This is a genomic window from Desulfopila aestuarii DSM 18488 (genome assembly GCF_900143695.1).
Taxonomy (GTDB): domain Bacteria; phylum Desulfobacterota; class Desulfobulbia; order Desulfobulbales; family Desulfocapsaceae; genus Desulfopila; species Desulfopila aestuarii.
Genome location: NZ_FRFE01000004.1, coordinates 1 through 230,686, shown reverse-complemented (window position 1 = coordinate 230,686; position 230,686 = coordinate 1). Strand labels below are relative to the sequence as shown.

General features: G+C 46.5%; 205 protein-coding genes, 2 tRNA genes and 1 pseudogene (1 of these 208 cut by a window edge). 101 read left to right on the top strand and 107 right to left on the bottom strand.

What is annotated here, in order from left to right; translation table 11 throughout:
• Nucleotides 1-695, top strand: the 3' end of a protein-coding gene (locus BUF15_RS06045; protein ID WP_073612563.1) for a methyl-accepting chemotaxis protein. The gene continues 1,027 nt to the left of window position 1, outside the view; 695 of the gene's 1,722 nt are visible here — the last part of the coding sequence; the start codon falls outside the window, past its left edge; its stop codon occupies nucleotides 693-695.
• Nucleotides 696-811: 116 nt separating this feature from the next.
• Nucleotides 812-1,975: an anaerobic sulfatase maturase gene (locus BUF15_RS06040; protein ID WP_073612562.1), complete on the top strand. Its 1,164-nt coding sequence runs from the start codon at nucleotides 812-814 to the stop codon at nucleotides 1,973-1,975.
• A 114-nt stretch (nucleotides 1,976-2,089) separates the two neighbouring features.
• On the opposite strand, the gene BUF15_RS06035 is transcribed toward BUF15_RS06040, so the two are convergent.
• Both BUF15_RS06035 and BUF15_RS06030 read right to left on the bottom strand, forming a co-directional pair.
• Nucleotides 2,090-2,953, bottom strand: a complete 864-nt coding sequence (locus BUF15_RS06035) for a dienelactone hydrolase family protein (RefSeq protein ID WP_073612561.1) — start codon at nucleotides 2,951-2,953, stop codon at nucleotides 2,090-2,092.
• A gap of 59 nt (nucleotides 2,954-3,012) precedes the next feature.
• Complete coding sequence (locus BUF15_RS06030) at nucleotides 3,013-4,491, bottom strand: AMP-binding protein (protein ID WP_073612560.1); 1,479 nt, start codon at nucleotides 4,489-4,491, stop codon at nucleotides 3,013-3,015.
• A 265-nt stretch (nucleotides 4,492-4,756) separates the two neighbouring features.
• Here BUF15_RS06030 and BUF15_RS06025 point away from each other — a divergent pair, with 265 nt between their 5' ends.
• On the top strand, nucleotides 4,757-5,617 hold the full coding sequence (locus tag BUF15_RS06025; RefSeq protein ID WP_073612559.1) for a DMT family transporter: 861 nt from the start codon (nucleotides 4,757-4,759) through the stop codon (nucleotides 5,615-5,617).
• A gap of 205 nt (nucleotides 5,618-5,822) precedes the next feature.
• On the opposite strand, the gene BUF15_RS06020 is transcribed toward BUF15_RS06025, so the two are convergent.
• Nucleotides 5,823-7,196, bottom strand: coding sequence for an L-serine ammonia-lyase (locus tag BUF15_RS06020; protein WP_073612558.1), 1,374 nt, complete (start codon nucleotides 7,194-7,196; stop codon nucleotides 5,823-5,825).
• A 308-nt stretch (nucleotides 7,197-7,504) separates the two neighbouring features.
• Here BUF15_RS06020 and BUF15_RS06015 point away from each other — a divergent pair, with 308 nt between their 5' ends.
• Entirely contained in the window at nucleotides 7,505-8,746 is a 1,242-nt protein-coding gene (locus BUF15_RS06015; protein ID WP_073612557.1) for an aminotransferase class I/II-fold pyridoxal phosphate-dependent enzyme, read from the top strand.
• Between the two features lie 113 nt (nucleotides 8,747-8,859).
• Here the strand turns inward: BUF15_RS06015 and BUF15_RS06010 are convergent.
• The 3 genes from BUF15_RS06010 to cysS form a co-directional block, all read right to left on the bottom strand.
• Nucleotides 8,860-8,933, bottom strand: a tRNA-Gln gene (locus BUF15_RS06010).
• 85 nt (nucleotides 8,934-9,018) lie between these two features.
• Nucleotides 9,019-9,825, bottom strand: a complete 807-nt coding sequence (gene amrB / locus BUF15_RS06005; RefSeq protein ID WP_073612633.1) for an AmmeMemoRadiSam system protein B — start codon at nucleotides 9,823-9,825, stop codon at nucleotides 9,019-9,021.
• 228 nt (nucleotides 9,826-10,053) lie between these two features.
• Nucleotides 10,054-11,526 carry a cysteine--tRNA ligase gene (gene cysS / locus BUF15_RS06000; RefSeq protein WP_073612556.1) on the bottom strand — a complete coding sequence of 491 codons (1,473 nt, stop codon included), beginning with the start codon at nucleotides 11,524-11,526 and terminating at the stop codon, nucleotides 10,054-10,056.
• Nucleotides 11,527-11,745: 219 nt separating this feature from the next.
• Here cysS and BUF15_RS05995 point away from each other — a divergent pair, with 219 nt between their 5' ends.
• Nucleotides 11,746-13,338 (top strand): AmpG family muropeptide MFS transporter, encoded by a 1,593-nt coding sequence (locus tag BUF15_RS05995; protein ID WP_073612555.1) that lies wholly within the window; start codon nucleotides 11,746-11,748, stop codon nucleotides 13,336-13,338.
• A gap of 404 nt (nucleotides 13,339-13,742) precedes the next feature.
• On the opposite strand, the gene BUF15_RS05990 is transcribed toward BUF15_RS05995, so the two are convergent.
• Entirely contained in the window at nucleotides 13,743-15,227 is a 1,485-nt protein-coding gene (locus tag BUF15_RS05990) for a sigma-54 interaction domain-containing protein (RefSeq protein WP_073612554.1), read from the bottom strand.
• Nucleotides 15,228-15,392: 165 nt separating this feature from the next.
• On the opposite strand from BUF15_RS05990, the gene BUF15_RS05985 reads away from it, so the two are divergent.
• Nucleotides 15,393-16,658, top strand: a complete 1,266-nt coding sequence (locus tag BUF15_RS05985; RefSeq protein ID WP_073612553.1) for a TIGR03790 family protein — start codon at nucleotides 15,393-15,395, stop codon at nucleotides 16,656-16,658.
• A gap of 44 nt (nucleotides 16,659-16,702) precedes the next feature.
• Here BUF15_RS05985 and BUF15_RS05980 read toward each other — a convergent pair whose 3' ends face one another.
• Both BUF15_RS05980 and BUF15_RS05975 read right to left on the bottom strand, forming a co-directional pair.
• The gene (locus tag BUF15_RS05980) at nucleotides 16,703-17,113 is read right to left on the bottom strand and encodes a PGPGW domain-containing protein (protein WP_073612552.1); all 411 of its coding nucleotides are present in this window, start codon (nucleotides 17,111-17,113) and stop codon (nucleotides 16,703-16,705) included.
• Between the two features lie 82 nt (nucleotides 17,114-17,195).
• Nucleotides 17,196-20,783, bottom strand: coding sequence for a DUF748 domain-containing protein (locus BUF15_RS05975; protein ID WP_073612551.1), 3,588 nt, complete (start codon nucleotides 20,781-20,783; stop codon nucleotides 17,196-17,198).
• 637 nt (nucleotides 20,784-21,420) lie between these two features.
• Here BUF15_RS05975 and cdaA point away from each other — a divergent pair.
• The 5 genes from cdaA to BUF15_RS05950 are packed head-to-tail and all read left to right on the top strand — an operon-like array spanning nucleotide 21,421 to nucleotide 26,907.
• On the top strand, nucleotides 21,421-22,203 hold the full coding sequence (gene cdaA / locus BUF15_RS05970) for a diadenylate cyclase CdaA (RefSeq protein WP_073612550.1): 783 nt from the start codon (nucleotides 21,421-21,423) through the stop codon (nucleotides 22,201-22,203).
• Nucleotides 22,185-23,393 carry a CdaR family protein gene (locus tag BUF15_RS05965; protein WP_073612549.1) on the top strand — a complete coding sequence of 403 codons (1,209 nt, stop codon included), beginning with the start codon at nucleotides 22,185-22,187 and terminating at the stop codon, nucleotides 23,391-23,393. The genes cdaA and BUF15_RS05965 overlap by 19 nt, the downstream gene beginning before the upstream one ends.
• 5 nt (nucleotides 23,394-23,398) lie before the next feature.
• Complete coding sequence (gene glmM, locus BUF15_RS05960) at nucleotides 23,399-24,751, top strand: phosphoglucosamine mutase (RefSeq protein ID WP_073612548.1); 1,353 nt, start codon at nucleotides 23,399-23,401, stop codon at nucleotides 24,749-24,751.
• Between the two features lie 49 nt (nucleotides 24,752-24,800).
• Nucleotides 24,801-25,667 (top strand): glycosyltransferase family 2 protein, encoded by an 867-nt coding sequence (locus tag BUF15_RS05955; RefSeq protein WP_073612547.1) that lies wholly within the window; start codon nucleotides 24,801-24,803, stop codon nucleotides 25,665-25,667.
• Nucleotides 25,668-25,695: 28 nt separating this feature from the next.
• Nucleotides 25,696-26,907: a glycosyltransferase family 4 protein gene (locus tag BUF15_RS05950; protein WP_073612546.1), complete on the top strand. Its 1,212-nt coding sequence runs from the start codon at nucleotides 25,696-25,698 to the stop codon at nucleotides 26,905-26,907.
• On the opposite strand, the gene BUF15_RS05945 is transcribed toward BUF15_RS05950, so the two are convergent.
• The 13 genes from BUF15_RS05945 to BUF15_RS05890 all read right to left on the bottom strand — a co-directional run bounded on the left by BUF15_RS05945 (nucleotide 26,904) and on the right by BUF15_RS05890 (nucleotide 41,261).
• The gene (locus BUF15_RS05945) at nucleotides 26,904-27,989 is read right to left on the bottom strand and encodes a glycosyltransferase family 4 protein (protein ID WP_327021850.1); all 1,086 of its coding nucleotides are present in this window, start codon (nucleotides 27,987-27,989) and stop codon (nucleotides 26,904-26,906) included. The genes BUF15_RS05950 and BUF15_RS05945 overlap by 4 nt on opposite strands.
• 56 nt (nucleotides 27,990-28,045) lie before the next feature.
• Nucleotides 28,046-29,191, bottom strand: a complete 1,146-nt coding sequence (gene glf, locus BUF15_RS05940) for a UDP-galactopyranose mutase (RefSeq protein ID WP_073612544.1) — start codon at nucleotides 29,189-29,191, stop codon at nucleotides 28,046-28,048.
• A gap of 14 nt (nucleotides 29,192-29,205) precedes the next feature.
• Nucleotides 29,206-30,381: a hypothetical protein gene (locus BUF15_RS05935; protein WP_143170643.1), complete on the bottom strand. Its 1,176-nt coding sequence runs from the start codon at nucleotides 30,379-30,381 to the stop codon at nucleotides 29,206-29,208.
• A 189-nt stretch (nucleotides 30,382-30,570) separates the two neighbouring features.
• Nucleotides 30,571-32,916 (bottom strand): HAD family hydrolase, encoded by a 2,346-nt coding sequence (locus tag BUF15_RS05930; protein ID WP_073612542.1) that lies wholly within the window; start codon nucleotides 32,914-32,916, stop codon nucleotides 30,571-30,573.
• Nucleotides 32,917-32,994: 78 nt separating this feature from the next.
• Nucleotides 32,995-34,251, bottom strand: coding sequence for a glycosyltransferase (locus BUF15_RS05925; RefSeq protein WP_073612541.1), 1,257 nt, complete (start codon nucleotides 34,249-34,251; stop codon nucleotides 32,995-32,997).
• Between the two features lie 97 nt (nucleotides 34,252-34,348).
• Nucleotides 34,349-35,278 carry a glycosyltransferase family 2 protein gene (locus tag BUF15_RS05920; protein ID WP_073612540.1) on the bottom strand — a complete coding sequence of 310 codons (930 nt, stop codon included), beginning with the start codon at nucleotides 35,276-35,278 and terminating at the stop codon, nucleotides 34,349-34,351.
• A gap of 51 nt (nucleotides 35,279-35,329) precedes the next feature.
• Entirely contained in the window at nucleotides 35,330-36,025 is a 696-nt protein-coding gene (locus tag BUF15_RS05915; RefSeq protein ID WP_200802335.1) for an IS630 family transposase, read from the bottom strand.
• 73 nt (nucleotides 36,026-36,098) lie between these two features.
• Nucleotides 36,099-36,389, bottom strand: coding sequence for a helix-turn-helix domain-containing protein (locus tag BUF15_RS28310; RefSeq protein WP_200802334.1), 291 nt, complete (start codon nucleotides 36,387-36,389; stop codon nucleotides 36,099-36,101).
• 361 nt (nucleotides 36,390-36,750) lie between these two features.
• Complete coding sequence (locus BUF15_RS05910) at nucleotides 36,751-37,668, bottom strand: sulfotransferase family 2 domain-containing protein (RefSeq protein WP_073612539.1); 918 nt, start codon at nucleotides 37,666-37,668, stop codon at nucleotides 36,751-36,753.
• A gap of 16 nt (nucleotides 37,669-37,684) precedes the next feature.
• Nucleotides 37,685-38,551 (bottom strand): capsular polysaccharide synthesis protein, encoded by an 867-nt coding sequence (locus BUF15_RS28305; RefSeq protein ID WP_084553557.1) that lies wholly within the window; start codon nucleotides 38,549-38,551, stop codon nucleotides 37,685-37,687.
• Entirely contained in the window at nucleotides 38,544-39,779 is a 1,236-nt protein-coding gene (locus tag BUF15_RS05900) for an ABC transporter ATP-binding protein (protein ID WP_073612537.1), read from the bottom strand. Before BUF15_RS05900 ends, BUF15_RS28305 begins: the two co-directional genes overlap by 8 nt.
• 5 nt (nucleotides 39,780-39,784) lie before the next feature.
• Nucleotides 39,785-40,564 (bottom strand): ABC transporter permease, encoded by a 780-nt coding sequence (locus tag BUF15_RS05895; RefSeq protein ID WP_200802333.1) that lies wholly within the window; start codon nucleotides 40,562-40,564, stop codon nucleotides 39,785-39,787.
• 127 nt (nucleotides 40,565-40,691) lie between these two features.
• The gene (locus tag BUF15_RS05890) at nucleotides 40,692-41,261 is read right to left on the bottom strand and encodes an ArsR/SmtB family transcription factor (protein ID WP_073612535.1); all 570 of its coding nucleotides are present in this window, start codon (nucleotides 41,259-41,261) and stop codon (nucleotides 40,692-40,694) included.
• Between the two features lie 633 nt (nucleotides 41,262-41,894).
• On the opposite strand from BUF15_RS05890, the gene BUF15_RS05885 reads away from it, so the two are divergent.
• Nucleotides 41,895-43,934, top strand: a complete 2,040-nt coding sequence (locus BUF15_RS05885) for an STT3 domain-containing protein (protein WP_073612534.1) — start codon at nucleotides 41,895-41,897, stop codon at nucleotides 43,932-43,934.
• A gap of 29 nt (nucleotides 43,935-43,963) precedes the next feature.
• On the opposite strand, the gene BUF15_RS05880 is transcribed toward BUF15_RS05885, so the two are convergent.
• The 10 genes from BUF15_RS05880 to BUF15_RS05835 form a co-directional block, all read right to left on the bottom strand.
• Nucleotides 43,964-44,824, bottom strand: a complete 861-nt coding sequence (locus BUF15_RS05880) for a hypothetical protein (protein WP_073612533.1) — start codon at nucleotides 44,822-44,824, stop codon at nucleotides 43,964-43,966.
• Nucleotides 44,821-45,630 carry an ABC transporter permease subunit gene (locus BUF15_RS05875; RefSeq protein ID WP_073612532.1) on the bottom strand — a complete coding sequence of 270 codons (810 nt, stop codon included), beginning with the start codon at nucleotides 45,628-45,630 and terminating at the stop codon, nucleotides 44,821-44,823. Before BUF15_RS05875 ends, BUF15_RS05880 begins: the two co-directional genes overlap by 4 nt.
• A 6-nt stretch (nucleotides 45,631-45,636) precedes the next feature.
• Complete coding sequence (locus tag BUF15_RS05870) at nucleotides 45,637-46,368, bottom strand: ABC transporter ATP-binding protein (protein ID WP_073612531.1); 732 nt, start codon at nucleotides 46,366-46,368, stop codon at nucleotides 45,637-45,639.
• Nucleotides 46,369-46,458: 90 nt separating this feature from the next.
• Nucleotides 46,459-46,860, bottom strand: coding sequence for a hypothetical protein (locus tag BUF15_RS05865; protein ID WP_073612530.1), 402 nt, complete (start codon nucleotides 46,858-46,860; stop codon nucleotides 46,459-46,461).
• Nucleotides 46,861-46,917: 57 nt separating this feature from the next.
• Nucleotides 46,918-47,145: a type IV pilin protein gene (locus BUF15_RS28215; protein WP_073612632.1), complete on the bottom strand. Its 228-nt coding sequence runs from the start codon at nucleotides 47,143-47,145 to the stop codon at nucleotides 46,918-46,920.
• 265 nt (nucleotides 47,146-47,410) lie between these two features.
• Nucleotides 47,411-47,857, bottom strand: a complete 447-nt coding sequence (locus BUF15_RS05855) for a hypothetical protein (RefSeq protein WP_073612529.1) — start codon at nucleotides 47,855-47,857, stop codon at nucleotides 47,411-47,413.
• Nucleotides 47,858-47,862: 5 nt separating this feature from the next.
• The gene (locus BUF15_RS05850) at nucleotides 47,863-48,780 is read right to left on the bottom strand and encodes a prepilin-type N-terminal cleavage/methylation domain-containing protein (RefSeq protein WP_073612528.1); all 918 of its coding nucleotides are present in this window, start codon (nucleotides 48,778-48,780) and stop codon (nucleotides 47,863-47,865) included.
• Nucleotides 48,777-49,160: a type IV pilus modification PilV family protein gene (locus BUF15_RS05845; protein ID WP_159441231.1), complete on the bottom strand. Its 384-nt coding sequence runs from the start codon at nucleotides 49,158-49,160 to the stop codon at nucleotides 48,777-48,779. The genes BUF15_RS05850 and BUF15_RS05845 overlap by 4 nt, the downstream gene beginning before the upstream one ends.
• Complete coding sequence (locus BUF15_RS26550; RefSeq protein WP_084553577.1) at nucleotides 49,150-49,620, bottom strand: pilus assembly FimT family protein; 471 nt, start codon at nucleotides 49,618-49,620, stop codon at nucleotides 49,150-49,152. Before BUF15_RS26550 ends, BUF15_RS05845 begins: the two co-directional genes overlap by 11 nt.
• Nucleotides 49,605-54,692 carry a pilus assembly protein gene (locus BUF15_RS05835; protein WP_073612526.1) on the bottom strand — a complete coding sequence of 1,696 codons (5,088 nt, stop codon included), beginning with the start codon at nucleotides 54,690-54,692 and terminating at the stop codon, nucleotides 49,605-49,607. Before BUF15_RS05835 ends, BUF15_RS26550 begins: the two co-directional genes overlap by 16 nt.
• Nucleotides 54,693-55,294: 602 nt before the next feature.
• On the opposite strand from BUF15_RS05835, the gene BUF15_RS05830 reads away from it, so the two are divergent.
• The 7 genes from BUF15_RS05830 to BUF15_RS05800 all read left to right on the top strand — a co-directional run bounded on the left by BUF15_RS05830 (nucleotide 55,295) and on the right by BUF15_RS05800 (nucleotide 67,652).
• A complete protein-coding gene (locus BUF15_RS05830) occupies nucleotides 55,295-56,833 on the top strand; it encodes a sensor histidine kinase (protein WP_073612525.1) in 1,539 nt (512 codons plus the stop codon).
• Nucleotides 56,830-58,200, top strand: coding sequence for a sigma-54-dependent transcriptional regulator (locus BUF15_RS05825; RefSeq protein WP_073612524.1), 1,371 nt, complete (start codon nucleotides 56,830-56,832; stop codon nucleotides 58,198-58,200). The genes BUF15_RS05830 and BUF15_RS05825 overlap by 4 nt, the downstream gene beginning before the upstream one ends.
• 557 nt (nucleotides 58,201-58,757) lie before the next feature.
• Nucleotides 58,758-59,345, top strand: coding sequence for a GspH/FimT family pseudopilin (locus tag BUF15_RS05820; protein WP_084553554.1), 588 nt, complete (start codon nucleotides 58,758-58,760; stop codon nucleotides 59,343-59,345).
• A 62-nt stretch (nucleotides 59,346-59,407) separates the two neighbouring features.
• Nucleotides 59,408-60,319 carry a PilW family protein gene (locus BUF15_RS05815; protein ID WP_073612522.1) on the top strand — a complete coding sequence of 304 codons (912 nt, stop codon included), beginning with the start codon at nucleotides 59,408-59,410 and terminating at the stop codon, nucleotides 60,317-60,319.
• Nucleotide 60,320: 1 nt separating this feature from the next.
• On the top strand, nucleotides 60,321-60,707 hold the full coding sequence (locus tag BUF15_RS05810) for a prepilin-type N-terminal cleavage/methylation domain-containing protein (protein WP_073612521.1): 387 nt from the start codon (nucleotides 60,321-60,323) through the stop codon (nucleotides 60,705-60,707).
• Between the two features lie 28 nt (nucleotides 60,708-60,735).
• Nucleotides 60,736-61,347 (top strand): pilus assembly PilX family protein, encoded by a 612-nt coding sequence (locus tag BUF15_RS05805; RefSeq protein ID WP_073612520.1) that lies wholly within the window; start codon nucleotides 60,736-60,738, stop codon nucleotides 61,345-61,347.
• Between the two features lie 65 nt (nucleotides 61,348-61,412).
• Nucleotides 61,413-67,652, top strand: coding sequence for a pilus assembly protein (locus tag BUF15_RS05800; protein ID WP_073612519.1), 6,240 nt, complete (start codon nucleotides 61,413-61,415; stop codon nucleotides 67,650-67,652).
• 244 nt (nucleotides 67,653-67,896) lie between these two features.
• On the opposite strand, the gene BUF15_RS05795 is transcribed toward BUF15_RS05800, so the two are convergent.
• A complete protein-coding gene (locus BUF15_RS05795; RefSeq protein ID WP_073612518.1) occupies nucleotides 67,897-68,094 on the bottom strand; it encodes a heavy-metal-associated domain-containing protein in 198 nt (65 codons plus the stop codon).
• A gap of 120 nt (nucleotides 68,095-68,214) precedes the next feature.
• Between BUF15_RS05795 and BUF15_RS05790 the strand changes: the two genes are divergently transcribed.
• The 5 genes and pseudogenes from BUF15_RS05790 (at nucleotide 68,215) to BUF15_RS27660 (ending at nucleotide 74,010) form a co-directional block, all read left to right on the top strand.
• Nucleotides 68,215-70,689, top strand: a complete 2,475-nt coding sequence (locus BUF15_RS05790) for a heavy metal translocating P-type ATPase (RefSeq protein ID WP_073612517.1) — start codon at nucleotides 68,215-68,217, stop codon at nucleotides 70,687-70,689.
• A gap of 160 nt (nucleotides 70,690-70,849) precedes the next feature.
• Complete coding sequence (sat, locus tag BUF15_RS05785) at nucleotides 70,850-72,127, top strand: sulfate adenylyltransferase (protein WP_073612516.1); 1,278 nt, start codon at nucleotides 70,850-70,852, stop codon at nucleotides 72,125-72,127.
• Nucleotides 72,128-72,288: 161 nt separating this feature from the next.
• Nucleotides 72,289-73,371, top strand: a complete 1,083-nt coding sequence (gene aroB / locus BUF15_RS05780) for a 3-dehydroquinate synthase (protein ID WP_073612515.1) — start codon at nucleotides 72,289-72,291, stop codon at nucleotides 73,369-73,371.
• A gap of 147 nt (nucleotides 73,372-73,518) precedes the next feature.
• Nucleotides 73,519-73,656: pseudogene (locus tag BUF15_RS27665) on the top strand (FmdB family zinc ribbon protein); the annotation flags it as partial.
• Between the two features lie 60 nt (nucleotides 73,657-73,716).
• The gene (locus BUF15_RS27660) at nucleotides 73,717-74,010 is read left to right on the top strand and encodes a hypothetical protein (protein WP_234981126.1); all 294 of its coding nucleotides are present in this window, start codon (nucleotides 73,717-73,719) and stop codon (nucleotides 74,008-74,010) included.
• Nucleotides 74,011-74,089: 79 nt separating this feature from the next.
• Here BUF15_RS27660 and BUF15_RS05770 read toward each other — a convergent pair whose 3' ends face one another.
• Nucleotides 74,090-74,440, bottom strand: coding sequence for a hypothetical protein (locus BUF15_RS05770; RefSeq protein ID WP_073612513.1), 351 nt, complete (start codon nucleotides 74,438-74,440; stop codon nucleotides 74,090-74,092).
• 256 nt (nucleotides 74,441-74,696) lie between these two features.
• Between BUF15_RS05770 and BUF15_RS05765 the strand changes: the two genes are divergently transcribed.
• The 4 genes from BUF15_RS05765 to BUF15_RS05750 are packed head-to-tail and all read left to right on the top strand — an operon-like array spanning nucleotide 74,697 to nucleotide 78,708.
• Nucleotides 74,697-75,824, top strand: a complete 1,128-nt coding sequence (locus BUF15_RS05765; RefSeq protein ID WP_073612512.1) for an SPFH domain-containing protein — start codon at nucleotides 74,697-74,699, stop codon at nucleotides 75,822-75,824.
• A gap of 10 nt (nucleotides 75,825-75,834) precedes the next feature.
• Nucleotides 75,835-77,088 carry a TFIIB-type zinc ribbon-containing protein gene (locus BUF15_RS05760; protein ID WP_073612511.1) on the top strand — a complete coding sequence of 418 codons (1,254 nt, stop codon included), beginning with the start codon at nucleotides 75,835-75,837 and terminating at the stop codon, nucleotides 77,086-77,088.
• A 56-nt stretch (nucleotides 77,089-77,144) separates the two neighbouring features.
• Nucleotides 77,145-77,660, top strand: coding sequence for a nucleoside deaminase (locus BUF15_RS05755; protein ID WP_234981119.1), 516 nt, complete (start codon nucleotides 77,145-77,147; stop codon nucleotides 77,658-77,660).
• Between the two features lie 40 nt (nucleotides 77,661-77,700).
• Nucleotides 77,701-78,708: a radical SAM protein gene (locus BUF15_RS05750; RefSeq protein WP_073612509.1), complete on the top strand. Its 1,008-nt coding sequence runs from the start codon at nucleotides 77,701-77,703 to the stop codon at nucleotides 78,706-78,708.
• A 6-nt stretch (nucleotides 78,709-78,714) separates the two neighbouring features.
• Here BUF15_RS05750 and tatC read toward each other — a convergent pair whose 3' ends face one another.
• Together tatC and BUF15_RS05740 are read right to left on the bottom strand one after the other, a co-directional pair.
• Nucleotides 78,715-79,488, bottom strand: coding sequence for a twin-arginine translocase subunit TatC (tatC, locus tag BUF15_RS05745; RefSeq protein WP_073612508.1), 774 nt, complete (start codon nucleotides 79,486-79,488; stop codon nucleotides 78,715-78,717).
• Complete coding sequence (locus BUF15_RS05740; RefSeq protein ID WP_073612507.1) at nucleotides 79,485-79,961, bottom strand: twin-arginine translocase TatA/TatE family subunit; 477 nt, start codon at nucleotides 79,959-79,961, stop codon at nucleotides 79,485-79,487. The genes tatC and BUF15_RS05740 overlap by 4 nt, the downstream gene beginning before the upstream one ends.
• Before the next feature lie 559 nt (nucleotides 79,962-80,520).
• Between BUF15_RS05740 and BUF15_RS05735 the strand changes: the two genes are divergently transcribed.
• From BUF15_RS05735 to glyS, 9 genes are all read left to right on the top strand, one after another.
• Entirely contained in the window at nucleotides 80,521-81,819 is a 1,299-nt protein-coding gene (locus BUF15_RS05735; RefSeq protein ID WP_073612506.1) for an adenylosuccinate synthase, read from the top strand.
• A gap of 242 nt (nucleotides 81,820-82,061) precedes the next feature.
• Nucleotides 82,062-82,331 carry a DNA-directed RNA polymerase subunit omega gene (gene rpoZ / locus BUF15_RS05730; RefSeq protein WP_073612505.1) on the top strand — a complete coding sequence of 90 codons (270 nt, stop codon included), beginning with the start codon at nucleotides 82,062-82,064 and terminating at the stop codon, nucleotides 82,329-82,331.
• A gap of 21 nt (nucleotides 82,332-82,352) precedes the next feature.
• Nucleotides 82,353-83,489, top strand: a complete 1,137-nt coding sequence (gene dnaJ / locus BUF15_RS05725; protein ID WP_073612504.1) for a molecular chaperone DnaJ — start codon at nucleotides 82,353-82,355, stop codon at nucleotides 83,487-83,489.
• A 2-nt stretch (nucleotides 83,490-83,491) separates the two neighbouring features.
• Nucleotides 83,492-83,989, top strand: coding sequence for a cyclic pyranopterin monophosphate synthase MoaC (gene moaC / locus BUF15_RS05720; RefSeq protein ID WP_073612503.1), 498 nt, complete (start codon nucleotides 83,492-83,494; stop codon nucleotides 83,987-83,989).
• Nucleotides 83,990-84,016: 27 nt separating this feature from the next.
• The gene (gene dksA / locus BUF15_RS05715) at nucleotides 84,017-84,379 is read left to right on the top strand and encodes an RNA polymerase-binding protein DksA (protein WP_073612502.1); all 363 of its coding nucleotides are present in this window, start codon (nucleotides 84,017-84,019) and stop codon (nucleotides 84,377-84,379) included.
• Nucleotides 84,380-84,385: 6 nt separating this feature from the next.
• Nucleotides 84,386-85,384, top strand: coding sequence for a galactose-1-phosphate uridylyltransferase (galT, locus tag BUF15_RS05710; protein ID WP_073612501.1), 999 nt, complete (start codon nucleotides 84,386-84,388; stop codon nucleotides 85,382-85,384).
• A 26-nt stretch (nucleotides 85,385-85,410) separates the two neighbouring features.
• Nucleotides 85,411-85,761 carry a response regulator gene (locus BUF15_RS05705; protein WP_073612500.1) on the top strand — a complete coding sequence of 117 codons (351 nt, stop codon included), beginning with the start codon at nucleotides 85,411-85,413 and terminating at the stop codon, nucleotides 85,759-85,761.
• Nucleotides 85,762-85,845: 84 nt separating this feature from the next.
• Nucleotides 85,846-86,568 carry a GTP cyclohydrolase I FolE2 gene (locus BUF15_RS05700; RefSeq protein WP_073612631.1) on the top strand — a complete coding sequence of 241 codons (723 nt, stop codon included), beginning with the start codon at nucleotides 85,846-85,848 and terminating at the stop codon, nucleotides 86,566-86,568.
• 208 nt (nucleotides 86,569-86,776) lie between these two features.
• Complete coding sequence (gene glyS, locus BUF15_RS05695) at nucleotides 86,777-88,846, top strand: glycine--tRNA ligase subunit beta (RefSeq protein WP_073612499.1); 2,070 nt, start codon at nucleotides 86,777-86,779, stop codon at nucleotides 88,844-88,846.
• A 163-nt stretch (nucleotides 88,847-89,009) separates the two neighbouring features.
• On the opposite strand, the gene BUF15_RS05690 is transcribed toward glyS, so the two are convergent.
• From BUF15_RS05690 to resB, 3 genes are all read right to left on the bottom strand, one after another.
• On the bottom strand, nucleotides 89,010-89,423 hold the full coding sequence (locus BUF15_RS05690; protein WP_073612498.1) for a cytochrome c3 family protein: 414 nt from the start codon (nucleotides 89,421-89,423) through the stop codon (nucleotides 89,010-89,012).
• Nucleotides 89,424-89,689: 266 nt separating this feature from the next.
• Nucleotides 89,690-90,526 carry a c-type cytochrome biogenesis protein CcsB gene (ccsB, locus tag BUF15_RS05685; protein ID WP_073612497.1) on the bottom strand — a complete coding sequence of 279 codons (837 nt, stop codon included), beginning with the start codon at nucleotides 90,524-90,526 and terminating at the stop codon, nucleotides 89,690-89,692.
• A gap of 88 nt (nucleotides 90,527-90,614) precedes the next feature.
• Complete coding sequence (gene resB, locus BUF15_RS05680; protein ID WP_073612496.1) at nucleotides 90,615-91,928, bottom strand: cytochrome c biogenesis protein ResB; 1,314 nt, start codon at nucleotides 91,926-91,928, stop codon at nucleotides 90,615-90,617.
• A gap of 274 nt (nucleotides 91,929-92,202) precedes the next feature.
• Between resB and BUF15_RS05675 the strand changes: the two genes are divergently transcribed.
• Nucleotides 92,203-92,523, top strand: a complete 321-nt coding sequence (locus BUF15_RS05675; RefSeq protein ID WP_084553542.1) for a Rieske (2Fe-2S) protein — start codon at nucleotides 92,203-92,205, stop codon at nucleotides 92,521-92,523.
• A 50-nt stretch (nucleotides 92,524-92,573) separates the two neighbouring features.
• Here the strand turns inward: BUF15_RS05675 and BUF15_RS05670 are convergent, their stop codons facing one another.
• A complete protein-coding gene (locus BUF15_RS05670) occupies nucleotides 92,574-93,482 on the bottom strand; it encodes a radical SAM protein (RefSeq protein WP_073612495.1) in 909 nt (302 codons plus the stop codon).
• A gap of 284 nt (nucleotides 93,483-93,766) precedes the next feature.
• On the opposite strand from BUF15_RS05670, the gene rpmB reads away from it, so the two are divergent.
• On the top strand, nucleotides 93,767-93,961 hold the full coding sequence (gene rpmB, locus BUF15_RS05665; RefSeq protein WP_073612494.1) for a 50S ribosomal protein L28: 195 nt from the start codon (nucleotides 93,767-93,769) through the stop codon (nucleotides 93,959-93,961).
• Between the two features lie 74 nt (nucleotides 93,962-94,035).
• Complete coding sequence (locus BUF15_RS05660) at nucleotides 94,036-94,290, top strand: hypothetical protein (protein WP_073612493.1); 255 nt, start codon at nucleotides 94,036-94,038, stop codon at nucleotides 94,288-94,290.
• 122 nt (nucleotides 94,291-94,412) lie between these two features.
• Here BUF15_RS05660 and BUF15_RS05655 read toward each other — a convergent pair whose 3' ends face one another.
• The 3 genes from BUF15_RS05655 to BUF15_RS05645 all read right to left on the bottom strand — a co-directional run bounded on the left by BUF15_RS05655 (nucleotide 94,413) and on the right by BUF15_RS05645 (nucleotide 97,387).
• Nucleotides 94,413-95,861 (bottom strand): DNA integrity scanning protein DisA nucleotide-binding domain protein, encoded by a 1,449-nt coding sequence (locus tag BUF15_RS05655; RefSeq protein ID WP_073612492.1) that lies wholly within the window; start codon nucleotides 95,859-95,861, stop codon nucleotides 94,413-94,415.
• 261 nt (nucleotides 95,862-96,122) lie between these two features.
• Nucleotides 96,123-96,611 (bottom strand): glycine zipper family protein, encoded by a 489-nt coding sequence (locus tag BUF15_RS05650; protein WP_073612491.1) that lies wholly within the window; start codon nucleotides 96,609-96,611, stop codon nucleotides 96,123-96,125.
• Nucleotides 96,612-96,859: 248 nt separating this feature from the next.
• On the bottom strand, nucleotides 96,860-97,387 hold the full coding sequence (locus tag BUF15_RS05645; protein ID WP_234981123.1) for a DUF2284 domain-containing protein: 528 nt from the start codon (nucleotides 97,385-97,387) through the stop codon (nucleotides 96,860-96,862).
• Here BUF15_RS05645 and BUF15_RS27655 point away from each other — a divergent pair.
• Both BUF15_RS27655 and BUF15_RS05640 read left to right on the top strand, forming a co-directional pair.
• Nucleotides 97,302-97,625, top strand: a complete 324-nt coding sequence (locus tag BUF15_RS27655; RefSeq protein ID WP_234981125.1) for a hypothetical protein — start codon at nucleotides 97,302-97,304, stop codon at nucleotides 97,623-97,625. The genes BUF15_RS05645 and BUF15_RS27655 overlap by 86 nt on opposite strands.
• Before the next feature lie 29 nt (nucleotides 97,626-97,654).
• Complete coding sequence (locus BUF15_RS05640; RefSeq protein WP_073612489.1) at nucleotides 97,655-98,290, top strand: LysE family translocator; 636 nt, start codon at nucleotides 97,655-97,657, stop codon at nucleotides 98,288-98,290.
• Nucleotides 98,291-98,413: 123 nt separating this feature from the next.
• Here BUF15_RS05640 and BUF15_RS05635 read toward each other — a convergent pair whose 3' ends face one another.
• Together BUF15_RS05635 and BUF15_RS05630 are read right to left on the bottom strand one after the other, a co-directional pair.
• Complete coding sequence (locus BUF15_RS05635; protein WP_073612488.1) at nucleotides 98,414-98,857, bottom strand: hypothetical protein; 444 nt, start codon at nucleotides 98,855-98,857, stop codon at nucleotides 98,414-98,416.
• Nucleotides 98,854-99,792 carry a helix-turn-helix transcriptional regulator gene (locus BUF15_RS05630; RefSeq protein WP_073612487.1) on the bottom strand — a complete coding sequence of 313 codons (939 nt, stop codon included), beginning with the start codon at nucleotides 99,790-99,792 and terminating at the stop codon, nucleotides 98,854-98,856. The genes BUF15_RS05635 and BUF15_RS05630 overlap by 4 nt, the downstream gene beginning before the upstream one ends.
• A gap of 229 nt (nucleotides 99,793-100,021) precedes the next feature.
• Here BUF15_RS05630 and BUF15_RS05625 point away from each other — a divergent pair, with 229 nt between their 5' ends.
• The gene (locus BUF15_RS05625) at nucleotides 100,022-100,228 is read left to right on the top strand and encodes a hypothetical protein (RefSeq protein WP_073612486.1); all 207 of its coding nucleotides are present in this window, start codon (nucleotides 100,022-100,024) and stop codon (nucleotides 100,226-100,228) included.
• A 24-nt stretch (nucleotides 100,229-100,252) separates the two neighbouring features.
• Here BUF15_RS05625 and BUF15_RS05620 read toward each other — a convergent pair whose 3' ends face one another.
• Complete coding sequence (locus BUF15_RS05620; RefSeq protein WP_073612485.1) at nucleotides 100,253-102,253, bottom strand: ribonuclease catalytic domain-containing protein; 2,001 nt, start codon at nucleotides 102,251-102,253, stop codon at nucleotides 100,253-100,255.
• Between the two features lie 176 nt (nucleotides 102,254-102,429).
• Between BUF15_RS05620 and era the strand changes: the two genes are divergently transcribed.
• Together era and BUF15_RS05610 are read left to right on the top strand one after the other, a co-directional pair.
• Nucleotides 102,430-103,338 carry a GTPase Era gene (era, locus tag BUF15_RS05615; protein ID WP_073612484.1) on the top strand — a complete coding sequence of 303 codons (909 nt, stop codon included), beginning with the start codon at nucleotides 102,430-102,432 and terminating at the stop codon, nucleotides 103,336-103,338.
• 246 nt (nucleotides 103,339-103,584) lie between these two features.
• Nucleotides 103,585-105,234 (top strand): serine hydrolase, encoded by a 1,650-nt coding sequence (locus tag BUF15_RS05610; protein ID WP_073612483.1) that lies wholly within the window; start codon nucleotides 103,585-103,587, stop codon nucleotides 105,232-105,234.
• Between the two features lie 48 nt (nucleotides 105,235-105,282).
• Here BUF15_RS05610 and BUF15_RS05605 read toward each other — a convergent pair whose 3' ends face one another.
• Genes BUF15_RS05605 through ftsE form a run of 5 tightly spaced genes read right to left on the bottom strand, consistent with a single transcriptional unit; the run spans nucleotide 105,283 to nucleotide 109,974 of the window.
• Nucleotides 105,283-105,672, bottom strand: coding sequence for a DnaJ family domain-containing protein (locus BUF15_RS05605; protein WP_073612482.1), 390 nt, complete (start codon nucleotides 105,670-105,672; stop codon nucleotides 105,283-105,285).
• A 15-nt stretch (nucleotides 105,673-105,687) separates the two neighbouring features.
• Nucleotides 105,688-107,034: a S41 family peptidase gene (locus BUF15_RS05600; protein WP_073612481.1), complete on the bottom strand. Its 1,347-nt coding sequence runs from the start codon at nucleotides 107,032-107,034 to the stop codon at nucleotides 105,688-105,690.
• A gap of 41 nt (nucleotides 107,035-107,075) precedes the next feature.
• Nucleotides 107,076-108,371, bottom strand: coding sequence for a murein hydrolase activator EnvC family protein (locus tag BUF15_RS05595; protein ID WP_159441230.1), 1,296 nt, complete (start codon nucleotides 108,369-108,371; stop codon nucleotides 107,076-107,078).
• Nucleotides 108,372-108,382: 11 nt separating this feature from the next.
• Nucleotides 108,383-109,270 carry a permease-like cell division protein FtsX gene (ftsX, locus tag BUF15_RS05590; protein WP_073612479.1) on the bottom strand — a complete coding sequence of 296 codons (888 nt, stop codon included), beginning with the start codon at nucleotides 109,268-109,270 and terminating at the stop codon, nucleotides 108,383-108,385.
• A complete protein-coding gene (gene ftsE / locus BUF15_RS05585; protein ID WP_084553535.1) occupies nucleotides 109,267-109,974 on the bottom strand; it encodes a cell division ATP-binding protein FtsE in 708 nt (235 codons plus the stop codon). The genes ftsX and ftsE overlap by 4 nt, the downstream gene beginning before the upstream one ends.
• Before the next feature lie 509 nt (nucleotides 109,975-110,483).
• Here ftsE and ileS point away from each other — a divergent pair.
• The 9 genes from ileS to bioD all read left to right on the top strand — a co-directional run bounded on the left by ileS (nucleotide 110,484) and on the right by bioD (nucleotide 120,731).
• A complete protein-coding gene (ileS, locus tag BUF15_RS05580; protein ID WP_073612477.1) occupies nucleotides 110,484-113,306 on the top strand; it encodes an isoleucine--tRNA ligase in 2,823 nt (940 codons plus the stop codon).
• A gap of 3 nt (nucleotides 113,307-113,309) precedes the next feature.
• Nucleotides 113,310-113,789 carry a signal peptidase II gene (gene lspA / locus BUF15_RS05575; RefSeq protein WP_073612476.1) on the top strand — a complete coding sequence of 160 codons (480 nt, stop codon included), beginning with the start codon at nucleotides 113,310-113,312 and terminating at the stop codon, nucleotides 113,787-113,789.
• 102 nt (nucleotides 113,790-113,891) lie between these two features.
• Nucleotides 113,892-114,839, top strand: a complete 948-nt coding sequence (fabD, locus tag BUF15_RS05570) for an ACP S-malonyltransferase (protein ID WP_073612475.1) — start codon at nucleotides 113,892-113,894, stop codon at nucleotides 114,837-114,839.
• A gap of 259 nt (nucleotides 114,840-115,098) precedes the next feature.
• The gene (bioB, locus tag BUF15_RS05565) at nucleotides 115,099-116,073 is read left to right on the top strand and encodes a biotin synthase BioB (protein WP_084553532.1); all 975 of its coding nucleotides are present in this window, start codon (nucleotides 115,099-115,101) and stop codon (nucleotides 116,071-116,073) included.
• A complete protein-coding gene (gene bioA / locus BUF15_RS05560; RefSeq protein ID WP_073612473.1) occupies nucleotides 116,073-117,380 on the top strand; it encodes an adenosylmethionine--8-amino-7-oxononanoate transaminase in 1,308 nt (435 codons plus the stop codon). Before bioB ends, bioA begins: the two co-directional genes overlap by 1 nt.
• Entirely contained in the window at nucleotides 117,377-118,564 is a 1,188-nt protein-coding gene (locus BUF15_RS05555; RefSeq protein ID WP_073612472.1) for an aminotransferase class I/II-fold pyridoxal phosphate-dependent enzyme, read from the top strand. Before bioA ends, BUF15_RS05555 begins: the two co-directional genes overlap by 4 nt.
• A gap of 6 nt (nucleotides 118,565-118,570) precedes the next feature.
• On the top strand, nucleotides 118,571-119,248 hold the full coding sequence (locus BUF15_RS05550; protein WP_073612471.1) for a DUF452 family protein: 678 nt from the start codon (nucleotides 118,571-118,573) through the stop codon (nucleotides 119,246-119,248).
• Between the two features lie 17 nt (nucleotides 119,249-119,265).
• Entirely contained in the window at nucleotides 119,266-120,042 is a 777-nt protein-coding gene (locus tag BUF15_RS05545; protein ID WP_073612470.1) for a methyltransferase domain-containing protein, read from the top strand.
• The gene (gene bioD / locus BUF15_RS05540) at nucleotides 120,039-120,731 is read left to right on the top strand and encodes a dethiobiotin synthase (RefSeq protein ID WP_073612469.1); all 693 of its coding nucleotides are present in this window, start codon (nucleotides 120,039-120,041) and stop codon (nucleotides 120,729-120,731) included. The genes BUF15_RS05545 and bioD overlap by 4 nt, the downstream gene beginning before the upstream one ends.
• Before the next feature lie 329 nt (nucleotides 120,732-121,060).
• On the opposite strand, the gene BUF15_RS05530 is transcribed toward bioD, so the two are convergent.
• The 3 genes from BUF15_RS05530 to BUF15_RS05520 all read right to left on the bottom strand — a co-directional run bounded on the left by BUF15_RS05530 (nucleotide 121,061) and on the right by BUF15_RS05520 (nucleotide 125,891).
• Complete coding sequence (locus tag BUF15_RS05530; protein WP_073612467.1) at nucleotides 121,061-122,791, bottom strand: DUF342 domain-containing protein; 1,731 nt, start codon at nucleotides 122,789-122,791, stop codon at nucleotides 121,061-121,063.
• Nucleotides 122,792-123,001: 210 nt separating this feature from the next.
• Complete coding sequence (locus BUF15_RS05525; protein WP_073612466.1) at nucleotides 123,002-124,372, bottom strand: sigma-54-dependent transcriptional regulator; 1,371 nt, start codon at nucleotides 124,370-124,372, stop codon at nucleotides 123,002-123,004.
• A gap of 67 nt (nucleotides 124,373-124,439) precedes the next feature.
• Complete coding sequence (locus tag BUF15_RS05520) at nucleotides 124,440-125,891, bottom strand: HAMP domain-containing sensor histidine kinase (protein WP_073612465.1); 1,452 nt, start codon at nucleotides 125,889-125,891, stop codon at nucleotides 124,440-124,442.
• A 622-nt stretch (nucleotides 125,892-126,513) separates the two neighbouring features.
• On the opposite strand from BUF15_RS05520, the gene pruA reads away from it, so the two are divergent.
• Nucleotides 126,514-128,154 (top strand): L-glutamate gamma-semialdehyde dehydrogenase, encoded by a 1,641-nt coding sequence (gene pruA / locus BUF15_RS05515; RefSeq protein ID WP_073612464.1) that lies wholly within the window; start codon nucleotides 126,514-126,516, stop codon nucleotides 128,152-128,154.
• 204 nt (nucleotides 128,155-128,358) lie between these two features.
• On the top strand, nucleotides 128,359-129,246 hold the full coding sequence (locus tag BUF15_RS05510; protein WP_073612463.1) for a DMT family transporter: 888 nt from the start codon (nucleotides 128,359-128,361) through the stop codon (nucleotides 129,244-129,246).
• A gap of 72 nt (nucleotides 129,247-129,318) precedes the next feature.
• Here BUF15_RS05510 and lepA read toward each other — a convergent pair whose 3' ends face one another.
• Nucleotides 129,319-131,115, bottom strand: coding sequence for a translation elongation factor 4 (gene lepA / locus BUF15_RS05505; RefSeq protein ID WP_073612462.1), 1,797 nt, complete (start codon nucleotides 131,113-131,115; stop codon nucleotides 129,319-129,321).
• 264 nt (nucleotides 131,116-131,379) lie between these two features.
• Between lepA and BUF15_RS05500 the strand changes: the two genes are divergently transcribed.
• From BUF15_RS05500 to greA, 4 genes are all read left to right on the top strand, one after another.
• Nucleotides 131,380-132,378 carry a sigma-70 family RNA polymerase sigma factor gene (locus tag BUF15_RS05500; RefSeq protein WP_073612461.1) on the top strand — a complete coding sequence of 333 codons (999 nt, stop codon included), beginning with the start codon at nucleotides 131,380-131,382 and terminating at the stop codon, nucleotides 132,376-132,378.
• Nucleotides 132,379-132,450: 72 nt separating this feature from the next.
• Nucleotides 132,451-133,623 carry a DegT/DnrJ/EryC1/StrS family aminotransferase gene (locus BUF15_RS05495; RefSeq protein ID WP_073612460.1) on the top strand — a complete coding sequence of 391 codons (1,173 nt, stop codon included), beginning with the start codon at nucleotides 132,451-132,453 and terminating at the stop codon, nucleotides 133,621-133,623.
• Nucleotides 133,624-134,831: 1,208 nt separating this feature from the next.
• Nucleotides 134,832-137,699, top strand: coding sequence for a tetratricopeptide repeat protein (locus BUF15_RS05490; protein WP_159441229.1), 2,868 nt, complete (start codon nucleotides 134,832-134,834; stop codon nucleotides 137,697-137,699).
• Nucleotides 137,700-137,775: 76 nt separating this feature from the next.
• A complete protein-coding gene (gene greA, locus BUF15_RS05485; protein ID WP_073612458.1) occupies nucleotides 137,776-138,261 on the top strand; it encodes a transcription elongation factor GreA in 486 nt (161 codons plus the stop codon).
• 53 nt (nucleotides 138,262-138,314) lie between these two features.
• On the opposite strand, the gene BUF15_RS05480 is transcribed toward greA, so the two are convergent.
• Entirely contained in the window at nucleotides 138,315-138,908 is a 594-nt protein-coding gene (locus tag BUF15_RS05480; RefSeq protein ID WP_073612457.1) for a TetR/AcrR family transcriptional regulator, read from the bottom strand.
• A 195-nt stretch (nucleotides 138,909-139,103) separates the two neighbouring features.
• Here BUF15_RS05480 and purD point away from each other — a divergent pair, with 195 nt between their 5' ends.
• From purD to BUF15_RS05465, 3 genes are all read left to right on the top strand, one after another.
• Nucleotides 139,104-140,882, top strand: a complete 1,779-nt coding sequence (purD, locus tag BUF15_RS05475; protein ID WP_073612456.1) for a phosphoribosylamine--glycine ligase — start codon at nucleotides 139,104-139,106, stop codon at nucleotides 140,880-140,882.
• Nucleotides 140,869-141,501: an L-threonylcarbamoyladenylate synthase gene (locus BUF15_RS05470; RefSeq protein WP_073612455.1), complete on the top strand. Its 633-nt coding sequence runs from the start codon at nucleotides 140,869-140,871 to the stop codon at nucleotides 141,499-141,501. Before purD ends, BUF15_RS05470 begins: the two co-directional genes overlap by 14 nt.
• Nucleotides 141,502-141,646: 145 nt before the next feature.
• Entirely contained in the window at nucleotides 141,647-141,970 is a 324-nt protein-coding gene (locus BUF15_RS05465) for an Hpt domain-containing protein (RefSeq protein ID WP_073612454.1), read from the top strand.
• Nucleotides 141,971-142,030: 60 nt separating this feature from the next.
• Here the strand turns inward: BUF15_RS05465 and ettA are convergent, their stop codons facing one another.
• The 4 genes from ettA to BUF15_RS05445 all read right to left on the bottom strand — a co-directional run bounded on the left by ettA (nucleotide 142,031) and on the right by BUF15_RS05445 (nucleotide 147,519).
• Entirely contained in the window at nucleotides 142,031-143,713 is a 1,683-nt protein-coding gene (gene ettA / locus BUF15_RS05460) for an energy-dependent translational throttle protein EttA (RefSeq protein ID WP_073612453.1), read from the bottom strand.
• Between the two features lie 149 nt (nucleotides 143,714-143,862).
• Complete coding sequence (locus BUF15_RS05455; protein WP_073612452.1) at nucleotides 143,863-144,678, bottom strand: 4Fe-4S dicluster domain-containing protein; 816 nt, start codon at nucleotides 144,676-144,678, stop codon at nucleotides 143,863-143,865.
• 41 nt (nucleotides 144,679-144,719) lie between these two features.
• Nucleotides 144,720-146,957 (bottom strand): molybdopterin-containing oxidoreductase family protein, encoded by a 2,238-nt coding sequence (locus BUF15_RS05450; protein WP_073612451.1) that lies wholly within the window; start codon nucleotides 146,955-146,957, stop codon nucleotides 144,720-144,722.
• Entirely contained in the window at nucleotides 146,932-147,519 is a 588-nt protein-coding gene (locus BUF15_RS05445; RefSeq protein ID WP_159441228.1) for a TorD/DmsD family molecular chaperone, read from the bottom strand. The genes BUF15_RS05450 and BUF15_RS05445 overlap by 26 nt, the downstream gene beginning before the upstream one ends.
• Nucleotides 147,520-147,906: 387 nt before the next feature.
• On the opposite strand from BUF15_RS05445, the gene BUF15_RS05440 reads away from it, so the two are divergent.
• Entirely contained in the window at nucleotides 147,907-148,977 is a 1,071-nt protein-coding gene (locus tag BUF15_RS05440) for a hypothetical protein (RefSeq protein WP_073612449.1), read from the top strand.
• 60 nt (nucleotides 148,978-149,037) lie between these two features.
• Here the strand turns inward: BUF15_RS05440 and BUF15_RS05435 are convergent, their stop codons facing one another.
• The 5 genes from BUF15_RS05435 to BUF15_RS05415 form a co-directional block, all read right to left on the bottom strand.
• On the bottom strand, nucleotides 149,038-149,670 hold the full coding sequence (locus BUF15_RS05435) for a lytic transglycosylase domain-containing protein (protein WP_234981118.1): 633 nt from the start codon (nucleotides 149,668-149,670) through the stop codon (nucleotides 149,038-149,040).
• A gap of 2 nt (nucleotides 149,671-149,672) precedes the next feature.
• Nucleotides 149,673-150,986, bottom strand: coding sequence for a M18 family aminopeptidase (locus tag BUF15_RS05430; protein WP_073612448.1), 1,314 nt, complete (start codon nucleotides 150,984-150,986; stop codon nucleotides 149,673-149,675).
• A 49-nt stretch (nucleotides 150,987-151,035) separates the two neighbouring features.
• The gene (locus BUF15_RS05425; protein ID WP_073612447.1) at nucleotides 151,036-151,812 is read right to left on the bottom strand and encodes a putative metalloprotease CJM1_0395 family protein; all 777 of its coding nucleotides are present in this window, start codon (nucleotides 151,810-151,812) and stop codon (nucleotides 151,036-151,038) included.
• Nucleotides 151,813-151,939: 127 nt separating this feature from the next.
• Nucleotides 151,940-152,947 (bottom strand): TIGR00266 family protein, encoded by a 1,008-nt coding sequence (locus BUF15_RS05420; RefSeq protein ID WP_073612446.1) that lies wholly within the window; start codon nucleotides 152,945-152,947, stop codon nucleotides 151,940-151,942.
• 123 nt (nucleotides 152,948-153,070) lie between these two features.
• A complete protein-coding gene (locus BUF15_RS05415; protein WP_073612445.1) occupies nucleotides 153,071-154,036 on the bottom strand; it encodes a hypothetical protein in 966 nt (321 codons plus the stop codon).
• Nucleotides 154,037-154,401: 365 nt separating this feature from the next.
• On the opposite strand from BUF15_RS05415, the gene BUF15_RS05410 reads away from it, so the two are divergent.
• Entirely contained in the window at nucleotides 154,402-155,331 is a 930-nt protein-coding gene (locus BUF15_RS05410; protein WP_073612444.1) for a manganese-dependent inorganic pyrophosphatase, read from the top strand.
• Between the two features lie 117 nt (nucleotides 155,332-155,448).
• Here the strand turns inward: BUF15_RS05410 and BUF15_RS05405 are convergent, their stop codons facing one another.
• Nucleotides 155,449-156,843, bottom strand: coding sequence for a UshA-like (seleno)protein (locus tag BUF15_RS05405; RefSeq protein WP_268753164.1), 1,395 nt, complete (start codon nucleotides 156,841-156,843; stop codon nucleotides 155,449-155,451).
• Nucleotides 156,844-157,277: 434 nt separating this feature from the next.
• Between BUF15_RS05405 and BUF15_RS05400 the strand changes: the two genes are divergently transcribed.
• Together BUF15_RS05400 and BUF15_RS05395 are read left to right on the top strand one after the other, a co-directional pair.
• Nucleotides 157,278-157,793: a nitroreductase family protein gene (locus BUF15_RS05400; protein ID WP_073612442.1), complete on the top strand. Its 516-nt coding sequence runs from the start codon at nucleotides 157,278-157,280 to the stop codon at nucleotides 157,791-157,793.
• Nucleotides 157,794-157,797: 4 nt separating this feature from the next.
• Nucleotides 157,798-158,313: a hypothetical protein gene (locus BUF15_RS05395; protein WP_084553526.1), complete on the top strand. Its 516-nt coding sequence runs from the start codon at nucleotides 157,798-157,800 to the stop codon at nucleotides 158,311-158,313.
• 107 nt (nucleotides 158,314-158,420) lie between these two features.
• On the opposite strand, the gene BUF15_RS05390 is transcribed toward BUF15_RS05395, so the two are convergent.
• From BUF15_RS05390 to pheA, 5 genes are all read right to left on the bottom strand, one after another.
• Nucleotides 158,421-159,587 carry an iron-containing alcohol dehydrogenase gene (locus BUF15_RS05390; protein WP_073612441.1) on the bottom strand — a complete coding sequence of 389 codons (1,167 nt, stop codon included), beginning with the start codon at nucleotides 159,585-159,587 and terminating at the stop codon, nucleotides 158,421-158,423.
• Nucleotides 159,588-159,601: 14 nt separating this feature from the next.
• A complete protein-coding gene (gene rsmA / locus BUF15_RS05385) occupies nucleotides 159,602-160,501 on the bottom strand; it encodes a 16S rRNA (adenine(1518)-N(6)/adenine(1519)-N(6))-dimethyltransferase RsmA (RefSeq protein WP_073612440.1) in 900 nt (299 codons plus the stop codon).
• Nucleotides 160,502-160,520: 19 nt separating this feature from the next.
• Nucleotides 160,521-161,021, bottom strand: a complete 501-nt coding sequence (locus tag BUF15_RS05380; RefSeq protein WP_073612439.1) for a DUF2062 domain-containing protein — start codon at nucleotides 161,019-161,021, stop codon at nucleotides 160,521-160,523.
• 12 nt (nucleotides 161,022-161,033) lie between these two features.
• Nucleotides 161,034-162,035, bottom strand: coding sequence for a tRNA (adenosine(37)-N6)-threonylcarbamoyltransferase complex transferase subunit TsaD (tsaD, locus tag BUF15_RS05375; RefSeq protein WP_073612438.1), 1,002 nt, complete (start codon nucleotides 162,033-162,035; stop codon nucleotides 161,034-161,036).
• 165 nt (nucleotides 162,036-162,200) lie between these two features.
• On the bottom strand, nucleotides 162,201-163,286 hold the full coding sequence (gene pheA, locus BUF15_RS05370; protein WP_073612437.1) for a prephenate dehydratase: 1,086 nt from the start codon (nucleotides 163,284-163,286) through the stop codon (nucleotides 162,201-162,203).
• A 236-nt stretch (nucleotides 163,287-163,522) separates the two neighbouring features.
• Between pheA and BUF15_RS05365 the strand changes: the two genes are divergently transcribed.
• From BUF15_RS05365 to ispH, 14 genes are all read left to right on the top strand, one after another.
• The gene (locus BUF15_RS05365) at nucleotides 163,523-164,695 is read left to right on the top strand and encodes a homocysteine biosynthesis protein (RefSeq protein ID WP_073612436.1); all 1,173 of its coding nucleotides are present in this window, start codon (nucleotides 163,523-163,525) and stop codon (nucleotides 164,693-164,695) included.
• Nucleotides 164,696-164,711: 16 nt separating this feature from the next.
• The gene (gene larE / locus BUF15_RS05360; RefSeq protein ID WP_073612435.1) at nucleotides 164,712-165,497 is read left to right on the top strand and encodes an ATP-dependent sacrificial sulfur transferase LarE; all 786 of its coding nucleotides are present in this window, start codon (nucleotides 164,712-164,714) and stop codon (nucleotides 165,495-165,497) included.
• Nucleotides 165,498-165,747: 250 nt separating this feature from the next.
• On the top strand, nucleotides 165,748-166,038 hold the full coding sequence (locus BUF15_RS05355; protein WP_268753163.1) for an HU family DNA-binding protein: 291 nt from the start codon (nucleotides 165,748-165,750) through the stop codon (nucleotides 166,036-166,038).
• Between the two features lie 231 nt (nucleotides 166,039-166,269).
• Nucleotides 166,270-167,370 (top strand): cobalt-precorrin-5B (C(1))-methyltransferase, encoded by a 1,101-nt coding sequence (locus BUF15_RS05350; RefSeq protein ID WP_073612433.1) that lies wholly within the window; start codon nucleotides 166,270-166,272, stop codon nucleotides 167,368-167,370.
• Nucleotides 167,367-168,590, top strand: coding sequence for a bifunctional cobalt-precorrin-7 (C(5))-methyltransferase/cobalt-precorrin-6B (C(15))-methyltransferase (locus tag BUF15_RS05345; protein WP_073612432.1), 1,224 nt, complete (start codon nucleotides 167,367-167,369; stop codon nucleotides 168,588-168,590). The genes BUF15_RS05350 and BUF15_RS05345 overlap by 4 nt, the downstream gene beginning before the upstream one ends.
• A gap of 95 nt (nucleotides 168,591-168,685) precedes the next feature.
• Complete coding sequence (cobM, locus tag BUF15_RS05340; RefSeq protein WP_200802331.1) at nucleotides 168,686-169,471, top strand: precorrin-4 C(11)-methyltransferase; 786 nt, start codon at nucleotides 168,686-168,688, stop codon at nucleotides 169,469-169,471.
• Complete coding sequence (cobO, locus tag BUF15_RS05335) at nucleotides 169,461-169,985, top strand: cob(I)yrinic acid a,c-diamide adenosyltransferase (RefSeq protein WP_073612431.1); 525 nt, start codon at nucleotides 169,461-169,463, stop codon at nucleotides 169,983-169,985. The genes cobM and cobO overlap by 11 nt, the downstream gene beginning before the upstream one ends.
• A gap of 138 nt (nucleotides 169,986-170,123) precedes the next feature.
• The gene (gene hisF, locus BUF15_RS05330) at nucleotides 170,124-171,716 is read left to right on the top strand and encodes an imidazole glycerol phosphate synthase subunit HisF (protein ID WP_073612430.1); all 1,593 of its coding nucleotides are present in this window, start codon (nucleotides 170,124-170,126) and stop codon (nucleotides 171,714-171,716) included.
• Nucleotides 171,717-171,847: 131 nt separating this feature from the next.
• A complete protein-coding gene (locus tag BUF15_RS05325; protein ID WP_073612429.1) occupies nucleotides 171,848-173,701 on the top strand; it encodes a sensor histidine kinase in 1,854 nt (617 codons plus the stop codon).
• A gap of 6 nt (nucleotides 173,702-173,707) precedes the next feature.
• Complete coding sequence (locus tag BUF15_RS05320; protein ID WP_073612428.1) at nucleotides 173,708-175,066, top strand: sigma-54-dependent transcriptional regulator; 1,359 nt, start codon at nucleotides 173,708-173,710, stop codon at nucleotides 175,064-175,066.
• A gap of 279 nt (nucleotides 175,067-175,345) precedes the next feature.
• Nucleotides 175,346-176,338 (top strand): TRAP transporter substrate-binding protein, encoded by a 993-nt coding sequence (locus BUF15_RS05315; RefSeq protein ID WP_073612427.1) that lies wholly within the window; start codon nucleotides 175,346-175,348, stop codon nucleotides 176,336-176,338.
• Between the two features lie 94 nt (nucleotides 176,339-176,432).
• Nucleotides 176,433-176,981: a TRAP transporter small permease gene (locus tag BUF15_RS05310; protein ID WP_073612426.1), complete on the top strand. Its 549-nt coding sequence runs from the start codon at nucleotides 176,433-176,435 to the stop codon at nucleotides 176,979-176,981.
• Nucleotides 176,978-178,375: a TRAP transporter large permease gene (locus tag BUF15_RS05305; RefSeq protein ID WP_073612425.1), complete on the top strand. Its 1,398-nt coding sequence runs from the start codon at nucleotides 176,978-176,980 to the stop codon at nucleotides 178,373-178,375. Before BUF15_RS05310 ends, BUF15_RS05305 begins: the two co-directional genes overlap by 4 nt.
• 255 nt (nucleotides 178,376-178,630) lie before the next feature.
• Complete coding sequence (gene ispH / locus BUF15_RS05300; protein WP_073612424.1) at nucleotides 178,631-179,554, top strand: 4-hydroxy-3-methylbut-2-enyl diphosphate reductase; 924 nt, start codon at nucleotides 178,631-178,633, stop codon at nucleotides 179,552-179,554.
• Nucleotides 179,555-179,653: 99 nt separating this feature from the next.
• Here ispH and BUF15_RS05295 read toward each other — a convergent pair whose 3' ends face one another.
• Nucleotides 179,654-180,880 (bottom strand): LL-diaminopimelate aminotransferase, encoded by a 1,227-nt coding sequence (locus BUF15_RS05295; protein ID WP_073612423.1) that lies wholly within the window; start codon nucleotides 180,878-180,880, stop codon nucleotides 179,654-179,656.
• A 441-nt stretch (nucleotides 180,881-181,321) separates the two neighbouring features.
• On the opposite strand from BUF15_RS05295, the gene pepN reads away from it, so the two are divergent.
• Entirely contained in the window at nucleotides 181,322-183,946 is a 2,625-nt protein-coding gene (gene pepN / locus BUF15_RS05290) for an aminopeptidase N (protein ID WP_073612422.1), read from the top strand.
• A 104-nt stretch (nucleotides 183,947-184,050) separates the two neighbouring features.
• Here pepN and BUF15_RS05285 read toward each other — a convergent pair whose 3' ends face one another.
• The 5 genes from BUF15_RS05285 to BUF15_RS05265 form a co-directional block, all read right to left on the bottom strand.
• A complete protein-coding gene (locus BUF15_RS05285; protein ID WP_073612421.1) occupies nucleotides 184,051-184,320 on the bottom strand; it encodes a hypothetical protein in 270 nt (89 codons plus the stop codon).
• A gap of 54 nt (nucleotides 184,321-184,374) precedes the next feature.
• A complete protein-coding gene (locus BUF15_RS05280; RefSeq protein ID WP_073612420.1) occupies nucleotides 184,375-185,406 on the bottom strand; it encodes an NAD(P)/FAD-dependent oxidoreductase in 1,032 nt (343 codons plus the stop codon).
• A 132-nt stretch (nucleotides 185,407-185,538) separates the two neighbouring features.
• On the bottom strand, nucleotides 185,539-186,294 hold the full coding sequence (locus BUF15_RS05275; protein WP_073612419.1) for a succinate dehydrogenase/fumarate reductase iron-sulfur subunit: 756 nt from the start codon (nucleotides 186,292-186,294) through the stop codon (nucleotides 185,539-185,541).
• A 71-nt stretch (nucleotides 186,295-186,365) separates the two neighbouring features.
• Nucleotides 186,366-188,294 carry a fumarate reductase/succinate dehydrogenase flavoprotein subunit gene (locus BUF15_RS05270; protein ID WP_073612418.1) on the bottom strand — a complete coding sequence of 643 codons (1,929 nt, stop codon included), beginning with the start codon at nucleotides 188,292-188,294 and terminating at the stop codon, nucleotides 186,366-186,368.
• A gap of 95 nt (nucleotides 188,295-188,389) precedes the next feature.
• Entirely contained in the window at nucleotides 188,390-189,043 is a 654-nt protein-coding gene (locus BUF15_RS05265; RefSeq protein WP_073612417.1) for a succinate dehydrogenase cytochrome b subunit, read from the bottom strand.
• Between the two features lie 408 nt (nucleotides 189,044-189,451).
• Here BUF15_RS05265 and BUF15_RS05255 point away from each other — a divergent pair, with 408 nt between their 5' ends.
• Genes BUF15_RS05255 through BUF15_RS28300 form a run of 3 tightly spaced genes read left to right on the top strand, consistent with a single transcriptional unit; the run spans nucleotide 189,452 to nucleotide 192,015 of the window.
• A complete protein-coding gene (locus BUF15_RS05255) occupies nucleotides 189,452-190,111 on the top strand; it encodes an HAD family hydrolase (RefSeq protein ID WP_073612415.1) in 660 nt (219 codons plus the stop codon).
• The gene (locus BUF15_RS05250; RefSeq protein WP_073612414.1) at nucleotides 190,092-191,705 is read left to right on the top strand and encodes a DUF445 family protein; all 1,614 of its coding nucleotides are present in this window, start codon (nucleotides 190,092-190,094) and stop codon (nucleotides 191,703-191,705) included. The genes BUF15_RS05255 and BUF15_RS05250 overlap by 20 nt, the downstream gene beginning before the upstream one ends.
• 43 nt (nucleotides 191,706-191,748) lie before the next feature.
• A complete protein-coding gene (locus BUF15_RS28300) occupies nucleotides 191,749-192,015 on the top strand; it encodes a DksA/TraR family C4-type zinc finger protein (RefSeq protein WP_073612413.1) in 267 nt (88 codons plus the stop codon).
• An 86-nt stretch (nucleotides 192,016-192,101) separates the two neighbouring features.
• Here the strand turns inward: BUF15_RS28300 and BUF15_RS05240 are convergent, their stop codons facing one another.
• The 5 genes from BUF15_RS05240 to BUF15_RS05220 are packed head-to-tail and all read right to left on the bottom strand — an operon-like array spanning nucleotide 192,102 to nucleotide 196,424.
• Entirely contained in the window at nucleotides 192,102-192,854 is a 753-nt protein-coding gene (locus BUF15_RS05240) for a SagB/ThcOx family dehydrogenase (protein ID WP_143170640.1), read from the bottom strand.
• On the bottom strand, nucleotides 192,833-193,930 hold the full coding sequence (gene rlmN / locus BUF15_RS05235; RefSeq protein ID WP_073612412.1) for a dual-specificity RNA methyltransferase RlmN: 1,098 nt from the start codon (nucleotides 193,928-193,930) through the stop codon (nucleotides 192,833-192,835). The genes BUF15_RS05240 and rlmN overlap by 22 nt, the downstream gene beginning before the upstream one ends.
• Nucleotides 193,927-194,793, bottom strand: a complete 867-nt coding sequence (locus BUF15_RS05230) for a radical SAM protein (protein ID WP_073612411.1) — start codon at nucleotides 194,791-194,793, stop codon at nucleotides 193,927-193,929. The genes rlmN and BUF15_RS05230 overlap by 4 nt, the downstream gene beginning before the upstream one ends.
• Before the next feature lie 18 nt (nucleotides 194,794-194,811).
• The gene (gene serC / locus BUF15_RS05225; RefSeq protein WP_073612410.1) at nucleotides 194,812-195,897 is read right to left on the bottom strand and encodes a 3-phosphoserine/phosphohydroxythreonine transaminase; all 1,086 of its coding nucleotides are present in this window, start codon (nucleotides 195,895-195,897) and stop codon (nucleotides 194,812-194,814) included.
• Nucleotides 195,898-195,950: 53 nt separating this feature from the next.
• Complete coding sequence (locus BUF15_RS05220; protein WP_073612409.1) at nucleotides 195,951-196,424, bottom strand: tRNA (cytidine(34)-2'-O)-methyltransferase; 474 nt, start codon at nucleotides 196,422-196,424, stop codon at nucleotides 195,951-195,953.
• Nucleotides 196,425-196,433: 9 nt separating this feature from the next.
• Between BUF15_RS05220 and BUF15_RS05215 the strand changes: the two genes are divergently transcribed.
• From BUF15_RS05215 to miaB, 7 genes are all read left to right on the top strand, one after another.
• Nucleotides 196,434-196,622, top strand: a complete 189-nt coding sequence (locus tag BUF15_RS05215; RefSeq protein ID WP_073612408.1) for a hypothetical protein — start codon at nucleotides 196,434-196,436, stop codon at nucleotides 196,620-196,622.
• An 83-nt stretch (nucleotides 196,623-196,705) separates the two neighbouring features.
• Nucleotides 196,706-197,098, top strand: coding sequence for a ComEA family DNA-binding protein (locus BUF15_RS05210; RefSeq protein WP_073612407.1), 393 nt, complete (start codon nucleotides 196,706-196,708; stop codon nucleotides 197,096-197,098).
• A gap of 3 nt (nucleotides 197,099-197,101) precedes the next feature.
• Nucleotides 197,102-198,049, top strand: a complete 948-nt coding sequence (miaA, locus tag BUF15_RS05205; RefSeq protein ID WP_073612406.1) for a tRNA (adenosine(37)-N6)-dimethylallyltransferase MiaA — start codon at nucleotides 197,102-197,104, stop codon at nucleotides 198,047-198,049.
• A 54-nt stretch (nucleotides 198,050-198,103) separates the two neighbouring features.
• On the top strand, nucleotides 198,104-199,786 hold the full coding sequence (gene recJ / locus BUF15_RS05200) for a single-stranded-DNA-specific exonuclease RecJ (RefSeq protein WP_073612405.1): 1,683 nt from the start codon (nucleotides 198,104-198,106) through the stop codon (nucleotides 199,784-199,786).
• 489 nt (nucleotides 199,787-200,275) lie between these two features.
• Nucleotides 200,276-201,721 carry an adenylosuccinate lyase gene (purB, locus tag BUF15_RS05195; protein ID WP_073612404.1) on the top strand — a complete coding sequence of 482 codons (1,446 nt, stop codon included), beginning with the start codon at nucleotides 200,276-200,278 and terminating at the stop codon, nucleotides 201,719-201,721.
• A 4-nt stretch (nucleotides 201,722-201,725) separates the two neighbouring features.
• A complete protein-coding gene (locus tag BUF15_RS28295; RefSeq protein WP_084553519.1) occupies nucleotides 201,726-201,944 on the top strand; it encodes a DUF4911 domain-containing protein in 219 nt (72 codons plus the stop codon).
• 25 nt (nucleotides 201,945-201,969) lie between these two features.
• Nucleotides 201,970-203,346, top strand: coding sequence for a tRNA (N6-isopentenyl adenosine(37)-C2)-methylthiotransferase MiaB (gene miaB / locus BUF15_RS05185; protein ID WP_073612402.1), 1,377 nt, complete (start codon nucleotides 201,970-201,972; stop codon nucleotides 203,344-203,346).
• A gap of 80 nt (nucleotides 203,347-203,426) precedes the next feature.
• Here miaB and BUF15_RS05180 read toward each other — a convergent pair whose 3' ends face one another.
• From BUF15_RS05180 to cutA, 4 genes are all read right to left on the bottom strand, one after another.
• Nucleotides 203,427-205,475 carry a DNA topoisomerase IV subunit A gene (locus BUF15_RS05180; RefSeq protein WP_073612401.1) on the bottom strand — a complete coding sequence of 683 codons (2,049 nt, stop codon included), beginning with the start codon at nucleotides 205,473-205,475 and terminating at the stop codon, nucleotides 203,427-203,429.
• 61 nt (nucleotides 205,476-205,536) lie between these two features.
• Entirely contained in the window at nucleotides 205,537-207,378 is a 1,842-nt protein-coding gene (locus tag BUF15_RS05175; RefSeq protein WP_073612400.1) for a DNA topoisomerase IV subunit B, read from the bottom strand.
• 224 nt (nucleotides 207,379-207,602) lie between these two features.
• Nucleotides 207,603-207,809: a hypothetical protein gene (locus tag BUF15_RS05170; protein ID WP_073612399.1), complete on the bottom strand. Its 207-nt coding sequence runs from the start codon at nucleotides 207,807-207,809 to the stop codon at nucleotides 207,603-207,605.
• Nucleotides 207,806-208,126: a divalent-cation tolerance protein CutA gene (gene cutA / locus BUF15_RS05165; protein WP_159441227.1), complete on the bottom strand. Its 321-nt coding sequence runs from the start codon at nucleotides 208,124-208,126 to the stop codon at nucleotides 207,806-207,808. The genes BUF15_RS05170 and cutA overlap by 4 nt, the downstream gene beginning before the upstream one ends.
• Nucleotides 208,127-208,432: 306 nt before the next feature.
• Here cutA and BUF15_RS05160 point away from each other — a divergent pair, with 306 nt between their 5' ends.
• The 3 genes from BUF15_RS05160 to BUF15_RS05150 all read left to right on the top strand — a co-directional run bounded on the left by BUF15_RS05160 (nucleotide 208,433) and on the right by BUF15_RS05150 (nucleotide 210,778).
• On the top strand, nucleotides 208,433-209,233 hold the full coding sequence (locus BUF15_RS05160) for a type III pantothenate kinase (RefSeq protein WP_073612397.1): 801 nt from the start codon (nucleotides 208,433-208,435) through the stop codon (nucleotides 209,231-209,233).
• A complete protein-coding gene (locus tag BUF15_RS05155) occupies nucleotides 209,230-210,156 on the top strand; it encodes a S66 peptidase family protein (RefSeq protein WP_073612396.1) in 927 nt (308 codons plus the stop codon). Before BUF15_RS05160 ends, BUF15_RS05155 begins: the two co-directional genes overlap by 4 nt.
• Before the next feature lie 154 nt (nucleotides 210,157-210,310).
• Nucleotides 210,311-210,778, top strand: coding sequence for an SH3 domain-containing protein (locus BUF15_RS05150; protein ID WP_073612395.1), 468 nt, complete (start codon nucleotides 210,311-210,313; stop codon nucleotides 210,776-210,778).
• A 47-nt stretch (nucleotides 210,779-210,825) separates the two neighbouring features.
• Here the strand turns inward: BUF15_RS05150 and BUF15_RS05145 are convergent, their stop codons facing one another.
• Entirely contained in the window at nucleotides 210,826-213,774 is a 2,949-nt protein-coding gene (locus BUF15_RS05145) for a DEAD/DEAH box helicase (RefSeq protein ID WP_073612394.1), read from the bottom strand.
• A 280-nt stretch (nucleotides 213,775-214,054) separates the two neighbouring features.
• Between BUF15_RS05145 and BUF15_RS05140 the strand changes: the two genes are divergently transcribed.
• The 5 genes from BUF15_RS05140 (at nucleotide 214,055) to BUF15_RS05120 (ending at nucleotide 218,834) form a co-directional block, all read left to right on the top strand.
• Nucleotides 214,055-215,755, top strand: a complete 1,701-nt coding sequence (locus tag BUF15_RS05140) for a prephenate dehydratase domain-containing protein (RefSeq protein ID WP_073612393.1) — start codon at nucleotides 214,055-214,057, stop codon at nucleotides 215,753-215,755.
• Nucleotides 215,756-215,855: 100 nt separating this feature from the next.
• Nucleotides 215,856-216,506: a zinc ribbon domain-containing protein gene (locus tag BUF15_RS05135; protein ID WP_073612392.1), complete on the top strand. Its 651-nt coding sequence runs from the start codon at nucleotides 215,856-215,858 to the stop codon at nucleotides 216,504-216,506.
• Nucleotides 216,507-216,715: 209 nt separating this feature from the next.
• A tRNA-His gene (locus tag BUF15_RS05130) sits at nucleotides 216,716-216,792 on the top strand.
• Between the two features lie 961 nt (nucleotides 216,793-217,753).
• Complete coding sequence (locus tag BUF15_RS05125) at nucleotides 217,754-218,227, top strand: PilZ domain-containing protein (RefSeq protein ID WP_073612391.1); 474 nt, start codon at nucleotides 217,754-217,756, stop codon at nucleotides 218,225-218,227.
• Nucleotides 218,228-218,417: 190 nt separating this feature from the next.
• Complete coding sequence (locus tag BUF15_RS05120) at nucleotides 218,418-218,834, top strand: PilZ domain-containing protein (protein WP_073612390.1); 417 nt, start codon at nucleotides 218,418-218,420, stop codon at nucleotides 218,832-218,834.
• A 4-nt stretch (nucleotides 218,835-218,838) separates the two neighbouring features.
• On the opposite strand, the gene BUF15_RS05115 is transcribed toward BUF15_RS05120, so the two are convergent.
• The 18 genes from BUF15_RS05115 to BUF15_RS05060 all read right to left on the bottom strand — a co-directional run bounded on the left by BUF15_RS05115 (nucleotide 218,839) and on the right by BUF15_RS05060 (nucleotide 228,027).
• Entirely contained in the window at nucleotides 218,839-220,035 is a 1,197-nt protein-coding gene (locus BUF15_RS05115; RefSeq protein WP_073612389.1) for a tyrosine-type recombinase/integrase, read from the bottom strand.
• Nucleotides 220,036-220,125: 90 nt separating this feature from the next.
• Nucleotides 220,126-221,421: a hypothetical protein gene (locus tag BUF15_RS05110; RefSeq protein WP_143170639.1), complete on the bottom strand. Its 1,296-nt coding sequence runs from the start codon at nucleotides 221,419-221,421 to the stop codon at nucleotides 220,126-220,128.
• 122 nt (nucleotides 221,422-221,543) lie between these two features.
• Nucleotides 221,544-222,005 (bottom strand): hypothetical protein, encoded by a 462-nt coding sequence (locus BUF15_RS05105; protein ID WP_073612387.1) that lies wholly within the window; start codon nucleotides 222,003-222,005, stop codon nucleotides 221,544-221,546.
• A gap of 59 nt (nucleotides 222,006-222,064) precedes the next feature.
• On the bottom strand, nucleotides 222,065-222,724 hold the full coding sequence (locus BUF15_RS05100) for a hypothetical protein (RefSeq protein WP_073612386.1): 660 nt from the start codon (nucleotides 222,722-222,724) through the stop codon (nucleotides 222,065-222,067).
• A gap of 2 nt (nucleotides 222,725-222,726) precedes the next feature.
• Nucleotides 222,727-223,587 carry a zonular occludens toxin domain-containing protein gene (locus tag BUF15_RS05095; protein ID WP_073612385.1) on the bottom strand — a complete coding sequence of 287 codons (861 nt, stop codon included), beginning with the start codon at nucleotides 223,585-223,587 and terminating at the stop codon, nucleotides 222,727-222,729.
• Between the two features lie 2 nt (nucleotides 223,588-223,589).
• Complete coding sequence (locus BUF15_RS05090; protein WP_073612384.1) at nucleotides 223,590-223,916, bottom strand: hypothetical protein; 327 nt, start codon at nucleotides 223,914-223,916, stop codon at nucleotides 223,590-223,592.
• Between the two features lie 4 nt (nucleotides 223,917-223,920).
• The gene (locus tag BUF15_RS05085; RefSeq protein WP_073612383.1) at nucleotides 223,921-224,865 is read right to left on the bottom strand and encodes a hypothetical protein; all 945 of its coding nucleotides are present in this window, start codon (nucleotides 224,863-224,865) and stop codon (nucleotides 223,921-223,923) included.
• A 291-nt stretch (nucleotides 224,866-225,156) separates the two neighbouring features.
• A complete protein-coding gene (locus tag BUF15_RS05080) occupies nucleotides 225,157-225,555 on the bottom strand; it encodes a hypothetical protein (protein ID WP_073612382.1) in 399 nt (132 codons plus the stop codon).
• Entirely contained in the window at nucleotides 225,555-225,698 is a 144-nt protein-coding gene (locus tag BUF15_RS27035; protein WP_159441226.1) for a hypothetical protein, read from the bottom strand. Before BUF15_RS27035 ends, BUF15_RS05080 begins: the two co-directional genes overlap by 1 nt.
• Nucleotides 225,698-225,826, bottom strand: a complete 129-nt coding sequence (locus BUF15_RS28030) for a hypothetical protein (protein ID WP_268753161.1) — start codon at nucleotides 225,824-225,826, stop codon at nucleotides 225,698-225,700. Before BUF15_RS28030 ends, BUF15_RS27035 begins: the two co-directional genes overlap by 1 nt.
• Nucleotides 225,827-226,143: 317 nt before the next feature.
• Complete coding sequence (locus tag BUF15_RS27030) at nucleotides 226,144-226,311, bottom strand: hypothetical protein (protein ID WP_159441225.1); 168 nt, start codon at nucleotides 226,309-226,311, stop codon at nucleotides 226,144-226,146.
• A gap of 2 nt (nucleotides 226,312-226,313) precedes the next feature.
• Nucleotides 226,314-226,460 (bottom strand): hypothetical protein, encoded by a 147-nt coding sequence (locus tag BUF15_RS27025; RefSeq protein WP_159441224.1) that lies wholly within the window; start codon nucleotides 226,458-226,460, stop codon nucleotides 226,314-226,316.
• Nucleotides 226,461-226,464: 4 nt separating this feature from the next.
• The gene (locus BUF15_RS05075; protein ID WP_073612381.1) at nucleotides 226,465-226,785 is read right to left on the bottom strand and encodes a hypothetical protein; all 321 of its coding nucleotides are present in this window, start codon (nucleotides 226,783-226,785) and stop codon (nucleotides 226,465-226,467) included.
• 69 nt (nucleotides 226,786-226,854) lie between these two features.
• Nucleotides 226,855-226,992: a hypothetical protein gene (locus BUF15_RS27020; RefSeq protein ID WP_159441223.1), complete on the bottom strand. Its 138-nt coding sequence runs from the start codon at nucleotides 226,990-226,992 to the stop codon at nucleotides 226,855-226,857.
• Between the two features lie 28 nt (nucleotides 226,993-227,020).
• Nucleotides 227,021-227,155 (bottom strand): hypothetical protein, encoded by a 135-nt coding sequence (locus tag BUF15_RS28025; RefSeq protein ID WP_268753160.1) that lies wholly within the window; start codon nucleotides 227,153-227,155, stop codon nucleotides 227,021-227,023.
• Between the two features lie 110 nt (nucleotides 227,156-227,265).
• Entirely contained in the window at nucleotides 227,266-227,574 is a 309-nt protein-coding gene (locus BUF15_RS05070) for a hypothetical protein (RefSeq protein ID WP_073612380.1), read from the bottom strand.
• 38 nt (nucleotides 227,575-227,612) lie between these two features.
• Nucleotides 227,613-227,825: a hypothetical protein gene (locus BUF15_RS05065; protein WP_073612379.1), complete on the bottom strand. Its 213-nt coding sequence runs from the start codon at nucleotides 227,823-227,825 to the stop codon at nucleotides 227,613-227,615.
• A 10-nt stretch (nucleotides 227,826-227,835) separates the two neighbouring features.
• Nucleotides 227,836-228,027, bottom strand: a complete 192-nt coding sequence (locus tag BUF15_RS05060) for a hypothetical protein (protein ID WP_073612378.1) — start codon at nucleotides 228,025-228,027, stop codon at nucleotides 227,836-227,838.
• A gap of 154 nt (nucleotides 228,028-228,181) precedes the next feature.
• Between BUF15_RS05060 and BUF15_RS05055 the strand changes: the two genes are divergently transcribed.
• Nucleotides 228,182-228,637, top strand: a complete 456-nt coding sequence (locus tag BUF15_RS05055) for a helix-turn-helix domain-containing protein (RefSeq protein WP_073612377.1) — start codon at nucleotides 228,182-228,184, stop codon at nucleotides 228,635-228,637.
• A 370-nt stretch (nucleotides 228,638-229,007) separates the two neighbouring features.
• On the opposite strand, the gene BUF15_RS05050 is transcribed toward BUF15_RS05055, so the two are convergent.
• Nucleotides 229,008-229,691, bottom strand: a complete 684-nt coding sequence (locus tag BUF15_RS05050) for a PEP-CTERM sorting domain-containing protein (RefSeq protein ID WP_073612376.1) — start codon at nucleotides 229,689-229,691, stop codon at nucleotides 229,008-229,010.
• 705 nt (nucleotides 229,692-230,396) lie between these two features.
• The coding region (locus tag BUF15_RS05045; RefSeq protein ID WP_200802330.1) for a transposase at nucleotides 230,397-230,686 on the bottom strand (290 nt) is incomplete at its 5' end.

Genomic DNA, 230,686 nt, shown 5'->3' with positions numbered 1-230,686 from the left:
ACACCAATATGGTGGCAAGTGCTGCAGAAGAAATGACGGCAACCATCCACGAAATTGCCGACAATGCCACAAGGGCACATGAAATTTCGGAGAACGCAGTTCGACAAGCGCAAAGTACTTCGGAGCGAATGAACCGGCTTGGTGTTTCGGCAGATGCAATCAGTAAGGTCACAGAGGCCATCACTGAAATATCAGAACAGACAAATCTCCTCGCGTTGAACGCCACCATCGAAGCGGCAAGAGCAGGAGAAGCCGGCAAAGGCTTCGCCGTTGTTGCCAATGAGATCAAGGAGCTGGCAAAACAGACGGCAGCAGCGACGCTTGATATAAAAAACAAGATTGAGGGTGTTCAGAAAACAACGAATGAATCAGTCAAGGGAATAGAGGAAATCGTCACCATTATCAACAGCGTCAATGAGCTTGTTGCAACGATTACCAGTGCTGTTGCAGAGCAGTCGAGCGCCACTGCAGAGATTGCGCAAAATATTAACCAGGCTGCAGAGGGGCTTGCTGAAGTCAACGAAAATGTCAGTCAGGTGTCTGTTGTTTCCTCGACCATCAGTGGGGATATCGCTATGGTGAGCTCCGCTTCAGCAGAAGTCTCGACTTCGAGTGGTGATCTCAGTAATAGTAGTAAAGATTTGGAGAAGCTTGCCAGAGAACTTCAAATGGCTGTTGCTAATTTCAAGATTTGATGAAGTTTACTACAAGGCAAGCACAATGATCTAATAAATAGAATGACAGCAAGAGGCCGGAGAGAGAGCTCCCGGCCTCTTTTTTTATTGGGTTCAAAAGAGATGAGGGCGACGGCTTGAGCAAGTCAAGAGAGGGGGATGTTCAGGCGTTCCAAATATTCGTTAAGCCTGGGAGTTCTCGTTGTAATCTGAATTGCAGTTACTGTTATTACCTCGATGTTGGCAGACACGTACTAGCTCAGCCTTTATCCCGGATGGATGATGACCTTCTTCGGCGGTATATTCGAGGGCACATGGCCGCCTGTCGCGGACAACAGGTCCATTTCTCCTGGCATGGAGGAGAACCTACACTGCTCGGTATCGAGTATTTCAAGCGTATCGTGCAGTTTCAGAAACAGTGCTGCCCACCCGAGAAGACTATTCAAAACACCATCCAGACGAATGGTACCCTGATTAACGACCAATGGGCGAAGTTTTTTGCCGACAACGGTTTCGGTGTTGGGATAAGTCTTGATGGTCCTGCCGAACTTCATAACGAATATCGAAAAACTCCTCAAGGCAAACCTACCTTTGATGCAACGATGAAAGGGTACCAAATCCTTGTTGAGTATGGGGTACCCATCGACCTTCTTTGCGTGGTCAATGACTGCAATGTTATGTATCCGTTGCAGTTATATCGATTTTTCAAGGAGATTGGCGCAACACATCTCTCGTTTCTGCCGTTGGTCGAACCGCAACCGCATGATAGTGAGACGGTTGCCAGCGAGCGAAGCGTTCCTGCTGAAGCCTTTGGGGCTTTCCTGTGTGTTATCTTTGATGAATGGAAGTCTGATGATATTGGCAGAATCAAGGTGCAGATTTTTGAAGAGGCGTTACGTACTGCTTTTCACCAGGAGCACTCTCTCTGTCTATTCCGGCCCGTCTGCGGTGCGATTCCTGTTTTGGAGCAAAATGGTGATGTTTATGCCTGCGACCATTATGTCAAACCGACGTGGAAAATAGGTAATATCAAGGAAAATTCTTTGGAAGAAATTCTTCAATCTGAGAAACTGCAGCATTTTGGGATGGGGAAGAAAGCACAATTGCCGGAGATCTGCATGAGGTGTGAGGTAGTCAGCATGTGTAATGGTGAATGTCCGAAAAACAGATTTGTTTCGGTGGTTGGTGAGGCGGAGAAGCTGAATTATCTCTGTCCGGGATATCGGTTATTCTTTAATCACTGCCGTCCTTTTGTTGAGGCGGTGGCGGAACAATGGCAAAAAGAACTTGGGATAACCTGATAGCGACAATCTGCGGACAGAAGCGTTGCAGCCCGCAGAAAAACCGATATGTGCCAACGAGATGTCTGAGCTGGTGGTCTGGAGCCAGTGTGAAATAAATATTGAATTCTTCTTCTATTCTTTCAGCTTGGCCGTCAAGAACTCTACCGTACGTTTCCAGGCGAGATCCGCCGCCTCTTTATTGTATCGAGCAGCGTTTGTGTCATTATTGAACGCATGATTTGCACCCTCGTAGATATACATGGTGTAGACGACGCCTGCTGCATCGAGTGCTTTGGTAAAATCTGGGATACCAGCATTGATACGCTCGTCGAGGCCCGCATAGTGAAGCAGTAGTTCCGCTTTGATTTTTCCAACATCCTCACTGCCAGGCTGTTTGCCGTAATAGGGCACAGTGGCAACTATATCCGTTGAGTGGACGGCCATCTGGTTGGCCATGGCTCCACCCCAGCAGAATCCGACTACCCCAACTTTACCGGTTGAATGGGGATGGGTTTTCAAATAGGCGGCAGCGGCTACGAAGTTTTGAACAGTTTCATTCATGTCCAGCTCTTTTATCATACCGGCAGCAACTTCAGGATCAGCCGGTGAACCACCTTTGCTCGTGAGGGCGTCGGGAGCGAGGGCCAGAAATCCTTCCACTGCCAACCGACGGGCAACATCCTCGATATGGGGATTTAATCCCTTATTCTCATGAATGACGAGAACTGCTGGTATCTTTCCCGCACCCGCCGGCATCACCTCATACCCCTTGATGGTTCCGCTTTTCGCTGGGTAGGTTATAACTTCTGCATTGAGGCGCTTGTCGTCCGCTGGTATTTTTTCAGCGAAAGCGTAATTGTTTTCCAGGATCGGCAGCATCGCATATGCAGCGGCGACTCCACCAGCTATGTGGGCGAGCTTGTCCATAAACTGCCGACGAGTCATTTCCTGGTGAGAATAGGCATCGTAGAGTTCAATAATGTTTTGATCGACCATGCTGCCTCTTTTAAGGTTGTTGTGAAATGAATAGATGTTGAGTTGCCTGGTTCTGGGTTTTAACCGTATAGTTTTTTAACGGTTTCTCGATCTATCTTGCCGTCACGCATTGGTAGCGATTCCACAAATTCCACATACCCTGGTTTTTTATACCGGGCGATTCGTGACCCGACGAACTCAATGAGTTCATCTGCCGTGACCTTTGCCTCCGATCGGAGCACACATACCGCCTTGACGCCTTCACCAAATTTCGGGTCGGGCACGCCGATGACCGATACTGCTTCAATGTCTGGGTGTTGCAGGATCACCGCTTCAACTTCAGCCGGATAGACATTTTCTCCACCGGGTTTAATGAGCTCTTTTTCTGGTTTTCGTCCCTTAAACACCAGGTACCCTTGTTCATCGACCATGCCAAGGTCGCCGGTGTGGTGCCAGTCGTTACGGAACGTTCTGGCGTTAAGTGTTTCCTGGCGCCAGTATCCTTGAAAGACAAGGGGGCCGCGAACCGTAATTTCGCCGGTTGCACCAGCAGGTACCGGATTGTCATCTTCATCAACCAACTGAAAAATAGAGAGGGGGCCTTGCTTTCCTGCGGTACCAGGTCGGTCAGTGGCGGGTGAAAATGTCACAAAACCGGAGGTTTCCGATTGGCCGTAGAGTATCCAAAAACGGGCTGCGGTTAACTTTTCAAATGATTGTATGGGCTCGGGGCCGTCAAGACCAACCACGTACTTTAATGATAGTGGCTTTAGGTTGGATTTGGTGATTTCATCAGCCATTCGGCTTAAAATTGGTGGGAAGCTCCCCCACAGGGTTATGTGTTCAGATAATGAAAGACGAAGGGCTTCTTTTTCATCAAATTTTTCCATAATTATGTTCCGACCGCCTTGCTGCAGCACTGCAAGGGCCAGATTCATGCCGGTGATGTGGAAAAGTGGCAGCATGGCAAGGTAGGCGTCGTTTGCGGTGAGCCCCATGGAGACTATTACCTGCAGGTTGGCACTGAGGAGATTCGTATGACTGAGCACCGCTCCACGCGGAACACCCTCAACCGCTGCAGTATAGATGATGCAAAGGGGCGTTTCGCCTTTAACTTCGGATTCTGTAAGGGGTGGGGGATAAGTACTACTTGTGCCTCTCAGAATCTGATCAAGTTGAACGACTGGAATTTGCAAGGGCTCTGCTATCTGTCGGGCAGTGGCAAGTTGGTGGCTGTCGGTGTAGAGCAGACTGGGTTGACAGTCCTTGAGAATGTACCCTAGTTCTCCTGAGGCAAGACGCCAGTTAAGTGGTACAAGAATAGCTCCGATTTTGGCGACAGCCCCATAAAGAATGAAAAAGGCAGGGTGGTTGAAAGCCAGGATCGCAATTCTGTCGCCTTGTTGAATGCCGTTATTTGCCAATTGACCGGCGAGTTGTTCACAGCGCTCATGGAGTTCATGAAAACTGAGATGGTGTGTACCGGCGCTGATGGCTGGGGCAGTGGGGGTGATGGCGGCATTGCGAACAAAGAGATCATATACGGTAAAATCGCGCATGAAATACTCCCGGTTGCGTGTTGGAGTGGCTGTGAAATGTTGTCAGGCATCAGCTTCATATGATCATGGGAGAAGAAGAGAGTCAACAGGATAAACTCTTGACGAATGAAAATATGATGGCAGATTAAGAAATCGCTTTTATTTCTGTCGGTAACCTGCAACGATGGAGTCGTTTGTGAGTTCGGTTCCTGGCCACATGGGAAAAATCTTCCGTTAGGCCTAACCGCCACTATAATTTTCACCTTTTTGAGGCCATCATCTCTTTATGATAAAAGGATATCTATTTATTTTGTCAGCGGCCATTTTGTGGGGCTTTATCGGTATTTTTTCAAGCCTCACTTTTCAGGAAGGACTCAGTCCTATGGAAGTGGCCTTCTGGCGGGCATTATTGGGGTGGTTTTGTTTTGGTGCGCAGGCTATTGTTCGTCAACAGACCAGAGTGGAAGTGAAAGATTTGCCGTTACTGGCACTTTTTGCCGTTTTTGGTATTGCTCTGTTCTATGTTTCCTACCTATATGCTGTTCAGAGCGGTGGGGTCGCTTTTGCAGCAGTTTTGCTCTATACCGCGCCTGCCTGGGTTGTTCTCTTTTCTGTTATTATTTATCGTGAAAGACTCTCCTGGGTAAAAGGCGCTGCGGTAATTCTGGTGATGGCCGGTGTCTACTTGATTTCTCAAAAAGGCGGGTCGGATGGCATTGATATCAGCCTGTTGGCATTGATAGCAGGGTTGACTTCAGGGTTTTGCTATTCGCTCTATTATACGGTGGGTAAATATTTTTCTGGAAAATATTCATCTGCAAATATGTTTCTCTATGTCCTGCCGGTGGGCGCGCTTGGTGTTCTCCCCTTTGTTGAATTTGTTCACAAGACGCCTCTGGCCTGGGCGGGTCTTGCAGGCGTTGCAATCGTTTCAACATTTATGGCGAACTATTGCTACTACAATGGACTGAAATACCTCGAGGCGGGAAGGGCGTCAATTGTCGCGACTCTTGAGCCAGTGGTTGCTGCCATAACTGCGTATTTGATTTTTGGTGAATACTTTGCTCCTGTTGGGTATCTCGGTGTCATCCTCATTCTTGGGGCGGTGATTGCTACCGTCACAGAAAAGCCAAAGGCAGAAAGCTGAGAATTAAAAAAGAACTGTTTTCCTCTATCAGTGTATATCAACCCTGATTATCTCTTAAAAAGTCACTCTCTCGGGTCCGATGGGCTCTGGAAAAAGCTCGATGTTCGAGGCGTAGCGTCTGAAATGATGATTTGGCAATACATGTGGTATGGTGAATCATTATTTCAGACCTACAACGAAGTAGATCGGGCTTTTTACGAGTCCATCAACACTCGGTATAGCTGATTGCCAATCCGCCCAGTGACGTTTCCTTGAATTTCTCCGACATCTCAAGCCCGGTCTGCTTCATTGCGGCAATACAGTTGTCAAGTGGCATAAAATGTTTGCCTTCGCCCAGAAGAGCAAGGCTTGCCGCGGTAAATGCCTTCACTGCCCCGAATCCGTTGCGCTCAATGCAGGGGACTTGGACGAGACCGGCGACCGGGTCGCAGGTCATGCCTAAATGGTGTTCAAGCGCCATCTCTGCAGCATGCTCAACTTGAGCAGGAGTGCCGCCTTGGATGGCACAGAATCCAGCCGCTGCCATGGCCGAGGCGGAACCAACCTCACCCTGACAACCAACTTCGGCTCCGGAAATAGAACTCTTATGCTTGATCAAACCACCGATTGCGGCAGCAGTGAGGAGGAACGTTCGAACATCTTCAGCCGTAGCTTCGTGGTGATGCACAGCATAATAGAGCAGTGAGGGGATAACGCCGGCGGCACCATTGGTCGGCGCAGTGACGACCATGTGTCCAGCCCCATTTTCCTCGGAAACAGCCATTGCGTAGGAGCAGAGCCAGTCGTTAACGTTGGTCTTGTCGGGATCACGTCGCAGGCGGGTATGCAGCTGGCGGGCGCGACGTTCAATGCCCAAACTGCCAGGAAGTTTGCCGGATGCAGAGAGCCCACGTACCACAGAAGTGCTCATGGCGTGCCATATCTTATCGAGGTGGGTATTGAGTTCATCAGCTGAGCGGTGAACCAATTCGTTCTCGCGTTTCATGGAAGCGATGGAAAGATGACTTGATGATGCCATTTCCAGCATCGATTTTGCTGAATCAAAGGGGTACGGATAAGTGGCAGCCGAATGTACTCTAATAGGGGCTCTGAGAGAGGTGATCTCATCAGGAGTATTGAGAAATCCGCCGCCGATGGAAAAATAGGTCTTTTTGAGGACAGCTGCTCCCGTCTCATCGATCAACTCAAAAATCATGCCGTTAGGATGTTCAGGTAATGCCGGCCCATAATCAAAGATAATATCTGTATCCGGTAAAAAAGAGAGGGTTCCGTGGGTGTTAAGTGCGTGTTGGGATTTCAGCTTGCCGGCAATCTCCGTCACATCAAGGTCCACGAGTTTTTCCGGTGTGTGGCCATGGACACCAAGGAGAACGGCCAGGTCGGTAGCATGTCCTTTTCCAGTGTATGCAAGTGAACCTTTGAGTGTGCAACGGAGACGAAAGCTTTTTGCATCCGGTGATCTCAAAAGATAGTCGTCCGCAGCTTTTCGAAAAAGGTTTGCCGCAACCATTGGCCCCATCGTGTGTGAACTGGATGGCCCTATGCCAATTTTAAAGAGGTCGAACGTGCTTATAAACATAGCGCTTCTACTGGAATTTTATTTGTTGAGACAATCAGACTTTAGATATATCATACCATGTACAAGGTGCGTAGGCTTTTGAAAAGTTTGAGTTTCCGGATTTTGTTTTTTGCATTCCAATAAAAACAGCAGCTGGTTATTCATGTAAATCTCGTTTTACGGCGGAAATATTTAGGCATTCTGTAGTAAATCCTTTTTTGCTCTTTGTTGTTTTTTGATTCGACATGTGATACCGGCGCGTTCAGGAGATCGGTAGTATGCGTCGAAATGTACTATTACACTCTCAATTCCCACCTAAAGGAAGCAGTATGGACCAGCAGTTTACAATTCGTTTTGCTGAACGCATGAATCAGCTCCCTCCATACCTGTTTGGTATGATTAATAAGATGAAAATGGAAAAGCGTTGGAAAGGCGATGACGTTATTGACCTAGGCATGGGAAATCCTATGGATCCAGCGCCGGGGCCTGTGACTGAAAAGCTGTGCGAGGTTGCCCTTGACCCGAAGAGCCATCGCTATCCGGTTGCCGGCGGTATGAAGAATCTGAAGCGGGAAATCGCGCTTTACTATAAGCGAAATTACGATGTTCAGCTTACCGGTGAGAACGATGTCATCTGCACTATAGGTTCTAAAGAGGGCATCTCACATATGAGCCTCGCCTTACTTGGTCCTGGGGATACCGTTCTAGTACCTGCGCCTGCATTCCCTATTCATGTGTATGCTGCTGTGATTGCCGGTGCCAACGTCCTCCGCATTCCCTTGAGCTCAGAAGATACCTTTATCGCTCAGATCGAGCAGATGTGCAAATCGCTTTATCCCGCGCCTAAACTCGTAATGCTCAATTTCCCCCATAACCCGACGGGAAGACTAGCAACAAAAGAGTTCTTTAGCGAGATCGTGAAACTTGCAAAGAAATATAATTTCATGGTGATCAATGATTTTGCCTATGGCAAAGTCACGTATGATGGCTATGTCGCCCCCAGTTTCCTTGAAGTGCCGGGAGCGCTCGATGTTGGTGTTGAGTTCAGTTCTTTTTCAAAATCGTATAATATGGCCGGATGGCGGCTTGGTTATTGCGTTGGCAATCCGGGGATTATCGATGGACTTGCCAAAATTAAGGGATATTACGACTACGGTATTTTCTCAGCTATCCAGGTGGCAGGTATCGTTGCCATGCGAGATTGTGACGACTCTATCGTCGAGCAGGCTTCGGTCTATCAGAATCGGCGGGATGTGATGTGTGACGGTCTTGTTCGTATGGGCTGGGAGGTAGAGACACCAAAAGCCGGCATGTTTGTCTGGGTCAAGATTCCAGCGCCTTACGACAAGATGGGTTCAATACGCTTCTCTGTTGAGATGATGGCTCGGGCTAACGTTGCTGTATCGCCCGGTGCTGGATTTGGTGAGGAAGGGGAAGGGTATTTGCGTCTCGCCCTGGTAGAAAATGAACACCGAATTGCCCAGGCGTTGAAGCAGATGAAAAGAGCCCTGAAAGAAATTGACCAGGAGGTTGAAGCAGGCACCTTCAAGCTTGAGGAGGCTTCCGCATAAAGCGAAATTTCCTCTTTGCAGTAGTACCCTAAAGAGTGAGTGATTTTTGTAGAACGCATGAAGCAAAAAAAAAGCGGCTGCAACCAAAATTGGTTGCAGCCGCTTTTTTATTTTGGCTGGGGGACAAGGATTCGAACCTTGATAAGCGGAGTCAGAGTCCGCTGTCTTGCCATTAGACCATCCCCCAGTGAAGTGCCGCTCAGGTGGGGTGATTTATAGAGGAAATACGTTTTAGTGTCAAGAAAAAAGCTCAAGAAAAGTTGTCTCATTTTTCAACAAACAACAACCCCGGCATAACCGACCACCTGGTTGGTGTCGCCTGAGGCTTCTCCTGAGTCCGTATAGCGGATTACTTCGGCCGAGGTGGCGCCAAGGGATTTTGCGGCTATCAGGGCGACGGAAACAGGGATGATCCCGCACATCGATATGCGCTTGCTGTGAACGATGTCATATACTCCGCGGGGGTTGAGCTGTTCTATTCGCTGAAGTACCTGGGTGTCTTTGAGCGTTGCAGATTCCCGCGATTCGTAATGGCTCATATCGGTTGATGCGATAATAAGGATATCTTCAGAAACCGTATTGATGACACCGGCGATAGTGGCCGCAATTTCTTCACACATGGGATAGGAGACGTGCGAGAGTACAATGGGAATGATGTTGAGATCGGGTTGCAACACCTGAAGAAAAGGGATCTGCACTTCAATGGAATGTTCATACTTATGGGCCACTTCATCATGGACGATGGGACTGTTGGCATCGAGCAACATTTTTGCGACCTTATGGTTGACCGATACTTCACCCAAGGGCATATGCCAGTCAGCAAGTGATAGGGCAACCGGCGCGCCTTGGCCGTGGTGGTTGAGCCCAAGTAACACGACGGTTTTGGGAATTTCGATGGCACTGAGGGTTTCAGCGGCTACGCGACCGGAATATATATAGCCTGCGTGAGGGCAAATTGCCGCAAATGCCTTTCTTTTGGAAGGCAAGGCATTGACTGTCAGTAATGTCTTGATTTGTTGGGAAAGCTGGGTGGGATTGCCTGGGTAAAAACGATCTGCAACAGCTGGCTGTCTGATCATGGTATCACCCTTATATTGGTTGTTGTGTTTCCATCCTCGCACGTTGCCTTCACTGGCAAGCGATCTCAAGAGGAGATTTACCCGCAATGTGATGTTGTGTTTCCAGTAACAGAACCTGCAATCAGCTGGGTCATTTTGTATGAGGCTCAGCAGTCTGCCACTCTTGCTGTCAGATTGTATTCTGCAGGAAGAAGTGACAGACATTCGGGGGTGAGGAAAAAGTGAAAATCAAGAAGTTCTTTTTACCGTCCAACTCGTGCCCTCGGGACCATCCTTCAGCTCTATGTTGTGGGCTAAAAGTTCATCGCGGATCTCATCGCTGCGTGCCCAGTTTTTGGTGGACCTGGCAAGGCGACGTTCCTCTATGAGATTATCGATGGTTACTTCGTCCATGTCAATTGCCGACAACATTTTTTGTTTTTGGGCGTCAAGAAAGGTTTGGGCATCTTCTTCAAGAAGGCCCATAATGGCGGCAAGTTTTTTGACAAGATCCCGGGTGGCGTGCAGAAAGACAAGATCGTCCGAGGCTGGTTCAGGGGGCAGACCCTGTAGAATACGATTTATGCTTTTTGCTGCATCAAAAAGAACGCTCTGCGCCTGAGCTGAGTTGAAGTCATTGTCCATTGCTTTCTGGAAGCGCTCTTCAATGGATAACATCTGCTGGCGATCTTTGTCGGTAATAACGCTATCACTATCTGAGCGACCGTCTGTGGTGAGAGCATCAACCGCCGCAATAGCTGCGTAGAGTCGTTCAAGGCCAGCGGTGGCATCCTGCATGGCCAATTCAGAGAAGTCGAGAGGGTTTCGATAGTGTGTTGAGAAAACGAAAAAACGGAGTATTTCTGGATGATAATGCTCGAGCAGGTCACGAATGGTCAAAAAGTTATTAAGTGACTTTGACATCTTCTCATCACGGATTGTAACGAAACCGTGGTGGATCCAGGTTTTGACGAACGAGCAGCCATTGGCACCCTCGCTTTGGGCAATCTCATTTTCATGGTGAGGAAAAATGAGATCCTTACCGCCTCCATGGATGTCGAATGTGTTGCCAAGATACTTGCGGCTCATGGCAGAGCATTCGATATGCCAGCCTGGTCGTCCTTCACCCCAGGGGCTGTCCCATTTCGGTTCGCCGGGTTTCGAGCCTTTCCATAAGACGAAATCCATGGGATTCCGTTTCATCTCGTTGACAGAGATACGGGCACCTGCCTGCATATCTTCAAGATTTCTCCTGGAGAGTTTGCCGTACTCTGAAAATGTTTCGACCGCATAGTAAACATCGTTCCCCGCCTGATAAGCCATGCCTTTATCGATCAATTCAGAAATGATCTGCACCATTTCCTGAATGTGTTCGGTCGCTTTGGGTTCCATGTCAGGCCGATCGATGCCGAGCCGGTCCATATCTGTATAAAACTCATGAATAAATCTATCTGCGAGCTCAAACGAGGATGTGTTCTGTTCGGCGGCCCTGTTGATAATTTTGTCGTCGATATCTGTAAAGTTGCGAACGTACGTTACCTTATAGTTCCGATACCGCAGATATTTGACGATCATGTCAAAGGCGAGGGCAGAACGAGCATGCCCTATGTGGCAGAAATCATAAGAAGTTATTCCGCAAACATAAAGCTTGACATGGTTAGGTTCCAGCGGTTCGAGCCTTTCTTTCTTTCCGGTCAGTGTGTTGTAAATATGTATGGTCATGGTATGAAGAACTATCTGTGGACAGTTCGTGAGCGTTGAGTAATAATCCTGCCACTATGTGTATGGTTCACTATATAACAGTGAAATCCGTATGCAAGAACCCTCGGCAGCTTTTGATAGAGGACCCTATGGCTGGTGTTTGAACATGGCCTGTGGCCATGCTGCTGTTTGGTTGTGATAAACATGTGAGCATAATCGTAATACAAGGAAAAGACAAGAATGAGGCACGAAAATGACACAAAACGTGGCTGGAAAGAAACTCTGACCTCATGGGGACATCCCCGAGCAGTCACAATGCTGTTTCTCGGGTTTTCTGCTGGGATCCCGATTCTTTTGATTTTCTCCACACTTTCTGTATGGTTGCGGGAGGCAGGGGTCAGTCGTTCTGCTGTAACCTTTTTCAGCTGGGCTGCTCTTGGCTATTCTTTCAAATTTATCTGGGCGCCGCTCATAGATCTACTGCCGTTGCCATTGTTGACTCGAATTCTCGGTCGCCGGCGCAGTTGGCTGCTGGTTTCACAGTTGATGATCATAGCTGCTATTTGCTGGATGGGGCTCACCGATCCGGTATTGTCGCCAACCAGTCTCACCTCAATGGCCATGGCGGCTGTGCTGCTTGGCTTTTCGTCGGCAACTCAGGACATTGTCATTGATGCATATCGAATTGAGAGTGCGGAGCAGTCGCTGCAGGCTATGCTCGCTTCTATGTACATTGCCGGCTACCGTGTCGGAATGCTGGTAGCAGGTGCTGGATCTCTTTATCTGGCGTCATGGATTGGTACGAGTAGAGAGGCGTATAATTTTTCGGCATGGCAGGGAACATATTTCATTATGGCCGGGATTATGCTGCTCGGAGTGATGACCACGCTTGTTATCATCGAGCCCAACCGTGCCAAGAGCAATAAACTGCATGAATACACCGTTGGTCAATATTGCAGGATAGTCGGACTGTTTTTATGTATGGTGATGGCCTTTGTCACAACCTTTTTCAATTTGGGGAATTTAACGGTAGGTTGGAAAAGTGTTATGACGGCACAATTGCCGCTCTCGGGTGTAATTCTTGGCTTTTTGATTGAGGCGTTTCGTTTTGGTGTAGCGCTGGCCGCAGCCGCTTTGGTCGCAGCTATTCTTGTTCGGCTAAATCTTGTCGATCGCCCTATGGTGCGACAGACCTATGTTATGCCAGTAAAGGATTTCTTTCAGCGATATAGCATGAGAAGCGCTGTTTTACTTTTGGTACTGGTGGGTTTTTACCGGATCTCTGATATCGTTCTAGGTGTTGTTTCAAATGTTTTCTATGTAGATCTCGGCTTCACAAATAACGAGATTGCCACTATCACCAAGACTTTTGGTTTGGTCATGACCCTGGCAGGTGGTTTTCTTGGTGGGATGTTGACTATCCGGTACGGTGTCATGCGAATCCTCTTTGTCGGCGCACTTCTTTCTGCGGCCACCAATCTGCTTTTTATGGTACTTGCTTCGGCTGGTGCCGATATTTCCATGCTGACATTAGTGATCGCTGCCGACAATCTCAGTGCTGGTCTTGCATCAACAGCTTTTGTGGCTTTTCTCTCTGCACTCACCAGTGTTTCCTTTACTGCCGTTCAATACGCGATCTTTTCATCGGTGATGACCCTATTCCCAAAACTCATAGGTGGATATTCGGGTTCGATGGTTTCATCGCTTGGTTATGAAACGTTTTTTTTGATTACCGCAGGAGTGGGGGTGCCGGTGTTGTTGCTGATCTGGATGGTGCGGGAAGAAAAGGGATTGCAAACGGCTGATGCGACTAGTTCGAAAAAGGAGAAATGAAATGGTATTGGCCTTGAAAGACAAGAGTTTTTCAAGGCCAAAAAAGTGCGTTATGAAAGCCTAAAGGAGTTTTTAAACTGAAAACAGCCTTTTAGTGCTTGCACCCAACGATGGTGTCATGAAGGATTCTGATTTTTTCAGCCATACTCGCATTCTGATCAGTTGTGGATGATTCGGCAAGGTGGCAACAGCCAGTATATTCGCGGGAAGAACAATAGGTTTCCACGTAGTCCTCCAGAGGGATGAACAGACCGTCGTCATGCATTCCGCATCTCTGGGTGTGGCCTGACCAATAAGGGCAGATTGATGTCTTTTTGGGAATTTGTACCATATATTGCACCGTCTTCGAGGATTACGCATTCAAATGCTTTTGCGCTCTCATATGCAATACATATACCACTAAGTCACTTCAATTCTTTGGGCGAAATGTTATAGCGTTTCAGCTTATCATAGAAGGCGGTTTTGCCCACGCCTAGTTTTTTGGCAGTGAGAGCTACGTTTCCGTTATACTTATGTAAAAAGTTGGTAAGGATCTCTTTTTCGACCTCCGACATCATATCGCGAAGTGACATTCCCTGCAGGCGGTCGAGGATCGAGACGGCCGGAGGTGGCACATTTGCTTCGTGCTGCCGGTCAAAGAACAATTCGTTGTTGGTGATGACGTTACTTTTTGCCATCAAAACAGCTCGTTGTATAACGTTTTCAAGTTCTCGGACGTTACCTGGCCAGTCATGCTCCTGTAGTCTGGTCATGATGGACTTGGGCAGAAAGGTGATATCTTTCTTGAAAGCCTTTCGATATCTGCGAACGAAATGACTGACCAGATCGACAATATCTTCTTTTCTTTCCCGTAAGGGGGGAATCGAAATATTTATGATATTCAGTCGATAGAAAAGGTCGAGCCGAAAAGTTCCTTCGTGTACCGCCGCAGCGAGGTCGGCGTTAGTGGCGGCAATGATCCGCACATCCACTTTTATTGGAACATTTCCGCCTACGCGGATAATTTCTCCGTCTTGCAGAACTCGCAAAAGTGCTGCTTGCATTCGTGGACTGATATCGCCTATTTCATCAAGAAAGATGGTGCCACCATCAACGACTTCAAATTTACCTTGTCTTCTGGTATCGGCTCCGGTGAATGCACCTTTTTCATAGCCGAACAGGTCGCTCTCCAGGAGCGAATCATTGATGGTATTACAATTGATCTTTAAAAACGGTTTGTCGCTACGGTCACTGCTTTCCCGGATAAGATTAGCAACCAGTTCTTTACCTGTTCCAGACTCACCGGTGATGAGGATAGTGGCATCTGAACTGGCAACCTGCTCGACCATATGGCGCAGATCTCTCAAGGGTTTGCTCGATCCCACCATGGTGCCCTCTTCATAGTGGGTGTTGAAATGATCCTTGAGGTAATTCTTTTCCTTGGTTAAAACCTGACGAACCCGATCACGATCCTTTATCTCTTTAATCTCGTTGATGATGATCGATTCAATGCTGTTGTTGATGTACGAGAGATTGTCGCCCTGAGATTTGGCGTTGGTGATATCCCGTAAAAACAGCCAGTGGAGGAGGTCGCCTTTGTACCCTTCGAAGGGGGCGAGGACACATTCGAGATACGTGTCGTTGAGATTGATCTCCTGTTGGGTGCCAGTCTGGTTCTTTTCCATAGACTGTTTGATGATTTCAAACAGCATGGCCGCTGTCTTTGAGTTGTTGTTTTTCCCCTTTGGAGACTCAAGACTGCGAAGGTCGCCAAAAAAATTGATGGCGCTCGGGTTCATGTATTCCACGGAACTTCCACCATGGACGAGCAGGACCATTTCGGGCATGATGTCAAGCAGGTTTCTCTGGTTGTGAAGTAGCCTGTCTATGTTTTGCTGAATTTCATCCATTAGGTTAAGAACCTCTATTTCCCTGGTATAAAAATTGTGCAGAAAATCTAGCGTAGATGCTAGTGCATCTGACTGCTAGTATATATCATGAGAAAAAAAAATAAGAGAATTTTATGTCGTGAGATGACTACAGGGTATGACAATCCAAAGGAGTAGTTAACATAAATGTATAAAAAAAAGCCAGTGATTTTTTTATATCTAGCAGTTTTTATAACAATTATTTCATTTTTAGCCATTTCTGAAACTTCTTACTGTTTTGTTGCCAATGAGGTTCTGGTTGTAGTTAATTCGAGAATGTCCGGCGGGAAAGGTATTGCCAAAAAATACATGAAAATTCGTGATATACCGGAGGAAAATATTTTATCTACTTCACTTACCCTTCATGAGGTTATGGAGCGTGAGGAGTATGAAAAAGGACTCTTGCTACCTGTGCAGGAGAAGATTGCAGCCTTGAAGAAGAAAGGACGAAATATCTATGCCATTGTCCTTGTGTATGGTGTTCCACTCAAGGTAATGCCCCCGACGCCTGACTGGAAAACAGAAGACATCATAGCGGATTTGCGACGGGAAAAGAATAAATTGCAAAAGGATGGTGAAAAGCAAACTGATGCAGAAAAGTTGATCAAAGAGTTGGCTGCTCGGATCGATGAACTTACCGGAACCAACAAGCGAGCTGCTGTTGATTCGGAGCTCATGCTTGCCAAGGCCAAGGGGTATGATTTGTCAGGCTGGATAGAAAATCCCTATTTCATAGGTTTTCAAAATAAAAAAACATTCCTTAAAAAAAATGACATTCTCCTGGTGTCGCGACTGGACGGACCGGACGAAAAAACTGTGTACCGAATTCTAGAAGATACCATTGCTGCAGAACATAAGGGATTGCAAGGTACGGCTTACTTTGATGCACGTTGGCCTCTGCCAGAAAAAAAACAATTAAGTGGGTATGCCCAGTGGGACGCTTCATTACATAAAGCAGCACAGGTTGTAGAGCGCAGGATGCAGGTAAAACTGGATGCACAACCTGAGCTTTTTGCGCCTGGAAGTGCTCCGAATGCGGCGCTCTATGCTGGTTGGTATTCTCTTGGGAAATATATAGACAGCTTTACCTGGGTGCAAGGTGCCGTGGGATACCATATCGCTTCAGCAGAATGTTCGACCTTAAAGAAGGCTGCCAGCCCGGTGTGGTGTGTGCAGATGCTGAATAAAGGAGTAGCGGCGACAATTGGTCCGGTGTACGAGCCATATGTCCAGGGGTTTCCTTTACCCGAACTCTTTTTTGCCGCGTTAACGGAAGGGTACATGGACCTCGGGGAAAGTTATCTTATTTCATTGCCGTATATTTCTTGGCAGATGGTGCTGGTTGGCGATCCGCTCTACCGACCCTTTGATCCTTTACCTGCTGTGAAAAAAGATATGACGCCTAATCAGTGATCTTATATAAGTCTCCTGTTTGCAACAAGAATCTCTGGACGTGTCTATTGCCAGTAGAATGATTCCTTTTTCATTTTATGTCGAATCCAGTTAAGACCTTTACGTACAGAAGGTGGGGTGGTCAGGATAACAAGCAGCCGCCTTTTGTACGGAAAGCTCATGACGGCAATGCCGATCACCATCGTGATTACACCTTGACCGGGCAGAAAGAGCATGGCGACACCGGCCAGAAAGAGTAGCAGGCCCACGATGTTGCGAATGAGCAGTAGAACAAGGTTCCCTGGGGTAATCGCAGTAAGGCTTGCTATTCTTTCCTGGCGATGCTGGAAGTAATTCCTTGGAAGGCGTGCGACGATAAGCGGAATGCAGACCAGGGAGACGATAAACGTCAGCGCTGAGAGAGCCGCCAGAACCTCCAGTAGATAGCTGTATTGCTTTAAAACTGAAATATTCATCTACTGATATTAGAGGAAGATTTCATTAGGAGATGATTTTGTAATACGTCATTTTAACCCGCACTATGGAGTCTCATTTGTTCTATTTCCCTGAAGTACTCTCAACTGTATTGATTGTAAAAAACACCCGATTACCCTGAATTTCTTTGTTATTATTTAAGGTAAGCTTTTTGGAAACGCTGACACGCTCGGGTGCCAAGCTGAGGCTCTGAGTAAAAAGTTCTGCTACAACCCGGGCCCGTTCTCTAGCGAGTTCCTGCAGCATTGTTTTGTCAATAACGACTTTTTCCGGCTTAACTGGGGCGTAGCGTCTGGTAATCTCTTTGGGAATTGTCTGGTCGACGACAGCATGAGGTTTGCCGGATGCTTTCTGTTTTTCAAACAACTGTGCCAGGTATTCTTCAGTGGCCTTTTGCAAAGCTTCTTTGCGACGATTGTTTTCCTCCTCAGCTCGCTGGAATTCAGCAATCTCCAAATCCTTCTTCATTGCCTCACCATCAATTGCGATATCGACGCTTCCGGTAATGGTGATGCCTATTGCGTGGTGCGCCTGGAGGAGACTACTGAAACGTGCAAGAGCTTCCTGGCCTTTGCCGGTGAGGAGAATTTTACCAGGCTCAAATTCGGCGTGCTCCTGGCCAATGAGGCTGGCGTAGTCTTCGTTGGCGAGAAGCAACGGAGAAACTGCTGCTTTCAATGTAAGCTTTTGAAAGGCGGCGGCAGCGTCGTTGGCAAGTGCGGTCGGCGCGGTATTCAGTGATTGCTGGGAGACGACCTTGAGAGGAAACCGTCCATCGCTTCCACTCATAAGAGCAAGAACCATTGCTGCGTCTCTTTTGTTCGGTAAGGGCTCCAACTCAGTGATTACCACTTCACTGTCACGGTTTGTCATTCCATTTCCCCAGGTGACGTTGTCTTTTAAAGACAACTCACCGTGTGTCGTGTTCACATCGACATGTTTTTTCAACTGTTCATGAAACGTGGAAAGGGGAAAATCGCTGATTGTAAACTGGGTACTTCCTTGGCGAGCAGGGTGAAAGAGGTTAACAGATCCGGATACCGTAAAGGGGAGAGAGTCTAAATCACCACCAAGAGTAAACGAAGACGGTTCGGAAGCAGGATCGGAAGAAACTTTCTCTATAGTGCCGCTCAGGCCGCCGATCTCAGAATTCCAAGCCGGATTGAGACGAGTATCCCGGTATTTCATGGTGCCGGCGGTGATAACCACTTTGTGCAGTTCAATAACAGGAAGTTTTTTGGGTTTAGGCTTTTCATTATCTACAGCCTGGAAATGTTTCAACAGAAAACTACTGAGTGCTATAGCCATATGCTGACTGTCTTTAGAAGAGGTCCAACTCATAGCAGGTGCAACAATGGTACATTGGGAAGCGCCGATATGAAGGGGATTGCTGTTGTAACGGAAATCTTGCAGATTAATTTCCTGCCAGGAAAAATAGGTATTTTCCTTGTTCTTTTTGTCTTTTTGCGAAAGTCGACCATCCTGTAACAGCAGCAGTCCGTTGTAGCTCACATACGGGTAGCTGAAGGTTCCTTTTCCAGCCAGAGTTGTTTTTGCGTCGGCTATTAATTGGCTCTTTCCAAACCAGGGGAGGATCTGGGTACTATCGAGACCCGCAAAACCAGTGGTCAGAGTGGTGAAGAAAGAATTGAGCCGCACCTTGCCTTTGGCTTGAATCTCTCCAGTCTTCCCGAGTTGTGCGGTAAATGTGAGATTGTCGCGTTCTGAAGAGCTTTCCAGGCGGGCGAGATTGATTGCCTGAAGGGACACGTCGGTGAAGCCAAGTGAGGGAAGTTTCTTTGTACTGTCGGAAAGGGTCAGGGAACCGGTGAATTCCAATGCTTCGATAGCGATGTTGCCTTTTTCGCCGCCAATCCCTTTGGCGATTGGCGGGAGGGCATCGATCATCAGATCCATCGTGCTGTTTTTCAAATATACACTGCCTAAAGAGAGCTTTTTGCCTTCCTTGCTTAAGCCGGCAATCTTTATTGAAGGGGCACTGAACCAGGTATGGTTTCCATCAACAAGTACGAGGTCGTTGAAGGTAAGAATGCCTTCGGCAACGGAGATGCGACTGACGATATCAAGGCCAGGATAGTCTTTGAAATTAATAGCGGCCTGGGCGTCAACCGTTCCAGATTTAGCGAGGACAGAATCGAGCCCGATGAGTGGAAAAATCTTTTCAGCCCCGAGATTCGTCAAAAGGAGATCGCCTTTAGGAAGTAAATGTTCGTCTACATGGCCTTGTAGATTGAAAGTGGCCCTGGTGTTGCTCTGTTCACCACTCAGACGAAGGGTTGCCTGTTTGTCAGCCGCATTATTTTTGTTGCGGTTATTATAGTTCTTAAGGGTGAACTGGATAGCCTCCCATCGATCTCTTTCGGTTTCAGAAGTGTCACCGATCAGCACCACAGTGCCGTTGTCAGCAATAAAGAGATCGATCTTGACTTCGGGGGTGGTGTCTCCCTGACTGTTACTTTGGGCTTTTGCTGTAGCAAGGCTGGCTAATGCTTTGAATTGTGAAAAAGAAAAGCCATTGGCGATATGTGCTGTGGGTTCACGCAATTCCAGACTTTTGAGGCGTGTGTTGCCGGTGAGCGGTTGAATGGCACCTTCCAGTTTGACTGATGGAACCTGTAGCTTGAAAGTCTCGTCAGCGGAATTAACGGCTACACCGGTTGCCTGCATGGAAAAATCTACCGACAGCATGTCATTGGTACGAGACTGGGCAAAGGTCAATTTGAGTGATCCTTCGGCTTTGCCTTCAGTGATGTCGAAAGGTAGCGTAAACGGCAGATAGTCAAAATATCGATTGAGGTCAATTGCATTGAAATTGCAAGAAAGCTCGGTTTTCAGGCTTACATCCGTGTCTTTGCTGTTACCGGTAAATGCTGCTTGACCTGTCAGCTGAATTGGACTGCCATTAATGACCGCAGAAAAGCTGGGGCGAAGATATTCTTTAGCCTGGAAAGAAAAATTTGAGAGATTTGGGAGGTTTGCTTCAATCTTTTCAATAATGTGCGTTGTGTTTTTTGGCTTATCGTGAAAGGTGAGTTTGCCGTCTGACAGGGTTATATTGTTGAGTGAGAATCGAAAAGGGAGCGCAGAAAGATTAAAAGATTGTGATGACGGGGTTTTTCTGTCGTTCGGCACGCTACTGTAAAAATTATAATTGCCCTCGCTGTTACGGATAAGATCGAGTTTAAAGCTATTAAGATTTACCTGTGTAGAAATGATTTCTCCCTTGAACAGAGGGAGTGGAGCAATATCAGCTGCAAAGGATTTGAGGGACAGCACTGGCTCGATGCTTTCTTCACTATCACGCAAAATAGCATCGGTTATGTTCAGTTTGAAAGTAAATGGGTTGAAGTGAATCACGCCAATTTGTGCAGACAGGCTGGTGTGCTGAAGTATCAGTGCGGGCAACTTGCTATGAAGATAATGGGGAACGCCCCAGAACCCTGCAATCACATATCCCCCGACAATGAAAATCAGAAAGGTGATAGAAAGAAAAGCCTTCTGGCCCTTTGAACGTGTTTTGCCTTTCTTGGGGCGAAGCGGACGCTTGGGTGCCGTTGGAGTGGTCCGCTCAGGGGTTGCTTCTTTTTTTGCTGAAGGCTGTATGGGGATGGATCCAAAATGGTCAGACATAATCAGACAGTGTCACACTCGTAAAGTTCAAATAACATAGGGGCAGAATACATAGCATGTCAGTTTGTATGGATGAGGATCACTTCAAAATGACATATTATCGTAGTCTGCTACAGGCTTTCGTTAATTTATGCGAAACTCTAAATATACGTTTTTTCGGAGTACTTGCCATTTATTGTAAGTGCCCAAGAATGATTTTTTTATAATTTTTGTGATAGCCGCCGTTCTCAAACAATAATCTCACTTGTTTAAGAGTGTAAGCAGGCCTCTTGATGAAGAAGGCAATGATATGCCTCTTACCGAGGCCGATGATAATGAGGATTTTGAAAAAAGTCCATGGACAAGTAGGTTCTGTGCGTAAAATCAGGTCGTTCGGCTTATGTTCACTAAGTGAAAGACATTGAATCTTGAAGTGAATCCCTATTGAAGCTGAGAGGGATGCCTTTAAATGGAAAAATAGGTGATTTGAGAGTTTTTAACATAAACTAATAAATGTACTGATTTTATTTGGCAAAATGATTCGTTAACCTGTATTGTTTGAGGGAATGTGAGGTGTAGCCTTGTTGGTTGTTCAAAATTTTCGATGTATGTACTTTTCTGCCGTAGCAGAAGTGGTATATGAGGTATAAAAACGTACATGTTTGATGTAGCTAGTTATTTTCGCTGGCAGGATATCCTTGATATTCTTGTTGTTGCCTTTGTCATCTACCAGCTGATCTCGATTATCCGAGGAACGCGCTCTGTTCAGATGGTGCTTGGGCTTGGCATTTTGTTTGTCGTCTATTTTGTTGCCAAGATTTTCGAGCTGTCGACACTAATGTGGATGATGCAGACATTTCTCAGCTCGATTCTGTTAATCGTCATAATCGTTTTCCAACAGGATATTCGTCGTGCACTGACTCAGGTTGGCAAGTCACCGTTTCAGAAAGCAACCGACGTAGCGGATAAGGATCTTGATGAGATAATCCGTTCTGTTTTTTACCTCTCCAAACGTCGTATAGGCGCCCTGATTGTTATCGAGCGTGAAACTGGTCTGCAGGATTATGTCGAGTCAGGGTTTGACCTGGATGCACGACTCACCAAGGAGCTGCTCATTTCGATATTCATGCCGGTATCTCCGCTGCACGATGGCGGTGTTATCGTCCATAAAGGGCGTATCCAGTCTGCCGGGTGCATTCTGCCTCTAACCCAGAATCCATATATTAATAAAAAATATGGTACCCGGCATCGTGCCGCTATCGGTATTTCTGAGGAGACCGATGCTGTGGTGCTGGTCGTGTCTGAGGAGACACAAGAGGTTTCCGTGGTACGGCATGGTGCTCTCACCACGGTGAGTGACGAGATCAGTTTAAGTAACAGCCTGCGAGCGATATTTATACCCAAAGAAGGTGCTTCTCATTCATGGAAAAGTTGGTTTTAAATAGTGTGATACGCTTTGGTCGCGCCCTGTTTTCTGCTAAAAAATGGCAGCGGATCTGGTCGAAAGAGTGGGTTCTAAAGTTTATTTCACTTTTGCTCGCGACCTTGCTCTGGTCGTTTGTCGGTGGCGAGGATATTGTCGATAAAAACGTTATGGTGCCGATCGAGATCATCAATCTGCCTCGAGACCTGGTGATTTCCAACCAGTTCAAAAAGGAGATAGAGGTTACCCTGAGCGGCCCGCGTTCAGCGATCCAGGAGATGGCCAATAAGGCAGTGTCGCGGCAGATTAACCTTTCAAATGCCACGCCGGGAACGAATGTTGTTGAAAATGATAATACGTCGATTCCGGTTCCACGTGGCGTGACGGTACTACGGATCCAACCGACCTCAATTATCCTTTCACTCGATAAGCTTATCCAGAAACAGTTTCCGGTAACGCCGGTAACTTCAGGAGATGTCGCAGCTGGTTTTGTGATGGAGAAGTTGGTCATGAATCCTGATGTTATTAATATAACAGGTCCCGAAACAATTTTGTCGCAGGCTGACGAATTGATGACCGAGATTATTGACATTAATGGACTGAAAGAATCAAGAAATTACCAGGTGCCACTGGACCTTGAGCCAAGCTTTGTTGAGCTGATTGGCCAGACCTCGGTAACTGCAGAGATCACCGTCAAGCCCAAAATGGTGGAAAAGAAAATCAGCAAAGTGAATGTGGAGGCTTTCCTGGCTGGCGAACGTCAAGAGGTAGCACCGACAACAGCTGATGTAATTTTAAGAATACCGGTTTTATTGCTGAGGGACCAAAAAGACCTGAAATCGATTTTTTCAATTTCTGCGGCTGAATCTGCCGACGAAAGTGGTTTTTTGAAGCTTAAAGTGGTGCCGAATGAAAGGAATTCACTGCCAATTGAAGTCGTATCGATTATTCCCCAGGCGGTAAAGGTTGTGAACATTGCCCCAGGCACACCAGAGGAGGCGCAAGAGGAAAATGGTTCCCCGGTCGCTTCAGAGGAAAAGGAACAACAACCAAAAACATCGGATGAAGGGCCTCTTCCTGTGACGCAAACCATTGAAAATGTTCAGATTCCACCTGATGATAAAACAATAATACAGCTGGAGACTACCGGAGAAAAACCTGCTGGAGTCAAAATTTTACCAATAAAAACAAAGAAAAAGAAAGAATAACTCGTATGCGCAAATTATTTGGAACTGATGGAATACGCGGGGTAGCAAATATCTACCCCATGACCATAGAAATAGCCATGCAGGTTGGCCGTGCGATAGCCTTTATCGTGAAAGATAAGGCGAAAGGGCATCGAATAGTCATTGGTAAAGACACCCGTGTATCCTGCTATATGCTTGAAAACGCGCTGGCAGCAGGCATCTGCTCCATGGGTGTTGATGTACTATTGGTTGGCCCAATGCCGACGCCAGGTATCTCGTTTATTACCACCTCTATGCGTGCTGATGCAGGTGTGGTTATCTCAGCATCGCATAACCCATTCCAGGATAACGGTATTAAAATATTTTCAAGTGACGGCTTCAAGCTGCCTGATCATGTGGAGCTTGATATCGAAGATCTTATCTTTTCGCAGAAGATGGCCGCACTACGACCGGTAGCTGACGAAGTAGGTAAAATGGCACGCATCGAAGATGCGAAGGGCCGATATATCGTTTTCTTGAAAAACACCTTTCCGAAGAATTATACACTGGATGGTTTTCATGTTGTGATTGATTGTGCCCATGGTGCAACCTATAAGGTAGCTCCACATGTCTTCAGAGAGCTTGGTGCGAAAGTTACAACAATAGGTGTTGAACCGGACGGAACGAATATCAATAAAGACTGCGGTGCGCTTCACCCAGAGCTGATGGCGCAAAAAGTGAAAGACCTCGGTGCGGATCTTGGCCTCGCTTTTGACGGAGATGGAGACAGGCTTATCGTCTGTGATGAACAAGGCAAGATTGTTGATGGCGACCATATTATGGCAATCTGCGCACAGGAGTTGATGAAGCAACGAAAATTGAAGAAGAAGACGCTTGTCGCCACAGTCATGTCCAATATGGGACTCGAAGTTGCCATGGAACGTATGGGAGGAAAACTTGTTCGAACTGCAGTAGGTGATCGCTACGTCGTCGAGTGCATGCGAAAAAAAGGCTACTCCTTTGGCGGGGAACAGTCAGGTCATCTTGTATTCCTTGACCATATCACTACCGGTGATGGAATTCTTGCCAGTCTGCAGCTGATGGCTATCATGAAAAAGCGTAAAAAGCCGCTCTCTGAGCTTGCAGCGGTTATGGAAAGTTTCCCACAGATACTAAAGAACGTTCGCATGTCCACCAAAATCCCAGTCGACAGTATCCCTGATTTTCCTGAGACTGTAAGAAGGTTTGAAGAAAAGCTAGGTAAGAGTGGCCGTATACTGGTTCGGCCTTCTGGTACTGAGCCGGTCATTAGGGTGATGGTAGAGGGTGAGGACCAGGATGAGATTGAAAGCATGGCTGATGAACTATGTGAAGTAGTACGAAGGGCCGATAGACACTGATTCTTCTAATGGGGTTTTCTTTGTTTTTTGTTTATGAAAGGATATTTTAGTGAAGGAAACTGAGCGTGTGGAAGTAACAATTCTGATACCTGCTTTTAATGAAGAGCAAAGTATTGGCAATACCATTAGTAAACTAAAGGAAATGTATCCATGCTTTGAAATATTGGTCATAGACGACGGCTCGACTGATGACACTATGCAGATCGCTATGGATGCTGGTGCCAGTGTCTGGCCACATCCCTACAATATTGGAAATGGCGCTGCGATAAAATCAGGTTTACGATTGGCTAAAGGTGAGTGGATTATCATGATGGACGCTGATGGTCAGCATAATCCTGAAGATATAGCTCATCTACTTGAGCACAAGGACAGCTACGATATGGTAATTGGTGCTCGCATCAAGGGCTCTGTAACTGATTTCCACCGAGATCTCGCTAATAAATTATACAACAAGATTGCATCCTATGTTACCCGCTTCAAAATAATGGACCTGACTTCAGGGTTTAGGTTGGTGAGAAGGAGCACGGTTCAGGATTTCATCTATCTATTACCCAATACGTTTTCCTATCCCACCACATTAACCATGGCTTATTTGCGAATGGGCAGAAGTCTCAAGTATGTACCGATTATCAGTAGAAGGAGGACGGGGAGAAGTAAAATACGTCTTGTTGAGGATGGCATCCGGTTTTTATTGATTATTTTCAAAGTGGCGACGCTTTTCTCTCCGCTAAGGATGTTTTTACCGGTTAGTGCGTTGTTGTTTTGTACTGGGTTGAGCTACTATGCAATCACCTATTTTACCGAAGGCCGGTTCACCAACATGTCGGCCCTTTTCTTTACTACCTCTGTCATAACATTTATGATCGGTTTGGTGTCTGAACAGATCGCTCAGATGCGTTATGATCGTGTAAAATAAGCGTATCAAGTCAGGGCGAGCATTTCTTATGAAAAAACGAATTCTCGTCATCACAACTACATATCCTCGCTGGAAGAACGATACCGACCCGCCATTTGTGTTTGAGCTGTGCAAAAGGCTTACCGACGACTTTGAAATTCATGTTCTTACCCCTTGCTATCCAGGGTCTGTAGAAAATGAGGTTATGGATGGGGTGAAGGTAAGACGATTCAGATATTTTTTGCGTAAATATGAGAAGCTGGCAGGTTCCATAGGTATCCTTCCGACCCTGAATAATAACAAGTTGTACTATTTTGTTATTCCATTCTTTTTGTTTTTTTCACTCGTTTCTCTTTTTAAGGCCATCCGTGATGTGAAACCGGATCTCATTCATGCGCATTGGACCATTCCGCTCGGAATTTTTGCTGCGTTTGCGAAAACAATTACCCATGTACCCTATGTTGTTACAGCCCATGGTGCTGATGTTTTTGGTTTGAGAGGAGCTTTTTGGACCTTTATGCGCCGATATGTAATGAGAAATGCTTCAGCGGTGACTGCTGTAAGCAATGCGTTGAAGGATTCATTAAAAATGTGTCACTCTCTTTCAGATGTAAAAGTAGTACCAATGGGGGTTGATTCTTCTTTATTTGCAAGTAGTTCGAGAATTACGAACCAAGAAAATCGATCAGATCCCACCCCAACGCATAGGATCCTTTATATTGGGAGGTTAACCGAAAAAAAAGGTGTCATTTATCTTATTCGTGCAATGCGTAAAATTGTGGAACAAAAACAAAACATCACGCTTTCCATAGTTGGTTCAGGAGAGCTGGAAAATCTGTTACGAGATGAGGTTAAAAAATTATCCCTTTCTCAATATGTTAATTTTTGTGGTGCCGTAACTAATCACGAACTGCCTAGCCTCTATGCGCAGCATGAGATGTTTGTTGCCCCTTCAATTAAAGCAAAAGGTGGTGATACAGAGGGCTTTGGTTTGACTCTTGTTGAAGCGAATATGGGGGGGTGCCTCGTTATCGCTTCTCAAGTAGGTGGAATTGTCGATATTATTGAGAATGGAGAAACCGGTTTATTAGTGAGAGAGAAAGATCCTGCTGATATTGCAGAAAAAGTCATATATGCCATGGATAACCCAGATGAAGCGAAAAGGATTGCTTCAAAGGGGCAAGAGATGGCAAAGGCAAGATTTGATTGGTTTGTGATTTCTCAAAGATATGCCTCTATCCTGCATGATGCATGTAATTAATTTTTTGACAGGATTTTTTCGATAATGAACCGTTCTAGTACTTCTGCCTGGTCACTCCAGGTGGGAATTGGTAAATTTACAATTGATTTTTTCTCTATCTGACCGATTATTTTCTTGTAAAGGTCAGCTATATCTCCTGGGCTATAGAGGCATTCGGGGTAGTCGTTAAAGAGTTCTTGTAAAGGCCCGACAGCGGCTGCGATAACCGGGACTTTGCATGATAAAATTTCGTATGCCTTCTGTGGAAATGCATAATTGCCAAAACTGTTCGGGTTCATACAGATCAATGCAACATCAAGCGCATTGAAGAGTGCAGGGATTTTGGCATGCAACAACTCTCCAAGGTATATGATATCTTTTCTTCGCGGTGGCGGGTTCCCTTGAGCAGGGCCGGCTAGGACGAGCCTCGTTTGAGGATGATCTTGCTTTACTAGGTCGATTACCTCATATAACAGACCGGTTCCGCGATCTGCCGATAGTGAACCAGCTGTTCCGATAAAGATACCGTCTCTAGGCAGACCAAGAGATGCGCGAGCATCTTTCATTTTTTGCTTTATAAACTCACCGGCCGTGATGGTACTGTTAATCGTCTCTATAGGATTACCAGGGGCTAATTTTCTGATATACCGGTTAAGTGAATCGCTTATGGTTGTTATTCCAGCAGCGTTTTGGATAGCTTTTCTGTGTCCTGACTTCATGCCTGGAATGCGACTCATGCCAAAACTCTCGAAATTATCATAGAGGTCCAGGAGGTATGGAGTATTGGTTTTGTTTGCAACCCATCTTGTGAGTATTGAATGCAGACAATCAGAACCACCGATGAGCAAATCAGGCTGGATTTTTCTGATTGTGTAAGTCATGAATTTTATGTAAGGGATGAGGTTTGATGCGAAAACGCCAGCTGGATAGGAATACCATTGCGATAGTCGGCAACCATTGGGATTGTATGTTTCTCGAAAGATAGATCTGGAACTGGATGTGTAGTTTAGACAAAATCCGGTAACATCATGTCCACGCCTGGCTAACTCGTTGGGTAGATGGTAAAGCCTGCCATACTGATCTTGAATCACGTCGTGATTCATATATTTCTGTTTACATAGCCAGGCTATTTTCATGGTTAATTTATAATTCCAGCGTTTTACTGTCGAAACAGAGGGCAAAGCCTGGTCTCAAACAGATCAAGAGCATTTTCTATAGTTTGGTGCATATCTAGGTATTTATACTCACCAAGGCGACCACTGAAAAATACATTGGGATGCTTTTTGGCTTCATCATGATATTTAAGCAATAGCTTCCTATTTTTCTCATCGTTGATTGGGTAATATGGAGCTGAACCATCATCCATGTCTGAATATTCTCGAATAATCAACGTTTCATTTTGAGGATAATTTCTTTCAGGGTGAAGGTGCCGAGGTTCATGAATTCGAGTGTAAGGAACAGTTTCCTCCGCATAATTCATCACTGATATTCCCTGATAGTCTTCTACACTTATAACTTCCTTTTCAAATCGGAGAGTTCTCCATTCAAGTTTTCCAAATTTGTATTCAAAAAAACGATCTATAGGACCACTATATACAATGACAGTATTCTGAGGCAGCTGATCACGAATAGAAAAAAAATCAGTATTGAGGTGAACTTGAATTTTCGGATGGCTCAGCATCTTTTGAAAAATGGCAGCGTAACCATCCTCTGGGATACCCTGCCATTTGTCGTGGAAATAGTTTTCATTGTAATTAGTTCTGAAAGGTATCCGTGTGAGTATAGATGTTGGAAGATCTCTGGGATGCTTCTGCCATTGCTTAATGGTGTAACCTTTAATGAACGCTTCATATAGAGGGCGCCCCAAGAGTGAAATGGCTTTCTCTTCAAGGTTTTGAGGTCGTAAAATATTCTCTTTTGCAATCTCCCTTGCAAGGAACTGTCTCACCTCAAAAGGTTTGAGATTAACACCATAAAATGAGTTAATCGTCTCAAGGTTAATAGGCATTTGATATACTTGGTCCTTGTAGGTTGTTAGGACTTGATGATAATACCCGTTAAAGTGAGTGAATCTATGAATATAATTCCAGACGGTTTCGTTTGAAGTGTGAAATATGTGTGTTCCGTACTGGTGGTACTCAATTCCAGTCTCCTGATGAATTGTAGAATAGCAATTGCCACCCAGGTGGTTACGCTGCTCAAGTATCATGACGCTGAGATTATACTCATTAGCAAGTCTTTCAGCTATGGTTGAGCCATAGAGACCTGCACCTACAATGATAAAGTCTGAATCTGCTAGGCTCATATCAGTTTGATTTTCTAAGAATTGAGTTCATTGTTGCTGTTGTGTTTTTTGGCCAATGGAAACAGAAGCGTTATGTGGCATTGAAGAAAGCGAAGCAATGATAGTATCTTCAAGGTCATGTATCTGAAGGGTTGCGGCAATATTGATGCAGATCCCTCAGGCCACGGTATTCGTATAGATTCCTTGTGAAATCGAAGCAATTGCGTTAGGATTTTTTGAACCGTTTGCATGTTTAATGGCGTGACAAGTGTGGTAATGTAACATTGTGCTGTTGAGGTGTGACTAAACTGCACAGGAAGGTAAGCAAGTGCCATGGTTTCACTGGGTGAAGGTCTTTTTAGAAATCTGGTAAGGTTGGTCAGAGCAAGGTTTTGATAAGCTTCTATTTTATCAAAAAGCAATCCGGATTCCGCAGATTCCCTGGTGGCTTGTAGAGCCAATGAATGGAGATGATTAGCGTAAGCTGCACTGTCCGGATCGATGTTTTTTGTATGAAATACCGGTTTTGCTATACCTTTAGTTGTCACATATCCAATAACTGAGGAGTGATCTGCTGGCAATAATACATGTTCAACGAGAAGGTGGTATTTTTGCAGTGGCAAACTATGCTTCCTGTCATCAAAAAATATGTATGCTTTACCCGATACTTTATGGCTTGGGACACATCCTCCCAAGCCAAGGTAGAATCCGGTGACACGCCCTTTCCACCCTGTGGAAGAAAGAATATTGTACAAGTATGTTTGACAGTTTAAAAACCATCCTGAATCGACTAACGACCATTTTTTGGTTTTATAAAGATTATTTTGTTTAAGGTATTTTTTCGCGCTTTCTGCTGATTCAGAAATATGTTTACTCAAAACAGAGCAAAAATGAGTGTTGGATAAAAGGTTGTTTATTAAATCATTAGAAATTCTTGAATCACTTTCCTTAGATTTACCCTTGTTAATAAAGAGATCAATTTCGCTTATAGTCAGCCCGGCTAAAATCAGTGCCTCGTGAACAGTTTTGCCAGTACCAATTAGAGATCTTAACGCTTGATCTACTGGCATAGATTGTAATGAAGGTATATACCAAGCGCGTCGTGAGCCGTATAAATAGTGCAATTCTGGAGTGGTTATGTACTCAGATATTATTTTGGCAATCTTATAGAGAATTTGGCCATCACGTGAAACAAAATAGAGACGACGCAACCCATGGTTGTTGGCAGTCCTGATTATCCAGCAAACGTAAGCTATGAGAGTTGGGACTATGGTATTTGAAAGCAAATAGTCCAGTTCAGATGATACCCTCTCATTATTAAAATTATAGTGGACGTAATTTAGGTTCATTTTGTCATTGGATCTTGTGTTAACAGCTTGTCACCTGAGAAACAAGTATTCTCATTTACAATAGCTCATAAACTTCTTGGTGCATCGTACTGCAAAATTCCTGAACGGGAGGTTTTCAGGTAGTGCAGCGTATATCTTCCTTCCTAATAAGAGTTTAAATGATATGAAGTCAGCGGTGAAAGTATTCATTCCTTTACTGCGTAAATAAATATTAGATAACCCAAAACAGATTTTCAATAAAAGCAATTCATATATGTATAAAGGGGGTTTTGGAGAAACCTTTTGTGATTGCGCACAACCCAAAGTGAATAAACGAAATTGTTTATCTAAAACAGCCTTTTCAAATTTGTGTTCGAAGGGTGGGAGTGGTGTTGAAGTGTTGGACTGCTTTCTTGCTGCAGGTAAATCTAGGTTGTTTTGGTTTGGGAGGTTTCTGCAAACCCGCGGAGCGCTGAGAACAGTATAAGCAAGTGAAGCAATTCTTCCTAGTGCCATTGCAACTGCACCCTGCCTCCACAATGACTTGCTTACCGATGTCAGAAATGCAGACGGAGGGAAGAGCGGTGGTGTGGTGCTGAAATAGGCTTTATCGCTGCTACCGAAGTTGGCAACGTTGGTAAAAGACGATAGTAGATTGAGTTCATTTGTCCTCGGCATGAAAATAAGTCTTGCGATAACACACCTGGAATAGCTCATCAGTGACTTTGCATCAGATCCCTTAATAGCTGCATATTGGGCATACAGTTTCATGAAGTCACGAATACCTTGTTGAAGCTGAGCAAGTCTGGTGTCATCCTCAATTTCCGGTATTCTTTCAGAGTGATCTTCATCAAGCATTACAGGTTGGCCATTCTTATATCCAGTGATAGTGCCGTGGGCGGCCCGACTTGCTATTTCAATAAGAAAAACAAAATGTTGCGATGAACTGCCAAGCCATTCAAATCTGCCCGAGTTGAAGAAGTCGGCATAGATTGGAATACCAGCTCCAATTCTGTCGATTGCTTTTGAGTTTGCTCCGAGGTAGTAAGTGAAGATTTCCGGGCTATCTATATCTTCCAGGGCGATTTGAATTCCCTCGCTGATTTGCCCAGCCCATCCCACATCTACAAGCAAAACGCGTTCGGTTTCAAAGAAACCCGTTGTTTGCAGATATTGGATGAATTCCCTACGGGATATTGCACCGAGAGCTGCGGCTCTTTCCTGAATAACAGGATGGTTGACAAGGAGAGAGAACGATGGGGTTTCTGTCACAGAAACCTCTTTATCAACATCCTGTACACCATGTGATCGAGCCAAGTGTAGTAGCTCTTCTTCTGAAAAATTGAGAACTTTCAGTAAGCGGCGTAAGGATACTTTGCCATTGCTAACTACTTTTGACGATATCTCTCTAAGGCCATACCCACGCATGGACGATATCGAGGCAGCTAGCCTTGAGCTGCACAAGTAGTTCCCTTCTGGCAGATCAACATGTAACCTGTGCATCAGAGTGTTGTACAGATCTTTCAAAAGCAGGCCTTCTCTTGAAATAAAGTAGACGGCATCAGGTTTTGTATGCTGACAGAATTCAACGAGCCCATGAATGTAAGCTGAAAATACAGGTCCCAGTATATCTCTGCCTAAAAATTGCAGTCCAGGCAGCTTATGACAATGAGTTTCAGAAGAAACGAAATCTGCAGCTTCACATCCAGACCAGCTTGGATAAGCATAGGAGAAGAAAGTGTTAAATTGAGCTCGTCTAATTTTGGGGATCTGTTCACCGATGACTAAGGAAGTGATCCCTTTTTCCGCAGCTTTGACCCCATCAGCATACGGATTGTCCCCAATGTGTAATAGCTTTTCCGGAGTCAACCCAAGATCTTCAAGGACGTAATCGTACAATCTTCCAGTATTTTTCAGAAGAGAATGGTCCCCAGACACGTAACCATTATGAAAGTAACACAGCAATCCAGCCCTATTGAGAATATCATTAATTATGTCCTGGCCTAAATACATGTCCGAGATGTAAATTAACTGATGATTATTCTCACAAAGATATTGTAATAAATCTGTGATTTTTGGGTTTGGATAGCATGACCATTGTTCGTATTTTCGTTTTAAAAAACAGGCAAGTTTTGATAAGCTGCTCCACTTGTCGGGGGTGTCAGGTGTAAGCCGTTTAACCCAGGCATAATTTATATCTTCCAGGTGTGCTTCAAAATCCAGGCCATTATTTTGATTAATTTTAGCCACATCGCAGTAGGCCTTGTGGCGTTCATCGAGGACTCGTTTGGTGTCAGATGAATCAAATCCGAGAGCACGGCCAAGCTTATTTGCAACACCATATTGTATAGACTCAGCTGAGCAACGACGAAAGATCAAAGTATCAAAAACGTCAAATGAAACGACAGGGAATTCCATATACCTAGCATTAGAATCTTTTATATGGCTTATGAGTGTGTTAAAAGATCGAAAATTTTTCATTTGAATTTTAGAATTTTACTTTGAAGCAGCATGATACTTCTCTAGTATTGCCTCGTAATAGAGTAAATGTGCTGAAACGTGTTTTTTCATGGAATATCGGGTCACGGCTAAATCTCTGGCTTCAGATGACCATGTATTTCCTATTCGATTATCTAGAAAGAGTGTCAGGATTTCTGTCAAGCACTGCGTGTCTTTCTTGGGAGCGCAGTAGCCCCCCCTATTGTCTTGTAATATTTCAGGTACCCCACCAGTAGCAAAGCAAATTACAGGAGTACCGCAAGCGAGAGATTCAAGAACAGCTAATGGTTGGTTGTCGGCGAGTGAACAGAATATGAAAGCATCGGAGCAACAGTAGTATTCGGCTTTTACTGTTTCATCAATAATGTATCCCGTGGAGACCCAATGTATACCATCAAGAAATTTTTCGTCTTCCTTTCTGAAGTGACCCATTAGCAGTACCAGTGGATTAAAACGAGGTGTAATCTCCCTAATGGCATCAATAGCAAATGTAACACCTTTACGGGGATCATTGATATTGTTTGCAGATACAAGCAGGACTGGCTGGTCATGAGGAAGATTTAATTTTTTTCTTAGAGATACTTTGTCTTTAGAAGGGCTGAATGTCTCTATATTCACGCCGTTAGAGATTACTTCAGGTGTATGGGTAATCGATCCACTGTCAAGAGCTAGGTGAGACATCCAATATGATGGGGCGATGTATTGGATACGCTCAGTACGATGCAAGATTTTTTTGATTCTGTGCATTGTGTAGGTGCAATCAAAATAAGAGTCCAATGGCCATGCTCCTAACTGAGGGCATCGACAACATTGGGTTTTGTATTTAATGCAATCTATAGGGTATAAACACCCCCCGGTGAAGGGGGAACAATCGTGAAATGTCCAGACCACCGGTAATCTACGTGAGAGAATTCGGAGAGTTGCAGGGGAGATCGCAGATGATATATCATGGAAATGAATTAGGTCAAAATTGGTAATACCGTGGTTGTATAAGGCCAGCAGTTCAACAGGTAAAATTTCTGCAAGCCCTATTTTCCGCGAGGATGCAAGAATGGCTCTGTAGAGCAAACGAGCGAGTCTGTTGTGGTGATGTAGAGGATAGCGGTATGCATTATAGTTTTTCGAAGAGGCTGTAAACTGAATAGATTCATGACCTGAAGCTCGAAGAGCATCAGAAAGGTCGCTAGCTACTCTGCTGGCTCCTCCTCCATGGCTGTCTGCTTTACTTATTTGTGCTATTTTCACTTTATCCATTCGAGGGAATAGTCAATTTTTAATAGTTTGAATTGAACTGAGTTGTTTGCACAAAAATTAGTGATTGTTGCGTGTTTGGTTTACCAGAAAACTGCTTTTAAGGTTCATGGGGAATGCTGGAGTTAATGAATCTAGACCAAAGCTTAATAAAGCGGCCTATTACTGGATGTTTGTAAAGACGATGAAGTTTCTCAGCATTTCCATAATATTCTCGTTGTAGGTTTTCTATTGTAACGAGATCTTTTTGAAGTAATAACAAGTTGCCAAGGTGGACGGTCTCTGGATTTCGTAAATACTGGTTCCGGATTTGAGTGTCGTAATAAATGTGAATATTAGGTTTTTCATGTACACTGTTTGACATCTGGTTATCACCTTGTGATGTGCGGTGGTGATAGTTAGAGAGTGGTTCGTGAATTACGTCAACGTCAAATTGAGCCATAAGTCGTAAATTAAAATCCCAGTCTCCTAGAACGGGTAATGATTCATTGTACATTCCAATACAGTCGATTACTGAACGCCGGAAAAGGAAGGATATGGGGGGAAATTGGTTTACCCTAGCCATGTCCCCAATGCCTATTTTTGGTGCAAGTTCTTTATATAAAGCTGTCTTGAGAGTTTTAATTCTATTATTCACGATAACTTCATCTACTTTAGTGGTAAGGGTAACGACACCACCTACATTATGAGACGATTTTTCCAGGTATGATTTTGTTCTTGAAAGAAAGACAGGATGCAGCGAATCGTCATCGTCATGGATTAGAATATATTTTGATTGTTTGGCACTGATACCTGCATTTGAAGCAGCTTCCATTCCTATCGGTTCAGGGTGGTGTATTATTGTTAGCCGACCATTATATCTTTCAAGAAATGGTAATAGGGTGCTGTCAACATCCGCTTTCCTGCCTGCATCATTGACTATAACATGGTGCCAATTGGGTTCGCTTTGATTGAGAACGCTTTCTATGGCTCTCCGCAATAGAAGAGGGCGATCTTTTGTGCGTGTAATAATTGCTATGGTGGTATTCATGTTAAAAGTGCATGTTTATTGAACATTGATCCGGCGGGCATTTACAAGAAATTATGCCGCGTACCTAATTGCCGGATGCTCGAAATACTTTGCCACTCTTTGTGGCTTCCGTTGAAGCATTCGCAAATGTCCAAGGATTTTCTTTTTCAACTCATCTTCACTTCTGGGTGGTGAGGATGCCCTAAGACCCGACTTCAGATCGCAGTTGAGGTACTCGTCAGGGTTGAATTCAGGCGAATATGACGGGAGGAAGAACACTTCGATTTTTTCCTCATATTTATGCAGCCATTTCCTGACCAACTTGGCATGGTGCACCCGCAAATTGTCTAATATCAAAAAAAACTTACGACCAGAATCCTTTACCAGTCTTTTTAAGAAGCGCAGTAGAACTCTAGCGTTCATGGTATTTTTATAAATCGTGAACCGAACCCAGCCTTGATTGTTGATTGCCGAGATCATGTTGACGGAAAATTTCTTGGCATTGATCTCAATTGTTGAAGTTTTTTCTTTTTGCGCATATTCACGGCTGTGATTGCTGTCGTTCCTTGCACCGGTCTCATCACCCCAGTATATCTTGGCTTTTTCCAGCGCCGCTCTTGCATTTATCTCTGGGTAAGTCTCATCCAGCCATTTCTGGACCGCTTTTGCGTTTCGCTCATACGCCCTTTTGATCGGTTTCTGCGGTGTAATACCCCATCGTTTCATGTAGTCGCCGATAGTGCGGACGGCTATTTTCACACGCCACATATGATTCACGGCAGCCTGGATGGCTTTTCTATTTCAAAGAGCGAAGGGAAGCTTGAGCTGTCTAGGATTCTTTTCAACAAGCAATTGCTTTAGAGCTTTTTCTTGAGCTTCCGTTAGAATCCTTTGGGATTCTGAGGTTCTTCCTCGCTTCTTTAGAACGTTTGCCGGTTGCTTGCCTACCACTATTCTTCCAGGCTTTAATCCAATTGCATACGGCGGAGTAGCTTACACCGATAATATCAGCAATATCTCTTCGCGATTTCCCCTTCTTGGACAGGCGGACGGCTTGGTCGCGATTGTATTGCTGAAGCTCTTGCGATAGTGATCTGGCATCTTGTGTCTTTATGCCTGTATAATAACACAATTATCACTATTTGACCACCTGGCTAATATGGTATTGTTTGATTTCTATATGCCAGTAATTAACTGAGATCATAGATATGTTTGTCATTAGTGTGTAGATTTGAACTCAATTGGCTGATGGTCATAAAATAAGCCAGTCATGAATCTTTTGCATATGTATTTGTTCCAGATTAGTAAAGGAAGCTCAAAAATAGTAGTTTGTTTTTATTGATCTTAATTCCAGTTGGCTAAAAAAATCAGAAAAGCATGTTTTAAATATCAATACTAAAACTACATTTATAGTAGCCTCACACCCTATTGATTTATTAAGCAATATAGGTCGATTGTAGCTGCAAAAATTGATTTAAACAAAATGATTCCAATCATTTGGTCGTGTTTGATGAATCTCTTGTAGGAAGCGCAGGGAAAGATTGATTAACGTAACGTCTCCAAAATCTTAGAAGTTTACCGAAAACTATGTGATTATCGATATGGCGTAGCAAAGTAAAAAGGTATCGCTGTTCTTTGAGAAGGTTCCGACGCTCTTCGTCTAGCTCTTTCATTTTACTCAAAAGTGGAGCAATAATTCCAAATTGCTCGGGTGTGGCTCGGATTTCTGCAAACGGACTCGTCTGGTTGAAAGACTGTGTCCGATTGACAGTTTCGATACTACTATATCCAAATAACTCAAAATCTTGGTGGTAGATGTTGTTGACTGCTGCAATAACCTTATTAGTCAAAACATCTACAGAAGGTTGTCGTACATTTTTAGAAATGTTGAGCGATGGCAGAGGTAATATTTTATCAGGTGAAATGCCAATAGTTTGACTAAACCGCAAAAGGCCAGCTTCAAGATTAGCAAAATCATATATCTGATCAACCCAACGTTTATTACCAATATGCGTGAAGTAGTGCATAGGGCAAAAGTGAATGTATCTAACATTTTTTAGAAACGCATTCGGAGTCAAAGAGGGGAGTAGCTCTAAAATATCGCTTAGATTTAATGGGTCTGAGCGTTCACGGCCAAACTCGGCTAAGGAAGAAAGAAAGCGTTCGTAGGGGTTCCTGACAAAAGCGAAAACAAAATATTTCCGAAACATGCGCAATAAATCACGATTTTTAACGAGATTCTCAATTGGTTGATGAGCGGCATCAACATGGCAGTCTTGATCTAGGGCCCAAGCATTTCCCCAATAAGAGACTGCTTCAGGGTCTAGTTCTAAAAGGCAGTTTCGGATAGAGGTGCCTGCACATTTAGGGATATGGATAAAAATAAATTTGTAATTGTGAGAAATGATCAATGATATTTCCTTTAACTCAACAATGAGTTGTACCCAGCACGTTGTTTAGGAAGGTCTCCATGTCTACTCCCTCTCGTTGAAAAATTTCTTCTTTCCAAGTCAATTTATAGACAGGAGAACTCGAACTGAGAAGAATTGATTTGATTTCAGTCATAGAAAGATCTTGGTGTCGAGCTAACATTTGCAAAATGTGGGGCGCATCCGCTGAATGGTATGGCATCGCTTCAAAAATGGAATGAGAGGACTTATTTTTGGCAATATGCATGGCAAAGTGATAGTGGAATATATAGTAAGGGTATACGCGAAGTATACGTCTAACAGGCCAGTACAACCAAAAAAAAGCAAGAGTAGGGTTTCGATTTAAAATGGTATTAAGTTTAGAGCGAATATTTAACCTGACTTTGGTATTTTGGTCGGGAAATTGATTTTCATTCCAGTAACGTTCATGCTCCATATAGAAGGACCTTACTAAACTGCAACCTGGCACTGAGGCGAGAAGCCAATTTGAAATGAGCCGATCAGGGCCGGGGTCTCGGAAAGCGAAAAATCCTGAACTAATAACATCAAATACCCAATTGTTTAATGGGGTAACACATAAGCATGTTGCATCGACCCATACTCCACCTGCATCTGCCAGTAAAGCACATCGTAACAGGTCAGATTGGTGACAGAGAGGTATGTTAGTAGGAATATTATGGTAAACACCAGTGGCGGACAGGCACGCTTGAGATGGATCACCGTGTAGCATAACAGTCCTCCAGTCTTTGTTATGCCGAATCCAAGAAGCGTGACAAAGTTGAATCAGAGCAGGTGCTTTCTCTAGCGGTTCGTGCCAGTACATCCATATTATTTTAGGGATTGCAGGGCAAGCCGTATTAGACATTTTTACCCTCGACTGGTATTGGGCCTTCAACGATGGCTTCCAGAATAAGAATGCCAGAACCTGAATTGTGCCAAGGGGTAGGCGCAACTTCTAATTGTTTAAGCTCTGTCGACCAAAACTGGAATTGACCTTGACGCTTAAATCCACCAGCGAGCCGGTATCTTCCTGGAGCAAGAGCTAATGCCGAAATTTTAATCATGAACCTGCTCGCTCCTGCTTGGATATCGAACCCGTATCCAGAATTATTTGCACAAATAGTGGAAATTAATTGGCCGGATGAGTTCCAGAAGCGAAGTTCAAACTCGTCAGTTTTGCATCCGGCATCAGACGTGCAGATAATTTTAACTGTAATATCAGAGCCATGGTGGATTGTTTCACTATCTGTAGATTCTACATCGACTGAGGTTACCCTTATTGGGCCATTGCGAACCAAGCCGTTTTCGACTCGGCGAACTACGTTTTCAACAGTTAGGTGTGTTCTATACGTTAGAAATGCATCATCCAAGCTACTGAATAGGATACTCTCACCATGTTGCATTAATAGGCAGCGCTGGGCTACATCACGAACCAGCAACTCATTATGTGATACAAGCACAACTGCCGCTCCTTGCTGACGCAGTTGTCCAACGCAATTGATACATTTAATCACGAACTCCATATCTCCAACAGCTAGTGCTTCATCAATTAAAATGATGTCTGGATCGCAATGGACAGCGATCGAAAAGCCCAATCGTGCATGCATCCCGCTCGAATAATTTTGCACTGGAGAGTCGATAAAATCTTCGAGACCTGCAAATGTAACAATTTCATCGAAACGCTTAATAACTTCACGGTGATTGAATCCAAGGATTGAAGCATTGACGAAAATGTTTTCGCGTCCTGTTAGAAGTGGATGAAATCCAGCGCCTAGAGCGATCAATGCGCTTACCCGGCCATGCATTTTGATTTGTCCGGAATCAGGTCTAATAAGCCCGTTCAGCATTCGCAAGAGAGTAGTCTTACCGGCTCCATTTCGACCGATCAGACCCAAGCATTCCCCTCGATTCAGTTGAAAACTAACATCTTTTACAGCCCAGAACTCCTCGGCGCGAAGTTTGCTCTTTTCTTCGTGGCGGTGCCCAAGAATTTCGCTCCCCAGATCCTTCATGCCGTACCAAAGGGATTTCTTCAGGTCTCGGCAGAACTTTTTGGAAACACCTTCCACTTTGATCAAGGTTTCAGTACTCATGGCAATCAGGAACTCATCCGTTCAATAAGAATCGGCATGGCTAAACGGAACAAAATCCAGACGGCAACCAAAAGGAAAAGAGCCAGGATATTGACGAGGATATAACCGGGAAGAGACTCGCTTGGCATGCCGGTGAGCCAATTGCGAGATGTGAGAATAATAGGGGTGAGTGGGTTTATAGCGTAAATAGTAGCGGCAATGCCGGATTTGGGCATGGGGAACACGACTGGGGTCAGGTACATCAGAAACTGCATCAGCAAAGGCAGGCCTTTACCGATATCGCTGTACAGGACTCCGACTGGTGTCAGTAGTAGACCGATAGCTGTACCGACTAGCACCAATGATAGTAGTCCTAGGGGAAACAGCAGCAGGTGCCACCCCGGGGCAATGCCTAGAAAAGTCAGAACGGCCAACAGGAGAAAGATCTTAATTCCTGCGTTGAACACGGTTTGGTAAACCCCCGAAATAACTAAGGACTCACGCGGGAAATTAAGTTTTGCCAGCATGGCTTTGGCAGCATTGGTCTGCTGCAGCGGGGCGTTGACAGCATCCATGAGAATTGCCCAAAGCATGCTGCCGGAAAAGACGTATACCGGATAGGGTAACGCAGTTTCTTTCACCGATATAATGCCTGTTTCACAAAGGAAAATCCACGTAAGAGTGTTAGCCAGCGGCAGAATAAAAGCCCAAAGGATACCTAAAAATGCCTGGCGGTATTGTGCGGATATATCGCGAACTGCTAAACGCCATGCAAGTTCACGAGAGGCCAATAGATCCCGAAACATGTCTCGTAGCATTTTGCCGGGGGACACCAGAGATGAGTCCGGGGTATAGGTGATTATTGGAAGAGGGCCTTTATCAGTAGTTCGTTGCATTTCTTGTGATGGATTCTTGCATTTTAACTTAATTTATTCAGGAAACAGCTGGTGTTGAGGAAGCGCGCTCACATTCCCATAAAATCAGGAACGGTCTATTCAACCACTGGTTGTTCAACTTTTCATATTCTTCAGGGGTCAAAACAAGCGTTCTGATTTTTCGTTTGATATATCTTTCTGTCTTTATTGTAAGATCGAGAAGATTTTGTTTATCTATATCACCAATCAGGACCAGATCGATGATTCCGGAATCCTTGCCTTTTGCGTAATCATCAACCAATATGGCTTTTTGTAGATTACCCAGCCGCATAATGATGGAATCAAGTATCCTGTCCATGCCCAAGGCCTTTTTCACCATGGAGTGAAGCTCGTTAAACACCGGGTGTTTGGTGTTGGCCGAAAAAAGGACTTGCCTGCCATTTTTTCTGCTAGTCAGGAGGTCCGCCTCTCTCATCTGATCCAACTCTGACTTGATTTGACTAGGTGAGGAATCGAACTCTTCGGCCAGCTCGCGCAGATATGCGTGGCGCTCAGTATTGAGGAAAAGTCGCATTAGTATTTTAATGCGTAATTTTGATGTGATAAGCCCTGTAAATAGCGTTTCCATTATTTTTATGTTCTGAATTTTAGAACATTATATGGTAATATGTATTGCCTGTCAAATGTAGATTTGCTGAAGCTGTAAAAGGACATATAGGGTGCGTCGAACCATAACCTTTTAATACAGATGTGTGTGCCTGCATCACATACATTTCCGAGCATTAGTGGTTACATGTACTTTTTAGCACAAGTGAGCCGGTATTTTGGGAAAAAAGTGGTCTTGATACTGATTTTTGTCTACGCTGTGTTAACGGGGCGTTCATATGGCATGAAAGGCAGAGATAATGAATATAGAACAACGTTGTCAATTTGCATCAGATGATTGGCTCAAGTGTTTATAGGATAAGAACATTTTGATCAGTACGGGTGGCAAGGAATGGTGGATTGGCAATGTGATTGTTGAGCGATGTTGGGACAACATCAAGTGTGAAGACATCTATCTAAAGTCTTATAAAAGTGCACATTAACTCTCGAAAAGTAGAGTTGCTTAAAATTTCAAATACAACATTGTTCATCCATGCCAGGCTCAAGATAGTTGTCTACCAGACGAGATGTATAGTAGGAAGCAGTCGACAGCAACTTGAATCGGCGGCCCTTGACCCTCCCAAGAAGGGCAAGGGATGGAGCTACAGAACTTAACTTGGCCGGCGGGACTGCTGGTCTGGAAATCGGTATCATTTGCAAAAACAAACATTTTGAGGCGATGGACAGGATGGCAAGTTTAGTTTTTCATGAAAAATTTAATATGTGGGATGTTGTGATCCTCATAATCACTTTGCTAGTAGGGTTATGGGTAAGGCTTGACAACCTATTTGCATGGCAAGATTTTGCAGATGCCGTGTTTATAAACGGGAAACCATTGTTGACCAATTTTGATGGTTATTATTACCTTAGGCTTGCTAGGGATATTATTGAAAATAGTTATTCCGTTCACGATGTCTATCGGGCTGTTCCAGACTATGCGACGAACTCAGTGCCTCCTCCATTAATTTCAGTAATTTTAGCTCGATTATCTCTAATCCTGCCGTTTTCGCTAGAATGGATAGCAGTCATTCTCCCAGCTGTTCTTGGTGCTCTCGTAGCTCTTCCTCTCTTTGGTATAGGATGGATTTTTGGGGGACGGGTATGTGCGTATACGGCGGCACTGCTGGGAGTAGTATCGCATGATTTGGTTTTTAGAACGCAATTAGGTTGGTTAGATACTGATTGTCTAAATGTATTTTTTCCGCTTGCAATTACCTATTGTGTTTTGGCGTTCTCTATAGAAAATGAAAAAAAGAGGTACATGTATCTTTGTTGTACTGCTATTTTGTATGTCCTTTTTTATTATTGGTGGGATCAGGCAACTCAAGTAGTTACAGTTTTGACTCTTTTCCCACTCATAGTATCGTTGATCTTTTTTTACAGGCCGCTTTTTCCTGAGCAGTACATCTTTTATTCAATTATTGTTACAAGCGCTTTATTTTTCCTATGGCTGATAGGGGTTGAAGGCATTCTAATAATATTTCGTCGGATTATTTCACTTTTTCAGTATGTATCGAAAGAAAATATGGGCTATTTCCCCAATGTGGGGTTTACAATTGCAGAGCAAGGTCCAGCAGGACTGGTTGAGACTGTTGAGGCGACAACCGACTCTATCATGGTGTTCATTTTTTCGGCAACTGGTTTAGCTATAATTTGTTTGAGGACACCAGGTAAAGCACTTTTCCTAGTGCCTTATATTGCCCTCGGAGTTACAGCTGTTTTTTATGCTAATCGTTTTATCATTTTCTTTACACCAGCTATTACAATAGGTCTGGGGGTATTTTTTTCCCAGCTATGGCAAACTAAAACTTTAAGATTACTTATTAGATGTGCAGTTGTAATTGTTGCAGGAATTTCGTGTTTAGGATCGGTGTATAGAGAGTTTACCGATAATTTTCTACCGCAAATGAGGCCGGAATTGATTGCTGGTATGGAGAAAATATCAAAAATAACAACTAAGGAATCTATAATATGGGCGTGGTGGAATTACGGATATGCTTTGAATTATCATGCCCGGAGAGCAACAATAAATGATGGCTCAGTGCACAGTGGTGAACGAACCGTGTATAATGCTCTGCCGTTAGCAACGTCTAGTTACAAGTTGGCTGCAAATTTCATGCAGTTTTATGTGATAGAAGGTGTAAAAGGATTGAACGAGTGGTATCGAGCTGTCGGAAACACCTCAAAAGGATATTTATCTGCTATCAAAATATTAGAGGATGGGCCAACTCTATGCGAGCAGAATGTATCGTATGTTAATATATCGAAGGATGGTAACAAAAGCGCTTCACAGTGGTGCTCCTTTTTTTTTCCGAGGAGCGACAAGCCAGTTTATCTTTTCGTTAATGATCATTTGAGATGGTCTAAAGAGTGGTTTTGGCAAGGCACTTGGGATGTGGAAAAACGCAAAGGAGTATTGGTTGCGAAAGATAAAGGGTTTGGTAAGGGTAGAGATGGAAAAAAGAGTGGGCTTGTCGTAAACGTGGGATGGGCTGATACTGACTCACAGAAAGCTGCAAGGTTATTTGAACATTCAGTATTTAATAATCTTTTTGTAAAAAAAGAGTTTTCAAATGGATATTTCATCCCAATAAAAGTAGACTCCTTTGTTTATCAAGTATGGGAAGTAAGGGGAGATAAAATGTCGACTGAATGAATTTAAATAGAAGGAATACATGAGAAGTTTTAATTTTTTTTTCCTTGGGGTAATAAATTGCTAGTTGTATATATTTTTCCGCCTGAAAGTATTACGAACTCACCGCCGTATGGATCACTGGGGATTCGTTCAATATAATGTCTATCTACAAGGTCCGTGAGATTTTTTGGAAAAACACCTGTTTCAGTTTTATATTGATTGACAGCTTGCTCTAGAAGATAAATTTGCTTCAAAGCATCCAACCGCGTTTTGAGTTGTTGTTTAGTTAGCGGATCATATGTCTCTGCAATTAACTCTTCAAGGAACAGTATCCCCAGTACTGTTTGACTACCATATAGGCTCATGCGTGATGCTAAGCCTGCGAGATATTTGGGGGCATCAGGGAGAACAGATGCCTTGCGTAAGTGTGGGGCTGCTTCTGAGGCAAGATTACGAAAATAAAAGGCATTGAAACCTAAATAGAAATGGGGTCTATAGTCATTAGGTCTGCCAATAGTTGCTTTGTGGAGCAAATTGTCGACTTGTTCGGTCATGCCTGCCTGCCAAGTCAAAATCATCTCAGCGAAGACGTATGGGTCTAAGAAGGATGGGTCAAGATCTGTTATTTTGTCAAGGACATTGTAAATAGATTGCCAGTCTTCAGGCTCAGGAGATGTGTTCTGATCAATTTTATAACCCATAAAGGTTAAGGTTTTGAGAAATAGTAAGTCTGCTACTACTCCTTGAAACTCAAGGCATATTGCTTGGAGCAAAGAAGTGGGGAGAATTCCAATTCTGGTGTAGGACTCTTGGATATATTTTCCTTGTATCTGTTTTACGGGATTCACCAGTGAGATATTCACTACAGACATTATAAAGAAAAATACAATCAGGATAATTGTTCTTATCACAAGTCTCGTCGGATAAATAAGATAGTTGATAGTGTCAAAGTGGCTATGATGTATACAAATGCATAACAGCTCAACATTGCAAATTCTGAAAATGGTATAAGGGCACCATGGGCAGCTGATAACTTATGATCAAAAGCTGCTAAATTGGGAAAGATGTATTGAATGATCTGAACAGTCTTGCTTATCGAGGTGGAAATTTCTATTCCTGCTGGTGGTGACTCCACGAAACGCACGATATTGTCAATGGATTGGCCGGTAAGATACGTGGCGATAGTAAGGAGTGTTGCAAGAAATGATGTAGTGGTGATGCTACACCACAGAACGACTGCCGCGTTGAGAATGGAGATACCTAAATAACTTAATATTACGGATTGAACTACTGCACTAATAGAAAATCCCTTGAAATATATATTGCTATATAGAAAGTTACCGCCAAGTATAGCCAGAAGTGTGGCTGCAAGAAAAATGAGCATTACAGTTGCCGTCAGCATCGAGATACCGAGGTATTTCCCAAATAAATATTCGGTTCGAGATATGTTGCGAGCAAGTATTGTGACTATGGTTCGTTTTTCGATGTCCCCGGCTAACAGAGTAATGGCAAGAAAGAATGGTATGAGCAACCCTCCTATATTGGTTATTGATAGGCAAAAATCGAGGATAATCTTTGAGATATCCCGCATGAAAAAACCACTGATCAGGACTGATCCAGTCATTAAAGATAACGCACAAATTGTTGTAAGCAATACAACTTTGTGCTTTAATCCTTCTCTATAGGTCAAAAAAGATACAGGTATGACATTTTTCATTTTGACTTATCTAGACACAGTCTGGATGAATATAGTTTCAAGATTTTTCTCGTCGGTTATATCAATTGAATTGAGAATCTGATCCATCTTACCTTTATTCATAATTCCGATACGATCACATATTCTCTGGACATCAGTGAGAATGTGTGAGCAAAATAAAACTGTATTACCAGCCTTGTTGTAATCGCATATTATGTCAATAACCATTTTCCTGCCTACTGGATCAAGCCCAGACATAGGCTCATCAAGGATAAGAATTTTTGGCTTGTGAAATAAGGCATATGCCAAGGCAGCACGCTGAGTCATCCCTTTGGAAAAGTGCCTGATTTTTTTGTTTGCGACATGGGCTAGGTCAACCTGGAATAAAAGTTCTTCGATTCTTTTTCGACTTGCGACACTGGAATAGCCTGCGACTGTGCCAGCAAAACGAAGGTGCTCCGTCAGGGTGAGATTTCTGTACAAGCATGGGTTCTCGGCTAGATAGCCAACTTCCAGATTGCAGCTGGTGGAATTCGGTCGTTTCCCTGCTATCGTTACACTTCCTTTATCTAAAAAAACAAATCCAAGCAAGATGTTAAGAGCTGTACTTTTCCCGGCTCCGTTTGGGCCAATAATTCCAAAGACCTCACCTTGTTTGACTGAAAAGGATAGATCAATTAATGCTGTTGATTTATTATGTATATCGATAGAGTATGTTTTGAAAACATGCTCAAATTGTATTGGTGTATTAGGTAGCATTTATCAAATGAGCCTAAAAAAACTTGGCTCCTTGTAAAACGAGTTACAGGGAGCCAAGTGCGTGTATATAAGATCGTATCTAAATTATTCCTATTCCGCTCCGGCATTGCCCATGTATATCCAAGTACTACCAAATGGATTGGTTGTACCGTCGAAAGTAGGCGCAGGAGTGAGGAAAGATGCTTCTGTATCATTTGCTTGTTGGTAGTAACCTGTTCTTCCGGACCAGATGCCGTACTCCATTCTGTAAGCAGCCTGGGAGGAGGTGTTGAGAGTCGTAACTGCAAATTCAGCTGCATCTGAGAAGAGAGACATGCTTACGCCAGGGGAGAGGTCAATCTTAAGTGAGCCATCGCCAGCAAGCGTATCGTTAATTGATACCGTTCCGCTTGCATCCACAATGTCAGCATATGTGCCGGCGCTGAATGCTGAGGATGCAGGTGCAAGAAATGCCAATCCAACTAACATGCATATTATTTTTTTATTATTCATGATAACTCCATCAAATTTATAATTTTTGCCAAAGAAAAAGGAAATGGCGATCTTGCATCAATTGGGATAGTGCTGCCACTCTGCAAAGAAACCTTCCATGTCTGTCCTTACATTTCTCGCATCTGCAAGTGCTGCAGAGTTGTTGGCTCGGGAACGATACTTGGTGAACTGAGGGATTGCGATAGCAGCCAGGATGCCGATAATTGCGACAACGATCATGAGCTCTATCAATGTGAAGCCCTTTTGGCCATTCTGTCTTTTCAGCTGTTTTCCGATGAGTCTCATCATGGTTTGTACCTCTTGTGTTGGGGTTTGGATGCTGAAGTGTTGTTCCTACTGCCACTATGCATTTTGTGTGCCAATGGGCTGAAAATAAGTATGTGCTATGAAAATGAGTATATAGGCTGTCTTTGTTATTCGCTTGTAGAAAAACAAGCAGGTTTTGTAGGCAATGTTGACAAAATATGTCACAGATGCGCAGCAATTGTCACTAAATCCTATTCCACTAATCTTACGGTTGGGCTTTCAGGAAAATAATCACAAAAAAGTATCACCATACTTTATAAACAAACTCTACCACTGCTCGTTCAGGTGTATTCAACGCAGTTGACGTAACCCTGACAGCCACCGCTCTTACGTCTGGGTTCCCCGCAACACCGGTTTCCAATGTCGATGATAAATAGGTAGCAGATAGACCTGTGCAGGCCATCGTGCGGCCCATTGCGTTACATATGGAACCATGAAGGTCTATCGTGTCATTTGCTGTGCAAGGATTCCCAGAGTTGCAGGTAAGTGATGCATCGCGTAGTGATGCCATGATGAATTCGCTGGTACCTTTTGCTGTTTCGAGTTCGTTGAGATACCGCTTGTCCTTGCCCGACATCTGGGTGTGCATCAGAAGAACGAAAAAGAGTGTAGAAACGAGTACCATGGAGATCATGCCAATAATAAGAACTGCTAACAGGGCAAAGCCACTTTCATTTAATCTGTTTGTCATATGAACTACCTGCTCATAGGTTTACCGCTGATTCGAACCACTTTCCAACGATATTTTGATGGATCTTCAGTGACCGAGGCCTTGCTTAGTGTAAGTGATGCATCGATAAAGAGATTTTCATTGGATGTCAGATTGGGGTCTTTTTTGCTAGCCTGCATTAAGACATACAATTCGATGTTTTTCACCTGGCTGAGTATTTGAGGTGTTGTTCCAGGTGGAGTGCTTTGCACTGAATCCACAGTGCCATCGCCATTAATATCGAGTTCAAATCGAACATCATAGTCAGCTACGCAATTCAGAACTGGTTCGCCAGCGGCGCCACCGACAGCGCGAAGAAGGTTTCTGGTGCCTTGGGCACAGGTGGAAAGCGTGTTACCGGTACTTAATGTGTAACTTACTGTTGTATATCTCTCAGCGCTGCAGGTCGGATCAGAACTATTAGAGACAGGGAAAGCGGTATATACTCCTTTGTCTGGGCATGTTTGTGTCGTTCGCGTGAGGATTGCAAATTTTCTATCTATGTCAAGAAGGGAAACGCAGGTATTGGTGCTGTCTTCCCGGCTATCCAAGACAAGGCTGGTTGATAAGGATGCGATTGCTGAGCCACAGTTATACAGCAACCAGCCTATGCTCGCCTGGTTGGTATTATTAATGGTTGAGTTGATTGCCAAGGTTTTTGTGGCAGCAGTCCAGGTTAGGGGAGGGGTGGCATCATCTGTTGCTATCCCATAATTCGCATGTTCAAGGTCAAGGCGAATGAGTTCAAGAGTGTTCATTTTATCAAGCATGGCTTCGCTTGAGGACGTCTCAACTTTACTGCCATTGAGCAACTTGACAAACGCTGGATATGTGAGTGAACTGATTACACCTAGAATGACGACTGAAATCAGTAATTCGATGAGCGTAAAACCTTTGTTGTTCATTTATCGCCTATAATGGTAGTTGCTGAATAGTTGTAGGTTTTACCCTTATCAGTCCAGCCGACGTTAATGGCAACTGAATATGCAAGGCCTGGGACTTCGCTAGTAACTGTGCGATCAATCGAATAGGCATGATCAAAATTTCTAATTTGCCTGCTGATGGTGTAGGTTGGGGTAATTCCAGGGGTAAGGGCTGCATATGCTGTGTTTCTCTCTGTGGTGAGAAGTTCCTCAGACAATCGTACAGCTTCATCCCTGAGTTGATTTCTGCTGGCATAGCCGTATGCGCTTATCATAGCCTGGATGGTCCATAGCATCATCAACGTCAAGAGGAGAATAGCTATTACTGACTCAATGAGTGTAAATCCTTTGTTATTTGGCATTGCAATTCGCACCATTCCATGTCCCAATTCGTATACGGGTATTATTTATTGCAACACATGAAGATGCTGCCGCGGAGTTAACGGTTGCAAGGTGAATGTTTCCCGTTGTACTGAAAAGCCCCCTTGAGTTGATAGCAAAAGTGGAGGAAACCGGACCGACAGGGTTTTTCAAGGAAAGAGAACCGCTGGGCGTTGCAGCGCCTGTGGGGTCATTGATGGCGGTCAGAGTGTCTCCTGAGGAATTGATATTGATATTAATTTCGATTTTTTCAGTAAAGGCCGACAACCGCTTACTTTTAAGGAAAGAAGATGTTTTTTCCATGTCGTCAGTTATGTTGGCAGCTTCGTTGATATCTGAGAACTTGCTTACAGCTATACCTGAAATGATACCTATAAAAGCTACGACAATTATCAGCTCAACAAGAGTGAACCCTGCCTTGTTGGTTACCTTTCTATCCATAACAAGATCTCTCCGTTGAATTTTCCACTATAAGGCACGATAGGGGTTCCTGATTCAGGTGGCACTCCTTTGAACCAACCGGTTGTGTAATTATCTTCTTCGCTAAATTTGGATTCATTGAGTCGTGCGTCCTCAATGTTACCTCCACTCAGTTGCAGAAGCAGGGAGGCTGGCGGGGGAGTGGTGGTAACACCTGAACAGCCGTCGAACATATTGTGCCCGGTTCTGCAGTTGAATGCCCATATCCTGGTCCGTCCGCCAAAATCGCACAGGTCAGAAGATGGCTGCATAGTCGTGAAAAATGCGATATTGGAATAATAGGTTGGATCTGTGATGGTTCGTTCCATGAAGAAATCGCCACCTGTGTTGGCCGCCATGTTCGACATTTGCCATGAAACTTCATTGTCTTGATTAAGGGTGCCATCATTTTCGCACAGGTCATCCGCCAAATGAGAGTTGTGGGCACGATTCAAAGTAGACGTGCATTTGGTTCTATCATCATTGTCCGAAAGGTTTTTGAGGCAATTATCTATTTCGATACCCCATAGGCTGTTTGTGTCATTTGGGTTCTGGCCTGGTGTATCGGTTTTGTAAAACCATCGCCCCGAGCCAAAATAGAGATAATTGTTTTCGTAACATAATCCATGTTCAATTTTTGAGGTAATTGGTGCCTGGCCTTGATTGAACATTTTGCCAAACTCCCAGCTAGTGGTTTCAGAACGTCCTCCTGGGTCGGTAATAGGATCATCATTTGTCGGTGCAACGAGAAAGACGTTGCCCTTCCAGTCATTAGAAGCAAGCCAGTTTACACCGAAGAAGACAGCATCCGTGCTGCCATCATTGTTGTAATCAATACCGTTAGTGAAGAGTCGGCCCCCGAAGGCGCTATCGAGATTAGACAAGGCACTCTCCTTGACGAATCCGTCCTCATCGTTACCATCCAATTTAAAGACTTCCTGGATGGTGAAGTCTGCAGGAGAAAGTTTCAAAATATAGATTTTCAGATCTTGACCAGCAGTTGTGTAACCCTTTGCGTTAAGGGGGCCCGAGAGGAACATGACATATTTCTGATTTATATTGCCGATCTGTCGAGAAATGACGGCAGGGCCGGAATAACTGTAACCCATGCTGGGGTCAGTAAATTCCCAAAGAAAAATTGGATTGTATGGGTCCGTAATGTCGAGGGCGAAGTAGGACGAAAGTCCAGGCGATGCAGCGGTGACATTTTCTGGAGAAATATCCGGTGGTACGGCCTGGAGTGGATTGCCATCTGGATCAACGTCAATAATACCATCCTTGTTGGTGTCTCCGCACCAGTAGGAGCTGTTTCCTTGTTCATAGGTGCATCCTGTCGCTCCACCAAAACGCATTCCGCCGATGAGTATCTTTTTGTCGCTGGTTTCTATAATGTACGGTGGCAGATCTACTGTGTAGATGTGCTTGTATTCAGGATCTGCAAGGAATTGTAGGTAGGGCATAGCGTTGCGGGGCATAAAGGCCCATGCCTCTTCTCCAATTTCGTTATTTGTGCAATCACCTGTATTTGAATCACAAAGGGCAACTGCCTGGCCAGTGCTAGCTTTATCCTTGCGCAAACGGCCAAGCTTAAAAGCATGCAACATGCCATCATTGGCACCCGTGAAGAGGAGAGAAAATTTGTCACTGCCAGTATCGTAATTCACTGGCTGGGGTGTTGAATAAATGATGTCGCCAAGCTTCCAGAGATTACCAGTACTGTCAACTTGACGATTGCGGCATTTCTGAGTGATATTTGCCTGAGATGTAAAATTATCACTTGCTCCCCGGATGTAGCTAATGAGATTCTTGCTGGCAGTCTCTTTGTGTGCTGGTGTGTCTGTCTCTCCGAGGCATTCAGGAGTTGAGGTAGGAGTGAGATTAAAAAGGCTGTCAAAAGAGGCAAAATTGCTTTGCACGAATTCGGCAGCAGTGCCGACTTCTGTAACAGCGTAGATATATCGACGCCCGGAATCTGCAATCAGGTTTGGATCTGCATCGACTGTGCGATCCTTTAGGATTTCTCCAGCCTCAAATACTCGGTGGACGTCATCAATGGAGTCGTAGGTGCCTTCCGGTCCTGCTGTATCGCCAGGTCCCGAGTTCGGATCCAACGCACCATCATTGTGTGAGCCTTCGTTGATTGCTTTATAGTAGTCAATGCGCAAGCTGCCTTCGGCATCGATTTTGAAATCGATAATCTTGTCATCAAATATGTCAAGCGTGTAATATCCTAGTGGGTCTGTGTTGTTTTCTCTGATGTTACTGATGGTTCTTGAATTGTAAAACCAGTAACCGTTCAGGGCTCCTGTCCAATCGACATCATAAGAATCCGTACCATCGGTAAAGGTTTTTGAAGGGAAAAAGAGTGCCTGATTGATCAAAGAACCTAGAGTTGCTCTTTCAGAAAGTACGGAGATTGAAGAACCAGCAGAGGTGCGTTTTAAAATTGAAGTAATCGCTGAGGTTAATGCCACAGTTAGCTCTTCGCCATCCTCGGCCGCGTAGGCTTCTCCGTTGGCATTATTGGCTGTGTCCACGAGTATGTCTGGTATTGTACTGCTGCCAAAAGCAACAGTGTAGACTTCTAGATGCTGTCTCAGCGGGAGATCCGGATCTGTTGGTCTAAGATCCCTAAAATCACCGGCTAGGGTATCTTCGTAGAGATATTTAGCAACATCGTCAAGATTATCTTGGCATTTATTGCCATCAAACGAGTCGTCGAAGCAGTCATTGTCGTTTCTATTGGAATTATATACTCCATCTGTATCATAATCATCGTTATCGACAGCTGAAGTTCCTACTATTTCAGCTGGTACATTGTCATCTCGATACGGGTATCCATCTGTGAGGATTATGACATATGATTTAGCACAGCGTATTTTCTTTGTGATACCATCCATAGTGTAAATATATGGATCCCAAATAGTATCACTGGCTGGGTCACTAGCTGGAGCATCCTTGTCATATACAAGATAGTTGGTTTCGGATCCGATTGTTGGTTTGTCATCATAATATGGTGGTATCTGACTGAAATATCTGCCCACCTCATAAAGATTCTCAGCAAGAGGGGTAGTTCCCCAGACGAGTGGGTAGTGCTCTATGGCATCAACAATTGTCGAGGTTGCAGCTTTAACAGGGGTGTCGATATACCTATAGGAAGGAATGTCATTATTCTTTTTTAAGAAGGGGTTGGATGGGATGGCAAGGCGCAATGTGCCGCCATGTGCCCACTCTCCATCGTAGAGGCTGGTCTCAAGGCCATTGATTTCAGGGTCGTCTGGATTTTTATCCTGGTCAGTTTTCTGGTATCTATAAAAACTAATTCCGGTTCGGACTTTACTTTCGATAGAGTGAACAAGGCCCTTTGGTTCTTCATCTGTAATGAGGGCGATGTTGTAACTGGCTGATGGTTCAGGTATTTCAAAGGCAATGAAACCCACATCTTCAGCAGTGTGAACGGTATTTTCTTCATAAGATTGTTCCTCTTCAACTTTCAGATCAACTGAACTCGTTGTAAAGTTTCTAAAGCGCAGGTTCGCGGTGTCTGAGTCATTGAAGGTCTGCATCGCAGCGAGAAAAGCACCCGCGGATATAGACGCTGGAAACGTGACAGTCTTGAAAGTTCTATCAATAGAGTCAACGGCAGTAGCGGCTGCCAGGCGTAAACTGCCGGTTGTCACGCCTTGTTCCATCGCCATGAAGCTAACCGTTTCTTTCGGGTGATTGTGCGTGTCAGCTTGTGCACGTTGAAGAGCTATTTTGAATTCGGTATTAGTCACACCCTGTATCCTTGTCGTTACTGGGGTGGAATCGTTCTCGCTTGAAATTGAGGCGATCACTACCGGATTATTTAAAGATGTATGTGGCAGAGTAGTAGGGTATTTTAGTGTATTAAATTTGACGTTATCTTCTTCTAATAACGTTTCGTCAGCGACAATTTTAAGCGTACCTCCACCAGATTTGGGAAGGAGATGAACTCCTCGTTCTAGAATGACATACGTTATCGGTTCTTTGGGATGTGCCGGGTCGTTGTCTGCGTCGTAGAGAGGGTTTGCCGTCCAATCCTGCAGCTTGATGTCAAACGTGGCATAGGAATTTGGGGAACTGTTATTGATGATCCGCACTGTAGTTGGATCCTCGCCATTTTCAGGTGGAGCGGCAACGATAATTGGATGAATATATTTGTTGATGGATGTTATCGATAGTGGATCGCTTGACACCTTAATATTCATGACCTCACCAATAACATCACCATCAACATTCGTAATATTGAAATTGTCTATTGGCAAAATCTTGGCGTATGGGTCATAGGATGATTGGATTTCGCCTTTGTCGGCAGGACTATGGATCAAGACACGAGTACTGTTGGGAATTGGAGTGTAGTTGCCTAAATTTGTATCAGTTTTGCAAATGTCTCTGTCGCTCGGTTCATTATTGCCGACAATTTTCCAAAAAGTACCATTACCAGCACCTTTGTACTCATACCCACTGCGATTTTCAGTCTTGCCGCCAATAAGGACTTTTCTTGCTGCATCTGTTCGGCGCGTAACAAGCCAGTTGAGAAAATTCCCGTCCCAACAGTTGGTGCCTGCAGCAGGAGTGCAACCTGGATCAGATGTGTCTTCAGTAAAGGCACCAGTTGAAGTAGTATCAATTGCCGGGTTGTTGCTAGAGTCTACAATAGAATATGGAGCCCCAGCACCGAAGTAAGACGAACTATCTACGGGTATGGTGGGGTCGTATGTATATTTTTTACCCGAGTCAAACATGCCAAAATATGTCTTTGATGGATTGTATCCAGTGCCAGCAGTAGTGGTGCAGTCTTTGTTATAGCTTGCCCCCTGGTCGTATACCGGATTTTTCATGCTTCCCGAATTGTCGAGCATGAAAAGGACATTTGGTTTTATGGTCGTGGTGAGGAATGGGGGGGTAGCTGTATAGTCTTCACAGCTTGCGGCTAACGCCTTGGTCGGAACAAACCATAATACACTGGAGCATAGAATGTAAGCAAACCATCGGAGATGAGAATGTTTATGGGGAGTACATTTATACATGTTGACCTCTTGCATAGATCTAAGATGACTCATGTTTGAAAAAGTGCTGAATCAAAACGTATTTATTCAATAATCATGCCAGAAAGGAGTTTTGGCCTATTTTTTGGAACATTTTTAACGTTTCACATTGTGACCAAACGTAAATGTTATGTGTTTGTTTAGTCATAATGTACTTATATAAAGATGATCTGGAAACCACTCGTTAGTATAAAGTGCATATGCTCACCTCGCCGGTCCAGATGGACATGATTCATCTTTTTTAACAGCTACCATGAAAAACAGACATCAATTTAGAACATAAACGTAGAGACAAATCAAATGAAATATACAGTTATATCGAATGTTAGTATCACATAGATTGGCTGAGTATATTGGAAATACAGATACAACGGGCACGGAAAGGTGTTTTTGTTCGAGAACTTGAAATCCTCAACGTGAGTCTCTGTCGCGGCGGTAGGGTGCTGGTGTGTTAGGTTATGCGTTGTTTTTTCAGCAGAAACATCATCCATCGATTCAGCCCAGGGCTTCTGTGACAATTTGTGCGTATTGGACCAAGAAATTTGCTATTCATTTCCCGTCTTCTGATTCTTAAAACAATATCCATGTATAGAAATATAAAAATCCAACTTTCTTCGCTGTTTTTCATTTCTTTGCTATTTGCCATGTTGTTGATTGATGCTGTCGTGGTTTCGTTTTGGTACCACACTCATTTTGAGGAGAAAGTTTACCAGCTTAAGAGTTTTTTAAAGTTAGAACTAGTTAAAGAATATGTAACCAAAGAAGGCTCGCTGATTGATGTCAACAGTGTATTCAATAATGGGCAATATGGCTTGGCAAGGGTGCAGGTGAACATAGCACGTGCTTCAATAGAAAATGGTGAACTCATTATTTCAAAAAAGGGTGCGAATGCAGATCTGATATCAATAGTTACCGAGGCTCTTGTTACCAAAAAAGAGATTATGCGTCGCCTTAACGGTTTCGCGAAATCAAGTAAATTTTCCTTGCAAGCTGTTGGGGTAGCATTGGTATTGACGGGTAAAGACGGGAATGATATCGCGATGGGTGCGATTATAGATGATGCAGAAACTCTAGAACTGATATGGAATAAACAAAAAATCATTTTTGTCTACATATTATTGAATGCAATAATTTTGAGCACTATTGTTTTTTTTAGAGTTCGTCGTTTTGTTTTTGATCCACTCGATAGGTTGGTAACTATTGCTGAAACCTACCAAGTCAGAGCTGATAGCTCAATGTTTTCTCAAGTATCGGAAGGAGAGCTCGGCCAGTTAACCAAGGCCATGCATGGCATGGTCCAGCGCATTGAGAGAGACAAAGATAGTCTACGTGATACCGTGTACTCCTTAGCTGAAGCTAATAAAAATTTGCAAAAGGCTCATAAGGAGGTCGTAATGGCTGAAAAAATGTCTACGGTCGGCAGGCTTTCAGCTGGACTTGCCCATGAAATAGGTAACCCGCTTACAATTGTTCAAGGTTATGTCGAGCTTTTGGGCAATGATGATTTTTCTACCGAAGAGAGAGAGCAATTTTCCAAAAGAGCGCAGTCAGAACTAGAACGGATCGATACATTGATCAGGCGATTGCTCACCATGTCAAGAATAAGCCATACGCAATCGGAAACGTTTGATCTATGTGAATTGGTTCAAGAGGTAATCGAATTGTTGGAGCTGTCTGTTCATCGAAAGGGATCTGTTATACAATTAACGTCAGAAGCGGGACCCTTTATGATAAAAGCAGACAGAGATATGATTCGCCAGGTTGTATTGAACCTGCTGCTTAACAGTCTTGATGCGATTGCCGTAAATGACTGTGATAGAAAGTCTGGTGAGATTAATATGAAAATCAACGAAGAAATATCATCAAAAACGCCTATCGTTTCGTTGGAAATCATAGACAATGGTGAAGGGATTCCGCCCGAAAATCTTGACCACATATTTGAGCCATTCTATACCACAAAAGAACCTGGCAAAGGCACAGGGCTCGGTTTAGCTATTGCAGAGAGAGTCGTACGTTCAGTAGGCGGTAGTATAGAAGTGAAAAGCTCACCCGGACAGGGCGCCTCCTTTAAGCTGAATTTTCCTGCTAGCGTTGAGCAAGACGGTAATAAGGTTAAATCATGACACCTCGCTTGCTGATTATCGACGATGAAGAAAACATGCGGCATATGCTGCAAGCACTTTTGTCGAAGTGCGGGTATCAAATCGAGCAAGCCCAGGACGGAAGAGAAGGGCTTGATAAAGTGCAATTGGATCATTTTGATTACGTGCTCTGTGATGTGCGAATGCCTCGGATGGATGGGATGGCCTTTCTGGAGCAAGCGGAAAGTTACCTTCGTGAAACAACAGTTGTTATGATGTCAGCATATGGCACCGTTGACTTGGCTTTGGAGGCAATGAAAAAAGGTGCTTATGACTATATTTCAAAGCCGTTTAAAAAAGATGAGGTTCTTCTTACTCTGAAAAAAGCTGAAGAGCGTGAGATGTTAAAAAGGGAGAATTCTCGACTCAGGCAAGAACTTGAGAACGTGATGCCTAGCGATAGTTTTGGGCATATGGTCGGAATTTCAAAGGTAATGCAGGAATTATTTGAATTGGCAAGAAGAGTAGCATGTTACTCAACTACGGTGCTCATAACGGGAGAGTCTGGTACAGGAAAAGAATTATTGGCGAGAGGTATTCACCAGAATTCAAAACGTAAAGATAAACCGTTTATCGCAATAAATTGTGGCAGCATTCCTGAAGGATTAATTGAAAGTGAACTGTTTGGCCATATACAAGGTTCTTTCACCGGAGCTGATCAAGAGCGAAAAGGTCTTTTTGTTGAAGCAAACCATGGGACATTGTTTCTAGATGAAATCGGTGAGATGCCATTAGGTATGCAGGTAAAGCTCCTGCGAGTGTTGCAGGAAGGGGAGGTGAAACCTGTTGGTGCAAACCAGGTACGTAAAATAGATGTTCGCATATTGGCGGCAACATCTCAAGATTTAACGAAGGCGGTGGCGTCGGGTAGATTTAGATCAGATCTTTTTTATCGTTTGAATGTATTGCATCTCACTATTCCGCCTCTACGACAAAGAAAATCCGACATTCGTTTACTGTGTGATCATTTCATTTATAAAGTCAACAGAAAATATGGATGCAAGATTGCCAATATTGATCAGTCCGGACTGGGATTGCTTATTGAGTATGATTGGCCAGGAAATGTGAGGGAGCTTGAGAATAGCATTGAGAGGGCATGTGTATTGGCAGACACTGATATTATTTCATCTTCTGCTTTTCTTGGACTTGATCGTAACAATTCTTTAATCGGTACTCAAGAAAGAAGTTTTGACAGGGGGATGTCTGTAAAAAAAGCCACTGCTGTAGTTGAAGCCCAGTTGATTAAACGTGCCATGGAGCGAACTGGTGGTAATAAAACTCAAGCAGCAGAGTTACTTGAAATGAGCTACCCGTCACTATTGTCAAAAATTAAGAAGTATAAAATATAAAATACAAAACTTGTAAGATGTTGAGTATGAATCGTTTGTATTGATTTCTACTACTGGCGCTTTTCCTCGTGGTATAATTGGACCTTTTCTTGCAAGTTTTTCTGCTCGGCTGGTTTTTTCCGGCTCCATTAATTGACACCTCTTGTAAATGGGCTGTCCAATAGGAAAGTAATGAATTCTGAAAATGATGTGTAATGATAGTATGTAAATTGTAAAGCGCAGGGGAGCGGCTGGTTTGGACATAAACGTTTCGATAAAATATCGCACTGCCAAATTTTGTCAATATAGGGATCGGTTTGTAAAAAAATTTAATAACCAGTTAGTACAAAATCTATTATTCATAAAACAAAATTCCAGATAATCTGTGATTAGGTTTAGATTCTTGATGTTTACTAATGTTGACGATACTGCTACGGATTGAAAAACGTTTGGGCCTGCATTTTGCATAGCATTGTATGGGAACTGCAATATTTCACAGGCGGTTTAAGAGGGAGCGTTTGCAAGTATTTAATAATTGCACAAAATTTACATGATGGGACCTGGATACGTGCCTTATAATGCATGTCAACAGTGTCCTTTACTATCGATGTGCTCAAATCATTAACAATAACCATATATATGCTATGAAGAGATATCCGTTCCTACGATCATCTTGGGTTTCTGAACGATCTCGGCGAGCTGGATTTACCTTGCTTGAGCTAATGATTGTGATTGCTATCATTGGAGTCTTAAGTGCCATTGCATTCGCTGGTCTATCTAAATGGTTACCAAATTACAGGTTAAAGTCTGCAGCTCAAGAACTGTATTCATCCCTGAATCGGGCCAAGGCAATGGCAGTTAAAGAGAACCGTAATGTTGGAATTGAGTTTTTTCCACAATCATGCCCTCCTGAAGGTGGAAAGTATCAGATTTTCGTCGATGAGGATAAGAATAACAGCCTCAGTGGTACGGAAAAAGCCTTTATAAGTGTATCCATGCCTTCCGGGGTTTGTCTCTCAGCTACCAGTTGGGCAGGTGATCAGACCGGTTATTCTGCTCGAGGTTTCACTACTAATGGTAGTGGAACCGTAACGTTAAGTCATGTAAATATCAGTCGTTCCTATACGATACGGGTATATCCCTACGGGGGCATCAGGATTGATTAGATTAGTAAGAAATTCAATTTAACGTTCGCTCTTCTGATCCTTTAGTTAATATGGAAAGATCCATGAATAAAACCCGAATAAACACGTTGGTAGTCTTGAGTCCCGGTTTCTCAATTATTGAGCTTATTATTGCAATGGCTGTATCTTCCATGGTCGTAGGCGCAGTTTATGTTTTACTTGTTTCCCAACAGAGTCATTATACAGCCCAGAACCAAGTGACCCAGCTACAACAGAATCTTCGAAGTGGAGCGAGTGCTATCGAATCAGACTTTCGAATGGCTGGATACAATCCGAAAGATGCCAGTGGTACAACTTTCTCCTTGCTTGATATAACTAGAAGAGATCTCTCTTATGCTCTAGATATTAATGGGAATTGTTCAATTCAATTTTCTGTAGATCTTGACGAAGATGGTACTTTGGATAATCCCGACGAAATTATAACCTATTCACTTGCTGACTTTCCTGACAATGATGCTACTCAAAAAGATGGTGTGCCTGATTTGACCAGAACTATTCAGACCCCAGTCATAAACGTCGACCCAACATTACTCAATAGAGAGCTGGTGTCTGAGAACATAGAGTTTCTTGGAATTGCTTACGCATTCGACGTGGATGGTGATGGTGATCTTGATACCAGCGCGAATGGAAATGTCATCTGGGGAGTAGATACCAATAATGATAACATTCTGGATCGAGCCTTGGATACAAACGATGATGGAGTTATCAATGTGACAGATACTGCTGGAGGAGCATTAATAAGTGCCGCCCCATTCAATGTTCCTGCGGCAACACCACCACAACTGTCAGATATTCGTTCAGCACGTGTTTGGATGGTTGCCCGATCATTAACTGCGGACCCGAAGTTTGTAAATTCTGCCACCTATGTTATTGCCGACAGGCACTTTACGGCCTCAGATAATTTCCGTCGAAGAATATTAGAGTTTACCATATATTTTAGAAATACAGGTCTATAATATGATGAAAAAACACATTTCTTCATTCAACGAGAAGGGGTTTACCTTAATTGAGGTTCTCATTGCTATTATAATCCTTGCAATTGGAATCATAGCCTTGGCTGGGATGCAGGGTACAAGCATTAAAGGTAATAAGCATGCCAATAGTATTACAACTTCGAGTACTTGGGCCGCAGATACAGTTGAACAGATTTTTGCTCTGGATTATGACAGTCTTGTAACCGGTAATAGGACTTCCAGTGACGGCAACAATACGATTGCTTGGACTGTAACGAGTGAAACCCCGCTGCCAGATACGAAGAGTGTCTTGATAACTGTAACTAATAATAATGTGGCAGAATATGCGTCTGTCACTATCAGCTATATCAAAGCGAAATATGTTCACTAATAAATTTTGTCATCTGGATGTTGATACTATGAACAAAAAATGCCATGGAAGACTTATCAAGGATGATGGTTTTGTCTTGGTTACGGCACTGCTTGTTATGCTTATACTGACTATTATTGGGATTACAGCAACAACAAACACCTCACTTGAACTACGCATTGCTGGTAATGATAAACTGCATAAGCAAACATTTTATACAGCGGAAGGTGGTGCTATTTTAGGAGCCGAAATCCTTGAGCAAAACCTGAACTGTGTGACTGGGTTTGCTTCGAGTCCTATCAATGGGAACATTACTATAAATACACTTGATATGGCCTTTAATAGTTATGGAGATGCCGATTATTCATCGAAAGCAACAATTGCCCAGACAATAATGGATAACGCGAAAGCGGACTTTGTTTTTCCTATTGCCGGAGCAGAGCAAAGCTTTGGATACGTTGTTGGTGAAACTAGGATGCAGCCAGGAGGTACTCTTGTAATGGCGGCAGGATATGAGCGAAAGGGTAAATCAGCTGCAAGCGGTGGAGTTTCGCTTCATTATGACGTTTATTCTCGCCACCTTGGTAAGGATGATAGCGAGTCAATAGTTCTTCTTGGATGGCGGCATCTTGTTGGTGATGAGAGCGCCTGTGTATACTGAAACATGTACCACACACTTTGTGAAGTGTTCTCCACGACAACCTGACATTGGAAAGGTGACACAATATGAAATCGACAAAATCTAGGTTGAAAATCTGTATATGTGGTCTTGTGCTCCTTCTTCTCTCTGAAGCAAGTGTTAGCAGAATTTTTGCCGCTGATGTTTGTAGCACAGGAGTATCTGAACCCCCATTTCTTTCATTCGGTGTCAAGTCAAACCTTCTGTTAGTTCTCGACAACTCTGGCAGCATGTTGGATATGGCCTATACCGACCCGGACAAAACTCAATGTTTTGATGACTCCTACGGTGTGGATCCTACCATGCAATACGTAGGCAACTTTAAGCCCGAATCCTGGTATAAACGTGTCGATGGTATTGATCCATGGAGTACAGGAATTTCTATTGCAACTACAGGAAAGTTGGTTTCGGCTGAAGGGTCGGTATATCGTGCTCTAAATATCGGGACATCAGACGGTTCGACGATATTTGAAGACACGAAAGTTAAATGGGAACCTGTCTTACGTCCAGCGTGGCGAAACAATACGCAATATCATGCAGGCAGTTTTGTTTTTGACGCAACAACGAGCAAGGTGTTCATGACGATATCAGGTGGAACTTCTAACGGAACCGGTCCAACCTCTGATAATGGTGTTACCTGGACTCAGATCAACACCTGGAAAAATAGTACCGCTTATACAGTAGGAACGTACGTTATATGGAAAGGCAGTTCTGAATTGTATAAAGCCCAGAATGGAGGGACATCTAATGGCAGCAGTCCGTGGGATGATAAGGAAGTAACGTGGAAGCCGATGGACTTTCATGGTTGGCAGGAAGGTAGAATATATTATGCTGGAAATGTTGTTACTCAAAACTCAATGATCTTTATTCACAAGTCTACCGTTAGCAGCCACACCTCATCAGGTAATGACATTTACGAAGATACATTCGACACTAACTGGCAGCGAATTGATGAGGGGTATTTCGAAGAAGTGAGTGCAGCAACTGCTACTAGTTTTTGTGTAAATGCATCTGGATCTAAAAAATACAAAGCTAACGATGTCTGCATTACGCTAGATCCTGCTACCGATGTCTCCTCAGGGAAGGTTTCCGCCTTCGCGGCAAAGGGCTCTTTCCTGAATTGGGCAATGTCTTCGAAGTTTGATATTGAAAAAAACATTCTCACCGGAGGTAAATACGACACGGGAGCCGGGAGAATTGTTAATGAGAGTCGGGGGTGTGCCGGAAATCGCTTTATAAAGCAAGTCCTTCTTGATCAGGGAACAGCGCTCACTTCAGACGACATGTATTTAACCATGTCGGTTCGGGGATCAGGAGACAATGATCGTACAGACATTTCAGATGATATTGGGAGATTTGAAATATATGCAGTTACAAAAGATGGCATGGATTTTGGCGCATGCCAAAGGGCGATAGAGGCTTTCCAAGCCCCCACAGGACTAGGACCTGCAGAGGATGATGTTGCAGACTGCGTCGGGATTGCCAAAAAATCGTCTAACGTTGAGCACATTATTTATCATAAGGCAATCCAGGAGTGCTGGTTTTACGCGAAACAAGGACGTTGGAAAGGAGGCAATGACCATCCATTCAAAACCTGTCCGCAATACTATGAGCTAGGCAACATTCCTGGTCTGATAAATGATACTGATCCCGCATATGCTTGCTATGGAGTTTATGATAACGGCTATCATGAGGATCGTACAGGATTTGTGGGAAGGTGCTGGGAGGATGCACATTATATTTCAGCTGAGTGCACTCGGGTCTGTGGTAACATTCCCTCTTCAGGCTCTTATCCTTATGTTTTCGTTTCTGGGAAAGAGGCCTGGGAATGTACTAATAAAGACACAGAATTTTATTGCCCTGATTACAACTCAGGGGGTAAGAAATGCAAAGTAGAGTGGGTAACATCCTACCGTTACTCTGAAAATAAGTCCCCTGGATGTGTTCCTGGTGGCACTGATGATGTCTATGTCGCTGCTGGATGGTCAACAAATCTTGATGGCGATACTCCAGAAATGTGCGTTGATCAAGCTATGCATGACTTCTGTCTACAGGCAGAAGTTCCAGAAGTAATTGATCCCTCCGATCAGGTGACTACTACAGACGAATACTGGAACCTCCCTGCATTGCTTGTCGATACAGGTCTTGCCGGGCAGCTTGGGGGCCAGCCGCTGGCAACATTCAAGGGGACAACCAAATACGTCTTGCCCACTGACCAGCAGACTGATGATGTGCACAGGCCAAACGGCCCGAGGGGAATTCTTTATGAAGTTGCGTCCGACCTTCGGATTGGTGCTATGGCCTTCAGTGACAATGGATCTCTCACAGAATGCGATGGCGTTAATAAAAGCGATACGGTGATTGAGTATTGCCCTGCAACCAATAGGGATGGAGCGTCGATTATAGCTGACATAGATATTGGTTACTATGTTGACGAAAATGGTACGACGGACAATGAAAATGATGATTTTGAAAACTGGAATCATTACAACACACTTGTACAAGCAATCAACAATGTTCGCGCGACATCATGGACACCGCTTGCCGAAGCTGTATTTAATGCGTTGGGTTATTACACCCAGGATTCAAATAAACGACTCAATCCAGAAGATTTCACAATTAGTGCCGCCACAGACCCTATTACTAACTGGTGCCAGGAAAACCATGTTTTAATTATTACGGAGGGTGCCTCCACAGCGGATATCAATCAATCTGTCATTGGATATATCGATGACATCAAAACCCAATATAATTTTAGTGATGGTGATATTAACAAGACATGCACAGTTCCAGATTCCATTACAGGATTAGATGTTGGATTGCAGGGAAGCACTTATCTTGATGACCTAACGAATATAGGGCACAACTTAGATGTGAATTACCTGTTTCCAGCAGGTCACAGCACAATAACCACAACCGACGGTGATGTGAAAAACAAACAGAATATCACTACTCATATCGTTTCAACCGGCATTGTTCCCACTAATGGTACAGATGAATGTAGTCCAGGAGTAATGATAAAAGATGCTGCAACTAAGGGAGGCACCACCCTTGTTGAAAGTGAAAATCCTGCTTCTCTGAGACAGAAACTTCTTGAAACGTTTAATGAGTTGCGTCAACGCTCATCCTCAGGGTCTGCCGCGTCAGTGATTTCATCTTCACGGGGTGGCGAAGGCGCCATCTATCAGGCGATTTTTTGGCCGGAACTCAAGAGAACCCATTCTACAATCGAACCAGACCCGAACGATCCGGATTGTTCTCCAGATCCAACAAATCCTGACTGCAGTTATCTTCCAGTGCAAATCGATAAAACTGTTGAATGGGTAGGGGATGTGCATGCATTATTTATTAATGATGCAGGTTATATGTTTGAGGATACCAATGGAGATCGTAAGCTGGTGGCTTCTGAAGATATTGATGGAGATGGCCATTTAGATGTCAAAGAGGATGCAAACGGTAACGGTCTTCTTGATCCCGGTGAAGATCTTGATGGTGATCAGAAACTTGATATAGCCGAAGATCTTAATGGCAATAATGTGATCGACGGCGACGATATGCGAGTCATAGTTTATTATGATGAATTGTTAGGAAAATCAAAGGGGTGTTACAATACAACAGTGCTGGATTCAGCAGGGATTTGTACCTTTTCAAAAAATCTCGAAGATATCAAGTTCATCTGGTCCGCTGCAAATTGGCTGAATGATTCTGCTTTGCTTACGAGTACCAACAGAAACAACTACCTGTCGTCTGATCCACGACGTTATATTTTTACCTGGGTAGACCTCAATAATAACGGCAAAGTCGATGATGATTATGACGGTAGCGTTGATAATGATGATGAGGTGCGACCTTTCGAGGAAGGACTTGCTCTTAATTCTTCAGGGACGAACTTGACAGTGAGTGGCACACGTCTGCCAGTCTATGCAGATTATGGGGTTTCTTCAAGCTCTGAACTGGATGCTATAATTAAGTGGACTCGCGGCGAAGATTCTTTGATTAATGAAGATGTAAATGACAATAACATATTGGATTCAGGGGAAGATCTCAATAATAATGGTCGGCTAGATGGTATTTTACGTAGCAGGCAAATACCTACAGTTGACAATGGTACTACACTTACAACCTGGCGGCTTGGAGACGTAATTCATTCTACTCCTATGACGGTTTCAGAACCAGCAGAAGGTTATCATTATCTTTACCGAGATCGGACATATGCTGATTTCGTCGCTAAATACAAAAACCGTCGCCATATGGTATATTTTGGGGCAAATGATGGCATGCTGCATGCTGTCAATGCTGGATTCTATAATGGGGACGAGAAAAAATTCTGTTTATCTGGAATAATTACCAATGGTGTCTGTGACGAAAGTGCTGGAAATTTCCCAGCACTTGGCGCTGAAATGTGGGCTTATGTCCCTGCTAATATCGCTCCTCATCTTAGTTGCCTGACCGATGTGGCTTGTTCACATAAATATATGGTTGACTTGAGACCAAGAATTTTCGATGTTAAAATTTTTGGGGAAGAACAAAATTGCAGCAATGTCAATGGCATTTTAGATTCTGGATGCATTCATCCCGAAGGTTGGGGGACCATTCTTGTAGGGGGGATGCGACTAGGAGGGTCTCCTGTTAATGCTTACGATGTTAGCCCAGATACAACGGACAGTGTTGCTAATGATAACCGCAGATTTATATCATCCTATTTCATTCTCGATATTACCAACCCAGAGGCACCACCTGTTCTCCTGGGAGAATTGACGCAAACTCTGGATACTAATGGTGCTATTCAGTATGTTGACCTTGGGTACTCAACATCAATAGCCACTATGGTAATAATGAAAAACCCTGCCACCTACTCGCCTGGAACTGAAAGTAATGAATGGTATTTAGTATTGGGGAGTGGGCCCCATGGTAGTAAAGCTATGCAGGGTGTTAGCGATCAGAATGCCAAAGTCAGCATCCTTCCTCTTTCATGGCTTGGGGCAACTGATGTGACAGATTCTACACTTAAAACCCCACTCCGAATCCCAGCTGGTCAACCAACAAGCTTAATTCCTGGTGGCACATTTGAACTGTCGGGCCCACTACATGGTTTTGTGTCAGATCCCATCACAGTGGATTTTGATATAAATCCATCCTCTTTCGATTACATGTCAGATTCTGTATATTTTGGCACAATCGATGGGGAATTCTCCCCCAAGGTAAATGGATCAACTGAATGGTCTGGTGGGGGAAAACTGTATAGGCTGGTTACCAGAAACATGTCCGGAGGTATAAGCCAATATGGTTTAGGTGTTGTGCAAACACCTACTACACCTGATAAATGGGAATTGAAGCCCATGTTAGATCTTTCTAATGAGAACAAGCCAATTAGTTCCGCCCCCAATGCCGGATATGACGGCCGCAATTTTTGGATATATTTCGGAACCGGCAGATTTATGGATGCACAGGATAAAACAGATGATAATCGGCAAACCTTTTTTGGCCTCAAGGAGCCAATGACCTTTGACACGACTACAGGGGAGCCTACCGCTTTCCTTTGGGGTGAAATTGAGTTTGCTGATAACATAAATCCTACAGATGGTAATTATGCTAAAGATTCCAATGGAATAATTTTAAGTTCGAAAGGTGCTGGAGACCGAGGGCTGTTACGTGTGGATGATATTCTCGTGACGCAAGGTACTGGAGATCTTACTTGTAGAGATACTAGCGATTTAGTGTATGGGGCACCCCTTGCCGGAGCAAATGCAATGAAATGTGTGCCAAAGGCTATTCGAACCACTACCTCACCTGAGAAAGCAAATTTTGCTGCCCTTGAAAAATATATTGCAGGCACATTAATAGGTAATTGCAGCAGTGATAAGGTTGATTGTACAGATGGGTGGTATAAAGATTTCTGGCCATACGGAGACAGACAAAAAAACCTGGGGCAGGGTACATTACTTGGCGGATTGATGACCTTCACTACCTACCAACCATTCAGTGATACATGCCAAGCGGAAGGTGAAGCGTATTTATATGGTGTTTACTATAAAACCGGGACGTCGTGGTATAAAAACGTGTTTGGAGATAATGGGGTTGATAGTTATGGAAATGTTGAAAACATGCTAAAACTTGGAAGGGGTTTAGCGACTACACCTAATTTGCATACCGGAGAAGGTGGCGAGGAGGGAGTACGTGCGTTTATACAGACCAGTACTGGTGAGATTAAAGAGATCCAGCAAGAAAACTTGCCTGTACCCGGCTATAAAAGTGGCAGAAGTAAATGGAAAGAGTACCTGCCATAATCAAAGTTGATTGAAGATATATGTTTCAATCGTATTTAACATGTTTTCAGGTCTACTTTTATCGTTGAAGACCGTAATAACTTAAATCTTAGATTCGCCTCCATGAACTTTAGGAAGTTGATAAAGTTCATGGAGGCAGTTTGTAGTAGTTTTCGTTGTACTGTTCTTCCCCAGAGGGCGCTGCAGTAGAGAAGTAGGGATAACGACCCGTCTACGGGGAGAGTTTTCTTCAGTACAGACGAATTTATGGATTGATAACGTCAAATCCGATATTAAGAATCGCTTTCTTGATATCGTCACGACTCACTACACCCTCATATCGGGCCTCACCCTTCTCAAGGTCGACCGTCACATCGTTTACTCCTGGGATTGCTTCTAAAGCTTTTTTGACCGAGCCAACACAATGCTGGCAGCTCATGCCTTTAATTTTTACCGTTGCCATTGTTTACCTCGATTTGTTGAGTTAGCTTATAAGATGCCTGAGTGGCAACGTTACGCACGCAATGTTTAGAAATCAAGATAATAATTATGAAGGTTTGGGGGACATGTGGCAGGTACACATTTGAAAAAATCTAAAGTTGATGTCATTGGTATGCATTGTGCGGCATGTTCCAGCCGTATAGAACGTGTATTGGCAGCAACAGAAGGTGTTATGGCCGCTTCTGTCAATCTAGCAGCCGAAACGCTTGACCTGGAATGGGATGAACAGTCCATTGGTTATGATGAGATTCAAGAGCGAATTAGAAATCTCGGTTTTGAGTTGGGTTCGTTGCCCGAACGAAATGAATCTACTCTTGAATTTTCCATTGGTGGCATGCATTGCGCCTCATGTTCGAGCAGGATAGAAAATGTCGTTGGGAAATTAGCCGGTGTTCATCTGGCTGAGGTCAATCTTGCGACTGAGTCTGCCAGAGTGATTGTTGATCGAACTGAGTGCGGTATACGTAAAATTCGTGAGACCATCGAAGGTTTAGGTTTTACCGCGACCATCAGCGGTGACCGGGTAGAAGAGTTTTCGCAAAAACGCGCTGCAGCGTTAACAAATCTTCAGGAAATGAAAAAACGGCTTGTTGCAATGCTTTTACTCGCTGTGCCGTTGCTCTATATTGCCATGGGTGAAATGGTTGGTTTGCCATTGCCATATTTCCTCACTCCTCATGCTTATCCGCTTGCTTTTGGTCTTTGCCAGTTGATCCTCGTGTTGCCCATCGTCTGGCTAGGGCGCAGTTTTTATCTGATTGGTATTCCTGCACTTATCAGAAAAATTCCAAACATGGATTCGCTGATCGCTGTGGGCACAGGATCTGCACTTATTTATTCCTGCTGGAACCTTGCAGAAATAGCACTAGGAATTGACCCCATGCACAAGGCAATGGATCTCTATTTTGAATCCGCCGGTGTTCTCATCGCTTTGGTGTCTCTTGGAAAATATATGGAGACACGCTCAAAATTGTCCACTTCCGATGCCATCCGCCAGCTGCTTGAGTTGACACCGGACAAAGCTACGCTTCTTGAAAATGGAGAACAGCGAGAAATTTCTGCAGAGGCAATAGAGCACGGCGATATACTGCTTATTCGGCCGGGTGAACGAATTGCCGTTGACGGTAAAATAACCGAAGGTGAGAGCAGTATTGATGAATCAATGTTGACTGGTGAAAGTATGCCGGTGACAAAATCTGTCTCCGACACCGTTTATGGCGGAACACTCAACAGAAACGGAGTGTTAAAGATTGAATGCCAAAAAACCGGTGGCAATACTGTACTCGCCCGTATTGTGAGAATGGTTCAGGAGGCTCAGGGATCAAAAGCGCCAATTGCAAGCCTTGCCGATCGAATAAGTCTCTATTTTGTGCCAACGGTTATGGCGATTGCTGCGATCACCGGGATATTATGGTTTCTGGTCGGAGGTGTTGAGTTCACGCAAGCATTGAGATTTTTTATAGCAGTTATGGTCATTGCTTGCCCCTGTGCCATGGGGCTGGCGACACCTACCTCTCTCATGGTCGGGATGGGGAGGGGCGCTCAGCTTGGTATCCTGGTGCGTAATGGTGCCGCCCTCGAATTATCGGAAAAGATAGGTGTGATTGTGCTCGATAAAACGGGAACGCTTACCGAGGGCAAACCAGAGGTTACTGATGTTGTCGTTTTCGATGATATGACAGAAGATCAATTTGTTCAACTCGTAGCCTCAGCCGAACAATCTTCAGAACATCCTCTTGCAGAAGCAGTTGTCAATTATGCTAAAAAGAAAAATCTCCAGCTGGTTCAGCCCTCCGTATTTACCGCCTTTGGTGGACGAGGTATTGGAGCTATTGTCAATGGGCAAAAGCTCAATGTGGGCAACAGGGAGTTCATGGTTGAAAATGAGATCACTATAGACTCATCCGCTATGAAGAAGATAGAAGCACTTTCTGATAGGGGGAAGACCGTGCTCTTTGTTGCTGTTGGCAATAGCCTGCAAGGCTATCTGGCAGTTGCTGATAAATTAAAGCCGGAAAGTGTAAAAGCTGTTGAGCACCTGAAGAAACAAGGTATGCGACTGGTAATGTTAACCGGTGACCAGCAAAAGACTGCTGAGGCAATTGCGGCTGAAGCTGGAATATCCGAAGTCATTGCTGAGGTTCTACCGGAAGACAAGGCCAAGAATATTATCCGTTTTCAAGAGAAAGGCTTAAAAGTTGCCATGGTGGGTGATGGCATCAACGACGCGCCTGCTCTGGCCCAGGCAGATGTCGGCATTGCCATGGGTACTGGCATTGATATTGCCGTCGAGTCTGGTGATATTGTCCTCATGAAAGGGAATCTCGATGGCATATATGGTGCCCTGGCCTTATCGAAAGCAGTGATGCGAAATATTCGCCAGAACCTCTTCTGGGCTTTCGCATTCAATGTGATAGGCATTCCCGTTGCCGCTGGTGTCTTATATATCTTCGGTGGCCCGACGCTCAACCCGATGCTGGCAGGGGCTGCGATGGCCATGAGTTCGGTCACAGTGGTCACCAATGCATTACGTCTTCGCTTCTTTTCCATAACTTAGATTTCTGTTTTGGCTGAGGAATCGTGTCACGCTTTTCCCTTGACTTTTCTGGTGACAAAATTATATATAAGCGCTTGTAAATGAATCGCAGTTCAGTTATAGCTGGCCGGGGGTCCGGTCGGTGGCATTTTCATATAATCTTTAATAAAAGAGGAACACTATGTCTAAATTAGTAGCACCTCACGGTGGAAAAGGCCTGGTATGCGCATTGCTTGAAGGCGCGGCTCTGGAAGCAGAAAAAGCAAAAGCCGCTGGTCTCAAACAGATTGAGATCTCCGATCGCGCAAAAGGCGACCTTATCATGATGGGTATCGGTGGTTTCTCTCCGCTGAGCGGTTTCATGACCAAAGCCGACTGGAAAGGTGTTTGTGAGAATTTCCAGATGGCAGATGGCACCTTCTGGCCGGTACCGATCACCCTCGACGTAACTGCTGCTGACGCTGCCGAGATCAAGGAAGGTCAGGAGATCGCTCTTGTACGCAAAGGCGAGGTATTCGCTACCATGAAGGTCACCGAGAAATACGAGATGACCGATTCCGACAAGAAGTGGGAATGTGAAAAAGTATTCATGGGCGAAGGCGAAGAGTCTGTAGACGGTAAATTCTGGGAGATCGCACCGAAAGATCATCCAGGCGTCATCATGGTTATGGCTCAGAAAGAGTTCAACCTTGCTGGTCCGGTAAAAGTTCTCTCTCAGGGCGAATACCCGAAAGAGTACCCGGGTGTATACCTTACCCCGGCTGAGACCCGTGCAATGTTCGAAGAGCGTGGTTGGGCAAACGTAGCTGCTCTTCAGCTTCGTAACCCGATGCATCGTTCTCACGAGTATCTTGCCAAGATCGCTGTCGAGGTATGTGACGGCGTACTGATCCACTCTCTGATCGGTAACCTGAAGCCTGGCGATATCCCAGCTCCGATACGTGTTAAAGCTATCGACATCCTGATCGAGAACTACTTCGTAAAAGAGAACGTTATCTCTGCTGGATACCCGCTTGACATGCGTTATGCTGGTCCTCGCGAGGGTCTGCTCCACGCTACCTTCCGTCAGAACTACGGCGTTAACAACATGCTGATTGGTCGTGACCACGCTGGTGTTGGCGATTTCTACGGTCTGTTCGAGGCTCAGGAAATCTTTGATCGCATCCCGACCACTGGCGATGACGCAAAAGACCTGCTTTGCAAGCCGATGAAAATCGACTGGACCTTCTACTGCTACAAGTGTGACGGTATGGCTTCTCTCCGTACCTGTAACCATGGCAAAGAAGATCGCGTTATCCTTTCCGGAACCAAACTCCGTAAGGCGCTTTCCGAGGGTGCAGAGGTTGTTGACCACTTCGGTCGCGACGAGGTTCTGACCCACCTGCGTGCATACTACGAGGGTCTGACCGAGAAAGTAGAGGTTAAAATGCAGGGTGCCGCTTCCGGCGACGCCATGTAATTTTTGTCCTTTTCGACTCAAAAAGGAGGTACCGCCATGACGGCGGTATCTCCTTTTTTTTTGGGTATAAAAAAGGTAGACTAGTAACATTCCGGCAGCACCGCACCGTTTTGCAGCAAAGTAAACATAAATGAGTTCACGAGGTACATAAGAGAGGGCGTATGGCTGAAGTACAGGTAGGGCTTGGGAGCCGCAGTTATCCAATTTATGTGGAACAGGGCTGTCTTGAACGGATCGGCAACGATCTGGCCCGAAGAAATATTGGAAACAGGTATGCAATTATCACCGATACAAATGTGAACAGTCTCTATGGCGAAAAATTGCTGGAGATGTTGTTGAGTGTCGGGTTAAAAGCTAAACTTTTTCCATTTCCAGCCGGAGAAAAAAGCAAGACGCTCTTCACTGTAGAAGCCCTGGCCAGCAGATTGGCTCTTGCCGGATTTGATCGTCATGATGCTGTCATCGCCTTGGGTGGAGGTGTCACTGGAGATCTTGCCGGCTTTCTTGCTTCTGCGTACATGCGGGGTATACCGTTTGTTCAGGTGCCTACCACATTGCTGGCACAGGTCGACAGTTCAGTTGGCGGTAAGACTGGTGTTGATCTGCCAGAGGGGAAAAACCTTTTTGGTGCATTTTACCAGCCGAAAGCTGTCTATATAGATAGTAATGTCTTGAACACTCTTCCAAAGGAGGAGCTTCTGGGTGGCCTTGCCGAAGTCATCAAATACGGGGTTATCCGCGATAGTGAATTTTTTACCTTTCTAGAAGAATATCGGCGGAAAATTTTGCAACTTGACCAGTCTGTCATACAAAAGTTGATTTGCAGATGTTGTGAGATAAAAGCCGAGGTGGTTGCCGCTGATGAGCATGAAGGTGGGTTGAGGAAAATCCTCAACTTTGGGCACACCATTGGCCATGCTATTGAAGGTGCCTCAAACTATCAGCTCATTCATGGGCTCGCAGTTGCAATCGGTATGGTTGCAGCTTCACGACTGAGCGTCATTAAAGATACCTTGAGCGGTAAAGAAGCTGAGAGAATATATTCTGTTATTTCAGCATACGGCATGCCGGTTTCAGTCCCATCGTATCTTGACAGGCAACAGGTCAAGCGTTATTTACAAACGGATAAAAAGGCGGTTAAAGGAAAGGTCTTTTACATCCTGCCTGACGCTATTGGTTCCACCTATATCACCGATGAGGTGAGCGAAGAGATGGTCGATACGGTACTGTTGGCCGAACGTTAACCTGGCTCTACTTTATCGGGATTCTTGGAGATGGTGAGCCGTGACGGGTATTCATAGATGCTCTGTCTTGTCGTGAAATACCCACGCTGATACGACGTTCTCTACTGCAGTCTTTGTCCAACTACCTACTGATTTTAATTATCTGTTATGCCTATTTACGAATTTTATTGTGATTCCTGTAATGTGATCTTCAATTTTCTTTCTTCTCGAATCAATACTACAGCTCAGCCTGACTGCCCGAAATGCGGTAAGGAGAAAATTAGCAGACAAATCTCTAAATTTGCCACTATCCGCTCTGGCCGAAGCGAAGAAGACGAAATGTTAGCCGGCCTGGACGAGACTAAAATGGAACAGGCCTTTGAGTCATTGATGCGTGAAGCGGGTTCTGTTAATGAGGATGACCCAAGGCAGATGGCATCGCTTATGAGAAAGTTTTCAGAGAAGACCGGTTTGAACCTTGGCGATGCCATGGAAGAGGCGATCAGCCGAATGGAGGCAGGGGAGGATCCGGATCAGGTTGAGCGGGAAATGGGAGATGTTCTAAGCGGGGACGATTTCAGCCTTGAGGCATTGCAGAAGAAAGCGCGTTCAGGCCGGCCTAAACCGATCCAGGACGAAAAGCTCTATAAGCTTAATTGAGATGACGTTTTTCGACAGCACAAGAGCTGTCGGATGTAACGGAGTAGTTGTCGAAAACGTAGCAGCTTTTGGATCGCGTTTAGTGAACGGTGCGTGAACAGTTTGCAAAAGGAAGATTATCAGCTGTATCTTCCTCCAGCCCTTTTTCATTTATAATGCTGCGCACCTCGTCTTCTGCAATACCAAGGATATCGGCAAGTCGGGCAGTATCGTAGACCGGCATACCGTCTGCTGTAAAGTCGCTCGGTTTGAGCTCGGGAAACTGCAGCTCAGTTGCAGCTTGGCTGGCATTTAGCAGAATTTTCTGGATGGAAGGCGGTCCATAACGGAGCAGCCATTCTGCTGCCTCGGACCATAATTGGCTGTCCACTGTCGGGTGCTGAAGAATTTTCAGGGCAATCTCCAGGTTCCACTCATCTTTAAAGCTCATGTTTTGCTCCCGTTTTATTGTACTCTGTTCAATGACTGAGGTAATATACTGTGTTTTTCAGTCACTGCAAGAATGTAATGCAGGACCGGTTATGGATTGTTTTCGGTCTTTTCTAACATCTAGATTATATTGTTAAAAACATGCTGGCCTATTTGGTTTTTGAAATGGTCGCAGGTTTTATGACAGTCTTGTCGTATATTAAATGATGTTTTTCTGATCACCGGAAAGTGTCGAGTATAAGAAAGAGGGAAAGCATATGAACAGGTTCGATGGCGGTATTTTTCTAGAAAATATTGAATGGTTTGATGAAACCGGACTGGAACTTGTTCACCGGCTTCCTGAAAACGGTTCCGGTGAGATAAAGTTCGGCGCCCAGTTGACTGTCAGGGAGAGTCAAGCTGCGGTTCTATTCTATAAAGGTCGTGCTTGCGATGCCTTCGGTCCCGGACGTCACACCCTGAAGACACTAAACCTGCCGCTCCTCACCAAGATTCTTTCTGTTCCCTGGCGTGGCGATAGTCCACTGCGTGCTGAAGTGTACATGGTGAACTTGAAATGTTTCACTAATCTCAAATGGGGAACCAGGCAGCCGGTCGCTTTTAGAGACAGTGAACTTGGTCTTATACGTTTGAGGGCTCACGGTATTTTCAATATTCAAGTGGTTCAGCCGGTACTGTTTATCAATTCACTGGTTGGAACCATGGCAAGTTTTACCACTGAAGACATCGCCAGCTATCTGAAACGGGTCATCGTTTCGCGCTTTAACGATTATCTTGGTGAGAAACTCGATACAGTATTGAATCTGCCTGGCATGTTCGATGAACTTTCCACCGAGTTGCAGGAGCGACTGGTCAAGGACTTCAGCCACTTTGGTCTGCGGCTCACCCAGCTCTATATCACCTCGATCACTCCGCCTGATGAGGTTCAGAAAGCCATTGACGATCAGAGCCGGCTGAACACCATCCGTGACATTGATAAATTCGTACAGATGAAAGCTGCCATGGCCATGGAAAAGGCCGCCTCTTCACAAGGTGAGGCAGGCGCAGGTGTTGGCATGGGGATGGGATTGATGCTGCCAAGCATGTTCGCTACTGCTTTCAACAAGCCAACTGCGCATAAAGAAGTGGTCGGCGACACAGTTATTTGTCCTGACTGCTCACATAACATTCCTGCTGATGCCCGTTTTTGTCCAGCCTGTGGTCACCAGCAGGTTGTTTTATCCCAGTGTGAAAACTGCGGTAAGAACCTTCCGCCCAACGCCAAATTCTGTTCACGTTGCGGTGAACCTGCCGGGCGTAAAGCGATGGCTGTCATCTGCAAAAGCTGTAATACCGAAAATATACCGCATGCCACATTTTGTAATCAATGCGGAGAACGGTTGTAAGGAGCACGGTATGGATCTCAGTATTGAGCAACCATGCCCTTCCTGTGGCGCCGAGATCGTCATCAATGAAGACGATCGATTGATTCGGTGTGAGTTCTGCGATGTACCCAGTTTCAGGGTACGTCAGAAGTTGCCCAGATACCTTTTGCCTCCGAAACTGCCCAGCCATATTGATGAAGATGGGGTGTTTTATATACCTTACCTGCGCTTCAAGGGCTGTATCTACTCTATCCAGGGTAAAGAGGTCCTTCATCGGTTGATTGACACAACCAGGGTTGGTTGTGATTCAGGTTTTGTACCTGCTTCGTTGGGGCTCCGACCCCAGGCAATGAAGGTGAGGCCGGTCACAGACCATGCGACAGGAAAATTTGTGCGTCAGACCGTCAAGGCGGATTCAATATTTCACGAGGCGGCGAAAATCACCAGGATCTTCACCGAAGATCGTAAGAGTCACCTCTATCATCGGGCCTTTATCGGCGAAACGATCAGCCGTATTTACCTTCCAGCCTACCGGTATAGCGGTATGCTCTATGACGGTGTTACCCATCAAAAGCTCGGTCTCGATACGGTAGCAGAGGAGTTTGGCAAATCGCTGCTTCCCTTTGCACGTGACTGGGAACCACGTTACATCTCGATGCTCTGTCCCGAGTGTGGCGATGTCATGCATGGTAGCCGTGAAACACTGGTGGTGGTTTGTTCCGGCTGCAGTCGTCATTGGATTGAAGAGGGTGGAACTTTTCATGCTCTGGGGTATCTGGCCGTGCCTCCGCGAGAGAGCGAGGCCCATTATCTTCCGTTTTGGCGAATAGAACCGGAAGACGAGAGCGGGCAGTTGGTATCCCTTGCCGACTTTTTTGAACTGACTAACCAGCCAGTGGTGATCCGGCGGTCTCATCGAGAGCAAAAGATGGTCTTTACGATACCAGCCTTTAAACTGAATCCTGCGCTGTTTCTTCAGACATCGAGAATGTTGACCGTAGGGCAGGGGTCCTCTCCTTTGCCACAGCAATACGATATAGCCGGAGACAACGTCTACCCGGTAACGCTTCCGGCCAGTGAAGCTGCCGAGGCCTTAAAAACTGTGCTTGTTGCTTCTTCAGTCAGTATCCGAAAGGTTTTAGATCTGCTTTCCACAATTCAGTTTCGCACCTACAGGAAAAAACTGATCTATTTGCCATTCCGAGATGCTGGTCATGATTTTATCGAACAACATACCGGTGTGTGCATTGCCAATGCGGCACTTCGCTATGGGAAAAAAATGTAGTAATTCATTTGTTTTGTGATGCGTTTCAAATGTCTTGGCCATACTGGGGGCAACAGGTGAAAGATACAATTGATAGAGTCCATGAAGAATTCATGCAGTGCGCGTTGCAGCAGGCCCAAGAGGCGTTAGCTGCAGGTGAGTTTCCGGTGGGATGCGTCATTGTGCAGGCCGGCAAAATCGTGGCAAATGGTGCACGGCTGAACAGCAGTGTAGAACTGTGCGAACTTGACCATGCGGAAATTGTGGCTCTTCGCTCCCTTCAAAAAGATCGGCCCGATATTGATCTTAGCCAGGTGACTGTCTATTCGACCATGGAGCCCTGTCTCATGTGCTATGCCACGCTCATCGTTAACGGTGTACGACATATCGTTTATGGGTATGAGGATGCGATGGGTGGAGGGACCAACCTGCAACTTAACACGCTTTCACCTCTCTATCGTACCATTGACATGAAAATTACCGGTCATATCCTGAGAAAAGAGAGTCTGGAGCTTTTTCAGCAATTTTTTCGGGATGAGAGTAATACCTACCTGAAAGGCACCCTGCTGGCCGAATACACCCTGCAGCAGTAAAAGAAGATCTTTCCGAAGCAATAATACAAGGCAAGTTACCATGAATCACGTCCCGAGAACCGTCGGCTTCAAGCCTGGCGAGAGAAATATTTTTTTTCATATTCTCACCGCCTGTAATCTTTCATGCAGTCACTGTTATATCAACCCGAAGCAGCATGGCACTCAGGCTCTTGATATCGCCACTATTCAGAGCTGGTTAAAATTGTTTGCGGCACCAGGCAAAAAGAGCAATGTCATCTTTTTGGGCGGTGAGCCGACCATGCATCCGGATTTGCCAGAAGCAGTGCGATTTGCCAAAACACTCGGGTTTGATGTTACCGTAGATTCGAATGGATATCTTTTCCATGATTTCCTCTACAAAGTCACACCTAATGAACTTGACTACTTGAGTTTCAGCCTTGATGGTCCAGATGCTCAAATCAATGATCCGATCCGGGGGGAAGGAGTGTTCGATGTTTGCACGACTCACCTGCAGCAAGCCGTTCAACTGGGATTCAATGTCAGTGTTATCTATACAGTGAGCCGACGCAATATTGGCCACCTGCATCGTATGGTGGCTGTGCTGACCGGTTTCGGAGTAAAGAAATTTTTTATTCAAGTTATCGGGTTACGCGGAAAATCCGCAACCCGGCAGGCTGGTGATGAGTCAGGGGTGCAGGTGAGTCGCGAAGAGTGGCTTGCTGTGGTTCCGCAAGTGGCCAGGCAGGCCGCTGAAGCGGGGATACATGTGACCTACCCAAAGGTCTTTCTCGACGCAAATGAGACTTTTGGCTGTGCCGGAGTTGTGGCTGAAAACTATTTCATCTTTCCCAACGGTAGGGTCTATCAGTGTCCTTTATGTGAAGATCATCCGGTTAACAGTTATCGCATTGAAAATAATCTGCTGGTGAAAAATAGTGGGCTAACCGAAGACAGATTCTTTCAGCTCAATATTGGTGAAGGGTGTGTGATGAACAAGCTGCTGCAACCTGATACCATTGAGTATGATGAAGAAGGGCGACCGCAGCACAGGATCTCCTGTTGTCTGTTGAAACAGGAGATCGGTTGATCCGGTTCAGCTTTTTGCTTTGCTCTTGTTTTTTCTGGAAAAGATGGCGGAGAGGAAGATGCCTATCTCGTAAAGGCCAAACAAAGGGAAGGCCAGAAGGGCTGTCGCCATAAAATCACCGGCTGTAAGGAGAAACGATAAACCCAGGATGGCCATATAGAAATAAACCCGTTTGGATCTGAAATAGGCGGAGCGAACAACTCCTGCTTTGCCGGCCATCACCATCAGAAAAGGTATCTGGAAGCTGAGGCCAAATGTCATAACGGTGCGGGCGACAAAAGTCAGGTACATCCCGAGCTTTGGGAGTGGCTCCAAACCCTCATGGGCGTAGCTCATGAAGTAGACAAGCATTTTCGGTAAAACAGCAAAAAAAGCAAAGGCTCCGCCTCCGATAAAGAGGAGCGAAGCCCAGAAGACGATGATGACCGCAAGTTTTTTTTCACTTTTATGAAGACCCGGGGCAATGAATACCCAGATTTGGTAGAGCGCAACCGGAAAGCTGGTCAATAGCCCAACCATGAGAGCGAGTTTGATATAACTGATAAAAGCTTCTGGGAGATTGGTATATACCAGTTTCCCTACCAGGGGGCTTGCGGCCATGAGCGGCGCAATGCAGAATCCGGCAATTTTTTCGACAAAAAGATAGGCGACGACGGTACAGATAACAATGGACGCAAAAATCTTGATCAGCCGGTTGCGCAGTTCAAGGTGGTGGGGGCGAAAAAAGGCAAGACTGCGTTCAAGGGCAGGGATGGTCTTCTGAAGATTGTACTCACTCATTTGGCAGCGGACGATTTATTGTTGTCATCTTCCTTCGGTTGATTTGCTGCCACCGAGTTTTCATCTGTCACATCTTCTGTAAGATCGGAGGGTAGTATTTTTGCCGGGGCTACGTTATCCACCGGCAGTGCCGCAGGATTGACTCCGGTTTGGGTGAGTTCTTCGTAGGCTTTGGCGGCATGATCGGCAGATGCAGTATTGGCGTCGGCAGGGAAGAGACTGGTCGCGCCCTTGTCAGGATGATCGAGCATGTGACTTTTGAAGGTCTTTGCCGCATTTTCAAGATCGGGGCGTACATCGTCTAGGATATTGCCTTCCTCTTTTATTTGCTCCTTGAAACCTTCCGCAGTCTTTTTCAGTTCCATAATCCCCTTGGCAAGGGAACGAGCGAGTTCTGGGAGTTTGTCCGGTCCGACAACGATGAGCGCCAAGGCCAGGATCAGAATCATCTCAGGTAAGCCAATACCAAACATAAATAGCCTCTACATCTACTCCAGAATTCTGGAGAAAAATCTGTGTTCGTACACGACGAACACAGAGAATTCAATATTTTTCGGTAGTATAAATGTTCGCATCGTATTCTGCGAATCAGATATGTCCCGCAGGGTTACAGGCAAACCACATTGCCTGCCCCGTAACTTGCCTCTTTTCTAGTTCGCGAACTGTAAGGTATTTGCCGGTAGGTGTCAACGGTCGAGCAGTTGAACGTATATGGACTGATGATTGTTGTAAAGGTGCTCTCATGGTAGTTAGCCTAACGATTTTACAGGATTATTGTGCCAGGCAGTGATAGTTGTTGCGAAGATTGACTTTAATGGAGGAGTTGGCTATATTTAGCAGTTTGTCTCACGCAGAAATGATTTGCAATTATTTTGTGTGTCTGCTCCTGCAAGTCAGGAGAGTTCACACAACCTCTATGTGGTTTCGCCAAAAGCAGCTGATGCCGAAGGCAGAGGAAACCTGCAACAGGGTATTTCGCCCATAACATTGCAGTGGCCTTGGCGAATTCACCAGAATATCAGGAGAATATAGATGTCCAGTGTCGTAGTTATCGGGTCACAATGGGGTGACGAAGGCAAAGGCAAGATCGTTGATCTACTCACGGAGTACTCGGACTATATCGTACGGTTTCAAGGTGGAAATAATGCAGGTCATACCCTGGTGGTTGATGGTCGCAAATATATTTTCCATATCATACCCTCCGGTATTTTGTATGAGAACAAGATGTGCATGATCGGCAATGGCGTCATAATTGACCCGGAAGTGCTTTTGCGGGAAATGGATCAACTGCGGGAGAAACAGCTTGAAGTAACTCCGAATAAACTCATGATCAGTGAAAACTCACATCTGATCATGCCTTATCACTCCCGTTTGGATCAGGCCAAGGAAGCGGCACTCTCTGATGCCAAGAAGATCGGCACCACTGGTCGCGGTATTGGCCCCTGCTATATGGATAAAGTTGGCCGTACCGGTATCAAGGTTGGCGATCTGTTCGATGAGCAGCTTTTCAAAGAAAAACTTGAGGCCGCTCTTGACGAAAAAAATTTCCTGCTCACCCAAAAATATAATAGTGAACCGGTAGGACTCGATGAGATTTATGGTGCATTCATGGAATATGCCGCAAAACTCGAGCCATTTGTCGGCAATGTTTCCGTTGTTCTTGACCAGGCCAGAAAAAATGGCAAGAACATTCTGTTTGAAGGCGCGCAGGGTACCCAGCTGGACATCGATCACGGTACGTATCCCTTTGTAACCTCTTCAAACACCATTGCCGGTAATGCGTGCAATGGTTCAGGTTTCGGACCGGCTCATATTGATTCCGTTGTTGGAATCATGAAGGCCTATACCACTCGCGTTGGCGCTGGCCCTTTCCCGACAGAACTTTTTGATGAAGTGGGCAATCAACTGCAGGAAAAAGGACATGAGTTCGGGGCAACAACCGGTCGACGCCGCAGGTGTGGTTGGCTTGACGGCGTTGTCGCTCAGGATGCAGTACGTTTGAATGGTTTGACCGGTTTTGCTCTTACCAAGCTCGATGTCTTGAGCGGCCAGAAAAAAATCAAGATGGCCACATCCTATAAGCTTGACGGACAAAGCGTGCACGCCATGCCGACAAATATCAAGCAGGCGGCATCAGTACAGCCGGTGTATGAAGAGATCGCGGGGTGGGATGAAGATATCGCTGGTGTCCGCAACTTTGATGACCTGCCGATTGCAGCAAAGGATTATATTAGAAGAATTGAGGATTTCACTGAAGTGAAGGCACAGATCGTGAGTGTCGGCCCTGACCGAAACGAAACGTTTATGCTGGAAAATCCTTTTGAGAAATAACGTCAGGCTCATATGTTTCTGGGGCCAACGCTTGGCACTATGTTTATAGAAAAAATAAGCTTTTCGTGAAAATCATTCACCTTTATAAGGTGCGTTGAGTAACGGAAAATCATGTCGCGGATTGCGTAATGCGACGTAAGCAGCATCCAACATCTCCATTATGGCTTTCAGCATTTCCATGAGTTCTCCTGGGAATTTACTGAACGGTCACAGGAGTTACAACTTACGAGGTAGAGGAAAAAATGGCGAGAATCACAGTTGAAGATTGTCTTGAAATTGTAGGTGATGATAATCGTTTCAATCTCATTCATCTGGCGGTGAAGCGGATTAAGCAGCATCGGCAGGGTGAGCCCTATTTAATAGAAGCCAAAAACAAAGAGATCGTGATGACGTTGAGGGAAATTGCCGCTGGTAAGGTGACAATGGAGAATGTAAACGATCTGCCGGAACGGTTAGGACGCGACAAGAAAGATACCGCAGAACTGTCAGAGATTTCCTCGATTATTGCGTAATATCAACAGTTGTTTGAGCAAATGAAAAGAGATTATTACGAAATTCTTGCTGTCGGCAAAAGCGCATCGAGCGGAGAGATAAAAAAGGCCTATAGAAAGCTGGCCATGCAGTATCATCCGGACCGAAATCCGGATGACAAGGAAGCTGAGGAAAAATTCAAGGAATGTACCGAAGCGTATGAGGTTCTCAGCGACGAAAAAAAACGTCAGATCTATGATACCTATGGTCATGACGGCTTAAAGAGCAGCGGCTACAGCGGCCCCGGGAATTTCGAAGATGTGTTCTCCAGTTTCGGTGACATCTTCGGCGATCTTTTTGGGTTTGGCGGTGGTCGCTCTCGAGGCCGCAGGGAAGGGCCTGTGGCTGGCAATGATCTCCGTTATGATGTCACCATCAGCTTTATGGAAGCGGTACACGGTATTTCCAAAGAAGTTGAGCTGAGTCGTCGGGACACTTGCTGGACCTGTGAAGGTACAGGCAGTAGACCGGGACATCCACGAAAAACATGCCCTAGTTGCGGTGGGCGTGGTCAGGTGATTCGTTCCCAGGGCTTTTTCCAGGTCAGTTCTACCTGCCCGCATTGTCATGGAGAAGGTGATATCATCACTGATCCATGTAATGACTGTGACGGTTCAGGATTGGTGCACAAAAGCAAGCTGGTTGCGATCAAGATTCCCGCCGGGGTCGACAATGGTGCTCGAATGCGTCTGCGGGGAGAAGGCGAGGGAGGGCGCAAAGGTGGTCCTGCCGGGGATCTGTATGTCATAGTCCATGTTGAAGAGCATGAATTTTTTATGCGGGAAGGCGACACAGTTTATGCCCGATTGCCGGTCTCGATGGTGAGTGCAGCTCTCGGTGCAGACCTGGAAGTGCCAACTATTCACGGTAAAAAGAAACTCAACATTCCAGCAGGAAGCCAATCCGGTGAGCGGTTCACCTTGAAGAATGAAGGGGTACCCAGGCTTCGCGGTGGTGGCATAGGCAATATGATTGTAGAGTTGCAGGTACTGACACCGACGAATCTCTGCGAAGAGCAGAAAAAGGTCTTAAGAGATTTTGATACGCTTTGCCAGCAGCACGGACAGACGAAGGAGCATGAAGGTTTTTTCGCGCGCCTCTTTAACGAAGTTATGGGCAAAAACGGTAAAGGGAAATAGCGATGGCTGACCAGAGCGAAAAGTGTTTTACCCATTTTGACGGCGATGGTAATGCTGTCATGGTTGACGTCGGTGGCAAGGTAGAATCCGAAAGGGTCGCACATGCAGCCGGCACAATCACGATGAGTCCTGAGGCATTTCAGAAAGTGAAGGCCGGGAAAATGTCAAAAGGCGATGTTCTAGGAATCGCGAGAATTGCCGGTATTTTGGCCGCTAAAAAGGTAGATGACCTCATTCCCCTTGCCCATCCGTTGCTCATTACGAAGGTCAACATTGACTTTTGTCTGCAAGACGAAGATAATTCAATTGAAATTCTGGCAACAGTCGGCATTTGTGGAAAGACAGGTGTTGAGATGGAAGCGCTGACTGCGGTCTCTGTCGCGGCGCTTACTATTTACGATATGTGTAAAGCTGTCGATAAGTCGATGGTGATCAGTGATATCCGCCTATTGAAGAAAACAGGCGGCAAGAGTGGCACGTACATCCGAAAGGATGTTTAATTATCACGGTTTTGGAGGAAAGGCTGGATGGATAAGGCAACATTGGAGCAATTTAAAGAGCAGCTGATAACCAAAAAAGAGGAAATCCTTGCTGAAGTTGGCAAGACCCTTAACGAAATGACCGATCAGACCACCAATATTCCTGATCCGAATGACCGCGCGACTGTCGAATCTGGTCGCAGTTTTGAGCTTCGCATCCGTGATCGTGAGCGAAAATTGCTTTCGAAAATTGAAGAGGCCCTGGTCCGGATCGAAGAAGGGGAGTTTGGTGTATGTGATGGTTGCGGTGAGGAAATCGGTATTAAGCGCCTTGAGGCACGACCGGTGACCACGCTGTGTATCGATTGCAAAACCCTGCAGGAAACACGGGAAAAATCCAAAGGACTCTAATTCAACATGCCGGAACTGCGCAAAGACCCTGTTCTCGGCCGATGGATCATCATTTCCAAAGAACGACGGAAACGGCCGACAGATTTCCTCATTGAGCAAAGTGCGACAAGTGGTGGGTTCTGTCCACTTTGTCCGGGGAATGAAAACACGACACCGCCGGAAGTCCTTGCGTATGATGCCAATGGTCATCCAAGAAGGGATGGCGCACCATGGCAGGTGCGGGTGGTTCCGAATAAATATCCGGCTCTGATAATTGAAGGTAATCTTGATAAGGAAGGTGAAGGGCTCTATGACCGGATGAACGGGATTGGTGCCCATGAAGTCATTATTGAAAGCCCGGTCCACGAGCAGTCGTTTTCTGCGTTGCCGCCGGAGAAGATGCTTCTGGTTCTTAAAGCTTTCAAGGAAAGGATAAACGACCTCGGCCGTGACCCCCGCTTTAAATATGCCATGATTTTTAAAAATCATGGCAAGGCGGCTGGAGCTTCCCTTGAGCATTCGCATTCTCAACTGATTGCCCTGCCGATTTTGCCACGCATGATTGTATCTGAACTTGCTGGGGCGCTTTCGTATTTTCGTTATAAAGAACGTTGTATATTTTGTGACATCATCCGCCAGGAGATCAAACAGGATGTTCGGGTTGTCTGTCAAAATGAACATTTTATCACGCTAACCCCATTTGCGCCCCGAACTCCTTTTGAAATGTGGGTATTACCGAAGTATCACTCTTCGGCCTATTGCAAGGAAGAGGACAGCAATCTATTCAGCCTGGCACAGCTCCTGTCTGAGACGCTGCGACGACTCGATAGCTGCATCGCTGATGTACCTTACAACTTTGTACTGCACAACGAGCCTCTCCAATCGAACGGACTTGAACACTATCACTGGCACTTTGAAATAGTGCCGAAACTGACCTCTATTGCAGGTTTTGAATGGGGTTCCGGGTTTTATATTAATCCGATGCCGCCTGAAGAAGCAGCGGCATACCTGCGTCAATCTCTGTAATATGCCCGAAGGGAAAGGGGGGTTGAGTGAAGAAAATCCTGCTTGTTGATGATGAAGAAAGCATCCAGTTGCTCTATCATGAGGAATTTGTTGATGATGGCTACACTGTCATTTCCGCAATGAATGGTGAGGAAGCACTGGAAAAATTTCAATCAGACAAACCTGATCTCGTTATCCTTGACATCCAGATGCCCGGCATGAACGGTATTGAAGTGTTAAGACAGATGAAAATGATCGACGCGGCAACACCTGTCATCTTGAGTAGCGCATATCACGAATATAAACAGGATCTTGGCGCGTGGGCATCGGATGAGTATGTTGTTAAATCAGCAGATATTGATGACCTGAAGAAGGCAGTAAAGAGGCTGATAGGCTGATCATTATTGCGAGAGCTTTGCCTTGAGAGACTATCCCTACGAAGACGACTCCGGAACCATGGAAATCTTGTCAACATGGAAGAGATGAAAGATATACAGAGTTCGATTGATCACCGGCGTATCAATATCAAGAAAGTCGGTGTGAAAACCGTCTCATATCCGGTAACGGTTCTCGACAAGGCGAAAAGCCGTCAGAACACTATTGCCACGGTGAACATGTATGTGAATTTACCCCATCATTTCAAGGGGACACATATGAGCCGTTTTGTAGAGATTCTCAATCAGTTTCACGGGGCAATCGATTTGCAGAATTTCCAGCAGATCCTTCAGGAAATGAAGGATCGTCTTGATGCGGAAGCATCGCATATGGAAATCGAGTTCCCCTATTTTCTTAGTAACGGCGGGTTCGGGGAAACACTCAACATCCGTCAGTATACTTGTGTTATGTGCGGCAGCCTCAATAGCTCTCCAGATCTTGAACTTCGTATCAAGGTACCAATATCTCTGCCGATCAACAGGACGCTGCAAAATTCACTTCCCCGATCTATGGGTAACTGGGGCCATGCCAGAGTTGCTGTTCGTTTCAATACTTTTATGTGGATTGAAGATCTCATAACTGAGATTGAAAAGTGTATTGATGGCGAAATACTCGCCCTTGCGAGTGCCGAGCAAAAAATGCTTTCAGTGGAATCTGTTACCCGCAGTATAGGCACCTGCCTATCCGATCTGAAAGAGATTAAAAACTACTCTGTACGCGTTGAAAATCTTTGTGACGATTATTCAACCTTTGCCATGCTCGAATCCTGAGTCATTCCTTTTTTGCTTTCTCTATGTTGCCGGCTGAGTTGCTGGTGATCCGGTACTGCGGAGCCAATAATCTGCATATTTCGGTAAAAAGGCTTGAGATGTTCAGGAAAAGGGCATAAAAGCTACAAAGTGTATTCTGCCTTCAAGAAATCACGGCCTTTTACGAAAGCCAATAATCCCTAACTACTTTTACTAACATCGAAGAACTATGCGAGATCTACTCTATGAGATTGGGACCGAGGAAATCCCTGCCGGTTTTATCCAGCCGGCCCTCAAACAGCTTCAGGAGAAATTTATAGGCAAAGCGGCTGAGCTGAAAATACAGCATGGCAAGATTGAAGTGAAAGGGACACCGAGGCGATTAGCAATCCTTGTTCAAGGGGTTGCCGAAAAGCAAGATGATATTCGGGAAGAGCTGATCGGACCTTCTGCACAGGCTGGGATCGACGCTGATGGTAACTTCACCAAGGCTGCTGCAGGATTTGCCCGCTCGCGTGGCGCAGAGGTTTCTGATCTGAAAAAGGTTGAGACTGAAAAGGGGCCCTACCTGATGCTGGTCCGGGAAATGGCAGGCAAGGATACCAGCACATTATTGCCGAACCTGTTAAAAGAACTTTTGTTTGAGCTTTCTTTTCCCAAATCAATGAAGTGGGGTGCTAATCATCATTCCTTTGCTCGACCGATCCAGTGGCTGCTGGCCTTGTTTGGTCAGGATATTGTTGATTTGGAGCATGACGGCATTGTCTCCTCCAACACATCCAGAGGCCACAGGTTTCTCGCCAATACCACCTTTACTGTTCAAGACGCCACTGTTTATGAGGAATTGCTGAAAAAACATTTTGTGGTTGCCGACATTGCAATTCGCAGGGCAATGGTTGTCGAAGAAATCAAGAAAGCGGTTGCCGAATCGGCTCTGCATGGTGATGCATCGGTTGCAGTTGATGAAGATCTTGTTGATCTGGTGACTAATCTTGTAGAGATGCCCTTTGGCGTTTGTGGAAGATTTGATGAAAAATTTCTGCAGGTTCCAGACGAAGTTCTTATCACTTCTATGCGGGAACACCAGAAGTATTTTCCGGTGATTAATAATAAGGCTGAGCTATTGCCGGGCTTTGTTGCGGTCAACAACACCCGGGTGAAAGATCCGGATATCACAAGAAAGGGCCATCAGCGTGTACTGCGAGCTCGACTTGAGGATGCCCTGTTTTTCTACAAAAAGGATTGCGACAGTAGTCTTGAGGAAAAACGGACCAGGCTTGACGGCATAATTTTCCAGGCCAAGTTAGGTACCATGCAGGAAAAAGTTGACCGTCTGGTGAAACTTTCACGGATACTTGCTGAGAAAATTGCTCCGGAGAAAGTAGATCTTGCCAGCCGTGCAGCCCATCTCTGCAAGGCGGATCTCATTTCAGACATGGTCGGTGAGTTCCCCACCCTGCAGGGGGTTATGGGTGCCTCCTACGCGGAAAATGACAAAGAGCCTACCGAAGTTGCCCTGGCTATTCAGGAGCATTACATGCCTAAAAGGGCTGGAGCGGATTTGCCGAGCTCAACTGTAGGTGCGATTGTGGCCCTGGCAGACCGGTTTGATACAATAGCCGGTTGTTTCGGTATTGGCCAGAAGGTCACTGGTACGGCTGACCCGTTCGGATTACGGAGACTCTCACTTGCGGTATTGAATATTTTAGCCGATGGCGGCTGGGATATTTCCATTCAGGAGATTGTCCATAAAGCTCTCGCCCTCTACGGTAATAAAGTGGATGGGAGTTCAAAAACCGTCGCAACGATAGTCCATTTTATTCAAGGACGATTCGTGAATGACTGCGTAGCAAAAGGGATCGAGCAAGGCGTGGTTGAAGCTGTCACCTCAGTTGAATTTGACAATGTCAAGGACGCTCTCGATAGAATCGGCGCCCTGCAGGCAATTCGCAATGATCAGGCATTTGAGGTGCTTGCCTCGTCCTACAAGCGAATTCGGAACATCATCAAGGACAACAGTGACACAACTGTTTCTCCCGAGCTGTTCAATGAAGAAGCGGAACGGGCACTTTACGTTATGTTCCAGGAGGTGCAGTCTGAAATGACTGCTCTTTTGAACGAGCAAAAATATGGCGAAGCCCTGAAGGCGATGCTTAAAATGAAGCAGCCTGTCGACGGCTTCTTTGATAGCGTTATGGTTATGGCAGATGATGCTGCTGTGCGTACCAATCGGCTCAACCTATTGACAGCAATCGGCGAGCTCATTTTGAAGATTGGTGATATTTCTAAAATTGGCTAAAGATGTTCGGTTTTTTCTAATGACGTTTTAGCCGGTTTGCTGCAAGTGTTGAACAACCGGCTACAAACCTGATCATGTCTCAGGGGTGAAATGAAAAATGGGCGTTCCCGATATAGGGAACGCCCATTTTGTTTGATCCAAAAGTTAGCTGGGAGTCAAAGAATTATTTGTGGCAGGTCTTGCAGGATTTCAGATCTTTCTTGGCCTCATCCTTGGCAGCTACTTCTTTGTGACAAGCAAGACAGTTGGCGTGAGCTGCACCTTTGAAAGTATCCAGTTTTTCTTTACCTGCAGTTTTGCCCGCGAGTACATCACCATTATGGCAGGACTCACATTTGCCGATTTCCATGCCTTCTGTATAAGGTACCTGCTTGCCGTCAGCCATACCGTGGTGACACTCAGCACATGCAAATGCGGCCTGATGTGCTTTATGCGGAAAAAAAGCTGGTTTTGGCTTAGCAGAACCGGTGGTCTCAAGAGTAATTTCCTCCGGTCCGGCATCAGCACTGCTTACTGCGGCGATGCCACCAAGAAGGAATGCAACTGCAGCAGCGGTAATTAGGGCCTTTTTGATCATGATCTTTCCTCTCTGCGTGTGTTGAAAAATGGTTGTTGAGAAATACATGAAACCGATGACAGTCAGTTGCAAGAGTGTGCTAAACGCCATCGGAGCGAGAATGCAAACTGTTGTCCCATGCTGCAATGCGATACGGACAACAACTGATATCTGTTTCGTAGTTGTCTTGAATGCCCTTATTTATACTGCGTTCGCAGTCAATTGTCAAATAGCTTAAATGTTTGTGTTTGCTCCCGAAATAAGTACTACGCTGTGATAGATTATTATCAGTTAGAACCGTAGCTATGCAGCCCTGAAAGAAGGAAGTTTACACCATAATAGGTGAAGATAACGGAAATAAAGCCAATAAGTGCTAGCCAGGCTATGCGGGTTCCGTCCCATCCCCGGGTGTAACGTGCATGGAGTGTCAGTGCATATATGAACCATGTTATCAAGGACCAGGTTTCTTTTGGATCCCAACTCCAATAGGTTCCCCAGGCAGAATTTGCCCAGACGGCACCGGTGATTATGCCGGCGCTGAGCCAGATGAAACCGAAAACCATGGTCTTGTGAGTAATATCATCAATCACTTTCAGTGGAGGCAATCGTTCCAGTAAAGAGTTGTTCCCACTCTTATCTTTTAACAGGTACATGGCTCCGAGGCCTGCAGCGACAGCAAAAGCGGCATAGCCGATAAAGCAGGTTACCACGTGGGCAATCAGCCAGTTAGATTGCAATGCAGGAACCAGGGGGCTGATGCTTTTCGAGATATCAGTGGAAAATGAGGCGTAGGCCATGGCAAGAAAGGCAAACGGGACAGCAAAAGCCCCGATCATCCTGGTCTTAAATTTCCATTCGATAATGAGATACAGTGCGATAATGGTCCAGGCAAAAAACACCACCGACTCATACATATTGGTAAGGGGCGCGTGACCAATTCCCATCTGATAGGATTCAACCCACCTGAGTGCTATGCCAGCAGTCTGGATGAGGAGGGCAATTACCGTAAAAGCAGTTGCTGCTTTCTCCAGCCGCTCCGCTTTGAACACAAAAATAGCGACATAAAGGAGAGTGGAAAAAAGATAGGTAAATGTGGTTATACCAAGTAGTTGAGAACTGTCCATTCGTGAGACTCCATATTATTGCTGGTCAGGAACTACTAAATCGACCTGTGTACTTTGTGGCTTGTCATCAAGATGTGTGCACCAGAAGCTATCCATTCGTATTGGTAATGCTCTGGAGCAATTCAGTGAAGGTTTTCTCAAAGCCGAGCTTATTCTTATTGGTGGTCCCGGCAATTAACAGGTCAGTGGATTCTCCAGTACTGGTGAGAATCCAGATCCGTCGGTGCGACATGAAAAAAGCGATATAGAGACCGACCATCATAAGAAAGCAGCCAATATAGACAAGTACGACTCCAGGGTCCTTGGCAACCTGAAGCCCGGTAGCATACATCTGTTTAACCGAGACTGTATAAGGCAAGCCGTTCTCTTCAAGAGAATACGGCTTTTGAGGGTCGACCATAATTGTAATGGGCTGATTCTGGCTAGATTTAATCCACACCTTCATGCGAACAACTCGATCCCGGAGAGCTTCAGCATTGACGATCCCCATGGTGATATCTTTTCCCTCCCATTTGATCTGCTGCTGGAAAGGGGCTATGAATGTTTTGGTGCTCTTGTCAGTGGTACTGGTCAACGTAATCAGGAAATCACGGTAGCCTTCATAGCTCGACTGATAAAAGGTCATGCCCCTATATTGCAGGGGATGGTTCACCTCAATGTCTTTGACTAAAACTTCCTTACCATTTTCCAAAACGGTAAGGCGGGAGGTGTATTCTTTTGGCATACCGTTATCGTAGAATTCAATGTCAAACTTGTCACAACGTACGGTAAAGCCTAGGGCTAGGGGTGCCTGGGTCTTGGAGGCGTAGACCTTATCAGTATCTTTGGTCTCGGGAATCAAGACGCTCCCCTTGAAACCAAAGAAGTGACCGACTATTGCGCCGGCAAATATAACGAGGATTGACGCATGAACGATATAGACTCCGGTCCGGCTCCATCCATATTTCTGCGCCGCGGTAATTACTCCATCCTTCGTCTCTTTCTTGGCTATTTTCCAGCCTCCCTTTTTCAAAGCATTCTCAAGCGTAGTGGCGAGTGTTGAGGATGCATTGCGGATGACGTGGGTATAGGCCATTTTTTCCAGACGATCCTTACTGAGGCTGGTCTGATCAAGAGTGACCTGTTTCCAGGCAAGAGGAAATCGATCAATAGAGCAGACAATGAGGTTGGCACTCAAAAGTCCAAGGAGTGTGAGGAACCACCAGGATGTATACATATCAGGAATGTCGAGAACCTGAAAAAAACGAGCGGTAACCTCACCATATTCTTCGACATAAAAAGCGAACGATCGATCCTGGGGAACTATCGTACCGATAATAGACGTGAGAGAAATGGCGGAGAGGGTAAAAATGGCGAGCTGGACAGAACTGAAAAATTTCCAGACTTGACTTCGGTTATTCATGGACTACCTATTGGTGAGAATAATTGTTAAAACGAACTGTAAGGTAGCTACCATGCCAAAGGGATGATTGCAATGAAAAAGCGTGCTGCAGCGTAGTGCACGTGCAGCTTAGCGAGCTTTGGCTCTTCTCATGTCATACAATTATAATTGGTCATGGGGTTCAGTCAATCTCATTATTGTTTCGTTAGGTAACGCGTTCAAAAACAGGGGGAAGTTATGTGTCACGATGTGGCAGGTAGGCATTTCTTGAAACCTCAAACCGGAGAAATAAAGAGTGGACTATGTTAAGATTGCAAGAGTAGCTGATTTTGCCACGACCAGGATCAAGTCTTACACACTTCTTGGAAAAAAAGTGGCCATATTGCAACTGGAAGACGGAAGCTTTCTGGCAATAGAGGCATCTTGTAAACATCAGGGGGCGGACCTCACTACTGGGGAACTCCGCGGCACCGTGGCAACCTGTCCCCGACACCAGTGGATGTATGATCTGGCAAGCGGCGAATGTCTTAACCATGATTCATTACCACTCAGGAAATATGGCTTACGGGTAGAAGGGGAAACTATTCTGGTATCTTTACGACCGATTGAAGAATAGCAGCTACGCTGCGAATTAAAGAGATGCCTGAATAGATTTTACGAATAGATCTAGATACCAGAGCCCGTCCTTTGATATCGTTGGTTGCGCTGCTTTTCAGGGAGGGAAAGGAAGGTACGAACCTCCTGGAGCATTTCCGTTTTATCTGTATCGAGTTGACCGGAGATGTTGAGGTAATTGTTACTGTGGTCACAGGTGAAAAATGCGTTCATAGGTTCCAGCAGATCAAGTAACATTTCCAGTTCGAGAATGGTTCCTTCCGGGCTCTGTTCGGTAAACAGTCCGTCAGATATCTCCCTGCTGAGGGGGCAGGGTGGGGACCCATCAGGTGCGGCAGGGTAGACAAAGAGCCGGCGGATACGAATATAATCCGGTTGGATATCGTTAAGCAGTAATGCTGTTTCCCTGGCATGTTTCTGCCAGCGTTCCTGCCCTCCGAGTCCAAGCAGGACATAGACGGAGAGCTCAATATCACATTCCTTCAGCCATGAGGCAACAGTGCGTACCATCTTGGCATTCTGACCTTTCCTTTGAAAAATGAGGATCTTTTCATCACCGGATTCAAGGCCCATATGGATTCTCGACAAACCTGCTTTGGCAAGGGTTCCGAGCTCTACAATGCCAAGTTTATAGAGTGTGGAAAATCTGGCATAGCTTGTAATTCGTGTGGGATCGAATTGTTTCTTTACCTCGTCCAGAACTCGAAGCATTGTCTTTGTGCCGGCGCTGAGAGGATCGGCATCACCGAGGAAGAGCGTTTCAATATCCGGGCGTTTTTCAGCTAAAAGGCGGATATCGTCGAAAATTTCTTCTAAGGGACGAATTGAATAATCGGGCTGCCCAAGATGGGGGTAGATGCCACAGAACCGGCAGCGGTTCCAGTTGCAACCTCGCGTTACGCGAAGTAACCCGCTGCGCCATTCACTCGGGGGGCGGATTGTTGGACTTTCATAGCTCACAGCGTTATCTTCCTTACAAATGTGTGCATGACGGTTAACTTCATCGCTCCAGTCTCTGTCAAGAGAATAGGTTCAACTTTTAAATAATCCAGATATAATGTACTCTACCATGCATGGAGCGGGGAGTATTTTATTCTGCCAAGAAGCCGGAAAAATCTTGCTTTCGCCTGCTAAACAAGGTATTAGACACAGTTCTGGACAATAAACATTTCACACACACACTTTTTCATTTCTTAACGGCTGTATGAAAACCGGCAAGAAATGGTATATAAGGAGAAAAGACAATGGCTAAGGTATGCGAAATCTGTGGCAAGGGACCGATCACCGGAAATAATGTTTCTCACGCACATAATAAGACAAGACGGCGTTGGCTGCCGAATCTTCAGAATGTTCGTATGATGACCAGTGCAGGTGGTGTAAAACGCGCACGGGTATGCACCCGTTGCATCCGTTCCGGGGCTGTGGTTAAACCAGCCTGATCCGGTTTACAGTTACAATAAAAAGGCGAGAGGGAGTGATTCCTACTCGCCTTTTTCAGTTTGGAGGTGTTGATATGAGCGATGAGCAGATAAAATTTCTGAGCCTTGAGCAAGCGATGAATCTGGTAGCGGCAATTCAGGAAGAAGAGGACATTGATGAGCCGCAAAGAAGGGTACTCACCGTATATAACCATGAGGATCAGCCGATGTGCTGGTTTGATTTTGAAGACACCATGAAGGCCGTGGGGCAGGTTGACAAAAGTCAGCTCAAGGAGGCTGTTCAGAATTATATTCTGCACCATATCCCTGAATGGGTCCTTGAAGACTGATCAATCGAAATCACTCTTTTTTGATAGAGAAGTTGAAAAGGCTGCAAAGAAGGCAAATGTCCTCTTTGCAGCCTTTTCTTTTACGTTTATGAGAGCACGAGAAAGCTGCTGTCGCTGCTCTCTTATTCGTCTGCAATCAGCCAGTCGCTGAGAGGCTCTGGGAAAAGTGAGCATCGCTCCTTATGGGTAAAACTGTGGCGTTTTCGGACTTCCACACCACGATAGATAACGGAGACTGGTCGGTCAGAGGATACCACGACGATGATGGTATTTCGGCGGATTGCAGTAAAGCGGAGAGCACTGTTATATCGTGCGCCACGGGCGCGATCTTCTCCTGGGATACTGATGCCGTCCAGCAGGCATGCAAATCCGTGTAAACGGATATCACTTCGAATGTGCAACCCGCCATCGGTTTTTGACAGTCCGGCTGCCAGGGCCAGTCGATCAGGTTGCTGGAGGTCTATTGGCGTCTCAAGCAACTGGCCTGAAAGCGGGGAATATTCATCTTCCAGATCCACAACAAGGGTGCACCCAAAACCGTTGGTTTCTGCGTTATGGACCAGGGCTGCGACAACTTGGAAAAGATTGTTACGGGCAGTGGTGTCGAGATTGTAATCGAGCAGAATTTCTTCTACTTCAAACAGTTTGGCCCGATGGGTTGAAGAACTGAAACTGCCGTCTTCAAAACTGCAGACCAATTCGCTGTTAAAGCGAAGGAAACCGAGCTTACCCTGAAAATCGGCAATGAGGCAAAACTGGGGTAAATGCCCATCGCAGATTCCGAGTATACGCGAGCCGTTTGAGACAAGCTTGTGGCTTGAATGTTCGACGGAAAGCAGCAGTTTTCTAATATGTTTGTGATGATTCAGCTGTGGTTGCTGGTCGTCGCGAAAACGAGCAATAAAGTTGAGCTGATCAAGCAATCGTGGCTCAACAAACATCAACTCGCCTTGGGGAACGGCTCCTTCCTCGGGGGTCTTGGAAATTCCAAGCACCGATTCGAGAACTTGGTAAATCCTGATGTGCGAATCGATTCCTAGCCTGAGGTTGACACAATCAACGATGAAGTCGCGTACGGCATGGGTTGTATATTCACGCAAAAAAGATCCGGAGATGCCGGTATAGAGTTTGCTCTCATTGGCGATATCGTGGGAAAATCGTAGAACTGCGTGTTCAAGCCATCGTTCAGTGGGGCCGATGGAGCACATGTCCGGATGATGCTCGGTGAACCACATCTGGTAATAGACTGCCCCGGATCGGCCGCCATAACTGATCAGGCCGTCAAGCTTCAGGTTTTCTACCGGATCGATATGGTTAAAAAGCTTTCGGTCATACCGGTGGTAGGATTCACCTCGCCAGTCGGTGTTTTTGAGATAAATGTCTTCTATTTTGGGTTCGTAGCCACGCAGAAGATTTTGAGGATCACATATGTGTAGATCGTCGCATTCATCCAGACAGAAAATAACGGCACTTCTGCTTTTCCCAGAAAAACGGGAAAGTCCTTCCCTCAAGCCTGCGAGGGTATCATTGATGCAACGACCGAGAAACTGTGAGCTGTGGCTTATTTTCATTTTTTAAGGCAATGATATGCAATGAATATATGAGATGATGGAATTGTTGTATTTCTCTCATAATACCATACCTTTTCAAATATGCTGGACAAAAAGATACGTAATGGGTTGTTGTTGCACAAGATGGTGTGCTGGCACCCGGTCACCTTACCGGGTGCCAGCATGCGGGCGAGATGTCGTGCTGGGAAGAGTGTAGATATCTGTCAATATATTGTTATTATGTGAAAATAGGAAATGAAATGATCTGAAAATGCACAAATATTACCTGTGCCACCTGGAACGACTATTATCACGGTCGTATAGTCGCGGTGTATTGCAGGTTGTTTTAACAACCTTGCTCACCCTTCCTCTATCTTTTTTGTATGATACCGTTTCGCGGCAATTGGTATCGTGCCTGCCATAATTGTATCGTGGCTTATATGGATTTCCATAGCTATGAACAGGCTTGCGATGATAGTAAACACGGGGGCGATATTCATGATAGTGGGTAACAACCGGTCTACGGTAGGTGTTCTGATAGACAACATGAGATGGATGTTCCATACTGTTGCCGATGGCATAGCCAACTGCTCCGCCGATGGCAGTGCCAATGAGCAATGACTCCGTATTTTGACCGGCCGCTGAACCGATGATAGCACCACTTCCTGCTCCGATGAGTAGCCCGCCCACCGCCTTGTCGCCGGCATTAACATTGGTGATGCTGACAAAACTAATAAAAATGGCCAATAACATCATCTGTACACGTTTCATTGTCTACCTCCTTGGGTGGTGCCTTCATCTCTACATGATGATAGGCAATGAGATACTGCAATAGTAGAATCAGATAGTTTTGATCCTCATTGGGTGTCGATGACTTTTTTATAGGTTGTTATTGGCGACAATCATAGAGGACATCAGGAGAAACGGGGCGCTGTGGGGACGACACGGGGGCGATATCGGGTCTGATTTGGAAACAGAAATTACATGAAAATAGTATATTGTTAGCGCAGAGTGAAATATCAGCGATAAAGTAGTATCAGTCCGGCAACCCATGCGGATTGGCTGACACCTGTATCATCTTTCTCGGTAAAAAGAGACGTTGACCAACCGGCAGCCTGCATGAGCGCACCGACATTAACACCAAAACCGGACATGGAGGGACGGGCGGCGTCAGGATTTCGGCAGTTACCCTCCCCGGAAAGTACAGCACACTGTTCATGGGAAGCACAAAAACTCATTTTGCAGGAACCTCCTGCAAATGCGTATGCTTCTGAAAACCCAAGTCGGATAGCCTCTTGTTCAACAGTGGCTGATATTTCGTGGAGGAGCCGCATGACGGATGGACGGTCTTCGCCGTGCAGAGAGTCGCTGTCGACTTCAATCCGAATGACCATGACATATGAACATTTTTCCAGAAGCTTTCTCATACCGCCAGGTCCTGAAATATGTGGAGGACAGCTCATGGAAAGTCCAAAATGCGGACATTTTGGACTTTTACAAAAGCCGGCGAGCCGATTCTCAACCCGCACCTCACGAGGGTCTAACATCGCAGCTTTGGTGGCACCAATGCTCTTTGCAAAAGCGAGTAGGCGGGAGATTTTCTCATTAGATGGTGCAGCTTGGGAAGAGGAGTCGGCTTCGCTGTTCATAGGACGTTGTTGGCAGAAAGTTGATTTTGGAAATATGCCATACGTGGTTAAACCAGGTGTTCACCACTGCTTCTATTGGAAACATAACAAGAGATTCAAGCCAAAGCATAGCGCATCTTCGGACGGAAACATGTAACTCTTTTCTTGTATAAAACAGTGTACGACATGATATCACTTTATATTAGCCAGTTTTTAACCGTCGCCCTTGTCCACCTGCTCGCTGTTGCCAGTCCAGGACCGGACTTTGCGATAGTGGTTCGCCAGTCAATAACCTACGGGCGCAAAACCGCCCTATACACAAGTTTCGGGGTGGGGATGGGCATAATGATTCACGTGTTCTATTCGCTTCTCGGCATTGGCCTTATCGTCTCACAATCCATCATGCTTTTCACCATAATGAAGATGGCCGGGGCTGGATACCTGATGTTTATCGGGTTTAAAGCTATGCGTACGAAAAAGGTTTCACTCACTTTTACCGAACGAGTAAATGACCAGCTACCGACTCCGATGAAGGCAATCTGGACGGGATTTCTCACTAATGGCCTGAATCCGAAAGCAACCCTTTTTTTTCTATCTCTCTTTACCGTGGTTATTTCGCCGGAGACACCAATATTTATCCAATTTCTCTATGGTATATATATGGCCATGGCCACTGCCCTATGGTTTTCCATGGTTTCCATGTTGTTTGGCCAGGAACGTGTTCGTCATCTTTTTGGCCGGGTCGGCCATTGGTTTGAGAGGCTGATGGGGCTCTCGCTCTGCTTACTTGGCCTGCGACTTCTTTTTGTTGCAAAAAAATGACACCTTAGCGAGTTGAGGTGTGTGAATGTTGAGATGAATGCTGTTGATGGGGCAGGGATTTGCGCAGGTGTGCTTTTGGTGATGCACTGTTATCACAGATCGAACCTTCGCTGACGGTAAGTATCAATACGAAATGCGTAATTCCTGCATTTTGCCTCCGCCTGGCATGCGATATCTAATTGTGCCGCCAACATTTTTTGCGGCAGCGGGAGGAGATACCCGCATGGACACGTCGATGTTACCGGGAGATATGTTTTTAAACAGCCATTTCACCACCCCAGAGTTTTTCACCTGCCTGGCAGACGGTGAAGACCCAATCATTTGTGCCCCAGGGGGGAGATATTGTTCAAGGATCAGGTTTTGCGGAGCCGGTGAACCAATGGTAACCCGCAGGCGGACCGTATCGCCGGATACTCCAAGGTAACTGGCACTGACTGGTTCGGCAGCGAGTGCGGCTCCATAGGCACTGATCAGTGTGACGAAGGTCAGGAGGGTGAGCACCAAAACTGCAGTGCGATCAAGTTGACCTAAACAGATTGTTGGTGTGACAGTTCTCGACGCTTTCATGGCAATATCTCGTACGTCTTTTTCTTTTCGTTCCAACGATAACCTGAGCCAAGCCAGATCTCCTCTATGAGATCGACATCGATACCGAGCTTTTCAAGATCCCCATATTGGTCGTAGACAGTGAGAATTTCCTGGTCGCTGATAATGTTGTCTCCGTCGCTGTCAGCCCAGTGAAACGTGGTGAGCTGAATGGTTGATGGACCGGTAATGGGAAAAGATTTTCCACCATCGTTGCCAGTTGCAACCGAACCGTTGAGTGGTTGATCAGCGGTTAACGATTGAGAAAGTGTGGCGATATAGGTAAAGAGCGCTTTTCCTTCCGCCTTTTTCAGCCATTTCAGAGAGCTGTTTTTGGGGCCGTTAGAGGGTAGGGGCGGCTCTGAAGTCTTGATCGTCATACCTTTCGGGAGTTGCTCTTTCACAATCACAGCAAGTGGGCCACTACTCTCAATGGCGACCTCTATTGCCACCGGAAACGGTTGGCCGGCAGTGCACTGTAAAGGGATGAAACGTTTGGCACTAATATTGAACGGTTTCTCCTGGTACAGAAAAAAATAACCTACGACACCGATGACAAGGGTCGCTCCCGCAAATACGCTGGCCAGAAGCGGCAAATGTGATTTTAAAGGTGGTATCCGGCTCCCACCGCCTGGCACGGAAGATGACAGGACAGAATCTGCCGGTTCTTCAGGCTCCTCATCGATTTTGAGGATCTCTTCAAGATCAACTTCAAGCGCCTCGGCGAGACGCAATCCGTTTTCCTTTTTGATGGCGGGGTAACGTTTATTTTCCCAGCGTGAGATGGTATCAGTGGTGACCTGGACGACGGTGGCAACATACAATTGGGTCAAGCCTTTCTGTTCACGTAGCAGCTTGACCTTGTCCCCGTCGATTTTCACCATCGCCATCACGCCCTGTTGTTGCATTTCGGCCATGATCTTGTTTCGGGTTAAGGGAATGGATAAATCTTAATGAATACAACTATACCAACAGGCGTATTTCCGCGAAAGTCCTGAGTGAAAAATTCAAGGGTGGTATCACATTTCAATGGCCATGTCGGGTCCGATGTCGAGTGAAATCGGCCAATGTCGCGTTCACGAAAACACTAATGAGCGCTATAAGTAGACGTGGATAGATAGTGAATCAACTCTATTGGAGACCCGTATGAAAATTCTGACGTGTTCCTGTCTTTTGCTTGTCATGTTCTCGTCGTCGAAGATCGTTCATGGCGCCAGTGCCAGATGTGAAGTGGTGAAAAAAGAGGGTAGCATCCTCATCATGGATTGTGGCGACCAGGCAAAAGGTTTCAACGAGAAGTCTCAGGTGAAAATTAAAACTGACCGAGACACGAGTCAGAAAGAAGGTCGCTGAGCAGTGGAAGGGGGCGGAGTGTTCCTACCAGTCGAATTTCACGGTGTTGTCGAGAGGGGAGACTCTCGTTATCCGAAGCTTGACCATCGAGCCGGGTTGCGGCTTGAAACCGGCCGGAGTGGCAAGATCGACATCCATCAGCAGGTCAGTGAGCACCATATTGACCCGTTTCGGCCCTGATTCGATCACCAGAGCGTTGATCAACTGGCCCTTCCTTTCCTGAAGATATTTCAGTAGCCAATAACGATGCCGCTGCTGCTTGACATTGTTGGCAGCGGTCAGGGTGCGGGTGATGACGGTGGAGAAGTCCCGGCACATGTCGCTGGTAAAGCAGGGTTCACGACGGCGCGCCACGGAGTGGAGTTGGTGTTGCATGACCAGGTCCAGCAGGCGGCGGATGGGAGATGTGACCGTAGTGTAATGGGAAACCCCGAGACCACTGTGCGGATTTGCTTCGGTGAGCAATTCACCTCGTGGCAGCTGCTTTCGCTGCCGGATGTTAAGAAACAGATCGTCATCTTCGCCGTGGACGATCCGTTGTCGAAGTGGTGGCTGGCAGCGAAAAAGACCGGGCACCATCCTGTCGGAGATATAACGGGCTGCTTCGCTATTGGCCAGGATCATCATTTCGGAAATGAGGGTTCGTGCAGGCGTGTCGGTCTTACCGAGACTGACATGCACTTTACCACCTAAATCTATAAAAATATTCACATCAGGAAAAGGCAGTAGCAGGGCGCCATGATCAAGCCGTTTCTGGCGCAGCTTCTTCTTGAGCATGTTGAGCAGCCGAAGCTCTTCATCTGTGTCAATGATTTTGTCCGCCTCTTCATACGTGAGACGTCGTGCCACCCGAATAATCGATGGTGTTACCCGAACCCGCAGGACCTCAGCTTCCTCCGAGAGCAGAATAATAAAGCTGAAGGTTGCACGGGTTTCTCCCTGGATCAGGCTACAGATACCCTGGGAGAGATGGCGCGGCAGCATCGGGATCTGACCTTCGGGAAAATAGATAGAGGTGCCACGTTGCATCGCTTCCTGAAAGAGTGGATCTCCAGGCCGGACATAGTGGGCGACATCCGAGATGTGAATTCCAACAAGATAGTTGTTATCGTGTTTTTCGATGGTTAAGGCGTCGTCAAAATCGAGGGTTGTTGCCCCGTCGATAGTGATCGGGCGTAAATGAGTGAGATCCAGGCGTCCCTTGTCGGCGAAGAGTTCTTCCTGGCGGCTCTGCAGGATATTTTCCGCCTGCTGCCTGGCTGGAAGGCTGAAACCAACCGGCTGACTGGAGCGCAGTAGGGGAATGTTCTCATTTTTGCTCCACACGCCGGCTTTTACCAGAATGTCAAAGGCATCGTGTGGCCCGACGAGACCGGCCTCTTTTAACATGTGGCGGGCGATATCTGCATTCTCTGCTTCATTGGCAAAGAGGTAGTAATCGCGTATAAGTTTTAAGCACTCTTCCTGCCAGCGGGTGGTTTCCTGAAGGGCGGAGCCATGCTGAAGGATATCCTTTATGGTCTGAGCTCCTTTAAGGATAAGCTCAGCTTTTAACATCTCCTTTTCACGTTGCTGGCGAAGTTGTTCAACCTGCTCGGCACTATGAACCTTTATCAGCCCTTCTTTGTAACGGAAAAAGAGTTTGTCAAAGAATATGCAGCGCAAAAAAGCGGCGAAGATGTCATCGTCCAATTCCTGGCCGAACGAGAGCTCTGCAAGGAATTCCGGCTGAAATGAATTGACATTCTCTTCAGATGTCAATTCCCATATTTCTTCAAGAGAAATCTGCCCCATCAGGTTGTTGCGCTTTTCCGTGGTCTCTTTTAATGCCCGGATAAGTATTTCACGGTCGAGATCGACAGTGTGATTTTCGCGAGAACAATGGACTATGCGTGAGATTGGCAACAAGACTTCACGACCGTTCTGATTGATCAGGCGAACTCGCTTCGGCTGCGCCTCTGTGACGAAGCCACAGATGAACTTGCCGTTATCGAGATATTCGATGAGCTTTCCTGATTGAATCATGCTAACCTCGTGAGGACCCGAAGGGGACAAACCTTTTCTGGGGAAAATTGTTTATAATACCTTGACACTGCGGTTGCTCGCAACCTCAGACAATGACAACAACTATAGTGTGAAACGCGTTTTGAAGCACTGTATTTTCTCAATTAATCTTACATTTGCTTATTGTATCTATGGATATGTTCGGAAAACCGGTTAAATCCGGAATGGTCGCCATTGTTGGTCCTCCCAATGCCGGCAAATCAACGTTGATGAATTGCCTGCTAGGGCAGAAAATTTCCATCGTTACCCCTAAACCTCAGACCACTCGCAACCGTATTCTCGGGGTGGTCAATGATGACGATTATCAGATTGTCCTGCTTGATACCCCTGGCTTGCATAAGTCGAGGGTGCCGCTCAATCAAGAGATGGTTCGCATTGCCATGGATTCCTTGTCCGAGGTTGATATCGTACTTTTCCTCGTCGATATTTCACTTCCGATTCCTGAGAAGCTGAAGGAGGAAAAAGAAAAAGAGTTGACCGCAATCATGCAGCAGGTACGTTGCCCGGCTATCATGGTGCTGAACAAGGTCGATCTCCTGGGAAAAGAGAAACTCCTGCCGATGATTGCCGCCTACTCCTCTCTCTTTCCATTTAAGGCTGTGGTGCCGTTGTCTGCTCTGAACGGTGATGGCACCGATCGGCTGCTTACGGAAATTCTCAACCTTTTGCCAATGGGGCCAAGGTATTTTCCTGAAGATATCCCTACTGATTCAACGGAGCGGTTCCTGGTGGCAGAGATTATCCGGGAAAAAGTTTTTCTTCAAACAGGCAAGGAGATTCCCTATTCAACCGCCGTTACCATTGAATCTTTCAAAGAGGATGAGGTCAAACATCTGGTGACGATTCATGCGACAATCGTTGTTGAGCGTGACTCCCAGAAAGGGATCGTCATAGGTAAAGGCGGGGCAAAATTGAAGTCAATTGGCACTGCAGCCAGAAAAGATATAGAACGCTTAATCGATAATAAAGTTCTCTTGAAACTCTGGGTGAAGGTGAAGAAAAAATGGTCTGAGGATGAGCGGTTTCTGAAAGAACTCGGATTTTAAGAGGCTCTTCGAAATTTACAACCAGTTGTAACCACAGTTTGGAAAAAAATGACCCACTCCTGACGAATAGTCAAGGTTTCCTGAAAACCTTGATATTTAACATTGAACTGGTGGAAACGACCGTGGTAACATATTTTGGTTACGCTTACTAAGAACCTCAATTCTAGTCGTGGCTTGTCCGCATACATTGGCAATGTCTTCTGGGTCTCAAAACTATCACAGATTTAAGCAGGGATTTTCTTCCTCATGAGTATCAAGTTGTTATCAGTTCGTTATTTTCTTGCAGCTTTCCTCCTCGTTTTAGTAGCCACCGCTAGCGCTTTTGGCGCAGCTGAGCGATATGACCTGGTATATATCTGGGACAAAGATATCGAGAGTGTTCTCGATTACAAAGATCAACTAGAAGAACTCTTTGATGATGATGTCTCCAATCGACTGAAAATTGTCGGTAAAGGCGACGAGTATGGTGTTATTTATGACACCAACGGTTCAGCAAGAGACGTTATGCAGGAGTTCGCCCGGCATGGAGAAATTCTTCGTAAAGCTGGGTTGAAAGAGGCCTGGGCTATCAAGGATGAGGGGTATCACCGTCTCTACAACGTCAGCTATGGTCTTGGCCCGCATCGTGACTCATTAAAGAAAACCTATGATCTCATTTACAAGTATCTCGGTAAAGATGTTGGAAAAAACCTGTACATTGAAAAAACCAATGCTAACAACTATACCCTGATATATCGTAAGCGGGGTGATCGGATAGAGACCATGGAGATCGCCACTGCCCATGCCAAGCTACTCAAAAAACTCAAAATACGGACCTCTATAACCCCGGAAAATAATAACGAGATCGTATACGGTGAATCAAGTTTGTTAAATGATTCCGGCGAGACACTTGTTGCCAGTGATGAAGGTGCCAAGGATGGTCAGGCGGAAGAGTCGAGTGTTGAAGCGGCCAGTAACGATGCGACCAATTCGGAGGAAACCTCAACCTCGGCTGCAGCAAATGAAAATACCCCGGAAGAGATCGTTGTTCTTACCAAATCCACAGTCAAAAACATAGTTGCGGCCAAAAAAGGTAAGGCGGATAAACGCGCATCTGAACTTGCAGGAGAAAACTCAGCCACTTCATTTGAGCGAAATGTTGAGCAATTGATTAAACGTCTTCGAAGCTCTGGAAAAATCAGGAGCGACGAGAAAACAGGCTGGATGGTCTATGACCTTGAAAATGACCGTAACCTGGTCAACATCAATGCCAATCAGGTATTTCAGGCAGCCAGCATGATCAAACCATTTGTCGCGCTTGCCTATTTTCACCAGGTGAAGCGAGGAAAATTGAAATATGGCTCCAAATCGCGTCAGATGATGGAAGCGATGATCCAGCGCAGCAGCAACACCGCCACAAACTGGGTTATGAGGCAGGTCGGCGGGCCAGCTGCCTGTGAGAAGATTCTTCTTGCCAATTATCGGCATATTTTCAAGAATACAAACATTCAGGAATATATTCCCGCTGGTGGCAGAACCTATCGCAACAGTGCCCTACCTTCCGATTACATCCGTTTTCTTCGGGCTCTCTGGAACAACGAACTACCCTATGACAAGGAAATACGACGGATTATGGCGTTGCCGGGACGCGATCGGTTGTATCACGGTACTGCAATCCCTCAGGGGACTCTGGTGTATAACAAGACGGGGTCAACAGGCCACCTCATCGGCGACATGGGCATTCTGGTTCCTAAGACAAAAAAAGGAAACCGCCATCCCTATGCCATTGTCGGCATTATCGAGAGAAGCTCCAAGGCCACGGATTACGGTAACTGGATGATGGCCAGAGGCAATGTGATTCGTCAGGTGTCAACAATGGTCTATCAGGAAATGAAGAAGAAGTACCAACTGTTGTAGTGGTACTTCTCCTTTGAGCAATGTTCTGAGCAAACAAGAGGGAAAGAACTACTTCTTCGTATCACCGGAACGTACGGAGGTTCGTTCCACCACCTTCCTGAAATACTCGTCGTCATGGGCAATATTGGCCGGTGTCCGTCTGTTTGCGTCGACCTTCATCATGAGCACGCTGAGCTTTCGCATTTGCTGGAGTCGTTGATGTTCGTCCTCTGTCTGGGCGATGAGCTGCTCCAGGCGGGTGATCTCTTTTCTGGTCTCGATCTCCGGAGGCAGATAACCTGCATTTTTCAGGACCTTGTAGGCCATTTTAAGATCGTCCGGCACCATATGGTCATCATCTAAAGGCAAAGGTCGATTTTCCCAGCCGGTGGTTTTCAGTTCACCTTTCTCGATAGCCTGGGCGATACGCTGTTCAGCAATAAAAGAAAGACAGTCCATGGTGCGAGTACTCCGTTATTTTTTCGTGTTGCGAAAATAGAGGTTGAGGCTCTTGAGTATATTCAACGCCGTGCGCAGTTGATTATCCTGCTCAAGTTGCATGCTGATGGTTTGGCTGTCGGGAAAATCATCAAGGACAGCGCCGTCTTCTTCCTCTGGCTGACTCTGTCCTTCCTGGGTTCCCGGGAAATGATTCTTGAGGTCTTCTTCTCGTAAACGCTGTTTTTTGAGGTCTTGCTTCTGAGCACCATCCGTTTTGTAAGGGATGAACGTGACTTCAACGTCCGGCGAAATGCCAAGAGCCTGGATCGACTTGCCAGCAGGCGTATAGTACTTGGCAGTGGTTAAGCGCAATCCAGCATCTCCCGGCAAGGGAATGATGGTCTGTACTGACCCTTTGCCGAAAGTGCGGGTGCCGACGATGATGCCGCGTTTATGGTCCTGGATCGCGCCGGCAACAATCTCAGAGGCGCTGGCTGACCCTTCGTTGACCAGGACAACAAGTGGAAAGTGGTAGTCGTCCGGTGTTTTGTGCGCTTTGAACGACATATTCTGATCTTCGGTTCTGCCCTTGGTGGAAACGATCATGCCATCCTCCAAAAAGGTATCGGAGATGGAGACCGCCTGGTTGAGAAGTCCGCCAGGATTGTTGCGTAAATCGAGAATGAGTCCGGTAATTGGCTCCTGTTTGGCTAGCCGGCTTAATGCCTCAACATAATCGCTGGTAGTGTGGCTTTGGAAGTTGGTAATGCGGGTATAGGCAATCCCTGGTTCAAGAAAGTGAGCCTTGACCGACTGGAGCGGAATGAGATCGCGCTTGAGGGTGAATGTTTTTAATTCATCCCATCCTTCCCGCGAAATTGAGATGGTGACGTCGCTGCCTTTTGGTCCGCGTAATCTTTTGACAGCCTCGTAAGCTCCCATCTCCTTGGTTTTCTCGCCGTTAATCTCGACAATAATATCTTTGGCTTTCAGGCCGGCAAGATCGGCAGGTGTCCCCTCAATAGGACTGATAACAGACAAGACATCGTCTTTGATCGTAATCTCGATACCGATACCGGAAAACTGGCCTTGCGTTTCTTCCTGCAACTCCTTGAATTCTTCAGGATCGAGATAAGAAGAATGAGGATCAAGAGAATAGAGTAGACCGCGAATGGCGCCGTTGATCGTTTTCTTGGAGTCAATTTCCTCAACATAGTTATCTTGCAGAAGGCTCAGGATATTGGCGAATACCTCCAATTGCTGATAAGTCTTCTGTCTCTCCTCCTGGCTGATCTCAGCCTGGGCCTTGAGGGTGGCTACTATGAGAAGAAAAAAAGTGAAAATAAGTATGGTGCTGCGGTACAGCAGTGAATGTCGCATCGTGTGAAACTCCGGGGCCGGGGCCGGCGGTTGGGGCAAGGCTAGCCCTGATTTAATTCCTGAAGATGTTTTGAATGCTCAAGTTTGTTGAGATTGAGCCATTTGAGTGGATCCTGGGAGTCTCTGCCGTGGCGGATCTCAAAATAGACGCCCTCATCAATAAGGGCGGCGGTTTCACTCACCTGGCCAATCTTCGTACCCTCTCTGACAATGTCTCCTTCCTTCACTGGTATTCCTTCCAGTCGAGAGGTTATGGAATAATATTGATAGCCATGATGTATTATTACAGTATTGCCATATCCGCGCAAATATCCAGCAAATATTACGCTGCCGCCGGAAACGGCTTCAACCTTGGTGCCGTCTGGAGCGGCGATGGCGATTCCCTGTGATTTGTTAAGAACCCCCAGTCTGTTAAACTTTTCCTGATGAAAATATGTAATCACTCTGCCGGCAACAGGCACCCTCAGTCTCCCCTTGCTGTTGGCAAAAGTTTTTTCCAGGATCTGTTCTTTGCTCTTTAATGAGATCAGTTTCTGAGAGAGCTCTTCCGAGGCAACTTCCATCTCCTTGGCGGCCTGCTCATGCAGCTGTTTTTGCGAACGGATGTGGGCAAGAAGTTGTTCTTTCTCGGACCGAATTTTATCAATTTTATCGCGTTCCGCCTGGGCCTCGTTGATAAAATCCTGCAGAAGTTGCAATTCGAGATTTTCGGCGTCACGGGCTCGCTGCAGGGTCTGAATTTTGCCGCGGTACTCGATTATAAGATTCTTATCGTAGGTAATCAGGGTTTGGAAGGCATCATGAAACTTGAGTAGGGCTGGAAGCGTTTGAGATGAAAAGGCGACATTTAAAAACCCGATTTTGCCCATCTTGTAATAGGCTCCGGATCGCTTTCTCAAGTGGTCGAGCATTTTTGCCCGCCCGTTCTGCAGGGATTGTATTTCTTCTTGTTTGAGGTCAATCAGCATCTGCTGGAGTTGAACCTTTGTTTCGAAATCTTCGACGGTCTTTTGCTGGTCTTTCACCCTCTTGTCGATATCTTCCAGTTCGCCAAGAAGATTGACCTCGCTCTTTTTTGTTTCTTCCCGTTTTTCCTTCTGCTCCTGGATATTTCGTTCGAGTCTCCTGATTTGCTCGCGATAGCTGTCGATATCTCCGGGAATATCTTTTGTGGCTGCCGCAGAGGCGATAATTGGACAGAAAACGATAGTGAAGATGAGATAAACGAAAACGCCTGCAAATAAATGTTTCAAGGCCGGGAGTGATTGCGGCCAAAAACATCCGGTACCTGGCAAAAAATTATCGCTTGCCGTGAGTTGAATACTGCTTCCTTCCATATTCCCGCTGGTCATACCTTAATGTATTTTTGCATGGAGGTGTGACTACCAACGGTACAGAGCAGCACTGATATCACAATAATTGTCGCGATGGTCACTGGTGGAAAGAATGTGAACTGGATCATACTGAGAAAACCGGGTCCGGCGAATCGTTCGGTGATCCATCGAAATAGCATATACAACATGGCAAGTCCGAACATAGATCCCAGAAGCCCCTGGAAAAGTCCCTCAAGGAGAAAGGGGGTCCGAATATAGGCGTTTGTAGCGCCAACCAGTTTCAGCAACTCAAGTTCGTCATGGCGTCCAAAGATAGTGAGGCGAATGGTATAGGCTACCATGAACACTGTGGTTAAAATGAGCAAGCTGCCACTCAACAGCACAACGATGGAGAGTAGTCGGGTAAAATTAAAGAAACGCTCCATCCAGTCCTGGCCATACTGCACTTTCAAAGTGCCCGGAAGTTTTGCGAGATAATCAGAAAAGAGCTTGATCTGATTAAGGCTTCTGAGTGTTTTTAACGGGGTGACTTCAATGGACGGTGGCAGGAAGTCTCGGGGCATGTCTTCAAGAACGTCTCGGTCATTGCCCAGTTGGTTGGCAAACTTCTCATAGGCTTCTTCCGGTGAGATAAACTTGATCTCCTCCACATCATCAAAAGCGGTGATTTTACGTCTTAGCTGTTCCTGCATCTCAGGGACCGGCTGTTCCTCGAGATAGACGATCAGCCGCAGATCGTCTCCGAGTTGATCGCCGACCGTAAGCATATTCGTATAAATAAGATAGAAAAGGCTGAAGATCAGTACGGAGAGACTCACTGTCAGCAGAGTCATGATCTGTGACATCCATGTCTGTCGCAGGTTGCGCCCAACCTGTCTCAGTACGGTGAACCAGAAACTCATGCTTGGTCACCTCTCACGATGGAATGAATGGCGCCCTGGCGCAACTCCATTATACGACAGGAGGTGTTACGGTAGATCGATTCATCATGGGTGGCAATGATCACAGTGGCACCAGATTTATGACTGTTCTGCAAAAGCTTCACTACACGTTCAGTGGTATCAGCATCGAGATTGCCTGTTGGTTCATCCACCAAGACCATAGTGGGGGAGTTTGCTACAGCCCGAGCCAAGGTAACCCGCTGTTGCTCGCCTCTCGACAGTTCGCCGGTGATGGTGTCATGCTTATCAGCAAGGTCGAGCTGCTCAAGCAGGGAACGTACCCGATTGCGAATAATTTGTGGCTTCTTGTAGGAAACCTCCATAGAGATGGCGATGTTTTCTGCTGCAGTCCGATCGGTTAATAGCTTGAAGTCCTGGTAGGCCACTCCTATTTTCTGGCGCAATTTAGCAAGCTTGCCCCCTTTGAGACGATGGATGGTCTGTCCGGAAATCTCGACGAGACCGCTTGTGGGGGGTTCCATACTTGAGATGAGTTTCAAAATAGTCGTCTTGCCAGCACCACTGCGACCTATGATAAAAAACATCTCTCCCCGATCAACCGAAAGGGAAACAGACGAGAGGGCAGTGACATCAGGTGGATAGCGCTTAGACACCTTGATCAATTCGACCATGGGTGTATCCGGCACAGGTGATTCGTCTTTCATACAATCCGATTTATAAGACGAGCGCAAATGAGGTGCAATTGCGCCGTCAATAGAGATTCATTGTTTTTAATGACTGCAACTTCACATCTCTCATACGTTGTGATGGATGGTAAGTTGCCGTTTGGCCAAATATATACCACACCTCAGACCTTACGTCACAGTCGAAAATGGGTTTTGATCATGTCAGTTCTCACTATATTTGACGGATAAGACGATTGAACGCAAGATGACTGCAAACATATTGGTTTGAAATGCTATGAAGTATTAACGTATAATCGACATGTTAGTATCGGTTGGTGACGTGCTCTGAAAGGGATGGAAAAGATGGGATGTACGTGGTAGTCGGATGTTGTTGAAAAGCTGATTTTAGCGCTTGCAACTTGCAGCTCAATTGTTATCTTTATAAGTTTTCCGCTCTCGATATACCTTGATGGATTGGAAGGAAAACCATATTACCTACAATCCGGAGTTTATTCCCGGTTGATGTTATCATATTAAAGGAGAATACCATGGACTACAGGGCAACTCTGAATCTGCCCCAGACAAAGTTCAAGATGAAGGCGAATCTCGCGCAGAATGAACCAAATTATCTTAAGCGCTGGGACAAAGAAGACCTTTATGAGATGCTGCAGGAAAGCGCTAAGGATAAGCCGTTGTTCGTCTTGCATGACGGTCCGCCATACGCAAACGGTCATATCCATCTTGGAACTGCCTTTAATAAGATTCTCAAAGACATCATTTTGCGATCGCGGAGGATGGCTGGCTTTAACGCCCCATATATTCCTGGTTGGGACTGTCACGGTCTGCCGATTGAGCATAACGTTGATAAGGAATTGGGTGAGAAGAAAAAGGTTATTCCAAAACTGTCGAAAAGGGGCGCGTGCCGTACCTACGCCGAAAAATGGATCAAAACACAGAAGGCTGAATTCAAAAGACTTGGTGTGCTTGGCGACTGGGATAATCCGTACCTCACTATGACGTATGAATATGAGGCGGCTATTGCCCGGGAGTTTAACCGTTTTCTTCTTTCTGAATCTGTGGTTCGTAACAAAAAGCCTGTCTACTGGTGCTCCACTTGTACCACTGCACTGGCGGAAGCGGAAGTTGAATATCACAACCACAAATCGCCGTCAGTGTATGTCAAGTTTCCGGTTAAAGACGATATTTCGGATGTTGATCCTGTCCTGGCCGGCAACAAGGTATTTGTTGTTATCTGGACCACAACACCGTGGACATTGCCAGCCAACCTGGCAGTAGCTCTGCATCCCGACTTCGACTATGCCGCCGTAGCCGTTGGCGACGAGACCTGGATTATAGCGAAAGATCTGGTTGAGACGGTGATGACAGAAGCGAAAATCGCCGAGTATTCGATTAAGGCTACTTTCTCCGCCGCAGGGTTGGAGAGAAAGAATTGTCGTCATCCGTTTCTTGATCGTGATTCGTTACTGGTTCTTGCCGATTATGTCACCACCGATGCAGGTACCGGTTGCGTACACACCGCTCCAGGGCATGGTGCAGATGACTATCAAACCGGCCTGCGCTACGGACTTGATATCCTCTCGCCGGTAGATAATGAAGGCATATATACCAGTGAGGCAGGCCCCTATGTCGGCGCCAGGGTTCCCGACGTGAACGGTCGTATAATCAACGATATGGCCTCTTCCGGTGTTCTTATCCACCAGAGTAATATCGCCCATAGCTATCCCCATTGCTGGCGTTGTAAAAAGCCTGTTATGTACCGGGCCACACCGCAGTGGTTTATTTCAATGGAAAACAATAATCTGCGGACCAATGCTCTTGCCGCCATCGGTAAGGTGCAGTGGACCCCCTCATGGGGTATGCAGCGTATCTATTCCATGGTGGAAGGGCGACCTGACTGGTGCCTTTCCCGCCAGAGAAGCTGGGGCGTGCCGATTACTGTTGTGAGTTGTACCAAATGCGGCGAGATCCTTCGAAGCGAGCAACTGGTGCAGAAAATTGATGAGCTGTTCAGACAAGAAGGTGCCGACGCCTGGTTCCGCCATGATGTGAAAACCTTTGTTGGCGAAGATGCTGTATGTTCCTGCGGCTCGAAAGATTTTGTCAAGGAAGAGGATATCCTTGATGTCTGGTTTGACTCCGGCGTCAGCCATGCTGCCGTTTGTGAGCAGCGGGATGAACTTCGTTCGCCGGCAGATCTCTATCTTGAAGGAAGTGACCAGCATCGAGGCTGGTTCCAGAGTGCTCTGCTCACCTCTGTAGGCACCAGAGATCGTGCACCATTCCACGGTGTTTTGACCCACGGATATGTTGTCGATGGCGAAGGCAAGAAGATGTCGAAGTCCGTCGGTAATGTGGTCGCACCCGGTGAGGTGATAGAAAAATACGGCGCGGAGATTTTGCGGTTGTGGGTAAGCAGTGAGGATTACCGTGACGATGTGAAGGTTTCCGATGAGATATTGCGGCAGGTTTCAGATGCCTATCGCAAAATCCGCAACACCATTCGTTATATGCTTGGTAATCTCAGTGACTTCGACCCGAACGTCAATCGTGTGGCCGCTGCGGATTTGCCGGAACTCGATCGCTGGGCTCTTGCCCGGTATGAGGAGTTGAAACAGCGGATTTTGAAAGGGTACGAGAAATACGAGTTCCATACCATCTATCACGGTCTCAATTATTTCTGCGGAACCACCATGAGTGCCTTCTATCTCGACATTATCAAGGACAGACTCTATACAGCAGGAACCGATTCGCACCAGCGGCGCGCCGCTCAGACAGTACTGTATGAGATCCTTGATGGCATCCTGCGGCTTATGAGCCCGGTGTTGAGCTTTACCGCTCAGGAGGCATGGGAGTCGCTCCACAATCACGATAATTCTACACCGCTTAAGAAGAGTATTTTCTTTACCGAGTTCCCCGAAAAGAAAGATGCCGAGATCGATCAAGCCCTTGATTCGCGGTGGAGCAATCTGATCAAGATTCGATCGGAAATCACCAAGGTGCTGGAAATAGCTCGAAGGGATAAGGTGATTGGCCATCCTCTTGAAGCTGAAGTTTTGCTGAAGGTAGAAGGCGACCTTGCTCCTTTTGTAGAAAAAGAGTGGAAGACAATCAAAGAGATCTGTATCGTTTCGGAACTTTCGAAATTACTTGATGACGCTGCAGGTAGGCTGAAGGTTTTCGAGGGCGAGGATATTCCAGGAATGAAAATAGCAGTCAAGGCCGCCTCCGGTGAAAAATGTGAACGTTGCTGGATTCGCTCAACAACCGTCGGCGACAATAGTGATCATCCGCAGATCTGTGAACGTTGTGCGCAGGTTGTCGCCACACTTGATCTTCCGGAGGAAGGTTGATCTGTGGGCTATTTCCTTCTGGTAATTGTTGTAATAGTTGCCGACCAGTTGAGCAAATGGTGGATACTGAGTTCATTTCGCCTCTATGAATCCAGGGAGATAATCCCTGGATTTTTCAATCTGGTCTATGTCACCAATACCGGTGCCGCATTCAGCATGTTTGCCGACGTGGATTCACCATGGCGGCACTATTTCTTTGTAGGCGTCGGGATTGTTGCAATTGTCGGACTCACCGCCGGATATTTTATAATGCGGCGCGAGAACAGATGGTATGGCCCTGCCTTTGCCTGCATTGCCGGAGGTGCTGCAGGCAACTTGATTGACAGGGTCAGGCTCGGTGCAGTGGTCGATTTTTTCGATGTGTATATTCAGGATTATCATTGGCCAGCCTTTAACGTCGCCGATTCGGCTATCTGTGTTGGCGCCGGAATTTTTATCGTTCTGTCCATTCTAGACAGACCTAAAAATAGTACCAAGGAGTAGCAGGCGTTATCGCCAATACTCCCAGTATCCGCTAAAAAAAGTTGGCTTTCGCAGATTGTGTGAAGCCAACAACGATAACGTTTAAAATGAGAGGAAGTTCGCATGAAAATAGCAGTTCTGTTTCCAGGACAGGGATCGCAATTTCTCGGCATGGGGCGGGAGTTCATTGAGCAGGACAGCGATTGCAGGGAAATGATGCGGCTTGGTGAGGAGGCCTGTGGTTTGCCTTTAGAGGCACTTATAAATGACGGCCCTATGGAGGAATTGACCCGAAACGCCAAACTGCAGCCTGCGATTACGGTTACCAACCTGATTTGCTGGACTGCACTGAAAAAGCTACTTGGAGATGTAAAGGTCAGTTGCTTTGCCGGTCATAGCCTAGGTGAGTATTCCGCCCTCTGTGCCGCAGGTGTATTGAGCCCGACAGATACACTGCGCCTTGTGGCCAAAAGAGGCGCTTTAATGGAGAGGGAAGGGGCGGCCAATCCTGGTGGAATGCGAGCGGTGGTCGGCCTGTCCATTGAGGCAGTTGAAGACGTGCTTGCAAGCTACGATGGTTCCGGAGTTGTGACTGCTGCAAACCATAATACACCTGAGCAGATCGTCATTTCAGGCAGCATGGACGCGCTTGACGCCGTCTCTCCGCTTGCCGAAGCAAAAGGCGCAAAAGTTATACCATTAAATGTCAGTGTCGCAAATCATAGCCCTCTGGTTGCCAACGCGGTCCCAGAATTCTCGTCGTTTATGAATAGTATTGAATTTAAGGTACCTGGTGCACCTGTATATTTCAATGTTTCTGCAGCAGTTTCCTCTGACCCTGATCAGATCCGCGACATGATGGGGCGCCAGATTGCCTCACGGGTCCGGTGGTGTGAAATAATAACGGCCATGATCAACGATGGGGTTGATACATTTATTGAGGTTGGTCCGAAAACCGTGCTGAAAGGTATGATGCGAAAGATCAAACCCAAAGGAGTTGAAATTACCGCATTACAGTTTGACACCCCCGATGCGCTCGCTGGTTGTCTTGAAAAACTTTCCATAAGCTAAAAGAGTTGTTGGTGTCAAAGGATATGTGACACCATAACCGCTTGCCAAACCGAAAAGCCGCTTCAGGAACGCTAAGGTCTTTGACCTCGCCTGATCGAAAGCGGCTGTTTGGCAGGGTGATAGCGACGTTTGTCACCCCTTGGATATTGCCGTCTATAGTTGCTGCATTATTTTTTTACCGTAATGAGGCTGTAATCCATATAACAAAAGACTCACTGTCCCGATATGGTGAGGCAATAAAGATGGCGGATTGAAAAGTATGCTGAAACACTATATGCAGCTCGTTCGAGGCGGAGGCCTGCTCAATTTCGACCAGGCAATGGAACTGGCAACAACTGAGAATCCTCAAGAACTGTTTTTGGCGGCCGACCAGTTGCGGCGGGCATTCCACAACGACAACCTTGACCTCTGCTCAATCGTCAATGCAAAATCCGGGAAATGTTCTGAAGATTGCAAGTTTTGCGCGCAATCGTCATGGTACGATGTTGCCATTGAAAGCTATGAAACAGTAGATGAAGAGACTGCACTCAAAATGGCCAGGGAGAATGAGGCGCAGGGCGTACAACGCTTTTCCCTGGTGACTGCCGGCAGAACTGTCAGTGATAACCATCTCGATTTTTTTGGAGAAATATATCAACAGTTACGGGCGCAGACAAAAATGTCGTTTTGCGCATCCATGGGCATGCTGACCAGGGAAAAGGCTGAGAAGCTGAAATCTTTTGGCGTGACCCGTTACCATTGCAACCTTGAAGCATGTCGCAGCTATTTCCCCAAGGTTTGCACAACCCACACTTGGGAGGAGAAAATCGCCTCCATAAGAATTGCCCAGGAGGTTGGTCTTGAAGTTTGCTCCGGGGGGATCATCGGCATGGGAGAGAGTCTTCGGCATCGACTGGAGCTTGCTTTTGAATTACGTGAATTGGGTATCCTCTCTATCCCAATGAACATTCTGACACCGATTCCCAATACACCTTTTGCCGATCTTGAACCAATATCGGTTTCCGATATTTTAACCTGTGTAGCGATGTTTCGAATCATCAACCCGCAGGCGATTATTCGACTGGCCGGAGGCCGCGGGATGCTCGGCGAAGAACAATCGCGTTGTTTCACCTCAGGTGCCAATGGCGCCATCGTCGGCAACTACCTGACCACTGCTGGCAACAACCTGCAGCAAGATATCGACATGTTTCGGCATCTGGGGTTCGACATTTCCCAGCCTGAGGAGGATCTCTGATGCGACCGATTGCTGTTGCATCAACCAAAGATATTCTCGCCTTCGATCGCCAGCATCTCTGGCATCCCTATACCTCCATGACCAATCCGTTGCCGGTTTACCCGGTAGAGTCTGCCCTCGGAGTGCGCATTCAGCTTGAAGACGGCCGCGAATTGATTGACGGTATGGCTTCCTGGTGGTCGGCTATTCACGGATACAGTCATCCTGCACTGGTAACAGCGATCCAGGAACAGGCTGCAAAGATGTCGCATGTGATGTTCGGAGGACTGACCCATAGGCCAGCGGTTGAGCTTGCGGAACTCTTGATAGACTGCACACCTGCAGGGCTCGATAAGGTCTTTCTCTGTGACTCCGGCTCGGTAGCCGTAGAGGTAGCCATGAAAATGGCGATGCAATACCAGTATGCAAGAGGCAAAAAAGGAAAGAATCGATTTCTCACCATTCGTGGCGGTTATCACGGTGATACCTTTCATGCGATGGCTGTTTGCGATCCGGTCACCGGCATGCATCAGATCTACCGGGGAGTTTTGCCTGAATACCTCTTTGCCCCTCGACCGCTCTGCCGTTTTCATGAAACCTGGCTCTCAGATGATATTGATGATTTTGCCTCATTGATTGCAGCACATTCCGATTCACTCTGTGCAGTGATCCTCGAGCCTATTGTTCAGGGAGCCGGTGGCATGTATTTCTACCACCCTGAATATCTGAGAGCAGTTCGACGCCTTTGCAACGAACATGATGTTCTGCTCATAGCCGATGAGATTGCCACCGGCTTTGGCCGTAGTGGCGAGCTGTTTGCTTGCGATCATGCCTCTGTCAGTCCGGATATCCTTTGTCTTGGCAAGGCTCTCACCGGCGGTAGCATGACACTGGCAGCTGTACTTGCCACCACTGAAATCGCAACGCAGATATCTTCTGCCGACCCTGGTGTTTTCATGCACGGCCCGACCTTTATGGGCAATCCTCTAGCCTGCAGTGTGGCGTGCGCCTCAATACGATTGCTGACAGAATCAAACTGGCGCGAGAATATACAACGTATTGAACAACAATTGCGGGGTGGACTTGGAGATTGTGACAACCTGCCGCAGGTTGCCGATGTGCGGATACTTGGCGGCATCGGTGTCGTTGAACTCTATCACCCGGTAAACATGGCTGTTATCCAGCAACGCTTTGTCGATAGAGGGGTTTGGGTGCGGCCTTTTGGCCGGCTGGTTTATGTTATGCCACCATATTGCATTTCTGATCATGACCTGTCGCTACTCTGCAAAGCGATCTGTGAAGTGGTAGCGTTGGAGGGGAAGGCATGAAAGAAGATTATGGTGAGGTACTGGCCAATCTTGCGAAAACCGGGCGTCTTCGTGAACTCAACCCTCTTACAAACAGGGCCGGTTGCTGGGTAAAGCGGGACGGTCGCACTTTACTGAACCTCTCGTCCAACGACTACCTTGGCCTCGCTGGTAATAAAGATTTCCATGCTCGTTTTTACAACGGGTTAAAGGGGGCAGACCTGCTTGACCGGTATGGCCTGGGGTCAGCATCTTCACGGTTGTTGAGTGGCGACTGTGAGCCTTTGCATGAGTTGGAGAATGCACTTAAGGTCGCCTATGGCTTTCCGTCAGCCTTGTTTTATAATTCTGGCTACCATGCCAACATTGGGATACTTCCGGCCCTTTTTGACAAACGCGATATCATCATTTCCGACAAACTGAACCACGCGTCCATTCATGACGGCATGCGCCTCTCCCTTGCTGCTCATAAACGATATCGCCATCTTGATTATGATCATCTCGAATCTATACTCGTTCAGAATCGGCCGAAATATGAACGTGCTGTCATTGTCAGCGAGTCGGTCTTCAGTATGGATGGCGATGTAGCCGACTTGCAGGAACTGGTGCGATTAAAAGAGCGATACAACTGCCTCCTCTACATAGATGAGGCTCACGCTTTGGGTGTCAGTGGCCCCAAAGGTCTTGGCGAGGCTGAGGCACAGTTGGTACTTGAGAAAATTGATATCCTGGTTGGGCCGTTCGGCAAGGCCTGTGCTTCAATCGGTTCATTTGTTCTCTGTACTGACGAAATCCGCAGTTTTCTCGTGAATCACTGCCGATCAATGATTTTCACCACCGCCTTACCTCCGATCATAGCAAGCTGGAATCTTTTCGTATTTAAGTCAATATTGGAAATGGCTGATAAACGACAACACTTGAAGAGCCTGATTGAAAACCTGCGGCATGAACTCGTTGCCAATGGCCTTCACACTTACGGCTCAACCAACATCGTGCCGGTTGTTATCGGTGGCAACCAGTTAGCAGTAGATGCCGCCGGGATGATGCAGGACGAGGGTTTTCTTGTGCTGCCGGTACGACCACCAACGGTGCCGGAAGGAACGGCTCGTTTTAGGCTCTCACTTACCGCCGATATGAGCTGGTCTGATCTTGCACCGCTGGCGTCAAAAATTGCAAGATGCCTTAACTCTCTTGCAACAGGGTGAAGTGGCATGCAGCTGTTTTGGCAATATCGGGAAGGCCGAAAGAAACTCATTGTTTTTTGTAATGGATGGGGGATGGATGCGCATCCTTTTATGCCGCTTGATTCCAATGAGTGTGATATACTCCATCTCTATGATTTCAGCGAACTGCCAGTGATTGATGCAGTTTTGGCTGATATAGCGCCCTACAGCGAACGGATTTTGCTGAGCTGGTCAATGGGGGTTTGGGCTGGTCAACATCTTTTTGATCGTCATGGGCATCTTTTTTCAAGAGCCATTGCTGTAAACGGCACCCTCTGTCCTGTGGATACTCATTACGGTATCCCTCGGAACCTGTTTGCCGGGACTATGGCTGGCTGGTCGGAACTTAGCCGGCGAAAATTTTACAGACGCCTTACCGGTGGCGGAACTATAGAACAGAAGTTTCTCCAATACCAGCCACAACGATCGCTTACTGATCAACAGCGGGAGTTAGCATATTATCTCTCAGAGGCTGATTGCATATCACGGGAGCAGAGTATCTATCGTGAGGTGGTGATATCCGACAATGATAGAATCGTTCCAACTGCAAACCAACTGTCTTTTTGGGGTGAGGAGACCGTTATGCATCCTGGGGGACATTTTCCCTTTTACAGATCAAATGATTGGGAACAGTTCCTTTCCGACATTCACGCCAATGAATCTTAGCGAGCATCATCTCCATCATGAATTCCTCCCGACAACAACGGATAATTGAGCATTTTCGCCGTAGCATACATAGCTATGATGACGGTGCCAAAGTGCAGAAACTGGTTGGCGATACGCTTATTGCCAAGATGGCAGCCCTGGGTGATATCCGATATGATCGAGTGCTGGAAATAGGGTGTTGTACCGGGTCAATGACCGAGACGCTCTGTAGGATGAAGTCTGTGAGGGAGCTCTGGGTTAACGATCTTGTGCCGGAGTGTTGTTACCAGGCAGCGGAACGTGTTGGTGCCGTAGCTGGTGACATTCGTCTCCTGGCTGGTGATATTGAGCGGCTGGCAATTCCTGATGGCCTTGATCTCATTATCTCGTCATCGACTTTCCAATGGCTGAAAGATTTACCTCTCGCCTTTAACAAATTCACTACGTCATTACATGATAATGGTTTTCTTGCTTTTACCATGTTTGGCCCTGGGACCATGCGCCAGGTTCGCGAACTCATAGGTGTAGGCCTCGAATATACAAGTGAAGGTGATCTGGCAGAGATGTTGAAAAGAAACTTTTCACTGGTTGAAATCGAGACATCGTGTTGTACTCTCTACTTCCAGAACGCCAGGGAAGTGCTCCGCCATATCCAGGCAACTGGGGTGGGTGGTGCCGGTGCGTATCATTGGACCCCTGGAAAATTGCGCGTCTTTGAACGCGACTATCGTCTGCAGTTCGGGACGGAGAAGGGGGTGCCTCTCGACTATGTGTCTACCTGTGTTATTGCCAGAAAAGGACAAAGTGTGCGATGAATAACAAGAAGATCTTCTTTATCAGCGGAATAGACACCGGAATCGGGAAAACCATTGCCACCGGACTCATTGCCAGAGGGCTGATGGAGGCGGGTAAAAAGGTAATAACCCAGAAAGGGGTTCAGACCGGCTGTGTCGGTATCAGTGAGGATATTGTCAAGCACCGGCAACTCATGGGGATTGGGATGCTACCCGAGGATACCGATGGTCTTACTTGCCAGTATCTCTTCTCGACACCCTGTTCCCCTCATCTGGCTGCACGAATCGAAAATACTATTATCGAACCGGACAAGATAACCCAGGCAGCAGAACAGTTGAGTAAGCGGTATGACGTTGTGCTGTTGGAAGGAGCTGGAGGGCTTTTCGTGCCCCTGCAATATGGATATACCTTGATTGACTACCTGGCAGAACGGCAATGGCCTGCTCTGGTTGTGACCAGCTCACGGCTCGGTTCAATCAATCATACCCTGGCTTCTCTTGAAGCGTTACAGAACAGAGGTATTGAGTTAGCCGGGATTATATATAACCATCACCAAGAGACCGAACAGTATATTGCAGAGGATTCGTTGAAAATCATCTCAAGCTATCTTCCAAAATATGGTTTTGATTGTCCGATTGTTGAGATGTATGATGAGCAAAATTACGTAAACTCCGGTGAATCCATTCATTTTGCCTCGCTCTGCGCCTGATGCGGAGCTGTGATTCTCGGCATAACACCACCTATTAATAATCACGCAGCATCACGATACCATTGTAACAACCTCCCAGGAACGCATGATGAAGCATTTGCAGAAGATCTGTTTAAGTTGTCAATATTTTCGCCCGCAAAATACCGAGAACGGAGTGTGTCGCCTTGATAAGTCTTTATTCCCGAATTATCCAATAATGGCTCATAACGATAACTGTGAGGCCTGGAAAACCAGTGGTCAGCAATACTATATCCGGGTAGGCTGGTTAAAAAAACAGCTGGAATTGGTCCGGGACGAAGCAGAGAATTCTGTTGTCAAGCCGTAGGCGATTACGTTCTACGACGACGAAGGGGCAGGGGGGCTATGTCGCTGAAAGAGTCGTTGAGCTTAAACAGCCTGTTGGAAATCGTGTTGTTGAGTGTCATGCTTTTGTTACCGATCTGGATCACAGTGCCGGCGTGAATGATGCCGTGGATCTCGATCTTGATATCCTGGATGGTGATTCCGCCAGATGGCGAAAATTCATCATCGTCATCCGGGCGTGATAATCTGCCCGTTCCAGGGATGAGGTTCAATTTCTGTAACTGCAGCCGAGTGGTTTCTATCTCCTTTTCAAGTTTCTTTATCATCCCTGCCCTTGACGTACCCTTATGCAGTTGGATGCATTTGATGAGGGAATCCTGCTGCTCAATGAGGGTTTTCTGCAGATCGTTGTACTGGATCAGGCGCCTCCCATCCACTCCGGCGGCTATGAGGGCTGGTGAAGCGTTGGTGGAACCAACGTTGCCAAGAATGATGTTTCCGGCTGCGACGAGTCTACCACCGACCACGGCGCTATTGGGCATACAGAGAATATTTTTTCCTGCAATTACTGTACTGTAATAGATTTCTCTCCGAATGATGCAGTTCCGGCCGCACTCTACTTCACCTTGTTCGATAAAATAGAGGTCTGCGTCCCCGAGTGCTGATATTGTACTGTTTTTGCCTAAGATGCCGCTTTTTATGACAATGTTTGCACGACTGGTAATTGCGGTCGACATTACCGTTCCTCGTATTTCCAGATCTCCATCCGTGGTGACCTTGAAGCCGGGTTGTACCGAGCCATGAATGACAACGCTGTTGCGTGAATGGATGTGGCCGGTACTGTAATCAATATCGGTCATGATCTCCTGGCGACTGCAGATCTTGATTATTGTATCGCCTACGACAGAAAGTACACCATCACTGGTGGCGGTGACCTGTTTGGTTTTCGATGAGTAGGAGGCGTCTTTCAAAGTGTTGATAGCGATATCGCGACCGGGTTGCGGTTCGACACGTTCACCTAATACTGTTTTTCCTGCTGTGCCCCGCGTAGCTGAAACTTTTTTTGCAACAACCTGTCCTTGGGTTACCGGTACAAAGATCATCCGTTCGCGAAAATCTATGGTGCCGTCTTCGAGAATTTTTCCGGGAACAGGCCCTGTCTCTACCTCAAATTCCAGATAGGCGTCTTTACCGTCACGGGGTTTTGTGCCGGTTGCAAGAACAATAATGTTAAACTCAGGTAGTTGGGCGCGTATACACTTGTTGGCTTTATCGACCATAGCTTTGTCGATGCCGTAAATAATGCCGGCTTCAGCAATGAGTTCGGTAAGGGAAAAATCCTTCAATGATCGTGTTCCAGAAATAGCAGGATGGATGGCTATGGCAGCTTTCATCCCGTCAGCGGAAATCCGAAAGAGGGGTTCAATAGAAATGTTGAGAATTTCTGTATCCTTACCTTCAACCGGAGAGAGAGTAACTTTAGGATAGCCGGTTATTGCGGCAAAGACCTGATTGTGATCGGCTGAAAAGTAGCAGTTGGCACCAAGTGCGACAGGCTGCTTCTGATGTTCATTGGTCTCAGGCGCAATGAGATTTGGGAATTCCAGTAGGAGTTGATCCTTTCGGACCAATTCTGAGACCATGATCTCCTCTCCTCCCATAGATTCTCCAATCTCCATCCTGATGGAGGTGAAGAGTCGATAGGGCTCAATGTAATGGACCACATTGTCTTGTGGAGGGGTGGAAGGTGAAATCATCTGTTCCTGGCGTTAGGTGAATAAGTCGAGCTGTGAAGATAGCTGAGAGTCCATGAAACTTAAGCAATTCTCTGTACTATATGAAATGTAACGAACCTGTTCAAGTGCGGGTGCTGCTTTTCATGTGTCGTCGCCCCTATCCCGACGCCAGCCATAGTCAGATATGTCCTTTGGCATCGGAATGATACTGAATCGTGACGTAAATTTTATCTATTTGTAATCAGATGGTATTATCTCATATTTTTTGATTTTGTCGTGCATTGACCTTCTACTGATGTTGAGTAAAGCGGCAGCTTTTATTTGAACGCCATTTGTGGCTTTGAGGGCGCGAATAATAGCTTCTTTTTCACTCGTTTCGAGGGAAAATGGCTCTGTGGCAATCACTTCTGAACCACTGTGTTTCTGTAATGAAGGATCGGTCTCGAGTTGGAGGTCGGTAACTCTGAGGATATTGTCGGCACAGAGAACAACTCCTGCTTCAAGTGCATTACGCAGCTGTCGGACATTCCCCGGCCAACTGTATTGACGTATCCAGCGCATGGTCTCGTCTGGAATTGTGACCGGTGGCAGGTTGTGCACAGTATAGTGACTCTCCACGAAAAAACGGACCAACGTTTCGATATCTTCCTGTCGCTCTCGTAAAGGAGGGATATTCAGGGTAACAACCCGGAGACGGTAGTAGAGGTCCTGGCGGAATTTTCCCAACTCCACATCCTCAACTATATTGGCGTTGGTGGCAGCCAGGACGCGGCATTCTATATGCTGTTCTTCAACAGAGCCAACTTTTCGAATGATTTTTTCTTCAAGAAAACGGAGGAGCCTATGTTGCATTTCCGGCGAAATGTTTCCTATTTCATCAAGAAACAAGGTGCCGCCATGGGCTGCTTCAATCAAACCCTTTTTATCGGATACTGCACTGGTGAAAGCGCCTCGAGTGTGACCGAAGAGTTCGCTTTCCAGGATGCCTGCAGGGGTGGATCCGCAGTCGATAACGACAAAAGGGCCGTTGCTACGTTCGCTATGTCTGTGGATGGCTCTGGCGATACATTCTTTTCCGACACCGCTTTCACCAAGGATAAGCGTGTTAACCTTACTGGCGGCAACTCGCATCACCATATTGCGCAGTTCAGCCATCCGGGGGCTTCTGCCCCAGATGAAGCCACCGTGGTTTGTGTCTGCGAGGGGAGATTCAACTTCGCTCTTTGTTGGCAAATTGGCGAGGCAATGACGAATTTTACCCACGAGTGTTTTACCGTCAAAGGGCTTTGTGAGATAGTCAATTGCGCCTGCCTGAACAGCGCTTACTGCTTCTGGTATAGAGCCGTAGGCGGTAAGAAAGATAACAGGTAGACCGGGACGAACCGATTCAATCTCATGAAAGAGCTGCAGACCGCTTATGTTCGGCATTTTTACATCGGAAACCACCAGGTCAATGTTTTTGGTACCCAAAATGGTGAGGGCGGTCATGCCGTCAGCTGCTTTATAGGTGGTGTAGCCGGCCGCGGTAAGCCGCGCATCGAGCACTTCGAGAATATTGATATCATCATCAACAATTAAAAGAGAATATTGATTCTTGCTCATAGTGAAAATTCCTTCCTACGCTGATGGGAATCCATCAAACAATATAGCAGACATCTGCAGGTAATCCTTAGGCGGAAGGCACGCTTATCGAAAAGGTGCAACCAGCTTCGGGATTGTTTTCGACTTCAATGCTACCACCCATGGTGTGGATGATTCTGCTGGATATATAGAGGCCGAGACCTACGCCGTTCATATGTTTACGTACCGATGTGCTGCGATAATATTTTTTAAAGATAAGAGAACGTTCACTTTCAGGAATGCCTGGCCCTTGGTCGCTTATTTTAAACACAACCTGTTCCTTTTTCTCATTTTTGACCACCTGAATGGTTATTTCACTGCCGGCAGGTGAAAACTTAATGGCATTCCCTAAAATGTTAATAAGCACCTGTTGGAATTCCTCGGGACGACCTTGAATTACTCCACAGTTGGGCTGGCATTTTTCTACTATATTCACGTTATTTTGGGCGGAAAAAGCGCCAAGTGCGGCGATACAGTTTAATACCATGCGACGTGGGTCTATCTGACGGGCAATCTTCTGCTCGTATGTGGGTGAGGCAAGCATGGAGACATCCATCAACTGGTTGAGCAGCCCTGTAATGCGTGCAAGCTCCTGAGACGAAATGGTGAGAAATTTCCGTTGCTTTTCGTTGATTTCCCCTAGTAATTCCTCGGTCAGCATATTGACCGACTCCTGGATAGATGAGAGCGGGGTGCGAATTTCATGGCTCAGGGCAGCTATAAAATCGGCACGCAGGCTTTCCTGTTCCTGTAATTCCGAATGCATCTCGTTGTAGGCAGTGGCCAGATCCTGAAACTCGTGTGAAGCGCTGACATGAATAATATTTGCCTGCCCGCCATGTGGTAGATTTCGGAGCCCTCTTGTCAGTTGTTTTAAGGGAGTAATAATGGACCCTGCTATATACCATATCCCGATGAGGGAAATGCAGATCGAGAGTACCAGACCCAATAAACCGTTTCTTGTGGCTTTTTGCGTGAGGTTGTGAATACGCAGGAGGTTCTTTTCAATATCGGCCTGGTTGTTGTCGCGAAATTGATCGAGTTTGGCGAGCCAACTGTTGACGGTGTTTTTGTCTACCCAGATGATGATGTCAGGATTTTTTTCTTTAGCCTTTTGTGCCTTAAGGGAATATGCGGTGTATTCTTCAAGGAAAAGAGAAAATACGGCGGGTGCAGTGTAGCCACGGGCAGAAAGATGACTGATCGATTGCAGGCCGGTGGTAAAGGCCAACTGAGAGGACGCGAACTGGTCTCGATAGAGAACGCTCTGAACCAGGCCATGTTTTCTGGCGAGATCATCCATCTCCAAAAGTTGCTCGATAAGCAACTTTGATTGTGTTGATATCTTGTTGTTTATATTTACTATTTGCTCAGATATGTTCATCATCTGCTGTATGTGGACAAAGACGTTCACCAGAGTTCCGTAGAATGTGAGAACGAAGACCAAAAGCAACAGAAGGAGCCGTGAAGTGATGGTAAAGGAAGAAAATGGAATTTTCACATCTGTCTGTCGCTGGGAGTTGTCCAGAAGCTTATGTCACTGGAATGATGAACAGTCATGTTGGACCTACTTACGATGTATCGATTCAATGTAGCAGACCATGACAGATATTGCGAGTTCTCATCGGTCGCAACCATCCTGAAAAACTACTTGTATGTTGCGTGCAGTAATAAAAGCGTTGACAAGAGGATGGGTGTTGGCGTATTGATTGTGTCCATTGATTGTATACAAATGCAGTTTTGTGCATTGTAGCTATTTATATGCTTGTTATTTTATAATAAATACAGCATGCCCTGTTGGTCCCTAGCAAAATAAAGATTTGTTGGCCGCTCATGTGTGATGGATACAACATTGAATATTGAGTTCCCGATGCATAGCTTTTTACTATCCAACCCAGGTAGACCGCACGGATCAACACCCTTATGTTGATGGTGGTTATCGTATGAGAGTTTATGTGCCAATTGGTAAACAGTGGTTTGGTTACTCAACCCGGCGATGGCAGGTGTTATTATCAAGGCTATTTTTAAGAAAGCTGAAACGAAGACCAATGGCGTTTTAGGTTATCCCACCCGACCTTGAGCCCAGACCTATATGAAAAAATATATACATGAGGAAAGAATTAATGAATGTATTGAATAATGCAATTATCAACGTCCCTAAACCAATCAATGAGCCGATTTACGACTATGCACCGGGTACGAATGAGCGAGAAAGTCTTAAGCGTGCTCTTGCCGAAATGAGTGAAGTCGTACTGGATATACCACTGGTCATTGGCGGTAAAGAGATTCGTACCGGTAATACAGGCAAAGTTGTGATGCCACACGATCACCAGAAGGTGATGGCAACCTATCAGAAGGCTGGTCCGGAAGAAGTGCAAATGGCGATTGATGCTGCACTCGCCGCCAAAAATGACTGGCAGGCCATGCGCTGGGAAGAGCGCTGTGCAATTTTCTTAAAAGCTGCGGAGCTATTGGCTGGTAAATATCGATACCAGTTAAATGCCGGTGCAATGCTGAGTGCAGGCAAGACTGCGTTTCAGGCAGAGATTGATGCAGCCTGTGAATTGATCGATTTCCTGCGATTTAATGTCTACTTTGCCGAGCAGATCTATAAAAATCAGCCAATCTCGTCACCTGGAGTCTGGAACTATCTTCAGTACCGGCCTCTCGAAGGTTTTGTCTTTGCAGTAACCCCGTTCAATTTTACTGCAATTGCCGGGAATCTGCCTACAGCACCAGCCATCATGGGTAACACCGTGGTCTGGAAGCCTGCATCTTCGTTGGTTTACACTCCGTACCTTTTTATACGCATTCTCGAAGAAGCTGGCCTGCCTGCGGGTGTCATCAACTTTGTTCCTGGATCGGGTGCTTCGGTTGGCGACATCTGCATTGCCGACCCGCATCTCGCAGGTGTTCATTTTACTGGTTCCACCCCGGTATTCCAGAAAATGTGGCGCTTGATCGGTGAAAATATTGCCAGCTACCATGCATATCCTCGTCTGGTCGGTGAAACAGGCGGTAAGGATTTTGTTTTCGCCCATGCTTCAGCAAATGTAGAAGAACTTACCACTGCTCTGGTTCGTGGTTCATTTGAATATCAAGGCCAGAAATGCTCTGCAGCTTCCAGGGCGTATATTCCACGGTCACTCTGGCCACAGGTCGAGAGCCTGCTGAGGCGAGATATTGGTAAGATTAAAATGGGACCGACTACTGATTTTAGGAATTTCGTCAGTGCGGTGATAGACAAACACGCCTTTTCAAACATAACTCAATATATCGACTACGCGAAAGAGAATGATGGTGGAGAGATTCTTATCGGTGGCGGGTATGACGACAGCGTCGGATATTATATTGAGCCCACGGTGATACTTGCCAGGAATCCTCACTTTAAAACCATGGTTGAAGAGATTTTTGGACCGGTCCTCACCATATATGTCTATGAAGACGCCGATTTCGACAAGACTCTTGAGCTGTGTGACACATCCTCGATTTACGGATTGACCGGTGCTATTTTTGCTCGAGACCGTCAGGCTGCGTCTGTGGCCATTAGCCGACTTGAAAATGCTGCTGGTAACTTCTACATAAATGACAAGCCCACCGGCGCTGTTGTTGGCCAGCAACCATTTGGTGGCGGCAGGGCTTCAGGAACAAACGACAAGGCTGGTGCAATGAGTAATCTTCTGCGGTGGGTTTCACCACGAACGGTGAAAGAGACCTTTGTTCCGCCAACAAACTTTGCGTATCCCTTTATGAACGAGGAATAGAAACAGGGGTAAGGTAGAAGGCAAAATCTTGCCTGTGACGTTATTATCGGGGGAATTCCTTTTCATGTTTGCAAAAATAGAAGAGGAAACAATCCCCCGATTGTGTTTTATATCGTTGGATATTCTTTTGGTTTTTCAGCTTGATTGATGTATTGAGTTTACCTGCATAACAAATAAGGGGATACGCATGGAGAAGCAAGCAATATGACCAGACAGGGCAGAGCGTATATCTACGGCCTTGCGACTATAGGTTTGTGGTCGACAGTTGCCAGTGCATGTAAACTGTCGCTTCGTTTCATTTCCCCCGTTGAGCTGGTATTCTACAGTTCTCTCACCTCCTGCCTGCTTTTGGCCATTATTCTAGTGAGCCAAAAAAAAATCCATCTCCTAAGAGAAATGGGCAAAGCGGAATGGCTACTTGCCGTAAAGCTTGGTCTGTTGAATCCTTTTCTCTATTATCTGATTTTGTTTAAGGCGTATGACTTGTTGCCGGCCCAGCAAGCGCAACCTATCAATTACACCTGGGCCATAACGTTATCACTGTTATCTGTGCCGCTATTGGGACAACGTTTGGGACGGATGCAGCTGGTCGCCATTTTTATCAGCTATTTCGGTGTAATTGTCATCTCAACTGGCGGAAAGTTGCTGGAACTGCATTTTGACAATCCGTTTGGGGTGTTTCTTGCTCTTCTCTCCACTGTTTTCTGGGCACTCTATTGGATCGGCAATACTCGTGACAGCCGAGATCCTGTGGTTGGGTTATTCATGAATTTTCTTTGCGCCGTGCCTTTCATCGGTCTTTATATGGTGCTATTCGAGCCGTTGCGTGCGGTTGCCCCTCTTGGACTGGCGGGTGCTGTTTATTTAGGTTTTTTTGAGATGGGGATCTCTTTTCTCTTCTGGCTTGCGGCCATGAAACTCACCAATAATACTGCCAGAATTGCCAACCTCATTTTTCTGTCACCTTTTCTGTCGCTTGTTTTTATCTATTTCCTGGTGGGTGAGAAAATTCTGCCGTCAACACTTTGGGGATTGGTCTTTATCATTGCCGGGCTTGTGGTGCAGGGCAGGGCGAAGAGTGGTGCCGAATAAGTACAATAAAAAAGGGCCACAGCGTTTTTCAACGGTGCGGCCCTGATGATCATTATGCAGTGTGGCTAAAATCTATTTCTGATCAGACTTCAGAACTGCCAGAAACGCTGTCTGGGGTATATCGACATTGCCGACGGTCTTCATCCGTTTCTTTCCAGCTTTTTGTTTTTCCAGCAGCTTTCTCTTACGTGTTATGTCACCACCATAACATTTGGCGGTAACATCCTTTCTGAGTGCCGAAATGGTGGTACGCGCGATAACGTTGCCACCTATAGCAGCCTGAATGGCGATCTTGAACATCTGGCGTGGGATTTCTTCTTTCAACATCTCACAGGCGTGGAGGCCACGGGCCCTGGCATTGTTACGATGGACAAGCTGGGAGAGGGCGTCTACGCGCTCGCCATTAACCAGGATGTCGAGTTTGACGAGATCGCTTTTTCGATAGTCGATCAACGAATAGTCAAATGAGCCATAGCCCTGGGTGATCGATTTGAGTCGATCATAAAAATCATATATAACCTCGGCCAGGGGGATTTCGCAACTGAGTTCGATCCTCCCCGGGGTTGGGTAATGATAGGTGGTATTTTCGCCTCTCCGCTCCATGCAGAGATTCATCACCGAGCCCATGTACCGATCCGGCATCAGGATAGTGGCTTTGATATACGGCTCTTCAGTATAATCGATGTTTGCTGGGTCCGGATAGTAGGCGGGGTTATCTATTTCCTGCAGGGAGCCGTCTTTTAAAAAACATTTGTAACGAACAGACGGAACAGTCAGGATGAGCGAGACATCGAATTCACGCTCAAGGCGTTCCTGTACCACTTCAAGGTGAAGTAGTCCAAGAAAGCCACAGCGAAAGCCGAAGCCGAGAGCGGCTGAAGAATCTTTGAGGAAAGTGAGAGCTGCATCGTTGAGCTGCAACTTTTCCAAAGCTGCCGCCAGGTCTTCATAATCGTCGGTGGAAATCGGATAGATAGAAGAAAAAACCACCTGTTGGATTTCCTTGAAGCCGGGGAGTGCTTTTGCGCATGGCCGGTCGCGCAGGGTGATTGTGTCACCAGGGCGGGCATCCTGGACACTTTTGATGCCTGCAATAATATAGCCGACCATTCCGGCTGAGAGTGTTTTTTCAGACTGTCGCTGAATTCTGAAGGTACCTACTTCCTCAACACGATATTCGGCATCGTTTGACATGAACCGGATGGTATCGCCCTGTCGGAGTGTCCCGTTCACAATACGGACGGATATGATGGTGCCGCGGAACGCATCGTAATTCGCATCAAAGATGAGTGCCTGCAGTTCTGCTTTGGGATCACCCTCCGGCGGTGGAAGAAAGGAGACGATACTCTCCAAAATTTCCTGAACACCTTCACCGGTTTTGGCCGAACAATAGCGAGTCATCTCCGCATCAAGGCCGAGGTCCTCTTCAATCTGCAGTGCAACCTTCTCGGGCTCTGCGGACGGCAGGTCTATCTTGTTGACTACCGGGATGATCTCCAGATCATTCTCCATGGCAAGATAGAGATTTGCCAGGGTCTGTGCTTCAACGCCTTGAGCCGCATCAACCAGCAATAACGCGCCTTCGCAGGAGGTGAGTGCGCGTGAAACCTCATAACTGAAGTCAACATGGCCAGGCGTGTCGACCAGATTGAGTGCATATTCCTGGCCATCACGGGCCTTGAACGGCAAGCAAATAGTCTGGCTTTTAATGGTGATGCCGCGCTCTCGTTCAATGTCCATGCTGTCGAGGAACTGATCCTTGAACTCTCGAGCAGAAATACCGCTGCAAAGCTGGATCATCCGGTCGGCGAGGGTTGACTTGCCATGGTCTATGTGAGCAATGATGCTAAAGTTTCGTATATGTTTCATCGGGTGTAATTGGTAAAATCACAAGCAAAGGGGTATACTCATTAAGCGGAAAGAGTGAAAGACCGTTGTTAATAGCATAAAAAAGTTAAGAATAAAACACAATTTTCCGCATTTCCAGCCCTTCTTCACGTCATGATCAATAGTAGCATATTTCTCACTTTCAGGCAGTGGTTTGTATAATATGATTGCACTTTCACCACAGGAAGGTAAAATTATAGTCTTTTTCAACAGCCGCAGTAAAAAAACAGTCGGAGACTGATACATATGAGTAAGAGTTCCGTAGATTTAGAGATTGAATTTGAGGACGAAAAAGAAGACGTTCCCGATAACGATTTTCATGGGCAGCAACTTGTGTCCATTGATGAAGATGAAAATCTTCCCGCGCTCAGTAATCCTGCACTTCACCGCTATCTGCAGGAAATAAGTCAATATGAGCTGCTTTCACGGGAGGAAACGGACGAGCTGGCTATTCGTTTTCGTGAGCACGGAGATCAGGAAGCCGCCTATCGCCTCGTTTCCTCGAACTTGCGACTTGTGGTCAAAGTTGCCATGGATTTCCAAAAATACTGGATGCAGAATTTCATGGATCTCATCCAGGAAGGCAACGTGGGGCTTGTTCAGGCCACCAAGAAATTTGACCCCTATCGAGGTGTAAAATTCTCGTATTATGCCGCCTATTGGATTCGGGCGTATGTCCTGAAATTTATTATGGACAATTGGCGTCTGGTGAAAATTGGCACAACCCAGGCCCAGCGTAAGCTCTTTTTTAGCCTTAACAAAGAACGTAAACTCCTTGAAGCCCAAGGATTCCAGGCTGAGCCGAAGCTTCTCGCCGAGCGGCTGAACGTCAAGGAACGTGAAGTGGTGGAGATGAGTCAACGCATGGACAACTGGGATGTTTCACTGGAAAGTCCCTTGCGTTCAGACTCAGAGGATGAACAGAAAAACTTCATCCCGAGTAATGGTCCGAATATCGAATCGACAGTTGCCGGCAAGGAGATCAGGGCCAAACTGGCAGATCTGCTTGAAGTGCTGAAAGACAAGCTGAATGACAAGGAAAAAATGATCCTTGAAGAGCGGCTCCTGACCGATGAACCGATGACTCTGCAGAATATTGCTGACCGATTTGCCATTTCGCGTGAACGCGTGCGGCAGATCGAGGTGAATCTCTTAAAGAAGATGAAGAAATATATCGAGTCGGAGATGCCAGATATTGTCGATTTCTTTGATGGCGAGAAGATCGTTATCAGTTCAAAAGACTAATCACCAGCTCCATGAACTAAATAGGCCACATTTTCCAACAATACATAACAATCTTCCCACCTACTGACTATCATGAAAGTACCTTTGCTTGATTTACAGGCGCAGTTTGCCACTCTTGAAAATGAATTAGTTGAATCTGTGACCGGGGTGCTGCGCTCAACCCGATATATTCATGGTCCTGAAGTTGTTGGGCTCGAAGAGGAGGTCGCAACGTATTCTGGAGCAAATTTTGGTGTTGGAGTATCCAGTGGGACCGACGCGCTGTTAGTTGCACTCATGGCGCTTGATATTGGTCCTGGGGACGAAGTGCTGACAACTCCTTACTCCTTTTTTGCCACCATGGGGGTCGTGTTGCGTCTTGGGGCCAAACCGGTTTTCGCCGATATCGATCCGGTGAGCTTTAATATCGATCCGGAAAAGATGCGGGAGGTCCTTGCTGCCGATACGAAGAAAAAAATCAAGGCAATAATACCGGTGCATCTATACGGTCAATGTGCAGATATGACAGCAATCATGAAGATTGCCGAAGAGTATGACCTACCAGTCATTGAGGATGCCGCCCAGGCGATCGGGACAGCATATCCAATGACCATTGATGGTAATGTTCAATGGAAAAAGGCCGGTGCCATGGGCCTAGCCGGCTGCTTTTCCTTTTTCCCCAGCAAAAATCTAGGGGGTGTAGGTGATGGCGGCATGGTGACATGCCAGGATGAAAGCTTTGCTAAAAAAATTGAATTGTTGCGCAACCATGGCGCTCACCCTAAATACTATCATTCGATGGTTGGAGGCAATTTTCGTTTGGACGCCATCCAGGCGGCGCCGCTTCGGGTAAAACTGCGTCATCTTGATAACTGGCATAAAGGGCGCAGAGCAAATGCTGAGCTATATAATCGACTCTTTGGCGAAAGCGGTTTGACTGCATCATCAAAGGTCGTCTTGCCTGTTGCCGTTTATGCAGATCGGGAACGAGAAAGTGGCGCCATGAGCCACATATATAATCAGTATATTATTCGGGTTGAACAGAGGGATGCACTTCGTGATTGGTTGCTGAAAAATGATATTGGTTGTGAAATTTATTACCCAGTTCCATTACACAGGCAGGATTGCCTTGGCACCGATCCTCAGCCATCCATGCCGCATGCCGAACAGGCCGCAGCTGAAACAATCGCGCTGCCCATCTATCCTGAACTGACAGATGAAATGCAAATGTATGTAGTTGAAACAATAGCTCGTTTTTATAAGTAAGTCTGTTTCTATATCGCCCGGTTGTCAGCTCCGCTTTCGACTGGGCGATTCCGTTCTATTTCTTCCAACACCCGGCAAAGGCGCTGACCATGGCATCATCCAGACTCAGAAAACAGTTCTGCAGTCACTTGTGTATTGCCTCCTTGGCGGCAACTCTTGCTGTGCCCGTTATACTTCACGCAGAAATCACCTTTCAACGAGAAATCGTTCCCTTGGATAATCCTTTGCTCCCCCAATGGAAACTGCATTGGGATATGGGCCGCGACGCGGTACGAAAAGGCAACTTGCAAGGTGGAGCGAAGTTTTATGAGATGGTCTTGCGGGAAAAACCGCAAATTGAGGAAGCCAGTTGGGAATTTAGCCAACTGCTTGTGCAGTTAAAAAGATATCAGGAGGCAACCACACTTCTCGAAAGTCTCATAGAACTCAACCCTAACCGTATCGATTACCTGGTCCTTGCAGGTAAGGTTGCGCTTGATATCAGAGAATATAATAGGGCTGTGCGCTATCTTGGGCAGGCTTATTCGCGCCAGCCTGAAGGGGAGCAGGGGGTTGTGATACTGCGTGGACTCATTACCGGGTTAATAGGACTCGATAGAAAGGAAAACGCCTTCGTTTTGATGGAGCAATTGCGACAACGAACGGCTAATGATCCTGAATTGTTACACGACATCGCCAGATTGGCTCATGAGCTTGGTTACGATGATAAGGCCAGGGAGTATTACAGTGCTCTCATTGACGGAGAAAAGGGAAATAGAGATGCTCTTGACGAGGCTGCAAGGGTGTTTGCCGCTACGGGTCAGGAGGATAAAGCTGCACCGCTGTGGAAAAAATTACTCCTGGTAGATCCTGAAAATGATGAATATCACCGACAGTTGCTCACTCATTACCGGAAGACAGCTGAAAGTGGTGAGGCTTTGCCGCATTTGCTAGCCCTTGTAGATGGCAAAGAAAACGATAATTCTGCCTTGTTATTGGAGGCAGCAAGAATATATATGAAGGATCAGGGAAGAGCTGACAGGGCTTTACCCTATTATGAACGATATCTGCAGCTGAATCCTCATGACCAAACTGTTTCAGCCGAGCTCAATACGGCAAGGCAACAGATTGCCGACCAGCTTCTGGCCATCGTCGAAAATGATGGCGCCGAACTCTTATGGCAAGACCTTTCTCATTTTACCGCGCATCGGCTTGAGATATTTCGTATAATGGCAGAAAAGCTTGAAAAGCAGGATAAGAGAGAATCGCTTATTCAGGTTTTGGAAATTATCTACCGTCAACCAGGTAATAATTCCGAAGAGCTTGCTTTACGATTAAAAGAACTCTACCTGGCAACGGGACGGCCTGAAGCTGCTTATCTGATGTATGAAAACATCACAAGTGCAAGATATCTTACTTACCAGTTCTATAGAGACAAAGGTGAATTGGAACTGCAAATTGGTTACGATATCGCAGCTCTCACCACTTTGATGCATGCCATGGTCCTGCGACCCAATAATGATAAACTTCGGCTCGAGTGCCTTGAACTTGCAGGTCGGCTTGGATCTATGGAGGCAATGCAGGAACTTTCAAGACCACTCTTTAATGGCAGTTTGCAACAAAAACGCCTGCCTCTGTACCAGTCTTATTATAATGGCTTGCGACTTAGCGGCCAGTTTACAGCTGCCGATGTGGTGGCTGGTCAAATTCTTGACCAGTCCTGGCTCAGTATCTCCACCCGCAAAGCTCTGCTTCTTGACCGTGCCAGGGATTTGATGACTATGGAGCGGCTTTACCAGGCTGAACGTATTCTCAGAACCCAGTTAGTAGAAGGCCGCGACAAAGACCCAGCAATTTTTGCGGATTTGATTGAAGACGCACTTCTGGCTGGAGCGGGTGAAGATGGAAAAACACTTTTCAACTATTACACGGAAAAATCAGAAAATAGTGGTTGGAAGACCAGTTATGGAGAAGATGGCCGTGCGTTTTTTCTCTCCTATGTTCATCTTCTCGTGAAAGAAGGGCGAAGTGCCGCTGCTCAAACAGAATTGGAAAATTATCTTACGGGTTACCGAAAGAAAGCAGCAGTTCATCCGAGCGATACTGATGAAGAGCTTCTACGCCTCGAACTGGAATTGTGTCGCCTGTATCTTAAAATTGGGAATAAAAAAAGCTGCCTTGACCTTGTTCGCCGATATGAGAAGAACGGCAATCCACCGGCTGAAATGCGATTGGTCAAATACATAGCAGCCGGTAACGGAACGGTGAATCCGGAAGCGCTGATAACCAATCTTCCCGGCAGGGAAAACCATAAAGGAGGGGTGACAGAGCTGCTTCGTCTTGCCGAAGCTTCCAAGATACTTGGCAAGGAGGCAGCGGCTATCAGTTTTCTCCAGGAGGCTCAAAGATTGTATCCTGCCTCAATGCGAAGCCGGGTGGCTTTGGCCATTCTTTTGAAGAATGCTGGCAAATTTGGGTTGGCAGCCGATGCTTTTTATGAGCTGCACCAGAAAAACCCCGAAGAGTCATGGTTCTATGTTCAATATTTACAGGTCAAGTCCAAACAGGGTCATAATAAAGCTGTTCTTGCCGAACTGAGCAATCAGCCATTTGCAACACTACCGTTTGAGCTCAAACTTTTGCAGGCTCGCGCACTGTATGCCACCAACCAGAAGGCTGACTCCTTCGAAATTTACGAGAGTCTTTTGCACCCTTCAGTACGGAGTAAATACCGTGATGAAATGTCAACGAAAGGAGTTCGTGTCGCGTGGCAGGAGCAGGAAGAACAAACATTTTGGAAAATGTTCGGCTATGACGAACCCGATTGGTTCGATAAATTGAACCAGTTGCAGGGAGATGAAGGCTTCCTGGCACAATCTCGAACTCTGGAAGGCTCTACAGCCGCCAGACTCTATGACAGCTATAGATGGGAACGGCTAGTTGGCAGTGAATTCTTAGCCCGTAAAGCACTTGAAGAAAACAAGTACACAGTGGCGGAAACGCAGTATCGGAAAAACGCTGAACAAGGTCAATCTACTGAAAGTCTCAAAGATCTGGCTAAAATATATGAGCGACTTGGAGAATATGGCAAACAGGCTGAGGTCTATAGCTCTCTTGAAAAAAGAGGTGAGAGTGCACCTGAATTGCAGGAATCCATTGAACGTAACAAGGTAGCGCTCGCCCCAACACTTGGGCTGAATTACGAATATCTTGAAAAAAGCGGCAGGGAAAATCTTATTAATCTGCAAAAAATGAGTGCTGGTGTGAGTTTTCAGTATTTACCGAGTCTCAACAGCAGCCTGCAATTTGGTTATAGCGAGTTGTTTTTTGAACCTGCCGAAGGCGGAGGTCAAAGCGTTGATGGGCGACTTTTTTCAGTTTCCAGCCGCTACAAGTTTAATGAACGTACCTCAATTGAACTCGATTCAGGTTTGCAGATACTTGACTCTGATAGTGACTCATCGGTGACGTTTTCGGCCCGCCTTAATCGGAAATTTGATCCACTTCTTTCGGGTTATCTTGAAGTAAATCAAGAGCTCATAGACGATACAGTTGAGGCTGTCGATACTGGGTTTACCACCAACAGCATTATTGGAGGTCTGGTTCTTGAGGGAACTAAAGGTTTTACTATTGGTGGCGAGTTAGAGCGACTCTGGTATGAGGACAATAATACCCAGAACCGACTTTTCTTTTTTGGCTCGTATTCCATTTTCGACGATTTAACCACCTATGAGATGAAATACAGTTATGAGATATTAACAAACAGAGATGATGATACGGCTGTTGTTGCTGATGGTGGCCCTACCGTAGAGACTGTTCTCCCTTATTGGAGTCCAGATGAGTATTGGCAACATCTTTTCTCTATCAAAGTTCAGCATCTGCTCAACAATCCAGAAGAGATTGAGCGCCCACCAAGCTCATATTCATTTGATCTCTCTGTCGGATATGAATCCGAATTGGACTTCACCATTGGTGGTGGAGCCAATATTTTCCTTGAAATCGGCAGCAATTTCTTAGTAAAAGGTAGATTGTTTTATACTGAAAGTGATGACTACAGGGAAGAGAGTGCCGCCGTGTCCCTTATGTATCGCTGGTAGTGCCAAACGTAATGCACTGTTTTCCTGCCCGGGGAGGAATGACCTGGCAGGAATTTTTTTTTATGGAGAAAATACCATGGTTGAACGTATTCCGATGTCTAAAGCCGGACACTTGAGGCTGAAAGAAGAATTGAGCCGGTTGGAAAAAGTAGATCGTATTGAAGTGGTCAAGGCTATTGAAGTGGCCAGAGAGCATGGAGATCTCAAAGAAAACGCTGAATACCACGCGGCCAAGGAGCGGCAGGGTCACATCGAAGGACGCATTCTGGAGTTAAAAGATAAACTCTCACGGGCGGAAGTCATCGACTGCTCGAAAGTGAGTACAAATAAGGCAGTTTTCGGTACAGTTGTCACCCTTCTAGATCTCGACAGCGACGAGGAGGTAACCTATCAGTTGTTGGGCCCAGAAGAGTCTGACGTGAAGAAGGGGTCGATTTCGGTAATGTCACCGATTGGTCGTTCCATTCTCGGAAAGGAAGTGGGAGATGAGGTACTTGTGGTCACTCCCGGTGGTAACCGAGAATTTGAAGTCATGGAGATTGAGAAATCGACCTTTGAATAAAAGATGTTACAATGCAGAGGAGGAAGATTCCCTTCCTCCTCTGCATTGCCCTGTTACTGCGTCGCTTCGTTTCTTAAGCCACTCAGGAAAATGAGCAGCACCTGATTGGTGATCTCGTCAACGGTATAGTGGCTCTCCAGGGAGATGTTCCAGACTCTTGATATTTCATCAAGGGCGCCAAAGAAAATACGTTTGGCCAACTCGGGATTGATATCGTCGCGGAATACCTGGTCTCGTTGCCCGGAGCGTATAATTTCTGCTACAATATCGATATATTCAAGAAAGGCTTTGTTTCGGTAATCCTTTATAATTTTATTAGTTTGCCGCAACTCAATCTGGATGACTTCTGCAAGGTTTTTGTTTTTCTTCATGGCCGCAAGGTGTCTTGCGGCAAAAATCTCCAGCATCTTCTGAGGACTGGTTTCTTTCTCGAGTGCTTTCTGAGCCTGGAGAACGAGTTTTCCGATTTCTTCCTCAAAGACAGAGATTAATATGTCATATTTATTATTGAAATAGAGATATATTGTACCGTCTGCAACCTTGGCTTCTTTGGCAATATCGGATATTCTGGCAACGAAAAAGCCTTTTTTAGCAAAGACTTTCGTTGCTGCGCTAATGATCCGTGCGTGTTTGTCGACAGCTTTCATTCCTGAGGGGAGCCTGGTTGTCCGGGTACGTTATCTCACTTGATTGAGAAGTAAAAACTACTGAATGGTTATTCATTCATTAATGGTTCAACCTCGATTTGTCAATGTGCAAAAAACTGCGTATAGATATTGCCGTATTCGCATGATAGTAAACTAGGCAGTGTTGCGTCATTTAAAAATACTGGAGTCACTGATATGAAAATACTTGTCGTAGGTTCAGGAGGCAGGGAACATGCCCTTGTCTGGAAAATCAACCAGAGTCCCCGTGTTGAAAAAATTTACTGCGCTCCAGGAAATGCGGGTATCGAAAAAATGGCAAAATGTGTCGATATTGGAGCGACCGATATCGACAAGTTGCTTGAGTTTGCTCTTGCCAAAAAAATAGATCTGACCGTGGTTGGCCCGGAAGCATCTCTTGTAGAAGGTATTGTTGATCGATTTGAAGAAAACGGTCTTCGCATTTTCGGACCATCAAAGGCTGCTTCGATTTTGGAAGGAAGCAAGGTGTTCACCAAAGAATTCCTCGCCAAATACAATATCCCCACCGCTGAATTCAAGGTTTTTACCACCAGCAGTAAGGCCAAGGCATATATCAAAAAATGCGGAGCACCGATCGTCGTGAAAGCCGATGGGCTCGCGGCAGGAAAAGGCGTCATTGTTGCCTCAACCATTGAAGAGGCGAACGAAGCTGTCGATATGATTTTAAAAGACAAAGCTTTTGGGTCAGCCGGCAACACTATTTTAGTGGAAGCCTGTCTCAAAGGAGAAGAGGCTTCATTTATTGCTTTTACCGATGGAAAGACTGTTCTTCCTCTTCCTTCCTCCCAGGACCACAAGGCTATATTTGAAAATGACAAAGGCCCGAATACTGGTGGCATGGGCGCCTACTCGCCTGCTCCGATCGTGACCCCAGAGATCAGCAAATATGTCATGGAAAAGGTCATGCTGCCAACGGTTCAAGGGATGGCCAGTGAAGGCAGACCGTTTAAAGGTATGCTTTATGCCGGGCTGATGATAGACGGTGATTCCATCAATGTTCTGGAATTTAATTGCCGGTTTGGTGATCCCGAGGCCCAGCCACTCTTGATGCGTTTAAAAACCGATATTGTAGATATCCTCGACGCTGCTATTGATGGCAAGCTTGACTCCATTGCATTGGAAGTCGACCCTCGGCCGACAGTATGCGTGGTGCTGGCTGCAGGAGGATATCCCGGTGAATACCGAAAGGGCTTGCCGATTCGAGGTTTGAAAAAAGCTGCAAAAGTGCCAGGTGTCATGGTATTTCATGCAGGTACCGCTAATAAGGATGGCGATACTGTCTCAAATGGCGGCCGGGTGCTCGGTGTGACAGCCATTGGCGATGATCTGAAAAACGCAATTGACGCGTCATACAGGGCGGTTGATTGCATAGAATGGGAAGGGTGCTATTGTCGAAGGGATATTGGCGCCAAAGCTATGAAACGATTTCAGAAAGATGCGAAAAAGCCCCTCGTTGGTATCTTGATGGGGAGTGACTCAGACCTTCCGGTTATGAAAGCTGCTGCAGACTTTTTCAAGGAAATGGGCATTAGCTATGAAATGACCGTTGCCTCTGCTCACCGTACCCCTGAAAAGGCGATGAATTATGCCAGATCAGCTCAAGAAAGGGGACTTAAGATTATCATTGCCGGAGCAGGGATGGCAGCCCATCTTGCCGGTGTTATCTCGTCGCATACCGATCTGCCGGTCATCGGCATTCCCCTCGATGCCTCACCGTTGCAAGGTATGGATGCTTTGTTGGCGACGGTACAGATGCCTCCTGGTATTCCTGTTGCCACTATGGCCATTGGCAAGGCCGGTGCAAAAAATGGTGCCGTACTGGCGGCAAGAATACTTGCCCTGGAAAATCCGGAAATTGCTTCCCGCCTTGTAGCTTTTCGCGAGAACATGGTACAGGAAGTCGAAGAAAAGGCCAAACGGGTTGAAGAATGTTAATGCTGTATTAGCGCCTGCGGATGAAGATATCCGTAGGGCTGTAGAAGCGATCCGGTCGGGGCAGGTTGTTGCTGTTCCGACCGAAACCTACTATGGTCTTGCTGTCGATCCCTGCAACCAAATGGCCTTGCAGGAGTTGTTCACCCTGAAAAAGCGACCTCAACATAAACCAATACTCGTCCTCATCTCCCGGCTAGAACAGCTTGAAAAATTTGCGGCAACCATTCCTCTCCCCTATCTTTCGCTGATCGATTGTTACTGGCCCGGACCGCTCACTCTCGTTTTTCCCGCACGACCCGAGATCTCTGATATATTAACCGGAGGGACCGGAACTATTGGTATCCGCTTGACTCCACACCCCGTTGCCTGTCGTATTATCGAACAGCTAGGTGGGCCAATAACAGCCACAAGTGCCAATTTATCCAGTCATGAACCGGCCAGGACAGCCAGGCAAGTGAAAGATTACTTCGGCGATCGTCTGGGTTGGATTATCGACGGCGGCCCGGCAGACGAAGGTCTTGGTTCAACAGTAGTGAATATCGTTGATCACATGCTCTGTATCGAGAGAAGAGGCCGGGTGGATCTACCAGGATTGCCTGAGTGCGCCTCCGAGCGTTAAAAAGAGATAACTGTTGGAGGATAATTCAAACAGTATCTCCTGATACTATTTGTTTTTTTTGCTGAATAGGTGATAACATCGATTACGGTAGATGCAGAATCGGTAAATATCCAACGAGAAACAGAACGGAGCGGAGAAAGGACGCATGACCTTATTGAAATGGAATAAAGAATTTGCCATGGAACAGGCGGCCGACGACCAGGAGCTGCTGCAGGAACTCATTGATATTTTCAAAACATCTTTTGCTGACGATCTGGAGTTGATCCGCTCTGGCGTGGTTGCGGGTAATGTTAAACAGGTGACCGGAGCTGCACACTCTATCAAAGGTGCATCCTCCAGCCTCGGTATCGAGGGCGTTACTGAAGTTGCAAAGATCATTGAGGACGAGGGTAAGACCGGCAAATTGGATTTAACCGGAAAGCTGATCGGAAAGCTTGAGAAAATGTTGCAGGAGGTTGAAGGGTTGTAGCACGCTGCAAACACCGGGATTTGGGATATCGCAGCGTGCTACGGAGGTGAAAAAAGCAGCTTATCGTGTCAGCTGCCGGTATTTGATTCGATGCGGCTGGTCGGCTTCTGCCCCAAGTCGTGCTTTTTTGTCCTTCTCATAATCGGAATAGTTTCCTTCGAACCAGACGACCTCGGAGTTGCCTTCAAAGGCAAGGATATGGGTTGCCAATCGGTCCAGGAACCAGCGGTCATGGCTGATGATAACCGCACAGCCGCCAAAATTCTCCAGAGCTTCTTCCAGCGCCCGTAGGGTGTTGACGTCCAGATCGTTGGTCGGCTCATCGAGTAGCAGGACGTTCCCCCCTTCCTTCAGCATCTTTGCAAGATGCACACGATTACGCTGCCCGCCGGAAAGATTTCCCACTTTCTTCTGCTGATCCGACCCAGAAAAATTGAACTTGCCGACATAGGCGCGGCTATTTACCTCTCGCTTGCCAAGCCAGATGGTCTCCTGGCCATCTGAGATCGCTTCCCAGATGGATTGATTTGGATCAAGATTGTCACGAGACTGATCTACATAAGAGAGTTTGACCGTCTCACCTTTTCTAATGGTGCCGCAATCTGGCTGCTCCTGCTCAGTGATCATCCTGAACAGGGTGGTTTTACCTGCACCGTTAGGACCGATGACACCGACAATACCACCCGGCGGCAGATTGAAGGTCATATTCTCTACCAGAATTCGGTCGCCGTAACTCTTACGAACACCTTCGGCTTCGATAACCACCTTGCCCAGCCGAGGACCGGGAGGAATAAAAATTTCCAGCTCTCTTTCCAGCTTTTCTGTTTCCTCACCAAGCAGCTTCTCATAGGAACTGATTCTGGCTTTTGATTTTGAGCGGCGTCCTTTGGGGGACATTTTGATCCATTCCAGTTCGCGCTGGAGGGTCTTTCGTCTGCTGCTCTCCTTTTTCTCTTCGTTCGCCAGCCGTTTTTCCTTTTGTTCCAGCCAGGACGAGTAATTGCCTTTCCAGGGAATACCAACCCCTCGATCAAGCTCAAGAATCCAGCCGGCGACGTTATCAAGAAAATACCGATCGTGGGTAACTGCGATGATTGTGCCCTCATAAGCTTGTAGATGGTGTTCAAGCCAGGCAACAGACTCTGCGTCCAGATGGTTGGTCGGTTCGTCGAGAAGCAGGATGTCGGGTCTTCTCAACAATATTCGGCAAAGGGCTACACGACGTTTTTCCCCGCCGGAGAGTACCCCGCAAAGAGAGTCGGCTGGCGGACATCGTAGAGCGTCCATGGCCATGTCGAGACGGCTGTCAAGATCCCAGGCATTGAGGTTGTCAAGTTTCTCTTGAACCTTGGCTTGCCGGTCGATCAGATCGTTCATCTCGTCGTCAGTCATTGGTTCGGCGAATTTTTCGTTAATCTGATTGAACTCCGCAATCAGATCAACCGTCTCCTGTACACCTTCCTCAACAATCTCCCGCACCGTTTTTTCGGCAGGCAGTTGCGGCTCTTGCTCAAGATAGCCAACCGTAAGGCCGGGAGAAAGGATAGTTTTGCCGTTGAATTCTTTGTCGACACCGGCAAGAATCCTCAGCAAGGTACTCTTGCCTGAACCGTTAAGTCCAAGAACACCGATCTTGGCGCCATAGAAATAGGACAGTGAGATGTCTTTTAAGACCGGCTTGTTGTCATAATATTTCGATACCTTGATCATCGAATAGATGATCTTCTTATCGTCAGTACTCATAATTTACCTTTATTGAGTTCGTTTCGTGATGTCCCCGGTTATAAAGTTGGGGCGAGGTGATTGTGAGATCGGATAATACAAAAAAAGAGGCCATAATCAAATAGGAGATTATGGCCTCTTTTCAACACTGTTACGAATTGTGCTGTGTTTTATTTCGAATCGTCATCCTCATGTGTTGCAGAAGCGGCGAGCAGGCTGCCGGCGATACCGAGCAAACCCAGGCTTTTAACGCTCTTTTCGACAGATCGGCCGAGTGAGGCTAGCATGGATCTGCGGCGTACCATACCAAGATCGGCAAGCTCAGGGGTTGATGTGGCAAAAAGCAGATCAATATCTTTCTTTTTGCCATAATAGAGCACATTTGGCCCGAGACTGCCGCCGTTAGGCTCGATACCTTTGGCCTGTTTCTTTACATAGGCAGCGACTTCCGATTTATCATCATCCAGGTCACCGAAGATGCGCGCACCGGTAATGCAGGTTTGTACGCATGCCGGTGTTGCTCCTGCATCGACCCGTGGTTTGCAGAACGTGCATTTGTCGATTTTACCGTCAGAGGAGACATCGTCAGTAAGAGCCGGATTGACATATCGCGCACCATACGGACAGGCGTCGGCGCAGGCACCGCAACCAAGGCATCGCGATTTATCAACCTGAACTGTGCCATCGATCGGATCTTTCCAGGTCGCGGCAATTTCCTGCACTATTTTTTCCCCCGTCTTGGGGTTCGTGAAGGTCGTCTCCACGGTATCGGCAGGACACTCGGGTACGCATGCCGGTTCCTTGCAGTGGTTGCAAAGACCAGGATAGTAGGTGGATGCCATTTCATTATTCACAAGAGACGGTCCAAGGCGCCTGACCCAGTTACGGCCAAATTCAACCGGCACCTCCCATTCTGCCTTGCAGGCGATGGTGCAGGCGTGGCAGCCTACACATCGTTCGAGATCTATTATCATTGCATATTGCATAGTCTTTTCTCCAATAGGACACGAAGTATGGTCGAAGATGATCAGGCCGGGATATCCAGTACCTTGTCGTCTTTAATCAGTTTAACGAAGTTGTTCCTCATGCCATGGGCGCCTGTTTCCGGGTCAACTGCAATCTTGGTGATAAGGCTTTGGTCGTCAACGCCGGAATTGACCGCAACACTTAAAAGCGGATTGGTTGATCCGTAACCGTGGGCCATATACACAGCATCCTTACGGATACCCGGGGTAACCTTGACAGTGGTCGTGGTCCTTGATTTGAATCCTTCGCTGTTGATCAGGCCGACGGTATCGCCATCTTTTAAGCCCATCTTTTTGGCGGTCTCATCATTTATCCAAACAGGATTGGACGGCATTGCCTGATGGAGCCAGGCATTGTTCTGGCTGCGGTTGAAGGTGTGGACCGGAACGCGTCCATATAACAGGCGAGCATAACCGGCAGGAGGTTGTTCAACTGGAATATACGTAGGAACACCTGGAAATCCGTAGTCTTCAATGTCCTCGTTATAGAGGCGCACTTCAAAATCTTCAGGAACTCCATACGGGTCCTTACCTTCCTGAATGTGGATACCGCCTTCTTCGCGAAGCTGCTTGAGGGAAAGACCAGCAACCGCAAGGTTCTTCTCCACCATTTCTTCGGCAGTCTGAACAGGAATCTCCTCTTTATGCCCAAGACCTGTGGCAATAGCGTTCGTAATGAATACCTGGTCCTTACGCTCAAACATCGGCTCAACCAACGGCATACGAGCTGCGATGTATTGCTGGTTCTTCTCGGAGAAATCCCATTGTGTCCCCGTCTGAATGTGGTCATAGCGCTCGAGGTAGCTCACCTCAGGCAACAGAATATCCGCCCACATAGTTGCGTCAGTCGGCATAACATCGACACACATAACGAAATCCATCTGCTTCAGGACTTCCTTCATTTTCTCCTGACCAGGAATGGTCTGAATCGGATTCTGTCCCCAGATGACACACCCCTTGATGGGGTAGGGCTTTCCGGTAAGGGCGGCATCACGGATAAGCTCGGTAGGTGTTCCCGGAGGCGAATATGGATAACGACGTTCTTCGTCCTCATCGTAGTTCAGGTTATGCTCAACACCGTGATCATGCTTGGCCCAGCTGATGCCCCCAACCTTCGGGCCCTTGCCAGGAACCCAGCCACCTTTCACATAGTAGGCACCGAGAAGGGCGGTGAGACAGGCAAGGGAGCGTTGCCTCTGGAAATCATTACCGTACCATGAAACGTGACGACCAGGGTGGACACTGACATGAGGTGCATTGGCAGCGAGCAGTTCAGCAACCTCTTTGATCTGGGCTGCAGGTACATCGCACTCTGCAGCGGCTTTTTCAATGGTCCAATCTTTAATACCAGCCGCGAACTCATCAAAACCGTCAGCGTAATTATCAATGAAGTCGGCATCGAATTTCTTGTTCTGAACAAGGTAATTCATGATGGCGAGCAAAAATGCGGTATCGGTGCCTGGCTTGATCTTTACCCAGATGTCGGCCTTGGCGGCTGAAGCTGAATAACGCGGGTCGACAACAATGAGTTTGGCGCCGTTTTGCAGCCCCTGGATATAGGCTTTTACGTGGGAGACGTGGATGTTCTCACCTATATGCGAGCCTACCAGAAGAATAGCTTTGGCATTTGGCATATCCACTTTCTCGCCAGGGGCTTTGCCAATGGTGGCCAAATAGGCAGTATCGCGGATGCCGCGGCACTGGAAAAAAGAGGCCTCGCTCACATTATGGGTTCCGACCGTTCTTTCAAAAAAATGCATCGGATATTTGGCCGTTGAGCCGTGAGGGAAAACAGAGATTCCCTGGGGGCCGTATTTATCAATCACGCCTTTCAAGCGGGTGGTACATTCCGTCAGCGCTTCGTCCCAGCTGATACGTTTCCAGACAGGATTGCCACGTTCGCCGACGTTTTTTAAAGGGTATTTCAAACGATCCGGATCGTAGAGCAGTTGAATTCCCGCATTGCCTCTGGCGCAGATCTGGGAGCCGTTGTCGATAGATTTCGGGTTGCCCTCAAGCTTAATGAGCCTGCCTTCACGACGTTTGCCAACCAGCTGGCAGCGCCAGAAACACATTTCGCAAACGCCACCCGGTACCGTCTCTTCTTTCAATGAGCCTTTCGCCTCAAGGGGTGATTCGACCAAACCCGTCTCTGCAGAGACAACCTTGGCTAATGGAACGGAAACAGCGGCCAGTGAGGCAGATTGGAGAAATCTACGCCTCGTCAAGTTGAATGCCATGTTCGTCATCCTCCTTCGTGAGATAATCTATGAGTTGTGCAATGACGGAATAGAAGGGATGCTTTGCCTCCTGTCGTACTCTCGTCTCGAATCTGGAAAACCAGGGAAGAAATATTGTTCTAAGAAAATCGTTTGATGCGGCGACATCGTTTTTTTCCGAAAGTATCGCCAGAAATTCAAGTTGATGAATCAGGTGATCCGGGAGGTCTGCATCGTCTTTTAGATCATAGCCGTGTTTGCGATAGAAACGGAGTGTTTTCTCGGCGTGAAGTCCTTGCAGGGAACGGTCAATGTACACCGAGCCATATGGCGGGGCTATGACGTGGGGGACTCCGTTAATGAAGAGTCGAGTGTATTCCACCTGAAGGTCTTCAAGCGGATCATCCGAGGTGGCAATGGTGAATTCAATCGATTCTTTTTCCTGTCGTGCATCCAGGGCATCAAGAAGCAGATAGAGACTATCGAGATATTGATTGGTAAACCAGTCCGCTTCCGGGTAGTGCATGGACTGAGCACAGAATCGAAAGAGGGTGCCTATGTGTTCGGCTGGGGTTTCTATCATGGTAAACAACGCTGGGTGACGGGTGATATTCTGGCTGATGGTAAGAGCTGAGGGAAAAGCCAGAACCATGTATAATTAAATTGACTATCTACAGTTGTGTACCACTGTTGTCAATTGCCACACAGTGGGACATTCTATTGGTCAGGATTGTAATATTACCTTCATTGACCGCCGTTTTTATCTACAAATTTCGCGAAATCAATTGGATGTCGTATGGACGCATCCTGATCCATAGGTAATTAATTAAATACTATAATGTGAGGCTGTCAACATTTTTAGCTAAAGTTTGTGAAAAAGAGTGTCGAGACAGATAGAGCTGGATTCTGCTCGACGGTCAGGGAAGGCTTTCGGGATTTGCGGTATCTATAACGCCAAGGAGGGCCGGTTATGATAATTCAGGATTCTTCTATTCAACTTCATTCGGAACATACAGCAATAGAAAAGAACAAGCGCATGGAGAGTCTCCGGATGTGGCAGAGACGACCTGATGCAACAGGAGAAAAAGACAACAGTCTGTTTGGTCACCACGGCAAGGGTAGACGTGCTGGTCATGCCGATCGTATCGCTCTTTCTCAACAGGCGCAGGCGGCACAACCTCAAAGAGCAGTGGCCACCGATGTGCCGGAAGAGGAAAAAAACATTGCCAATTTGAATATCAGGATATTGCGAGCGATGATCCAGCGTTTAACCGGTAAGGTAATGGATATTAAATTGCCCCAGGATGTCGCTCCAGAGACTGCAGCTGAAGGTAACAATGAAGTGGCCGTTGATGCACCTGCACGGGACTCAGCAGGATTTGGTTTGGAATACGATTACTACCAGTCGCATTACGAGTATGAAGCTACTAGCTTCAACGCAAATGGTAAAATTACCACAGCGGACGGTATGCAAATCGATTTCAATGTGCAGATGAACATGAGCCGTGAATTTATGCAGGAACAGCAGGTCAGCATAAGAGCAGGCGATGCGGTGAAAGATCCTCTCACTATCAACTATAACGGAAGTTCTGCCGAATTGACCCAGACGTCATTCGCCTTTGATATCGATATGGACGGCAGACAGGACCAGATAGCTTTTACCAAGCCAGGTAGTGGTTTTCTTGCTCTTGATAAAAACGAAGATGGCCAAATAAACAATGGTAGTGAACTCTTTGGGCCCACCACCGGCAGTGGATTCGGAGAGCTGGCAACCTATGATGAAGATGGCAACGGCTGGATTGATGAGAATGACAACATATTTGATAAATTACGTATATGGTCGAAGAACAGCTCAGGTGAGAACCAGCTCTTCTCTCTAGGCGAGGTGGGAATCGGGGCCATATATCTCAATCACATCTCAACTCCGTTCTCTTTGAAAAACGAAGAAAACATGCTCTTGGGCCAGGTTCGTGACACTGGACTTTTCATCCGGGAGGACGGTTCGGTAGGAACGGTACAGCAGATAGATTTAGCTGTGTAGAGCTCATTCAATCTTGTAAAAGCCACAGGTATTTCCAACTTCCAGAGGTGTGCTGTGTTTTCAGTAACGCAGTGCACCTTTTTGTTTGAGCAAAAAGATGTAGTAGCCGTTAACCTTGCCGATAAGATCTTTCGTTTCAAGATAGGGTGCATGTTGGCCGATAGCGAGCGAGCTCGTGTTTTCTCCGGCATTCCAGGCCGAAATCACCAGATCCAGCCTGCCGTCAAACATATGGTTGTATTTTGCGATCAGGTAACAGGTGAGCAGGATGTTGGTGGCCGGGTCAAAGAGATCGTCACGGCTAAGATCTCTTAATCTTTCCTTGGATACATAGCGAAAGTGTGTCGACGAGCCATAGAGATCGCGGGCAGCCATTTGTCCTGTCGTCAGAATGATCTGGCCAAGACCTATGGCATTTTTTGATGACACAGCATTAGGGTCGGCGCCGGATTCGGCCAGAATCAGCGCCCGGATGAAATCTGCACTTACCCGGTACCGGGGGCGAAAATAGCTGAAACTTGTGAAGTAGTCTATCAGATGATTGTAATGGTTGAGACGTTCTAACGCCTCAGATGAAACGGCGGTTGACCGGTATTTCCTTATATATTCGCTGAGATTTGCCTGTGATGATCCTGGAAGGCATAATTGTACCATTGCGCCAAAAAACAGGATAAAGAAGGGAAGACGATGCAAGATCAGCCTCTACGGTGAATGTTCTCTGTAGCAAAGAATGTGCTGATTGCCTTATAGAGAAGATACGGGTCGTTACTGCCCGTTAACTCACGGATAGAGTGCATACCAAGGGTAGGAGCGCCTACATCTATAGTCTCAACACCCAACCGGGCAGCGGTCATGGGGCCGATGGTGCTGCCGCATGGCATATCGGTACGCATGACAAATTCCTGAACGGGAATTTCCGCCTCAGCAGCGAGTAATTTAAACAAACTTGCTGAACGAGAGTTGGTTGCATAACGCTGGTTGGCGTTGATCTTGATCACCGGGCCGCCGTTTAATATGATGTCGTGGCCGGAGTCTGATTTATCTCTGAAGTTTGGATGAACAGCATGGGCGTTATCAATCGAAATAAGAAACGAATTCCGCAAGCTGATCTGACGAAGTTCTGGGTCGGGCGCGAGTCTTGAAAAAACAGCATCGATAAAAGCCCCGTTGGCTCCTGTGGTTGAGGTCGAGCCGTTCTCTTCGTGGTTCGTGCAGAGAAAAAGGCTGTTGCGATCAGTTCCAGCCTCGGTGATGGCCTGCAAGGCGGTGTGGCAGCTGAGCAGGTTGTCCAGTCGGCCGGAGGCAATAAACTCGTTATTCAAGCCAAGGGTGGTGGCTTTCTGGTGGTCGTAGCAGAACAGGTCAAATCCCAGTATGGTCTGCAGTTTTATGCCAGGATACTGCTTAAGGAGTTGCACTGAGAGAATTTCATGAAACTGTGGCAACTGGTCTGATAGTATCTGGGCAAGCAGTGGCGGTAATGCTTTTTGTTTATCGATGGCTCGACCGTTGTTGGCTTCACGATCAAAATGAATGGCTAGACTCGGAATAGTAAGCAGCGGCCGGTTAAAATCGATCAGATAGTCGACAAGGTTGTTCGTAGCGTCAACACAGCAGAGCCTGCCAGCCAACGACAGGTCTCGGTCGAACCATGGATTTAACAGTGGCCCCCCGTAAATTTCCACTCCCAGTTGCAGGTAGGGAGGCGAGTGAACATCAGCGCGTGGTTTCAATTGCAGGCAGGGGCTGTCACTGTGGCTGGCCACCATCCGAAATCCATTACTCACATCCTCTTTGCTGCCAAGAATAAAGGCAACAAGAGCTCCGTTCTCACGGATCACAAAATACCCCTTGCCTTTATCGAGCTGCCAGCGTTCATGTTCAAACAGCTCTGTCATATGAGCTTTCAATAACTGCTGCCTAAGCTCGGCAACTGCATGGAAGGCTGTGGGAGAATTATCCAGATAACGGAAAAGACTGTCGTTATACTCCACGAAATTGGTGGTCATAGTATATTGGATATCTATATTGTTGGATGGATTGGAGGGCAGAACGTCACTATGCAGATCGCTGGTCTTGAGCCTGCATATCTCTATATGCCCGGATCATGACGCTAATGAGTACACCACCAGGAGAGATGCCTGATGGTCGTGGACCGACTGCACCGGCAAGCGGGTCTTCCACATGAACTCCCTCATCTTCAGCAGGGTCTGTGTCCACAAGATCATTTGCCAGCAAATCGCTTTGACGTGACATCATGATTTCCTGCCGGGCTTGTGAAGCCTTCATGGAGGCCTGGGCGGCAATTTGTCTGTCGGCAGCGGAAGGCTGCGCCGGGGCAAGCGCGGCGGCCCTGATACGTTCCATCTTACGGATGGTTTCTTGCGGGCTTGCTCCGCTGCTTATGTCTACAGGTACCTCACCGCTGACAGCGTAACGGTTGCCATCGGGACCAACCTGAAAGGTGAAACTGGCTCCTCCAGCTGCATATTGACCTGCAGCTGCGAGATGTGCCTGTTCGTGTGTACGAACTTCCCGATCACGGGTTTTCAGGTTTGTGAGCTTGAGATATTCCTCCTGACTCAACTCTTCCGTAGGAGATGTGTTTGGATTGGCATTGGCAGCGGGCGTTTCCTGCTTTTCATTATTCTCATCTGCAGTCTGGCTAATTTCGCGAGCCTCTGGTGAGAGCTCGACACGGTCTGATTGTGATGTGTAAGACCATTCGACGCTTGAGCGATTGCCTTGAGATTCACCGGGGTTTGAGCGAGCACCTGATGGCGCCCCTGAAAATCCTGATCCAACCGCAATATATGAAGAAACTGCTGTTTCCATCGGACACGTCCTGCTAATGCTGTACTTCAATTAAAGTATAGTACAACGGCGGCGCAAAGGCAATGTCTCCTTAATTTTGTATGTCTCCAGATCGCAATGATAGGTAATGAAAGTATATCAAAATCGATCAGCGCTGAAACAGGTTACCTAATTCGCCAAGTACCGACCCCTCGCCCTTGTTTGAAAAACCACTATTGTTCTGGGGAGCGGATTCATGAATGCGTCCAGCGAGGCGAGAGAAAGGTAACGACTGTAACCAAACATGTCCCGGCCCTCGCAATGTGGCAAAGAAAAATCCCTCTCCGCCAAAGAGAGCCGATTTTACTCCGCCAACGAATTCAATATCGTAATTGACCTGCTGGGTTAAGGCAACCAGGCAGCCTGTATCGACTCGAAGTGTCTCACCGGCTTTTAATTCTTTTTCGACTATAGTCCCACCGGCGTGCACGAAAATCAAGCCATCGCCTTCAAGTTTCTGCATGATAAACCCTTCACCGCCAAAGAGCGCTGCGCCAATCTTTTTCTGAAATGCAACGCCAATAGCAACGCCTTTGGCGGCACAGAGAAAGGCATCTTTTTGACAGACTATTTTACCTTGGTAATTGCGGAGGTCTAAGGGAATAATTTTGCCGGGATAGGGAGAAGCAAAAGCGACTCTGCCTTTGTTGGTACCATTATATGTGAAGACGGTGGTAAAAAGACTTTCGCCAGTAATAAGACGTTTGCCGGCACCGAGCATTTTGTCCATAAATCCACCCGCGGCGGAACTCTGGCTGCCGTCGCCGAAGATGGTTTCCATCTGGATGCCATCGGTCATATACATCATGGCCCCTGCTTCAGCCACTGCACTTTCCTGTGGGTCGAGCTCTATCTCAACAAACTGCATTTCCGTGCCAAAGATCTCGTAGTCGATCTCATGCGCGGCGATGGTTCTACCGCCTGGCATGGGTGGTGCAGCTACGTTAACTGGTTGCAGGAGTTCGGCAATGTCGGATATGGGGGTCCAGTCTTGAAAGCCCTGACGCCACACCAGTGTTTCCCTGGTGTAGGTGCCAGACTGTAATCCCTGGCTGATCTGAGCCGAAGAAAAAGGACCCAATTGTTGTCCATGTTGCGCGATATACCATGTGTTCATAGCAGTTCCTGTAGAGTTGTTGTTCTTCTAGAATAGCAAAAGCAATATCCAGCATTCATAACAAGGCGTAGAGCAGTAATTGAAAAAACTGAATCATCTGAATCGATTATTCTATGGTCCATGCTAGAGATATTTTTCTTTCAAATCATAGAGGTTGTCAAGATAGTGTTCCTTCAGCTGCAACTGGTTGCCACTGTTTTCAATTTCTCCGATGAGGTTGTCGATCGCAGGACGGATATCAATACCATGGCGGTTGCGGCCGCTCTGAACCGCTTCTTCAACAACGAGAATTGAATAATAGCTGACTATCATCCGGAGCGAGGAGTCACGCCGAAAAAGATACAGTCTGCCACCCATGGTGGTGAGAAAAAAGCCTGCATAATCATATAGCGCGTCCTCTTTTAGGTCGATGGAAAAGGATTCGCGTAGGTAATCCGGTTGTTTGGAAATGCTGTAAAAGTCGGACAGAATCTTTTCGTAGCTCTGATGCTCGTGGGAAATGATGGCTTTCATGGCAAGTATATTCTGCCGGCCAACTACCCGAAAAAAGTGTGCGGTATTTTGTAAAATGGTGAAAAGGTCATTGGTTTCTCCGGATACAACTGGCGGTGTATCAAGCATTTTCTGAATAAGCTGAGAAAAGTATACGTTGCTGGCGGAGTCAAAATGGAAATTTCTGACATACGGTTGCTGATCAAGATGAGAGTAGAATGCTTCAATTGCAGCCCGGGACTCTGAAGGTTCCTGGTGACTTGATCCTGGCGCTTCAGGTTGATCTATGGTTCCAGCTTGCTGTTCCTCCGGTTGAACTGCAAGTTGAGATGCTGGTAACTCGGATTGTGAAATGGAACCAGATTGCTCTCCCTGATCAATGGCGATTGAGCCGTTTTGAGAGGAGGGCGAATGAGAAGTGAGATTGTATTGCTGCTGGCTCCCGTCAGATAGTGAGGCAGCAGGCAATGGCTGGGCGGCAACGGGTACATTTTCTCGGACGACCAATATCTCTTCGCTTGGTTTTTGCTGAAAATATTGGAAAGCAATTACGGCCCCTCCACCTACGCTGCAAATGAGCAGTAGAAAAGGCAGCATACTCCGTTGTCTTTTCTTTTTTCGGGGCTGTCGGGTAGCTTCATTGATTTTTGCTTGCATAATAGGGGTGGCAGACCAATGCGTTGAATAAATTGATAGGATGCCAAAATATAATCCAGCATTGGTTCAAAGTCACGGGTCAAATATTCTTCCTTGTATTAGATGAGAAACCATAGGGAATCGGATACTTGGTAGACATGCTTGGATACTGTCGGCGGAAGCATTCCTTATGCCTTTTTCTTCTTGACTGAGAAGCACGAAAACACTATGTTAAGCAGTCAATTTTTTAACGAAAAACAGTCCTCATGACTTTGTGCATATTTTCAGTAGTAATGGTTTAAAACTTAATTTTAATGGAGGAAAAAATGGCAATTTGTGTAGTAGGACATTCCAACCCGGATACCGATTCTGTTACTTCTGCTATCTCTCTTGCAGCTCTTCTGAATGCTCAGGGCCAGGAAGCAAAAGCCTGTATGCAGTGTGCCGCAGCTGACCTCAATCCCGAAAGTGCTATGGTACTTGAGCGATTCGGTCTTGCTGCTCCAGAGCAGATTGCAGATGCAGCTGGCAAGGACATCGCCCTTGTTGACTTCAGCGACATCGCGCAGGGACCTGCTGGTCTTGACAAAGCAAACGTCGTTACGATCGTTGACCATCATAAAATTGGCGATGTTACCACCAACAACCCAATTCTGTTCCGTGCCGAGCCGGTAGGTTGCACCGGAACCGTCCTGAACAAGATGTTCAAGGATGCTGGTGTTGCTATTCCTAAGGCTGTTGCTGGCGGTATGTTGGCAGCTATCCTGAGTGATACCGTTAATTTCAAATCACCGACCTGTACCGACGACGACAAGGCTGCTGTTGCAGACCTGAAAGTTGTTGCTGGTGTTGAAGACACCGAATCTCTCTTCATGGATATGCTGAAAGCAAAATCTTCAGTTGCTGGAGTTCCTGCCAAAGATCTGCTTTTCCGTGATTACAAAGATTTTGACATGAAAGGCAACAAAGTTGGCGTTGGCCAGCTTGAACTTGCTACCCTTGACCAGGTAGCTGACATTCGTGCCGATCTCATGAAAGCCATGGAAGCCGTTAAAGCCGATGGTCGTCACTCTGTACTGTTGATGCTCACCGACGTTGTTAAAGAAGGCACCGATCTCGTCGTTCTTTCCGATGATCCTGCTCTGATCGAGAGCGCTTTCAATGGTAAGCTTGCCAATAGCTCCATGTGGGTTGACGGCATGATGAGCCGTAAAAAGCAGACCATTCCGAACCTGCAGAAAGCTTTCGGCTGCTAATAACGCAACCGCTATTTAAGCTTTCAACTGGAGAATCGGTTGGAGTAAGAAAAAGGGCTGTCCTTCAATGAGGGCAGCCCTTTTTTATTATTCTTTTTTTGAATATGAAAAAAGATATTAATCCAGAACGCAGCCAAGCTGACTAAGTCGAGTTTGAAAGTTGAACTGTGCATCCATTTCCGGAGTATGACAGATGGTGCAGGTGGCTTTCGTGACCTCTTTGAAGGTTTTAGCCTCTCCTTTCGAATCCACATGCATCTTCCCCGCACCATGACAAGACTCACAACCAACATTGGTAAGCTCTTGCGGTAGCGTCAGCAGATTCGAACGCATTTCACTGCCGATATTGCCATTCATATCCCAGGTAACGTGACAACTTAGGCAGCGTACATTGTATTGCTGCTGTTCTCTGGTGAGACTCTCAATAGCTCTAGCATGAGCACTGTCCAGCCACTTTGCATATTGCTTGTTGTGACATTCACCACATTGTCCTGAACCTGTAAATCCCCCTTGGGAAGATGACGTACTATCAACAGGGCCGGAGGACACCTCTGGCGGCTTGGCCATCCTCGCCTTGCGATTAGTCGAGGCGATTTCCTGCTTTAAGAGCTCAAGCTGTTGGTCGATGGCAGGATTCTTTTTTATATGATCAGCAAGGGAACGGAATCTGAAAGTGTAAGTGTCTGGCTGAACATTTTGCGGATTGGCCTGCAACTCCTTCAAGACCCGGAGGTTGTTCTGTAACCGATCAACTTTCGTGGTGTTGTCTTTGTTGTCTGCTTCTACTGTCTGCAGTTGCTGCTGATACCGTTTTTCCAGATCCGCAATAATTGTTGGGCTATCCGTCAGGACTGCTTGCCAGACAACACTTTTGGACCAGCTGACATTCAGAATGCCGAGGTACTTTCCCCGGGTATGTGTTTGGGTGAAAAGACTATTGTGTTTGATCAGCGGGGCAACGTTGCCAGCTTTCGGATCAGAGGAGATGATCAGTTGAATCTGTGGAAATAGCTCAGCAATGGCATCGTTTTCTGATTTTTCGAGAGTGGAGAGCAAGATTATAAAATCACAGGCAGTGGAGAGTTCGTCTATATACTGGGGCAGGGACTCCTGCCAACTTACCGTAACATAATCGGTCGCAGGTGTGATATTTCCTGTAAGCCCGACGATACCCACTCTCGTCTCGCCGATATTTTTCACGACCCATGGTGAAAATATTGGTTTTCCTGATGGGGTCAGAAGGTTTGCAGAAATCCAGGGCGTTCCTGAAGCAAAAGTCCTGGTAACCAGTTCCAGGCCGGCCGTGAGATCGTATGGGCCGATAGCCATGGCATCATAGTGGAGGGTGGTATATACCTCCACTATGGTTTTGGCTGTCAACACATCCTGGTCAAGGATTTGTGCTTTGTCTGCAGCTTTGAAAAGGATATTGCCTGAGTCAAGCAGCAAAACCGGTGTGTCGCTTTTCTTCAACTCTTCTATGATTGTTGCGCGCCTGGACAGACCGCCCAGTTGATTGGACTTTCAGCCACATGGTTCGGATTCCCCATAAAGGTTTGATGAGTAAACGGTGATAAATTCCTTACCCACCCCTGCAATTGCAGTCTGGACCTGGAGTGTCGCTAAAAAGAGAACAACTGAAATTGTAAATTGTAGTGCGAGTAAAGACCGCATGGAGCTCCTGAGTAGTCTGGAAAATAAATAGAGGACAACATGGCTCGCTAATAGCCTGAACGACCTCTGATACTGTATGAGAAAAAGTATCCGAATGATCTCTACGATCCTATTTGTTTTTTCAGTAATTATCAATGAAAGGCATTGAGTGAAAACAAGATGTTCCCATTTTGTAGAGCCTACAAAATGGCTCGACAATGAATGAAAAGTATACTAATCACAGATAGATTCAATAATCATTTCAACCTTTAGTTCGAATAACTGTGGTGACTATGCATACAGATCTTCTGCAAGTGGTAAAAGAGAGAAGAAGCGTGCGGGAATTCACGAATGAGCCTGTTTCGCAGATCGATATTATGAACATACTCGAAGCGGGCTGTTGGGCCCCGTCGGTACGTAATAATCAACCCTGGAAGTTTGTAGTTATATCAGACCCGGGAATGCGTGCGATACTTTCTGAACATTCCATTTATTCCACTATTATCTCACAGTGCCCTGTCGTCATTGCTGTCTACCTTGAAGATGACAAGGGCACCAGCTCGGCAATGGGTAACCAGGCGATTGGTGCAGCTATCCAGAATATGTTACTCGTTGCGGAAGATATAGGGCTTGGTGGCGTCTGGCTTGGTGACATTCAAGACTGCCGCGATAAGATTAATATCGAGTTAGGCATTGCCGAAAAGTATAATCTTGCGGCTATGCTTGCTATCGGCTATCCTGCGCACAGAAATCAGAAATCACACAGAAAACATGTAAATGATTTTATACTTAAAAATATAGGAGGATAATTATATGTCCAGCTCAACCGCAGTTCGGCCTACTGTTTTTTATCTGTGCGTCGCGCTTCTCTCCCTGATGATGCTTGGCGGCTGTTCGACATCAAATCCTTTTGGCTCTTCGAGCGGCTCTCAGGTTGCCCCGACAGACATGGAGCCGTTTTCAGCGAAAGTTGCCGATTTTGATGATCTCGAAATACCTATGGACATGAAGTATAACAACGATGATAGCATGGTCATTCGTACCACATCCTTCGAGGGTGGCATCCTCACCTACAGTGGTAGGGTTGAACTTGATTCTCTGAAACTTTTCATGATATCGGCACTGGAAAACAAACAATGGAAACTGGTTGGTGAGGCCCAAACCAAAAGGACGTTGCTTGCATTTACCAAGCCGAACAAGACCTGCATGGTCGTCCTTGAAGAGGGTTTTGGCGGGAAATATGGCTACACCAACGCAACACTCTATGTTACCGTGGATATGGCTGCTTCCGGTCGACTTAATCCTTTCGGAGAGCCGCTCACAAACTGATTTTTGTTTCACAATAAAGCATAAAAAATCCCCTGGTTCATGTGCAATTGAGCCAGGGGATTTTTTTATTGTTATGGAATCTGTTTTTGTCGGCGTAACAACTTGATCTATAACGGTCTGCAGGCGAAGAGGATTTTGGAAATTTTTTCTTTGTCATACTCGCGTATCCTCCATATTCGTGCCAAGGGCAAGCTGTTTTCGGCCAGATTTTCAATCTGCCCACTGTGTATTCCAATAGCAGCAAGCGTCGTTGGAAGCCCCATGGTGAAAAGCCATTTTTCGAATACCTCTATAGCCTGTTGAGCTGCATCAGCACCGGAAAACTCAAGCGAAAATGCCCGACTGAAAAAACGGGAGATGCGGTCGGGGATAACCTCGGCATTACTTCTCAGCCAGCCGGGAATGATAATCGCCAGACCAGCTCCGTGTGGAATGTCATAGAGTGCGGAAAGTGAGTGTTCAATAAGGTGCATCGGAAATCCAACTTTGCCAAGACCCGCTGCTGCCATACCGTTCAAGGCAAGCCCCGCAGCCCACATGAGGGTGGCTCGTGCTTCATAGTCGTCAGGGCGGGCGAGAGCCGCATCGCATCCATATACAATGGATCGGGCCAGTCCCTCCATGTACTGTTCTTGAACATGGATCCCTGTTTGTGTGGTGGTCAGGTAAAACTCGAGAAGATGAGCAAGGGCATCAATTGCACCGTAGGCGGTGTAATTTGCAGAAACACTATATGTGGTTTGCGGATCCATTATAGCGACCCGCGGGAAAAGCAGCCTGTGAGCAAAACCGAATTTGAGATCTGATTCGGTTTTGGTTAATACCATCCCTGAATTCATTTCCGAGCCGGATGCTGCCATGGTGCTGATTGCGACCAGCGGTAATGCGCCTTTCACAGACTTTTTGCCGGTGAAAAATTTCCAGACATCATGTTCCACCAGTGCTCCGGCACTGATCGCTTTGGCGGAATCGATAACCGAGCCGCCTCCAAGAGCGCAGATAACGTCTATGTTGTGGGCTTTTGCCGTTGTGATACCCTGGTGAACATGGGTAAGCGTAGGATTTGGCTGCACTTCTCCAAAGCAAACGACTTCCATCCCCGCATCCTGTAATGAAGACTGAACCTGCTGGAGTAAACCACTCTTGGCGGCAGAAGTTCTGCCATGGACCAGAAGTACCCTTTGCCCAAGTTGTCGAGCTTCCTGGCCGCACATAGGGACTGTGCCCTGACCAAAAAGTACTTTGGTGGGATTGTGAAAGACAAAGTTATGCATCGAGCTTTGGAAGCTTAGGTTCCTTGGAGAACAAGAGATTCAACAGCGATGGCCAGCCGAATAAAGTCTTCAAGGCATAGAACTTCTGGTCGAAGAGAAGGGGTGAGGCCGGCAAGGATGATCGCTTGCTCCGCGAGTTGTTTTGCCTGGGCCTTATCGGCAATACCCTCTTCATTTGAAAAACTCATGCCACTCAAGGTGTTTAGGATGGTCTTTCTTCGCTGGTTAAAGGTTGTCCGGACAATGCGTTGCAAGTATTTAAATGAAAATGGCGTACCGTCAGCCGACTGAAATGGAGTGTGACTGAAGTCGATGCGGATGACCACGGAATCGATTTTTGGCCGCGGGTGAAACTCAGCCGGCTTCAAGGTCATCATCTTGCGGATGGTAGCGCAACTCTGCAAGAGAACAGAAGGAACTCCGTATTCCTTCGTTGCCGGCCTGGCCATCAGCCGTTCCGCCACTTCTTTCTGGAGCATAATGGTTGCCCGGGTGACTGCAATGCGGTTTTCAATGAGTTTGAAAATAAATGGGTTGGAGATGGAGTAGGGCAGGTTGGCCATGATTTTCAGCGGTCCGCCGCACTGTTCCATCAATTCACGAAAATCGGCCTTCAGTATATCCTGATGGATGAGTGTGACATTTTCGGGGAGATCGTTCTCATCCTCATGGAAACGGATAATACCGCTGTCAATTTCGACACCGATGACTTTTCTGGCCTGTTCGGCCAACGGTTGGGTGAGGGCACCAAGGCCAACTCCGACCTCGACGACCACATCGTCTTTGTCAACGCCACCTGCGCGAACGATCGCCTCGGCGGTATGCTTATTGACGAGAAAATTCTGGCCGAACCGTTTTTTGGGGGCAAGGCTGTGTTTGTCGAGGGATTGCCTGGTCTGGCCGTATCTGGTCATGGGTTGCAAATAAGATAGTTTAACTGAGAATTTGCTTCTGAATGCGCTTCTTTCTCATAGCGACGAAGAACTTCAGAGAGAGGTAATAGCTGGCAACGGTAAACGGGATGGCGAGAATAACCCCCCCGCTAACCATTACAACTCCGGCCTCAAAGCCGAGACCGGTAATGGTCTTCATTGAATGGGAAAAAGACTCAGAAGACAATAACATATCAAGTACAGTCTTGATTTTCTCCCAGTTAAGATGATAGGGCGTTACAGCGTTGCCAATCATCAGTGAAAAATAGTAGATGGGTATATAGGTTAGCGGGTTGCACACCAGCCAACTGCTCAAGATGCCTGCGATAGCTGAAGTGCGAGTGGCAAGGGCCAGCAAGACAATAACCACCGTATGGAGCGGCATGGTTGGGGTGAGACCGATAAGCACGCCAATGGCAAACCCGCCGGCTAGAGAGTGAGGATCTCCCTTAAGCCGCTGAAATCGTATAAAATAATATTTACCGAGACGGTCAGGTTTCATGCTCTCCGGAACTCAGCCAAGAACGGATCTTGAGTAAACATCTTCTCCGTGATGCATCTCTCCGAACTGGTGATATTTATAGTATCCTGCAAGGGCAATCATAGCCCCGTTGTCTGTGCAGTATGCTGGGCGCGGAACATGGAGCGTACGGCCATCTTTATGACAACGGTCGCTAAAGGCCTGCCGAAGCCGGAGGTTGGAAGAAACGCCGCCGCCAAGAACAATGGTATCAACATTGTGTAATGTAGCCGCTCGAGCCGTTTTTTCAACCAACACTTCAATGACTGCCTCTTGAAATGAGGCGCAGATATCTTCAATTTGCAGGGCTGAATCACTTTGGCGTTCACGATGGCAATGGTTGAGAACGGCCGTTTTGACACCGCTAAAACTAAAGTCGAGGGAGTCTTCGTCGAGCCAGGCTCGTGGAAAAGCTATGGCTTGGCCGTTACCTGCATCTGCCATCTTCGAAACGTGTGGACCACCTGGGTAGGGCAGTTGCAGCAGTTTGGCAACTTTGTCAAATGCTTCTCCGGCTGCGTCATCTCTGGTACGACCGAGATGCTGGAATTCCGTATGGCTTTTCACGAGAAAAATAGAGCTTGTTCCACCAGATGCGATCAGTGCCACGTAGGGAAAAGTAACATCTGATTCAAGGAAAACAGCAAGCAGGTGGCCAGCCATATGGTCGACGCCAATAAACGGTATACCCGCTTGAAAAGAGAGTGCTTTGGCGTAAGAAAAACCAACGAGCAGAGAGCCTATGAGTCCTGGCCCCTGGGTGGCGGCAATAAGATCGATATTTTCTAAACCGCAACCTGCTGTTTCAAGTGCCGACTGGACGATAGGAGTAATATTTTCCAGATGATTGCGAGAGGCGAGTTCTGGAACGACTCCGCCAAACCGGCTATGAATCTGATCCTGGCTACTGAGAACACTGCTCAGCACCTGCCTGCCGTCACGCAGAACGGCGGCTGCGGTATCATCACAGGAGCTCTCGATTCCAAGAATTAGCATGCTGCAAAGTAATGGCGTTAAAGTTCGTTTCGTTGATGAGTTATGTGTCAAACAATCTCACGGGAACGGCACTATAAAAGTGTATGTCCGTAAAGTCAATAATTGTCGGCTTCGGGAAACATCACCGGTGCCGACAATTATTGGTACCTCATCGTACAGCGAGCTTCAAGATTCGCTTCGTGGGTAAGAACCAAGCCATTCGTAATAGGAACAGAGTTCGCGGATGCGCTCACAGCCCCGGGAGATCTGTTCGTCGTTAATATGGCCAAGCATATCAAGGAAGAAAAGATATTTCCACTGTTTGCCCTTAATCGGTCGGGATTCGATTTTGGCAAGGTTGATCTGCTCTTCCGTGAGTATAGTGAGGATCTCATTGAGTGAGCCTGGCCGGTCCATGAGACCGATAAGCAGAGAGGTGCGGTCATTGCCACTGGGCGAGGGGGATTGAGGACCGATGACAAGAAAGCGTGTGGTGTTTCCACGGTAATCCTCTATCCCTTTAACTACTACCTGCAATTCATGTGTTTTAATGGCAAGTGAAGATGCAATAGCGCCGATGTTGGGATTGTTGGCAGCCATCTGGGCGGCGGCACCGGTGGAAAAAACTTGCAACGTCGGCACTGAAGGCAGATTTTTCCGCAACCAGTCACGACATTGGGCAAGGGCCTGGGCATGAGAGGCGACGGTCTGTATATCTTCTATATTGCCGGAACGACAGACAAGATTGTGGCAGATTTCCAGTTGAATTTCGCCACAGATCTGCACCTTATATTTCATAAACGAATCAAGCGTTGAAGAAACGGCACCTTCAATGGAGTTCTCTACTGGGACAACACCATAATTGGTCCGTCCTTTTTCTACTTCGGCAAACACATCAATGATGGTTTCCATTGGCTTGTAACTTGCCGAATGTCCAAAGTATTTTACGCCAGCAAGGTGGGTAAAGGTCGCTTCTGGACCAAGATAGGCAACTTCGGCTTTACGCTGGGATAAACGGCAGGTTGTTATGATCTCATGGAATATTGAACGGAGCGCATCTTCCGGGAAAATTGTCTGGTTCTGATTAAACAGCCTTTCGTAAATCTGTCTTTCGCGCAAGGGATCCCATTTGGCGCGGTTGCTGTCATCCTTCAACTTACCAATCTCCTTGGCATGAGCAAGACGCTCTTTTAAGAGATTGAGAATGGTATTATCTATCTCGTCAATGCGATTACGCACTTGGACTATTTCAGATTTCTTTGTGCTAGTCATGTATTTCCTGTCGGGTGAACTGAACAAGTGTAAAATGAATCGGAGGTAATGCTGGTGAATGTTCGGGAGAAACAGCTTCTTGCGGAATCAAATTAGGTAAAACCTGAAACTCTGTCAAGGCGTAAAAACAATTGCTGGCGATTTCCCTCTTCCCAACAGCCAACGGGACATGGTATTGCTCTTGAGGATGAGCTAACCCATATACCTGTAACCATAAATAGTAACGGATTTTTGATATGAGTAAAGCAAAAGTGCAAAAGAGCTACGAAGAGATTAATGCAAGGATAAAAGCAGGTGAGGCTGTGGTTGTTACTGCTGAGGAAATGGTCGGTATCGTACGGGATCGTGGTCCAGAGCAGGCTGCCCGCGAAGTGGACGTAGTGACCACTGGTACTTTTGCGCCGATGTGCTCTTCCGGAATGTTCTTTAACTTTGGCCAGATGACTCCAACCATCAAAGCCTCTCATGTCTGGCTGAATAAGGTGCCTGCCCATGCAGGACTGGCAGCGGTGGATTGTTATCTTGGTGTAACGGAACCAGCAGAAGATGATCCGTTAAATAAAATTTACCCCGGCGAGTTTCGATACGGTGGCGGTCACGTTATTGAAGACTTGCTGAGGGGGAAGAAGTTGCTGTTGGAAGCCAAAGCGTATGGGACCGATTGCTATGCAGCTAAAAAGATGAAGAAAGAGGTCACTCTTGCCGATTTGCCCTATGCACTGCTATGCAACCCCCGTAATGGCTATCAGAACTACAACTGCGCTGTAAACCTTTCTGAAAAAGCAGTCTATACATATATGGGAATGCTGAAACCAAATTGTCGTAATGCCAACTACTGCAGTGCCGGTGAACTCAGCCCCTTGTTGAACGATCCTCTTTATCGGACCATAGGCATTGGTACACGGATATTCCTTGGTGGCGCAACAGGCTATGTTACCTGGCATGGCACTCAGCATAACCCACACGTTCCGCGGACTCCTGGCGGAGCTCCCCGGAAACCTGCTGGAACCATAATGGTGCAGGGTGATCTGAAAAAGATGTCGCATGATTGGGTTCGCGGTGTCTCTATTCTTGGCTATGGTAATACCCTTGCAGTGGGTTTGGGTATTCCTATCCCGATTCTTGACGCTGAAATGGCTGCTTACACAGGTGTTTCAGATGAGGATCTTTTTACCCAGGTAGTCGATTATGGCTACGACTATACAAATGGTATTGCGCGTAACTATGGTGAAGTGAGTTATGCCCAGCTGAAGTCAGGCTCCATCATCGTCAATGGTAAAGAGGTTCCTACAGCACCGCTGTCCAGCCTGCCGAAAGCCCGGCAGATTGCGAATATTTTAAAAGAGCAGATTTCACAAGGTCAGTTTCTCCTCAATAGGCCGGCAGAAACCTTGCCGGATGGCCGGTAAGATTTAAAAGGCAACTATGCTCGACGACTTGATCACAGTACTTCGGGATTTTTTACGGCAATATACTAATGTGGCCGTAGCTTTTTCGGGAGGTGTCGATTCGACCGTTTTGCTCCATAACTGTTGCCAGGTCTTTCCACCTGAGAATATCCTGGCGTTGCATGCCAGTTCCTGTCTTCATTCAGCCATGGCGGCTGCCACTACGAAAAACGTGGTGGCAGCCCATTTTGCCTCGTCTTGCAATTTTGTTGAGATCCAGTGCGAACCGATAGGATGGCCGGATTTTGTCGTGAACGATATCAATCGTTGTTATTTCTGTAAAAAACGAACCTTTCTGCTTTTTGAAGATGAAATGAGGAAGATAGGCGTAGAGGTTTTACTTGACGGAACAAATGTAAACGATCTTCAGGAGTATCGACCTGGCATGAAGGCAGCTCGGGAACTTGGTGTTGTCTCGCCATTTCTTGAAGTTGGGATTGGGAAAAATGACATTCGTGAATATGCGCGGCGTGAATTGCTCATCAATCACGATCTCCCATCAAACTCCTGTCTTGCCACCAGAATTCCCACCGGTAATGTAATTACAATTGTGCAACTCTCTGTAATAGAGAAAGCTGAAGAATTTCTAACAACTCAGGGATTCCGTGGTGTACGGGTCAGACCTTTTCAAGGATCTGTTCATATTGAACTTTTGGATGAGGATCTGTCGAAAATACTTGATCCTGTCTGTCGCAAGAATGTCGCTCAATACTTCCAGGAACAGGGGCTGGGAATACCATTTATATGCCTCTTAGGTCGCTAGAACGTACGGCATAAAAGACATTTCTTGCCAAAACAAGCTATTTAGTGCTTGATTATGGCCTTCTATTCCATTATTGTGAATCCGTTGCTGCTCTAAAAGCCTGATTCTAAAGGGTTGTGGAGAACAAAATTGTTATTCGTCAAACGAAAAACGACGGACTTTTCTTTTGACAATTATAAGTTGGTTGAGTAAAGCATCAATCTCAGGAGAAAGGAAACAGCGAAAGCTGTACCGGTAAAAGAAAAGAAAGATTAGCAGGGAGGAATTCATGAACAAGAAGGAACTTATTGAGAGCATCGCAGGTGCAGCCGATATCAGTAAAGCTGCTGCAGAGAAGGCCCTTAACGGAACTCTCGCTGCAATTGCAGAAAGTCTGAAAAAAGGTGACAAGGTTACCTTGGTTGGTTTTGGAACGTTCTCTGTTTCCACTCGTGAAGCACGGCAGGGAAGAAATCCTCAGACCGGCTCCACCATCGACATTCCTGCCAGGAAGGTTGCTAAATTCAAAGCAGGCAGCAAATTGTCCGAGGCAATCAACTAAAGTCCTGGATTGTTTTTTGATTAAGGATTTGCGGAAGTATTACTGTTAATCTGACTGCTGTAGCCATGCCCCTGAGGATTGGTGAGTGCAGGTGATAACAGCTGCAATACTCGCTGTAAAATCCCTGCCCAGAGTTACAGGACTCAAGAGAAGAGTTAGCAGAGACATATTGCTGGATAATATGCAAAGCGTAAAAGGTCGTTCCTGCACAAGGGACGACCTTTTTTTATTATGAAAAAACTCCGTTCAGGCTATACCACTGGTGCTTGTGCCGCTGCAGCCGCAAAAGGTGCGACCCTCTGCCTTCTTTCAGGTCATGTTGTCACTGAAGCGGAAATCCCCTTTCCTGATGGCCGCCGGGTGCGTTTTGCGTTCGACACTTGCACGCCAACCGTAACTGGGGAGCAGAGCTGCTATGTGACTGTGATAAAGGACGCCGGCGATGATCCGGATGTGACAAACGGTGCGGTTATTGGTGCATCGGTCACAGTTATTCACGAACCATCAGAGAAACACCCGGCAACAATTACGATTGTCGGAGGTGAAGGGGTGGGAACCGTCACCAAGCCTGGTCTGGCCGTTCAGGTAGGGGAACCTGCCATTAATCCTGTTCCCCGGAAGATGATTCAGTCTGCTGTGCTTGAGGCTGTAGAGCAATGCTGCGGATCTTCACCAATACATCTGAGGGTGGAGATTGTCGTGCCGGAGGGCAGGGTACTTGCCGCAAAAACCTTGAATGAGCGATTGGGAATTATCGGAGGGATATCCATTCTAGGTACCACCGGCATCGTTCGACCCGTATCGGCGGAAGCATGGACAGCCACCATCACCACGGCAATGGAAGTGGCCGAGGCCACTGGCAATACTGAAATTGTTCTTTCTACGGGGAGAACCTCCGAGGCAGCGCTGCAGCAGCTTTGCGTCTTTCAGCCTGAAGCCTTTATTATGATGGGGGACTATCTCGAATTTGCCCTGAAAGAATCCGCCAAATACACATTTAACCGTCTACATCTTGCCGGCATGTGGGCCAAGATAATGAAAGCGGCATTACGAATACCCCAGACACACGTTCGATTTGGCGCTCTCGAGATGGAACAGGCAATTTCCCTTATTAATAAATTGGGGAGAACTCGAAATCGCGACTATCTCCACGGATCAAATACAGCGCGCGAACTTTACGAGCGACTGATTGATAATAACGATCAGGAAATTATCAGATTGGTATGTGAAGAAGCCCGGAACTACCATCAGGAGCTTTCAGGAAAACCTGTCACCGTCTACCTCGTGCATCATAACGGCAGGATTGAAGTGCAAACGGAAGATGAACAATGACTGAAGGAATTATTCGAGTAATTGGTGTCGACCAGCAGGGTGAAGGGAAGGTCAATGAAAGCATGCTTGCCGGTTGCAAGGCAGTTGTGCTTACCGGCAGATTTCATTGCTGCCTGCCGGCCTCTGCAGAAAGCTTGCAACGTATTCCCATCAGTCCGCTTACTGGGGCGATTGAAAGTATCAGAGACCATCTTTCATCAGGAGATGTAGCTGTTCTTGCCTCCGGCGACCCCCTGTTTTTTGGAATCGGCAAAAAACTGATTAAGGAATTCGGGCGAAACAGAGTGAAGATAACTCCTGCAGTCTCTTCTCTTCAATATGCTTTTGCTCGTTTTGCAATCCCTTGGGATGATGCCGCTTTTGTCAGCCTCCATGGCCGCAAGCATCACAACCGCGTTGCTGCTTTACTCACTCGACCACTGACCGCTGTTCTGACGGATAACATCAACAGGCCTGAGATGCTAGCTGCTGAGCTTCTGCAGTTTGTCGGCAAAAATGATGAGATGATGAAGATTCACGTTGCTGAAAATCTTGGGATGCCTGATGAGCGATGCGTGAGCGGCACTCTTGCTGAAATTGCAGCAATGACTTTTGGCAATCTTTCATGCATGATTATCGTACGCAACGAAGTCTCAAACAGCAGTGGCAAATCAAGCTTTGGGCTCATCGAAGATGAGATCATTCATAGCAGGGGACTTATAACGAAAAATGAGGTCCGAGCTTCGGCCTTACATGCTCTTGCCATTCCAGCTAACGCAATCATGTGGGATATCGGTGCCGGATCCGGGTCAGTGAGCATTGAAGCAGCCAGGATGCAGCCGGATACACTAGTCTACGCTATTGAAAAAGAAGAAGAGCAGCAACACAATATTTTAGCTAACATAGCTCGTTATGGAGTTGCCAACATACAGCTTGTATCCGGTGGAGCCCCGGAAATGCTGGCAGGACTTCCACGACCGGATCGAATTTTTGTCGGTGGTAGCGGTGGTAATCTTGCGGAAATACTCCGTCACGGAGCGGATGAATTGCTTCCAGATGGACGAATAGTCGTCTCGGCTGTGCTGGAAAAAACCCGCAAAGAGGCCCCTGAAATACTCTACCAATGCGGATTAAAGGTCGACCTGAGACAAATCGAGGTGCGGCGTTGCTGCTATCCGTCGGGACAAACAACAACATTCAACCCCATTACCCTGATAGTCGGCAGAAGCGTATCCAGATAACAGCTATTCAAGTTACCTGTTTCTTCGATTATGGTACCGACATACCAATGATTGAAATCTCAATAAAACTTTGCAGAAAATAAGAGGACTGGCAAGTGACCAACGTTACCAATAACCCTATCTGTTTTGTCGGCGCGGGTCCCGGCGATATCGAACTTATTACTGTAAAGGGGCGGAGGCTTCTCGACGAGGCTGATTGTATTGTCTATGCAGGCAGCCTCGTCAATCCAGAACTATTGAATGGTTGCAAAGCAAAAGAAATTCACGACTCCCAAGGTATGGATCTCGACCAGATTCTCGAGGTCATGCATGAGGCATGGCAACGTGGAGAGAAGGTGGTTCGACTGCATACTGGTGATCCATCAATTTTCGGAGCGATCAAAGAGCAGATGTACCGTCTAGACCAGTTGAACATTCCCTACCTGGTCGTGCCGGGGGTCACTTCCGCTGCTGGTGCTGCTGCCGCGCTTCAGGCTGAATTGACTCTGCCGGAAATCGCCCAGACAGTGATCATTACCCGGCAGGAAGGACGCACGCCTGTACCCGAAGGTGAAAAACTTCGAGATCTTGCCAGACATCAGACCACAATGATGATATTTCTTTCTGTAGGGATGATCGAGAAGGTAGTCGACGAACTGATTACCGGTGGGTATCCGACGTCCACACCGATCGCGGTTGTAGAGCGCGCTACATGGCCGAACCAGAAAATTATTAACGGCACTCTGGCAACAATTGCGTCATTGGTGAATGCCGAGAAGATAAGAAAGACAGCCATGATCTGTGTTGGCAGGGTTTTTGGTAAAGATCCCTTGACGGCCGAATCAAAACTATACGACAGCAGCTTCAGCCACGGCACCAGAGAGGCACGCTGTGGAGAGTAAAGGCATCCTTGCCATTCATACCGGCAATGGTAAGGGAAAAACTACCGCTGCCCTTGGACTTGCATTCCGGGCTTTGGGGCATGGTCAGAAAGTTGCTATCGTACAGTTTATCAAAGGACGCAAAAGCACAGGCGAGAATAAGCTCGCAGACCAATTTCCACAACTCCTCGAATTTCATGTTACCGGACGTGGTTTTACCTGGAATTCTGCAGATCCTTCTCAGGATATTGCACGTGCAAGGGAAGCTTGGGAACTGGCTCAGTCAATAATCACAGAAGGAACGGTAAACCTTCTGGTTTTGGATGAGTTGACCTATCTCGTTAAATACAAGATGGTAGCCGAAGAGGAAATTCTGCAGGCGCTTGAAAAGCGGCCGCCTCATATGCATGTGGTCATTACTGGTCGAGACGCCTCAGAGCGACTTATTGCAAATGCTGATTTGGTGACGGAAATGAAGGATATTAAACATCCATACCGGCAAGGAATTTCCGCCCAGCAAGGGTTTGATTATTGATGCATATCGAAGAATGTGCAAGGGTCTTAAAAATTGTTCTGCAGGACTGTGGTAAAAGCCTATCCCCAAACAACTACAGGGGTAAATGACATTTCAGTCGTGTCGATGTATTGAATATATTGTGAGAGGTAGCAGCTGATGATCACTTTACTTGATTATGGTGCGGGGAATGTCCGCAGTGTGAGAAACGCTATTCGTAAACTTGGGTTTGAAGTGCGTGATGTTGAAAAGCCTGAGGATATTCTCAGTGCAGATAAACTTATCTTTCCTGGGGTGGGTAATTTTGGTGTCGTCATGCAACGATTGGTGCGAGACGGTTATGCCGAGAAAATAGTTGAACGCATCCGTCAGGATAAACCGACATTTGGCATCTGTGTTGCTCTCCAGGCCTTTTTTGACGGGAGTGAGGAATCCCCAGGAGTTGCCGGACTCGGTATTATTCCAGGGCAGGTCAAGCGTTTTACAGATAGTGGGTTGTCTGTTCCTCAGATTGGCTGGAATGGTATTAAACTGCATAAAGAAAGTTCTCTTTTTTCCGCTTACAATGGCGAAAAGCTTTACTTTGTCCACTCCTACAAAGCATCGGCCAATCCAGATAACCGTGACTGGATCCTCACCACGACCGATTACGGTGAGGAGTTCATCTCTGCAGTGGCAAAAGGTCGGGTAATTGCGACCCAGTTTCATCCGGAGAAAAGTGGGGCTGCTGGTCTTGGTATTCTGGAACGTTTTTTACAAGACTCCGAAACGCTCACTGTCTGCGGAGCAAAAAATACACTGATAGCAGGGGAGAAAACCCAAATAGCTCGGCGGATTATTGCCTGCCTGGACGTCCGCAGCAACGATGCGGGAGATTTAGTGGTCACTAAGGGCGATCAGTATGATGTGCGCCAGGAAGGTGAGGTACGCAATCTCGGAAAACCGGTGGAACTTGCTCGACGCTATTACGAAGAAGGCGCAGACGAAGTGACCTTCCTGAATATTACCGGTTTTCGAGATTTCCCCCTACAAGATCAGCCAATGATTGAGGTACTGAAAGAGACCTCAAAAAATGTTTTCGTGCCGCTTACTATTGGTGGTGGTATTCGGGAATTTACCGATAGCGAAGGCAATTTTTATTCCGCACTCGATGTCGCATCACAGTACTTCCGTTCAGGAGCCGACAAAGTCTCAATTGGCAGCGATGCTGTTTATTCGGTTGAAGAGTATCTGAAGAACAGAGAGAAAACAGGAAAGACTGCAATTGAGCAGATCTCCATAGTGTATGGTGCTCAGGCGGTCGTCATTTCAGTAGACCCGCGAAGGGTTTATGTCAAAAGTTCTGACGAGACTTCGCACACCACGGTTAAAACACAGTTCCCTGGTCCAAATGGGGAGGAATACTGTTGGTACCAATGTACAGTCCGAGGTGGCCGTGAGGGGCGTGATGTAGATGTTGTCCAGTTGGTAACAGCCTGTGAAGAGCTCGGTGCCGGCGAGATCCTGCTCAACTGCATCGACAAAGATGGCACCAACAGCGGTTTCGATCTGGAACTGGTCAGGATGGTGAAAGGGGCTGTGTCCATTCCTGTTATCGCCTCAAGTGGTGCAGGTTGCCCCGCCCATTTCACAGAAGTCTTTCTTGAAACCGGTGCGGAAGCAGCGCTTGCCGCCGGAATTTTTCATCGCGGTGAAGTGAAGATCTCCTCTGTGAAAAGAGCTGTTGCCGAAGCCGGAATTGAAACACGTTAAGAGAAATGTAAGACAATTAAAGAGAAGTGATAACGATTAAAACCCTCGATGCTTTTGTGCAATTCACAGAGACGTTGGTATTTTGGGCAAGCCTGCGCTTGAACCTTCACCGGGGCGATTGATATCTGTTTATGAGTGTGATCAAAAAACCTCAGAGACGATTTTTCCTCGTCACCGGTATGGCGTTCCTGCTTATCGGCACCGTTATGCTTTGGCTTACCTCGAGGGTCATGTATCATCGCGGGATAGAGGATCTATCTAGTCAAGGAACGGTGAAGCTTGAGCTTTTTGTCACCTATCTTCAAGGGGTGTTGAAGACATATCAATCCTTGCCGGAGCTCCTTGCCATAGATGATAATCTGGTCAATGCCCTGTTGAACCCCAGGGAAGACCAGCGGATCAATAAACTGAACCGGTACCTTGAAACCATCAATGCTATCAGTGACACCGCAGATACCTATCTCATGGACAAGGAAGGGCTGACCATTGCTGCCAGTAACTGGCAGGAAGAACACCCTTTTGTCGGGCGTAACTTTTCATACAGGCCCTATTTCCTTGAGGCCATGAAAGGGCAGCTCGGTCGCTATTTTGCCTTAGGAACTACATCTTCAAAGCGCGGATATTATTTTGCCTATCCCGTCCGCAGGGCAGGGGAAATACTTGGCGTTGTCGTCATTAAGGTCAACATTGATTCGGTCGAGCAAAGTTGGGGCGAACGAGGCGATAATTTCCTGGTTACCGATCCTGATGGTGTAGTGTTTATTACCACCGAACCTGATTGGAGGTATCAGACCCTTCATCCACTCGAAGAAACGGTGCGTAAGCAGATAATTGAAAGCAGACGTTACCCAAACGCCTCGCTTGCGGTACTGACTGACACCCGGCAGGACCTGGAAGGAAATCGTCAAATTGTCCATCTCCACGATCAGAATAATCCAGTCGGTCGAAATCATCTCTTGCTTACACGCAATATGCCGGAAGCCGGCTGGAGTGTGCACATTCTGACCGACATCCAGACGGTGAAGAAGCGAGTGTGGTGGGTCAATATCATGGTTGGTGCATCTCTTCTGCTTACCTTCCTGCTTGTTCTTCTCTTGAAACAACGGCAATATCGACTGGCAGAACTTACCCTTATTCGTGAGAAAACCAGAAGGACGTTGCAACGGGCCAATGAAAAGCTTGAATTACGGGTAAAGGAGCGCACGAGAGAGCTCACTGCTATTAATAAACTCCTGCGACGCGAGATCCAGGACCGCCAGCGAACCGAAGAGACCTTACGCAAGACACGAAACGAGCTTATTCATGCAGCGAAAATGGCTGTTCTTGGTCAGATGTCAGCCGGTATCAACCATGAGTTGAACCAACCCCTGGCAGCCATTCGCAGTTATACGGATAACGGTAAGGAATTTCTCAAAAAAGGACGCCACGAAGAGGCTCTCTGGAATCTTGAGCAGATTGCCGAGCTGACTGAGCGTATGGCTCAGATTGGTGTGCAGCTCAAGTTGTTCTCAAGAAAGACGAGCGGGCAGATGACAGTTGTCCCCCTCCATGGTGTCATTGATGGAGCACTTGAGATTCTCAAGCCATCTATCCGCAAGCGAGGCGTTCAGGTGAATGTTCGTCTTGTTCCTGAAAATATTGAAGTAAAAGCCAATAATTTGCTGTTGCAGCAGGTATTGATTAACTTGATCAGCAATGCTATTCAAGCAGCGGAACCCAGTGATCTTAAAATCGTCCATGTTACAGCCGAACTTAACGGCAATGCTGTGTTGATACGTGTAATGGATAGTGGACCAGGTATTACCGCAGAAGATTTGCCACATATTTTCGAACCTTTTTTCACCACCAAGAAATCTGGACAGGGGCTTGGGCTTGGTTTGACCATCAGTGAGCGCATACTTCAGGAAATGCGCGGCAGTATTCGTGTTATCCCTCAGGCCAAAGGGCAGGGGGCTTGCTTTGAAATATCGTTAGAAAAGGCATAATCGCTCATGGATGCGCTTCACAAAGTACTTTTTATCGACGATGAAAAACATATTCGCCAGGCCAATCGGCAGACCCTGGAACTTGCCGATTTGGAGGTAATCTGCCACGAATCAGCTGAGGATGCATATTCGCTCATAAACCGGGACTGGCAGGGCGTGGTGGTATGTGACATTCGTTTGCCGAAAATGGATGGTTTGCAATTTCTGGTCGAAGTTCAGAAGATCGATAAGGATCTGCCGGTTATACTCATTACCGGTCATGGCGATATCTCGACGGCCGTCCAGGCAATGCGAGACGGTGCCTATGATTTTATTGAAAAGCCCTATTCGGCAGAGAGGCTGGTGAAAACAGTCCAGAGAGCATTGGAAAAGCGTTCGCTGACACTCGAAAACAGAAATCTGCGCCGTGAACTTGAAGCACATTCCACTCCAGGGCCAAGAATTATAGGCAAAACACCGGCCATGGAAAAACTTCGAGCCACCATTTCCCAGGTGGCCAATACCGGGGCTGACGTACTGGTTCTTGGGGAAACAGGCACGGGAAAAGAGTTGGTCGCACGGTCACTTCACGAACACAGCAATCGCAGAACCAGGAATTTTGTGGCAGTGAACTGTGGTGCATTACCTGAATCTATGATTGAAAGCGAACTTTTCGGTCATGAAGCTGGTGCCTTTACTGACGCAAGAACGCAGCGAATCGGAAAAATTGAGCACGCTAATGGCGGAACACTTTTGCTCGACGAGATTGAATCGATGCCACTGAGAGTTCAGATTCATCTCCTGCGGGTTCTCCAGGAGCGCTCTCTTGAACGACTTGGCTCAAACCAACTGATTCATCTGGATCTCCGGGTTGTGGCAGCAACGAAAGTAGATCTCAGGCAACAGGCGGAAATGGGTGAATTTCGTGAAGACCTCTATTACCGTCTCAATGTGGTAAGTCTTGAGATTCCGCCTTTGCGTGATCGGCGAGAGGACATTCCTCTGCTATTCCATCATTTCCTGTTGGTTGCCGGTCATCGTTACCAGCAGGAAATACCCCAACCAACAGCCGCACAGATGAATGCACTCATGGCCTACTCATGGCCAGGCAATGTTCGCGAATTACGGAATCTTGCCGAGCGGTATGTATTACTTGGTGGGCAGATGGGTTGGTCAATCGACAGATTGCTTTCAGGTTCTGTAGTGAATGAACAGAAGCGCAGCCTTCCGATACAGGTAGATTGTTTCGAACGCAGCCTGATTGAGCAGGCTTTGGTGGCCGCGAGGGGAAGCATTAAGGATGTGATGGATGCCTTAGATATTCCGCGCAAAACACTTTATGACAAGATGCGTAAATACGGCCTCGACAAGAGCGATTATAAGTAAAATCCTCCACCAGATCTGGCTTACAAAATATACCAATTGGCGTAAATCCCCCATGGCCAGGCTTTCGTTTGGCGGTTTTCCGCCGATATGCAGAAACCAGGTTTCTCTTTCATTTTTATTTGTTTGCGATATCAGTAAATTGCAAACACCAGTAGAAATGGTCTGATTGTTGCTAAACAGATGTATCAGAAGGCGCTTGACGTCTCTTAAAATGGCGCGGCGTTGTGATTCACGCCGTAACAATTGGATTGCTTGTATCATTACTGGAGGAGAAAACTTATGTTCCGTAAGATCACCACTTTGGTTGCAACAGCCGCTGTATCCGCAATGATTTTTGCCGGCTCCGCTCTTGCCGCTCCAATTACCATCAAGTTTTCCCATGTTGTTGCTGAAAATACACCAAAAGGTATAGCAGCCAACAAGTTCAGAGATCTTGTCGCCGAACGCATGCCTGATAAAGTTGTCGTAGAAGTTTTCCCATCAAGCCAGCTCTTTGATGACGATCAGGTCCTTCAGGCCATGCAGCTTGGCGATGTGCAACTTGCCGCTCCTGCGCTCTCAAAATTCGGTCGCTACACCAAACAACTCGATCTTTATGACCTGCCTTTCCTGTTCAAAGACATGAACGCGGTAGAAAAATTCCAGAAGAGCGATAAGGGCATGGAGCTCTTAAAATCACTTGAAAGTAAAGGTTTTGTCGGTCTTGGCTACCTTCATAATGGCCTCAAGCAGCTTTCATCTAATAAGGCTCTCAGGGTTCCTGGCGACGCAGCCGGCCAAAAATTCCGCATCATGACCTCCGACGTTCTCGCCGCACAGTTCCAGGCAGTCAACGCCATTCCTTTGAAAAAACCGTTCTCAGAGGTTTTTACTCTTCTTCAAACCAAGGCTATCGATGGTCAGGAAAATACCTGGTCAAATATTTATTCTCAAAAGTATCATGAAGTACAACCGTATATTACCGAATCCAATCATGGTGTTCTTGACTATATGGTCATCACCTCAACAGAATTCTGGAACGGTCTTCCTGATGACGTAAGAACTGAAGTGAAGAAAGCTCTTGATGAGGCTATTACTTACGGCAACCAGATCGCCGGCGATAAAGATACCGAAGCGAGAGCGAAAGTCGTTGAGTCGAAACGCTCAGAAATAATTGAGCTCACACCTGAAGAGCGTGCACAGTGGGTTGAGGCAATGAAACCTGTTTGGAAGCAGTTTGAAGACACGATCGGAAAAGACATGATCGATGCCGCTTATGCTGCGAACAACTAAAATTCCTGGCTTGTAACATAAGAATAAGTCTCGTGCTAATTTGGTAATCCGCAGGGCAATGTGCCCCGCGGATTACCGCGTAAGGAGTGTATCTATGTTTATGCGCATCCTCAATCGAGCTGAGGAAGCTCTTATATGCCTGCTGCTGGTATCGACGACGGCCCTAGTGTTCATGGACGTGGTTATGCGGTTTGGCTTCAATAAGGGATTTCTTTGGTCCCAGGAACTGACGCTTTACATGTCCGCATGGTTTGTCCTCATTGGTGCATCTTACGGGTTGAAGGTCGGCTCGCACATTGGAATGGATGCTTTCGTGAAAATCTTTTCGCCGAATATTCGGCGAATTCTTACAGCAATTGGGTGTTTACTCGGCCTTGCCTACTGTTCGCTTATCCTGTACGGCAGCTATATTTATCTAGGGAAGATAAAAAAAATCGGCATTGGTCTTGAGGATATACCGGAATTTCCAGCATGGATAGCACAAGGGGTGATGGTCGTAGGTTTTGGCATGTTCACCATCCGACTGCTGATACTGCTAAAAGACGTCATTGTCGGCAATATTGATTGTTTCCGGCATGCTGATGAGGCAAAGGATAGCATGGAGATCGCAAAAGAAATTAAACAAGGGGAGGGACTGAAATGACAACTGCCTTTCTTTTCTTTCTCCTCTTTGGGTGCATGCTGCTGGGGATGCCTATTGCACTCGCCCTTGGTCTTTCCAGTACTGCCACGATTCTGCTTTTTTCAAACGACTCTGTTCCTTCTATCGCGCTGAAATTGTTTGGAGCACTTTCGGGTCACTACACATTGCTGGCCATTCCATTTTTTATCCTTTCATCGGCATTTCTTTCTACAGGTGGAGTTGCTAAACGCATCATCCGTTTTGCCCTGAGCATGGTTGGCCATATTCATGGTGGTATTGCCATGGCTTCTGTTATGGCCTGTATGATTTTTGCCGCTGTATCTGGATCTTCCCCTGCAACGGTTGCGGCTATTGGTTCAATTGCAATTGTCGGTATGGTAAAAGCCGGTTATCCGGAATCGATAGCTGCCGGTGTCATCGCCAATGCAGGAACACTCGGGATTCTCATTCCACCTTCGATTGTCATGCTTGTTTATGCTGCAGCAACCGAAGTTTCTGCAGCCAGGATGTTCATGGCTGGTTTTATTCCCGGTATTATGATGGGCTTCATGCTCATGGTGGTAATCTATGTTGTCGCCCGAGTGAAGAAAATCCCTCGCCAGCCATGGGCAGGAATAAAGGAAGTCCTCACCTCAGGAATAAGCGCCTCCGGCGGCCTTATGCTCATTGTGATAGTGCTTGGTTCTATCTATGGTGGTATTGCCAGTCCTACAGAAGCAGCGGCGGTATCGGCGGTTTACGCTTTTGGCGTGGCGGTCTTCGGCTACCGTGATATAGGACCCATGAGAAATGAGCCCTGGCGCAAGAAAGATGAACCAATCGGTTCGATGATTACCAGAAATATTATTCAGTGCACTATTGCACTACCTAAATGCGTGTTCGATAAGGATGTGAACAAGGTGCTGCTCGATGCATCAAAGGTCAGTATCATGTTGCTCTTTATCATTGCTAACGCCATGCTCTTTGCTCATGTGCTCACAACCGAACGCATCCCGCACCATCTTACCGAGATGATAGTCAGCATGGGACTTTCGCCATGGATGTTTCTGATAGTAGTGAACCTGATGCTCCTTGCTGCCGGTAACTTTATGGAGCCTTCAGCAATCCTGTTGATTATGGCGCCGATTTTGTTCCCCATTGCCCTCAAGTTGGGGATTGATCCAATCCATCTTGGTATAATAATGGTGGTAAATATGGAGATCGGCATGCTGACTCCACCGGTCGGACTTAACCTGTTTGTTATTTCAGGTGTGACTGGACGCAGTATCGGCTGGGCTATTAAATCAGCACTGCCATGGCTGGCTGTTCTCCTGATTTTCCTTGTAATGATTACCTATATTCCACAGATTTCACTTTTCCTTCCTGAATTGATTGATAAACTGCAAGGATATTGAAATACAACCCCATTACAGCTTGACGATACCTCAGGGTCACACTGTTTTTATAACAGTGTGGCCCTGACTTTTTCCTGCTATGTATGTTTCAGGCATGTACACCAATGCCAGACCTTGAATTGATGGACAACCGTATTTGTGCACATGTTTCGTATGCTTGAAAACTCTTCACGACTTGACTACATTGTTGCTTAGATGAGCTTTTTATAGCTGAACGCTAATTCCTATTCAACCAGATGAGTCAAGAGCGGATATATGGCACAAAAGTTTCAGATTATTCTCGCATCTCCCCGTGGATTTTGTGCCGGAGTGGAGCGGGCCATAGAGACGGTAAAAAAAGCAATTCGAGACCATGGTAGCCCGGTCTACGTTCTACATGAGATAGTGCATAACAAGCATGTGTTGCAGGAGCTTGAAAGTCTCGGTGCAATCTTTGTCGAGCGGCTTCAGGAAATTCCACGCGGGGGAATCTGTATTTTCAGTGCCCACGGTGTATCAGTTGAAACAGAGGCGATTGCAGCCAGACTCGGTCTTCGCACTATAGATGCCACATGCCCGTTGGTCAGCAGCGTTCATCGCATGGTTGAAAAATACCACCAAGAAAAATGCGATGTCATTATTATCGGTCATCATCGCCACCCTGAAGTTGAAGGAACTGCCGGCAGGGTCCCTGATGGGGTTCATATTGTCGCTACAGTCGATGAAGCGCGAACTGTTACCTTGAACGACAATGATATGGTTGCCTATGTTACCCAGACTACCCTCAGCCGGGAAGATATCGTTGGCATACAACAGGTACTGCTCGAGCGCTTTCCGAAGTTGAGAGGGCCGAAGTCGAACATCTGTTTTGCAACGGAAAATCGACAGAATGCAGTGAGAGCATTAGCGGAAATGACCGATATTATTTTTGTGGTTGGCTCAAAAAACAGCTCGAACTCCAACAGGTTGCGGGAGGTTTCCCTCAAATCTGGAACGATAGCCTTTCTGATCGATGATTACTCGGATATAGATCCGGACAGTATTGTGGGGGTTAACAGGGTGGGTATTACTGCCGGGGCCTCTGCTCCAGAACGGTTGGTTCGAGGGGTTGTCGAATACCTGCGCAAGCATGGAGCAGGTGAGGTCCTCACCCTTGAAGGGTTGGAGGAATCCGTCCATTTCAGTCCGGCCTCGTTATAACGATCAAAAAAGATAGAAGAAATGAAAAGGGAGGCGCAGCATTGAATTGCTACGCCTCCCTTTATTTTCACTTCAAACCTAATGACAGAAAAGAACTATCTATTTGCCGAATGCCTCGCGAATACGCTGCATGGCTTTCACGACATTCTCGTAGCTATTGAAGGCGGAGATGCGAATATAGCCATTGCCGCACTTGCCAAATCCCGCTCCCGGTGTACATACCACTCCGGCCTTATTCAGCAGCATGTCGAAGAACTCCCATGAATCCATGTTGCCCCAGATCCATACGTACGGTGAGTTTTTGCCGCCGTCATAGGTAAAGCCAAGTTCTTCCATAGTGGTACAGATCAGCTCGGCGTTTTTCAGGTAATAATCCACCAGTTCCTTGGCCTGTACTTTGCCTTCTTCACTGTAGAGAGCTTCGGCTGCCTTCTGAACGGGGTAGGAGACACCGTTGAACTTTGTGCAGTGTCGACGATTCCATAACGCATGCACCGAGTGGACTTTGCCTGTTGTATCGTAAGCCACACATTCTTTCGGCACAACGGTAAATGCACAGCGTGTTCCAGTGAAGCCACCGCTTTTTGAGAAACTGCGGAACTCGATGGCTACCTCTTTTGCGCCCTCAATCTCATAGATGGTTTTCGGCAGCGACTCATCCTGAATAAATGCTTCATAAGCTGCATCGAAAAGGATCAGCGCCTTATTGGCTCGCGCATAATCCACCCAGGTTTTCAACTCTTCCTTAGTGATGGTGGAACCGGTAGGGTTGTTTGGGAAACAGAGATAAATAAGGTCGACAGGTTCTTTGGGCAGGGCAGGGACAAAGTTGTTTTCTTTGGTCGAGTCAAGATAGACGATTCCTTTAAAACGACCATCCTCAAAGTTAAGCGTCCTGCCCGCCATTACGTTGGTGTCAAGATACACAGGATAGACCGGATCAGGAATCGCTATGGTGATATCCTGAGAAAAGAGTTCCTGGATATTGCCGGTATCGCATTTTGCGCCATCGCTGACAAAAATCTCATCGGCCGAGATATTTGCACCTCTTGCGTGGAAATCGTTTTTAGCTATAGCTTCACGAAGAAACGCATACCCTTGTTCGGGACCATAGCCCCGAAAGCTTGCGTCAACCGCCATCTCGTCAACGGCCTTATGGAACGCATCGATACAGGCTTTCGGCAGGGCACGAGTAACATCGCCGATACCGAGCTTGATTACTTCACGGTCGGGATTTTTTTCCTGAAAAGACGCAACGCGTTTTGCGATGTCGGAAAAAAGATAGGATGCCTGTAGCTTAAGATAATTCTCGTTAATTGTAATCATTGGAAGGTTTCTCAGTTGTTTTCTTGGGTAAAATACTTAAGGTTCATCCTGAAATCACTCAACATGCCAACTCTTCGTTATCTTTATCAAGTTGCCTCAGAAGACGATTCTGTTCGTTCAGGAAAAAATCTGAAGACAATGTGATTAAGCCGGGTTGCAATTTAAGAAACAAGTTGAATTCAGAGTCGTTGCGTAAAAAACAGTATGATGTTTTCTGGCCCAGGACGAATATGTTTACATTCCACACTCCTGTCTTTTAGGCAGGATGTGTAATTCTTTATAGCGTCCAATACGTAGTATATTCGTCTGTTGCAAATACAATACGACACGCTAAGCAACTATGTTAAAGCAGTCATGAATATAATTGTCGTGCCTTAGCTGTCAACAGGCAAAAACATGACCAGCCAAAGAAGATCTTCTTTATAAAAGGAACCATCCCTGATGAAGAATGTGGAACATCCAACAATTTATCGGAAAGACTATCGCGTCCCACCGTTTATTGTCGAATCGATTTCTCTTATCTTTCAACTCCAAGACGACCACACCGACGTTTTCGCCACAACCAGATTTCGCAAAAACCCAGACGCCGGAGAAGAGGGCGATCAACTGTTTTTGAATGGCGAAGACCTGGAGTTGTTATGGATTCGCTGCAACAGTGATGAACTCGCTGCCAATATGTATCAGGTGAACGAAAAAGGTCTGTCCCTTACAGCACCCGGTGACAGTTTCACTCTTGAGATCGCTACCCGGATACGGCCCGATGCAAACACACTCCTAGAAGGTCTTTATCGGAGCAATGGCAACTACTGCACCCAGTGTGAGGCGGAAGGATTCAGGAAAATCACCTATTATATTGATCGCCCAGATATACTTGCGCCTTTTACTACCCGGATTGAAGGCAACAAGAGCAATTGTCCGGTGATGCTCTCCAACGGTAACAAGGTTGATGAAGGGGAACTAGAAGATGGTCGCCATTACGCGGTATGGCACGACCCTTTTCCCAAACCTTCCTATCTCTTTGCACTGGTGGCCGGCGACCTTCGTTATATTGAGGATTTCTTCACCACAAAATCCGGGCGAAATATTTGCCTGCGTATCTATGTGGAGGAACGTAATATCACCAAGTGCGATCATGCGATGCTGTCGCTAAAAAAGGCGATGCGGTGGGACGAAGAGGTGTACGGACTTGAGTACGATCTCGACATTTTCATGATCGTAGCTGTTGATGACTTCAATATGGGGGCCATGGAAAATAAAGGACTGAATGTTTTCAACTCCAAATATGTCCTTGCTCTTCCCGAAACTGCCACCGATAACGATTATCTCGGAATTGAAGGGGTGGTTGCTCACGAATATTTCCATAACTGGACAGGAAACAGGGTGACGTGTCGTGACTGGTTCCAGCTTTCCCTGAAGGAAGGGCTTACCGTCTTCCGGGATCAGGAGTTTTCCGCAGATATGAATTCTCGTCCGGTACAGCGCATCGACGACGTACGGATACTCAGAACCGGACAGTTCCGCGAAGACAGTGGACCGATGGCCCACCCGGTTCGGCCAGACTCTTATGTTGAGATCAACAATTTCTACACCTCCACAGTTTATAACAAAGGTGCTGAAGTCATCCGTATGATGCACACGCTGCTTGGCGCTGAAGGATTCCGCAAAGGCATGGATCTCTATTTTGCCCGTCATGACGGGCAGGCCGTGACCTGTGATGACTTTGTGGCGTCCATGGCGGATGCCAACGACTACGATCTCGACCAATTTACTCGTTGGTATAGCCAGTCAGGAACCCCTGTAATAGAGGTGTCGGAGCATTTCGATTCGGAAAAAGAGGAATATAGCTTAAATTTGAAGCAATCCTGCCCCCCCACGCCCGGTCAACCAGAGAAGAAGCCGTTTCACCTGCCGGTGGCAATCGGTCTCCTTGATCAGGATGGTAAGGATATTCGCATAACCGACGACGACACTCTTGTTCTTGAACTGAAAGAAGCCGAGGAAACCTTTGTATTTTACGGTATCGAACAGAAACCCGTAGTCTCTTTCCTCAGGAATTTTTCTGCACCGGTGCGGGTAAAGCCCTTCCAGTCACAAGAAGAACTTGCCTTTCTCATGGCCCATGACAGTGATTTGTATAACCGTTGCGAAGCCGCTTTTCAATTGGCTGAACAGGTCATTTTTGCCGCGTTAGAAGCATTGCAGGCAGGCGGTCAACCAGTACTTGATGATCAGTATTTGACGGCAGTTTCTGCGAATATTTCCGGCGGACAGAATGACAAGGCTTTACTGGGCCAAGCACTGCAATTGCCATCGGAAACATATCTTGCTGGACAGATGACAGTGATCGACCCCGATAATCTGCACGCTGCTCGAAATTTCGTTAAGCGCGAGCTAGCAGGAAGGTTAATTGATAAATTCACGGCCCTCTATCTTGAAAATGACGAAGCAGAGTATCAACTTACACCAGAAGCTATGGGCAAGCGGAGCTTGAAAAATATCGCCCTCGATTATCTTATGGCGATCGATGCTCCTCCGCAGGAGATAATCGACCGGTGTCTGGCCCAGTATGAAACCGCTAAGAATATGACAGATGTCGTCAGCGCTCTGCAAATTATTGCCAACAGCGAGCTCGATGTCCGCGAGGAAATTCTTGGTGATTTTTATGAGTTATGGCGTAACGACCCGCTGGTCATGGATAAGTGGCTTATTATCCAGGCTACCTCGAAACGCCAGGATACACTGGATGAAGTGAAGAGATTGATGAGCCATCCCGTTTTCTCAATGAAGAATCCCAATAAAGTAAGGTCTCTGGTTGGGGCATTCTGTGCCATGAATCATGTCCGCTTCCATGACCACAAAGGTTTGGGGTACGCATTTCTGGCTGACCGTATCATAGAGTTGAACACTATCAATCCGCAGATTGGTGCACGGATGGTCTCGCCGTTTACCACCTGGAAAAAATATGATGGAGAGCGTCAGCATATGATGCGGGATCAACTGGAGCGTATCGTGAATACAGAAAATCTCTCCGGCGACATTTTTGAGATAGTGAAAAAAAGTTTGTGATCAAGAACCAGCTTTGTGATTATCAAAAGGAATCGCCAAGCTGGTTAGATTTATGGTGACTCGCAGTGAACCGTTTGAATTGTTAGCGGTGTACCGGAAATAGTTCAGTCTCTCTTGTGACAAAAGAGACAACGATATTTGGGGGGGTGTCCGTCAGGGAGCGGTGCAACGCCGTTTTCATTATGGCAATCAGTGCAGTTTTTTTCTGCTTCTTTCTTGCTTGCTATCTCATGAAATTTAGCGTGAATCTCGTCTTTAGGCAGATGGGCGGTAGTCTCCTCCGGGGCGTTCAGTAAAAAAAGCAGGATTCCGCCAGCTGTCAGAATGAAGGCGCAGTTGAGTAGCAGTATTTTCTTCTTATTTCGCTCTTTCATGATCTCCAGAGGTTGGCGCTTCGACGGTGAACCAGAAATCCTTGGTTGTGAAAATCAATGCGCCATTTCCAGTTTGCGGAAATTTACCAGACCGGTGCGCAGGCCAAAAGTTACAGACTCGGCGATAAGTTCTGAGAACACACCGCTTCTAAAAGCCAGGGTTGCCAGTCGTGAATGCAGTTTCTGCATCCTGATCAGTCGCTTAAAATTTTTCATGTTGTCTGGGAGCTCTGCGATATGTCTTGCTATATACTCGCCGGAAACAATGGCTGGATAGATGCCTTCCCCGGTAAGCCCTGAGGCGAACCCGGCCGCATCACCCGCTAAAAAGATATTGTTAAACTTCCAGCCGCGATAGTCATAGTTGATATATTCGGCGCTTGCCTTGTATCTCGACAGGTCGAAACCTCGTGTCGCTGCCCAGGCGAGAAGGCCACTTTTCAACTGCTGAGCGGACAGCGACCTTCGATCGGCGTATGCCCCTATTGAGGCGGTTTCTGAATGTGGAAAGATCCAACCGTAACCACTGCCAAAATACTTTCTGCTCAGGTGCCACTCCATCTGATGAAGATGGCGGTGAATCTGATAGTTAATTCCGATCCCCATTTTCTCAATATCGAGTCCAAGAAAACGACGAACCAGAGAGCTGGAACCGTCAGCACCCACCAGATAGTCAAAAGTTATCGTACTCTTCGCATGTGACTGTCGATCAAGGCAGACGAGAGAGTTCTGATTGATGGTTTGAATCTGACAAGAGGTTTTGATTTTTGCCCCGGAGTGAAGAGCTCGTCTGGCCATATGCTGGCCAAGTTTTTGCCGGTTGACCGTCGCAACTATCGGCTCCTGTTCTGTGATCTTGGCGTTTTGCAACCGGGTATGGATCTGTTGGCTGAGAAATCGCTTCTCTTCTAGTTGACCAGGAATCCTGTTGATGAGCCCAGACCAGGTAATGCCGCCCGCACAAACCTTCGGCCCGACCACAGGCTTTCGCTCAAGAACAAGGACGTCGAAACGGTTCTCCGCGAGAATTTTGGCACAGGCAAGGCCGGCGGGACCGGCTCCGGCTATGACAACGGTATAATGCATATAAATATGTTTCTAAGAATTACTGCCAAAGTAAAACCTTCCGAAACGACAAGAAAGCTTCATAATAAAAAAGGGCCTGTCGAGCGCTGGATAGCGCGCAGGCCCTAATATACTCAATTCTCTGCCTGCGTGCTATCCTTCAGTAAAGATGGCCTTGGCATATTCCCTGTTCAGCCGGGCGATATTGCGGATTGAGATCGCTTTAGGGCATACCGCCTCACACGCTTTATGATTGGTACAGTTGCCAAAGCCTTCCTTGTCCATAGTTTCCACCATGGCAAGTGCGCGTTTTTTTCGCTCGGAGTCACCTTGGGGCAAGAGCGCCAACTGGCTCACCTTGGCACTGGTAAAGAGCATAGCGGCTCCGTTTGGACAACTGGCAACACAGGCACCGCAGCCAATACATGCCGCTGCGTCCATTGCCAACTCAGCAACCTGAGACGGAATGGGGATCGTGTTCCCGTCGGGAACACCGCCGGTATTGACCGAAACATAGCCGCCTGACTGGATAATCCTGTCAAAGGCCGAACGATCAACAAGCAGGTCTCGTTTTATGGGAAAAGCTCTTGAGCGAAACGGCTCGATTACCAGCTTATCCCCGGTCTTGAAATTCCGCATATGCAGTTGACAAAGGGTTACTTCCTTTTCCGGGCCATGGGCCACGCCATTGACGACTGAACCACATTGCCCACAGATGCCTTCACGACAGTCGTGATCGAAGGCAACCGGTTCTTTGCCCTCTTTCGTCAGCTGTTCATTCAACACATCAAGCATCTCAAGAAAGGACATGTCGGTACTGATACCGTTTAAGGTGTACGTTTCGAAATTGCCAAGAGAATCAGAATTCTTCTGACGCCAGATTTGCAGGGTAAGGTCTATGGTGCTCATATTGTATCTCTACCTGTATTGGGTTCTGGTTGAAGCTTGAAAAACGTGACCGAAGTATTTGTGTCAGCAGCTTATTTATAGCTCCTCTGGCTCGGTGTGACGTTCTCGAAGACCAATTCCTCCTTGTGCATTTGCGGCAACTGGTCGACGCCTTTGTGCTCCCACACAGAGACGTGGCTATAGTTGGCATCGTCACGTTTTGCTTCATTCTCTTCAGTCTGGCTCTCCTCGCGAAGATGGCAGCCGCATGATTCCCCACGCTCCAGGGCGTCCCGAATCATGATGTCGCCGAACTCGAGGAAATCGGCGACGCGGCCAGCACGCTCAAGCGACTGGTTCAATTCAGAGCCGGAACCGGGGATATAGACCTTATCCCAGAATTTTTGGCGAATCTCAGGAAGCTTGTAGAGGGCAGCTTCGAGGCCTTCCTTGTTGCGCGCCATGCCACAATGGTCCCACATGAGTTTGCCGAGCTCCTTGTGAACTTCGTCAACAGTCACAGCCCCGTTTGGACCACGACCACTATTACGCATAATCTTTTGCAGTCGATTATTGACGCTCTCACGTGAGCCCGCAAATTCAACATGATCTTCACAGATTTTTTCAATACTGGTGGTGCCAAAATAGTTGGCGATAGCTGGCGAGATGACAAAATATCCATCAGCGAGACCCTGCATCAAGGCGCTTGCCCCCAGCCGATTTGCGCCATGATCAGAGAAGTTGCACTCTCCAATGGCAAAGAGACCCGGAATGGTGGTCATCAGGTTGTAGTCAACCCATAGTCCACCCATGGTATAATGGACCGCTGGGTAGATCATCATTGGTTCCTGCATTGGATTACTGTCGGTAATCTTTTCATACATCTGGAAAAGATTGCCGTATTTCTTGAAAATTGTCTGCTCACCGTCCCGTTTTATCGCGTCGGCAAAGTCAAGGTAAACGGCGAGACCGGTGGAGCCAACCCCCTTGTTGGCATCGCATTGCTCTTTGGCGTTACGCGAGGCAACGTCGCGCGGTACAAGATTGCCGAAACTCGGATATTTATTTTCCAGATAATAATCGCGTTCCGACTCGGGGATCTGGGCGGGAGGGCGAGTATCTCCAACTTTTTTTGGTACCCAGACCCGGCCGTCGTTTCGCAGGCTTTCACTCATCAATGTGAGTTTTGACTGGTAATCGCCATGAACAGGTATACAGGTGGGGTGGATCTGGACAAAACAGGGGTTGGCAAAGCCAGCACCTTTCTTATGCGCCCGCCATGCTGCCGTCACGTTGGAGGCCATGGCGTTGGTGGAAAGGAAATAGACGTTGCCGTAACCACCGGTAGCAAGAATAACAGCATCCGCTGAATGACTTTCAATCTGTCCGGTAATGATATTTCTGACCGTGATGCCGCGGGCCTTGCCATCGACAACAACCAGGTCCATCATCTCCCTGCGGGTATACATGGTTACTCCGCCACTATGGATCTGCCGGGAAAGGGCGCCATAGGCACCAAGTAGCAATTGCTGTCCGGTCTGGCCGCGCGCGTAGAAAGTACGCGATACCTGTGCACCGCCGAAAGACCGGTTTGCCAGGGTTCCGCCATATTCTCGAGCAAATGGCACTCCCTGGGCAACGCACTGATCGATAATGTTGTTGGCCACCTGGGCCAGACGATAGACGTTAGCCTCTCTGGCACGGAAATCGCCACCCTTGATGGTGTCGTAAAAAAGTCGATGGATCGAATCGCCGTCATTCTGATAATTCTTTGCGGCGTTGATACCGCCCTGGGCGGCAATGGAGTGGGCCCGGCGCGGACTGTCCTGAATACAGAACGTCTTAACCTTGTAGCCTTGTTCAGCAAGGGTTGCCGAGCACGAGGCACCAGCAAGTCCGGTGCCCACCACAATTACAGAGAATTTCCGGCGGTTAGCCGGATTGACAAGCTTGTTGGCGAACTTATGGTTGTCCCATTTATCTGCAAGGGGGCCTGAGGGTATGCGGGAGTTGAGTTCCATGGTAGAAAACCTTGACGTGGCTCTGCGACAGAGGGTAAACATCTGCGGGCAGAAATTTTTGGTAAGTTTGCTTCGCCATCAGAATCGGACCGGACTTAATAATTAGCACCCAGGCCGGTCATGAAATAGAGCGGAATGCCCGCAAATGCGATAAGGAAGAACAGCGGAACAATATAGGTAAGTGTTCCGATAAGACAATTGAACCGCGGGTGGTTTACGCCGAAGGTCTGCAGCATGGACCAGAAACCATGGCTGAGATGAAGGGCCAGAGCTGCAAAGCCTGCCAGGTAAAAAACACCGTAGAAGAATCCACTGAACAGCTCTTTCACATGTTCTGAAACCGGGACATCTTCCGGGCCGAATGTGAATCCTGAGATGTGAACCAAAAGAAAAAGCAGGATAAACAGGCCTGAGTAAGGCATGGTCTTCGCCGCAATGCTGTTTTTTTCCTGGACAATATCGACCTCGACGGCATAGCGGGACTTACTGACTTCCCGGTTTTGCCAGAAAAGGATCAGGCCGATACAGACATGGGCAAGAATAATGACCAAGAGCGAGATGGAAAAGATGAAAACAAGCATTGGCAGGCTATGCAAGGCGTCAGCATAGCCCTGAAATGCTTTACTACTGATGTAGATTGCCCCATTGCCGAAAACATGGGTGCAAAGAAAAAGAACAAGCAGTAAGCCGCTTGTCGCCATGATGTACTTCTTACCGATGGACGATTTGAGAAAGTTGATGAACCACATGCGCGCACCTTTTGGGTAAAGGTTGAAATGGTGAAGCGTGAAAATCTCATTATTTGCTACCGTGTAGCTCGCTTGTTTCCGCATCTGAATGACAGGGGACGTATACAAAGCACACGACAACCAATAACGAGGCCTGCTACCGAACTTTTCAAAAAAATAACGCAATCGGAAAACGTACCGTGTAAAATCAAACGGTTACATCGTGGCATCGTATCCGATGCAGCTATGTGCGAGGCGATCATCTATGGTTTACTCAAAAACCATATTTATATGAATCAAAAAAAAAAGAAAGATATTTTTTTATTTACTAATATGTTCAATGGTTTAAATATGGATAATCTTGTTACTCTCACCACACGCAACCCTGCGCGCTCACTACCGTTTTCCGACAATCCGAGAGGTTGAGCCATGCATAAAAAAACAGTCATTTTTGATCTCGACGGAACCCTGCTCGACACTCTTGAAGATTTGGCCTATGCCGGGAATGCTGTGCTTGCCGAATGCGGCTTTCCTCAGCATCCTGTTGATAAATACAAATATTTTGTTGGCGACGGGATGCGTGTATTGATGGAGAGAATCGCGCCTTCAACCTGCACGCCAGAGAAGATCGATCAATGCTGTACGATTTTCAATCGGATCTATGGTGAATGCTGGCATAGGCGGACAACCCTGTACCCTGGCATCGAAAATATGCTCAAACGATTAAGGGAAAAAGGTGTTCGATTGGCAATTCTTTCCAATAAACCGCACCAGTTCACTACCGTTTGCGTTGATCGTTTTTTTCCAGGACAACGCTTTGATCTGGTGTTTGGCCAGCGAGAAAACGTGAAAAAGAAACCCGATCCTGCCGGCGCGTTTGAGATTGCTGCAAAACTCGACGTTCAACCAGCTGACTGTGTTTACGTCGGAGACACAGCAGTGGATATGCAGACCGGAAAGAGTGCCGGCATGTTTACAATTGGGGTTCTCTGGGGGTTTCGGACCTTTGATGAGCTTCGAGAAAACAATGCAGATCTGATAGTAGACCACCCCATGGAGATTGTAGATCATGTCATTTCCGCCGGTTGATTATATCCCGTATCTTACCTACGCCACACCACCGCTTGTTGGGGCGTTTATTGGCTATCTCACCAACAAGATTGCCATCCGCATGCTGTTTCGACCGTTGAAGCCATGGTATGTCTTTGGTTGTCGCGTTCCTATGACCCCCGGGGTTATTCCTTCGCAACGAGAGCGACTTGCCGACAATATGGGAGAAGTGGTTGGCGATCACTTGCTCACAAGTATCGAGATCGGCAAGGCGCTGCAGGAAGAAAAATTTCAGCAACATTTGCTCAATGTTATCGCGGAGAGGGTAGGGGCCATCCTGCACGCCGACCTGCCGCCGCTGCCGGAGTTGATTCCCGACAAATTTTCCATATATCGTGATCTCGGCATCAAATCCCTGAAACAACAGTTAAGAGATAACATTAATAAATTTATCCTTTCTCCTGCTTTTGCGGAAAAAGTTCAGGATGCAATTGACGGCAGAGTTGAACATCTGCTTGATAGAAAAGTTGAAGAGGTGTTCGGTGTCAACGGGCGTGAGGCAACATACTGCTTTATCGAAACATCTATGAAAAAGATGTTTGCCAGCAACACCATGGCTGACTGGCTGAACGGCTTTATCCGCCAGCAAGTGTACGAAGCGTTACAGCAGGAAAAGAGTCTCGGTCAGCTGCTTCCTAAATCTCTTATGGTTTTTATTGAAGAGTCCATTCGAAAGCAAACGCCGAACCTATTGAAAAAGCTCGCTGCAATCCTGCAAGAACCTGAGGTTCGTGATTCAATTGTTCGGGGTGCTTGCGGTGGGGTGGAAAATTTCATTGTTTCACTGGGACCGATGGCACCCATGGTTCAAAACTTCATCAGCATGGAGGTCGTTGATCAGAAAATTCGCGAATACCTTGATGAAAAGGAAGAGGATATCAGTAATTGGCTTTCCTCTGAAGATCTACAGCTCAAGGTTGGTGCTATTCTCGCCGAAAGGTTTGCCAATTTTGCCTCAACACCACTTGTTGCCATTATTAATGTTGAAGACGTCGAAACGGTCGATGATTTCTGCAGCCACTTCGCCAGGCAGCTCACCCTCATTCTCCAAGGCTCAGAAGTTCAGAGCGCATTGTTAACAATGATCAGGGAAAATATTGAGATTCATCTGGAGAATGGCGAAATCAGGATCGGCACGGCACTTACAGATCTTCTTGGTCCGGAGGGAGTTGATTCAGCACGAAACTGGATCAGAATTGAAAGCGTTAGTCTTTTGCGGGCCCCGGAAACGTTGAAGACAATAGGTAACATGATCGACACTCTCGCTGATACACTGCTTGCCAAACCGGTCGGCAAGCTTTCTAATCTGCTCCCTAGCGATGTCCGTAAAGAGATTTATATTTCCATTCAGAAACTGACCTCGAACATGCTGGCAATAGAGGTCCCAGGACTGGTGGCCTCTCTGGATATAAAGAGCATCGTTGCAGACAAGATTAATTCCCTTGATTTGCTACGGTTAGAGAGGCTGCTGCTCTCTATCATGGAAGAACAATTTAAATATATTAACCTGTTTGGGGCGTTGTTAGGTTTTCTGATCGGCTGCCTGAATTTGATATTTCTACAAATGCATTAGCGTTTAGGGAAAAAACAATTCCCAAAGAGAGGAGGACTGCGGAATGGCGGGCGGATGGAGCCGGGATGGAGCCGTACAGGATCAGATAGACGCGAGTGTTGAAGATGCTGTAAAAAGAGCCAGAAGCCAATTACCGAAAGGCGAAAGCTTGACGAATTGCGAGAACTGTGAAGAGCCAATTCCCGTCGCCCGCCGAAAAGCGATACCTGGTATCAGATTATGCATAAAATGCCAGTCAGAGATGGAAAAACAGCATCAAGCCTTCTCGGGTTACAATCGACGAGGAAGCAAAGATAGTCAGTTGAAATAACATCTCAACTCACATGCTGCACCGCCTTCCTTATTGAGAGGTAGAGGGAGAAGTCGATTAATGTTTTCCAGGAGGGTTCTGCCTATTCAGTCTTCCTTGTTTTCAGGCCTAGCTCCAACTCCAGCGAGGTATATAGCGCTCTCTTCCTTGCCGTCCACCCCGATAAGCTGATTAAGCTCGTCATCGAAAAAAGCAGCTACCGGGCAACCATTACTGCCGGTAGCCTCTGCGGCCAGAAGCACGTTCTGACAGATATGGCCCACATCCGTAAAAACATATCGCAATCCTCGATCACCATATTTACAGGCATTACGACGATAGACCGACGTCCAGATAAAGACTGCAGCGGCCTGGGCAAGAAACTGCTGGTTGAGACAGGCAAGAGCCAGTTCATCGGCATGACTGCCTGGAACGAGCAACTCGAGTTCAAATTCGGCGACATTGAAATGATAGATTCCTGCGGGAAGTTCATCGATTTCCCGGGCAGAGATGTAGGTCTCGATTGGGTATAGCGCACCAGCAGAAGGCGAAGTTCTAAGACGATGATTACCGGCAGAAGCTGTTATACCCTGTCCGGCCCAGAGCATATAAGCAAGAGATTTCAGAGAGAGGGGCTCTGTGCTGAAGCTGCGCCGGGAACGGCGATTTTGCAGCAAGGGGGAAAGGCGAGCTTCTTTGAGTGTCCAGTTTCGTGGCAACACCACTCTCGGCGCAGCAGGATAGTTTTTAAAGGTTGCGACCGGGGAAATCTCCGGTCGCTTGTAATGACGGATACCCTGTCGGGATAACGCTGTCTCCGCCATGAACCGCAACGACTTCAGCTGTTGGAGTTTGGGCACGGGGGCTCCTCTTTGCTCTCCTGCTCTTTACCTGCGAGTTGGCCGCAAGCGGCTGAGATATCAGTTCCTCGACTATTTCTAATGAATACCGAATAATGGGCATTCATTAAGATTTTCTGAAAAGCGAGCAGCCTCTCACGGCCAGGATTCTTAAATGGCAACTCCGGGCATTCGTTGTAGGGAAGCAGATTGATCTTACATGGAATTCCACGGAGTTTTTTTGCAAGGATCCGAGCATCGGCATCGGAATCGTTAACCCCAGCCAGGAGAATGTACTCAAACATGATGCGCTTTCTCTTTGGCATGGGGTAATCCCGACAAGCCTGCAACAGCTCATCAATTGAGTAGCGCTCATTGACCGGCATCAATGCATCGCGAGTTTTGTCATTGACGGCATGAAGCGATATGGCGAGATTAACAGATGTTTTCTCACCGAATTCTCGCATCTTTGGCACAATACCACAGGTTGAGACGGTAATCCTTCTAGTGGTCAGGTCGAGACCTTTCGGTTCGGTTAGAATGGAGAGTGAGGTGAGAACATTTTTCAGATTATTCAAAGGTTCACCCATGCCCATGAAGACGAGATTCGTGACCCGATCGGGGCCAATGCGCGTATCATCCGGCATTGCAAGCAGATAATCGCGCACTGCGCAAACCTGATTGACGATCTCAGAGGGTGTGAGGTTGCGCAGAAAACCCATGGTACCGGTGAGGCAGAACGAGCAGTGCATGGCACAGCCCACCTGGGAGGAGATGCAAAGGGTATTACGATCCGGCTCGGGAATAAGTACAGACTCGATGATATGGCCATCCTCTAGTCGAAAACCAAACTTCACGCAACCATCAGATGATAACTCAACAATTGGATCGGTAAAATTTGAGATATAGGCATGCTCTGAGAGTATCTTGCGAAAATCTTTGGCGAGATCAGTCATCTCGGCGAAATCTGTCACACCAGGCCGATAAAGCCAGGACATTATCTGCTTGCCGCGAAACCCCGGCTGGCCAAGGCTTTGCACATATTTTACCAATTGTTCCTGATCGAAGTTTTTCAGGTCTGTCTTTGTGGCTGTCATAATCGTCGTAAACTCTCTGGCACAAGTTGCCGGGTATCGCTTTGCGCCTGCTCTATTGCTGCAATAATCTTATGTCTGTCGCGAGGCAGGCGGCCAGTAATAGGCAAGTAATTTGAAGCGTGATTGGCATGAAACTGTGCCGCTGTCTCGATGTGTTCAACAAGGGTTTGCAACTCAACCAGAATATCTTCGGGCCCGGGCAGCACGAAATCACCAGCCAGGAATTGCTTTCCAAGGCTGGTATTGGCAAGCGGCATATACGTAAGCGCAGCTATCTGTCGTGGTTGCATCAGGTTGAGAGCTTCTGCACTTTTAACTGCATGCTCGCGAGAACCGCTAAGACCGGCAAGACCAAGAAGAACAGTTATCGACAGGAAAAGGCCGGCTGAATTGACAATTTTGGCGGCTGCAATCATGTTTGCAGTGCTTTCCCCCTTGGTAACATCCTTTAACACATTATCACAACCACTCTCTAAACCAAGATAGACACGATCCAGGCCAAGCGCTTTCAGTTGTTGTAATTGCTCAACGCTTTTGCTGCGAATAGAACGGGCACTGGCATATAACGAAATTCGACGCACCCATGGAAGCTTCTCACGAATCTCCTGGAAAATTGTCAGAAGCCGAGGGTACGGAATAATCAGTGCATCACCATCTGCCAGAAACAGTTTATGCTGCCTCTGGCAATAGCGTGCAGCAAAATCGAGATCAGCTGCGATAGTGCTAAATTCTTTAATCGAAAAGCGTTTTTCTTTGTAGGCACCGCAGAATGTGCATTTGTTATGGGAGCATCCGACCGTCACCTGGAGGATGATAGAGTTCGCCTCGCTGGGCGGTCGGATGATTTGACCTACATAATCCATGAATTGCAGTTGCTATTTTCAGGCAGGGTTCTTCGCCTGAAACTCCTTCATAAACTCAACCAGTTTCACAACACCTTCTCGCGGGAATGCATTGTATATGGACGCACGGCAACCACCGATGGAACGATGGCCCTTGAGCCCGTCGAGTCCGACCGCGGCGGCTTCAGCGATAAATTTCTTTTCAAGATCAGCCGTAGGCAGATTAAAGGAGACATTCATCATCGAGCGGGAACCAGGCTCAGCATGACCACGATAGTAATCGGTAGAATCGATGGCGTTATAGAGCATCTCAGCTTTTTCCCTGTTGATCTTTTCCATTCCATCAACGCCACCCTGAGCCTTCAGCCATTTCAGCACCTGAGCCACAATATATATAGAGAAAGTGGGTGGGGTGTTGAACATCGAACCGTTGTCCGCATGGGTTTTGTACGACAGCATGGTCGGAACGTTTTTTGGGGTCCGCTCCAGCAGATCTTCACGGATAATCACCAGGGTAACACCGGCTGGGCCGAGGTTTTTCTGGGCGCCGGCAAAGATCAGGCCGAATTTGGAGACATCAAGTTTCCTGGAGAGAATATCTGATGACATATCGGCAATAAGCATCTTCTCTGACTTGGGCATTTCCGGAAACTGGGTACCGTAGATCGTATTGTTGGAAACGAAATAAAGATACTCCGAATCATCTGCAACCACGTACTCTCCAGGGGCAGGAACACGATTGAACTTTGCCTCCTCGCTGGAGTAGGCAATTTCGATCTGGCCGAATTGGTTGGCTTCCTTGATAGCTTTCTTGGACCAAACACCAGTGTTAAGGTATGTAGCTTTTTTCCCGTCACCAAGGAGATTCATAGGTATCATGAAAAACTGGCTAGATGCACCGCCCTGCAGAAAAAGTACTTTGTAGTTGGCGGGAATATCCATCAGCTCGCGCAGCAGTTGCTCTGCTTCTTCGATAACCGCCATAAACTGCTTGGAGCGGTGACTGATCTCAATCAGGCCAATTCCAGAATCCTGGAAATTGACAATATCCTTGGCTGCCTGCTGCAGAACTTCGTAGGGAAGGGTAGCCGGACCCGGACTAAAGTTATAGACTCTTTCTGGCATGGGTTGTATCTCCTCTGGTAAGCAATTGTGTTAAAATCGGCACTGCCCCGTATTTATACTGTGTAACTGTTCTGCTTGAGAGCCTCGTACAATACAATACCAGCTGTCATTGCGAGGTTGAGGCTTCTGATATGTGGATTTTTCATGGGAAGCGTATAGCATCTGTCAGAATATAACGTCCGAATCTCCTCCGGCAAGCCTTTTGTTTCTTTACCGAAAATCAGATAATCCCCTGGACGGTAGACGGCATCGGAAAAAGGTCGATCTGTCTTGGTGGTAAAGAAGTAGAGTCGTGTTTCATCCTGTGCCGAGAGAAAGTCGTCGAGGCTGTCCCAGTGGACGATGTGGACATGCTGCCAGTAATCAAGGCCAGCACGTTTTAAGTGTTTGTCATCAGTAGAAAATCCCAAAGGATGTACGAGATGTAAAATGGTGTCGGTTGCCCCGCAAAGCCTGGCGATGGACCCGGTGTTTGGTGGAATTTCCGGCTCAACGAGAACGATATTGAAACTGTCGGAGGAAGTCATTGTTCAGAGATGAAAGAGGTTGTTTCTAAAGAAGTGAGAACGAAGTTTATACCTGCTGAAGATTTAGGGGACAAGGAAAAACTGCATATTCCAATAAAGCTCACACAACTTTGCCAAAAGGACATTGCAAAAGATGATATAGGAGATAACATTGCAAGGCTACTACCACCAACCTTTTCGAGTAAGCATTCTTTTTAAGAAATCCTGCAAATGCTGACAATTAACGCCAACGTTCTGAAAATAGTATGAATACTAAGGGGTTACATGGTAGAGACGACCGCATGCTGGTTGCACTCATTTTTGCCGGGATTATCTTAACTTTCACCGCGATGCGCACTTTTCCACAACATGCTTCGCCCGTTCCGGACCTGATTTCTCAGGATGCTACGCTTTCCCTGGCCATCAAGAGCAATACTTATGAACTTGACAGACCGGACCTTTCAGGTGCGGCAGGCGCTGTCGCCTCGCCATTCTTCTTCGCTCCCGTGCCGGTGAGCAGGGCCGGTAAATCATTATTAATGACTCTGCCTGGTATCGGTGAAGGGTTGGCCGATAAAATTATCACATTTCGAGATCAACATGGGCCGATCACAAGCATTGAGGAATTTGCCATGATTAATGGGATTGGCGCGAAACGAATCAAAGCATTGCAACATTCTCTTTCTTTTGAGTAGTTCATGACTGATGCAGAACCACACATAATAACACCTATTGTTGCCCTTGTTGGGCCTACGGCCATTGGCAAGACAGCGCTTTCCCTGCAGCTTGCACGTGATTTCAACTGCGAAATTGTCAGTGTTGATTCTATGCAGGTCTACCGTCACATGGATATCGGAACAGCCAAGATTCGCCCAGAAGAGATGCAGGGAATTCCCCATCACCTCATAGATATCGTCAATCCGGATGAGGAATATGATGCAGCCCGTTTCGTCAGCGATGCAACGAGGGCAATCCGCATCATTGGCGAGAAGGGTAAATTGCCCCTGTTGACAGGCGGGACAGGCCTTTACCTGAAAGCATTAACGGAAGGTCTTTTCACAGTACTTCCTGAAAATAAAGAAGTAAGAAAAGAGTTGCAGGAAAGAGTCGAAAGTGAAGGAAGCTCGAAGTTACATGAAGAATTGGCGGACTGCGACCCGGAATCAGCAAGCAGGATTCACCCCAACGATTCAATGCGGATTATCAGGGGGCTGGAGATATTCACTTGCAGTGGTATACCGTGGTCAACCCACCTCCGTCGTCAGAAAGAGGAGGAGGGGAGGGGCGCTTTCGATGCTCTTCAAATAGCACTAACCTGCAATCGCGAGCGTCTTTATGAGCGTATCAACCACCGATCACGGCTTATGCTCGAAGAGGGCTTAGAGGCTGAGGTGGAGAACCTATTGAACCTTGGATATGGCCGGGATCTGCACCCGATGAATGCGATTGGCTACAGACACATGTTGCAATATCTTGACAAAGTATGTTCTTACGACGAAATGCTTGAATTGTTGCAACGTGATACCCGGCGCTATGCCAAGCGCCAATACACGTGGTTTAGAGGCATACGGGGGATAGAGTGGTTTGAGGTTGCGGATACCGAATCAATAAACAAGAGAATTGATGACTGGTTAAATATCAATTGAATCTTCCAATATATTCAATTGGTTAAAAACATTATCTAATGTAGTGCATTAACAATGACAACGCAAGTCCCGTCCATTATCAGGAAAATCCTTTCAGTGCTCAATCTTCATGATGATCAGGAAATCGATCATTTCCTATTCCCGCGGCTTGAACGGCTACCCAGCCCCATGTTGATGAAAGGTATGAAGGAGGCTGTTGAGCTGTTCCTGGAGGAAACAGGGCGCGAGAGCGAAATAATTGTCTGGGGCGATTACGATGTTGACGGCACGACGGGAACAGCATTGTTGGTCAACTTTTTTAGAGAGTTAGGCATTGAACCGCACTGGCATATTCCCAACAGATTGACAGATGGTTACGGACTTAACTCGCATACATTTAACGAAATACGCTCAAGACTCTTTCCGGATAAACAGTTTTTACTCATTACTGTGGACTGCGGAATTTCGAATTTCCAGGAGATTTGTGACATTTTAGCGATAGGAGGGAAGGCCATCGTCACCGATCACCATCAATTGCCTATTGGCGAGCTTCCCGGCTGTATAACCCTTAACCCAAACCAGGAAGGCTGCGGGTTCAAGGATCAAAAATTGGCTGGTGTTGGTGTGGCTTTTTATTTTGCCGCCGCAATCCGTTCTGCTCTTGAGAAAGACGGCTATTTCAAAAATGGAACAAAACCGAACATGAAAGATTATCTCGGTTTTGTCGCCCTGGGAACAATTGCCGACCTCGTCGAAATAACAGCGGTTAACAGAATTCTTGTACGAGCCGGCATGGAATCTTTGCCGAATTCCGGAATACCTGGATTGCGAGCACTTGTTGAGAGCGCAGGCTTACAAGGGCAATCAATCGCCACAGAAGATATTAGTTTTCTGCTTGGGCCGCGAATTAATGCCGCAGGTCGACTTGGCAAAGCCGATGTCGCCGTACAGCTTATGACCAGTGACAACAACATCGTCGGAGCAAAATTGTCAAAACAACTCGAGAGTTTCAATGAGCAGAGGAAAAAAATTTGCGAACAAAACCTCGAAACAGCATTAACTGAAATCAGTAAGAGAACTGATAGTAAAAGTTATTCAATAGTCGTTACTGGCAAATTCCACGTTGGAATAATAGGTATCGTTGCATCACGTCTTGTGGAAATGTACGGCAAGCCCGCTATTGTTTTTGCCAGATCAGACAGCGGTAACACAACCACTCTGTTAAAAGGCTCAGGGCGTTCTATCCCTGGCGTAAATCTCCTCGATTGTCTTCATAGCTGCTCGACGACTATTCTTAAATATGGCGGACACGCAATGGCAGCCGGCCTGACGGTCGAAGAGGGCGCTCTTGGCGATTTTCTCTCTGGGTTTGACAGGGCGGTGGAGCTGCAGATACTCAATACTAAGCATTCTCAGTACTTAGATTCTAATGTCATTGAATGCAGCATGGATGAGGTCATGGACAAAAATGCATTGGAATACTTGCAGCGCCTGGAGCCTTTTGGTCCAGAGAACGAGCAGCCTGTTTTCGTTGACTCGTTAGCATCTGTTGTATCTTGCAGAGCTATTGGTGACAGTGGCAGACATCTGCAACTAACATTGCGGGGCAAATATGAAAACTATCGAGGTGTAGCTTTTGGCCTTGGTAAAATGCGAAACGATATCCTGCAAAATCCAGTTAGAAAAATTTCTTTTACGCCCATGATGAACCGATTTAGAGGTGTTGTCGAATGGCAGTTACGGGTTACTGATATCTAAGAGCAGGTTACAAGAGCATTACAATATCTCATCCTCCTTTCTTTCTGTTGAGTAGTCACTCATAAAACATCCCTCTGAGGATTGAATAATCTCAAGGCAGGGCTGCAATAAAACAGAATTCCGCCCTGAGAAAGCGACATGAAATTCTTTCCGGGCCACGATTGCCTTTTGACATGCATTCTGAAATAAAGAGAGGGAATTGTCGCGCATGCAATTGATATTACATTCTTGTATCATTATATACATAATATATATTATGCGACATTGTGTGTGATGTATTATATTTTTGAAGGCGATCCTTCGATCCACACAGCTCCACGCCGGAAATGCGCCTGTTGACTTTATTTTTTCCTCAGAAGTGGTATATTGCGAGATTCTCAACGGTAGCTGGCCTGTTCTGCCTGCTCCTCTACGTTTTATCCTGCATGAACAAAATAATTCAAATGCCTGTTTTTTCGCATTTGTTCCCCTTGAATGTCTGGTGTGTTAATGAATAGAGAAATTTATCAGGAACCGCTTGTAAGCAGATATACAAGCAAGGAGATGCAGCAGCTTTTTTCTGAAAAGACCAAGTTTACCACTTGGCGAAAATGCTGGGTTGCACTGGCCGAAGCCCAATATGAGCTTGGCCTGAGTGACATAGTCACCGCAGAGATGGTTGCTGAACTCAAGGCGAATGTCGAAAATATCGATTATGATGTCGCTGCCCAAAAAGAAAAAGAGATTCGCCATGACGTAATGGCTCATGTCTTTGAGTTCGGCTCCAAGTGTCCCAAAGCTGCCGGAATCATACATCTTGGTGCAACGTCTCAATTTGTTGTCTGTAACACCGATCTTCTCGTTCAGAAACAAGCGATGGAGTTGGTTCGGAGCGCCCTCCTCCAGGTCATTCAGAATCTTGCACGCTTCTGTGATCATTTTAAAGATTTGCCGACGCTTGGTTTTACGCATTACCAACCTGCCCAACCGACCACTGTTGGCAAACGAAACACTCTTTATATCCAGGATTTGCTAACAGATCTTGATTATGTTGAAATGTTTCTTTCCAACATAAAGGCCCGTGGTGCTAAGGGCACGGTTGGTACTCAGGCGACCTTTCTCGAGTTGTTTAAGGGGGATGGTGCAAGAGTTCGACAATTAGATGAACTTGTTGCAAGAAAGCTCGGATTTTCCGGTACTATTCCAGTTACAGGTCAAACGTATAGCCGGAAGCTTGACATGAAACTCGCCGAAGCGTTGGCTGGTATAGGTGCGACTGCTCATAAGTTTGCCGTCGACTTGCGACTACTTTCAAATTTAAAGATGCAGGAAGAGCCTTTCGCTAAAAATCAGACAGGTTCCTCAGCAATGGCGTACAAGAGGAACCCCATGCGCTCGGAGCGTATGACCGGCCTGGCTCGTAAACTCATGGGCCTCCCTCAGGATTTTGCCGCGACCTATGCCAATCAGTGGTTTGAGAGAACCCTGGATGACTCTGCAATCCGAAGAATGGACATTCCGCAGGCATTTTTGCTGACAGATGCAATACTCAAGTTATTTGTCAATATTACTTCGGATATGGTTGTATATCCGAAACAAACTGAGCGTCACTTGCGTGCGGAGCTACCATTTATGTCCACCGAGAAGATTCTCATGGCCGCAGTTGAGCGCGGAGAGAGTCGACAGGAAATGCACGAGGTTGTTAAGGAACATTCAGTCGCTGCCGGCAAAGTGGTGAAGGAGGAAGGTTTGGAGAATGATTTACTCGTTCGTCTGGCAGAAGATAAACGTATTCCCTTTAGTCTCGATGAGCTGCAGGAGATGACCAGTGATTATCAGCAGTTTACTGGCCGTGCCGCTGCCCAGACTGCTGAATTTTTACAGGAAATTGTCTTTCCTATTTTAGAGGCGAACGCTTCCTCAATTGGGAACTTCGACGCCTCACTTTCCGTTTAATCATATGATTCGACACGAGGAACTCTTCTTGCGAATTTCTCCGGATAAATTTCATTTTTTGAAATTTATCCTGGAGGGATATGATAATATGGCGATATTGTCCAGTTTCGATATGGCGCGAGGTTTAGTGCGCCTTCGCTATCTTTCTTCTTCGCGGTGCGATCTCCTTCTCTTGCTTGCTTCTATTGCTGGAAAATTGAGCAGTAGCAATCAGCACGCTTAATGCGTCACCCCTACCCTACGAAGTTATGACTCAGAGAACCTTTTTTGTAAAAACTTTCGGATGCCAGATGAATGAGCGGGATTCGGAAATCATGTCACAATCACTCTCCATGCATGGTTATGTTGAGGGCATGGACCTTGAATCTGCGGATCTCGTTATTTTAAACACTTGCTCCATCAGGGCCAAAGCTGAACAAAAGGTTATGAGTCTGCTTGGTATGCTGAGAAAGGTGAAGCTTGCAAAACCCGATATGCAGATTTGTGTCGCCGGTTGCGTTGCTCAACAGGAAGGTGAACACCTTCTTGAACGAATGCCCCATGTCGATTTAGTTGTTGGAACCCAGAATATATATAATATAGGCGAGTTGCTCGATCTCGCTCGAACACGGCCAGGCTACGTGGCAGTGGCAATGCAGGAAAATTATGACATTCCGCGCCTTATGCCGGCAAGGAACGAGAAAATAAGTGAACGGCTTCAGGCTGGGGACGATGTCAAATTATCGAAATCAGCAGTGTTTCGTAAGTTTGTCACTATTATGCAGGGTTGCAACAACTATTGCGCCTACTGCGTTGTGCCCTATACTCGTGGACGTGAAATATCACGTAAAGTCAATGACATCATAGAAGAGGTTAAGGTTCTTGTTGAATCCGGCGTGAAAGAAATCACTTTGTTGGGCCAGAACGTCAACTCGTATGGTAAGACTAACATAGTTACTGAGAATGGTCTCCCCTGTTCTTTTGCTGATTTACTGCACAAGGTTGCCGAGACAGAAGGGCTTGCCCGGCTACGTTTCACAACCTCCAATCCGAAGGATCTCTCTGATGAATTAATGCGATCGTTTCGCGACATCCCTTCGCTTTGTCCACAATTTCACCTCCCTGTCCAGGCTGGTTCGGATGCAGTTCTCAAACGCATGAACCGGAAATACTCGGTTGCCCAATATCTTGATCTTGTTGACAGGTTACGTGAATATTGTCCTGAAATAGCATTGAGTACCGATATTATAGTGGGATTTCCAGGTGAAACCGAAGAAGATTTCCAGGGAACCATGGATCTACTGGACAAAGTGCGGTATCATGGATCCTTTTCATTCAAGTATTCAGACAGGCCTGGGACGCGAGCAAGTGATTTTAGCGATAAGGTGACTGAAGAGGTAAAGACCGCACGGCTTATGCGGTTTCAGTCCCGGCAGGATGAGATAAGCCTCGAACGAAATCGTGAATATATAGGCAGAGTGAAAGATATAATGGTCGAGGACGTTGGTCCGGAATCTCTAAAGGGTCGAACCGACACGAATCATATTGTTCACCTTCACGAACATGTTGTCGCTAAGCCAGGAGATTTCATCGATGTAGAAATCTACCATGCGGGGCAACACTCCCTGAAGGGCAAAATTGTCTGATTTTTTGTTCTAGCGTCACGATTCGCTTGTCACAAAGCGATCAAGAAAGCAGTCACCTCTCATGGTGGCTGCTTTTTTTATTACTGATCCTCCTGTCCGGATTCCTGATCGTCGCTGTAATCTTTCTCTAGCGGCTGATCTTTTTTCTCTTCAACAAGACCTGGTAGTACCAGGTTCTGTTTTTTTTCTGCCTGCATTTTCTCTGTAGTTTCGTATACTCTTCGCACCGTTCTATTTGATAGTCGCTTTCCTTTGGCAGAAGCACCTTTTAAAAGAAACTCGTCGAAGTCAATATCCACAACATTGGTCTTAGCCCGGGGGGAAGGCATTAAATTTGCCCGCGCATACCTTTCTTTACCAAAAAGCAACAGCATAATCTTTGAGCGAGGGTGTTCCGGAAAGAGGTGGTATTCCTTATCTAAAATGAAGGATGGCATCTTGAAACGCTTGATGTAGGTCATGTTTTCATCGCCATCCCGATATATCATATTAAAAATCAGGTCTTTACTGACCTTTCCGATCCACTCCAGATTATGGCCAACAAACAGTTTCTCTGTAACTGGAATAATCTTATACATTCCAGTATCATAGAGAAGGAATAACCGATCGTATTCCGAGCAGCTTATTGGCTGTGGATCACCCTGCTCTTCTTCGGCTTTGATAAGGTGTCCAAGGAATCCGGATTCACGGTTGTAGCCTACAGACAGATTTGAAAGTGCAACCTTTCTTACACTCACTTCCGAAAACTCGGCTATCTCGGTCAATCGAGGGAAGTTTGGCCCATATTTCGTGAGCAATCCGTCCAGGTAAGATATTGTATATCCAACCATATCTTTTAAAGATTTTTCAATTGCCTTGATTGCTTTCTGAATTTCCCGAATCTCTTTCTGTTGACGCTCTATATCGAAACGAGAGATTCTCTTAATCTTTATTTCGAGAAGGCGTTCAATGTCCTCTAGTGAAACAGGTCGAATCAATTCTTGAGAAAACGGCTGAAGAGAAACCTCAATAGATTCTACAACTGCTTTGTAACTCACCTGTTCTTCGATGTTTTTGTAGAGTCGCTCTTCGATAAATATCTGTTCAAGCATTCGCGCGTGCAGTCTATCTTTTAAGCGACCCAGATCAATCTGTAGCTCACGGGTCAGGTCATCGACAAGTTTTGTGGTATTCTGACGCAGGACTTCCGAAACCGACAATGTGTCCGGGTGATCCCCCTTTATCAGGGTAAGATTCGGGGAGATAGGGACTTCACAATCGGTGAAAGCGTAAAGCGCCTTAATGGTATCGCCAGCATGAATCCCGCGAGCGAGCTTAATCTCGATCTCCACCTCTTCCGCTGTGTAATCACTAATGGAGAGAATCTTGATTTTCCCAGCCTTTGCGGCTTTTTCCACAGATTCAATCAATGATTGGGTCGTGGTTGTGTAGGGAATGTCGCGAATAATTATTGTTTTATCGTTTTTTTCTTCAATTCGTGCACGACAGCGAATCTTGCCGTTGCCATCTTCGTAACCGGTGACGTCGACATACCCTTTCTGGGGAAAATCTGGAAATAATTGAAAATCCTCGTTTCGCAGAATTGCCTTTTGTGCTTCAAGGAGTTCGCAGAAGTTGTGGGGCATGATTTTTGTGGCCATGCCAACAGCAATACCTTCAGCGCCCTGGAGTAATAGCAAGGGGATCTTGGCTGGCAATGTTACCGGCTCAATCATTCGGCCATCATAGGAATCGATAAACTCGGTAAGATCTTTGTTAAATAGGACTTCTTTTGCCAGAGGTGAAAGGCGGCATTCGATATATCTAGCGGCAGAGGCCTGATCGCCGGTATAGATATTGCCAAAGTTTCCCTGACGATCGATGAGGTAGCCCTTGTTAGCCAGATTGACAAGGGCTGCAAAAATAGAGGCGTCGCCATGGGGGTGGAGCTTCATGGTCTCCCCGACGACGTTGGCAACTTTGTGGAAGCGCCCGTCTTCCATATTGAACAGGGTTTGCAGGATGCGCCGTTGCACGGGCTTCAGACCATCCTCAACTGCCGGAATAGCCCGCTCCCTGATAACGTATGAAGTATATTCAAGAAAATTCTGGTCAAACAGTTTGTGAAGCTTTCCAGGTGTAGAATCCATACTTTAAACGTGCCAAAAAGAGCAGCACTTGAAGATCGCTGCAAAAAGTTAATTCAGAACATTAAATCTGGTCAACAGGCACCAGATTTTCCATAATATATTGTTTTCTTTCAGGTGTGTTCTTCCCCATATAAAACTGCAGGACCTTGCTCACTTCGCTCAAGGAGTCGAGGGTGACGTTTTTAATACGGATATCCGGCCCGATAAACTGCTTGAACTCTTTTGGTGAAATCTCACCCAGGCCCTTGAATCTAGTCGTCTCTACGGCTAACTGTCGCGACCCGCGCCCCTGGAGTTTTTTGGTGGCAAGCACTTTCTCCTTCTCAGAATAGCAATAAATCGTCTCCTGCTTGTTACGTACCCGGAAAATAGGTGTTTCAAGGATGTACACATGGCCAAGCTTGACCAATGGCTCGAAATAATGCAGGAAAAAGGTGAGCAGAAGATTTCTGATATGGAGACCGTCAACATCGGCATCGGTGGCCAGTATCACTTTGTCAAACCGCAGACCGGAAATCGATTCTTCGATATTCAAAGCCTGCATCAAGGAATACATTTCTTCGTTTTTATAGAGCAGTGCCAGTTTTTGCCCAAGCACATTCATTGGCTTGCCCTTCAAAGAGAAAACCGCCTGGGTGAGAGGATCACGCGAGGAGACGATGGAGCCTGCTGCCGATTGCCCCTCCGTGATAAATATCATATTTTCTTCACCCTCTTTAGAAGGCTTTTCTTTTGAAGGATGATACTTGCAGTCTTTTAACTGCGGTATTTTAAACGCCACTTTACGAGCCTTGGCCCGTGCTTCCTTGCGAACTGACTGGAGTTCTTTGCGGACAGATTCGTTGCGTAGAATCTTCTCGATCAGCCTCTCAGCCATGGCTGTATCTTTATACAGCGTACTGGAAACAGCATCTTTGACCTTATTGACAATCCAGGAGCGGACCTCGGTGTTGCCAAGCTTGTTCTTGGTCTGCGACTCGAAAACCGGCTCTTTAATCTTGATGGCAAGCGTGCCGACAATGCCGTCACGAACATCGGTATTAATGAATTTCTTATTGGAGAATTCGTTAATCCCCTTCAGTATGCCCTCACGAAAAGCGGACAGATGTGTTCCGCCTTCACTGGTATAGGTGCCATTGACAAAGGTATAGTAATTTTCACCATATGAATCGAGATGGGAGAATGCAAATTCAAGGGTCGGGTCCTTGTAGTAGATGGGCGCATAGATGTTCTCACCATCCAATTCCTTGTCCAGAAGATCGAGTAAGCCGTTGGCGGAGTAGTATAATGATTTGTTAAGGTAAAGCTTCAACCCGGCATTGAGATAGGCGTAACGCCACATCCGCCTCTCTATATATTTCGGATCGTAGACAAATTCAGGGAAGAGTTCCCGGTCGGCCAGAAACTCAATGAGGGTTCCGTTCTTTTCGGTTGTCTCACCTTCATCTTTGCTTTGCAAAACGCCCTGGGCAAAATCGGCAGAAGCGAACCTGCCTTCGCGGAAAGCGGTCACCCTGAAGTGGGATGAGAGGGCGTTGACAGCTTTTGTACCTACTCCGTTCAAACCCACCGAAAACTGAAAAACATCGGTGTTATATTTTGCACCGGTGTTGATGGTAGATACACAGTCAACAATCTTTCCTAATGGAATGCCACGGCCAAAGTCACGGACCCGTACCCAACCATCTTCTTCGATGGTGATATTGATGCGCTTGCCGGCACCCATGATGAATTCATCAACAGAGTTGTCAACCACCTCTTTTAGAAGGATGTAGATGCCGTCATCCTGATTGGAACCATCCCCAAGCCTACCGATATACATGCCGGGACGCTTGCGAATATGCTCAAGAGAGCTGAGCGTCTTGATCTTACTTTCGTCGTAATTATGTACAGATACGTTCATATAGAGCACGATCCCAGAGGTTAAGCATGAAATAGATTACGGACATACTATTGTATTTGGGATCAATTGGCAACAGCCAGAAGGAGGGGCAGCAATTACGATCGTGAGTCTGACAAGACGCATGATCGGTTGACAAGAGAAACCCTGACATATACTTGATATGACATGGTTCTCTTGTCATTTTTCAAAAATCAACAGTGGGATTGACGCTCGAGCCGTGCGCCTCACATCATGCGGATGCGCTCACAGTCAGGACAGATCCAGGTAGGACCGTTACTGATACCCCACTTATTTTCCTCGAAACACTCTTTGCAGATCTGGAAACCGCAAGGGCAACTCCAACAGAACTCTTTTTTCTCCTTACAGCAGTGGCAGCGATATTCACCAAGCCGTCGACGGCGATATCCTTTCTTCGGTTCATTTTCGCTCATCCCCGTATTTCTCCCTGCATCCAGGCAAGATAACCTGCACTCACGTGAACGATAGGCTCGGCAATAATCTCAGGTACATCATAGGGATGTTCAGCCAGAACGGTTGCCTCGACCTCGGAATACAATTCACCAAAAGTTTTTACGGTGAGGACAAATTCCACCGACTCGGCGATACTGTCCTTCCACCAGTACATACTTTTGATCGGACCCTGGATCTGGGCGCAGGCGACAAGTCGTCTCTTTAACAATGAATTGGCTAGCTCTTCCGCGTGCTCTTGGCGTTCAAACGTGGTGCTTATAAGAATTGGTTCTTCCATTGTGTTCATCTTCTATAATTTTTTACTGACGCAACTTGACGACCTGCCATCGAGAACCAAAAGACATGTAACACCTGGGGCACGTCATCGCTCTTTTCTTTTTCGTAACCTTCGAATATTCTAGCAGGGATTTCACAAAAAATTCAACACAAGTGGAAAATTGAGAAGTCATCGAATAGTTTTTTAAGACCTTTGCAAGAAATACGTTTTTCAGCATCACGTTGCGCTGAACTGATTATTTTACACGTGCTTGGCGGCTTCTTTTTCCTGATACTGCGCATACTATTTTGTCCATGGAGGACGTTAATGTTATTTGTCATAGATGTCGGTAATTCACACACCGTGACAGGCCTTTACGACGGGGAACAACTGGTGGGGAAATGGCGGTTGAAGTCCGATCGTAAGCAGACCGCAGATGAACTGGCAATCAGCTACCATACACTTTTTGGTATGGAAGGAATCGATACAGGAAAGATTAAGGGTGTTGTGCTTGCCAGTGTAGTACCTACCCTCGAATCTGCCTGGGCTACCTGCTGTAAAACGAAGTTTTTCCAGCATCTTGATGAGCCGCTGCTGGTGGTTTCAAACGCCAACGTTAACGAAATGATCACCATAAAATTACCCAATCCTGGTGAAGTCGGTGCAGACCGTTTGGTTAATGCCATTGCCGCATACCGAAAATTTCGAACCCACTTGGTGGTCGTAGATTTCGGGACAGCAATCACCTTTGATTGTGTGACATCGCGTTGCGAATATCTCGGAGGAGCGATTGTGCCGGGCGTGGCCATTTCTCTTGAGGCCTTATCCACCAAAACGGCCAAACTGCCACATATCGATGTCTCAGATGGTCCGGACCATGTAATAGGCAAATCCACTGTTGAGGCAATGAAGGCCGGCATACTTTACGGATATGGTGCCATGCTTGACGGCATGATAGCAAAAATTAAAACTGAGTTAACGACTCCCGAAGATCCGCAGATGACAGTCATCGCCACCGGCGGAATGGCTACCATTGTTGCACCATATTCCACGACAATCGACCATATCGATCCCCTCCTCACCCTGGAAGGGTTGCGACACATATTCTACGCAAAACATAATATATGAGAGTTCAAGCAATCGCCCCCCCACCTCTGGAGCGTGGTGATGTTATAGGCATAGTTGCACCAGCTGGCCAGATAAGCGATCTGCAGCGTTTTCAGCGTGGGATTGCCATTTTGGCCGAAATGGGCTTTGAGCCCAGGTTCCCTAGAGAAATGTGGCCAGGAACCGGCTATCTTGCTGATTCCGACAAAATGAGGGCCCGTGAATTCCACGAAATATTTGCCGATACCGAAATTAAAGGTGTCATGGCAGCCCGAGGAGGTTACGGATGCCTGAGAACCCTCGGGCATCTCAACTTCCCACTGCTCCGTCAAGCTCCCAAAGCCTTAGTAGGTTTTTCCGATATCACCCTTCTTCTGAACCAAGCAGCGCTTCAGGTCAACATGATCAGTTTTCACGGCCCGGTAGTCACCTCGCTTAGTGATTCTTCCAACGAGTCACTCGAGAGGCTCTATAACTGTCTCACCGGCAACTGGCAACGCTCTGTCGCTCCTGCAAAATTGGAAGTTTTACGCGGCGAGCAAAACACTGAAGGTCGTCTGTTCGGCGGCAATCTCTGCAGCATCATGACCTTTCTCGGAACTCCTTACGATTTCGACTGGCAAAACTGCATAGTGCTTCTTGAGGACATCGGTGAGCCGCTCTATCGTATCGACAGAATGCTCACCCAATTAGCCCTCGCTGGCAAGTTTTCTCAGGCAGCAGGCATTATCCTTGGAGACTTCACCTTGAGCAGCGATCAGGATACATTGGAGAAGATGCGTTACACTGAATATGTTTGGCAACGAGTTCTAGAACTCACAGCGGGGAGTGGTATTCCTGTCTGGGGCAACTTCCCAAGCGGACATTGTCAAGAAAATATTACGCTTCCCGTGGGTGCACACGCCGTGATGGACTCTGGTCGCGGTGAGCTCAGTTTTTCATGAGTACCAAGCTGCGGGAAGGCCGCCATATACCGTGACTGCTTTTTGAATTCGACGGACAAGCCATTTGACTTCACAGGCCATGTCTGCTATAGAATAGTCTGGTTTTTAACAGGCATACACTTGAAAATAACATCAATATACGAAGCGAAATATCATGCATGTTCAGAATATTCTACGATCCGGAGCACGTTCTCTTCTTGCTCTCAGTGCTACCTGTCTTCTTCTCGCTACCCCGGCAATGGCTGAGGAATATGTAAGTGTTACCAAGGATAATGTTAACGTCCGTACAGCCCCCAACACTCAGAGTCAGGTATACATGGAGTTGTTCGCGGGATATCCTTTGAAAGTCTTGAAAAAAGATGGGGAGTGGCTGCAGATCAGCGACTTTGAAGGCGACACTGGTTGGATACATCAATCGCTTGTTGGCAAAAACAATACTGTCATTATCAACGCCTCAAAAAGTGTTAATATGCGGGCTGAGCCGAATACCAACAGCGCTGTTGTTGCCGATGTGGAGCGCGGGGTCATCATGACCAAGCTTGAAGAAAATGGCAAATGGGTCAAGCTTAAACACAGTAGCGGTACCATTGGTTGGATCTATAAGCCACTCCTCTGGCCCTGATAGCTTCCTGCCCACTCAAAATACAGACGCCGGATTCTGCATACGATTTACTTCTTCAGAATCCGGCGTATTGGTTTTTCAAGATTCAAGGGTAAGCGCACTACTTTCCCGGCCTTGTTCTGAAAAAGTAGATATCCGTTTTCCAGAGCAAAGTGTAGAATATCCCGAGTGATCTCAACGTCCTTTCTGCAATACTTTTGAATCAGATCGATTCTGCCCTCTTTGTACCAGGCCAGTGCCTGCAGGCCATCTGCCGTTTTTTTCTCCCCTAGAGTGTGCTCGGCCAGGCGATCAAGGCTCAGCCTGTATCCAAGATGGTCACTGACCTGTTCCAGTAAATCCAGCGTCGGCAATTTGTTCAGGTTTATATTCGTATAGCCCGATAACACCTGGTTGTCAAAGCGCTTATTATTGAAACCGATAATCAGTTCCAGCTTCTGCAAATGTTGAATCAATCCGGAGATTTCATGCTCAAGGTAGGTGACGCATCCATCTAGGGCTGAATCGTAGACTACTGCAACCGATATCCCCATTTTCTCAGCCCTATTCCAGCCACCCACTTCATCTGCAGACCGAATGGTCTCCAGATCGAATACCCCATAGCGCTCAGGTAGTACCGAAAGCCCGTCAGGCTGTACCTTTGTGGATGTATCCTGTGTGCTGACAACATCAATTGCTAGGTTTTTATCAAGAGTTACAGGTTCAGTATGAGTAAATTCAGCAACTTCACCTGATGGGGTTTCAAGTAATAATTCAAGTAATCGCAAGCAAGCTATCTTGTCGATAGGTCGATTGCCGGATCCGCATTTGGGTGAGTGCACACAGGAGGGACAACCGTTTTCACAACTACAGGAGGAAACGAGCCGAGATGTTTCGGTGAGTAGCTCGTCTATTCGCCCAAATGCCTCTTCGCACAAGCCAATCCCACCGGCGTGGCCATCATAGACAAATATGGTTGCCTCTTCGGTCTCGTCATGCAACGGACAGGAAATGCCGCCAATGTCATTTCTGTCGCACAGTATCAACAGAGGGAAAAGCGCAATCATAGCATGCTCTACGGCATGGATCGCACCCATGAAATGATACTTTTCCTCCTCCATCGTCTCTTTTATCACGGCCGGAATGTCAAGCCACAATCCAACAGTTTCGATGGTCTGTTCCGGTAGGTCAAGCGGATAGGTGGCGATCAGCTTTTGGCTGGAGTTATTTCTTTTCTGGTAGCCGGTCACGTGTTCCGTCACTCGCAAGGGGCCAAACGATACTCTTCCCCGAAAACTCATGGTCTGCTTTTCGCAACCGAGGATAGTCGTATTCTTGTTTGACATCGGCCTGGTAAACCACGAAGGACTCTGCTCGCTCACTACTACTTCTCGAGCCTCAAAGTCTAAGCTCGCCACTACCCAGGTCCTTGCTCGATGGAGATAGAGCGCTCCTGGGTGACACTCTTTCATTGCCCGGGAGCTATCCACTTCGCCGATTATCTCACCGGATTCGCTGTTGATAATAGAAAGTTGAGTACCTCCGCCACGCAGACTCACATGTCGTTGTGGATATTTCCTACTGGAAAACCAGGTGGCTCCGTCGGCGGACTGGAGCAATACCGCCTTGTCAGTGAGGCTCTTGAGTGCCGTAGCTATTTCGTCGCTTTCAAGCAGCGGTTCTCCTTTTCGGAGAACAAGTTCCGCACAGCCGCAATGGAGATGTTGCTCCATAATCGCCGTGTTGAAAGGATTTAAAGGTGCAGATTCCACCTTGCGAGCAAAAAAATCTTCCGGTTGCCGCATGAAATATTGATCTAGAGCATCTTCCTGGCCAATGAGAATGATGGCCGACTCACGCATGTTGCGCCCCACCCTGCCCCCTCGTTGCCAGGTGGCCATGATTGATCCTGGATATCCAACCAGGATGCAGACATCAAGATCGCCGATGTCTATGCCAAGCTCAAGTGCGGAAGTGGATATGACGCCCAGCAGTTCACCGCTGGTGAGCCTTGCCTCTATCTCACGACGCTCTTCTGGTAGAAAGCCTGCCCGGTAAGAGCTGAGCATATTTTCTTTGTCACCAAGTTTGGGCCGGGTCCAGAGGTTGATTAACTCCGTCATCTTCCGCGACTGGGTATAGACAATGGTACGCAAACCTCTCTTTATCGAAGCCTCCAGTAACTGGCTGGCAGTGTAGGCAGCGCTGTCCCATGGGTTCAAAAGAACCACATGCTTCTCAGCACTTGGGGCGCCATTCTCACTGATTACCGTAACCTTTCTGCCGGTGAGTTTCTCTGCAAGCTCCCCAGGGTTGCCAATGGTAGCAGAGAGCAAGATAAACTGCGGGTTCGATCCGTAATAGGAGCAGATCCGTTGCAGTCGTCTCAGTATCCAGGCCATATGCCCACCCAGCACACCGCGATAGGTGTGCACTTCATCGATAACGACAAACCTCAGATCTTTAAAAAAATGGACCCAGTTTCCGTGATACGGCAGGAGCGAGAGGTGTAACATCTCCGGGTTGGTCATCAGGACCGGTACGGATTCCTCCCGAATGCGACGCCTGGTGTAAGGCGAGGTGTCGCCATCGAAAATGGCTCCATAGACCTTGCGGGACTGTGGCAGGAGATATGTGAAGGAATTGAAGACCCGTAACTGGTCCTGAGCCAGCGCTTTGAGCGGAAAAATATAGAGGCTGTTCCCTGGATTGGCAGATAGCAGCATATCCATCACCGGCAGGTTGTAAATCATGCTCTTGCCAGAGGCTGTTGGTGTGGCTGCAACAATATCATGACCAGCTTTTATTAATTCGAGAGCGTGCTGTTGGTGCGAGTAAAGTTTATCAATACCCTGTTTTTTCAGATGATCGCGTAATTGGACTGTCAGAGAGGGTGTCACATCTGCCTTCATAGATTCCTTGGCCGGCAGAACCTTACGCGCGATAACCTGAGGACCAAACTTTCTTGATTGGATAAGCGCTAAAAGGTATTCGTGCACTCCCTTCGACTCACTCATTTCTATAGTCCAAGGTGAAAATAAACGCGGGTTCTACTGATTTGTGCAGTTTGGATTTCATTATCATATTTCTGCAACCAAAAAACATTGAGAGTATATCTCGTGGTATTGGGCTCTATCAGCAAAAAATCCATATTTTCTTGCGCTAACAGGGGAGAGTGGATAATGTGAGCGCTTGCTGTTCGATTCAGGGTAACAAACAGGGAACGTCGACGACCACATTCTGAGGTTTTTATCGGCATAACAGTAGTTTTTGATTTTTTACGTATCACAGGAAGAAATGGTTCGTATCGCGACACTTGGCCCCAAAGGCTCCGATGGATTTCACGCGGCTTTGCAATATGCACCGGAGGCCACTGTACTTCTCTTTAATCGCATCTCTGAGATTGTCGACGCCTTCAGTAGCAACAGTGCTGATTACGCAATTATCCCTGTCTATAACACGCGTGAAGGTGAGGTGAAAGAGTATTTCCGACTGGTCTCACAACTTGAGGAGGGGTATTGGATCGATAATGTTGTCCTGCCTATCCATCTCTCACTCGCCCGCTTGCCTATTTCGGAAGGCTCTCACCAACCTCTCCAATATATAGTTGGTCGTGGCTCGGTGTTTCGCCAGTGCGATGAGTATATCGATGGTCATTTCCCGGAGGCCACCCTGATGGCAGTCCAGGATATTGAGAGTGCTTTTCAGGAAATCAAAAGCGAAAAGCGTGGTAATTATGCTGTAATCGAGTCAGAAGAGCTTGTTAAAGAGTTCGGCTTTGAGCTGATAGAACGTGAGGTCGTCTCTCACAACCGTACACGCTTTGCCGTTATCGGCAAAAACCTTGCCCCTTCAACTGGCTATGACGCTACCGCTATGATCACCCGCCCTCTCAGGGACCGGGTCGGCATGCTTGCAGATATCTTGGGAGAATTCACCCGTCGCGGTATCAATATTCTCGATCTTCAATCAGAAAACGATATCAAAACGCAGAAATTACGGATCTATATCGAGGTTGAAGGTCACATTGCCAATCGTTCCATGCGGGAGGCGGTCGAACGACTTGAGCGGGTGGTCATACAGGAAAGTGATTCGCTAAAGGTGCTTGGCTCGTTTCCACGGGTCGACATGCGGGTTAAAAAAATCAAGTCCTTCGGCTTTATTGGTTCCGGCGCCATGTCTACCTGGTTTGCCGATCGACTGCAAAACGAGGGTTACGAAACCTATATTACCGGCAGGTCAACCGAATTACGGCCAGAAGACATGATTGATAAGGTCGATGTAGTGATGATCTGTGTACCGATCTCCGTCACTGCCGCCACCATTGCCCAGTATGGCAAAATGTTACGGGGTGGCCAGGCCCTTATCATTCTCGCAGGAGAATCGGAAAATACCCTCCAGACCGCAATGGACACAACCGATCCGGCTGTAGAGATTATGTTTGTCCACAATCTCTGGGGCCCCCAGGCTATTTCCATGAAGGACAAAAACGCAATAATCGTTCGCACTCCTCGTAGCGGCAGCTTTTGCAGCGAATTTGAAGCGTTTATGTACAAGCATGGAGCCGATATCTACCAGGACAGCCCAAGAAAACACGACCTGTTAATGGGTGTAGGTCAAAAGCTGCCAACCACCATCTCCGTGGCACTGGCAAAGACCCTGTCCCAGCACAATATCGACTGCGAAGATATCAGTAGCCACTCTACTCTCACCTCCATTTACGGCATCCTTGCCATGGCCAGGGTTCATAATCAGAATCCCCGTACCTATGCGGAGATTATGGCAACCAAAGGTGACGGTCGCAAGATTGTGCAGAGCTTTGCCAAGAATCTTCTGGAAATTGTAAAACTGGCTGAAGAAGGAAAAATTCAAGAAATTTCCGACATGATGGAAGAAAACCGTCAATTCATGACACCCCAGTTTCTTCAAAGCAGGATGAAGCAGGCAAAAGCTGTGGATAATGTGCTGAGTGACGGGGGACTAAAAATAGATTTGTAGCATTTCCACAAAAAGGATCCGCTGCCAGCTGACAAAGACGCGACAAGTGAAACACAACCGTATCGGTTTATAATATCTTTATTCAACAGGAGTATTCAGCATGTTCAGCAAAGACTACAGCTTTTTAGAGGAAGTGCACACCTGCCCGCACTGCCAGAAAAAAATGGAATGCTGCGATGCGCCGCAGTTCCACGTCGGTGATGGACTGGGCTGGGGCTCGGACGTTCTCTTTATCTGCTTAAACGACGACTGTCCCCTCTTTGTTAAGGGCTGGGATAGGATCGAACAGCAATACGGTCATTCTGCATCGTATAGGTATATGGAACTGCCAGGCAGCAAAGAAAGCAATTTGATGATGGTTGGCAATGAAATGGCTTTTAAGGGGAGTATCGTCGACCCAGAAGCTCTGAAAAAACAAAATGTACGCTATCAAAAAGAAATTGAGGCTACCAAGGCCCTTGACTCTTGCCTGGAAAATAATGACCTTGGCCCGGTGATGACTCTCATTCTTGACGAAGGGGCCGATAAGGTCCAGAGGAAAAAGGCAATTCAGCTACTGCTACAGTTGAATAACCTGAAGTGTATCGATCCTATTCGCAACCACTCATTCAAGGATTCTTCTATTGAACAGGAAGTGAACATGGTGATCTCCCAGCTGTTACAGAATAATTTTTCCAAAGAATGTCCCTTTTGCTGCGAGATCATCAAATCTCAGGCAAATAAATGCATGCACTGCAAAACAGATCTGTAGACCATTGTTATTGGATTTGATGTTTTTCCTGTCGATGCCATTTCTCTCAACAAACAGATTGTGAAATTGCTATCTGGCCAACGTATCAACTTCTTTTATATTTCGGTTGGTCAGAAGGATGAGTGAAATGACAAGGCAGCAAAAATCTTGTTGCAATAAGGGGGGGGAACGAGTATAAAGACCCCGACTTTCGCAGCGAAATACAGGTGGTGGATGTAGCTCAGTTGGTTAGAGCACTTGGTTGTGGCCCAAGAGGCCGTGGGTTCGAGTCCCATCATCCACCCCATTTTTTCGCTGAAATAACATTTGCTTACACTGAGCAAGATAGCTGTTGATGTTGTTCAGATGTTGTTCAGAAACGACAAAGCCCGGATGCATTAAATGTATCCGGGCTTTTTGTTTTTTCAGGCTGGTGGTAGACATGGAAGTATAGAGCACCTGTATTGTCTGGTATAAAACAATTTTGCAGCTCTGACCCTGCCTAAAATTCAAGCTAACCAGCTCCCAGCATCACAGGAAGTTTCCTAATCAGCTAATCATCCATAGCTCATGAGGTTGAACATCTGACTATCGTCTTGTGGTCTCACTTTGAGTGCCATTGTTACTCGTTGCTCTCATGAAAAAGTCGTGGCTTTGATGTAATGGATAGTGGTGGCAAGATTGTCACCGAACGCCAATACTCCCGTCATCAAATATGCTATTCAAAAGCAGTCATTTCAATTGAATAACCTCAAAATATCCGACTATTCGCTTGTAAGTAGGGATGACCTACATATCTCATTACATACAATCTTCAGTCGCTTGATCAACGCCCGACACTTCTCTGTTCTATACCAACATCGATAGCAGGAAAATTTTAACGTTTGAAACCACCTGCAATTTGGCTAGTCATTGAACCTCTAATCTAGTATCCCTATAACAAATCGTAAACACATGCTATTTTTCAATTGAACTGACTGTCAAATAGTCAAATTGGCTATTGATTATTATGCACTTGGGAATTAAATAGGTAAATATACCTAGTAAGTATCTGCTTACTGGGTATATTTACCTATACAGCCATAGGCTCAACATGCTATCACGCTGTTATTGTGTAATTTATTGATATTTTTCGTCATACGTAATTCTCTCAACTGCGAGCTTCGTTTTGGTTTCAAGGCATGTGGGAGTCAATCTCGTAAACGATAATTTCTCTTTTTATTGTTTCATTATTTACGATTGCCTACCATTGTCATGGAATTGTCCTCATGATATCTACTACTGTTCATATTCCGCCGAGCAATTTGGCTGCTATTAAGTGTGTTCACTGTGCGAAGGTAAAAGAAGTCTCCCTTGCAAGATTCAAGAACGTTAAACATGAAATCACAATCAAATGTTCATGTGGGAAGAAGTTCATTGTAAAGTTAAACTTTAGAAAATATTACAGAAGACCAGTAAATCTGTTCGGTCAATACACTAATCCCAATGCCGAAATTGTCACATGGGCACCGGTAAAAATTCTGGATCTTTCCATGGGTGGATTCAAAATGAAGCTGGAGTTTTTAACTGAAGTGTTGATAGGCTCAATTCTTCGTGTCAGGTTCAAACTTGATGGCAAAAAAGTAGTAGTTATTGATAAACAGGTTAAAGTCATATTCGCCAACGAGAACATCCTTGGTTGTGAATTTCTTGACTTGGCCCTTGAAGAGAAGGAGCTCGGATTCTACCTCTTGAATTTATGAAACTGGCGATCCCGCTGATTCATAAAGACTAGCTTCATTTTGCGGGAGGGTGCCGACTTACTGTTAAGCACCTGTAGCCCAGAACCCTCTTTTACCGCTTAACAATTATTCTGTTTCTATAAGATGATTCTACGTATAGCTGGAGTACGTAGCCCCTTTCCAAGGGGGAACTTTTGGTGCGACAAAATAAATGGTAAATCACAAACGAATACATATCAGAATACCTGTCATAGCCCATGGAACACTATCCACCACAGAAGGCACTGTAATTCAGGTTCAGACTATTGATATCAGTGAAGGCGGATTTCGCGTTGATTGCCCTTCCACATCTTTTGGTGACACTGAATTTGATGTCAATATTTCAACTAATAGTCGTGGGAATATCAACTTCAAGGCTATTGGTATTCACGCGAATGGGGACGTGGCCGGATTTAAAATCACTGACATTGACAGCTGTAATTTGCATACTATTTGCCTATTGATATATGATTTTCAATCAACAGAAGAATTCATTAAATATATAGACGAAAAGAACATTCTCCATGAGTGGCTTAGTGATGACAATGGAGATATGCTTGATGTGACGTTTGAGGCCTACAGTATCTGAATAGTTATTTGTTTTTTTTAACTGTAATTTTAAACACATTGTCACTCGCTATCTTTTTTTGCATATCGGAAATCTGCTTCGTTGCCAAAATTTTCTCCTGGTAATCAGGCAAAAAGTATCTTTTAAAGGCTTCAGAGGCATGTCCGGTAACGTTATGCTGTATTTGTTCTGGGCTCATAATTTTTCCTAAAGCGGTAACCGTTGAGTGCTTGGTACCCGGATACAAGGTGACATCCGAAAAGCCAAGATTTACACAAGCCTGTTTCCACCATTTATTTAGATACACCGGGCCAAATTGAGTTCCTACCTTAAGACCGTTTCTTCTTTTCAGGTGTCTGAAAAAATACATTGTGGGCATAGCTGGGTATAGTCTTTGCGATTCTCGTATCTCTTCAGCAACTTCTTTAAGGAGATGAATGTATTTTGGTTCCCGCTCTTTCGGCTGTGGAAATACTATATACAGATCGACCAGGTTTATATGTCCTTCTTTGACATTGATCAGTTCACCAGGTCGAACTCTTGGATAAAGCGCCAATAGTTTGATAGCAAGCCAGATCCGAGGATTATGGTTCCAAGAGATTTTCTTAACCTCGGTAATGATTTTTTGCTGATCTTCTATGGAAACAACAGCTTTCATTTTCATCTTAAAGGATGTCACGGGAAAAGAAGGCATTTGCAGGTTTGATTTTTTCTTCTCACGCCTGACAACCCAAGCAAAAAAATTATGCAGCGCCGTTTTCCAGTTGGCTATCGTTTTTGAAGAAACCCCATGGTCCTGAAATAAAAAATCTTCGATCTCTGCTTCAGCAATATCACGGATCTGCATCCGGTCCCATGTTTGCCCAGCCCTGATCAGAACTCTTTCGATATCTTTCACCTGCTTCAAAGTAATGTTTGTCGATTTCTTATATTCTATGAATTTCAGTCGTAATGCCAGAAAGGATAACGGCTGATCTTTCGCCCACTCACGTGGATCGAATTTTCCAAGATCTGTTTGTACTCGAAGGTAGATCAAGTGTCGTTCCGCTTCAAGAACACTTTTGAAACGCTTGGTGTGATTACGACCAAAACGAACAACGCACGCTCCCTTCCACTGATGATCAGGATGGGTAACACAAGATAGGTGTCCCCTACCCTCAACATAATTCAATGCCCCCTGACAAACAAAACACTTTTGTGTCGTATAAATTCGCCCTTTCATGCAAACACCTCCATTTGTTCGAAGGATACATGTTTGTATGGAAGAGTTCAATTTCATATGATCGTAATCATGATGGGTTAGGATCGAATTCTAATTGAATTCATTAATGTGGAATTCCTTACACTGGGCATGAAGCCCAAATCCGGTATCACGAGCAGTAGGGCCGTGCACTTCCCCTGGGCCATACGGCCAGACTTCATTGATTTTTGTTTCCATCTTTTCCTGCAGTTCTGACCGGCCAGTTCGTTGGTTCTTCTGCTTATCAAGGGCTCTTGCCCACTCTTCGATTTCTGCAGTCATAACAGCGATAATCTCTTCAGTATTCTGTGAATTCACCATACGGATAGCGGCAATATTAAGAGCGCAGCCGCCCATCATGTCGCGCAGCATTTTCTTATCTTTCTGAGCAAGTAGTTTCTTCCGGATCACCGTCTGTAGCCCGCCCCATTTGACGGCTTGAACCTGTTTCCACCATGGATGGATTCTTGCGCGGTCCTGATGCCGGTTTTCACGGTCAAATGGTTCTTCGCAGAACCTCGACCATTTATAGGTGCAATAGGCCCAGAGACCGGAGGCCTTACGATACAGATCCTCAAGGGAGATACAGCGGAACTGTTTCAATACGTTCTTTCGTAGCTGAAACTCGACACGGGTAACTGGACAATCGTTGTATCCTTCCTTGCCCCAAACGGAGGCAAAGAGTGATTGCTTAGAGTTGTTCCGTTTAATCTCATAAACCTTGTCATAGACCCGCAGACAGATGTCACCGAGGCCAAGGCGGATTCCTGTTTCAATAGAAAAGCCCAGATCACCTTCATCCTGCATGAGCTGAATACCGGAGAACTTCGCTCGATCCTGAAAGCTGTTGAACTTGTTAGCCCTGGTGATCCATTTGTTGTGATCTCCCAAGTCAAGCTCTTCAATAGGTAGGCCGATGAAGTCGACGCAGAAATGCACCTCAGAAACGCTATTCCTGACCACCTTACCGCCGTAGATCCTGAGCAGCTTGGTCACATATTCAAGAACGGTTTTGTAACCTGGAGCCCAGCACGAAGCGGAGCCGATATCAATCAGGATGTTTGGGGTTTTCATCCAGTCTTTCCTGGTCGAGACAAAGATATTCACATCCCCCCTGGAGATATGAAAGTTATAACCACCCTTACGGCCAGAACCGTGACAGTTGTAGTCATAATTTTCATCCGCGCCGAGGCGGATCGGGATTGTTTGGCGTTCTTCTTGCGCTTCAGCTTTTCGGTCTCCCAGGACATCAAACAACAACTCAAAATTAAATTGTACGTAGAGGCCAATTTTGAGGCGATCAAGACCTTTGGAGATTTGAACCCCCCTTGTTAATCGGTCTTGGGGAATAGGTATTTCACTTTTCACTTTACTTCCTTGTTTGTTAAGGTTATTTTTTGCCATTATTTTCCTATAGGGAAATAGTATTGGTTGGACACCAATTATCGACTGGCCCTATCGAGATGCCCTTGTTCCCCCGAGGCTCCATCTTACGATAGGGCCATTTGATTTTGGGGATATGGCAGCTCAGCCCACATCGCAATCCTATCCAGCTTCATCCCGTATTGATCCACCCAGATCTCATTATCTTCATCGTCCACATAGAGGGAGCCGAGATACATTTCCTGGAGCACCGGATCAAACAGCATTACGGTGATATCCATATCCGGCAGATAGAGTTTCGGATCAATCCAGTAACCTGAAAACGGCTGTGGGGTGTTAGCCGCACGATTGAGATGCGCAAGGCAATTCAGTACGATTTTCACTAAGGCATCATGAACCCCGAAATGTTGGTCAGGGCTTTTTTCAATACCTCGCGAACGATAGTCTGTTCTTCGAGGGCAAATACTCGGCGCGTCGGTACCCATTAAAAACCGAGTGAAATTATGTTCAGCCGGTTTTGAAGGTTTAATGGGGTTGTTGTTTTCAGCTTGTAGAGATTTGTCAGTCATTTTTTCACTCGATTTTTATTGGGGCGGAGTTGCAAACAACCTAATTTTTTGATGCTTTTTTATTGAACAGAATCTTCTCGGTCATGTGATGGGAGAGAATCTAGTTGGTTCGATATTGTTAGTTGAGCGATCTGGGATTTATAGTGCTGGTCGGCCTGGAAGACGTCCTGGGGAACGATGGCCATCGGGCCAAGTGGGGATTCGATGATCGGGAATGGGAACTCGTTGGCTTTGTAGATGATGCCAAGAAAAACAATGTAACGACCGGTGTCGTCGGTGATCTCCGAGAGATAGAGCTTCTTGCCGCCGTCGAGTTTGGTGATTGATTGGACGTTGGCGGCTGCATTCGTGTTGTCTGTGATAATAATGACCTGTTCGCTTGAACCTGATCGTAGGGTAGTTAATCCAGAAGCGATGACAACATTGATAAACTCCGTGACAAGATCGTCTTTGTATATATCTTTCTGCACCCAGGAGAGCGTTACCTCTTTCGCATTCAAGACAAAGGCCTGCCCTGTCATTTCGGCAACGAAGAACAGCAGATCCTCAAGCGGAGCCTGGTTGAACTCGACACTCACGTAGTTTTCCGTATTGTTCCGGGCCTGCTGTTCTGAAGAGAGCTCGGCATGTCCTGTCTCCACATAGCAGAGAAAAAGCAGGATATTGATAAGTGATACGATGGCGATAACGATATCATGGTTGGGATTTTCCGTTTTCATAATCAGATCCTGTTTGAGAATTTTCGAACGCCGTTTTTCTGCTCCTTGATGATGATCGAGTCCGAATAGCGGGCCGGGTTCGGCGCAACCTTCATTTCCTTTTTCTGGGCAGTTTTCTTATCAAAAGACGCCATCACCTTTTTGGTGCCGAAGATGTCACCGGTAGCGAGAGATGATTTGCCAAACAGCATGTAGAGGGTGAAACAGAGCACAACCGGGATGATAAAGAAGATGGGATGCTTCAGGACATTGACATGCTTTCTGATGTCCTTCTCCTGGATATCATCGTTGACGTACGATTTATAGCAACGAAAGACCAGCGGGTTATAGGTCTCGATCCGTTTGGTTAAGGGACTGCCGTGGGTATCGTCGCCGGCATAGGCGTAGCAGATGTATTTCTTCTGAACTGCGCCGCCGAAGAAGTTGACCTTCCGAAAAAGATAGGTCCACTCAAACAAAGCTCGGACGGCTGAATCGATTCGTTCCGGATTCTGGGTGATAAGGATGACTTCAAAGCCATGGTGACGGTGGGTAGAGGCCCAAAAGCCGAAGAGCTTGTTCTTCTCTGATTGCCATTCCCTGCTGGAAAAGATCTTCTGCACCTCATCGAGGACGATAATTGATTGCGGTTCAACGTGGTTCCAGAAGTCTTCCAGCTGATCCGGTTCGAAGATCTTCAGCTGGCGGGTGATCGCCAGATCTGAGAGTCCGCAGACGTTCTTGATCATCTCCCGGCAGGTATCTTTCTCCAGGCCGTCGATATTGGTAAAGACAACTTTGCCGCGTTTGAGGTTATCGAGGATGCACTTCACCGCCTCGTATGTTTTCCCACTCCCGGGTGTGCCGACATAACCAATGATCATGATCAGATCCTCGTCACGGCTGCCGGCAAGATGTTCAGGATCATCCGGATGATGATACCGGTCACAACATAGGTGACAGATTGCGGGATATTGACGGCATTGATCAACCAGATCAGCTGAGTAGGAAGCCCTGCATACTGAGCGCTCATATTGAACATGACAGCAGAGAAATCCACAGCATTGGCAAATGCATAGAGAACAGTGAGCAGACCATCATAAATGGTGTAGGCCAGATAGCTGATAACCTGGCCGATCGCTTCCACCAGCCAGAGAAAGCCAGCCATGAGATAGCCGAAGAAACCGTTGACGAAATCCTTGAGCCATTGCATAGAATCACCTCTTCAACGTAACAATCCGAATTGCCAACGCCATACCAGCAATCTGAAAGAGATATTTTAAGGTGGTCAGTCCTGCAGAGAGCCAGTTGAAATCGATGGTATGCTCACCGCCGAAAGTGGTACCGGATTGAATAGTCAGGATCGAAGATCCGCCACCTGGGATGGAATCCTTGAGTTGATTGGGGATAGAAAATAGTCCCGTTGATTTCATCTCATTGAAAAATTGAGTGGTTCGTATGCCAAAGTCATGTTCTGGAACTGTATAGTCAGGTGTACCTGGTGGAGCGTGATAATTTCCTTCACTCATATCACTCACCTCATCTACGAGATCGTTTACTTCTCCACGCAGTTTGGTAAGTTCTTTTGAGTCTGATGATTGGTTTTGCTTCTTCTGGTTCAACAGTTTGGCAATATTGTTATTAACGATACCGAGGCTGTTACCAATCCACTTGAGCAAAGATGTCTGATTTGCTTGATCTTTTAAGGAATTGTTCAGCTGGTTAGTTTGATTTTCCAATTCCTTTTTAATTGATTCGTCCCAGGGGTTTGCAGCTGGATCGGATGGGCTTGGGGCATTAGGAACAGGTTCTGGCTCCAACTCATTGGGAGCTTGGGGAATCGTTTCAGGCGGAATAGCAGGGTCGGTTTCTGGTGGATATAAGAATTGGGGAGCACCTTCACAATCCCAGGAAGGTTTAATGAGAATTGCGCCAGTAGTCTGATCTTCTGTGCAATTGAAATTCATAAGCGTGCCGCCGGATTCTTTGCAATCCTGATCGGCTTTTTTAAATACTTCACTGCACCCTTTGCATACCGCGGTACAGGTTACTTCAGAAAAATAGGCTATTCCTCCTTCACCGCAATTGGCTCGTTGAGTCTGATATTCTCCGCTTGAGCACTTGCAGACGCCGATACAGTTTTCAGCATCATAATAGTTCAAAGATTGTTCCTGCACGAAACAGCGCTTTCTGGCTTCTGCTAATGTTTCTTCACCAGGGCCTGTGCATTTAGGATATTCACATTTAATTCCGGTGCATGTTTCAGTATCATAGTTGCTTAAATTGAGCGTACCTCCAGATTTGGTACACTCATCATGCATTGCGGCATAATATTCTTCACATGGAGGTATGCATTCACCTTTACAATTCTCCTTGTCAGTCCATCGCCACGCATCATTTTCAGCACCACCACATTGAGCTGTAAGCGCTGCAGTTTCATCAATGCAGACAGGTCAGTCTGAAGGTAACTGCATAGGCAGCTTATTCATATAATTCACGACTTCAGGCGTCGTGAAACCTGCTGGGCCGCCTTGAGTTTTATTTTTCCATTGACCTGCTTCCCTGTACCACAATTGCCATTGGATTTGATAACAATAGCCATATGGCTGAATGACCCCAACACTAGGTTGCGAATATGAGCCGCTCACAAGGTCAACGATAAAATCAGATGCATAATGAGATGCATTTGGTTCGATAACACAATTCCTAGTAGTCACTATTTCAACGGTGCATTCACCCGGATATGCCCCAAACACATCCTTTACCATTCCCACCACAAAGCACAGTACAACAAACCCGATGCTCAAGATGGTCAGGCGGATTCTGAAAAATGATGGCGTAGGAATCTTCATCAGTGAAAGTCCACGCTACCGAGGTAATTAACGATCAGAAAGCCGCAGGCAATGAGAAAGGCAATACCGACGAATGGTGCGGCAAGAGAAAAGAAGTCAGCAAAGAGTTGGGCGGCGTCAAAGCCTTCTGGCAGGTTGATCATTACAGCCACCTTTTGTTTGCGGTGATGACAAAGGCTATACCCACCAGGCCGCCGAGGCCAAACGACATGATGTCGGCAAGCTGGACAACGATATTGGTCAATATCAGGCTGAGCTCTTCGGGTGTCATAAGCGTTTCTGTCGTGGCAGCATCAGCAACAGGTAGAAACTCCCTGAAGCAATGGTGATGAGTATCTGGGTAATTGCAGTCAATGCTTCGCTCGTCATAGCTTTTGCAGCAGCGGGTAGATGGTGGTGTAGAAAATGACTGCAACCGGAATGACGATCATCAGTAAAGCTACACGCAGTTCCATGTCAGTTCCTCCGCGGGATCTGGCTGATCCCGATATTGATCGAGAACAGATAGCTGACCACCAGGCCAGAAATCCAGCCGATCATCACCAAGCCGATACCGGCACCGAATAAGGTCAGATTCAGAGTCATGGCTTAATAAGGTACGTCAAAGAAAGGATCTTCCCGTTCCTCAGGCGTGGCGTTCTCAAACCTGAGGCGGCGTTGCTCTTGCAAGTACTCATTTTCGCGGCATTCATGGTCGGCCCTGGTCTCAACATCGTAGACACCGTTGCTGTTGTCGTAATCAAAGAGACCAGGCATGATTAATAGTCCTCGTAATCAGAAGGCGTTTGACTATGTTCCCGGTCATAGTCCCGGTAGAATATCGGTTCGCCATCTTCATTATGTCGATAGTCCCATGGGTCGTAAGATTCGGGTTCTTCTGTTTTGCATGGGCAATCTTCACACATCGTATTACCTCCACCCTTTCACTGATGAATCAGCTGATTTTCTTAGGAATCTCTTATAGACCATGTCCTGTTGCATCCAGGCGGCAGAACCGGCTGCATTGGTGTCCCGTGCTCTACGCGCTTCTTCCGCCCGGCTCAAATAGGTATCTGCATTACGTCGGGCAACGTGACCTTGGAGCCGTCCATCGATCATTTCCCAGAGCAGTGTTGCTGCCTCGGCAATCAGCCAGAGAAAGACCATGCCGGTAAGCACTGTTCCCAGATCCCAGGAGATCTCTGAGAGCATGGGGAACATCTGGTCGAAGATCATGTCGATGGTGAACATTTATTCGTTTGCTCCAAAGGGTTCAGGGGAAGGCGGTTAACCTTCCCCTGGTTGCGGGTTGCTGGCCAATTAGACCGGTGCCTTGATGGTGCGACCGATGTAACGGCGGGCAACGAACAGCAGACCGATGACGATGAAGGCAGTCATCAGCGTGGTGATGTTGGTGCTCAGTCCGGTTACATCCACGGCGGTAAACAATGCATCCATGTGTGTTCCTCCAGTTAAGGATTAGGGGTTAGTGGAATACCTTGTAGAGTATCCCCAGGGCGACGACGATCAGCATGCAGCTCACGATCCCGCCGACGGTGGTCAAGAGATCGGTCCGGATTCCTTCAAACCAGCTGGCCTGAATCAATGGTGTCCATTCCATATCTGGTTCCTTTCAGTTGGGTTGAGGTACTCACCGGGACCGGAGCCGGAAGCCCAGCCCCAACGGGCTGTGGCTCCCGGACTCCGGTTGCCGAATCGATATCCTCAGCCTCAGTGGGCAGCCTTTTCCTTCCAGAGGCTGCAGTTAAAAAACCATTTACCGTTATTGTTCCGAAACGAAGGACGGACGGTAATGGTGGTATCAACAACGCTTTCTTCCTCACCGAGCGGCCGATGGGAGTAGACCACCAGTTGCGTCGGCTTGTGCAGAAGACCCTCTGCCGGAATAATCACTGTGTTGGCGTAAAAGTCGCCGCGCTCTGACCGGATCTGCTCGATTGCCTTGATCACGCCATGAATGCTGATTTCGAGGCAGCTTTTTCTGAATTTGATCGGATTTACGTTTTCTGTCTGGGCCATGGTCGTTTTCTCCGTGGTTGGTTGTGGTTGTTGACCGTTTATAGGTACAGTCCGTTGAACCATTTCTTGTGCTCCTGGTTGAGCTTGAGCAGTTCACCGACTGTCAGATCCTCGATGTTTTTGCCTGTCTCTTGAATCCTTCTCATCAAACCGGCTGTGTATTGACCGTTGCCTCTGGCAATACCGCCAATCTCTGTTGAAATGTCGATCAACTGCAAAACTGGTTGAAATAGTTCGATTTGGACGCCCATGGTCGTTTCCTCAGGCAAGGTTTTTAACGGTTCGTGGTTTGATGGTGATGGTTTTGCCGTCGATCCGATAGCGGGCTTCTTGCAATTGGCAGCGATCGGAGTTCAAGAGCTTCTGAATTGCCTTGTTAGCGGTCAACAGGTTGTCGGTACCCATGACGATGAATTGGGCTATGTGGATTTTTGGGGCTCTTCGTTTGGTCATTTAGGGTCTCATTTTGTGTCAGGTGCCGTTTGGGCTGCTTTGATAAAGTGTCGAGTTTTGTTGTAGAATGGGGTTATACTGAAATTTGGTTAAAGAAAACTGTTCCACACAAATAATATTGTACATAGCCATCAGTTAACACAACTATACTTACATGTCAACACAAAAAAACAATAATCCTTACGTTTATGCAGACTTCAAAGAGGTTTGGGAGAGGATCATCCAAGAAACGGATGTCAAATATCTTAAAGATTTGGGCGCATTGGTAGGCGTTACGCAGCAAAATGTGTCTATACGAAAACAAGATAATTTGTTTCCCGTCGGTTGGGCTTATCCAGTGGCAAAGACTTTTGGATTGTTAACAGAATGGATTCTTACAGGTGAAGGGCCTAAACGTCTCTCAGATTTGGGCACTGAAAAAGCTTACAATTTCCCTATTCTTGAGGATGTAAATCAATGGCTTTCAGAAGTAGTGGTAAAGGAACCTTACCGAAGAGAATGGTTTAGAGCATCGCTTGAGGATGCTTTTCCCATGTTTAAAGAATGGATGAAAAGAAAACGGGCCGAAGATGGCAAAAATACTACCTCTCCGGCAAACAACGTAGCTTAACTGAACAATTTTTTTCAAGAAAATTACACAATCTTACAGATTGTCAGAGCAAAAAAATGTAATGTGCCATTGAACGAATAAAGAACGGTCATCCCAACTGCTACAAATGACGATCACAATTCAATGGACAAGAATTTTTGCTAAGTTCTATAACCCAGTATTAATCCGTAAAGTAAATAGCTGACATGTTACAGTGATGCTTGCAAGTACCGTATAACAAAATCATCACCTGAGCATATTTACATGTACCACTTTGCACAGACTCCCAAATGGATAGCAGCGAATAAGCTGTGATCGTCACACGCCGAGCATAAAAAAGGACCGCCTCTAGGTAAGAAGACGGTCCTTTAAAAAACAATACAGACGAAATTTATTTTTTACGCCTAAAAAAAGTTGCAATACCGGAAATACCGGCGCCAAAAAGCAATAAAGTTGCAGGCTCGGGAATAGGGGTCAAGCTAACGTTGTCGATAAATCCCCCAACAGTGTTACTGTCAAAAGATGATTCAAACCAGATATTGTAATCACCAGCTGAAGCGATACTGAAAGTTGAACTGAAAAGGGTCCAATCGCTCTTGTAATTTACACTACCCAGGTCGAAGCTTGTTGAGGTGGTGATATCTTCATAACCCCATGAAATACCATTTGTTCCGTAATGGTTGCTGGTTCTTGAACGGTAATAAAAATCGAGGACATAGGTGCCGATATCTAAATTAACCTTTTGCTGCATACGAGCATCACCTGGTGCTGGATGTGAGTCCAACTCAACATACTGATCACCATCCTGTGCGAAAACCCCAGATACCGTACCATTTTCCTGAATTTCAATACCACCATTTGACTCGAGGGCTATAGAGGACCACCCATTTATATAGCTGAAAACTGTCCAACTATTACCTCCGCTATAGATGATGTGCGCATTTTCGCTTTCGTCCTCACCGATCTCCGGTGATTCAAAGCTCCCATTGGTTATGAGATTCGCACTAGCGGTCCCACAGATCGTCAACCCTAGTATCAGCAACGCTGACAATGAACTGCACTTTCTAAAACTCATAATTTCTCCTTGCATACCTGTTACATGGCAGCATCTTCCCCCCCCCACGAGGTAGATTTTTACCAATGGTAAAGTAGTAATGTATTCTACAAACAAGTAAATACACAGATTGACTATTTTTCAGATCTTTTTATTTTTCTCAAAAAGCTCGGTAAATCAAATGATTGTATTAAGAAGGTTATTAGGCCCGTATCACACAAGCAATTTAAAGGAGAAATGTAAACAATTATATAGAATAATATCGTGAGGTTTGGATCATCCGGCCTCTTTTAAATCGTCATTCGATGATTGAGGAGACGACCGTGTGAAGCAATGTCCGTCCCACTCAATCTCTAGAATTTCTTTCTGTGATGGCTTTGTCAGATAGTTATCTGCAAATACTCATAAAATCCTATTTGGCCTCCTTGATAAAATAATCAATTTAAGCATTGATAATCAATCATGTGAGAGTTACATAAGTGATTATTTATTTTGGTATGTGCTGCAATGGTTTGATTTTTATCTTGAAAGGACTTTACAGGAGGCAATATGACATTAACAAAAGCGGATATCGTACGCCAAACTCACTTTCGCCTGATATGGTATCTCCTGAGCTATCGCACTGCCGGTGCCGAGATACAGGAAAAATAATAGCAGTCGAACGATATAACCCGTAATCCGTTTAAACATGAGTTATAGTCAAATCTGGTGTTTGAAGAATCATTCTTAGATATTGACCACCCTGGTCAGCTCACCTTCTTTTACTGGTTCAACCCTCTCGCCATCCTTGAATCTCACCCCTCGAATGACCTCAGCAAGTAGCTTGAATCCCCTTAGCCGACGCCATTTCTTCTGGGCGCTCTGGCCGAGTTTGTAAACCATCGACAAGATAGTATGTCTTGCGACACATCCCCTTGTTTTTGCTGTCCGAAGTCGTACAGTGGCAAACGTTGACTCGATAGGGTTTGATGTACGAATATGTTGCCAATGGGCGGCAGGGAAATCATAAAACGCCA

Bases quoted from the DNA above. Each gene is read 5' to 3' on its own strand.
- BUF15_RS05740 (WP_073612507.1), bottom strand. From the start codon at position 79,961: ATGTTTGGTATTGGCTTACCTGAGATGATTCTGATCCTGGCCTTGGCG.
- BUF15_RS05830 (WP_073612525.1), top strand. From the start codon at position 55,295: ATGTATAGAAATATAAAAATCCAACTTTCTTCGCTGTTTTTCATTTCT.
- BUF15_RS05455 (WP_073612452.1), bottom strand. From the start codon at position 144,678: ATGCAATATGCAATGATAATAGATCTCGAACGATGTGTAGGCTGCCAC.
- BUF15_RS05230 (WP_073612411.1), bottom strand. From the start codon at position 194,793: ATGGATTATGTAGGTCAAATCATCCGACCGCCCAGCGAGGCGAACTCT.
- sat (WP_073612516.1), top strand. From the start codon at position 70,850: ATGTCTAAATTAGTAGCACCTCACGGTGGAAAAGGCCTGGTATGCGCA.
- rsmA (WP_073612440.1), bottom strand. From the start codon at position 160,501: ATGACCAGATACGGCCAGACCAGGCAATCCCTCGACAAACACAGCCTT.
- BUF15_RS05125 (WP_073612391.1), top strand. From the start codon at position 217,754: ATGATATCTACTACTGTTCATATTCCGCCGAGCAATTTGGCTGCTATT.
- BUF15_RS05980 (WP_073612552.1), bottom strand. From the start codon at position 17,113: ATGAATATTTCAGTTTTAAAGCAATACAGCTATCTACTGGAGGTTCTG.
- BUF15_RS05495 (WP_073612460.1), top strand. From the start codon at position 132,451: ATGAAAGTACCTTTGCTTGATTTACAGGCGCAGTTTGCCACTCTTGAA.
- pruA (WP_073612464.1), top strand. From the start codon at position 126,514: ATGAATGTATTGAATAATGCAATTATCAACGTCCCTAAACCAATCAAT.
- BUF15_RS05065 (WP_073612379.1), bottom strand. From the start codon at position 227,825: ATGGGCGTCCAAATCGAACTATTTCAACCAGTTTTGCAGTTGATCGAC.
- BUF15_RS05390 (WP_073612441.1), bottom strand. From the start codon at position 159,587: ATGCATAACTTTGTCTTTCACAATCCCACCAAAGTACTTTTTGGTCAG.
- BUF15_RS05635 (WP_073612488.1), bottom strand. From the start codon at position 98,857: ATGAAAGCGTCGAGAACTGTCACACCAACAATCTGTTTAGGTCAACTT.
- BUF15_RS05175 (WP_073612400.1), bottom strand. From the start codon at position 207,378: ATGAACGTATCTGTACATAATTACGACGAAAGTAAGATCAAGACGCTC.
- pheA (WP_073612437.1), bottom strand. From the start codon at position 163,286: ATGACTAGCACAAAGAAATCTGAAATAGTCCAAGTGCGTAATCGCATT.
- BUF15_RS05305 (WP_073612425.1), top strand. From the start codon at position 176,978: ATGACAACTGCCTTTCTTTTCTTTCTCCTCTTTGGGTGCATGCTGCTG.
- BUF15_RS27020 (WP_159441223.1), bottom strand. From the start codon at position 226,992: ATGGATGCATTGTTTACCGCCGTGGATGTAACCGGACTGAGCACCAAC.
- BUF15_RS05835 (WP_073612526.1), bottom strand. From the start codon at position 54,692: ATGTATAAATGTACTCCCCATAAACATTCTCATCTCCGATGGTTTGCT.
- BUF15_RS05365 (WP_073612436.1), top strand. From the start codon at position 163,523: ATGAGTAAAGCAAAAGTGCAAAAGAGCTACGAAGAGATTAATGCAAGG.
- BUF15_RS05280 (WP_073612420.1), bottom strand. From the start codon at position 185,406: ATGCATTATACCGTTGTCATAGCCGGAGCCGGTCCCGCCGGCCTTGCC.
- BUF15_RS05655 (WP_073612492.1), bottom strand. From the start codon at position 95,861: ATGAAAATAAGCCACAGCTCACAGTTTCTCGGTCGTTGCATCAATGAT.
- BUF15_RS05320 (WP_073612428.1), top strand. From the start codon at position 173,708: ATGGATGCGCTTCACAAAGTACTTTTTATCGACGATGAAAAACATATT.
- BUF15_RS05555 (WP_073612472.1), top strand. From the start codon at position 117,377: ATGAAAGAAGATTATGGTGAGGTACTGGCCAATCTTGCGAAAACCGGG.
- BUF15_RS05380 (WP_073612439.1), bottom strand. From the start codon at position 161,021: ATGAAACCTGACCGTCTCGGTAAATATTATTTTATACGATTTCAGCGG.
- BUF15_RS05525 (WP_073612466.1), bottom strand. From the start codon at position 124,372: ATGAGCAAGAATCAATATTCTCTTTTAATTGTTGATGATGATATCAAT.
- hisF (WP_073612430.1), top strand. From the start codon at position 170,124: ATGATCACTTTACTTGATTATGGTGCGGGGAATGTCCGCAGTGTGAGA.
- BUF15_RS05070 (WP_073612380.1), bottom strand. From the start codon at position 227,574: ATGGCCCAGACAGAAAACGTAAATCCGATCAAATTCAGAAAAAGCTGC.
- BUF15_RS05805 (WP_073612520.1), top strand. From the start codon at position 60,736: ATGAACAAAAAATGCCATGGAAGACTTATCAAGGATGATGGTTTTGTC.
- BUF15_RS05100 (WP_073612386.1), bottom strand. From the start codon at position 222,724: ATGAAAACGGAAAATCCCAACCATGATATCGTTATCGCCATCGTATCA.
- BUF15_RS05620 (WP_073612485.1), bottom strand. From the start codon at position 102,253: ATGATTCAATCAGGAAAGCTCATCGAATATCTCGATAACGGCAAGTTC.
- BUF15_RS05750 (WP_073612509.1), top strand. From the start codon at position 77,701: ATGAATCACGTCCCGAGAACCGTCGGCTTCAAGCCTGGCGAGAGAAAT.
- BUF15_RS05765 (WP_073612512.1), top strand. From the start codon at position 74,697: ATGAACAGGTTCGATGGCGGTATTTTTCTAGAAAATATTGAATGGTTT.
- glyS (WP_073612499.1), top strand. From the start codon at position 86,777: ATGCGAGATCTACTCTATGAGATTGGGACCGAGGAAATCCCTGCCGGT.
- ccsB (WP_073612497.1), bottom strand. From the start codon at position 90,526: ATGGACAGTTCTCAACTACTTGGTATAACCACATTTACCTATCTTTTT.
- BUF15_RS05250 (WP_073612414.1), top strand. From the start codon at position 190,092: ATGTCATTTCCGCCGGTTGATTATATCCCGTATCTTACCTACGCCACA.
- BUF15_RS05265 (WP_073612417.1), bottom strand. From the start codon at position 189,043: ATGTGGTTCATCAACTTTCTCAAATCGTCCATCGGTAAGAAGTACATC.
- BUF15_RS27025 (WP_159441224.1), bottom strand. From the start codon at position 226,460: ATGTGTGAAGATTGCCCATGCAAAACAGAAGAACCCGAATCTTACGAC.
- cutA (WP_159441227.1), bottom strand. From the start codon at position 208,126: ATGGAAGAACCAATTCTTATAAGCACCACGTTTGAACGCCAAGAGCAC.
- BUF15_RS05875 (WP_073612532.1), bottom strand. From the start codon at position 45,630: ATGAAAAATGTCATACCTGTATCTTTTTTGACCTATAGAGAAGGATTA.
- BUF15_RS05465 (WP_073612454.1), top strand. From the start codon at position 141,647: ATGACCTTATTGAAATGGAATAAAGAATTTGCCATGGAACAGGCGGCC.
- BUF15_RS05425 (WP_073612447.1), bottom strand. From the start codon at position 151,812: ATGGAAACAGCAGTTTCTTCATATATTGCGGTTGGATCAGGATTTTCA.
- tsaD (WP_073612438.1), bottom strand. From the start codon at position 162,035: ATGCTAATTCTTGGAATCGAGAGCTCCTGTGATGATACCGCAGCCGCC.
- dksA (WP_073612502.1), top strand. From the start codon at position 84,017: ATGGATAAGGCAACATTGGAGCAATTTAAAGAGCAGCTGATAACCAAA.
- BUF15_RS05870 (WP_073612531.1), bottom strand. From the start codon at position 46,368: ATGCTACCTAATACACCAATACAATTTGAGCATGTTTTCAAAACATAC.
- bioB (WP_084553532.1), top strand. From the start codon at position 115,099: ATGCTGAAACACTATATGCAGCTCGTTCGAGGCGGAGGCCTGCTCAAT.
- BUF15_RS28215 (WP_073612632.1), bottom strand. From the start codon at position 47,145: ATGAGACTCATCGGAAAACAGCTGAAAAGACAGAATGGCCAAAAGGGC.
- cdaA (WP_073612550.1), top strand. From the start codon at position 21,421: ATGTTTGATGTAGCTAGTTATTTTCGCTGGCAGGATATCCTTGATATT.
- BUF15_RS05810 (WP_073612521.1), top strand. From the start codon at position 60,321: ATGATGAAAAAACACATTTCTTCATTCAACGAGAAGGGGTTTACCTTA.
- BUF15_RS28295 (WP_084553519.1), top strand. From the start codon at position 201,726: ATGATTCGACACGAGGAACTCTTCTTGCGAATTTCTCCGGATAAATTT.
- BUF15_RS05815 (WP_073612522.1), top strand. From the start codon at position 59,408: ATGAATAAAACCCGAATAAACACGTTGGTAGTCTTGAGTCCCGGTTTC.
- BUF15_RS05760 (WP_073612511.1), top strand. From the start codon at position 75,835: ATGGATCTCAGTATTGAGCAACCATGCCCTTCCTGTGGCGCCGAGATC.
- bioD (WP_073612469.1), top strand. From the start codon at position 120,039: ATGAATAACAAGAAGATCTTCTTTATCAGCGGAATAGACACCGGAATC.
- BUF15_RS05770 (WP_073612513.1), bottom strand. From the start codon at position 74,440: ATGAGCTTTAAAGATGAGTGGAACCTGGAGATTGCCCTGAAAATTCTT.
- aroB (WP_073612515.1), top strand. From the start codon at position 72,289: ATGGCTGAAGTACAGGTAGGGCTTGGGAGCCGCAGTTATCCAATTTAT.
- BUF15_RS28305 (WP_084553557.1), bottom strand. From the start codon at position 38,551: ATGTCTAATACGGCTTGCCCTGCAATCCCTAAAATAATATGGATGTAC.
- BUF15_RS05605 (WP_073612482.1), bottom strand. From the start codon at position 105,672: ATGGACTGTCTTTCTTTTATTGCTGAACAGCGTATCGCCCAGGCTATC.
- BUF15_RS05645 (WP_234981123.1), bottom strand. From the start codon at position 97,387: ATGTTAGACCCTCGTGAGGTGCGGGTTGAGAATCGGCTCGCCGGCTTT.
- BUF15_RS05415 (WP_073612445.1), bottom strand. From the start codon at position 154,036: ATGCTGCCTTTTCTACTGCTCATTTGCAGCGTAGGTGGAGGGGCCGTA.
- BUF15_RS06015 (WP_073612557.1), top strand. From the start codon at position 7,505: ATGGACCAGCAGTTTACAATTCGTTTTGCTGAACGCATGAATCAGCTC.
- BUF15_RS05610 (WP_073612483.1), top strand. From the start codon at position 103,585: ATGAGTATCAAGTTGTTATCAGTTCGTTATTTTCTTGCAGCTTTCCTC.
- BUF15_RS26550 (WP_084553577.1), bottom strand. From the start codon at position 49,620: ATGGATAGAAAGGTAACCAACAAGGCAGGGTTCACTCTTGTTGAGCTG.
- BUF15_RS05055 (WP_073612377.1), top strand. From the start codon at position 228,182: ATGTCAACACAAAAAAACAATAATCCTTACGTTTATGCAGACTTCAAA.
- BUF15_RS05650 (WP_073612491.1), bottom strand. From the start codon at position 96,611: ATGAAACGTGTACAGATGATGTTATTGGCCATTTTTATTAGTTTTGTC.
- BUF15_RS05600 (WP_073612481.1), bottom strand. From the start codon at position 107,034: ATGCGACATTCACTGCTGTACCGCAGCACCATACTTATTTTCACTTTT.
- BUF15_RS28030 (WP_268753161.1), bottom strand. From the start codon at position 225,826: ATGACACCCGAAGAGCTCAGCCTGATATTGACCAATATCGTTGTCCAG.
- BUF15_RS05480 (WP_073612457.1), bottom strand. From the start codon at position 138,908: ATGAAAGCTGTCGACAAACACGCACGGATCATTAGCGCAGCAACGAAA.
- serC (WP_073612410.1), bottom strand. From the start codon at position 195,897: ATGCCAGAAAGAGTCTATAACTTTAGTCCGGGTCCGGCTACCCTTCCC.
- BUF15_RS05510 (WP_073612463.1), top strand. From the start codon at position 128,359: ATGACCAGACAGGGCAGAGCGTATATCTACGGCCTTGCGACTATAGGT.
- BUF15_RS05800 (WP_073612519.1), top strand. From the start codon at position 61,413: ATGAAATCGACAAAATCTAGGTTGAAAATCTGTATATGTGGTCTTGTG.
- BUF15_RS05500 (WP_073612461.1), top strand. From the start codon at position 131,380: ATGAGTAAGAGTTCCGTAGATTTAGAGATTGAATTTGAGGACGAAAAA.
- amrB (WP_073612633.1), bottom strand. From the start codon at position 9,825: ATGATCAGACAGCCAGCTGTTGCAGATCGTTTTTACCCAGGCAATCCC.
- BUF15_RS05630 (WP_073612487.1), bottom strand. From the start codon at position 99,792: ATGGCCGAAATGCAACAACAGGGCGTGATGGCGATGGTGAAAATCGAC.
- tatC (WP_073612508.1), bottom strand. From the start codon at position 79,488: ATGAGTGAGTACAATCTTCAGAAGACCATCCCTGCCCTTGAACGCAGT.
- BUF15_RS05850 (WP_073612528.1), bottom strand. From the start codon at position 48,780: ATGAACAACAAAGGTTTTACGCTCATCGAATTACTGATTTCAGTCGTC.
- BUF15_RS06030 (WP_073612560.1), bottom strand. From the start codon at position 4,491: ATGCGCGATTTTACCGTATATGATCTCTTTGTTCGCAATGCCGCCATC.
- BUF15_RS05735 (WP_073612506.1), top strand. From the start codon at position 80,521: ATGTCCAGTGTCGTAGTTATCGGGTCACAATGGGGTGACGAAGGCAAA.
- cysS (WP_073612556.1), bottom strand. From the start codon at position 11,526: ATGACCATACATATTTACAACACACTGACCGGAAAGAAAGAAAGGCTC.
- BUF15_RS06035 (WP_073612561.1), bottom strand. From the start codon at position 2,953: ATGGTCGATCAAAACATTATTGAACTCTACGATGCCTATTCTCACCAG.
- rpmB (WP_073612494.1), top strand. From the start codon at position 93,767: ATGGCTAAGGTATGCGAAATCTGTGGCAAGGGACCGATCACCGGAAAT.
- BUF15_RS05990 (WP_073612554.1), bottom strand. From the start codon at position 15,227: ATGGATGAAATTCAGCAAAACATAGACAGGCTACTTCACAACCAGAGA.
- BUF15_RS05050 (WP_073612376.1), bottom strand. From the start codon at position 229,691: ATGAGTTTTAGAAAGTGCAGTTCATTGTCAGCGTTGCTGATACTAGGG.
- BUF15_RS05995 (WP_073612555.1), top strand. From the start codon at position 11,746: ATGAGGCACGAAAATGACACAAAACGTGGCTGGAAAGAAACTCTGACC.
- BUF15_RS05795 (WP_073612518.1), bottom strand. From the start codon at position 68,094: ATGGCAACGGTAAAAATTAAAGGCATGAGCTGCCAGCATTGTGTTGGC.
- BUF15_RS05700 (WP_073612631.1), top strand. From the start codon at position 85,846: ATGAAAGATATACAGAGTTCGATTGATCACCGGCGTATCAATATCAAG.
- larE (WP_073612435.1), top strand. From the start codon at position 164,712: ATGCTCGACGACTTGATCACAGTACTTCGGGATTTTTTACGGCAATAT.
- ftsE (WP_084553535.1), bottom strand. From the start codon at position 109,974: ATGAAAGACGAATCACCTGTGCCGGATACACCCATGGTCGAATTGATC.
- BUF15_RS05140 (WP_073612393.1), top strand. From the start codon at position 214,055: ATGGTTCGTATCGCGACACTTGGCCCCAAAGGCTCCGATGGATTTCAC.
- era (WP_073612484.1), top strand. From the start codon at position 102,430: ATGTTCGGAAAACCGGTTAAATCCGGAATGGTCGCCATTGTTGGTCCT.
- BUF15_RS05595 (WP_159441230.1), bottom strand. From the start codon at position 108,371: ATGGAAGGAAGCAGTATTCAACTCACGGCAAGCGATAATTTTTTGCCA.
- BUF15_RS27030 (WP_159441225.1), bottom strand. From the start codon at position 226,311: ATGCCTGGTCTCTTTGATTACGACAACAGCAACGGTGTCTACGATGTT.
- miaA (WP_073612406.1), top strand. From the start codon at position 197,102: ATGACTGATGCAGAACCACACATAATAACACCTATTGTTGCCCTTGTT.
- BUF15_RS05820 (WP_084553554.1), top strand. From the start codon at position 58,758: ATGCATGTCAACAGTGTCCTTTACTATCGATGTGCTCAAATCATTAAC.
- BUF15_RS28300 (WP_073612413.1), top strand. From the start codon at position 191,749: ATGGCGGGCGGATGGAGCCGGGATGGAGCCGTACAGGATCAGATAGAC.
- recJ (WP_073612405.1), top strand. From the start codon at position 198,104: ATGACAACGCAAGTCCCGTCCATTATCAGGAAAATCCTTTCAGTGCTC.
- BUF15_RS05915 (WP_200802335.1), bottom strand. From the start codon at position 36,025: ATGTGGCGTGTGAAAATAGCCGTCCGCACTATCGGCGACTACATGAAA.
- lepA (WP_073612462.1), bottom strand. From the start codon at position 131,115: ATGAAACATATACGAAACTTTAGCATCATTGCTCACATAGACCATGGC.
- glmM (WP_073612548.1), top strand. From the start codon at position 23,399: ATGCGCAAATTATTTGGAACTGATGGAATACGCGGGGTAGCAAATATC.
- BUF15_RS05865 (WP_073612530.1), bottom strand. From the start codon at position 46,860: ATGAATAATAAAAAAATAATATGCATGTTAGTTGGATTGGCATTTCTT.
- BUF15_RS05105 (WP_073612387.1), bottom strand. From the start codon at position 222,005: ATGACTGACAAATCTCTACAAGCTGAAAACAACAACCCCATTAAACCT.
- ispH (WP_073612424.1), top strand. From the start codon at position 178,631: ATGGCACAAAAGTTTCAGATTATTCTCGCATCTCCCCGTGGATTTTGT.
- BUF15_RS05120 (WP_073612390.1), top strand. From the start codon at position 218,418: ATGGTAAATCACAAACGAATACATATCAGAATACCTGTCATAGCCCAT.
- BUF15_RS05950 (WP_073612546.1), top strand. From the start codon at position 25,696: ATGAAAAAACGAATTCTCGTCATCACAACTACATATCCTCGCTGGAAG.
- pepN (WP_073612422.1), top strand. From the start codon at position 181,322: ATGAAGAATGTGGAACATCCAACAATTTATCGGAAAGACTATCGCGTC.
- BUF15_RS05530 (WP_073612467.1), bottom strand. From the start codon at position 122,791: ATGATTTCACCTTCCACCCCTCCACAAGACAATGTGGTCCATTACATT.
- BUF15_RS05450 (WP_073612451.1), bottom strand. From the start codon at position 146,957: ATGGCATTCAACTTGACGAGGCGTAGATTTCTCCAATCTGCCTCACTG.
- BUF15_RS05325 (WP_073612429.1), top strand. From the start codon at position 171,848: ATGAGTGTGATCAAAAAACCTCAGAGACGATTTTTCCTCGTCACCGGT.
- BUF15_RS05930 (WP_073612542.1), bottom strand. From the start codon at position 32,916: ATGGAATTCCCTGTCGTTTCATTTGACGTTTTTGATACTTTGATCTTT.
- dnaJ (WP_073612504.1), top strand. From the start codon at position 82,353: ATGAAAAGAGATTATTACGAAATTCTTGCTGTCGGCAAAAGCGCATCG.
- glf (WP_073612544.1), bottom strand. From the start codon at position 29,191: ATGAGCCTAGCAGATTCAGACTTTATCATTGTAGGTGCAGGTCTCTAT.
- BUF15_RS05255 (WP_073612415.1), top strand. From the start codon at position 189,452: ATGCATAAAAAAACAGTCATTTTTGATCTCGACGGAACCCTGCTCGAC.
- BUF15_RS05220 (WP_073612409.1), bottom strand. From the start codon at position 196,424: ATGACTTCCTCCGACAGTTTCAATATCGTTCTCGTTGAGCCGGAAATT.
- BUF15_RS28025 (WP_268753160.1), bottom strand. From the start codon at position 227,155: ATGGAATGGACACCATTGATTCAGGCCAGCTGGTTTGAAGGAATCCGG.
- BUF15_RS05090 (WP_073612384.1), bottom strand. From the start codon at position 223,916: ATGCAATGGCTCAAGGATTTCGTCAACGGTTTCTTCGGCTATCTCATG.
- ileS (WP_073612477.1), top strand. From the start codon at position 110,484: ATGGACTACAGGGCAACTCTGAATCTGCCCCAGACAAAGTTCAAGATG.
- BUF15_RS05080 (WP_073612382.1), bottom strand. From the start codon at position 225,555: ATGAAGATTCCTACGCCATCATTTTTCAGAATCCGCCTGACCATCTTG.
- BUF15_RS05135 (WP_073612392.1), top strand. From the start codon at position 215,856: ATGTTCAGCAAAGACTACAGCTTTTTAGAGGAAGTGCACACCTGCCCG.
- BUF15_RS05180 (WP_073612401.1), bottom strand. From the start codon at position 205,475: ATGGATTCTACACCTGGAAAGCTTCACAAACTGTTTGACCAGAATTTT.
- fabD (WP_073612475.1), top strand. From the start codon at position 113,892: ATGAAAATAGCAGTTCTGTTTCCAGGACAGGGATCGCAATTTCTCGGC.
- BUF15_RS05395 (WP_084553526.1), top strand. From the start codon at position 157,798: ATGTCCAGCTCAACCGCAGTTCGGCCTACTGTTTTTTATCTGTGCGTC.
- BUF15_RS05145 (WP_073612394.1), bottom strand. From the start codon at position 213,774: ATGAGTGAGTCGAAGGGAGTGCACGAATACCTTTTAGCGCTTATCCAA.
- BUF15_RS05440 (WP_073612449.1), top strand. From the start codon at position 147,907: ATGATAATTCAGGATTCTTCTATTCAACTTCATTCGGAACATACAGCA.
- BUF15_RS05315 (WP_073612427.1), top strand. From the start codon at position 175,346: ATGTTCCGTAAGATCACCACTTTGGTTGCAACAGCCGCTGTATCCGCA.
- moaC (WP_073612503.1), top strand. From the start codon at position 83,492: ATGGCTGACCAGAGCGAAAAGTGTTTTACCCATTTTGACGGCGATGGT.
- BUF15_RS05285 (WP_073612421.1), bottom strand. From the start codon at position 184,320: ATGAAAGAGCGAAATAAGAAGAAAATACTGCTACTCAACTGCGCCTTC.
- ettA (WP_073612453.1), bottom strand. From the start codon at position 143,713: ATGAGTACTGACGATAAGAAGATCATCTATTCGATGATCAAGGTATCG.
- BUF15_RS05920 (WP_073612540.1), bottom strand. From the start codon at position 35,278: ATGAATACCACCATAGCAATTATTACACGCACAAAAGATCGCCCTCTT.
- BUF15_RS05115 (WP_073612389.1), bottom strand. From the start codon at position 220,035: ATGAAAGGGCGAATTTATACGACACAAAAGTGTTTTGTTTGTCAGGGG.
- BUF15_RS05270 (WP_073612418.1), bottom strand. From the start codon at position 188,294: ATGGAACTCAACTCCCGCATACCCTCAGGCCCCCTTGCAGATAAATGG.
- BUF15_RS05155 (WP_073612396.1), top strand. From the start codon at position 209,230: ATGAGAGTTCAAGCAATCGCCCCCCCACCTCTGGAGCGTGGTGATGTT.
- BUF15_RS05210 (WP_073612407.1), top strand. From the start codon at position 196,706: ATGCTGGTTGCACTCATTTTTGCCGGGATTATCTTAACTTTCACCGCG.
- BUF15_RS05925 (WP_073612541.1), bottom strand. From the start codon at position 34,251: ATGGATAAAGTGAAAATAGCACAAATAAGTAAAGCAGACAGCCATGGA.
- rlmN (WP_073612412.1), bottom strand. From the start codon at position 193,930: ATGACAGCCACAAAGACAGACCTGAAAAACTTCGATCAGGAACAATTG.
- BUF15_RS05150 (WP_073612395.1), top strand. From the start codon at position 210,311: ATGCATGTTCAGAATATTCTACGATCCGGAGCACGTTCTCTTCTTGCT.
- BUF15_RS05825 (WP_073612524.1), top strand. From the start codon at position 56,830: ATGACACCTCGCTTGCTGATTATCGACGATGAAGAAAACATGCGGCAT.
- BUF15_RS05690 (WP_073612498.1), bottom strand. From the start codon at position 89,423: ATGATCAAAAAGGCCCTAATTACCGCTGCTGCAGTTGCATTCCTTCTT.
- BUF15_RS05345 (WP_073612432.1), top strand. From the start codon at position 167,367: ATGACTGAAGGAATTATTCGAGTAATTGGTGTCGACCAGCAGGGTGAA.
- BUF15_RS05855 (WP_073612529.1), bottom strand. From the start codon at position 47,857: ATGACAAACAGATTAAATGAAAGTGGCTTTGCCCTGTTAGCAGTTCTT.
- BUF15_RS27655 (WP_234981125.1), top strand. From the start codon at position 97,302: ATGGAAAGTCCAAAATGCGGACATTTTGGACTTTTACAAAAGCCGGCG.
- BUF15_RS05640 (WP_073612489.1), top strand. From the start codon at position 97,655: ATGATATCACTTTATATTAGCCAGTTTTTAACCGTCGCCCTTGTCCAC.
- BUF15_RS05275 (WP_073612419.1), bottom strand. From the start codon at position 186,294: ATGAGCACCATAGACCTTACCCTGCAAATCTGGCGTCAGAAGAATTCT.
- BUF15_RS05420 (WP_073612446.1), bottom strand. From the start codon at position 152,947: ATGAACACATGGTATATCGCGCAACATGGACAACAATTGGGTCCTTTT.
- BUF15_RS05430 (WP_073612448.1), bottom strand. From the start codon at position 150,986: ATGACCACCAATTTCGTGGAGTATAACGACAGTCTTTTCCGTTATCTG.
- rpoZ (WP_073612505.1), top strand. From the start codon at position 82,062: ATGGCGAGAATCACAGTTGAAGATTGTCTTGAAATTGTAGGTGATGAT.
- BUF15_RS05350 (WP_073612433.1), top strand. From the start codon at position 166,270: ATGAAAAAACTCCGTTCAGGCTATACCACTGGTGCTTGTGCCGCTGCA.
- BUF15_RS06020 (WP_073612558.1), bottom strand. From the start codon at position 7,196: ATGTTTATAAGCACGTTCGACCTCTTTAAAATTGGCATAGGGCCATCC.
- greA (WP_073612458.1), top strand. From the start codon at position 137,776: ATGGTTGAACGTATTCCGATGTCTAAAGCCGGACACTTGAGGCTGAAA.
- ftsX (WP_073612479.1), bottom strand. From the start codon at position 109,270: ATGAGTTTCTGGTTCACCGTACTGAGACAGGTTGGGCGCAACCTGCGA.
- BUF15_RS05895 (WP_200802333.1), bottom strand. From the start codon at position 40,564: ATGTTTCGGGATCTATTGGCCTCTCGTGAACTTGCATGGCGTTTAGCA.
- BUF15_RS05445 (WP_159441228.1), bottom strand. From the start codon at position 147,519: ATGATAGAAACCCCAGCCGAACACATAGGCACCCTCTTTCGATTCTGT.
- BUF15_RS05160 (WP_073612397.1), top strand. From the start codon at position 208,433: ATGTTATTTGTCATAGATGTCGGTAATTCACACACCGTGACAGGCCTT.
- BUF15_RS05890 (WP_073612535.1), bottom strand. From the start codon at position 41,261: ATGGAAACGCTATTTACAGGGCTTATCACATCAAAATTACGCATTAAA.
- BUF15_RS05985 (WP_073612553.1), top strand. From the start codon at position 15,393: ATGTATAAAAAAAAGCCAGTGATTTTTTTATATCTAGCAGTTTTTATA.
- purD (WP_073612456.1), top strand. From the start codon at position 139,104: ATGAAAATACTTGTCGTAGGTTCAGGAGGCAGGGAACATGCCCTTGTC.
- BUF15_RS05215 (WP_073612408.1), top strand. From the start codon at position 196,434: ATGAAAGAGGTTGTTTCTAAAGAAGTGAGAACGAAGTTTATACCTGCT.
- BUF15_RS27035 (WP_159441226.1), bottom strand. From the start codon at position 225,698: ATGATCAACCTGCCAGAAGGCTTTGACGCCGCCCAACTCTTTGCTGAC.
- BUF15_RS05170 (WP_073612399.1), bottom strand. From the start codon at position 207,809: ATGAGCGAAAATGAACCGAAGAAAGGATATCGCCGTCGACGGCTTGGT.
- BUF15_RS05060 (WP_073612378.1), bottom strand. From the start codon at position 228,027: ATGACCAAACGAAGAGCCCCAAAAATCCACATAGCCCAATTCATCGTC.
- BUF15_RS27660 (WP_234981126.1), top strand. From the start codon at position 73,717: ATGGAACAGGCCTTTGAGTCATTGATGCGTGAAGCGGGTTCTGTTAAT.
- BUF15_RS05545 (WP_073612470.1), top strand. From the start codon at position 119,266: ATGAATTCCTCCCGACAACAACGGATAATTGAGCATTTTCGCCGTAGC.
- BUF15_RS05660 (WP_073612493.1), top strand. From the start codon at position 94,036: ATGAGCGATGAGCAGATAAAATTTCTGAGCCTTGAGCAAGCGATGAAT.
- purB (WP_073612404.1), top strand. From the start codon at position 200,276: ATGAATAGAGAAATTTATCAGGAACCGCTTGTAAGCAGATATACAAGC.
- miaB (WP_073612402.1), top strand. From the start codon at position 201,970: ATGACTCAGAGAACCTTTTTTGTAAAAACTTTCGGATGCCAGATGAAT.
- galT (WP_073612501.1), top strand. From the start codon at position 84,386: ATGCCGGAACTGCGCAAAGACCCTGTTCTCGGCCGATGGATCATCATT.
- BUF15_RS05945 (WP_327021850.1), bottom strand. From the start codon at position 27,989: ATGAATCACGACGTGATTCAAGATCAGTATGGCAGGCTTTACCATCTA.
- BUF15_RS05295 (WP_073612423.1), bottom strand. From the start codon at position 180,880: ATGATTACAATTAACGAGAATTATCTTAAGCTACAGGCATCCTATCTT.
- BUF15_RS05490 (WP_159441229.1), top strand. From the start codon at position 134,832: ATGGCAGAAAAGCTTGAAAAGCAGGATAAGAGAGAATCGCTTATTCAG.
- BUF15_RS05550 (WP_073612471.1), top strand. From the start codon at position 118,571: ATGCAGCTGTTTTGGCAATATCGGGAAGGCCGAAAGAAACTCATTGTT.
- BUF15_RS06025 (WP_073612559.1), top strand. From the start codon at position 4,757: ATGATAAAAGGATATCTATTTATTTTGTCAGCGGCCATTTTGTGGGGC.
- BUF15_RS05075 (WP_073612381.1), bottom strand. From the start codon at position 226,785: ATGTTCACCATCGACATGATCTTCGACCAGATGTTCCCCATGCTCTCA.
- resB (WP_073612496.1), bottom strand. From the start codon at position 91,928: ATGAATAACCGAAGTCAAGTCTGGAAATTTTTCAGTTCTGTCCAGCTC.
- BUF15_RS05625 (WP_073612486.1), top strand. From the start codon at position 100,022: ATGAAAATTCTGACGTGTTCCTGTCTTTTGCTTGTCATGTTCTCGTCG.
- BUF15_RS05965 (WP_073612549.1), top strand. From the start codon at position 22,185: ATGGAAAAGTTGGTTTTAAATAGTGTGATACGCTTTGGTCGCGCCCTG.
- BUF15_RS05400 (WP_073612442.1), top strand. From the start codon at position 157,278: ATGCATACAGATCTTCTGCAAGTGGTAAAAGAGAGAAGAAGCGTGCGG.
- BUF15_RS05845 (WP_159441231.1), bottom strand. From the start codon at position 49,160: ATGCCAAATAACAAAGGATTTACACTCATTGAGTCAGTAATAGCTATT.
- BUF15_RS05410 (WP_073612444.1), top strand. From the start codon at position 154,402: ATGGCAATTTGTGTAGTAGGACATTCCAACCCGGATACCGATTCTGTT.
- BUF15_RS05900 (WP_073612537.1), bottom strand. From the start codon at position 39,779: ATGAGTACTGAAACCTTGATCAAAGTGGAAGGTGTTTCCAAAAAGTTC.
- BUF15_RS05095 (WP_073612385.1), bottom strand. From the start codon at position 223,587: ATGATCATTGGTTATGTCGGCACACCCGGGAGTGGGAAAACATACGAG.
- BUF15_RS05310 (WP_073612426.1), top strand. From the start codon at position 176,433: ATGTTTATGCGCATCCTCAATCGAGCTGAGGAAGCTCTTATATGCCTG.
- BUF15_RS05975 (WP_073612551.1), bottom strand. From the start codon at position 20,783: ATGTCTGACCATTTTGGATCCATCCCCATACAGCCTTCAGCAAAAAAA.
- bioA (WP_073612473.1), top strand. From the start codon at position 116,073: ATGCGACCGATTGCTGTTGCATCAACCAAAGATATTCTCGCCTTCGAT.